The organism is Pseudomonas sp. S3_G06, from assembly GCF_054667565.1.
Genome location: NZ_CP162738.1, coordinates 1,417,478 through 1,642,297 on the forward strand (window position 1 = coordinate 1,417,478; position 224,820 = coordinate 1,642,297).

Genomic DNA, 224,820 nt, shown 5'->3' on the forward strand with positions numbered 1-224,820 from the left:
CCGATCAGCATGCGCCGGATCTCGCTGGTGCCGGCGCCGATTTCGTAGAGCTTGGCGTCGCGCAGCAGGCGGCCGGCGGGGAATTCGTTGATGTAGCCGTTGCCGCCGAGAATCTGGATCGCGTCGAGGGCCATTTGCGTGGCGCGTTCGGCGGTGTAGAGGATCACCCCGGCCGCGTCCTTGCGCGTGGTTTCGCCGCGCTCGCAGGCCTGGGCCACCGCGTACAGATAGGCGCGGCTGGCATTGAGCTGGGTGTACATGTCGGCGACTTTGCCCTGGATCAGCTGGAATTCGCCGATGCTCTGGCCGAACTGCTTGCGGTCGTGGATGTACGGCACGATCAGGTCCATGCACGACTGCATGATTCCGGTCGGGCCGCCGGAGAGCACCACGCGTTCGTAATCGAGGCCGCTCATCAGCACTTTCACGCCACCGTTGAGCACACCGAGGATGTTCTCTTCCGGTACTTCGACGTCATCGAAAAACAGCTCGCAGGTGTTGGAGCCACGCATGCCGAGCTTGTCGAACTTGTTGCTGCGGCTGAAGCCTTTCCAGTCACGCTCGACGATGAACGCGGTGATGCCGTGGGGGCCTTTTTCCAGGTCGGTCTTGGCGTAGATCACGTAGGTATTGGCGTCCGGACCGTTGGTGATCCAGGTTTTGCTGCCGTTGAGGACGAAGCGGTCGCCGCGTTTGTCGGCGCGCAGTTTCATCGAGACCACGTCGGAACCGGCGTTGGGCTCGCTCATCGCCAGGGCGCCGACGTGCTCGCCGCTGATCAGCTTCGGCAGGTATTTGCTTTTCTGTTCGTGATTGCCGTTGCGGTTGATCTGGTTGACGCAAAGGTTGGAGTGCGCACCATAGGACAACGCCACCGACGCCGAGCCACGGCTGATTTCTTCCATCGCCACCACATGCGCGAGGTAACCCAGACCTGCGCCGCCGTACTCCTCCGCCACGGTGATGCCGAGCAGGCCCATGTCACCGAATTTGCGCCACATGTCTGCGGGGAACAGGTTGTCGTGGTCGATCTGCGCGGCACGCGGGGCGATCTGATCGGCGACGAAGGACTGCACCTGATCGCGCAGCATGTCGATGGTTTCACCGAGGGCGAAATTCAGGGATGGATAGCTCATGAGGCACCTTTTGGCTTTTTTATCGGGTGGAGCGCACGACGAATCGGCGTTCAGCTTTACGTTAACGTAAAGCTTCCAGAGGTCGACTGTCAATCGCCTTTACGTAAGCGTCAACTTGGGCGAGAGTAAGGGCAGTTCAGGATCAGATATCGGTTTGTTTCTGGTGGGAGCGAGCCTGCTCGCGAAAGCGCTGTCTCAGTCGCCCTAAAGGGTGAATGACGCAGCGTATTCGCGAGCAGGCTCGCTCCCACAGGGATTCAAAACCGGGAAAACCCACTAATAAAGACAATAGGGGTCGTCATGGATCAACCCAGTGCAAACCTGCAGCGCAGCTACACCCGTGGCTCTCAGGACAAAGCCCTGCTGGCGATGACCATCGGTCAGCGTTTCGATCAGACTGTCGCGCAATACCCGGACGGCGAGGCTTTGGTGGTGCGCCATCAACGGTTGCGGTATTCGTGGGGGCAACTGGCCGAGGCGGTGGATGAGCAGGCCAGAGCCTTACTCGCGCTGGGCTTGCAGACCGGCGATCGCCTCGGCATCTGGGCACCGAATTGCGCGCAGTGGTGCATCACCAAGTTCGCCACGGCGAAGATCGGCGTGATCCTGGTCAATATCAATCCGGCCTATCGCTGCTCCGAACTCGAGTACGTGCTCAAGCAATCCGGCTGTCAGTGGCTGGTCTGCGCCGGAGCATTCAAAACCTCGAATTACCACGAAATGCTCCAGGGCCTGGCGCCAGAATTGGCCGAGCACGCCATCGGTCAGCTGCGCAGCGAACGCCTGCCGGAGCTGCGCGGCGTGATCAGCCTCGATGCGAATCCGCCGCCCGGTTTTCTGCCATGGTCGCAGCTCAGCGATCTAGCGGTCAGCGTCTCGCCCGATCAATTGCGTGAACGCAGTGCCAGCCTGCATTTCGATCAACCGGTGAACATCCAGTACACCTCCGGCACCACCGGTTTCCCCAAGGGCGCAACCCTTAGTCACTACAACATTCTCAACAACGGCTACATGGTCGGCGAAAGCCTCGGCCTGACGGCGGCCGATCGTCTGGTGATTCCGGTGCCGCTGTATCACTGCTTCGGCATGGTCATGGGCAACCTCGGTTGCGTCACCCATGGCAGCACGATGATTTACCCCAACGACGCTTTTGATCCGGCGCTGACCCTGCAAGCGGTGGCCGAAGAAAAAGCCACGGCGCTGTACGGTGTGCCGACCATGTTCATCGCCATGCTCGATCAGCCGCAGCGGCAGACCTTCGACCTGTCGAGCCTGCGCACCGGGATCATGGCTGGCGCCACCTGTCCGATCGAGGTCATGCGCCGGGTCATCAACGAGATGCACATGAGCGAAGTGCAGATCGCCTACGGCATGACCGAAACCAGCCCGGTGTCGCTGCAGACCGGGCCGGAGGATGAGCTGGAATTGCGCGTCACCACCGTCGGGCGCACCCAGCCGCAACTGGAAAGCAAGATCATCGACACCGCCGGCAACCTCGTGCCGCGCGGCACCATTGGCGAATTGTGCACGCGCGGTTACAGCGTGATGCTCGGTTACTGGAACAACCCGCAGGCCACCGCCGAAGCCATTGATGAGGCGGGGTGGATGCACACCGGCGACCTGGCGAGCATGAACGATGAGGGTTACGTCAACATCGCCGGGCGGAACAAGGACATGATCATTCGTGGCGGTGAGAACGTTTACCCCCGTGAGCTGGAGGAGTTTTTCTTCACTCATCCGGCGGTGGCCGACGTGCAGGTGATCGGCATTCCGTGCCCGCGCTACGGTGAGGAAATCGTCGCCTGGATCAAATTCCACCCCGGCCACAGCGCCTCGGAGCTGGAGCTGCAAGCCTGGTGCAAGGAACGCATCGCCCACTTCAAGACACCGCGTTACTTCAAATTCGTCGACGCGTTTCCGATGACGGTGACGGGGAAGATCCAGAAATTCAGGATGCGCGAGATCAGTATCGAGGAGCTGAAAACAATCGACCGATAACCACGTCTTCTGTGGGAGCGAGCCTGCTCGCGAATGCGGTGTGTCATTCAGCGCAAATGTGTCTGATACACCGTTTTCGCGAGCAGGCTCGCTCCCACAGGGATGCAGTGATAGAGAGACGAATCACAGAAAGCACAAAGGGGAGCCGAAGCTCCCCTTTAATTTGTCGTTGCGTGCTCTTTTTATTATTGAGGGTCGGTCTGTTGTTGTTTTTGGCAACCGTGGCCCTGTACAGCTTTTTGGCGACCCCCATCCGGGGTCAAGAGCAAACGTATTTTTTTGAGCGCTGATCTGCTTTCTCGTTTAACGATCCAACCGATTCGGGAGCTACCTGAGGGTAGTTTTATTGTTCTCTGCCCGGTTGCGGGTCACTCCTTAGAGCACCCTGAAAAGCACACCTTCTCCAAAAAAATCTGTTAGCTGCGTCTCTGCCGTGTTGTTCTTGTTATGTCAGAGTCGTTTCGTCTTGTTTTTATTGGTTTGCGGCTTTTTATTCTTGTTATGCGATAGAGATAGCAGGTGTCGTGCCAACTTTTAAAAGCCTTTATAAATCAACAACATAACTTTTTAAGGCTTTTTCGACTCCAGGCAAAGCCAGACAATTTGTTTCCGTGTTACTCGCTTTTGCCCACATCGCTGACGCAGCGGTAACACCTCACTGCGCGCTGCGCGCCTTGGCCACCCGCGAACCGCTCGGACGGCCGAGCACTGCGCTGATCTGCTGGCCCGCGGCAATCAAGGCGTCCAGATCGATACCGGTCTCGATGCCCAGGCCATCGAGCAGGTACACCACGTCCTCGGTGGCAACGTTACCGCTCGCGCCTTTGGCGTACGGGCAGCCGCCGAGGCCGGCGATAGAGCTGTCGAACACCGCAATGCCTTCGAGCAGGCTGGCATATATATTGGCCATGGCCTGGCCGTAGGTGTCGTGGAAATGCCCGGCGAGTCTGTCCCGTGGCACCTGCGCCGAAACCACCTCGAACAGGCGCCGGGTCGCGCCGGCCGTGCCGGTGCCGATGGTGTCGCCCAGCGACACTTCATAGCAGCCCATCGCGTACAGCTCGCGCGCGACCATCGCCACTTGCTCCGGCGCAACCGTGCCTTCATACGGACAGCCCAGCACACAGGAAACGTAACCGCGCACGGTAACGCCGTGTTGTTTCGCCGCTTCCATGATCGGCGCAAACCGCGCCAGGCTTTCGCTGATCGAGCAATTGATGTTGCGCTGCGAGAACGCCTCGGAGGCGGCGGCGAACACCGCGACTTCCTTGACCCCGGCGGCGAGCGCGTCTTCAAAACCGCGCAGGTTCGGCGCCAGTGCACCGTAGGTCACGCCGGGTTTGCGCTGGATCTGCGCGAACACTTCGGCGGATCCGGCCATCTGCGGCACCCATTTCGGCGAGACGAAACTGCCGACTTCGATGTAGCCAAGCCCGGCGGCGCTCAGCGCATCGACCAGTTGCACCTTGTCAGCGACGCTGATCGGCTGGGCTTCGTTCTGCAGGCCATCGCGCGGGCCGACTTCGATCAGGCGTACTTGGGAGGGGAGGGACATGGGTGGGACCTGCCTGTTTTTTTTGAGTTCACGAAGAACCCTGTGGGAGCGAGCCTGCTCGCGAAAGCGGTGGATCAGTCACCGTTAATGTTGGATGACAGAATGCATTCGCGAGCAGGCTCGCTCCCACAGGGGCGCCAGTGTGGGCTAGACCGCCTGCTGGCTCTTGAGCGTCTGCTCCAGCGCCTGTACGCAGCGCTCTTCGGCAGTGTCCAGCTCGAGCTTCATCTGTTCGATATCCAGCAGCTGCTGTTCGAGCTGTTCGCGGCGTTCGCTTATTTTCGCCAGCATGCTGTTGAGCTGTTTGGTGTTACCGCCGGACGGGTCGTAGAGTTCGATCAGCTCGCGGCATTCGGCCAGGGAAAAACCGATGCGCTTGCCGCGCAGGATCAGCTTCAGAGTGACCTTGTCGCGCGGCGAATAGATACGTTCCTGGCCACGACGCTCGGGGCTGAGCAGGCCTTGCTCTTCATAAAAGCGGATCGCCCGGGTGGTGATGTCCAGCTCGCGGGCGAGGTCGGAAATGCTGTAGGTCTGACTGCTCATGAAAGCGCTCGGAAAATGGGCATGGCGCTAAGCTAATCGGTGGTTTACGTTTACGTCAAGGCTCAAGATCCTCGCTGCGTTTGCCGGCCTATTCGCGAGCAGGCTCGCTCCCACACTGAATTGCATTTCACCGGAAGGAATGCAGTCGAATGTGGGAGCGAGCCTGCTCGCGAAGAACGATAACGCGGTAAAAAAGCCCTACACCTTCTCCAGCTTCTTCTCCTGCGCCGTCACCTGTTGGCACAACTCGATCATCTGCTCGCGCATCCAGCGGTTGGCCGGGTCCTGGTCGGTGCTTTCGTGCCAGTACAAATGCGTTTCCACCGACGGCACATCATTCACCGGCAAATTGAACGACTGCAAATCATGGCGGCGGGCGAAGCGTTCCGGCACGGTCATGACCATGTCGGTCTGCTGCATCACTTGCGAAGCCATCAGATAGTGCTGCGAGCGCAGGGCGATCTTGCGCTGGATGCCCATTTTGCCCAGCGCCAGATCGACATAACCCAGCCCGCTGCGGCGGCTGGAAATATGGATGTGAGTCAGCGACAGGTAGTCATCGAGGCTGAGTTTTTCCTTGCCCGCCATCGGATGGCCCTTGCGCATGGCGCAGACATAACGGTCGTCCATCAGCTTGACGTGGCGCACCTGCGGGTCGGTATTGAGCGGAGCATCCACGGCGAAATCCAGACGCCCGGCCGCGAGTTCCTTGGTGGTTTCCCGGCGTTTCGACAGAAAGCTTTCGATGATCACCGTTGGCGCCAGGCGGCGCAGGCGCTGGAACAGTGGCGGCAGAATGATTGCTTCCGTCAGATCGGTCATGCTGATGCGGTAAGTCTTGGCCGCCTGCGCCGGGTTGAAAATGCGGCTTTCCTGCACCGACACGCGCAGCAGCGACAGGGCGTTGCGCACCGGGCCGATGATGTTCTGCGCCATCGGCGTAGGCACCATGCCCTGAGCGGTGCGCACGAAGAGCGGGTCGTTGAAGGTTTCGCGCAACCGCGCCAGGGCGTTGGACACCGCCGGCTGGGTGATGCCGACAATCTGCCCGGCGCGGGTCAGGTTGGCTTCGGTGTAGATCGCGTCGAAGACGATGAAAAGGTTCAGGTCGACCTTGCTCAGATTCATAACGCGGCTTCTCTTGTTATTAAGTGCAAGTGTTTTGGGCTGACGATCAGCGGATCATATATTGGTGATGAATGTTTATACACGCCGAGAATAGGCTAGGTAAATGATCAGCGCTGTTCTAGCATCGATTGCATGACTTGAACAACCTCTGCCCGAGAAGGTAACTACCCATGGATTTCGCTTATTCGCCCAAGGTTCAGGAACTGCGTGAGCGCGTGACTGCGTTCATGGACACTTACGTTTACCCGGCCGAAGCGGTGTTCGAACGCCAGGTCGCCGAGGGCGATCGCTGGCAGCCGACCGCGATCATGGAAGAGCTCAAGGCCAAGGCCAAGGCTGAAGGGCTGTGGAATTTGTTTCTGCCTGAGTCCGAACTGGGCGCCGGCCTGAGCAACCTCGAATATGCGCCATTGGCGGAAATCATGGGCCGTTCCCTGCTGGGGCCGGAGCCGTTCAACTGCTCGGCGCCGGACACCGGCAACATGGAAGTATTGGTGCGCTACGCCAACGAAGAGCAGAAACAGCGCTGGCTCGAGCCGCTGCTGCGCGGCGAGATCCGTTCGGCGTTCGCCATGACCGAGCCTGATGTGGCGTCTTCCGACGCGACCAACATGGCCGCCCGAGCCGTGCGCGATGGCGATCAATGGGTGATCAATGGTAAGAAGTGGTGGACCTCCGGCGCCTGCGATCCGCGCTGCAAGATTCTGATCTTCATGGGCCTGAGCAACCCCGACGCGCCGCGTCACGCCCAGCACTCGATGATCCTCGTGCCGGTCGATACCCCCGGGGTGAAGATCGTCCGGCCGCTGCCGGTGTTCGGTTACGACGACGCACCGCACGGTCACGCCGAAGTGCTGTTCGATAACGTTCGGGTGCCGTACGAAAACGTCCTGCTCGGTGAAGGACGCGGCTTTGAAATCGCTCAGGGTCGCCTTGGCCCAGGCCGCATTCACCACTGCATGCGTTCGATCGGCATGGCCGAGCGTGCACTGGAACTGATGTGCAAACGCTCGGTCAGCCGTACCGCATTCGGCAAACCGCTGGCGCGTCTGGGCGGCAACATCGACAAGATCGCCGACTCACGGATGGAAATCGACATGGCGCGTCTGCTGACGTTGAAAGCGGCGTACATGATGGACACCGTCGGCAACAAAGTGGCGAAAAGCGAGATTGCGCAGATTAAAGTCGTCGCGCCGAACGTGGCCTTGCGGGTGATCGACCGGGCGATTCAGATGCACGGCGGGGCAGGGGTGTCGAACGATTTCCCGCTGGCCTATATGTATGCGATGCAGCGCACCCTGCGTCTGGCCGACGGCCCGGACGAAGTGCACCGCGCGGCGATTGGCAAGTTCGAGATCGGCAAGTATGTGCCGAAGGAGATGCTCCGCAGCGGCCAGTAACACCGCGTCACCTCCCCCAGTCTGATCGTTCCCACGCTCTGCGTGGGAATGCCGCCACGGACGCTCTGCGTCCACTGTGACGCGGAGCGTCACGGGATGCGTTCCCACGCGGAGCGTGGGAACGATCAGGCGTCAGGATCAATACACCCAAACCTCAACCCGCCGATTCTTGATCCGCCCTTCATCCGCGCTGTTGGTCGCCACCGGCATCAGTGCGCCGAAGCCACGGACTTCGCGCATGACCACACCGTTTTTGACCAGCTCGCGCCGCACCGCCATCGCCCGTAGCTTCGACGCCAGATCAGCCCGCGCCGGGTCATCCTTCAAATCACCAAACCCCACCAGCGTCACCGCCCGTTCGGTCTTGCCATGGCGCTTTATATAGTCGAGCACCCGCGCCAGATCCTGCCGCGCCTTGTTGTCCAGACTGGCGCTGCCCTCGGCAAAACGGAAATTCACTGTCAGACGCTGGGCATGCCGGCTGAGGGATTGGTAACCCTCGGGCATCAGCGCATTCGGCGCCACGCTCATGGCTTGCACGGTCTGGCTGACAAAACCGCTAGTCGCGACGATCGCCTGTCCCTCTGGACTTTGCGCGAACGTTGCCAACGCCTGCGCCCACGGATTCTGGCTGTCCGGCGGTAAATAAAAGAACAAGCGCCGCGACAGCGGATAATCTTCGGTGGCGATCAGACTGTTCAGCGGCAGCATCGCTTGCGAGGCGCCATCGGCAATCGCCACGGCTTTGGCCTGACGCACGTAAGGCAAGCCGATGAAGCCGATACCTTGCGGATCGGCGCTGACGGCGTCGGACAATTGCTCGCTGGATTCGAAGCGTTTCGCCGCGCTGCTGAGACTTTTCCCACGCCGGCTCAGGACCAGTTCCTTGAACGTGTCGTACGTCCCGGACTGATCATCCCGCGCATATAAATGAATGGCGCCGCCACGGCTACCGAGCTCTTCCCAGGTTTTCACTTCGCCGGCAAAAATCCGCGACAGTTGCTCGGTGTTCAACTGCTCAAGCGGGTTGGCCGGGTTGAGGATGATCGCCAGGCCGTCGATGGCAATGACTTGCTCGGCCGCCGGGCTCTTCAGATCGCCGAGGGCTTGCAGGGCAAGCAGTTCGCTGTCCTTGATCTCACGGGAAGAGGCGGCCAGATCGGCGCTGGCGTTTTTCAACGCGGCGAAACCGGTGCTGGAACCGTGGGCGGCGACTTCGATGATTACGCGTTGCCCTTGTGCGGTCTGGCCAACGATGCGTTGTTCGTTGGCGGTGTCCGGGGTTTCGCGGTGGATTTTCAGCAGGCCTTGTTCCTGCAACAGGCCTTCGACCAGCGCCGGGCCAAGTTCGGCGCCGATGGTGTTGGAGCCCTGAATGCGTAATGCCGGGCCGTTTTCGGGGATCGGCAGGGCGGCGGCGGACACCGACAGCCAGCCACTCAACAGGAAAACGCAGAGAACACGCAGGGTCATTCCGGCACCGAATCAAGCCAAGGGGATTGCCGGGGAGATTAAGTCAGGCGCGTGACCGAAATATGACAGGGGATTATCTGTGGGAGCGAGCCTGCTCGCGAAGGCGGCGTGTCAGTCGAAAAATTCGTCGCTGATCCACCGCATTCGCGAGCAGGCTCGCTCCCACAATGAAAATTCCCTCAGGCTGGATCAGCTCAGCTCAAGCCAGATCGGCGCATGATCCGACGGTTTTTCCATGCCGCGCAGTTCGTAGTCCACGCCGGCATCCTTGACCCGTGGCAGCAGGCCATGGGACGCCAGAATCACATCAATCCGCAGACCACGCTTCGGCTCATCTTCGAAACCACGGCTGCGATAATCGAACCAGCTGAACATGTCGCTCACGTCGGGGTTGAGGTGCCGATAGCTGTCGGTCAGGCCCCAATTCTTCAGGCGCGCCATCCACTCGCGTTCTTCCGGCAGGAAGCTGCATTTGCCGGTTTTCAGCCAGCGCTTCATGTTGTCCGGGCCGATGCCGATGTCGCAGTCTTCCGGGGAAATGTTCACATCACCCATCACCACCAGTGGCTGTTCATTGTGGAACTGGCTTTCCAGCAGCGCTTGCAGATCGCTGTAGAAACGCTCCTTGGCGGGGAATTTGGTTGGATGGTCACGGCTTTCACCTTGTGGGAAATAGCCGTTCATGATCGTCACCGGCACGCCGTTGGCATCGGCAAAAGTGCCCCAGATGAAGCGCCGCTGCGCGTCTTCTTCATCGGTGGCGAAGCCTTTATGGATGGCGATCGGTTCGTTGCGCGAGAGCAGGGCGACACCGTAATGGCCCTTCTGGCCATGGAAGTGCACGTGGTAGCCGAGGGCGCGGATGTCTTCGTGGGGGAACTGGTCGTCGTGGACCTTGGTTTCCTGCAGGCCGATCACGTCGGGCTGATGTTTTTCGATCAGCGCTGCCAGCTGATGCGGACGGGCACGCAGTCCGTTGATGTTGAAGGAAACAATCTTCATGGTCGGCAGTCCTGGCAAAAGGGCGATGCTAGCTGACATGGGGGAGATGGGCCAGTGTGGGACAAATCATTTTGCCCTGTGGGATTTGTGACGCCCTATGCAGCGCCTGTGTGGGAGCGAGCCTGCTCGCGAAGAGGCCGGCAAGATCGATGAAGATCCCGACTTGGTCTATACCTGTGAGGGGAACCACATCACCCGCCCAAGGTTCGTACCAACAAGCGCGCCAGCCTCCGAGCGCGCCCCCGGGGAGAATCACTGCAATGCCTGAAACCCAGACCGCCGTCGCCGACATCCACATGCTCGACCGCGGCTATTCACGCGAAGCCCGCTCGTTGCTGTATCAGGCCTATCGCCACGAGCCGACCTTCGGCTACCTGTTCGAAGCCGAGCGTCCCGGCTACGAACAGCGCGTGCGCGCCACGGTGCGCGAGTTGGTCAAACAGCATTTTCTCCAGGACCTGCCGGCGATCGGCCTGCTGGTCAACGACCGCCTGATCGGCATTGCCCTGATCGCACCGCCGCAACGGCGCTTGGGCGTTACCGAGAGCTGGGCGTGGCGCTTGCGCATGGTGCTCAGCACCGGTTTTCGCTGCACCCGGCGTTATCTGGAATACCACGATGCCGTCGCCGCGTGCGTGCCGGGTGACTCGGTGCACATGCTGCCGCTGCTCGGCGTTCACCCGCAGTTTCAGGGCAAGCACTACGGCGAACAGTTGCTCACTGCCGTGCACAACTGGTGTGCCGTCGATGAAACCTCGCAAGGGGTGGTGCTCGACACCGGCAACCCACGCTACCTGGAATTCTATAAAAGGCAGGGTTATCAGGAGATCGGCGAGGTTGCCGTCGGGCCGGTGCGCGAACACGTATTTTTCCACGCCAATCCGCAGGTGTTACAAACAGCAACGGGATAACGATCGAACTTCTTCACAAATTACCTGTTCTATCAGGCTCCCGAGCCCGTGATAGCATCCGCGCCTATGAAGTTTCCACGAAGATTTACCAGCGGCGTGCTGATGCTGTTATCCAGCTGCGCGGCGCTGGCGCAAAGTGAATTGGATGTACGGATCAAGCCGTCCAACGATGAACTCAAGGCCAATATAGAAGGCTATATCGGCAGCCTCGGCGATCGCGACGAAGAAGCCTTGCTGCGTTTCAGTCGCGGTGCCGAAGAGCAGGCGCGCAAAGCGGCGCAGGCGCTGGGCTACTATCAGCCGCAGATCGACAGTGACGTCAAGGGCGGGGAAAAACCGCGTCTGGTGCTGAACATCGATCCCGGCGAGCCGATTCGCCTGCGCAACGTCACCGTGCGTGTCGATGGCCCGGCGGCCTCGCTGAAATCCTTTCGCGTACCGAAAAGCGACCTGCTCAAGTCCGGCGCCGTGCTCAACCATGGCCGTTACGAAGACGCCAAACGAGTGATCCAGAACCAGGCCTCGCGCTTCGGTTACTTCAGCGGTCATTTCACCAGCCAGAAACTCATGGTCGATCCGCGCGCGGGCGTGGCCGACATCGAATTGATCTACGACAGCGGCCCGCGTTATGCGCTGGGCAAAGTCAGCTTCGAGGGCGACACGCCGTTCGACGAAGACCTGCTGCAACGCATGGTGCCGTTCAAGGCAGGCGAGCCATACGACTCGGAACTGATCGCCGAACTCAACCGCGACCTGCAATCGAGCGGCTATTTCGAAGGCGTGCGCGTCGATGCAGCACCGACGGCAGCGCAGAACGATGTGATTCCGGTCGCCGTCAAACTCGACACGCGCAAGCCGCGCACCATGGGCCTGGGCCTCGGTTATTCGACCGACGTCGGGCCACGGATCAAGGCCAACTGGACGCGCCACTGGGTCAACCCGCAGGGCGACAGCTATGGCTGGGAGGCCGAGCTTTCCGCGCCACGCCAAAACGTCGGGCTGTTCTATGACATTCCGCTCGACCCGCCGTTGACCGACAAACTGCGCTGGGCCGGCGGCTATCAGTTCGAAGACATCGAAGGCTCCGACACCCTCAGCAAGCTGCTGACCTTCGGCCCGGAATGGCACAGCAAGTTGCCCAGCGGCTGGCAGCGGGTGATCTCGTTGAAATGGCAACGTGAAGAATACGAACTCGGCGACGACTCCGGCCTGAGCACGCTGCTGATGCCCGGCATCAGTTATTCGTACCTCAAAAGTGACAACCGCATCGACCCGCGCAACGGCTATCGCCTGAGCTTCGAAAGCAAAGTGGCCAAGGAAGGCCTCGGTTCGGACAACAACCTTTTATATGGCACCGCGCTGGTCAAAGGCCTGACCACGGTGTTCGACAAGCACCGCTTGCTCGGCCGCGTGCAGGTCGGCGGCAGCGCCACTAACGGCTACAACTCTATTCCGCCATCGCTGCGCTTCTTTGCCGGTGGCGATCAGAGCGTGCGCGGTTACGACTATCAGAGCCTGTCGCCGAAAAATTCCGATGGCAAACGGATTGGCGGTCGCTACATGGTGGCTGGCAGCGTCGAGTATCAATACTCGATCGCCGAAAAATGGCGGGTCGCGACGTTCGTCGACCAAGGCAACTCTTTCAACAAACTCGAACTGCCCGACCTCAAGACCGGGGTCGGTGTGGGTGTGCGCTGGGTCTCGCCGGTTGGGCCGATCCGCCTTGACCTGGCCCATGCGCTGGACGACGACGGCGGCATCCGGCTGCACTTTTCCATGGGGCCTGAGCTGTGAAGCGTGGTGTGAAAATTACGGCGCTGACGCTGTTGGCGCTGGTCGTGTTGATCGTCTTGAGTATCTCCGCACTACTTGGCACGCAGGCCGGCAGTCGTTGGGCGCTGGGCCTGGTGCCGGGCCTGAGCGTGGAGAATTTCCACGGTCGCCTCGCTGGGCAGTGGAGCGCCGATCACCTGGTGTGGCAGCAGGACACCAGCCGAGTCGAGCTGAACAAGGCGATCTTCGCCTGGTCGCCACTGTGCCTGACGCGCATGACCTTGTGCATCGATCAGCTCAAGGCCGATCAGGTAATCCTGCAATTCCCGCCGAGCGAAGAAACCACCGAGAGCGGCCCGATCACACTGCCGGACCTGCAATTGCCGTTGGCCATTGAACTGGGCGATGTCGAAGTCGGCAGCCTGTTGTTCAACGGCAGCGAACAGCTCAAGGGCTTGCAACTGGCGGCGCACTGGACCGCTCAGGGCCTGCAGATCGACAGCGTGAAATTGCAGCGCGACGAGCTCAGCCTGAACCTGTCCGGCCTGCTGCAACCGAGCGGCAACTGGCCGCTGACGATTCAGGGCGATTTGACTTTGCCTTCTCCCGGCAGAGAGCCGTGGACGCTGGCGCTGAAAGTTGAAGGTGATCTGCTGAAAACCCTCAACCTGCACGCCGACAGCCGTGGCTACCTCGACGGCCAGTTGAACGGTGAACTGCAAGCGCTGGCGGAAAACCTGCCGGCCAAGCTGCGCATCACCAGCGACGCGTTCAAGCCGAGCGCCGATCTGCCGGACACCCTGCAATTCAATCAGCTTGTGCTCACGGGCGAAGGCGACCTGAAAAACGGTTATCAACTGCTCGGCAATGCCACGCTGCCCGCCGAGAAATCACCGGTGGCGCTGCTGCTCAAGGGCAAGGTTGACGCCAATGGCGCGCAGATCGCCGGCCTCGACCTCAACGCCAACGACACGCAAAGCCTCAAGCTCACCGGCAATGTCGACTGGAGCAAGGGCCTCAGCGCCCAGGCCAATATCAACTGGCAAGACTTCCCGTGGCACCGGCTCTATCCGGAAATCGACGAGCCGCAAGTCGCGCTGCGTACTTTCACTGGCGAAGTGTCCTACACCGACGGCCAGTACCTCGGTAATTTCGACGCGGCGCTGGATGGCCCGGCCGGCGCGTTCACCTTGAGCAGTCCGTTCAGCGGCAGTCTGGAACAGATCGCTTTGCCGCAACTGGTCATGCAGGCCGGGCAGGGCAAGGCCGAAGGGCACGTCAATGTGCGCTTCGCCGACGGCATCGCCTGGGATACCGCGCTGGATCTGTCGGCGCTCAACCCGGCGTACTGGGTCGCCGAACTGCCGGGCACTCTGGCCGGGCCGTTGCAGAGCAAAGGCGAGATGAAGAATGATCAGCTCAGCCTCAGCGCCGACCTCGACCTCAAAGGCAAATTGCGCGGTCAGCCGGCGGTCCTGCAGGCCAAGGCTGACGGCGCGGGCGAGCGGTGGAACCTCAACGCCCTGCAGATCCGCCTCGGCGATAACAGCATCAACGGCAAGGGCAGCCTGCAGGACAAACTCGGCGGGCAGATCGACATCAAGCTGCCGCGTCTCGCCCAGCTGTGGCCGCAATTGCGCGGTCAGGTCAACGGTCAGGTCAACGTCGCCGGCACGCTGGAGGCGCCGCAAGGCAAGCTCGATCTGCAAGGTTCGCAACTGGCCTTCCAGGACAATCGCCTGCAAAGCCTCAACCTCGACGCCACGCTCGACAGTGCGCAGCGGGCGAAGATCAATCTCAAAGGCAGCGGCATTCAGACTGGCGATACCTCGTTGGGCACCCTGACCGCCAGTGCTCAGGGCGATATCAAAAGCCAGAAACTCAACCTCGACCTGATCGGACCGAAGCTGAAACTGGCGCTGGGGCTGGACGGCAATCTGGACAAGGGCAACTGGCGCGGACGCTTGGCCAGTGGCGACATTCAGGCCGGTGGCCAGGACTGGAAGCTGCAAAGCCCGGCCAAGCTGGAACGCATGGCGGACGGTCAGATCAATTTCGGCGCGCATTGCTGGCTGTCCGGCAACGCCAGCCTGTGTGGCGAAGATCAGCGCCTGATGCCCGAGCCGAAGCTGCGTTATCACCTCAAGCAATTCCCGATCGAAAGCCTTGCGCAATGGTTGCCCAAGGACTTCGCCTGGCAGGGCCGACTCAACGCCGACCTGCAACTGGACTTGCCGGCGAGCGGCCCGAACGGCGTGGTCGGTGTCGATGCCAGCGGCGGCACCCTGCGCGTGCGCGACAAGGATCGCTGGCTGGATTTCCCCTACCAGACCCTCAAACTCAGCAGCAAGCTCACGCCCAAGCGCGTCGACACCGAGCTCAATTTTGTCGGCGGCAAACTCGGCGAATTGCTGGTCCAGGCGCAGCTCAATCCGCTGCCGAAAAACAAACCGCTGAGCGGCTCGTTCCGCCTTTCCGGCCTCGATCTATCGGTGGCGCGGCCGTTCGTGCCGATGGTGGAAAAACTCACCGGCCGGCTCAACGGCAGCGGCACTATTTCCGGTGGCCTGCTCGCACCGCTGGTCAACGGCACCGTGCAGCTCAGCGACGGCGAGGTGTCCGGCGCCGAACTGCCGATGGAGCTGCAGAACCTGCAACTGACGGCGGCGATCGCCGGCGAATCGGTGCGCCTGGACGGTGGCTGGGACAGCGGCAAGACTGGCAAAGGCAGTCTCAACGGCAACGTCGCCTGGGGTCAGGCACTGGTGGTCGATCTGGCGCTCAAGGGCACGCAATTGCCGGTCAGCGTCGAACCCTACGCCAAACTGGAAATGGCCCCGGACCTGAAGATTTCCATGGCCGGCGATGAGCTGAAAGTTGCCGGCAAGGTGCTGGTGCCGAAAGGCGAAATCACCGTGCGCGAGCTGCCGCCATCAACCGTGAAAGTCTCCGACGACACGATCATCGTTGGTGCGCAGACCGAGGAAGGCAAACCACCGATCGCGATGAAAATGGACATCGACGTGATCGTCGGCCAGGACAAGCTGAGCTTTGCCGGTTTCGGCCTGACCGCGAATCTGCAAGGTCAGGTGCACATCGGCGACAACATGGACACCCGTGGCGAACTCTGGCTCAACGACGGCCGCTATCGCGCCTACGGCCAGCGCCTGACGGTGCGTCGCGCGCGTCTGTTGTTCGCCGGTCCCATCGACCAGCCGTATCTGGACATCGAAGCGATCCGTCAGACCGACGACGTCATCGCCGGTATTCGCCTGAGCGGCAGCGCCGAACAACCGACCACGCAGATCTTCTCCGAACCGGCGATGAGTCAGGAACAGGCGCTGTCGTACCTGGTGCTGGGCCGTCCGCTGAGTACCGGCGGCGAAGATAACAATATGCTCGCGCAAGCCGCGCTGGGCCTGGGCCTGATGGGCAGCGCTGGGGTCACCAGTGGTCTGGCCAAGGATCTGGGTATTCAGGACTTCCAACTCGACACCCAAGGCAGCGGCAACGACACCAGCGTCGTCGCCAGCGGCAACATCTCGGAAAAACTCAGCCTGCGCTATGGAGTGGGTGTATTCGAACCGGCCAGCACCATCGCCCTGCGCTACAAGCTGAGCAAGAAGGTCTACGTCGAAGCGGCGAGCGGCGTGGCGAGCTCGCTGGATATCTTCTACAAGCGGGATTTCTAGCCCTCGCTCCCTTCAATGATCGTTCCCACGCTCTGCGTGGGAATGCCTCAAGGGACACTCTGCGTCCCCGCTCTCAAAAATGGACGCAGAGCGTCCCCGGCTGCATTCCCACGCGGAGCGTGGGAACGATCCCGCGTGGCCGGTCAGTGATTAATTACCTAGCCCCCTAACTATTGCGTTGACATTCGCTGCCTAAGCAGTAACATCTCGACATACATTCACTGCCTAGGCAGTTATCAGGTCGAGCCATGAAGCATTTCACCCCGGAAGAATTCAAACATTGCCACCTCGGCCTGTTGCTCGGCCGTGCCGCGTTGCTCAAGGACCGGATCATCGATACCCACATGGAACCCCACGGCATCACCGCCGCGCAGTTCAAAGTGTTGATCATCATGGCCCAGTTCGGCGTCGACACCCCGGCCGAGCTGTGCCGGCATCTTTCGCTGGACAGCGGGTCGATGACGCGCATGCTCGATCGTCTCGAGCAGAAAGCGTTCCTGATTCGTCAGCGCAGCGAAGGCGACCGCCGTCAGGTGGAGTTGAAACTGACCGAGCAGGGCCAGCAACTGGCTGATCGTCTGCCGCACATCGGTGCCGATGCGATGAATGAACTGGCCGGCGCGATCTCCCGCGAAGAGCTGAAAACCCTGGAATACATCCTCAAGAAAATCCTGCTGGCCGCCGGTGACCCGATCACCATCCAGCGTCTAGGTGATCACAATGAGCGCTAACACTTTGCGCAGCAGTCTGATGCTGCTGTTGTCGGCGATGATCCTCGCCGGTTGCGCCAACTACAGCGGCCTCGACACTGAAGGCCAGCGCCTCGACGCGAAGAGCCTGAAGACAGCGCAGTCTCTCGATGGCGTCACCCTGTCGCCAGCGGCGTGGCCGAAAAGCGATTGGTGGAGCAGCCTCGGTGATCCGCAACTCGACGGTCTGATCCGCGAAGCCCTGCACGACAGCCCGGACATGCAGATCGCCGCAGCCCGCGCTCATCAGGCCAGTGCCGCCGCCTATGCCGCCGATGCCGAGCGTTATCCGACCCTCGACGCCAGCGCTGGCATCAGCCGTTCGCGGCTGGCTCGTGATCAGGATCCGCTGGGGCAGGGCGGTGCCTATGCAACGGTGCGCAATGTCAGCGCCGGTTTCAATTACAACTTCGATTTGTGGGGCGGCCAGCGCGATGCCTGGGAAGCCGCACTCGGCGAGGCTCGCGCTGCTGAAGTCGACCGTCAGGCCGCGCAGCTGACCCTCGCCGCTGACGTCGCCCGTGCGTATAGCGATCTCGGTCAGGCGCACATCGTTTACGACCTCGCCAGCGAAGACCTCAAGCGCACCCGGCAAATGCTCGACCTCAGCCAGCGCCGCTTGAGTTCGGGAATCGACAGCCAGTACCAGTTTCAGCAAACCCAGAGTCTGGAAGCCAGTTCTCAGGCCAGCCTGATCGACGCGGAAAAACGCCTGAACAGCGCGAAAATCGCCTTGGCGGTATTGCTCGGCAAAGGCCCGGATCGTGGCAACGAAATCGCTCGACCGAAAGTCCTGCAAGCCAGCGCCGTGGTGGTGCCGTCGGTGTTGCCGGCGGAACTGCTCGGCCGCCGCCCGGATCTGGTCGCGGCACGCTGGCGTGTCGAAGCGGCGAGCAAAGACATCGATGCGGCGAAAACCCGTTTCTATCCCAACCTCAATCTGTCGGCCTCGGCCGGCGCCGAGTCGTTGCTGGGTGATGCGATGTTCGGTTCGGCCAGCCGCTTCTTCAACATCGCGCCGACCGTGTCGCTGCCGATTTTTGATGGCGGACGCCTGCGCGCCAACCTCGATGCGCGCGACGCTGATTACGATCTGGCGGTGGCGCAGTACAACAAAAGTCTGGTGAAAGCCCTCGGCGATGTCGGCGATACCATCAATCAGCTGCGCGATATCGGCCGGCAGATCGGCGCGCAGCAACACGCCACCGACATTGCTCAGGATTCTTACAACACCGTCGTCCAGCGTTACGGTTCCGGCATCGGCAACTACCTGGACGTGCTCAGCATCGAGCAGCAATTGCTCCAGGCCCAGCGTCAGCTGGCGACCCTCAATGCCGAGCAGATCGACCTGTCGATTCAACTGATGCAAGCGCTGGGCGGCGGCTTTCAGGGTGAAAACCTGAACGCAGCCAACGCCAGCCCAGCCTCGTCGCACTACTAATTCAAGGTATTTGTCATGGCCACTGCCGAAAACACCCAAGCTCAAGACAACACCCCGGACACCGGCAACCCGCGCAAACGCAAGGTGATGCTGCTGGCCCTCGCCGTGGTCGTCCTGCTCGCCATTGCCGGCGTCTGGGCCTATCACGAGTTCATCGGGCGCTTTAACGAAAGCACCGACGATGCCTACGTCAATGGCAACGTGGTAGAGATCACACCGCTGGTCACCGGCACCGTGGTCAGCATCGGCGCCGATGACGGGGATCTGGTCCAGGAAGGCCAGGTGCTGGTCAACTTCGACCCCAACGATGCCGAAGTCGGCCTGCAAAGTGCCAAGGCGAAACTGGCGCGCACCGTGCGTCAGGTGCGCGGCCTGTATAGCAACGTCGATGGCATGAAAGCCCAGGTCAACGCGCAGCAGGCCGAAGTGCAGAAGGCCCAGGACAACTACAACCGGCGGAAAAATCTCGCCCAGGGCGGGGCGATTTCCCAGGAAGAGCTGTCCCACGCCCGCGACGACCTGACCTCGGCGCAGAACGCTCTGGCCAACGCCAAACAGCAACTGAAAACCACCAGCGCACTGGTCGACGACACCGTGGTCTCGTCCCATCCGGACGTAATGTCGGCGGCTGCCGATCTGCGTCAGGCCTACTTGACCAATGCGCGCAGCACGTTGATCGCGCCGGTCACCGGTTACGTCGCCAAGCGCACCGTGCAGCTCGGTCAGCGTGTGCAGCCGGGCACCGCGTTGATGGCGGTGATTCCGCTGGATCAGCTGTGGATCGATGCCAACTTCAAGGAAACCCAACTGCGTGACATGCGCATCGGTCAGCCAGTGGATATCGAGGCCGATATTTATGGCGGCGACGTGAAATACAGCGGCACCGTCGACAGCCTCGGCGCCGGTACCGGCAGCGCATTTGCCTTGCTGCCGGCACAGAACGCCACCGGTAACTGGATCAAGATCGTCCAGCGCGTGCCAGTGCGTATCCACATCAATGCCGAAGAACTGGCCAAGCACCCGCTGCGTGTCGGTCTGTCGACCAATGTCGAGGTCAATCTGCACGACCAGAGCGGCCCGGTACTGGCCCAGCAACCGCCGCAAAAAGCCTCGTTCAGCACCAACGTGTACGAGCGCCAACTGGCCGAAGCGGACGCGATGATTGCCCAGTTGATTCACGACAACAGCGCAGCAGCAGGCAAGACCGCACAGCGCTGAGAGCACACCGGATCAGAAGCGGGCTCTGTGGTGAGGGGTTATCTGTGGCGAGGGGATTTATCCCCGCTGGACTGCGCAGCAGGCCCGTTTTTCCTGAGCCAAAAGAGGGGCCGCTTCGCGACCCAGCGGGGATAAATCCCCTCGCCACAAGGGCCTGCTACCACAGGGCCGGCTGTGTTCATCAGGCCGCAGCGACCATCAGGTTTCATAGGATTCACAATGAGCAATAACGCTTCTTTCACGCCGCCCAGCCTGTTGCTCAGCACCATCGGCCTGTCGCTGGCAACGTTCATGCAGGTGCTCGACACGACCATCGCCAACGTGGCGTTGCCGACGATTTCCGGCAATCTCGGGGTGAGTTCGGAGCAGGGCACCTGGGTCATCACCTCGTTCGCCGTGAGCAACGCGATTGCGCTGCCACTGACCGGTTGGCTGAGCCGCCGCTTCGGCGAGGTGAAGCTGTTTCTGTGGGCGACGATGCTGTTTGTACTGGCGTCGTTTCTCTGCGGTATCTCCACTTCGATGCCTGAGCTGATCGGCTTTCGCGTGCTGCAAGGCTTGGTCGCCGGGCCGCTGTACCCGATGACGCAGACGCTGTTGATCGCGGTCTATCCGCCGGCGAAACGCGGGATGGCCCTGGCGCTGTTGGCGATGGTCACGGTGGTTGCGCCCATTGCAGGTCCCATTCTCGGCGGCTGGATTACCGACAGTTACAGCTGGCCGTGGATCTTCTTCATCAACGTGCCGATCGGCATCTTTGCGGTGATGGTGGTGCGTTCGCAACTGGCGAAACGGCCGGTGGTCACCAGTCGCCAGCCAATGGATTACGTCGGTCTGATCACGCTGATCATTGGCGTTGGCGCGTTGCAGGTGATCCTCGACAAGGGCAATGACCTGGACTGGTTCGAGTCGAATTTCATCATTGTCGGCGCTGCGATTTCCGTGGTGGCGCTGGCGGTGTTCGTGATCTGGGAAATGACCGACCGCCATCCGGTGGTCAACCTGCGGCTGTTCGCCTATCGCAACTTCCGCATCGGCACGCTGGTGCTGGTCTTGGGTTACGCAGGCTTCTTCGGCATCAACCTGATCCTGCCGCAGTGGTTGCAGACGCAAATGGGCTACACCGCGACCTGGGCTGGACTTGCCGTGGCGCCGATCGGGATTCTGCCGGTGTTGCTGTCGCCATTTGTCGGCAAATACGCGCACAAGTTCGACCTGCGTCTGCTTGCCGGCATTGCGTTTCTGGCGATTGGCCTGAGCTGCTTTATGCGTGCCGAGTTCACCAACGAAGTCGACTTCCAGCACATCGCTCTGGTGCAGTTGTTCATGGGCATCGGCGTGGCGCTGTTCTTCATGCCGACCCTGAGCATTCTGATGTCGGACTTGCCGCCAAGCCAGATCGCTGACGGCGCAGGCCTGGCGACTTTCCTGCGGACACTGGGCGGCAGCTTCGCAGCCTCACTGACCACCTGGATCTGGATTCGCCGGGCCGATCAGCATCATGCGTATATGAGCGAAAGCATCAGCACGTTCGAGCCAGCTACCCGCGAGACCTTGAATCAGTTGGGCGGGGCGAGCCAGTCGGCGTATGCGCAGATGGATCAGATCCTCACGAGCCAGGCGTACATGCTCTCCACCGTGGATTACTTCACGTTGCTGGGCTGGGGATTCATGGGGTTGATTCTGATCGTGTGGCTGGCTAAGCCGCCGTTCGCCGCGAAGGCCGGGCCTGCTGCATCCGGTCATTGATTTTGCGGTGACTGCTAAAAGATCGCAGCCTTCGGCAGCTCCTACCGGAGAACGCATTCCAAAGTAGGAGCTGCCGAAGGCTGCGATCTTTTGATCTTCGCTTTAAATCGTTGGGGCGGGGAGGGCTGGCGGCGGGGCGAAATCGAACGGCGCCAAGGCATACCCGCTCTCATCCACCTGCAACGCCCAACCCTGACGATCCCAATCCCCCAGCACAATCCGCTTCGCCGCCTGTTCACCAAGCTGCAACTTGTGAATTGCCGGGCGATGGGTGTGGCCGTGGATCAGGGTTTTCACGCCGAATGCCTGCATCACTCGCGGAATCTCTTCCGGGGTGACATCGACGATGTCATTGGCCTTCATCCGCGTCTGCGCACGGCTTTCGCTGCGTAGCTTGCGCGCCAGTTTGTGGCGGCTGCGCAGTGGCAGGTGACGGAGGATGAAGAGGGTGATCGGGTTGCGCAGATAGCGGCGCAGTTTCATGTAGCCAACGTCGCGGGTGCACAGGCTGTCGCCGTGCATCAGCAGCACTGGCTCGCCGTAGAACTGCACGACACTCGGATCCTTCAGCAAGGTGCATCCGGCCTGTTTACAGAAGGCCTTGCCGAGCATGAAGTCGCGATTGCCGTGCATCAGAAAGATGGCCGTACCGCTGTCGCTCAAATCGCGCAGGGCCTGGCAGATGGAACGCTGAAAGGGCGTCATGGCGTCGTCGCCAATCCATGCCTCGAAGAAGTCGCCGAGGATGTACAACGCACTCGCCGAGCGGGCGCGTCCGGCGAGCAAATCCAGAAACGCCCGGGTAATGTCCGGGCGCTCCTCTTCCAGATGCAAGTCTGAAATCAGCAATATCACGCTGCGATGATCTCGGCTTTCTCGATGATCACGTCGTCTGCTGGTACGTCCTGGTGGCCGGCCTTGGAAGTGGTCGACACGCCTTTGATCTTGTCGACAACGTCGGTGCCGGCGGTCACTTTACCGAATACCGCGTAGCCCCAGCCCTGCACGTTCTTGCCGCTGTGGTTGAGGAAGGTGTTGTCGGCGACGTTGATGAAGAACTGCGCCGATGCCGAATGCGGCTCCATGGTGCGGGCCATGGCGACGGTGTATTTGTCGTTGGAGAGACCGTTGTCCGCTTCGTTCTGGATGCTTGGACGCTTGTCTTTCTTCTCTTTCATGCCTGGCTCGAAACCGCCGCCCTGGATCATGAAGTTGCCGATGACGCGGTGGAATACGGTGTTGGTGTAGTGACCGGCGTTGACGTACTCGATGAAGTTGGCAACGGTGATCGGCGCCTTTTCAGCGTTCAGTTCGATGACGATGTCGCCATGGTTGGTGGTCAGTTTGACTTGAGTCATGGTCATTACTCTTCATAGGGAATTCGTGGTTCTGGGACATTGAGCCCCACAACCGGTTCAGCCTGCTTCGGCCAAGGTGCGCAGTTTAGCGTGACAGGCGCGAATTTCGAGGCGGTTTTTCATTTCCCGGCGATTAAATGCGTGCCTTTATAAGAGCTGCTCTGTCAGGCCCTTGACAGCATCGGCTATGATAGCGGCTTTGTTTTGTCTGGCCCCTCTTTGCGGCCGCGCACCTGTACGTCAAGGATCCTATGAGCAAGCCCACTGTCGACCCTACCTCGAATGCCAAGTCCGGCCCTGCCGTGCCGGTCAACTTCCTGCGGCCGATCATCCAGGCAGATCTGGACTCGGGCAAGCACACCCAGATCGTGACTCGCTTCCCGCCGGAGCCCAACGGCTACCTGCACATCGGCCACGCCAAGTCGATCTGCGTCAACTTCGGCCTGGCCCAGGAGTTCGGTGGCGTCACGCACCTGCGTTTCGACGACACCAACCCGGCCAAGGAAGATCAGGAATACATCGACGCCATCGAAAGCGACGTCAAATGGCTGGGCTTCGAATGGTCCGGTGAAGTGCGCTACGCCTCGCAGTATTTCGATCAATTGCACGACTGGGCCGTCGAGCTGATCAAGGCCGGCAAGGCCTACGTCGACGACCTGACCCCGGAACAGGCCAAGGAATACCGTGGCAGCCTGACCGAGCCGGGCAAGAACAGCCCGTTCCGTGACCGTTCGGTTGAGGAAAACCTCGACCTGTTCGCGCGGATGAAGGCCGGTGAATTCCCGGACGGCGCGCGCGTGCTGCGGGCGAAGATCGACATGGCTTCGCCGAACATGAACCTGCGCGACCCGATCATGTATCGCATCCGCCACGCGCATCACCACCAGACCGGCGACAAGTGGTGCATCTATCCGAACTACGACTTCACCCACGGTCAGTCGGATGCCATCGAAGGCATCACCCATTCGATCTGCACCCTCGAGTTCGAAAGCCATCGCCCGCTGTACGAATGGTTCCTGGAGAACCTGCCGGTGCCGGCGAACCCGCGCCAGTACGAATTCAGCCGCCTGAACCTGAACTACACGATCACCAGCAAGCGCAAGCTCAAGCAGTTGGTGGACGAGAAGCACGTCAATGGCTGGGACGATCCGCGCATGTCCACGCTGTCGGGCTTCCGCCGCCGTGGCTACACGCCGAAATCGATCCGCAACTTCTGCGAAATGATCGGCACCAACCGTTCCGACGGCGTGGTCGATTTCGGCATGCTCGAATTCAGCATCCGTGACGACCTCGACCACAGCGCCCCGCGCGCCATGTGCGTGCTGCGTCCGCTGAAAGTGGTCATCACCAACTACCCGGAAGGCCAGGTCGAAAACCTCGAACTGCCACGCCACCCGAAAGAAGACATGGGCGTGCGCGCGCTGCCGTTTGCCCGGGAAATCTACATTGACCGTGAAGACTTCATGGAAGAGCCGCCGAAGGGCTACAAGCGCCTGGAACCGGCCGGTGAAGTGCGTCTGCGCGGCAGCTACGTGATCCGCGCCGACGAAGCGATCAAGGACGCCGACGGCAACATCGTCGAACTGCGTTGCTCGTACGACCCGGACACCCTCGGCAAGAACCCGGAAGGGCGCAAGGTCAAAGGCGTGATCCACTGGGTGCCGGCCGCCGCCAGCGTCGAGTGCGAAGTGCGTCTGTACGATCGCCTGTTCCGTTCGCCGAACCCGGAAAAGGCCGAAGACAGCGCCAGCTTCCTCGACAACATCAACCCTGACTCGCTGCAAGTGCTGACCGGTTGTCGCGCTGAGCCATCTCTCGGCAACGCACAGCCCGAAGACCGTTTCCAGTTCGAGCGCGAAGGCTACTTCGTCGCAGACCTGAAGGACTCGAAACCCGGTCAGCCGGTATTCAACCGTACCGTGACCCTGCGTGATTCGTGGGGCCAGTGAGTGAGTCAAGGAACTAACGTGCTAACGATCTACAACACGCTCAGCAAGAGCAAAGAAGTCTTCAAGCCGCTGGATGGCAACAAGGTGCGCATGTACGTCTGCGGGATGACCGTGTACGACTACTGCCACCTCGGCCACGGCCGCAGCATGGTCGCGTTCGACCTGGTGACGCGCTGGCTGCGCTTCAGCGGTTATGACCTGACCTACGTGCGCAACATCACCGATATCGACGACAAGATCATCAATCGTGCGCGCGAGAACGGTGAATCGTTCGAAGCGCTGACCGAGCGCATGATCGCCGCGATGCACGAAGACGAAGCGCGCCTGAACATCCAGAAGCCGGACATGGAACCGCGCGCCACCGATCACATCGCCGGCATGCACGCGATGATCCAGACCCTGATCGACAAGGGCTACGCTTACGCGCCAGGTAATGGCGACGTGTACTACCGCGTCGCCAAGTTCATGGGCTACGGCAAGCTGTCGCGCAAGAAGATCGAAGATTTGCGCATTGGCGCTCGCATCGAAGTCGACGAGTCGAAACATGACCCGCTCGACTTCGTCCTGTGGAAAGCCGCCAAGCCGGGCGAGCCGAGCTGGGAATCGCCATGGGGCGCCGGACGTCCGGGCTGGCACATCGAGTGCTCGGTGATGTCGACCTGCTGCCTCGGCGAGACTTTCGATATTCATGGCGGCGGCAGCGACCTGGAGTTCCCGCACCATGAAAACGAAATCGCCCAGAGCGAAGCGGCCACCGGCAAGACCTACGCCAATGCGTGGATGCATTGCGGGATGATCCGCATCAATGGCGAGAAGATGTCCAAGTCCTTGAACAACTTCTTCACCATCCGCGACGTGCTCGACAAGTACCACCCGGAAGTCGTGCGTTACCTGCTGGTATCGAGCCACTACCGCAGCGCGATCAACTATTCGGAAGATAACCTCAAGGACGCCAAGGGCGCACTGGAGCGTTTCTACCATGCGCTGAAAGGCCTGCCGAGCGTGGCGCCGGCAGGCGGTGAAGCGTTTGTCGAGCGTTTCACCACGGTGATGAACGACGACTTCGGCACCCCTGAAGCCTGCGCCGTGCTGTTCGAGATGGTCCGTGAAATCAACCGTCTGCGTGAAAGCGATCTCGATGCAGCGGCGGGGCTGGCGGCACGTCTGAAAGAACTGGCGAGTGTGCTGGGTGTGTTGCAATTGGAGGCGGATGACTTCCTGCAGGCCGGCGCTGAAGGGCGGGTCGATGCGGCGCAAGTGGATGCACTGATTGCGGCGCGTCTGGCGGCTCGGGCGGGTAAGGATTGGGCTGAGTCGGACCGGATTCGTGATCAGCTGACCGCGATGGGCGTGGTGCTGGAAGATGGCAAGGGTGGGACTACCTGGCGTCTGGCGGACTGAGGCCCAAAGCCCCTACCATGATCGTTCCCACGCTCTGCGTGGGAATGCCTCAACGGACGCTCCGCGTTCGGCTCTGTAGGGACGCGGAGCGTCCCGGGCTGCATTCCCACGCGGAGCGTGGGAACGATCGATGGAAACGCGATCCCTGTAGGAGCTGCCGAAGGCTGCGATCTTTTGATCTGGCTTTTAATTGCCAATCTGCCGCAACCGCTTGTAAAGCGTATTGCGGCTAACCCCCAGCCGCCGCGCCAGATGCGAAATATTCCCCCCGGCCGCCTTCAACTCCCTGTTCAAAGCCTCAACATCATTCAAATCCAGCCCCAGCGGCGCCGCTGTCTCCACCGGTTCCATCTCCAGGTCGACAAAAAAATCATCCGGCAAATGCTCAGGCCGCACCGGTTGTTCCTCGGCCATGGCCAGCGCCACCTGCATCACGCTGCTGACCTGACGCAAATTTCCCGGCCACGGATGCTTTTCAAACAGCTCCAACACCTCCAGGCTCAGCCCTGCCCATTGCGTCGGCTCGCGATGTTGCTCCCACAGCCGTTTGAACAGCGCCTGCTTGTCACTGCGTTCGCGTAACGGCGGCAGCTCCAGGGTCAGGCCGCCGATGCGGTAGTACAAGTCTTCGCGAAAGCGGCCCAGTTGTACCTGCTCGCGCAATGATCGGTTGGTCGCGGAAATGATCCGCAAGTCCACCGGAAACAACTCGCTGCTGCCCACCGGCTGCACGCAGCGCTCCTGCAACACGCGCAACAAACGCGCCTGAGTTGGCAGCGGCATGTCACCGATTTCGTCGAGAAACAGTGTGCCTTTGTCGGCCTTGCGGATCAGGCCGATGCTGCCTTTCTGGTTGGCCCCAGTGAACGCGCCTTTCTCGTAACCGAACAACTCGGACTCGACCAGTTCAGCGGGGATCGCCGCGCAGTTCACCGCGATGAACGCCTGTTTTTGTCGAGAGCTGGCTTGGTGCAACGCTTTGACGAAGACTTCCTTGCCGACCCCGGTTTCGCCGTGGATCAGCAACGGAATGTCTTTCTCCAGCAAGCGCTCGGCCTGGCGCACGGCTTTTTCCACGCGACTGTCGCCGAAATGCAGCGTATTGAGGCTGATCCCACTGGCCGGCGCAGGCTTGTCCTCGGCGACAAACACCCGCGCCTGCACCGGTGCCTGTTTCGGCCGTTTCAGCAAGCACTGGAAACGGTTGCGTCCGGAGGTCTGCAAGGCAAACGGCAGACCCTCGGGCTGGTTGATCAGCTCCAGCAGCGACACCTTGAACAGGCTTTCAACCCTGACGCGGGACAAACGCACACCGAGCAGATTGTCGGCGCGGCGATTGGCCGACAGCACCTGTCCGCTCTCATCGAAAATCAACAACCCGGCCCACTGGCTGTCGAGGTTGTTCAACCCGGTGTTGAAGGTCAGTTGAAAATGCTGGCCATGGAACAGGTTGAGGATCAGCCGGTTCTCCACGGTCTGGCTCATCATCTTGACCATGCCCAGGGTGTGCGAGGGCGGCAGGTAGCTGTCGCTTGAGACATCCAGCACGGCGATGACCTTGCGCTCGGCGTCGAAAATCGGCGCGGCGGAGCCGGTCATGAAGCGGTTGGCCTTGAGAAAGTGTTCGTCGTGTTCGATGTGCACCGCCTGCTCACAGGCCAATGCGGTGCCGATCGCATTGGTGCCGCTGCTGCGCTCCATCCAGCTCGCCCCGGCCTGAAAGCCCCGGGCCAGATTCGGCTCGATAAAGCGCTGCGTGCCCCACGAGGTCAGCACCTGGCCCTGATTGTCGGCGAGCATGATCAGGCAGTTGGAGTTGCTGAGGATGTTTTCGTAGTAGGGCAGGACTTCCTGATGCGTGGTCTGCACCAGCGAGTGATGGCTGTCGAGCAACCGCGCAATGCCGGCGGCGGGCAATTGATCGAAGGCCGGGGCGCTCTGGTGGTCGAGGCCGAACGCGCGGCAACGTTGCCAGGAGGTCTGGACGATCGCGTCGTGGGACAGCGGCGAAGCAGGTGCGGCCATGGGGGCGAGCCTCTGAGTGCAGCGATTTTATTATTGTTATGAACCCAATCTTCAAAACTACATAAATCCCCCTGTGGGAGCGAGCCTGCTAGCGAAAGCGTCAGTTCAGTCAATGGATTCATTGAATGACACACCGCTTTCGCGAGCAGGCTCGCTCCCACAGGGGATCCATTTTGCATTCAGGATTGGGCAAAAGCGTGCATAGAGTGTTGTTCACTATTGTTCATTGTCAATCACCCCGACTGTTCAAAAGTGTTCAGCTGTGAACGCCACCTCCCTGCCTAATCAACGATTTTCACGGCAAATCAACCACTTGCCATTTCTGGCACGAATGTCGCTCTGTTGCTCCGGTCGCTTGACTCCAAAAATAACAAAGGCCGAGCCATGTCACTCACCCTGGAGCACGTCAGCCGTACCGTCGAGGGCCAGATCTGGATCGACGATGCGTGCCTGAAATTCGAACCCGGATCCTTCAACGTTCTGCTCGGGCGCACGCTGTCCGGCAAGACCAGTCTCATGCGCCTGATGGCCGGCCTCGACAAGCCCGACAGCGGCCGCGTGCTGATGAACGGCGTCGATGTCACCCAGCGCCCGGTGCGGCTGCGCAACGTGTCGATGGTCTATCAGCAGTTCATCAATTACCCGACCATGACCGTGTTCGAGAACATCGCCTCGCCACTGCGCCAGGCCGGTATTTCGAAAGAGATCATCCACAGCAAGGTGCAGGAAACCGCACGCATGCTGCGCATCGAGAAGTTCTTGCAGCGCTATCCGCTGGAGCTCTCCGGTGGGCAGCAGCAGCGCACGGCCATGGCCCGCGCGCTGGTCAAGGATGCTGAACTGATCCTCTTCGACGAGCCGCTGGTCAACCTCGACTACAAGCTGCGCGAAGAGCTGCGTCAGGAAATGCGCGAGCTGTTCAAGGCCCGTCACACCATCGCCATCTACGCCACCACCGAGCCCAACGAAGCGCTGGCCCTCGGCGGCACCACCACCATCCTGCACGAAGGCCGGGTGATCCAGAGCGGGCCGTCGACCGAGGTCTATCACCAGCCGCAGTCGGTGCTCGCCGCCGAATTGTTCTCCGAACCACCGATCAACCTGATGCCGGGACGCATCGCCGGCAACGAAGTCAGCTTCGCCAACTTCGTACACTTTCCGCTGAACGTCGATCTGCGCCCGGTGGGGGAGGGCGAGTTCCGCTTCGGCGTGCGCCCCAGTCATATCTCACTGGTGCCGAGCAACGATGACGATCTCGAATTGGCCGTGACCGTCGAGGTCGCCGAGATCAGCGGTTCGGAAACCTTCCTGCATGTACGCAACGAGCACTTTCTGTTGGTGCTGCACTTGCCGGGTGTTCATGAATACGACGTCGATGCGCCGATCCGCATCTATATCCCGACCCACAAACTGTTCGTTTTCGATGCGCAGGGCCGTCTGGTGCAAGCACCGGGCCGGCGTGTCGCGAGGGTTGCCTGATGGCCGAAATCCGTTTGCAGCACCTCGCCCACAGCTACAGCAAAACCCCGAGCGGCGCCGAGGATTACGCGATCCGCGAGATGGATCACGTCTGGGAGCAGGGCGGCGCCTACGCCTTGCTCGGCCCGTCCGGTTGCGGCAAGTCGACCTTGCTCAACATCATTTCCGGCCTGCTCAGCCCGTCCCAGGGCCATGTGTTGTTCGACGGCAAAGCGGTCAATGACCTCACGCCGGAGAAGCGCAACATCGCCCAGGTTTTCCAGTTTCCGGTGGTCTACGACACCATGACGGTGTTCGACAACCTCGCCTTCCCGCTGCGAAACCAGGGCATGGCCGAGGCGAAAGTGCACAGCAAGGTGCAGGAAATTGCCGAAGTGCTCGACCTGCAGAACCTGCTGAGCAAGAAGGCGCGCAATCTCACCGCCGACGAAAAACAGAAAGTTTCCATGGGCCGTGGGCTGGTGCGCGACGACGTCTCGGCGATCCTCTTCGATGAGCCGCTGACGGTGATCGACCCGCACTTGAAGTGGAAACTGCGGCGCAAGCTCAAGCAGATCCACGAGCAGTTCAACATCACCATGGTCTACGTCACCCACGATCAGCTCGAAGCCTCGACCTTCGCCGACAAGATTGCGGTGATGTACGGCGGCCAGATCGTCCAGTTCGGTACGCCACGGGAATTGTTCGAGCGGCCGAGCCACACCTTTGTCGGCTATTTCATCGGCAGCCCGGGGATGAATCTGATCGAGGTGCAGCCGCAGCCCGGTGGCGTCGGTTTCGCCTCGACGCACCTGCCACTGTCCGACGCCTTGCAGCGCCATATCGAGCACGGCCAGTGGAAAAATCTCAAGGTCGGCATCCGCCCCGAGTTTATTCACGTGTGGGACGAGCCGTTTGACGACGCGATGCAGGCAAAAGTCGTACACGTCGAAGACCTCGGCACCTACAAGATCATGACCCTCAACCTCGACGGCGCACCGTTGAAAGTGCGCCTGGCTGAAGACAAACCAGTGCCGCAGGGCACGGCTTACATCAGTTTCCCGGCGCAATGGCTGATGGTTTATGCCGATGAATTTCTCCTGGAAGTCAGCGACGAGGAGGCGCAGCCATGAACAAAGTGCAGAACAACAAGGCCTGGTGGCTGGTGTTGCCGGTGTTCCTGCTGGTGGCGTTCAGTGCGGTGATCCCGATGATGACCGTGGTCAACTATTCGGTGCAGGACATCTTCGACCAGTCCAGCCGCTACTTCGTCGGTGCCGATTGGTACAAACAAGTGTTGCTTGATCCGCGCCTGCATGACTCGCTGCTGCGCCAGTTCATTTACTCGGCGTGCGTGCTGCTGATCGAAATCCCGCTGGGCATCGCCGTCGCGCTGACCATGCCGACCAAGGGCCGCTGGTCCTCGGTGGTGCTGATCATTCTGGCTATTCCGCTGCTGATTCCATGGAACGTGGTCGGCACCATCTGGCAGATCTTCGGCCGCGCCGATATCGGCCTGCTCGGTTCCAGCCTCAACGCGATGGGCATCAGCTACAACTACGCGGCCAACACCATGGACGCCTGGGTGACGGTGCTGGTGATGGACGTCTGGCATTGGACTTCTCTGGTCGCGCTGCTGTGTTTCTCCGGCCTGCGGGCGATTCCCGACGTCTATTACCAGGCCGCGCGCATCGATCGCGCCTCGGCGTGGGCGGTGTTCCGCCATATTCAGTTGCCCAAGCTGAAAAGCGTGCTGCTGATCGCGGTGATGCTGCGTTTCATGGACAGTTTCATGATCTACACCGAGCCGTTCGTGCTCACCGGTGGCGGGCCGGGCAATGCCACGACCTTCTTGAGTCAGACGTTGACGCAGATGGCCGTAGGGCAATTCGACCTCGGTCCGGCGGCGGCGTTTTCGCTGGTGTACTTCCTGATCATCCTGTTGGTGTCCTGGCTGTTCTATACCGCCATGACTCACTCCGACGCCAACCGCTGAGGCCCGGCCATGAGCAAGAAAAAGCTTATTCCGTTGCTGGTGTACATCCTGTTCCTGCTGGTGCCGATCTACTGGCTGCTGAACATGTCGTTCAAGAGCAACACCGAAATCCTCGGCGGCCTGACGCTTTTCCCACAGGAATTCACGCTGGCGAACTACAAGGTGATCTTCACTGATCCGAGCTGGTACACCGGCTACTTGAACTCGCTGTATTACGTCAGCCTCAACACGGTGATTTCCCTGAGCGTGGCGTTACCGGCGGCTTACGCGTTTTCACGCTATCGTTTCCTCGGCGACAAACACCTGTTCTTCTGGCTGCTGACCAATCGCATGGCGCCGCCGGCGGTGTTCTTGCTGCCGTTCTTCCAGTTGTATTCGTCTATCGGCCTGTTCGACACGCACATCGCCGTGGCCTTGGCACACTGCCTGTTCAACGTGCCGCTGGCGGTGTGGATTCTCGAAGGTTTCATGTCCGGCGTGCCCAAGGAGATCGACGAAACGGCCTACATCGACGGCTACAGTTTCCCCAAGTTTTTCGTGAAGATTTTCATCCCGTTGATCGGTTCCGGTATCGGCGTCACGGCGTTTTTCTGCTTCATGTTTTCCTGGGTCGAACTGCTGCTGGCGCGCACGCTGACCTCGGTCAACGCCAAGCCGATTGCGGCGGTGATGACGCGCACGGTGTCGGCATCGGGGATCGATTGGGGCGTGCTGGCAGCAGCGGGGGTGTTGACCATCCTGCCGGGCATGCTGGTGATCTGGTTTGTACGCAACCACGTGGCCAAGGGCTTTGCCCTCGGTCGAGTCTGAGGAGCTGATGATGGAATGGATGAGCTGGACGACACCGACCGCCGCGTTCTTCATCGGCATCGGTCTGATCCTGGTGGGCATGACCACCTGGGAATTGCGCTCGCCGAGCATCTTGCGGCGCGGGTTTCTGCCGATTGCCACCACCCGTGGCGATCGCTTGTTTATCGGTCTTCTCGGCAGCGCCTACCTGCATTTGCTGGTAATCGGCGTCACCGACTGGAGCATCTGGGTGGCGTCCGCGTTGTCCCTGGTGTGGCTGTTGGCTGTGATGCGTTGGGGCTAGTCGAATCGTTCGGCAACGCGGCTCCACAACTTAAACAGGAGGTCTCTATGTTCGATAAAAACAATAAGCTGCGACATAGCATTTCATTGGCAGCCGTGCTGGCACTCAGCGGTCTGAGCGCATCTGCCTGGGCCGACGCCTACGAAGATGCTGCAAAAAAATGGATCGGCAGCGAGTTCAAGCCCTCGACCCTGACGGCCGAACAGCAGCTCGAAGAATTGAAGTGGTTCATCAAGGCCGCCGAGCCGTTTCGCGGCATGGACATCAAGGTCGTTTCCGAAACCCTGACCACTCACGAATACGAGTCCAAGGTGCTGGCCAAGGCCTTCAGCGAAATCACCGGGATCAAACTCACCCACGACCTGCTGCAGGAAGGCGACGTGGTCGAGAAAATGCAGACGGTGATGCAGTCGGACAAGAACATCTATGACGGCTGGGTCAACGACTCCGACCTGATCGGCACGCACTTTCGCTACGGCAAGACCGAATCGATCACTGATCTGATGGCCAACGAGGGCAAGAACTTCACTTCGCCGACCCTAGACATCAAGGACTTCATCGGCATCTCCTTCACCACCGCGCCGGACGGCAAGATCTATCAACTGCCCGACCAGCAATTCGCCAACCTGTACTGGTTCCGCGCCGACTGGTTCGAACGCGCCGATCTGAAAGCCAAGTTCAAGGAAAAATACGGCTACGAATTAGGCGTGCCGGTGAACTGGTCGGCCTATGAAGACATTGCCAAATTCTTCAGCGAAGACGTCAAGGGAATCGACGGCAAACGCGTCTACGGCCACATGGATTACGGCAAGAAAGACCCGTCGCTGGGCTGGCGTTTCACCGATGCCTGGTTCTCCATGGCCGGTGGCGGCGACAAGGGACTGCCCAACGGCTTGCCGGTGGACGAGTGGGGCATCCGCGTCGAAGACTGTCATCCGGTCGGCTCCAGCGTGACCCGCGGCGGCGACACCAACGGCCCGGCGGCGGTGTTTGCCACCACCAAATACGTCGACTGGCTGAAGAAATATGCGCCACCGGAAGCGGCCGGCATGACTTTCTCCGAGTCCGGCCCGGTGCCGTCGCAGGGCAACATCGCCCAACAGATCTTCTGGTACACCGCGTTCACCGCCGACATGACCAAACCCGGCCTACCGGTGGTCAACGCCGACGGCACGCCGAAATGGCGCATGGCGCCGTCGCCTAAAGGCCCGTATTGGGAAGAGGGCATGAAGCTCGGCTATCAGGATGTGGGATCGTGGACGTTCATGAAATCCACGCCTGAGAAACAGAAACTCGCGGCGTGGCTGTACGCGCAGTTCGTGACGTCGAAAACTGTTTCGCTGAAGAAAACCATCGTCGGTCTGACACCTATTCGCGAGTCGGACATCAACTCGCAGGCGATGACCGATCTGGCGCCGAAACTCGGTGGTCTGGTCGAGTTCTATCGCAGCCCGGCCCGCGTGCAATGGTCGCCGACCGGTACCAACGTGCCCGACTATCCACGTCTCGCTCAGCTGTGGTGGAGCCATATCGCCGAAGCCGCCAGCGGCGAGAAAACACCGCAACAGGCGCTCGATGGCCTGGCCAAGGATCAGGACCGCATCATGGAACGCCTCGAACGCTCCAAGGCCCAGGCCACTTGCGCACCGAAAATGAACCCGGAACGCGATGCGCAATACTGGTTCGATCAACCGGGCGCACCGAAACCGAAACTGGCCAACGAGAAGCCGAAGGGCGAAACTGTGAGCTATAGCGAACTGCTGAAATCCTGGGCGGATGCGCGCAAGTGATGTTGGAAATGTGAGAAGCGAACGGCACCGGAAGGTGCCGTTTTTTTTGCTGCCTGATCTGCCGCTTTCGCGAGCAGGCTCGCTCTCACATTGGAGCGGTGCTACTCAAAATTGGTGGCACCCGAGATCCCTGTGGGAGCGAGCCTGCTCGCGAAAGTGGTGGGTCAGCCGACGCATTTTTAACTGACATGACGTCATTGCGGGCAGGTTCATCTCCAAACGGGATATCTGTAGAAATGACGGATTAAGAAACCACCGGTAGCTTTAGCTTTCGAAGGAGTCCAGCAAGACGTCAGGGAGTGGTGCATCAAAGTCATCGGGAGTTGTGTATCTGCCCTTCATTAAACCAGTACGTTTTACCGGCGGTTTCTCCTCGGTTATTTCGCTTTGGCGTTGCTCAGTCAATGTGCCTGAATCATCCAACAACTCTGAAAAGGTATTGCGCTTCATGGTTCGTGGATCTCCATTTGATAGGTGATCCGCAGATTTAACCGCAATTACCTTCTGCAGAATGTCAGCCATCGCTCACCGCTTTGCAGGCAAATTCCTAGAAAGGGGAGAGCGTTATAAGTCAAAAGATCGCAGCCTTCGGCAGCTCCTACAGACCGCATACCATTCCAATGTAGGAGCTGCGGAAGGCTGCGATCTTTTGATGTTGAATCCTGCAAAAACAAAAACGGCACCCGAAGGTGCCGTTTCCATTTCCAGCCAGATCAGCCGAGCAATCAGCCCGCCAGACCCGCCTGCTGTACCAGCACCAGCAATGGCTGCGGGTACACGCCCAGGAAGAATGCGACCAGGGCGATGGCCAGCAGCATCACGCCGCCTGCCTTCTGTTCCCAGTGCAGCTGGGCGTCGTGGCGACGCAGGTTAGGCTCGATCAGGTACAGGGTGACCATCACGCGCAGGTAGTAGAAAACGCCGATGGCGCTGCCCAGTACCAGTGCGCCGACCAGCCACCACTGACGCGTTTCGACGCCGCTGGCGATGATGTAGAACTTGCCGATGAAGCCGGCGGTCAGCGGGATGCCGGCCAGGGACAGCATCATCACGGTCAGTACGGCGGTCAGGTACGGACGGCGCCAGAACAGGCCGCGGTATTCGTACAGGGCGTCAGCGTCGCGGCCGTTGTAAGGCGAGGACATCAGGGTGATCACGCCGAAGGCGCCGAGGCTGGTGATTACATAAGTCACCAGATAGACGCCGATGGCTTCCACCGCCAGACCCTTGCTTGCCACCAGCGCGATCAGCAGATAGCCGAAGTGCGCAATCGACGAGTAACCGAGCAGACGCTTGAGGTTGCTCTGGGTCAGGGCCAGCAGGTTACCGAACAGGATCGAGGCGACCGCGATCACGCTCAGCACATCGCTCAGCACGCCACTGCTGGCGGCAGGGGAGAGCTGGAACAGGCGCACCATCACCGCAAACACTGCGACCTTCGAAGCGGTAGCGAGGAACGCCGCCACCGGTGCCGGTGCACCTTCGTAGACGTCCGGCGTCCACAGGTGGAACGGTACCAGCGACAGCTTGAACGCCAGACCGATCAGCATCATGCCCAGGCCCAGTTGCGCCAGCGGGCTTGGCAGGCCGGTTGCAGCCAGGGCCTGACCGATGCCGACGAAGCTCAGCGAACCGGCGTCTGCGTAGAGCAGCGCCATACCGAACAGCAGGAACGCGGAACCGGCGGCCGACAGCACCATGTACTTGATGCCGGCTTCCAGCGAACGCTTGTTGAAGAAGGCGTAAGCCACCAGACCGTAGACCGGTACCGAGAGCAGTTCCAGGCCAATGAACAAACCGGCCAGGTGCTGCGCGCTGACCAACACCAGACCACCGGCGGCGGCCATCAGGATCAGCAGGTACAGTTCTTCGCGATTGCCCGGGTAACCCGAACCGCCATCACCCAGATAAGCGTGGGCGAGGGTGACGCAGGCGAGCGTGGCGACCAGGATCATCGCCATGTACAGGCAGGCGAAGGCATCGATTTGCAGCAATGGGGTCACGGCCAGAGGCGCGACTTTCAACGCAGGCAGGATCGACAGCAGGGCCAGGTTCAGACCCGCCACCGAAATCAGGAAGGTCTGCGAGTGGTTGCGGCGCCAGGCGATTGCCAGCATCACCACGATAATGGTGAGGCTGGTGATCAACAGTGGCGCAAGCGCAATAAAGTGTTGAATCGTGAATTCCATAGCGCTCTTACCGGGCCGAAGCGAGTTGAGAGAAGGCGGTGCCGAGCCACTGCTGCACGCCATGCATGGTGGCGGCAGAGGTGTCGAGGAACGGTTGCGGGTAGACGCCGAGGTAAATCAGCAATACCGCCAGACCGAGCACCATGATCAGTTCGCGCGCGTCCATGCCGTGCAGCACCGCGTCGGATTTCGACGGGCCGAAGTAGGCACGGTGGATCATGATCAGCGAGTAGACCGAACCGAACACCAGACCGGACGTGGCAATCGCCGTGACCCATGGAGCGCTGGCGAAGGAGCCGATCAGGATCAGGAATTCGCCGACAAAGTTACCGGTGCCCGGCAAGCCCAGCGACGCCGCCGCGAAGAACAGGCTGATCGCCGGCAGGTAAGCGATACGCGACCACAGACCGCCCATCTCACGCATGTCACGAGTGTGCAGACGCTCGTACAACTGACCGCTGAGGATAAACAGCGCCGCTGCCGACAGGCCGTGCGCCAGCATCTGGATCACTGCGCCTTGCAGCGCCAGTTGGCTGCCGGAGTAGATGCCGATCAACACGAAGCCCATGTGGGAAACGGAAGAGAAGGCAATCAGACGCTTGATGTCGGTTTGTGCGAACGCCAGGAACGCGCCGTAGAAGATCCCGATCAGACCCAGGGTCATGGCGATCGGCGCGAACTCGGCCGAAGCGTTCGGGAACAGCGGCAGGGCGAAACGCAGCAGACCGTAGGCCGCGGTTTTCAGCAGGATACCGGCGAGGTCGACGGAACCGGCAGTCGGTGCCTGGGCGTGAGCATCAGGCAGCCAGGAGTGGAACGGTACGACGGGCAGCTTGACCGCGAAGGCGATGAAGAAGCCGAGCATCAGAATGTACTCGGTGGTCATCGACATCTTGGTTTTCAACAGGTCGGCGTAGTTGAAGGTGATCACGCCGGTGTTGTTGAAGTTGACCAGCACCAGACCGAGGATCGCCACCAGCATGATCAGGCCGGACGCCTGAGTGAAGATGAAGAACTTGGTCGCTGCGTAGATCCGGGTTTTCTTGCCGTCCGAAGAACTGTGACCCCAGAGCGCGATGAGGAAGTACATCGGCACCAGCATCATTTCCCAGAAGAAGAAGAACATGAACAGGTCGAGAGCGAGGAACACGCCGACGACGCCGCCCAGGATCCACATCAGGTTCAGGTGGAAGAAGCCAACGTGACGTTGGATTTCTTTCCACGAGCAGAGTACCGAGAGAATACCCAGCAGGCCGGTCAGCAGGATCATCAACAGCGACAGGCCGTCGAGGGCCAGGTGCACGTTGATGCCGAAACGCTGGATCCAGACATGCTTGAACTCAAGCGCCCAGGTCGGATCGGCGCCCGGCGCCGGTGCGAATGAATAGTCACCGTGGGCCCACAGCCAGAGGCCGAGCGCGAGTTCCAGGGTCATGGTCAACAGCGCAATCCAGCGCGGGAGGGTAGCGCCGAAGCGCTCACCCATCCAGCACAGCAGGCCGCCGATGAAGGGGATCAGGATTAGCCAAGGCAGAATCATGACGGGCTCGTTTCCTTTCGCAAATTCGCAAGGTTCATATCAGACCGCTACCAGCACGATGGCGCCGATCACCAGCACGGCACCAGCAGCCATCGAGGCGGCGTACCAACGCAGTTGACCGGTCTCGGTGCGGCTCAGGGCGGTGTGACCACCCTTGGCCATACGCGGGATCAGACCGATGGTCTGGTCGAGCGGGTCTTTGCGCAGTACATGGCTGATCGCAAGGTACGGCTTGACGAACAGTTTGTCGTAGATCCAGTCGAAGCCCCAGGCAGCGAACCACCAGGCCGAAAGGAAACGGCCGATGCCGCTGTTGGCGATTGCCGTGACGAAGCGACGCTTGCCGAGGAACAGCAGCGCTGCCAGCAGGATACCGGCCAGGGCGATGGCGCCCGAGGCGATTTCCAGACTGTGCTTGGCTTCGCCACCGGCATGGCCAACGCTTTGCGGCAGTACGCCGTGCAGCGGCGGCACGATCATCGCGCCGACGAAAGTCGATAGCACGATCAGTACCGACAGAGGCAGCCAGTGGGCAATGCCGTGGCCGGCGTGGGCTTCGGTCTTGGCTTCACCGTGGAACGCGATGAAGATCAGGCGGAAGGTGTACAGCGACGTCATGAACGCACCGACCAGACCTGCGTAAAGCAGACCCTGGTTGCCGCTGGCAAACGCTTCCCAGAGGATTTCGTCCTTGGAGTAGAAACCTGCGGTAACCAGTGGCAGAGCGGCCAGCGCGGCACCACCGACGATGAAGCTGGCGTAGGCCAGTGGCAATTTCTTCCACAGACCGCCCATCTTGAAGATGTTCTGCTCGTGGTGGCAGGCAACAATCACCGCACCGGACGCAAGGAACAGCAGGGCCTTGAAGAAGGCGTGGGTCATCAGGTGGAAGATCGCGCCTTCCCAGGCGCCAACGCCCAGCGCCAGGAACATGTAGCCGATCTGGCTCATGGTCGAGTAGGCGAGGATACGTTTGATGTCGGTCTGCACCAGCGCGGCGAAACCGGCCAGTACCAGGGTCACGCCACCGACGATGCCGACGAGGTGCAGGATGTCCGGCGCCAGCGCAAACAGACCGTGGGTACGGGCAATCAGGTAGACACCGGCGGTTACCATGGTCGCGGCGTGGATCAGTGCCGAAACCGGGGTAGGGCCGGCCATTGCGTCAGCGAGCCAGGTTTGCAGTGGCAACTGCGCCGATTTACCGACAGCACCGCCGAGCAGCATCAGGGTTGCCAGAACGATCCAGAAGTCGCCGACCTTGAAGTGCTCCGGCGCACGTACCAGCAGTTCCTGGACGTTCAACGTGCCCAGTTGCTGGAACAGGATGAACAGGCCGATGGCCATGAACACGTCGCCGATGCGGGTGACGATGAACGCCTTGAGTGCAGCGTTACCGTTGTTGCGGTTGCTGTAGTAGAAACCGATCAACAGGTACGAGCACAGGCCCACGCCTTCCCAACCGAAGTAGATGAACAGCAGGTTATCGCCGAGGATCAGGAACAGCATGCTGGCGATGAACAGGTTGGTGTACGAGAAGAAGCGCGAGTAACCGTCTTCGCCACGCATGTACCAGGACGCGAACAGGTGGATCAGGAAGCCGACGCCGACGACCACGCCGAGCATGGTCACCGACAGGCCATCCAGGTACAGCGCGAAGTTCGGCTGGAAGCCTTCCACCGACATCCAGCGCCACAGCACCTGGGTGTACACGCCACCCTCCGGCGGTGCGACGTTGAATTGCCAGATCACGTAAGCGGTGACGATAGCCGACAGGCCGATCGAACCGACACCGATCAGCGCCGAGAGGTTTTCCGAGAAGCGGCCGCGCGAGAACGACAGCAACAGGAACCCGATCAGAGGGAATACGAAAGTCAGAAAGAGTAGGTTCATCCGCGCATCTCACTGGCAGCGTCGATATCGAGCGTGTGGAAGCGGCGATACAGTTGCAGCAGAATCGCCAGGCCAATACTGGCCTCGGCCGCTGCAAGGCTGATCACCAGGATGAACATGATCTGTCCATCCGGCTGCGCCCAGCGGGCGCCCGCAACGATGAAGGCCAGGGCAGAGGCGTTCATCATCACTTCCAGACTCATCAACACGAACAAAATGTTGCGGCGGACCATCAGGCCGACCAGACCAAGGCAGAACAGGATGCCGGCGACGGCTAAACCATGTTCGAGAGGGATAGCAGGCATGTCTTACTCCTTCGCCTCGTTACGGCCCAAATGGAACGCCGTGACGGCTGCAGCGAGCAGCAGCATCGAGGCGAGTTCGACCACCAGCAGGTACGGGCCGAACAGGCTGATGCCCACGGCTTTCGCGTCTACGGTGGTGTGGCCGATGGCCTGGCCGCTCTGGTGAGCGAACAGCACATACAGCAGTTCGGCCAGCAGCAGCGCGGCAAGAATCACCGGTCCTGCCCAGATGCCGGGCTTGAGCCAGGTGCGTTCCTGCTGCACCGAGGCCGGGCCGAGGTTGAGCATCATCACCACGAACACGAACAGCACCATGATGGCACCGGCGTAGGCGATCACTTCCAGCACACCGGCGAACGGCGCGCCAAGGGCGAAGAAAGTCATGGCCACGGCGATCAACGAGATGATCAGGTAGAGCAGGGCGTGCACGGGGTTGGTGTTGGTGACCACACGCAGCGTGGACACCACAGCAATACCCGATGCGAAATAGAAAGCGAATTCCATCGTTCTTCCTTAAGGCAGCAAGCTCTTCACGTTGATCGGTTCGGCTTCGTTCTGCGCAGCGCCTTTCGGCTTGCCAGCGATTGCCATACCTGCAACACGATAGAAGTTGTAATCAGGGTTTTTGCCGGGGCCGGAGATCAGCAGATCTTCTTTCTCGTACACCAGGTCCTGACGTTTGAACTCGGCCATCTCGAAATCCGGGGTCAACTGGATCGCGGTGGTCGGGCAGGCTTCCTCGCAGAGACCGCAGAAAATGCAGCGCGAGAAGTTGATCCGGAAGAAGTCCGGGTACCAGCGACCGTCTTCGGTTTCAGCTTTCTGCAGCGAGATGCAACCCACCGGGCAAGCCACGGCGCACAGGTTGCAGGCCACGCAGCGTTCTTCACCATCGGGGTCGCGGGTCAGGACGATGCGGCCACGGTAACGCGGCGGCAGGTAGACCTGCTCCTCGGGGTATTGCAGGGTGTCGCGCTTGCGAAAGCCATGGCCGAAAACCATGACCAGGCTGCGCAACTGGGTACCGGTACCCTTAACGATGTCGCCAATATATTTGAACATGGGTCAAATCCTCACTGAACCGCAACCGCAGGCGTGTTCAACAACACAACCGCAGCGGTCACCAGCAAATTGATCAGGGTCAGTGGCAGGCAGAATTTCCAGCTGAAATCCATCACCTGGTCATAACGCGGACGCGGGATGGAAGCGCGCAGCAGGATGAACAGCATGATGAAGAACGCGGTCTTCAGTGCGAACCAGACGAAGGACAGTTGCGGCAGGATGCCGAACGGACCGTGCCAGCCACCGAAGAACAGGGTGACCAGCAGCGCCGAGATCAGGATGATGCCGATGTATTCACCGACGAAGAACATGCCCCATTTCATACCGGCGTATTCAATGTGGTAACCGTCGGCCAGTTCCTGTTCCGCTTCCGGCTGGTCGAACGGGTGACGGTGAGTCACGGCGACGCCAGCGATGAAGAAGGTACAGAAGCCGAAGAACTGCGGAATGATGAACCACAGGTTCTGCGCCTGGTATTCGACGATGTCGCGCATGTTGAACGAGCCGACCTGCACCACGATGCCCATCAGGGCCAGGCCCATGAACACTTCGTAGGACACGGTCTGCGCCGAGGCACGCAAGCTGCCGAGCAGGGCGAACTTGTTGTTGCTCGACCAGCCGGCGAACAGCACCGCATACACCGACAGACCGGCCATGGCGAAGAAGAACAGCAGGCCGATGTTCAGATCCGCCACGCCCCAGGTCGGGGTGATCGGGATGATCGCGAAGGCGATCAGCAGGGCGGACATGGCCACCACCGGCGCCAGGGTGAAGATCACCTTGTCGGCAAACGGCGGGGTCCAGTCTTCCTTGAAGAACATCTTCAGCATGTCGGCGGCGATCTGGAACATGCCGAACGGGCCAACGCGGTTCGGACCGTAACGGTCCTGCCACCAGCCCAGCAGGCGACGTTCGACAAAGCTGAGCAAGGCGCCTGCAACCACTACGGCCAGCAGGATCACGATGGCTTTGATGACCGTCAGGATCACATCGATCACTTCAGGGGTGAACCAGGTCATTGCGCTGCCTCCTGCAGACCGTCGACGGACACGCCGGCGAATGCCGGTGGAATGCCGGCGATGCCCGCAGGCAATGCCACCAGACCGGCGCCCAGTTCTTCATTGATGCGCAGCGGCAGACGCAATTTCTGGCCGGCCACGTTCAGGCTCAGCAGGGCACCGTCGTTGACGCCGAGGCGATCCGCTTCGGATTTCGCCAGCGCAACGTAAGGTGCCGGGATGCGTTCCTGTACCGGGGCGGCTTTCGAAGAGTTTTCTTCGCTGCCGAACAGGTGGAAGAACGGCACGGCTTGCCAGGTACCCGGCGCCGGATTGAATGCGCGCGGAGCAGCAGCGAACCAGCTCAGCGAATCACCGGTGCTTTCGATCAGGCGTGTGCCAGGGTCGCCAGCACGCAGATGACCACCGACTTCGTCCTGGAACTTGTTCCACGCTTGTGGCGAGTTCCAGCCCGGCGACCATGCGAATGGCACCTGCTGACGCGGTTCGGCGGAGCCCGAGTAACCTTCCATGGAGAAGGCGAATGCGGTGTCCTGGTCTTGCGGGGTACGTGGTTCGTGAACGCTGATGTCGGCGCGCATGGCGGTGCGACCGGAATAACGCAGCGGCTCACGGGCCAGTTTCAGACCCTTGATGCGGAAAGCAGCCGACGGTGCAGCATCGACGATGCGCGCAAGTTGCGCGGTGCTCGAGGCAACGGCGGCGGTGACGTGGTCGAGTTGCGTCCAGTCGATCGGCTGGTTCAGCAGGGTCGCGCGCAGGGCGTGCAGCCAGCGCCAGCCTTCGTGCACCAGAATGCTCGCGTCCATGTATTGCGGATCGAAAACCTGGAAGAAGCGCTGGGCGCGGCCTTCCTGGCTGACCAGCGTACCGTCGCCCTCGGCGAAGCTCGCCGCTGGCAGAACCAGGTGCGCGCGATCAGTGGTGGCGGTTTTCTGATGGTCAGCGACGATCACCACTTTAGCGGCGTTCAGTGCAGCATCGACCTTGGCGTTGGCAGTGCGGGTGTACAGATCGTTTTCCAGCACGACGATAGCGTCGGCCTTGCCATCGATGACCGCTTGCAGCGCGGCGTCGACCGATTCGCCACCGAGCATGGCCAGACCGAGGCTGTTGGCCTCCGGCACGATCAGGCTGATCGAACCGTTCTTCTCGCGCAGCTTCAGCGCTTTGGCGATGTTCGCGGCAGCTTCGATCAGGGCTTTGGAGCCCAGCGAAGTACCGGCGATGATCAGCGGGCGCTTGGCGGCGAGCAGGGCATCGGCAATGCGCTGCGCCAGTTCCAGGGCTTCGGCGTCCAGGCCTTCGACGGCTGGTGCGCTGGCATCCAGAGCATGCGCAACGGCGAAACCGATGCGCGCCAGATCGTCGGGAGCGGCGTGTACGCACTCTTCGGCAACGTCGTCGAGCTTGGTTTCGGCGAGGCTGGCGATGAACAGCGGGTTCAGCGCGTGCTGGCCGATGTTCTTCACCGCCGCGTCGAGCCAAGGCTGGACGCGCATGGCTTCGGCCATGTCTTCAGCCTTGCCCTTGACCGACTGACGCAGAGCCAGCGCCATACGCGCGGCGGTCTGGGTCAGGTCTTCGCCGAGGACGAAAATCGCGTCGTGGTCTTCGATGTCGCGCATGTTCGGCACTGGCAGCGGGCTGTCGTTCAGCACCTGCAGGACCAGACGGATGCGCTCCAGCTCGGAGGCTTCGATACCCGAATAGAAGTGCTCGGCACCAACCAGTTCGCGCAACGCGTAGTTGCTTTCGAGGCTGGCACGCGGCGAACCGATGCCGACGATGTTGCGCCCGCGCAGCAGGTCGGCGGCTTTGTCCAGCGCAGCGTCGAGGCTGAGCTTGGTGCCATCGGCCAGCAGCGGCTGACGTGGACGGTCAGTGCGGTTCACGTAGCCATAACCGAAACGGCCACGGTCGCAGAGGAAATACTGGTTCACCGAACCGTTGAAACGGTTTTCGATGCGACGCAGCTCACCGTAACGCTCGCCCGGGGAAATGTTGCAACCGCTCGAGCAGCCATGGCAGATGCTCGGGGCGAACTGCATGTCCCACTTGCGGTTGTAGCGCTCGGAGTGGGTCTTGTCGGTGAACACACCGGTCGGGCAGACCTCGGTGAGGTTGCCGGAGAACTCGCTTTCGAGGGTGCCGTCTTCAACGCGACCGAAGTACACGTTGTCGTGGGCGCCGAATACACCGAGGTCGGTGCCGCCGGCGTAGTCCTTGTAGAAACGCACGCAGCGGTAGCAGGCGATGCAGCGGTTCATTTCGTGGGAAATGAACGGGCCCAGCTGCTGGTTCTGGTGGGTGCGTTTGCTGAAGCGATAACGGCGCTCGTTGTGGCCGGTCATCACTGTCATGTCTTGCAGGTGGCAGTGACCGCCTTCCTCGCACACCGGGCAGTCGTGCGGGTGGTTGGTCATCAGCCATTCGACAACGCTGGCGCGGAACGCCTTGGATTCTTCATCGTCGATGGAGATCCAGGTGTTGTCGGTGGCGGGGGTCATGCAGGACATGACGATACGACCACGGGTGTCGTTCTCGTCGGTGTACTGCTTGACCGCGCACTGGCGGCAGGCCCCGACGCTACCAAGCGCGGGGTGCCAGCAGAAATATGGAATGTCGAGGCCCAGCGACAGACATGCCTGTAACAGGTTGTCTGCCCCGTCGACTTCGAGCGCTTTGCCGTCTACGTGGATAGTGGCCATGGTTCAAAGGTCTTCGTTGGCCCGGTGTCAGCGGGCGTGGCTAATGGAATCTTGTTATGCGTCCGAATCCAAACAGCCCCGAAGGGCGTCATCGGACGAAAGGCGAAGGGCACGGACCCTTCGCCTTATTAAGCGTTTACGCGCCGACTACGATCGGCCTTGCCAGAGGCGGGACGGCGGCGCTGACAGGCGCAATACCGGCTTCGAACTCTGGACGGAAGTATTTGATCGCGCTGCCCAGCGGCTCCACGGCACCCGGTGCGTGAGCACAGAAGGTCTTGCCCGGGCCGAGGAAACCGACCAGACCCAGCAGGGTCTCGATGTCGCCCGGCTGGCCCTTGCCCTGTTCGATGGCCATCAGGAGCTTGACGCTCCATGGCAGACCATCGCGGCACGGGGTGCAGAAACCGCAGGATTCGCGAGCGAAGAACTGCTCCATGTTGCGCAGCAGCGAGACCATGTTGACGCTGTCATCCACCGCCATCGCCAGACCCGTACCCATCCGGGTGCCGACCTTGGCGATGCCGCCGGCATACATTTGTGCGTCGAGGTGCTCGGGCAGGAGGAAACCGGTACCGGCACCGCCTGGCTGCCAGGCCTTGAGTTTGAAGCCGTCGCGCATGCCGCCGGCGTAGTCTTCGAACAGTTCACGACCGGTGACGCCGAATGGCAGTTCCCACAGGCCCGGGTTCTTGACCTTGCCGGAGAAGCCCATGAGCTTGGTGCCCATGTCTTCGGAACCTTCGCGGGCCAACGATTTGTACCAGTCAACGCCGTCGGCAATGATCGCCGGCACGTTGCACAGGGTTTCGACGTTGTTCACGCAGGTCGGCTTGCCCCACACGCCCACGGCGGCAGGGAAGGGCGGCTTGGAGCGCGGGTTGGCGCGGCGGCCTTCGAGGGAGTTGATCAGTGCGGTTTCTTCACCGCAGATGTAACGTCCGGCGCCGGTGTGGACGAACAGCTCGAAATCGAAACCCGAACCTAGAATGTTCTTGCCCAGCAGGCCGGCCGCCTTGGCTTCTTCCACGGCACGGTTGAGGTGCTTGGCGGCGGTGGTGTATTCGCCGCGCAGGAAGATGTAGCCACGGTAGGTTTTCAGCGCGCGGGCACTGATCAACATGCCTTCGATCAGCAGATGGGGCAGTTGCTCCATCAGCATGCGGTCTTTCCAGGTGTTCGGCTCCATTTCATCCGCGTTGCACAGCAGGTAGCGGATGTTGATGGATTCGTCCTTGGGCATCAGGCCCCACTTCACGCCAGTGGGGAAGCCGGCGCCGCCGCGACCCTTGAGGCCAGCGTCTTTGACGGTCTGGACGATAGCGTCCTGATCCATGTCGGCGAAGGCTTTGCGTGCAGCGGCGTAACCGTTCTTGGCCTGGTACTCGTCGAGCCACACGGCTTCGCCGTCATCGCGCAGACGCCAGGTCAGCGGGTGTGTCTCGGCCGAACGCTGGATGCGGTTGGCTGGACCAAAAGATGTCAGGGTCATACGTAGCCCTCGAGCAGTTTGGCCACGCCAGCAGGCTGCACGTCGCCAAAGGTGTCGTCGTCGATCATCAGCGCCGGTGCCTTGTCGCAGTTGCCGAGGCAGCAGACGGGCAGCAGGGTGAAACGACCGTCGGCGGTGGTCTGACCCAGGCCGATGCCCAGATTGTTCTGGATTTCGTTGACCACCGACTCGTGGCCGCCGATGTAGCAGACCATGCTGTCGCAGACGCGAATGATGTGGCGGCCGACCGGTTGACGGAAGATCTGGCTGTAGAACGTCGCCACGCCTTCAACGTCGCTGGCCGGGATGCCGAGGATCTCGCCGATCGCGTACAGGGCGCCATCCGGCACCCAGCCGCGTTCCTTCTGCACGATCTTCAGGGCTTCGATCGACGCCGCGCGCGGGTCTTCGTAGTGATGCAGCTCGTGCTCGATGGCCGAGCGCTCGGTTTCACTCAAGGTGAAACGGTCTGTCTGGATAAGCGTGCTGTTCATGCTTAGCGGTCCACGTCGGCCATAACGAAGTCGATACTACCCAGGTACGCAATCAAGTCCGCGACCATGCTGCCTTTGATCACCGAAGGGATCTGTTGCAGATGCGGGAAGCTTGGAGTACGGATCCGGGTACGGTAGCTCATGGTGCCGCCGTCGCTCGTCAGGTAATAACTGTTGATGCCCTTGGTCGCTTCGATCATCTGGAAGGATTCGTTGGCCGGCATGACCGGGCCCCACGAAACCTGCAGGAAGTGCGTGATCAGGGTTTCGATGTGCTGCAGCGTGCGCTCTTTCGGCGGCGGCGTGGTCAGCGGGTGATCCGCCTTGTACGGGCCTTCCGGCATGTTGCGCATGCATTGATCGATGATCTTGATGCTCTGGCGCATCTCTTCGACGCGGACCATGCAGCGGTCATAGGCATCGCCGTTGACGGCCAGCGGCACTTCGAATTCGAAGTTCTCGTAGCCCGAATACGGACGCGCTTTACGCAGGTCGAAATCGCAACCGGTAGAACGCAGGCCGGCACCGGTGACGCCCCATTCCAGGGCTTCTTTGGTGTTGTAGGCGGCAACGCCGATGGTCCGACCCTTGAGGATGCTGTTCTGCAGGGCGGCCTTGGTGTATTCGTCCAGACGCTTGGGCATCCACTCGACGAAATCCTTGACCAGTTTTTCCCAGCCGCGCGGCAGGTCGTGGGCGACGCCGCCGATGCGGTACCAGGCCGGGTGCAGACGGAAACCGGTGATGGCTTCGATCACCGTGTACGCCTTCTGGCGGTCGGTGAAGGTGAAGAACACCGGGGTCATGGCGCCGACGTCCTGGATGTAGGTACCCAGGAAGAGCAGGTGACTGGTGATCCGGAAGAACTCTGCCATCATGATGCGGATGACGTCGACCTTCTGCGGCACCTTGATGCCGGCGAGCTTCTCGACCGAGAGCACGTACGGCAGGTTGTTCATCACGCCGCCGAGGTAGTCGATGCGGTCAGTGTACGGAATGTAGCTGTGCCAGGACTGGCGCTCGCCCATCTTCTCGGCGCCACGGTGGTGGTAACCGATGTCCGGGACGCAATCGACGATCTCTTCGCCGTCCAGCTGCAGGATGATGCGGAACGCACCGTGCGCCGAAGGGTGGTTCGGGCCGAGGTTGAGGAACATGTAGTCCTCGTTGGCACCGGAACGCTTCATGCCCCAGTCTTCCGGACGGAAGCGCGCGGCTTCCTCTTCCAGCTGCTGCTTGGCGAGGTTCAGGCTGTACGGATCGAATTCGGTGGCGCGCGCCGGGAAGTCCTTGCGCAGCGGGTGACCTTCCCAGGTCGGCGGCATCATGATGCGCGACAGGTGCGGGTGGCCTTTGAAGTCGATGCCGAACATGTCCCAGACTTCGCGCTCGTACCAGTTGGCGTTGGGCCAGATGCTGGTGACGGAAGGCATGCTGAGGTCGCCTTCGGACAAGGCCACCTTGATCATCACGTCACTATTACGCTCCAGCGACATGAGGTGATAGAACACGGTGAAATCGGCGCCGGTCGGTAGCCCTTGACGCTTGGTGCGCAGACGCTCGTCCACGCCGTGCAGGTCATAGAGCATGACGTACGGCTTGGGCAGGTTGCGCAGGAAAGTCAGGACTTCAACCAGTCTGGCACGGGCCACCCACAGCACCGGCATGCCGGTGCGGGTTGCCTGCGCGGTGAACGCTTCGGCGCCAAAACGGTTGTTCAGTTCGACGACCACATCCTGGTCGTCTGCCTTGTAAGGCGGGATGTACAGAGCACTGCCTGTAGTCATGGTTATTTTTTCGCTTTCGGTCAACGTAAAGAATGAAGCCAGCTTCTCGTTACTAAGAACAGATCTGGATCAGACTTCGTCAGGGCTGCGCAGATTGGTGACTGCGATTCGCTGTTCGCGGCGCTGTTCCTTCTGCGATGGCATGTCGGCGCGGTACACGCCTTGATCACCAACGACCCAGGAAAGCGGACGACGCTCCTGTCCAATCGATTCCTGCAACAGCATCAAGCCTTGCAGAAATGCTTCCGGACGGGGCGGGCAGCCAGGTACGTAGACGTCCACGGGCAAGAACTTGTCCACCCCTTGAACCACAGAGTAGATGTCGTACATGCCACCGGAGTTGGCGCACGAACCCATGGAGATAACCCATTTTGGTTCGAGCATTTGCTCGTAGAGACGCTGAATGATCGGCGCCATCTTGATGAAGCAGGTACCGGCGATAACCATGAAGTCGGCCTGACGCGGCGAGGCCCGGATCACTTCGGCGCCAAAGCGCGCGATGTCGTGGGGCGCCGTGAAGGCGGTGGTCATTTCCACGTAGCAGCACGACAGACCGAAGTTGTACGGCCACAGGGAGTTCTTACGTCCCCAGTTGACCGCGCCACTCAGCACGTCTTCCAGCTTGCCCATGAAAATGTTTTTGTGGACTTGATCTTCTAACGGATCGGCAACGGTTTCCCGCTGGCCAATCGGATACTGCTCGTTAGGAGCATCGGGGTCGATCCTGGTGAGATTGTATTGCATTGCCAAAGCCTCATTGTTTCAGCTTCGCCTGCCGCTTGCGACGAGCTTCCGGAGCCCAGTCAAGGGCGCCCACTCGGAACAGGTAGACAAGACCTGCCAACAGAATTGCTATGAAAACGAGAGCTTCGACGAATCCGGTCCAGCCGCTTTCGCGGACGGACACAGACCATGCAAAGAGAAAGAGGGCTTCGATATCGAAGATCACGAAGAGCATCGCGACCAGATAGAATTTGGCTGAGAGCCGCAAGCGGGCGCCACCGGTAGGTAGCATGCCCGACTCGAACGGTTCGTTTTTGCTGCGACCCCAGGCTTTTGACCCGAGGAGGCTGGAGACGCCAAGCATGAAGGCACACAGGCCGACGACACCCAGAAGGAAAATGGCAAAGCCCCAGTTGTGGGCCATGAGTCCTGTCGCTTCGGGCATGCTGGTAATCCTTAACAGAGAGCAAAGGTCTCTGAGCTTGATAAAGAAATAAGGCAGTGACGATATGTCGCAGCAATCAATCGGGCTGATTTTATGGCTAAACACCCGGCAAGTAAAATTCCAAAGGCGAAATTATTTACCGGATTAAGGACATAGCGCTTGTCCGCAGCCCTGCGGCCCATGCGTTGCGGGCATTAGCCGGGTTTCCATCAATTATGTTTTGTAGAGTTTGCAACGAACATAGTTGCGGCTAAATGATAATTAATATCGTTTGGCGTGGTTTTGTAACTGTTTAACGAGTGAGTGGCTGGGAAGTTGTCTTACTTGCGCGTTACTGCAAGTAGCGAAGCCTACCGTTTTAACGGAAATTTCTGACGCTTGTAGCGCTTCAGATCAATGTTTCTTCTCGCGGCTGACGGTAGCCCTGTGGGAGCGAGCCTGCTCGCGAAAGCGAAGGATCAGCCTCCAGATGTGCAAGCTGACTTATCGCCTTCGCGAGCAGGCTCGCTCCCACAGGGGATTTGTAGTGTCTTTGAGATTCCAACAGGCAAAAAAACGCCCCGATCCAGTCGGGGCGTCAGTCTTGCGGCTCTGCGGTTAGCTTTTTATTCGATCCGCAAAGGCCGTTTGCTCAGGTGAGGCCGAATCAGTGGAACTGTTCTTCTTCGGTCGAACCGGTCAGCGCGGTCACCGAGGACGAGCCGCCCTGGATCACGGTGGTCATGTCGTCGAAGTAGCCAGTGCCCACTTCCTGCTGGTGCGCAACGAAGGTGTAGCCCTTGGCGGCGTCAGCGAATTCCTGCTCTTGCAGCTTCACGTAGGCAGTCATGTCGTTGCGGGCGTAGTCGTGCGCCAGGTTGAACATGCTGTGCCACATGTTGTGAATGCCGGCCAGGGTGATGAACTGATGCTTGTAGCCCATGGCGGACAGTTCGCGCTGGAACTTGGCGATGGTTGCGTCGTCCAGGTTCTTCTTCCAGTTGAAGGAAGGCGAGCAGTTGTACGACAGCAGCTGGTCCGGGTATTCCTTCTTGATCGCTTCAGCGAAGCGACGTGCTTCTTCCAGATCCGGCTTGGCGGTTTCGCACCAGATCAGGTCGGCGTACGGTGCGTAAGCCAGGCCACGGGCGATCGCTTGATCCAGGCCGGCACGTACCTTGTAGAAACCTTCCTGAGTACGCTCGCCGGTCACGAATGGCTGATCGTACGGGTCGCAGTCGGAGGTCAGCAGGTCAGCCGCGTTGGCGTCGGTGCGGGCCAGAATGATGGTCGGCGTGCCGGCAACGTCAGCGGCCAGACGCGCAGCGGTCAGCTTCTGTACGGCTTCCTGGGTCGGCACCAGAACCTTGCCGCCCATGTGGCCGCATTTCTTCACCGAAGCCAGTTGGTCTTCGAAGTGAACGCCGGCGGCGCCTGCTTCGATCATGCTCTTCATCAGCTCGTAGGCGTTGAGTACGCCGCCGAAACCGGCTTCAGCGTCGGCGACGATTGGTGCGAAGTAATCGATGTAGCCGTCGTCGCCCGGGTTTTTGCCGGCTTTCCACTGGATCTGGTCAGCACGACGGAACGAGTTGTTGATGCGCTTGACCACGGTTGGCACCGAGTCCACCGGGTACAGCGACTGGTCCGGGTACATCGATTCTGCGGAGTTGTTGTCCGCAGCCACCTGCCAGCCGGACAGGTAGATCGCCTGGATACCGGCCTTGACCTGCTGAACAGCCTGGCCGCCGGTCAGGGCGCCCATGCAGTTGACGAAATCTTTCTCTGGACGGAAGGACGGCTTGGCACCCTGGGTGACCAGGTTCCACAGCTTCTCGGCGCCCATCTTCGCGAAGGTGTGCTCTGGCTGAACCGAGCCACGCAGGCGGACCACGTCGGCAGCGGAGTAAGTGCGAGTCACGCCTTTCCAGCGCGGGTTCTCGGCCCAGTCTTTTTCGAGGGCTGCAATTTGCTGTTCGCGTGTCAGTGCCATGGAGATAAACCTCGTCGCGTCTTTTATGAAAAGTTGTTCTGCGGTGGAAAATTCCTGCGCTCGCTGACCAGAAGCTTAGGTGGTCAAGTCGGATTCGGCGGGGTAGGCGACGGGATGAACGATGGGCTCGAGGGGAAGTGAGCAGGTAGTGGCGGACTGCGGGGCGCATGCGGGCGTCGTGGGCCTTTATACGGACAACAGCGTGAAGCCGGGTTACCTAAATACGCTTCCGTCCCTCGGGACAACTTCGTTCCAGTCGGCAACCTCGTCAAACACACCTTTTGGGCGGTACAGACACGAAACGGCTCGCGGGGTAGGTGCGAGCGGCGCTTCGAAGGCCCTTGCCAGGGCCTCTGATTAGCGGGAGCGAGGCCATCATGCCTTCGCTTTTTTTTCGCGTCAAACGTTTTGTAGTGCTTTTTTCCAAGCACTACATCTTTCGTCTAATACGACTAATCAGTCAGTTTTCGGTGCTTTAGTCCAGCGTGTCGACTTTCACCCGCAAGGTCATGTCATCCCGGCCTTGAGTCGAGTAGCTGCGGGTCAGGCCCTGTTTATCGGCCTGAGTCTGGCTATTGACGCCTGCCAGAGTGATCCATTCACCGAGGCGCCCGGTGACGGTTGTGTCGGTGCTTTGCACGTTCACTACATCGGGACGTTCCTGGCTCATGCGGTCACGGTTGGTACTGATCGCCAGATGAACGGTCTCGCCGGTGACGCTGGCGGTGACGTAGAAACCCTGGGTGACGTTGCGGTATTGGGTCTCGCTGCTGTAACCGCCGTAGGAATCGCTCTGGGTGTTGGTGATCGGCACGCTCTGGCCGACCTGGATCAGCGCCGGAGTGCCTTCGCTGGTCTGCACTTGCTGAACGCCGCCGTTGCGGCTGGTGGTGCTGCGGCTGATGATCCGGGTCTGGCTCGGCTGGGCGCCATTGACCGCATAACCTTCGTCGCCGCGGCCATTGTTTTCGTTGGTGTCGACGGTGATCAGCAAGCGCTTCGGCGCGGTATCGAGTTGCGCCAGCAGATCCTTCAACTCCTGAATCTTGCCCGGCTCGGCCTTGACGATCAGCTGATTGCCGTAAGCGCTGACCTGACCGTCCTGGCCGATGAAATCCTGCGCCACTGGCAACATGTCAGCGCTGGTGTGGTATTTGAGGGGGACGATTTCTGTGGCTGCCAGCACCGAAAAACTGCAGCCGAGCAGCAGGGTGGTGAGCAGGGTGCGTAGGGACATGTCCGTTATCTCCGCGTTCGAAAGGCTTGATATTGCCAGTTTGTCGGCCCGGGGTGGGGCAAGTTGAATCGTAGACAGCAAAACGCCCCGGCATCGGTGGATGGCGGGGCGTTTGGTGGTGTTCTTGCGGCCTTTTGTGGTGAGGGGATTTATCCCCGCTCGGCTGCGCAGCAGTCGCCGACCCAGCGCGCTCGATTTAACTGACTCACCGAGTTTGCTGGATTTGGGGCTGCTTCGCACCCCAGCGGGGATAAATCCCCTCGCCACAGGGATCTAGAGGTCTCGGAATCAGGCCGAATGCCGAACCATGTCGACATGCGGAATCCCGGCCTCAAGAAACTCTTCGCTGACCAGACTGAAACCCAGGCGTTCATAGAACGCCGTGGCCTGCACCTGAGCGCTGAGCTTCTGTTGCTTCAAACCGCGTGCTTCAGCTTCGGCAATCACCGCTTGCATCAGCGCATCACCGACCTTCATTCCGCGCCAGTCTTTGAGCACCGAAACCCGGCCGATGTGCCCATCAGGCAGCAAGCGCGCAGTGCCGATCGGGAAGTCGCCTTCGAACGCCAGGAAATGCACGGCGCTCGCGTCATCTGCGTCCCACTCAAGCTCGGGTGGTACCGATTGTTCGGCGATGAACACCGTTTCACGAATGCGCCGGATCTCGGCGATATCCTTCTGCCAGTCTGCGACACGAACGCGAATTTTATTCATCGGCGAACCCCAGGCTCCCTTGCTTGACCAGTTCGCAAAGCAGGCTGCGACCGTCTTCGTCGCTCAGCCACTCGCCGAGGTTGTCGGCGTGCAGGGCGTCAGCGGCGCAGATCAGCTTCAGCAGTTCGCGCAGCTTGCCCGGCAGGTAACGGCTCTGGCCACTGGCGAACAGCAGCAGATCGTCGTCGACTTCCGACCAGGCCAGGCGCGCGCTCGGGTTGCGGATCAGCACGGCGCCGTCCTGCAGGGCGGCGAGGAAGTCTTCTTCTTCGACGTCTTCCGGGCCGACCACCAGTTCCGGGTAGCGCGGCTCGGTCATGTACTGGCCGAACCAGGTCAGCAGCAGACGCTCATCGCTCATGTGCTCGGCGAGCAGGCTTTTCAGGCGATCCAGCGCATCGTGTTGAATCTGGTGCGGATCGACCGCCGGCTTGGCGTCGGCATCGGTGTAGCGTTCTTCGTCGGTCAGGAACTGGCTGAGGAAGTCGGTGAAGTGGGTCAGCACTTCAGCGGCGCTTGGCGCGCGGAAGCCGACCGAGTAGGTCATGCAGTTGTCGACCGCGACACCGCAATGGGCCAGGCGCGGCGGTAGGTAGAGCATGTCGCCCGGCTCCAGCACCCATTCTTCGGTCTCGTGGAATTCAGCGAGGATGCGCAGGTCGGCGTGTTGCAGCAGCGGGCTCTCGGAGTCGCACATCTGGCCGATTTTCCAGTTGCGCTTGCCGTGGCCCTGCAGCAGGAACACATCGTAATTGTCGAAATGCGGGCCGACGCTGCCACCCGGTGCGGCAAAGCTGATCATCACGTCATCGACGCGCCAGCTCGGCAGGAAGCGGAAGTTTTCCAGCAGTTCGCTGACTTCCGGCACGAACTGGTCAACCGCCTGCACCAGCAGGGTCCACTCTTTCTCTGGCAATTTGCTGAACTCGTCTTCGGCGAACGGGCCGCGACGCAGTTCCCACGGACGCTCGCCGTGCTCGATGACCAGGCGCGATTCGACTTCTTCTTCCAGGGCCAGGCCGGCCAGTTCGTCGGCGTCGATCGGGCTTTCGAAGTCAGGAATCGCCTGACGGATCAGCAGCGGTTTTTTCTGCCAGTAGTCACGCAGGAATTCGCGTGCTGTGAGGCCGCCCAGAAGTTGAAGAGGAATATCGGAATTCATATGTAACCTATTGAAAAAAAGCACTTTTCAGACGGGAATAAAAACGCCCGGCGCGGCCGGGCGTCTCAAGCGGGGCAAACGGTCGATCAGATGCGTTTGGCTTGTGCCACAGCGTTGCCGATGTAGTTGGCCGGGGTCAGTTGCTTGAGCTCGGCTTTGGCTTCGGCTGGCATGTCCAGGCCATCGATGAAAGTCTGCAACGCTTCAGGGCTGATGCCCTTGCCACGGGTCAGTTCTTTCAACTTTTCGTACGGGTTTTCGATGTTGTAGCGACGCATCACGGTCTGGATCGGCTCGGCCAGTACTTCCCAGCAAGCGTCGAGGTCAGCGGCAATCTTCTGCTCGTTGAGCTCCAGTTTGCTGATGCCTTTGAGGCTGGCTTCGTATGCGATCACGCTGTGGGCGAAGCCGACACCGAGGTTGCGCAGGACGGTGGAGTCGGTCAGGTCACGCTGCCAGCGGGAGATCGGCAGTTTGCTCGCCAGATGCTGGAACAGTGCGTTGGCGATTCCCAGGTTGCCTTCGGAGTTTTCGAAGTCGATCGGGTTGACCTTGTGCGGCATCGTCGACGAACCGATTTCGCCAGCGATGGTGCGCTGCTTGAAATAACCCAGGGAAATGTAGCCCCAGATGTCGCGGTCGAAGTCGATCAGGATGGTGTTGAAACGCGCAATGGCATCGAACAGCTCGGCGATGTAGTCGTGCGGTTCGATCTGCGTGGTGTACGGGTTGAAGCCCAGACCCAACTCGTCTTCGATGAAGGCGCGGGCGTTGGCTTCCCAGTCGATCTGCGGGTAGGCCGACAGGTGCGCGTTGTAGTTGCCGACGGCGCCGTTGATCTTGCCCAGCAGCGGCACGGCAGCGACCTGAGCGATCTGGCGCTCGAGACGGTAAACCACGTTGGCCAGTTCTTTACCCAGAGTGGTCGGCGAAGCCGGCTGGCCGTGGGTGCGCGACAGCATCGGCACGTCGGCGAAACGGATGGCCAGTTCGCGGATGGCGTTGGCGGTCTGGCGCATCAGCGGCAGCATCACGTCGTCACGGCCTTCACGCAGCATCAGGGCGTGGGACAGGTTGTTGATGTCTTCGCTGGTGCAGGCAAAGTGGATGAATTCGCTGACCTTGGCCAGCTCCGGCAGCTTGGCCGCCTGCTCCTTGAGCAGGTATTCGATCGCTTTGACGTCGTGGTTGGTGGTGCGCTCGATCTCTTTGACGCGCTCGGCGTGCTCCAGCGAGAAGTTTTCAGCCAGTTCGTTGAGAACGGCGTTGGCCTCGGCGGAGAAGGCTGGCACTTCAGGGATGCCAGCGTGGGCGGCCAGGCGCTGGAGCCAGCGCACTTCAACCAGAACGCGGGCACGGATCAGGCCGTACTCGCTGAAAATCGGGCGCAGGGCCTGGGTTTTGCCGGCGTAGCGGCCGTCAACAGGGGAAACCGCAGTGAGCGAAGAGAGCTGCATGGGGTGTTCTCGGACAGTCGGGCAACGAAATGGGGCGCGTATCATACATGAAAAAATCCGCCGGTCCGTCGCCAACTGACCGGCGTATTACGCGTTACAGACTACAAAGCCTTCATGACGCGGCGTTTACTCGCTGCGCATCAACGGATAAAGCTCTTTAAGCAACTTGCGGCGGCTGATCACCAACTGCCAGCGATGACCACCGAGCTGACGCCACAGGCGCGCCGAACGGATACCCGCGAGGAGCAGGGCGCGGATCTTCGAAGCATTGCTCGGCTGCTGCAGGTTGCGCATGTCGCCGTGCACTTGAATGCGCTGGCGCAGCGTGCTCAGCGTGTCCTGATACAACGCACCGCAAGCGGCGACGACGTTTTCGTGGGCCGGGCCAAAATGCTCCACCTGCGACTGAATCTGCGGCAGGCGCTTGGCAATCGTCTCGAGCATGTCGTCACGCTTGGCCAGTTGCCGCTCCAGACCGAGCATCGACAGGGCGTAGCGCAATGGCTCGCGCTGCAAGGTGCTCGGATCGCGCTCCAGCGCGCCGATCAATGCGCGATAACCCTCGCGCAGATTGATGTCGTCGCCGCCGTACACGTCCAGCGTATCTTTCGGATCCCGCACCAACAGGCTGCCGAGCATGCAGCTCAGGCCCGCTTCGTTGGTCTGGCCGGTCTTGGCGATGCGATCGACCAGCACGGCGGCGAGAAACACACCGCCCAGCGCCGTCAGTTGCTCCTGAGTCGGGCTCATGCCTGGCCGCTCCACGGCTCGGCCACTTCGATCACGCCGCCGCCGAGGCAGATTTCACCGTCATAGAAAACGACCGACTGGCCCGGCGTCACCGCACGTTGCGGTTCGTCGAACACGGCGCGATAGCCGCTGGCGGTTTTTTCCAGGGTGCAGGCCTGATCGCTCTGGCGATAGCGCACTTTCGCCGTCAGGCGCAGCGGCTGGCTTAGATCGATCGGATTGACCCAGTAGATTTCCGAAGCGAGCAGGGCGCTGGAGAACAGCCATGGATGGTTGTTGCCCTGACCGACGATCAGCTCGTTGGTCTGCAGATCCTTGCGCAGCACGTACCAGGGCTCATCGCCAGCATCCTTCAAGCCGCCGATGCCGAGGCCCTGACGCTGGCCGATGGTGTGGTACATCAAGCCGTGGTGACGGCCGATGACTTCGCCTTCGGTGGTCTTGATTTCGCCCGGTTGTGCCGGCAGGTACTGCTTGAGGAAATCGCTGAAACGGCGCTCGCCGATGAAGCAGATCCCGGTGGAATCCTTCTTCTTGGCGGTGGCCAGTTCGTATTTCTCGGCAATCGCGCGGACTTCAGGCTTTTCCAGTTCGCCGACCGGGAACAGGGTCTTGGCGATCTGTTCGCCGCCGACGGCGTGCAGGAAATAGCTCTGATCCTTGTTCGGATCGAGGCCTTTGAGCAGTTCGGTGCGACCATCGATATCACGGCGGCGCACGTAGTGGCCGGTGGCGATCAGGTCGGCGCCGAGCATCATCGCGTAGTCGAGGAACGCTTTGAACTTGATCTCGCGGTTGCACAGGATGTCCGGGTTCGGCGTGCGCCCGGCCTTGTATTCGGCGAGGAAGTGCTCGAACACGTTGTCCCAGTACTCGGCGGCGAAGTTGGCGGTGTGCAGCTTGATGCCGATCTTGTCGCAGACAGCCTGAGCGTCCGCCAGGTCGTCCATGGCGGTGCAGTATTCCGTTCCGTCGTCTTCTTCCCAGTTCTTCATGAACAGGCCTTCCACTTCGTAACCCTGCTCGATCAGCAGAAGGGCAGAAACGGAAGAGTCCACGCCGCCGGACATGCCGACAATGACGCGCTTCTTGGATGTGTCAGAAGGGGCTGGATCACGCATAGGGATTCAATGAGTGTCTTGGAAAAGGGCGCGATTCTATCAGGCTCGCGGCCGCAAGGCTAAAGAGAAGGGCGGATCAGTTCGAGGCTGAAGTGATGACCGGCCAGATAATCGTCGATGCAACGGATGATCAGTTCACTGCGCCAGTTATCGCGCTGGGCGATTAATTCGTCGCGGGTCAGCCACTTGGCGCCGACGATGCCGTCGTCGAGTTGGTAATCCGGGTGATGCTGCACGGCTTTGGCGCTGAAGCATATGCGCTGGTAAGTCACGCCGTTGCTCGGTGCGGTGTACAGATAAATGCCGATCACGCCGGTGGGTTCGACGTCCCAACCGGTTTCTTCGAGGGTTTCGCGAATCGCCGCGTCGATCAGGGTTTCATCCGGGTCGAGATGACCGGCGGGCTGGTTGAGCACATTGCGCCCGCCCTTGTGCTCTTCGACCATCAGGAAACGGCCGTTGTCCTCGACGATGGTGGCAACGGTGATGTGGGGAAGCCATTCCATAAAACCTTCCTCAATATTCAGGTTAAAACCCGACCCCCTGTGGGAGCGAGCCTGCTCGCGAAAGCGGTGGGTCAGTCAATGAAGGTGCTGAATGATAAACCGCATTCGCGAGCAGGCTCGCTCCCACAAGGGATTTATGTTGTCAGTAAAAACACAAACCCCGGCACAAGGCCGGGGTTTGTGATGTTCCCATTACAACCTTAAACCAGCGCAGCAATCGCCGCGTTGAAGGTTGCGCTTGGGCGCATGGCCTTGCTGATCAGCTCGGCGTCGGCGTGGTAGTAACCGCCGATGTCGACTGGCTTGCCCTGCACGGCGTTGAGCTCGGCAACGATGGTCGCTTCGTTCTCGGTCAGGGTTTTGGCCAGAGTCGCGAACTGCGCTTGCAGTGCAGCGTCTTCGGTCTGGGCAGCCAGGGCCTGAGCCCAGTACATCGCCAGGTAGAAGTGGCTGCCGCGGTTGTCGATGTTGCCGACTTTGCGCGATGGCGACTTGTTGTTGTCGAGGAACTGGCCGGTGGCCTGGTCCAGGGTTTTCGACAGCACCAGTGCTTTCGGGTTGTTGTAGTTCACGCCCAGGTGCTCAAGGGAGGCGGCCAGGGCGAGGAACTCACCCAGCGAATCCCAGCGCAGGAAGTTCTCTTCAACCAGTTGCTGCACGTGCTTCGGCGCCGAACCGCCGGCGCCGGTTTCGAACAGACCACCGCCGTTCATCAGCGGCACGATCGACAGCATCTTGGCGCTGGTGCCCAGTTCCATGATCGGGAACAGGTCGGTCAGGTAGTCGCGCAATACGTTGCCGGTCACCGAAATGGTGTTCTTGCCTTCGCGGGTGCGCTGCAGGGTGTATTTCATTGCATCGACCGGCGCCATGATCTGGATGTCCAGACCGCTGGTGTCGTGATCCTTCAGATAGGCCTGAACCTTCTCGATCACTACGCCATCGTGAGCGCGCATCGGGTCGAGCCAGAAGATCGCCGGCGTGCTGCTCGCGCGAGCACGGTTGACGGCCAGTTTGACCCAGTCCTGGATCGGCGCGTCTTTGGTCTGGCACATGCGGAAGATGTCGCCGGCTTCGACAGCCTGTTCCATCAGCAGCTTGCCTTTGCTGTCGGTGACGCGAACAACGCCGTCAGCCTTGATCTGGAAGGTCTTGTCGTGGGAGCCGTACTCTTCGGCTTTCTTCGCCATCAAACCGACGTTCGGCACGCTGCCCATGGTGGTCGGATCGAAAGCGCCGTTGGCTTTGCAATCTTCGATCACGGCCTGGTAGATGGTCGCGTAGCAACGATCCGGGATCACAGCCTTGGTGTCGTGCAGCTGACCGTCGGTGCCCCACATCTTGCCGGAGTCACGGATCATCGCTGGCATCGAGGCGTCGACGATGACGTCGCTCGGCACGTGCAGGTTGGTGATGCCTTTGTCGGAGTTGACCATCGCCAGCGAAGGACGAACGGCGTAGACCGCTGCGATATCGGCTTCGATCTGCGCTTGCTGCTCGGCCGGCAGGGCCTTGATGCGCGCGTACAGATCGCCGATGCCGTTGTTCAGGTTGAAGCCGATCTGGTTCAGCACGTCAGCGTGCTTGGTCAGTGCGTCTTTATAGAACTCGGCAACGATCTGGCCGAACATGATCGGGTCGGAAACCTTCATCATGGTCGCTTTCAAGTGAACCGAGAGCAGCACGCCCTGGGCCTTGGCGCTTTCGATCTCGGCAGCGATGAACGCACGCAGGGCGTTTTTGCTCATCACGGCGCAGTCGAGGATCTCGCCAGCCTGAACGGTGGTTTTTTCTTTCAGAACGGTGGCAGCACCGTCCTTGGCGATCAGTTCGATCTTCACAGCGTCAGCGGCGTCGATCAGGACAGCTTTTTCGCTGCCGTAGAAATCGCCGGTGCTCATGTGCGCGACGTGAGACTTGGAGTCCTTGGCCCAGGCGCCCATCTTGTGCGGGTGCTTGCGCGCGTAGTTCTTCACCGACAGCGGAGCGCGACGGTCGGAGTTGCCTTCACGCAGAACCGGGTTCACGGCGCTGCCCTTGACCTTGTCGTAACGCGCCTTGGCGTCTTTGTCGGCGTCGCTGGTCACGGTTTCCGGGTAGTCCGGCAGGTTGTAGCCCTGCGCCTGCAGCTCTTTGATCGCGGCTTGCAGCTGTGGCACCGAAGCACTGATGTTCGGCAGCTTGATGATGTTGGCTTCAGGCGTAACGGCCAGGTCGCCCAGTTCGGCGAGGTGGTCGGCTACGGCTTTGTCGCCCAGTTGCTCGGGGAAGCTTGCCAGGATGCGTGCTGCAAGAGAGATATCGCGGGTTTCCACGGCGATATCGGCCGAGGCGGTGTAAGCCTCGATGATCGGCAGCAGGGAATAGGTGGCGAGGGCAGGAGCTTCGTCGGTGAAGGTATAGATGATCTTCGAGCGGGTGGGCATATTCGGATTAACTCTCTCTTCTTTGCTAAAGCGTGCGCAGAAACTCGAGGGGCGCCGGGTAAGCGCGTTCGTTCAAAGTCATCCATGAACCGAATGTCGAGATTCTTCGCGGTGATGTTGGGTGCATCAGTAGAGCGTCAAGCAGTCAGGCTGCGGTAACAACCCGACCAATCAGGCGGAAAGTCTCGTGCTAGAGAGGCCAGCCGTCGTGACCCTGTGGTCAGCGGGCGGCATTATACATAGGTAGCTGGCAATCTGCCGATGGTTCATATGCAACGATTCTCGTCCATTGGTCTAAAGGTCGCAGGGCGCGACCGGGCAAAGACTCGTTACGAATGCTGGAGTTTGGCGCTTTTCCCTTTGCTTTCAGGCTTGTACGAAACGAGATGTGCGCGGCGCAGGAACATAGGGTTTGCGTGTTGATTCAACTGGGTTACGCTCGAAGCAAGCCAGGTGTTCAATCCAAACAATGGAGTTCAGCATGGGTTACAAGAAGATTCAGGTTCCAGCCGTCGGTGACAAAATCACTGTCAATGCAGACCATTCTCTCAATGTTCCTGATAACCCGATCATCCCCTTCATCGAAGGTGACGGTATTGGTGTCGACATCAGTCCGGTGATGATCAAGGTTGTCGATGCTGCTGTTGAAAAGGCTTACGGCGGCAAGCGCAAGATTTCCTGGATGGAAGTCTACGCCGGCGAAAAGGCCACTCAGGTTTATGATCAGGACACCTGGCTGCCGCAGGAAACCCTCGACGCGGTCAAGGATTACGTGGTCTCCATCAAAGGCCCGCTGACAACTCCGGTCGGTGGCGGTATCCGCTCGCTGAACGTGGCCCTGCGTCAGCAGCTCGACCTGTACGTCTGCCTGCGCCCGGTGCGCTGGTTCGAAGGCGTGCCGAGCCCGGTGAAAAAGCCCGGCGATGTCGACATGACCATCTTCCGCGAAAACTCCGAAGATATTTACGCCGGTATCGAATGGAAGGCCGGTTCGCCGGAAGCCACCAAGGTCATCAAATTCCTTAAAGAAGAAATGGGCGTCACCAAGATCCGTTTCGACGAAAACTGCGGCATCGGCGTCAAGCCGGTCTCCCGCGAAGGCACCAAGCGTCTGGCGCGCAAGGCTCTGCAATATGTGGTCGATAATGATCGCGACTCGCTGACCATCGTGCACAAAGGCAACATCATGAAGTTCACCGAAGGTGCCTTCAAGGAATGGGCCTACGAAGTGGCGGCCGAAGAATTCGGCGCGACGCTGCTGGACGGCGGTCCGTGGATGCAGTTCAAGAACCCGAAAACCGGCAAGAACGTCGTGGTCAAGGACGCCATCGCCGACGCCATGCTCCAGCAGATCCTGCTGCGCCCGGCCGAATACGATGTGATCGCTACTCTCAACCTCAATGGTGACTACCTGTCGGACGCCCTGGCGGCGGAGGTGGGTGGTATCGGTATTGCGCCGGGCGCCAACCTGTCCGACACCGTGGCGATGTTCGAGGCCACCCACGGCACCGCGCCGAAATATGCCGGCAAGGACCAGGTCAACCCGGGCTCGTTGATTCTCTCGGCCGAGATGATGTTGCGTCATATGGGCTGGATCGAAGCGGCGGACCTGATCATCAAGGGCACCAACGGTGCGATCGGCGCCAAGACTGTTACTTATGATTTCGAGCGCTTGATGGATGGCGCGAAGCTGGTGTCGTCTTCCGGGTTCGGGGATGCGTTGATTTCGCATATGTAAAAGTTGCAGGTACGCAAAAACCGCCTGACTCGATGGGTTGAGTCAGGCGGTTTTTTTTGGATGGGTGTCTTGGGTGAGGTTGCTCAGCTCACGACAACAGCGTTACTGATGGCGTCCGTCGCGGCGGCAGCGGCTTCTGCCGCACCCCCAGCTTCATCCACTGTTTTTTTGTCCCGGATCGCGATTGCGTGCAGGCCTATTGGGCCTTGAAGGAGTTCGAAGTACACCTCCTGGCCGGCCTTTAGAGTTTTATAGCCATCCATCTGGATGGCCGAGTAGTGGGCAAACAGGTCTTCTGTCTGGCCGTTCTCGATAATGAATCCAAAACCCTTGGCATTGTTAAACCATTTCACCTTGCCGACAGCCATGCTCAAATCCCTCTGCAACAGACTCCATCGCTGGAGTATCATCCACGACATCCGCAATCGAATTCGATAAAAGAATTGACTCCGCGGATCTTTTTTACCCACTGTGGGCTCTATTGGTTGTAACACCGTTTTCCCGATAGTCAAGGTGACCGGGCAGTCGTAGTTGAAAACGTGTGCAACCGCCCCCACCACTGTATTCGCACAACTGACGAACCTTTTTTTCCATGCATGCAATCAGCCAGATTCGACTAACATTCAATCAGGATCGCCCGCTTCTCCAAAAGGATCTTCCACAGGAGCACGACGACGATTCGGCAGGCGTTGCTGTTCAGGAAGCAAAGCCCGCGTTACAGGCGCCGCCGATGTACAAGGTGGTTTTGTTCAACGATGACTACACACCGATGGATTTCGTCGTCGAAGTGCTCGAGGTGTTTTTTAACCTGAATCGCGAGCTGGCGACCAAGGTCATGCTGGCCGTCCATACAGAAGGACGGGCAGTATGTGGAGTGTTTACCCGCGACATCGCCGAGACAAAGGCCATGCAGGTCAACCAGTACGCCAGGGAAAGCCAGCATCCGCTACTCTGTGAAATCGAGAAGGACGGTTAATCGCCGACCACTTGGGTATGAGGTGAAGCTATGTTAAACCGCGAGCTCGAAGTCACCCTCAATCTTGCCTTCAAGGAGGCTCGTTCGAAGCGTCATGAGTTCATGACCGTCGAACATCTCCTGCTGGCCCTATTGGATAATGAGGCTGCCGCCACCGTTTTGCGTGCCTGCGGCGCAAACCTCGACAAACTCAAGCATGATCTGCAGGAGTTCATCGACTCCACCACGCCATTGATCCCCGTGCATGACGAGGATCGCGAAACCCAGCCAACCCTGGGCTTCCAGCGTGTCCTGCAGCGTGCTGTTTTTCACGTACAGAGCTCGGGCAAACGCGAAGTGACCGGCGCCAACGTGCTGGTCGCCATCTTCAGTGAGCAAGAGAGTCAGGCAGTGTTCCTGCTGAAACAGCAGAGCGTTGCGCGCATCGATGTCGTCAACTACATCGCCCACGGCATTTCGAAAGTACCGGGGCACGGCGATCACTCTGAAGGTGAACAAGATATGCAGGACGACGAGGGCGGTGAGTCTTCTTCTTCAGGCAATCCTCTGGATGCTTATGCGAGCAACCTCAACGAACTCGCGCGCCAGGGTCGCATCGATCCGCTGGTCGGCCGTGAATCGGAGGTCGAGCGTGTCGCGCAGATCCTCGCGCGCCGACGCAAGAACAATCCGCTGCTGGTGGGTGAGGCAGGCGTGGGTAAGACCGCGATTGCCGAAGGCCTGGCCAAGCGCATCGTCGACAATCAGGTGCCGGATCTGCTGGCCAATGCGGTGGTTTATTCGCTCGATCTTGGCGCTCTGCTCGCGGGTACCAAGTATCGCGGTGATTTCGAGAAGCGCTTCAAGGCGCTGCTCAATGAGCTGAAAAAGCGTCCGCAGGCGATCCTGTTCATCGACGAGATCCACACCATCATCGGTGCGGGTGCTGCTTCCGGTGGCGTGATGGATGCGTCCAACCTGCTCAAGCCGCTGCTGTCGTCTGGCGACATTCGCTGCATCGGTTCGACCACATTCCAGGAATTTCGCGGCATCTTCGAGAAGGATCGTGCCTTGGCGCGTCGCTTCCAGAAGGTCGATGTCGTCGAGCCGTCGGTGGAAGACACCATCGGTATCCTGCGCGGTCTGAAAGGGCGTTTCGAGCAGCACCACAATATCGAATACAGCGATGAGTCGTTGCGTGCCGCTGCCGAACTGGCGTCGCGCTACATCAATGACCGGCACATGCCGGACAAGGCCATCGACGTGATCGACGAGGCGGGCGCCTACCAGCGTCTGCAACCGGTAGAGATGCGCGTCAAGCGAATCGAAGTGCCACAGGTCGAGGACATCGTCGCGAAAATCGCGCGGATTCCGCCAAAGCACGTCACCAGTTCCGACAAAGAGTTGCTGCGTAACCTGGAGCGTGACCTGAAGCTGACGGTGTTTGGTCAGGACGCGGCGATCGATTCGCTGTCGACTGCGATCAAACTGTCCCGCGCTGGCCTCAAATCGCCGGACAAACCGGTCGGTTCGTTCCTGTTTGCCGGGCCTACCGGTGTCGGTAAAACCGAGGCCGCGCGACAGCTGGCCAAGGCGCTGGGGATCGAGCTGGTGCGTTTCGACATGTCCGAGTACATGGAGCGTCACACCGTATCGCGCCTGATCGGTGCGCCTCCTGGCTATGTCGGTTTCGATCAGGGCGGTCTGTTGACCGAAGCGATCACCAAGCAGCCACATTGCGTATTGCTCCTCGATGAAATCGAGAAGGCGCATCCGGAAGTCTTCAACCTGCTGTTGCAGGTCATGGATCACGGCACGCTGACCGACAACAACGGGCGCAAGGCGGATTTCCGCAACGTGATCGTGATCATGACCACCAACGCCGGTGCCGAAACGGCCGCGCGGGCTTCGATCGGTTTCACCCATCAGGACCACTCGTCCGATGCGATGGAAGTGATCAAGAAGAGCTTCACGCCGGAATTCCGTAACCGTCTGGACACCATTATCCAGTTTGGTCGCCTCAGTCATGAGGTCATCAAAAGTGTGGTGGACAAGTTCCTCACCGAGCTTCAGGCTCAGTTGGAAGACAAGCGTGTGTTGCTTGAGGTTACCGATGCGGCGCGTAGTTGGCTGGCGGCGGGTGGTTATGACTCGGCGATGGGCGCGCGTCCAATGGCGCGTCTGATCCAGGACAAGATCAAGCGTCCGCTGGCGGAGGAGATTCTGTTTGGCGAACTGGCCGAGCATGGCGGTGTGGTGCACATCGACATCAAGGACGGGGAGTTGACGTTCGACTTCGAAACGACTGCAGAGATGGCCTGACGGCTTGATGTGGATTGGAAAGGCGCCTTCGGGCGCCTTTTTGTTGTCCGGTGTTTTTGGGCTCTGGGTGTATATCCGTTGCTGCGGAGATGGCTTATTACGGTTTCGCCCTTACGGCGAGTCACCTTTTTCAAACGCCAAAAAGGTAACCCAAAACGCTTGCTCCTACGTTCGGCCCTCGCAGGCTCGGGTTCCTTCGCTGCGGGACTGATCCGGGCGCAGCGGCTCCGGTTTGCTTCGCTGCACCTCCTTGCGCTGTGTCTGGCTGCGCCAGACGGTCGCTGCGCTCCCACGCCCGGACCAATCCCTCCACTTAGCCTTCCGACGTCGCCGGTGGATCAAGATCAAAAGCACTCGAGCTTGCGCTCATTGTTTGAGTGGGGCGGCTTCGCCGCGGGCAGCTGCGCTGCCTTGCTTTTGCTTTTGCTTTTCTGTGGGAGCGAGCCTGCTCGCGAAGGCGGCCCGCAGGTCAACCCGTTTCTGTCTAATACGCGCGATCCAACCGTAGGGGCTGCCGAAGGCTGCGATCTTTTGATTTGCATGCTGTAAGCGCGAAACCGCCAGCCCCAAAACCTCAAAACGCAGATACAAAAACGCCCGGCATTACCCGGGCGTTCTGTATTGACTTGATTAACGAGCGCGGTAAGTGATCCGCCCTTTGCTCAAGTCATAGGGCGTCAGCTCGACGCGCACTTTGTCACCGGTAAGAATACGAATGTAGTTCTTGCGCATCTTGCCGGAAATATGCGCGGTTACGACGTGCCCATTTTCCAACTCCACACGAAACATGGTGTTGGGCAGGGTGTCGACGACAGTGCCTTCCATTTCGAAGCTGTCTTCTTTCGACATGCAGTAAAGCCCTCGGTATCCAATGAATGGCCCGGTGCAACTGCGCCAGGCAAAAGCGGCGTGCATTGTGCCCGAAAAATGGTGTTTACGCCAAGGGGTTTAGGCCGCAGGTTCAGTTCAGGATGACCCAGCGCTGATTGATCAGCAATTCGATGGGCCGATATTGCGTCTTGTAATTCATCTTTTTGCAGTTCTTGATCCAGTAACCCAGGTACACGGCCTCAAGGCCCAGACGCTGGCTCTCGGCGATTTGCCAGAGGATTGCGTAACGGCCGAGGCTGCGGCGCTCTTCGTTCGGTTCGTAGAAGGTGTACACCGCCGACAGGCCGTTGGGCAGCAGATCGGTGACTGCTACTGCGAGCAACCGTCCGTCGAGTCGAAATTCGTAGAAGCGCGAGAAGGGCAGGTCACGCACCAGGAACGTCGAGAACTGATCACGGCTTGGCGGGTACATGTCGCCGTCGGCATGGCGCTGTTCGATATAGCGCTGGTACAGGTCGAAATACTCTTCGCTGAAGTGCGGTTTGACCGGCTGCACTTGCAGGTCGGCGTTGCGTTTGTAGATACGCTTCTGCTGGCGATTGGCGATGAACTGGGCGGAGGGAATGCGCGCAGGCACGCACGCATTGCAATTCTGGCAATGCGGCCGGTACAGATGATCGCCGCTGCGACGAAAGCCCATTTCCGACAGGTCTGCGTAGACATGCACATCCATGGGCTGACTCGGGTCGAGAAACAGCGTCGTGGCCTGCTCCTCGGGCAGATAACTGCAAGAGTGGGGCTGAGTGGCATAAAACTTCAAACGCGCCAACTCGGTCATGAATCAACCCTCGGGATAAGCTGGTGGATTAAGTGTAAGCCACCTGCGCAAAAGTCGCTCAGCAAACCCAGGTCGCCGAATTCGGTTGGTCGAGATGGCGTTGCAGATAGTCGACGAATTCGCCGCGCGGAATGGATCGTGCACCGAGGCTGTGCAGGTGATCGGTCGGCATCTGGCAGTCGATCAGCACAAACCCGGCTGCTTTCAAATGCTGGACCAGCGTGGCAAAGCCGTATTTGGACGCGTTGTCTGCACGGCTGAACATCGACTCGCCAAAAAACAGTTGGCCCATTGCCAGGCCATACAGGCCGCCTACCAGTTGCCCATCGTCCCAGACCTCAACCGAATGAGCGAAACCGCGCCGATGCAGTTCTACGTAAGCATCCTGCATGGCCTCGGTGATCCAGGTGCCGTCGGCGTAATCACGCGGTGCAGCGCAGGCGCGGATGACGGCGTCGAAATCCTGATCGAAAGTCACTTGATAGCGTTGCTTGCGCAGAAGCTTGCCGAGACTGCGCGAGACGTGCAGTTCGTCGGGAAACAGCACGGTGCGAGGGTCTGGCGACCACCAGAGAATGGGTTGGCCTTCGGAGAACCAGGGAAAGCAGCCATGGCGATAGGCCTGGATCAGGCGGTCGGCGGACAGATCGCCGCCGGCGGCGAGCAATCCGTTCGGCTCGCGCATGGCTTTTTCCAGTGGCGGAAAGGTCAGGGAATTACGTTGTAACCAAGTCAGCATGGCATCCAGGCTTGCAGAAGGGGAGGGCGGTCAGAGGGCGTGCAGGCCCCGCGAAAGAGTTTGCCGCGAAACGGCGCCGCTGTCCTGCACAGTTGTCTGGTGCGGTGAGCGTCGAGCTGCAACTTGATGTGTCGCCCGTGGTCGTAAGCGTCGCCGTGTCGATGCTGTTGAGCATTCCTGTGAGCCCGATCCGGCCAGGTTCGCTACGTTCATCAAATACAGCTCATAAGCCTTTGTCACAAAAGGCAATGCATGCTCCAATTGCAAGGCGTTGCGCGTGCGATTGGCTATGCTCAAGGCTGGGGTCTGAAACATGGCGTCGGGCGCACAAACCCGTACAATGCCGGGTTGTGACGGCCTTTTCGCTGCGCACAGTGTTTATGGCTGTGTTTATAAAACCAGTGGCACAGTGTTAAAAGTAGTCCCAGTTGAGCTTTTCACCTTTTTTACCTGCCTGGATTGGGCAGTTTTTTATCGTCATTCAATAGATGGACGCGCCTCGGGCGCAGGAAAAGAAGCGTTTTGAAGAAGACCACCGAAGCACCCAAAACAGTCGTTCCGCTCTGGCGCCAGCAACTGCACTACCGGCTCAAGGAAGGTGCATTGATCGCCATCGGCGCCTTGTGCCTGTTCCTGATGATGGCTTTGCTGACTTACGGCAAGGACGACCCGGGCTGGAGCCATAACAGCAAGATCGACGATGTGCAGAACTTCGGCGGCCCGGCCGGCTCGTACAGCGCCGATATCCTGTTCATGGTGCTCGGCTACTTCGCCTATATTTTTCCGTTGCTGCTGGCGGTCAAGGCGTACCAGATCTTCCGTCAACGCCACGAACCATGGCAGTGGAGCGGCTGGCTGTTTTCCTGGCGCCTGATCGGTCTGGTGTTCCTCGTGCTCTCCGGTGCTGCGCTGGCGCACATTCATTTCCATGCCGCGACCGGTCTGCCGGCCGGCGCTGGCGGTGCCCTGGGCGAAAGCCTTGGCGATCTGGCGAAGAATGCGCTGAACATTCAAGGCAGCACGCTGCTGTTCATCGCGCTGTTCCTGTTCGGCCTGACCGTATTCACCGACCTGTCGTGGTTCAAGGTGATGGACGTCACCGGCAAGATCACCCTCGATCTGTTCGAACTGTTCCAAGGCGCGCTCAACCGCTGGTGGTCGGCGCGCACCGAGCGCAAGCAACTGGTCGCGCAACTGCGTGAGGTTGATGACCGCGTCCACGATGTGGTCGCACCGACTGTCACCGACAAGCGTGAACAGGCCAAGGTCAAGGAACGCCTGATCGAGCGTGAGCAAGCGCTGAGCAAGCACATGTCCGACCGCGAGAAGCAGGTGCCACCGGTGATCGCGCCGGCACCGGCCAAGGCCCCAGAGCCGAGCAAGCGCGTACAGAAAGAGAAGCAGGCGCCGTTGTTCGTCGACAGCGCGGTCGAAGGCACCTTGCCGCCGATCTCCATTCTTGATCCTGCGGAAAAGAAACAGCTCAACTATTCGCCTGAATCCTTGGCAGCGGTCGGCCACTTGCTGGAAATCAAGCTCAAGGAATTCGGCGTCGAAGTCACCGTTGACTCGATCCACCCGGGCCCGGTGATTACCCGTTACGAAATCCAGCCTGCCGCCGGGGTAAAAGTCAGCCGTATCGCCAACCTGGCGAAAGACCTGGCGCGTTCGCTGGCGGTGACCAGTGTGCGGGTCGTCGAGGTGATTCCGGGCAAGACCACCGTCGGTATCGAGATTCCCAACGAAGACCGCCAGATCGTGCGTTTCTCCGAGGTGCTGTCGACCCCCGAGTACGACAACTTCAAATCGCCGGTCACCCTGGCGCTCGGTCATGACATCGGCGGCAAGCCGGTCATCACCGACCTGGCGAAGATGCCGCACTTGCTGGTGGCCGGCACCACCGGTTCCGGTAAGTCTGTAGGCGTGAACGCGATGATTCTGTCGATCCTGTTCAAGTCCGGGCCGGACGACGCCAAACTGATCATGATCGACCCGAAGATGCTTGAGCTGTCGATCTACGAAGGCATTCCGCACTTGCTTTGCCCGGTAGTGACGGACATGAAGGACGCCGCCAACGCCTTGCGCTGGAGCGTTGCCGAGATGGAGCGTCGCTACAAGCTGATGGCGAAAATGGGCGTGCGTAACCTGTCCGGCTTCAACGCCAAGGTCAAGGAAGCCCAGGATGCCGGCGAGCCGTTGAGCGATCCGCTGTACAAGCGCGAAAGCATTCACGACGAAGCGCCGCTGCTGCAGAAACTGCCGACCATCGTCGTAGTGGTGGACGAATTCGCCGACATGATGATGATCGTCGGCAAGAAGGTTGAAGAACTGATCGCCCGTATTGCGCAAAAGGCGCGTGCGGCGGGGATTCACTTGATTCTTGCGACCCAGCGCCCGTCGGTGGACGTGATCACCGGTCTGATCAAGGCCAACATCCCGACCCGTATGGCGTTCCAGGTATCGAGCAAGATCGACTCGCGGACCATCATCGACCAGGGCGGCGCCGAGCAACTGCTCGGTCACGGTGACATGCTCTACATGCCGCCGGGCACCAGTCTGCCAATCCGTGTTCACGGCGCGTTCGTTTCCGACGATGAGGTTCACCGCGTGGTCGAAGCGTGGAAGCTGCGCGGCGCGCCGGAATACAACGACGATATCCTCAACGGTGTCGAAGAGGCGGGTAGCGGCTTTGAAGGCAGTAGCGGTGGCGGTGACGGTGATGATCCGGAAGCCGACGCGCTGTATGACGAAGCGGTGCAGTTCGTCCTCGAAAGCCGTCGCGCGTCGATTTCCGCTGTGCAGCGCAAACTGAAGATCGGCTACAACCGCGCCGCGCGGATGATCGAAGCCATGGAAATGGCCGGCGTCGTCACATCGATGAACACCAACGGTTCGCGTGAAGTCCTGGCCCCGGGCCCGGTACGCGACTGAAACGCAACGACTCGGGTGGCGCAATGACGCGCCACCCGCTCTCCCACGAGTATTCAAGAGGACTCTCATGCGCCTTATCCGCATGCTGTTGCCAGTACTGGCGCTGACCACACTCACGGCCCACGCCGATGAAAAGGACGTGGCGCGTCTGACCCAATTGCTTGAAACATCGAAAACCCTGTCGGCCAACTTCTCGCAGTTGACCCTCGACGGCACCGGCACCCAGTTGCAGGAAACCACCGGCAACATGACCCTGCAGCGTCCGGGTCTGTTCTACTGGCACACCAACGCGCCGGCCGAGCAGACCATGGTCTCCGACGGCAAGAAAGTCACCCTCTGGGACCCGGATCTGGAGCAGGCAACCATCAAGAAGCTCGACGAGCGTCTGACCCAGACGCCGGCGCTGCTGCTGTCCGGCGATGTCTCGAAGATCAGTCAGAGCTTCGATATCAGCGCGAAAGAGGCGGGCGGCGTGATCGACTTCACTCTCAAGCCGAAAACCAAGGACACCCTGTTCGACAACCTGCGCCTGTCGTTCCGCAACGGCCTGCTCAATGACATGCAACTGATTGACAGCGTCGGCCAGCGCACCAATATCCTGTTTACCGGGGTCAAGGCCAACGAAGCGGTGCCTGCGTCCAAGTTCAAATTCGACATTCCCAAGGGTGCCGACGTTATCCAGGAATAAACACCGGCCCCTTGTGTCAGGGCCTTTGTGGTGAGGGCCTGCTATTGAGGGGCTATTGTGACGAGGGGATTTATCCCCGTCCGGCTGCGCAGCAGTCGTCGCTTTTGGGACCGCTTCGCAGCCCAATTGGGGATAAATCCCCTCACCACAGGTTCTTCAGCAGATTTCAGAAAATCAGAGGTTTCAACGCTACGTGATGGATCTGTTTCGCAGTGCACCGATTGCTCAACCCTTGGCCGCGCGTCTGCGTGCAGCCAATCTGGATGAGTACGTCGGTCAGGAACACGTGCTCGCTCGCGGCAAGCCTCTGCGTGAGGCGCTGGAGCAGGGCGCGCTGCATTCGATGATTTTCTGGGGGCCGCCGGGCGTGGGCAAGACCACCCTGGCGCGCTTGCTCGCAGAAATCTCCGATGCGCACTTCGAAACGGTTTCGGCGGTGCTCGCCGGGGTCAAGGAAATCCGCCAGGCCGTTGAAATCGCCAAGCAGCAGGCCGGCCAGTACGGCAAGCGCACGATCCTGTTTGTCGATGAAGTGCACCGCTTCAACAAGTCGCAGCAGGACGCGTTTCTGCCCTACGTTGAAGACGGCACGCTGATCTTCATCGGCGCCACCACCGAAAACCCTTCGTTCGAACTGAACAACGCTTTGTTATCGCGTGCCCGCGTCTACGTGCTGAAAAGCCTCGACGAAGCGGCGCTGCGCAAACTGGTGCATCGAGCTTTGACCGAAGAGCGCGGGCTGGGCAAGCGCAACCTGACCCTGAGCGATGAAGGCTTCCAGATGCTGCTGTCGGCCGCCGATGGCGATGGCCGGCGTCTGCTCAATCTGCTGGAAAACGCCTCCGATCTGGCCGAAGACAACAGCGAAATCGGCATCGAGCTGCTGCAAAGCCTGCTCGGCGACACCCGTCGGCGTTTCGACAAGGGCGGTGAAGCGTTCTACGACCAGATCTCGGCCCTGCACAAATCCGTGCGCGGTTCCAATCCCGACGGCGCGCTGTACTGGTTTGCGCGGATGATCGACGGCGGCTGCGATCCGCTTTATCTGGCCCGGCGCGTGGTGCGCATGGCCAGCGAAGACATCGGCAACGCCGACCCGCGTGCGCTGAGCCTGTGCCTGGCGGCGTGGGAAGTGCAGGAGCGTCTCGGCAGCCCCGAGGGCGAATTGGCGGTCGCCCAGGCCATTACTTATCTGGCCTGCGCACCGAAAAGCAATGCGGTGTACATGGGCTTCAAAACCGCGCTGCGCGCAGCGGCTGAGAACGGCTCGCTGGAAGTCCCGCTGCACCTGCGCAATGCACCGACCAAGCTGATGAAGCAATTGGGTTATGGCGACGAATACCGCTACGCCCACGACGAGCCGGACGCCTATGCCGCCGGTGAAGACTATTTTCCGGAAGAACTCGAGCCGATTCCGTTCTATCAGCCAGTGCCCCGTGGCCTGGAGTTGAAGATCGGCGAAAAGCTCAATCACCTCGCTCAGCTCGATCGTCTGAGCCCTCGGCAGCGGAGAAAATAGTGGTCCCATTGGTCCTTGCAGTGTCGGTCGGCGGTGTTGCCGGCACCTTGTTGCGCTTCGCCACCGGTAATTGGGTCAGCGCCAATTGGCCGCGGCACTTCTATACCGCGACGCTGGCCGTTAATATCGTGGGCTGCCTGCTGATTGGCGTGTTGTACGGCCTGTTTCTGATACGCCCGGAGGTGCCGATCGAAGTACGCGCCGGGTTGATGGTCGGCTTCCTCGGGGGGCTGACGACTTTTTCATCCTTTTCACTGGATACGGTGCGCCTGCTGGAAAGCGGGCAAGTGTTGCTGGCCCTGGGCTATGCCGCACTCAGCGTATTCGGCGGGCTGCTCGCGACGTGGGCCGGCCTGTCCCTGACCAAACTTTGATAACGAGAAACCGACATGCTCGATTCCAAACTGTTACGTAGCAACCTTCAGGACGTAGCGGACCGCCTGGCTTCCCGTGGCTTTGCCCTGGACACCGCGCGCATCGAAGCGCTGGAAGAACAGCGCAAGACCGTCCAGACCCGCACTGAAGCACTGCAGGCTGAGCGTAACGCGCGTTCCAAATCCATCGGGCAGGCCAAGCAGCGTGGCGAAGACATCGCGCCGCTGATGGCGGACGTCGAGCGCATGGCGGGCGAGCTGAGCGCTGGCAAGGTCGAGCTGGATGCGATCCAGACCGAACTCGATTCGATCCTGCTCGGTATCCCGAACCTGCCGCACGAGTCGGTTCCGGTCGGCAAGGACGAAGACGACAACGTCGAAGTGCGCCGCTGGGGCACGCCGACTCAGTTCGATTTCGAAGTCAAAGACCACGTTGCCCTCGGCGAAAAGTTCGGCTGGCTGGACTTTGAAACCGCCGCCAAGCTGTCCGGCGCGCGCTTTGCGCTGTTGCGTGGCCCGATCGCGCGGCTGCATCGCGCACTGGCGCAGTTCATGATCAACCTGCATGTCACCGAACATGGCTACGAAGAGGCTTACACGCCTTATCTGGTTCAGGCTCCGGCGCTGCAAGGCACCGGCCAGTTGCCAAAGTTCGAAGAGGATCTGTTCAAGATTGCCCGCGAAGGCGAAGCCGATCTGTACCTGATCCCGACTGCCGAAGTGTCGCTGACCAACATCGTTGCCGGCGAAATCGTCGATTCGAAACTGCTGCCGATCAAGTTCGTCGCCCATACCCCATGCTTCCGCAGCGAAGCCGGTGCGTCGGGCCGCGACACGCGTGGCATGATCCGCCAGCACCAGTTCGACAAAGTCGAAATGGTCCAGATCGTCGAGCCATCGCAATCGATGGAAGCGCTGGAAGGCCTGACCGCCAACGCCGAAAAGGTTCTGCAACTGCTCGGCCTGCCTTACCGCACCCTGGCGCTGTGCACCGGCGACATGGGCTTCAGCGCGGTCAAGACCTATGACCTCGAAGTGTGGATTCCGAGCCAGGACAAGTACCGCGAAATCTCCTCGTGCTCCAACTGCGGTGACTTCCAGGCGCGGCGCATGCAGGCGCGTTTCCGCAACCCGGAAACCGGCAAGCCTGAACTGGTGCACACCTTGAACGGCTCCGGCCTGGCGGTCGGTCGTACTCTGGTTGCCGTGCTGGAAAACTACCAGCAGGCCGACGGTTCTATCCGCGTACCGGACGTGCTCAAGCCGTACATGGGTGGCCTCGAGGTCATCGGCTAAATGAAATATCTGCCGCTGTTTCACAACCTGCGCGGCAGTCGTGTGTTGGTTGTCGGTGGGGGGGAAATTGCCTTGCGCAAATCCCGCCTGCTGGCCGATGCCGGTGCGCTGCTGCGGGTGGTCGCACCTGAAATCGAAACGCAACTGGCTGAACTGGTCGCTGCCAGCGGCGGTGAATGCGTGTTGCGCGGTTACGCCGAAACGGATCTGGACGGTTGCGGGCTGATCATTGCCGCTACCGACGACGAAACGCTCAACGCGCAAGTCTCCACCGACGCCCATCGGCGTTGCGTGCCGGTCAACGTGGTCGATGCGCCGGCCTTGTGCAGCGTGATCTTCCCGGCAATCGTCGATCGCTCGCCGCTAATCATTGCCGTCTCCAGCGGCGGTGATGCGCCGGTACTGGCGCGCCTGATCCGGGCAAAAATCGAAACCTGGATTCCTTCGACCTACGGTCAATTGGCAGGGCTGGCTGCGCGTTTTCGCCATCAGGTGAAAAACCTGTTTCCGGATGTGCAGCAGCGTCGCGGCTTCTGGGAGGACGTTTTCCAGGGCCCGATTGCCGATCGTCAACTGGCCGGGCAGGGCGCTGAAGCCGAGCGCATGTTGCAGGCCAAGGTCGATGGCGAGCCAATGGTCACCACTGGCGAGGTTTATCTGGTCGGTGCCGGCCCGGGTGATCCGGATTTGTTGACCTTCCGCGCACTGCGTCTGATGCAACAAGCCGATGTGGTGCTCTATGACCGTCTGGTGGCGCCGGCGATTCTTGAGTTGTGCCGTCGCGATGCCGAGCGGGTGTATGTCGGCAAGCGTCGCTCCGAACACGCAGTGCCGCAAGATCAGATCAACCAGCAACTGGTCGATCTGGCCAAGGCCGGCAAGCGCGTGGTGCGGTTGAAGGGTGGCGATCCGTTTATCTTCGGCCGCGGTGGCGAAGAGATTGAAGAACTGGCGGCCCACGGTATTCCATTCCAGGTGGTGCCGGGCATTACGGCGGCCAGCGGTTGCGCTGCTTATGCGGGGATTCCGCTGACCCACCGTGACCATGCGCAGTCCGTGCGGTTTGTCACTGGCCACTTGAAGGATGGTTCCACCGATCTGCCATGGGCCGATCTTGTCGCCCCGGCGCAGACGCTGGTGTTCTACATGGGCCTGGTGGGTTTGCCGATCATCTGTGAGCAGTTGATCAAGCATGGTCGCGCGGCGGATACCCCGGCGGCGTTGATTCAGCAGGGCACTACAGTCAATCAGCGGGTTTTCACCGGCACGCTGGCGGATCTGCCGCGAATGGTGGCGGAGCATGAAGTGCATGCACCGACCCTGGTGATCGTCGGCGAAGTGGTACAACTTCGCGAGAAGCTGGCGTGGTTTGAAGGGGCGCAGGCGCAGGTCTGAGTCAGATCAAAAGATCGCAGCCTTCGGCAGTTCCTACAGAGGAACGCATTCTCATGTAGGAGCTGCCGAAGGCTGCGATCTTTTGCTTCTGCTGTTAGCCCTTTAACCAAACCCCTTTCCCGATCAACCGCGACCGGTCATGCGCTACGCTGAAATCCTGCTGCGGCCCCTTCGGCACCACGCCGGTCGGGTTGATGGTCTTGTGGCTGCCGTAGTAGTGATGCTTGATGTGCTGAAAATCCACCGTCTCGGCAATCCCCGGCCACTGATACATCTCGCGCAGCCAGTTCGACAGGTTCGGGTAGTCGGCAATCCGCCGCAGGTTGCACTTGAAGTGCCCGTGATACACCGCATCGAAGCGAATCATCGTGGTAAACAGGCGCACGTCGGCCTCAGTCAGATATTCCCCGCTCAGGTAGCGATTGGCACCCAGCAGTTGCTCCAGATGATCCAGTTCGGCGAAGACTTCATCGAATGCCTGTTCGTAGGCCTGCTGCGAAGTGGCGAACCCGGCGCGGTAGACACCGTTGTTCACCGCCGGGTAGATCCGCTCGTTCAGCGCATCGATTTCGTTGCGTAGCGGCGCCGGATAAAAGTCCAGATCGTTACCAGTGATCCCGTCGAAGGCGCTGTTGAACATGCGGATGATTTCCGCCGATTCATTGCTGACAATGCGCTTGAGTTTCTTGTCCCACAACACTGGCACCGTCACGCGCCCGGTGTAGTCAGGCGTGTCAGCGGTGTATCGCTGATGCATGAAATCGAAGCCATCGAGTTTGTCGCCCGTCGAACCGAGCGCCTTGTCGAAGGTCCAGCCGTTCTCCAGCATCAGCCAGCTGACCACCGACATGTCGATCAGACTTTCCAGCCCTTTGAGTTTGCGCAGGATCAGCGTGCGATGCGCCCAAGGGCAGGCGAGGGAAACATAGAGGTGATAGCGCCCGGCTTCGGCAGTGAAACCGCCTTCACCGCTGGGGCCTGGCTGACCGTCGGCGGTCACCCAGTTGCGGCGTTGCGCTTGTTCGCGCTGGAACGCGCCGTCCTTGCTGCTTTCGTACCACTTGTCCTGCCAGTGGCCGTCGACGAGTAAACCCATGATCAAGACTCCCAAAACCAATGTTCGTTGGAGTCGAGTCTATTCCGATGAGTTCGAACAAAAAGCGCAAAGATCGGGCGCTAATGATCGGTTAGATCGATGTGTTGCGCGCCGCCCAGTATTGTTCTGCGGTTGTGAAGGCCTGTTCGCGATTCTGACCGAGACCGCGCAGGGCGAGGGCCATGGTCGCAATCAAGGCCATTTGCGGGTAACTGTCGACCACATCGCCACGCCACACGGCTTTCAAGTGCTCGATGTCCAGCGAGGCGGGTTTGACGTGGCGCTGCGCTGACAGCTGCGGCCATTCTTCGTCCCAGCTCTGACCGCCGCTGGTGCCATAAAGGTGGCTGGTGGCGTCGGGGTTGATCTCGATTTCACCGCCATCGCCCTTGACCACAATTGCCGTGTCGCCGAGCAAGCCGCTGGCATCGCGATGCACCGCCTGGTAGCCCGGATGGAAAATGCTTTGCAGGCCACAACGCGCACCCAGCGGATTGAGAATCCGCGCCAGCGAGTGGATCGGCGACCGCAGGCCCAGGGTATTGCGCAGGTCGATCATCTTTTGCAACTGCGGCGCCCAGTCCACCAGCGGCATAAACGCCAGACCGCCGTTGTCCAGTGCCGCGCCGACCTGCTGCCAATTGCGGCACAGGGGAATGTTCAGTTCGCCCAGCAGTTGTTCGCTGTACAGACGCCCGGCCGTGTGTGCGCCGCCGCCATGCATGAAGATGCGCACGCCGTTTTGCGCCAAGCACTTGGCCGCCAGCAGATACCACGGCAGGTGGCGTTTTTTGCCGGCGTAGGTCGGCCAGTCCAAGTCGACATTCAATGCGGGCGCGTGCAAGCGTGCGCGCAGGGCTTCGGTGAAACCGGCCATTTCCTCGGCACTTTCTTCCTTGTGCCGCAGCAACATCAGGAAGGCACCCAGTTGCGTATCTTCGACGTGGTCATCGAGCACCATGCCCATGGCCTCGCGGGCTTCCTCGCGCGTCAGGTCGCGGGCGCCGCGCTTGCCCTTGCCGAGAATGCGCACGAATTGCGCGAACGGATGCTCGGCAGGCGTTTCGAGGGTCAAAGCTGGAAAATCGTTCATAGGCAATTCGTCGGTTTGGGCAGGCCCGCCAGTTTCGCGGCGAGTTTGGCAGGGGTGCCTTTGAACAGTCGGTTCAGGTGCAGGCTGTTGCCTTTGTCCGCGCCGAGTTTCAACGCGGTGTACTTGATCAGCGGACGCGTGGCCGGCGATAGCTGAAATTCGGCGTAGAAGCTACGCAGAAGCTCTAGGACTTCCCAGTGTTCGGGCGTCAACTCGATGTCTTCGGCGGCGGCGAGGGCGCTGGCGACTTCAGCCGACCAGTCGCTGAGGTCAACGAGAAAGCCGTCCTTGTCCAGTTCGATGGCGCGGGCGCCGACGGTCATTGAATTCATAGCCAGCTGTTGACCTTGGCGTGATGGATCGACAGTTCGACGAAGGCCGGGTAGTCAATGGCCTCGGCCCAGTCTGGAACCTCGATCGCACGCGCCTGTGCGTCCTCAACCAATACAAAAAGTTTGATTGGTCGCTCTTGCAGAGCAGAGAACGGCGCAGTGTTCGGTTGCAGCGCATACACCGCATCGCCGGACAACAACACGGCGTCGGCGCTGCCGAGCAGGCGCAGACAACTGCTCAGACGATCGTCGCCGAACGGGGAATGAGACAACACATGCAAAGTCGACATCAGAGGGTGATCACCTGATCGTAGCGGTCAATAAGGGCGGTGATTTGATCAGCGGCGAGTGGCTGCGCTTCGTCCAGCGACAGGTTGCCAAGACCGCGAGCATTGGCGCTTTCGGCGCAATAGAACAGCTCTTCGACACCAAACATCGGCAGCGCCTGCAGATTGGCGCTGAGGTCTTTCTGCTGCACGGCCTTGGCGTTCTGCCCGGCGGTCAATTGCAGCACGCCGTCATCGAGAAACAGCAAACCGATCGGTAGATCGAAGGCGCCACCGGCGAGCACGATATCCAGCGCTTCCCGCGCACCGGGGCCGGACCACGGCGATTGTCGGCTGATGATCAACAGCGATTTGGCCATGTTCAAGCGCCTCCGAAACAGATGAGCCGATCAGCGTCCTGCACGGCGTCGTGCAATTGACCCAGACCGGACAATTCCCACGGCGCGCTGAGCGAAATCGCTTCACGCTGGTAACGCTTGGCTTCTTCTTCGTTCAACACACCACGGCGCAAAGCGGCGGCGATGCAGACCACGCCGTCGAGTTGCTTTTCGTTGATAAAGGCGCGCCATTGCTTGGGCAAGTCCAGTTCATCCTGCGGCGTCACCACCGCATCGGAGGCGTTGAACACGCCGTCCTGATAGAAGAACAGCCGAACAATCTCATGGCCGCCGGCCAGCGCGGCCTGGGCAAACAGCAAGGCACGGCGCGAGGAGGGCGCATGGGCGGCGGAAAACAGCGCGATGGCGAACTTCATGATGGACTCGATCAGCGAAACTGCGGCCATGATAAAGCTTTATTGCGCGTGCCGCGAAATCTGGTAATACGCGGTTCCCTGTGGGAGCGAGCCTGCTCGCGAAAGCGTCGCCTCGTTCGAGATCAGTTTCGGCAGTCACGCCGCCTTCGTGAGCAGGCTCGCTCCCACGGGAGTGTTGCGGCGGCTGGATTACGGGGTGATGCCGTAAAGATCGCAATACTCGATCCAGCCCATCCCCGCCATTTCCGCCACTTCCCGATGCACTTCCAGCCGTTGCGCCTGATATTCCTCGGGCGAAGCAGCGGTCAGCTGCAATGTCAGCTCCCAAGCAAACAACCCTTGGCTTTCCGCCTCAGCCTCGAATGCTTCGTGCAAGCGTTCTTCGCGATACTGCGCCTGGGTTTCGCCTTTGGCCTGAGCCAGCAGCGGGTTGAGATGGTCGAGGGTTTCACGTAGTTCGGGTCGCGCATCGAGAAACAGTTTCAAAGCCTGTTCATGTCGCTGGTCGCTAGGCGCCATGTAATTTCCTTGTGTGACTGATGACCATAGGGTGCCGCACCTGCTTGCGCATGTCGCGCATAAAAACAGTAAAGCAGAACGATTTGCCGCGTCGCAGTGCTACAGTCCGCTTTTTTCTCGATGAGCAAATGCAATGCGAATGCTGATGGTAGTGCTGGCGGCGGCCCTGTTGGCCGGGTGCGCCGGTTCGGTGATGAACGATGCTCGCAGCAAGAGCCCGGACAAGGTCCTGACCTCGGACAAGCCGGAGAAAGACGTCGCCCGGTGCGTGCAATTCGCCTGGCAGGACGAAGCGGTGTTTGGCGTCGACGCGGCGGCCTATCTGGAACCGCGCGAGTCCGGCGGCACTACGGTTTATACGCGTTCGGCAGAGTCGTTTGTCGATGTGATCACCGAAGCGTCAGGTACGACCTTGAACTATTACGCGCAGAAGAGTGATTTTGTCGCGATGCGGCGGATGGCGGCGATGGCGACCTGCCTGTGATTATGGGGTGAAGCGGTTGACGCTTTCGCGAGCAGGCTCGCTCCCACAAGTTGTAATGCATTGCACTGTGGGAGCGAGCCTGCTCGCGAATACGGCATGACTCAATCGATCAGGCGCTTCTGAAAGTAGTGCCGCTTGTGCCCCGGTGGGTAGTCAACGATTTCCCCAAACTGGCTGAACCCCAGCTTCCTGTAGAACTCCGGCGCCTGAAAATCGAACGTGTCGAGCCAGAGGCCGTAGCAATTCTTTTCCCTGGCCAAGGCTTCCGCCTGAGCCATCAATTTCGAGCCGATCCCCTGTCCGCGACCCTGTTCCGGTACTGACAGCAGCTCGATGAACATCCAGCGAAAAATCATTCGCCCGTACAAACCGCCCAGTATTTCGCCATTCTGGTCTTTGACCATCAAGGCGAACGGCTCGGATTTAGAACCGCCGGTTTGAGCATCGTTGTACTCGATCAGTGGCTGCAGAATGGCCTGACGCTGTTCCTCGGTAGGATTCTGCGTCAACTCGATACGCAAATTCATGCATGACTTCCTTGTGTAATTGAACGCCCAGCCTAACGCGTCCGGGCAAATGCCTCCAAGCCCTTCGATCGAACAAGCGGAACCGTCAAACCAGCGTTGCGGTCTAGGCTTTTATCGCGTCTTTCCCTGAGCGCGATTGATGAGGAAATCCCGTGAATATTTTTGAAGCCCTGCGCGAAAGCCACGAGCGCCAGCGCACTTACGCCAAGGCTTTGATCGCGACCAGCGGCGACAGCCCTGAGCGGGTCGAGGCCTACAAGCAGCTCAAAGCAGAACTGCAAGCGCATGAAACCGCTGAAGAGCGGCATTTCTACATTCCGTTGATGGAAATCGATGAAGGCGTGGACCTGAGCCGCCACGCCATCGCCGAACACCACGAAATGGACGAGATGATGGAGGAGCTCGACGAGACCGAAATGTCCAGTCCGGCCTGGCTGGCCACGGCCAAAAAGCTTTCCGACAAGGTTCATCACCACCTCGAGGAAGAAGAGCACAAATTCTTCCAGATGGCCGGCAAGCTGCTCGACGATAAACAGAAAAGCCAACTCGCCGGGCAGTACGAAAAGGAGTATCAGGCGCAACTGTCTGAATGACCAAAGGCGACTCGGCGTGTAGGTGTTCAGCTACACGTTGAGTGCGATGCGTCGTCGAGCACTGGTTATGCATCCAGTGTTTCCGGGCTTTTTACGTCTTGCACACTGGGACTGTGACAAAAGCGCCGATGGACAAAAAATTCACCTCCGTTAGCTTGAAGGCCTCTCCTCGGGAAGGAGAGTTCTCAAATCAACGGAGTGAGCAAGATGAATCAGGCAATCCCACAAACCCAACTCAAACACGGTCGTGTCATCTCGCCAGCGAGTCGCGGCGCAGTGGCCATCGACCTCGGCCTGCTCGGCGCTTGGCAAGTCAATGAAATGGAAGGTGGCAAGAACTTTCCGGCCATGGACGCCGGACCTTTCCCGCAACCTTTCGAGACCGACTCGGACAGCGTCGCGCCGCCGGCCGATGGCTACATTCTCAGCGGCGGCAAGACCGATGCCCGCGATTGCGTCAATTACACCGACGACGAGATGAGCAAGAAGCTCGGCCGTTCATTCAACTGGCCGCTGCTGAATGTCGATCCGGGGCAGATTCTCGAGGTCAGCTGGGCGTACACCGCGCCGCACACCACCCGTGGTTATCGCTGGCTGATCACCAAAGACGGCTGGGATCCAAAGCAACGCATCAGCCGTGCGCAGCTGGAAACCCAGCCGTTCTTCGAAGATTTCTACCCGCAAGTGCCGTATTACAGCCATGCCGGCGAATTGAAGGCCAAGGTCGATCATCAAGTGAAGCTGCCTGCGAACAAGCAGGGTCATCACGTCATTGTGCTGATGTGGATCGTCGCCAATACCGGCAACGCCTTCTACCAGGCCTTCGACGTCGACTTTCAGTAACCGCGCAGGCTGAACGAGCCCGGTAGCGCTGCCGGGCTTTTTTTGTCGGCGCAATTGATCGACCATGGCAGTCCCCCCATGAAGACAGGATCAGACGCGATGTCCAACACAGCCGAACGGGTCAACATCGTCGACACTCAGGTGTTGTCCCACGACTGGTATCTGTTGAAGAAAATCACTTTCGATTACCACCGCAACAACGGCGAATGGCAGCGCCAGACCCGCGAGGTATACGACCGGGGCAACGGCGCGGCGATTCTGCTGTTCAACCGCGAAAAGCGCACGGTGGTGCTGACCCGCCAGTTTCGTTTGCCGGTGTTCGTCAACGGCCACGATGGATTGTTGATCGAGGTGGCGGCGGGGTTGCTGGAAGGTGCCGCCCCTGAGCAACGCATTCGTGACGAAGCCGAGGAGGAAACCGGTTATCGCGTGCATGACGTGAAAAAAGTATTCGAGGCGTACATGAGTCCCGGTTCGGTGACGGAGAAACTGCACTTCTTTATCGCTGAATACGACGCGGCGTCCAAAGTCAGCGACGGTGGTGGCCTTGAAGAGGAAACCGAAGAACTGGAAGTGCTCGAGTGGGGCTTCGATGAGGCATTGGCAGCATTTCAACGCGGCGAGATCTGCGATGCCAAGACCATCATGCTGTTGCAGTACGCAGCGATGAGTAACCTCTTCGCTTGATAAAAGATCGCAGCCTTCGACGCATTTTCAGGAGCTGCCAAAGGCTGCGATGGCTCAGCATACTGGCTGAACGGGGAGGCGCAATACGCAAAGCCGGCCATACTGCTTGTTGCTCCTGAAGCGTTGCCCTGCGTTTTGCGCAGTCCCCAAAAACAAAAAGAGATCGACTCATGAAGTACGAACCTTTGGCCAGATCGCTCATTGCGACCTCCCTGGCGCTCAGCTGTCTCATGGCTCACGCGGCATCAGTGGCTCCGGTGGCGGCGGAAAACGGCATGGTGGTCACCGCGCAACATCTGGCGACCCATGTCGGCGTCGACGTTTTGAAAAACGGCGGCAATGCCGTGGATGCGGCAGTGGCCGTGGGCTATGCGCTGGCGGTGGTCTATCCGGCTGCGGGCAACCTTGGCGGCGGCGGGTTCATGACTATTCAACTGGCGGACGGGCGCAAGACCTTTCTCGATTTCCGCGAAAAAGCGCCGCTGGCAGCGACCGCCAACATGTATCTGGACAAGGACGGTAACGTCATTCCAGAACTGAGCACCCGCGGCCATCTGGCCGTCGGGGTGCCGGGCACCGTGTCCGGCATGGAGCTGGCGCTGAGCAAATACGGCACCAAACAGCGCAAGGACATGATTGCCCCGGCGATCAAACTGGCCGAAGACGGTTTCGAGCTGCAGCAGGGCGATGTCGAGCTGCTCGAATACGCGACGGATGTGTTCAAGAAGGACATGCGCGATTCCGGCTCGATCTTCCTCAGCAACGGCGAGCCGATGCAGGTCGGGCAGAAACTGGTGCAAAAGGATTTGGCGAAAACCCTGCGGACGATTTCCGACAAGGGCGCCGACGGCTTCTACAAAGGCTGGGTCGCCGATGCCATCGTCACTTCCAGCCAGGCCAACAAAGGCATCATCAGCCAGGCCGACCTGGACAAATACAAGACTCGCGAACTGGCCCCGGTTGAGTGCGATTATCGCGGCTATCACGTGGTCTCGGCGCCACCGCCAAGCTCCGGCGGGGTGGTGATCTGCCAGATCATGAATATTCTCGAAGGCTATCCGATGAAGGACCTGGGCTTTCATTCCGCTCAGGGCATGCACTACCAGATCGAAGCGATGCGCCACGCGTACGTTGATCGCAACAGCTACCTCGGCGATCCGGATTTCGTGAAGAATCCGATCGAGCACCTGCTGGACAAGAATTACGCGACCAAACTGCGCAACGCCATCCAGCCGCAAAAGGCTGGCGTGTCGGCTGAGCTCAAGCCCGGTGTAGCGCCCCACGAAGGCAGCAACACCACGCACTATTCGATCGTCGACAAGTGGGGCAATGCCGTTTCGGTGACGTACACGCTCAACGACTGGTTCGGCGCGGGCGTCATGGCCAGCAAGACCGGGGTGATCCTCAACGATGAGATGGACGACTTCACCTCCAAGGTCGGCGTTCCGAACATGTATGGCCTGGTTCAAGGCGAGGCTAACGCTATCGCACCGGGCAAGGCGCCGCTGTCGTCGATGAGTCCGACCATCGTCACCAAGGATGGCAAAGTAGTGATGGTGGTCGGCACGCCGGGGGGTAGTCGGATCATCACCGCGACCTTACTGACCATGCTCAACGTCATCGATTACGGCATGGGCTTGCAGGAAGCGGTCGACGCGCCGCGCTTCCATCAGCAGTGGATGCCGGAGGAAACCAACCTCGAAGACTTCGCCGCCAGCCCGGATACGAAAAAGATCCTGGAAAGCTGGGGCCACAAGTTTGCCGGCCCGCAGGATGCCAACCACATCGCCGCGATTCTGGTCGGCGCGCCGTCACTGGACGGCAAACCGGTTGGCAAGAATCGCTTCTACGGCGCCAATGATCCACGGCGCAATACCGGCTTGTCTTTGGGTTACTGAGCGGAGTAAAAGAGTGGCGGGCGCAGGTCCGCCCCATCTCAAGGACTGATCAAGGAAGGCTCGACATGACCACCGCATTTCTGATCATCGATGTCCAGCAGGCGCTGTGTGCTGGTGAATATCAGTGCTTTGAAATCGACCGCGTAATCGCCACGATCAATGATCTGAGCCAACGCGCCCGCGACGCTGGCGTTCCAGTGGTGTTGATTCAGCATGAAGAAAAGGATGGTCCATTCGTGCATGGGGCGGACGGTTGGCAACTGGCCAAGGGTCTGCTGATTTCGACGGAAGACCTGCGTGTAGGCAAAACCACCGGGGACTCTTTCTATCAGACCGATCTCGGCAAGCTGCTGCCCAGCGAAGACTTCGAACGTCTGATCATCTGCGGCCTGCAAACCGATTACTGCGTCAACGCCACCGTGCGCAGCGCGCATTCACTGGGCTACGACATCGTCGTCGCGCGAGATGCGCATTCAACGGTCGATAACGGCAACATGAGCGCCGAGGATATCATTGCCGAACACAACAAGGACTTCGCCGCCCTGACCAGTTCCGTGGCACGAATCGACGTCAAACCGGCAGCCGAAGTGATCTTCTAAAATGCACATAAAACTCTGTGGGAGCGAGCCTGCTCGCGAAAGCGCTGTGACAGCCAACATCAAACCGACTGATATACCGCCGTCGCGAGCAGGCTCGCTCCCACAGGCATTTGGTCGGTCTCAAAATCAGAGAGCACCGCAGTCGGAAACGATGCACTAGGTTTGGACGCGATTCGCATCACGCAGCAACCGCTCGATCTGCGCCAATTCCCACGTGCTGAGCAGACTCACCGGGTCCGTGCCATAACGCTGCCACGTGTCCAGCGTCGCTTCATCCCCGGCGCAGTTGCGCGCGTATTCACAGTGATGCAAGTGTCCCTCGGCGAAGTCCAACAGCAGATGCCAGCCCTCGATGTATACGGTAATCAGCCCGGACTGGGACATTACCTCGCAGACTTCGAACCCAAGCACGCCCAGCGCAGCTTCGCGCAGGCGCTGACACACATCACGGGCGGACAAAAACGCTGACATGCTGCGACTCGATTCGATGGACAAGCCTGCAAGGATAAGGCCCGCGCCACCCCATGTCAGCGTTTCACTGGCCCGAGGCCGAACAATTCCGTAACATTCGCCTCCCTCTTTTTTCGCGAAAACAGCAGCCGTGCCCAGCGGCCGCTCAGTCAGGTAAGCCATGAAACCGATTCGTCTGCGCGCCGATGTCCTCGCCGGACTCACCACCTCGTTCGCCCTGTTGCCCGAATGCATTGCTTTCGCCCTGGTCGCGCATCTCAATCCGCTGATGGGCTTGTACGGCGCGTTCATCATTTGCACGCTGACGGCGTTGTTTGGCGGCCGACCGGGCATGGTTTCCGGTGCGGCGGGTTCGATGGCGGTGGTGATCGTCGCGCTGGTGGTGCAACACGGCGTGCAATATCTGCTGGCGACGGTGCTGCTCGGCGGTCTGATCATGATGGCGTTCGGGCTGTTGCGTTTGGGCAAACTGGTGCGCATGGTGCCGCATCCGGTGATGCTCGGCTTCGTCAACGGCCTGGCGATCATCATTGCGCTGGCGCAACTGGAGCACTTCAAAAGCGGCGAGCACTGGCTCAGCGGTACGCCGCTGTATCTGATGACCGGGCTGGTGCTACTGACCATGGCCATCGTTTACATCCTGCCGCGCGTGACCAAAGCGGTACCGCCGGCCCTGGTGGCGATCCTTGGTGTCGGCCTGCTGGTCTACCTGTTCGGGCTGCCGACCCGCACCCTCGGTGACATGGCGCACATTGCCGGCGGTCTGCCGACCTTCGCTTTGCCGGACATCCCATGGAATTTCGAAACCCTGCGCATCATCGCCCCGTACGCGATCCTGATGGCGATGGTCGGCCTGCTGGAAACCCTGCTGACGCTGAACCTGACCGACGAGATCACCGAAACCCGTGGCTATCCGGATCGCGAGTGCGTAGCGCTCGGCGCGGCGAACATGGTGTCCGGGGCGTTCGGTGGCATGGGCGGTTGCGCGATGATCGGGCAGACCGTGATCAATCTCAGCTCCGGCGGGCGCGGGCGCTTGTCCGGCGTGGTTGCCGGTGTGCTGATTCTGTTGTTCATTCTGTTTCTGTCACCGCTGATCGAGCGTATTCCGCTCGCCGCGCTGGTCGGGGTGATGTTCGTGGTGTCGCAGCAGACTTTCGCCTGGGCGTCGTTGCGGGTGATCAACAAGGTGCCGCTGCACGATGTGCTGGTGATCATCGCGGTGACCACCATCACCGTGTTCACCGATCTGGCCACGGCCGTGCTGTGCGGGATCATCATCGCCGCGCTCAACTTCGCCTGGCAGCAGGCCCGCGAACTGTATGCCGATGAACATCTTGAAGCCGATGGCAGCAAGCTCTATCGCCTGCACGGCACGCTGTTTTTCGCCTCGACCACGCCGTTTCTCAACCAGTTCGATCCGGCCAACGACCCGGCCAAAGTCACTCTCGATTGCCGGCACCTGAGCTTTGTCGATTATTCGGCGATCGCCGCATTGAAAACCCTGCGTGAACGCTACGCCAAGGCTGGCAAGCATCTACAAGTGTTTCATCTGTCGGAACGCTGCAAGAAATTACTCAAGCGCGCCGGCGTCGATCACGACTGACGCCGCTGGTTTTGCGTCCTTGAGCCAGGTCTTGCCGAGAATCCGCGAGACTTGTTCGGCGGAGTAGGGCTTGGCGAGAAATTCAAAACCTTCGTACCCGCTGCGCGCCAGTTCTTCGCTGTAGCCGGAGGTCAGAATCACCGGCAGATCGGGGCGGCGCTGGCGCAGTTCCTTGGCCAACGCGACACCGGTGATGCCCGGCATGACTACGTCGGAAAACACCGCATCGAACGCGCTGGCATCGCTACCGGCCAACTGCAGGGCTTCTTCGGCGTTGGTCGCCCACGCGGTTTCATAGCCCAGATCCTGGAGGATCTGGTTGGCGAAACGGCCGACATCGAGATTGTCTTCGACCACCAGCACCCGGCGTTTTTCGCACGCCGGCTGCACCTCGCCATTCTCCTCTGCCTCGTCCATTTCTGCCTCGATCGCCGGCACTTGCGGCAAATACAAGGTGAACTCGGTGCCTTGACCAAGGACGCTGGAAACATCGACGTTGCCGCCCGATTGCTTGGCGAAGCCGAACACCTGCGACAGCCCCAGACCCGTGCCTTTGCCGACAGCCTTGGTGGTAAAGAACGGCTCGAAGATGTGTTCGAGGGTGTGTGCGTCGATGCCGGCACCGGTGTCGGCCAGGGCAATCGACACGAAATGGCTGCTGGACCCAGCGTGGCCGCGAATCGGCGGCAGCGCTTTATGGCACTCCAGGCGCAATTTCAGTTCACCCTGACCATTCATGGCGTCGCGAGCGTTCAGGGCGATGTTGATCAATGCTGTTTCGAACTGACTGAGATCGACACGGATGTAGCAGGGGTGATCCGGGCGCTCGACGCACACGTGAATCTGCGCGCCGGTGACCGATTCGAGCATTTCGCCGATGTTGGCCAAACGTTCGCCGGCGTCGACTACCTGCGGATTGAGCGGCTGACGGCGGGCGAAGGCGAGCAACTGGCTGGTCAGCTTGGAGGCGCGCTCAACGGTGTCGGACACCGCGCGCATGTAGCGTTGGCGGCGTTCTTCCGGCAGGTTGGGCTGGCGCAGAAAATCCACCGACGAACGAATGATCGTCAGCAAATTGTTGAAGTCATGGGCGACGCCGCCGGTCAATTGGCCGATGGCTTCGAGCTTCTGCGACTGGCGCAACGCCGACTCGGCCTGGGCCAGACGCAGGCTGCGCTCTTCGACCCGTTGCTCCAGCGTGGCATTGAGTTCAGCCAATGCAAGCAGGCCCTCGCGCACGTTGGCGTCGGCGCGCACTCGCTCGATGTGCGCCCAGCAACGTTCGGTGACTTCGCTGAGCAGCGCCTGTTCGAAGCTCGACCACACACGCGGCACTTTGTCGTGAATGGCCATTAACGCGGTAAGACGACCTTGCTTGATCAGCGGCACGCAAATGGTGGCGGTGATGCCTATGCCCTGAAAGGTCGCTGATTCTTCCGGCGGCAATTCGCTGCGGTTGTCGTGGATCACCAGCGGTTGACCCGCGCGCAGAAGGCGTACGGCTTTCTCGCCGAAATCGCGCAAATGGTAGTGGCCGACGATGCTCGGCGAACCCGGCGCTGCATAGTCGCCGCGAATGGTGAAGCCATCCTCGTCGGCATCCATGTCGGCGTAGGCGCAATTGGACAGACGCAGTTGCTCGACCATCAGCCGCGTGCTTGCCGCCAGGATTGCTTGCGCATCCGTGGCATTGGTCACCGCTTCGCCGATGGCATCGAGGACGGCCAGGCGTCGGTTGAGATAAACGGTCTGGGTGGTCTCGGTGACGGTGTCGATCATGCCGACAACATTGCCGTGGGAGTCGCGAATCGGGCTGTAGCAAAAAGTGAAGAACGCCTGCTCCGGGCCTTTGCCGCGTTCGATCTGCAGAGCGAAGTTTTCGATGTAAGTGGCCTGGCCGGCGTACGCGGCCTCAGCAATCGGGCTGATCTCGTGCCAGGCTTCCTTCCAGATGTCGCTGAAAGGGCGCCCCAACGCGTGCGGCTTGTCGCCGAGAATCGGTACGAAGGCGTCGTTATAGAGTGTGATGAGTTGCGGGCCCCAGACGATCGCCTGAGGAAAATGCGAGGCGAGACTGAGCGAGACAGTGGTCTTGAGTACATCGGGCCAGTTTTCCAACGGGCCGAGGGGCGAATTCGCCCAGTCGTGACGGCGGATCTGCCCGGCCATCTCGCCGTTGTCTTGCAACCAGTCTGTCATGGGGTTCGTGTCTTTCCGGGCATTTGTCTGAGAACAAAGACCTGCGTACAGGCTGTTTGGTTTCAGCGCACCAGACACTGTTTGCGCTGCGAATTATTCTGACCTACATCATGGCAGCAAAAAACAGCGCTGGCGAAAAGAGCATCTTTTCGCCAGCGGATTTTTCTTCAGTTCGTGAGCGACTGCTCAGGCCTCGACGGCCGGGAAGTCAATGTCGGTCAGCGCCGTGTTGTTCAGGTAGTTGGTCAATGTCTGCACGGCCACCAGGGCAATCACTTCGATGATCTTGCGGTCATCAATACCGGCAGCGCGGGCAGCGGCCAACTGTTCATCGCTCAAGTGGCCACGGGTTTCGGTCAGTTGGCGTGCGAGGGCGGCGTAGGCATTCAGTTCGCCGTGACGTGCCGCGATGATGTCCTCCGCCGACAGCCCGGCTTTGCCGGCAAACACGGTATGTGCGGACAGGCAATAGTCGCAACCGTTGACCTGCGAAGTGGCGAGGTAGATGGCTTCTTTCTCTTTGCCGCTCAATGAGGTCTTGCCGAGGATGGCCGAGGCTTGCAGGTAAGTGTCGAATGCAACCGGCGCCTGGGCGAGGGTGGTGAAGACGTTGGGCAGGAAACCGATTTTTTTCTTCACGCCTTCCAGTGCAGGACGGGTGGCATCGGTGGCGGTGTCGAGGCTGATTGCAGGGATGCGGCTCATGGTGATTCTCCGAAATTCCGCAGCGAAGTGCAGCGGCGATGGAGAGATCTTAGGGGCTGCCAATGGCGCTTTGGCGGCAAATCGTCGAGGATATGCGGCAGATCGTCCAGATATGCCTTCGGGAGTCAGCCATGGATCGCCTTTCCACATTACTTAGTCATTTCGGTGTGAACGCCGGGACCTTTCATAGCGGCGCGTTTTGCGGCGTGAGCGTTCATGAAGGCGAACCGGTCGGCCATGTGCATGTTCTGCAAGCCGGGGCGTTGCTGCTCAAACCTGGCAACGAGCGGGAAATTCGCCTGGAAGAACCGTCGCTGATTTTCTTTCCCCGGCCCTTCACCCACCGGATGTCTGCCGACGAGGCCATGGCCAGCCAGGTGGTGTGCGCCTCGCTGACCTTCGACGGTGGCTCGGGCAATGCCCTGGCCGCCGCGTTACCGGACTATCTGGTATTGAAACTCACCGACATCCCGGAATTGCGCAGCACCCTTGACTGGCTGTTCAACGAAGCTTTTGAAGGGCATTGCGGGCGCGTGGCGGTGATGGATCGTCTGTTTGAATTGCTGGTGATTCTGCTGCTGCGCCATCTCATCGGCAGTCGAGATCAGCAACCGGGCATGATGGCCGGGCTGGCGGATCCGCGCGTGTCTCGCGCCTTGAACCTGATCCACGAGCAGCCGCACAAGCCTTGGAGTGTGGCCGATCTTGCGGCAGCGGCGAACCAGTCCCGCGCCGGTTTTGCCGAGCAGTTTCGCCGCGTGGTCGGGCAGACGCCGGCCGATTACCTGCTGAGCTGGCGCGTCAGTCTTGCGCAGAAACGCCTGCGCGAAGGCCGCCCGATTGCATTGATTGCCGAGGAGGTTGGATACGAAAGTCCGTCGGCGCTGGCCCGGGCCTTTCGGCGCAAGACCGGTCTCAGTCCACGGCAATGGAAAGCCGAACACTGAACATTATCTGGCAAATTTCTTCGCCCCGGCCACGCAAAGAATCACCCCCAGCGTGACGCCGAGCATGCCGACACTGACCTGCTCATGCAGCAACGTCGCCGCCAGTGCCAGACCAAAAAACGGCTGCAGCAACTGCAACTGCCCGACCGCTGCGATTCCACCTTGTGCCAGACCGCGATACCAGAACACGAAGCCGATCAGCATGCTGAACAGCGACACGTAAGCCAGGCACATCCACGCAGGCAAACTGATGTCGGCGAACGAGGCGGGCGCCAGCCACAGGCTCAGCACTGTCATCAGCGGTAACGACAACACCAGCGCCCAGCAGATCACCTGCCAGCCGCCGAGGCTGCGCGACAGTTTCGCGCCTTCGGCGTAACCGAGGCCGCAGGCCAGGATCGCCGCGAGCATCAGCAGATCGCCGGTGGGCGAGGCACTCAAGCCTTGGGACAGGGCAAAGCCCACCACCAATGCGCTGCCCAGCACCGAAAAGATCCAGAACACTGGACGTGGCCGCTCCCCACCACGCAAGACTCCAAACATCGCCGTGGCCAGCGGCAGCAATCCTACAAACACGATCGAATGCGCTGACGTGACGTGCTGCAATGCCAACGCGGTCAGCAGCGGAAAACCCAACACCACGCCCAGTGCCACAATCAACAGCGACAGCCACTGATGGCGCGACGGTTGCTGTTGCTTGAACAACAGCAGAAGTCCGACGGCCAGTGCGCCGGCGATCGCTGCTCGCACCACGGTCAGAAACACCGGATCGAATTCCAGCACCGCCAAACGTGTGGCCGGCAGCGAACCGCTGAAGATCAGCACGCCGATAAAACCGTTGATCCAGCCGCTGGTTTTTTCCAGTGCCGGGTGGGCCGCAGTCGATGTTGTGTGCATGTCGGTCGCGCTCAAAAAGTGGCTTGTGTCGCCGTGATCCTAGGGCCGAGAATCAGCACAATCAAAAAATTGTCATGGATACAGCCGACATGCCGCGTTCCCGTTACAAGACCCTGGTTGATCGCTATGCGGCAGACATTCGTGGCGGACGATTGGCGCCGGGCACGCGACTGCCAACGCATCGGCAGCTGGCGAGCCAGGAAGGACTGGCGCTGGTTACCGCTTCACGGGTTTACGCCGAGCTCGAAACGATGGGCCTGGTCAGTGGTGAAGCTGGGCGCGGCACGTTTGTCCGGGAAACGTCGCTGGCGCCGGGGCAGGGCATCGATCAGAAAGACGTGGCGGTCGGCATGATCGACCTGAATTTCAACTATCCGGCGTTGCCCGGTCAGGCTGAACTGTTGCGCACGGCGTTGCGGCAACTGGCGTTGTCCGGTGATCTGGAAGCGTTGTTGCGTTATCAACCCCACGCCGGGCGTGCCCACGAACGCGCCTCGGTCGCGCAACATTTGTCGACACGCGGCGTGACCGTTGAAGCCGACCAAGTGCTGATCGTCAATGGCGCTCAGCAAGGTTTGGCGGTGACGCTGATGGCCCTGCTCAAACCCGGCGATGTGATCGCCGCCGATGCGCTGACCTATTCGGGATTCAAGGTGCTGGCCGACGCGCTGCATCTGGAAGTGCTGGCGATCCCGATGACGGAACATGGCCCGGATTTGCCGGCACTGGACAGACTCTGTCGCCAGCGTGCGGTGCGCGCCGTATACAGCATGCCGACGCTGCACAATCCGCTGGGCTGGGTCATGCCACTGGAACAGCGCGAGCAATTGGTGGCGATTGCCCGGCGGCACGATCTGACAATCATTGAAGACGCTGCCTACGCGTTTCTGGTCGAGAACCCGCCATGCCCGTTGATTGAACTGGCACCGGAACGGACGCTTTACGTATCGGGCCTGTCGAAAAACATCGCCACCGGTTTGCGGGTCGGCTTCATTGCCGCGCCGCTGCCTCGAGTGCCCGGACTGGAGCGAATCGTTCGTGCGACGACGTGGAATACCCCCGGGGTGATGACCGCCATCGCGTGTGGTTGGCTCGACGACGGCACCGTCACCGTGCTTGAGGCGCAGAAACGTCGTGATGCGATGGCGCGACAGGCCTTGGCCGCCGAGGTGCTGAAAGGGCTGCGCTACGTTGCTCATCCGGCTTCGTATTTTCTGTGGCTGCCGCTGCCCGAAGATGTGCGTGCCGATCAGATCGTGGTGGAGTTGATGCAGCAGCAGATTTCCGTCACCAGCGCCGAGCCGTTTTCGCTGTCGGCCCATACGCCCCATGCGATTCGTCTGGCTCTCGGCTCGGTGGACATGCACGTGTTGCGTCAGGCGTTGATCACCGTCAGAACGATCATCGGCGCTTATCTGTAAACTGCGCCCACGCCATGCAAAGTCAGGTTTGGACTGTTCAATGAAATTCACCACGATACTGTTTCTCGCCTTGATCTTCAGCGCCAGTGCACAGGCTGAGGGCGACCCTGAGGCCGGGGCGAAAATCTTCCCGCGCCTGTGCGGCGGTTGCCATCAGGTTGGCGAGTCGGCTCGTTCGGGGTTTGGTCCGCAGTTGAACGGCATCGTTGGCCGGGCTGCGGGGACTTCGGCCAATTATGTTTATTCCGATGCGATGAAAAACTCGGGGATTACTTGGGATCGGGCGACGTTGAAGGCGTATCTGAAGGATCCGAAAGGGGTGGTGCCGGGGACGCGGATGATTTTCTGGGGGCTGAGTGATGAGGAGAAGCTTGAGAATCTGTTGGCTTATCTGCAGATGTTCAGTGCCGAGCCCTAGTCGGGCGATGGTTTTCCGGCTAATTCAGTACATATCCATTGCTGCGGTAACGGCTGCTTAGGGTTTCGCCCTTACGGCGACTCACTTTTTTTACAAACGCCTAAAAAAAGTAAGCAAAAAAACGCTTGCTCCTACGTTCGGCCCTCGCAGGCTCGGGTTCCTTCGCTGCGGGACTGATCCGGGCGCAGCGGCTACGGTTTGCTTCGCTGCACCTCCTTCCGCTGTGTTCGACTGCGTCGAACGGTCGCTGCGCTCCCACGCCCGGATCAATCCCTCCGCTCAGCCTTCCGACGTCGCCGGTGGATCAAGATCAAAAGCACTCGAGCTAACGCTCATTGTTGAGTGGGGCGGCTTCGCTGCTTTGCTTTTCTGTGGGAGCGAGCCTGCTCGCGAAAGCGGTTCTCCGGCCGACCCAAATTTCCGCTTTTACCCCATCCCTGTGGGAGCTGGCTTGCCAGCGATGGCGGCCTGCGGGCCGACCTGTTTCTGGTTGATATACGCCGGTGTCAGTGGGCATGAAACGCAACCTGATTGCGCCCCGCAGCCTTCGCCTGATACAGCTGCTGATCGGCACGTTTGATCAGCGTCGTATGGTTGTTGTCCGCCGGATCTGCCAGGCCGAGGCCAATACTCACGGTAACGTTGCCGACGCCGGGAAACTCCGCGTCGGCTACCGCTGCGCGAATCTTTTCGGCGACGACTTCCGGGGTGTCGGGTTGCGCTACTTCCGGCAGCAGTACGGCGAACTCTTCGCCGCCGTAGCGGGCGACGAAATCGGTGCTGCGTACGCTGTTCTGGATCAAGGTCGCCAGTTGTTGCAGGACCTCGTCACCGACCGCGTGGCCGTGGCTGTCATTGATGCGTTTGAAGTGGTCGGCATCGATCAGCAGCAGGGCAAACGGGCGTCCGGTGCGTCGGGACAACAGCGAATACTCAGTGATTTTTTCGTCAAACCGGCGGCGGTTGTAAACGCCGGTCAAGCCGTCGTGTGTGGCCAGGCTCAGCAGCTCGGCGTTGGCCTCGGTGAGTGCGGCGGTGCGTTGTGCCACGGTGGCCTCCAGCGAGGCGTTGGCCTCTTGCAGTTCGCGCTCCTTGCCGAGCAGTGACTGAGTCATTGCATCGATGGATTGGCCGAGCTGGGCGATCTCCAGCACCGGATGCTGGAGCTGGAACTGCGCGCCGGACTGGTTGTTCTGCACCTGTTTGGCCGAGTGCGCGAGTTGTTCGATTGGGCGGCTCAGGTACAGCGCCAAGTAATAAGCCACCAGACCGAAAACGATTGCAGCGAAAACGCCGAGGATCAGCAATTCGTATTGCAGCATCCGCGCCGGTTGCAGCGCGGTTTCCAATGGCTGGCGAATGGCGATCGACCATGATAGCGCCGTGCCGGATGGCGTCGGCACGGTGACCATGCTGGTCAGGTAACCGTTGGCCGCCGTCCAGCCCGACAATACCGGATCGTTGGTCGTCAGCTGCTGGCCCATCAGCGCTTCGGGGTAGAGCACCTTGCCATCGTGGTCGACGATCAGCGCCTGGATATCCGGCGCCGAGTTCTTGTGGGAAAACGCCGCCGACTCGACGATTCGCGTCACCCAACTCCAGTGCGCATGTGCGCCCAGCACGCCAATCACCCGTCCTTCGACATTGTGGATTGGCGCGGCGAAATCGATGAAGCGCAGCGGCTCGCCATTGGGCAGGCCCGGCAACAACTTGGCCAGCAACACTGCTTCGTGGGGATCGCCGGTGTATTGCCGGCGCAGGCCGATCTGGAACCACGGGCGTTTCTGCACCGATTGACCGACCAGCAGATCATTGACCGCCTGGCGCACATTACCCTCGGCGTCAGTGACGCCCATCCACGCATATTCGGCGCGCGCCTGGGTGCGCAACTGCATCGACTTGAGGATGGCTGGATTGTCCAGATCGCCACGCTCCAGATGCGGCGCGCGACTGAGCAGATAGACCTCCAGTTGCCGCTCGCGCAGTTGCTCACCCAACAACGTCGCCGCTGAGCGCGCCGTGTTCAGCAACGCGTTGCCGCTGGCCTGTTTCATTTGTTCGGTGGCGATGTGACCGACATAAAAGCCGACGCTCAATAACGTCAGCAGGGACAAACCGCCGAACCACAGGGTGAGATGGCTACGCAGACTGGCTTTGAACATGGAGGCGGGTGTCTGTCTTTATTGAAGTGGCGCCATGGTATGCGACATCGCCGACGGCGGGCCAGCGAACGGGTTCAAGTAAATACAAAGAAGATTGATGTCAATGAGCCATCATTTTGGTTAGAATGCGCGCCGCCCGAGAGACGGATCCCGGGCGTTTCCCCATGGAGTTTTACTGTGAAATACCTTAGCAAAGTAGTCGCCGCCGCACTGTTCGGTGTGGTTCTGGCAGGTTGCACCGGCGCCCCGATGAAAACCGCCCATTACGACAGCAACCAATACACCGTGGTTGGCCACAGCGAAGCATCGGCCACCGGCCTGCTGCTGTTTGGCATTATCCCGATCCGCCAGAACAGCCGATTTGTGCGCGCGCAAAACGCGGCCATCCAAGCCAAGGGCGGCGATGCAATGATCAACACGCAGGTTCAGGAAAACTGGTTCTGGGCCTGGGTTCTGACCGGCTACACCACCACCATCTCCGGTGACGTGGTCAAGCTGAAAACCGCGCAATAAGCGACGGCTGAATGCAAAAAAGCCCGGCTGATCAGGCCGGGCTTTTTCATGGGGGTTGCGGTCATGCAGTAGATTCATGCAACGCGGCGCTCGATCAGACGATCAGAGCCACCTTCAGCAACGCGGCGTTCGAGCAGACGATCCGAACCACCTTCAGCAACGCGGCGTTCGATCAGACGATCCGAACCACCTTCGGCAACACGGCGTTCGATCAGACGATCCGAACCACCTTCAGCAACGCGACGTTCGAGCAGACGATCCGAACCGCCTTCGGCAACGCGGCGTTCGAGCAGACGATCCGAACCGCCTTCGGCAACGCGGCGTTCGAGCAAACGATCCGAACCGCCTTCGGCAACGCGGCGTTCGAGCAGACGATCTGAACCACCTTCAGCCAGACGGCTTTCGATCAACTTGTCCGAGCCGCCTTCAGCGACCGGGGTGTGAGCAGGCGTTACTGCAAAAGCGTTAACTGCGAAAACCGAGAAAGCGATGCCGAGAAGGGTTTGGCGTTTCATGATCGTGTGCTCCAGGAAGTTGTTTGTTTGTCTGGAGCCGATGTTACGCCGCGCAGTTTTTATGAGAACTTCATTGACGTGATGGTGAACATCGACGCCGATGATGTTTGCCAGGAGCGGTGATTCAGAGCGCTTTCGCCCGGATGCACAACTCGCCGCTGGCACGAATCAGCGCCAGGTCGTGCAGCGCATCGGAGGCCAGACCGTTGCGGACATCGGCCAGCCATGCTGGGCAATTCGGATCCTGGCGATACGGCGCGAAGGCGGCGTACTGCTGCAACAAGCGCTTTTGCAGTTCATCCAGGCGCGGGCGGATCTGTTTGCCCAGATCCGGACGCGGTGTGTCCGGTGCAGCACCTGCCGCTTGCCATTGCGCGAGCAGACCGTATTGCACCAGTTTGTTCGCTTCCATCTGTGCGGCGATCAATTGCGCGACGTCGTCCGGATCGAGTTTGTGTTCGGTGGCCAGAGTTCGGGCATTGGCGATGACCTGCGCCTCACGCGGGCTGTCCTGAATAGGCTTGCCGCTGTCCCATTTGGTCAACGCAACCAGATCACCGATGCTCAGGCGTTCATTCAAAGTGGCCAGTAGCGGTTTCAACGAAGCAGGCGCCGCTGCGGGTGCGGCTGCCTGAGCGTAGGCGGCCGACAGAGCGAGGAGGGAACCAAGCAGAAAATTTGCAACGTTACGCATGAACCGAGCCTCAATAGTACGTGTCGACAGAGTCGCTGATTTACCACAGCCGCAACACTGACACAAAGCGATGCACGGCATTTACACAAATGCAAAACAGACAATCAACACCGTCTGGAAATGTTGATTGCACGCTGCACGCAACTCACCGAAGCTATCGTCAATCAGGCCTGCCGCCGTCGAGATGGACCTCCATTCAATGCAAAGCGCCACCTTCGCCAAACCGCTCTGGCAAACCTATCTGCTGTTTCTCGCGCCGATGGTGCTGTCGAACTTCCTGCAATCGATGTCCGGGACGGTCAACAGCATCTACATCGGTCAGATGCTCGGCACCCAAGCGCTTGCGGCCGTATCCGGCATGTTTCCTGTCGTGTTCTTTTTCATCGCCCTGGTCATCGGCCTCGGCGCTGGCGCAGGCGTGCTGATCGGTCAGGCGTGGGGCGCGCGCGAGACGCACATGGTCAAGGCGATTGCCGGAGCGACTTTGCTGCTGGGTGTGTTGATCGGTTTGGTCGCGGCGGTGCTGGGCACGGTGTTTGCGCGACAGGCACTGACGGGGTTGGGCACGCCGGCGGATGTGCTCGACGATGCGGTGGACTATGCCCACGTCATGTTGTGGATTCTGCCATCGCTACTGGTATTCGTGCTGTTCACCCAATTGCTGCGTGGGGTCAGCGATACGCTGTCGCCACTGCTCGCGCTGATCGTCTCCACCGCCGTGGGGCTGGCGCTGACGCCGGCGTTGATTCGCGGCTGGCTGGGTTTGCCGCCATTGGGCATTCAGAGCGCGGCGTATGCCGGGCTGGCGGGGAATCTGTCGGCAATGGCGTGGCTGGCCTGGCGGCTGATCCGCAAGGGCCATCCGCTGGCGCCGGATCGAGAGTTCTTTGCCGCATTGCGACTGGATCGGGTGATTCTCGGCAAGGTCCTGCGCATCGGCCTGCCCACCGGGGTACAGATGATCGTCCTGTCGTTATCGGAGCTGGTGATCCTGGCACTGGTCAATCAGCACGGCTCGCAAGCGACAGCGGCGTATGGCGCAGTAACGCAGATCGTCAACTATGTGCAGTTTCCGGCGCTGTCGATTGCAATCACCGCATCGATCCTTGGTGCCCAGGCAATCGGCGCCGGGCATCTGCAACGCATGGGTCCGATCCTGCGCACCGGGCTGTTAATCAATGTGTGCCTGACCGGTGGCCTGATTGTGCTGGGTTATCTGCTATCGCACTGGTTGCTGGGCCTGTTCCTGACCGAGGACTCGACCCGGGCGATGGCCGAGCATCTGCTGCACATCATGCTCTGGAGCCTGTTGGTATTCGGCTTCCAGGCCATCATCGGCGGGATCATGCGCGCCAGCGGCACGGTACTGGTGCCGGTGGTCATCTCGATTGTTTGTGTGGTCGGCGTGCAGTTGCCAGCGGCTTACTGGCTCGACGGGCAGTTCGGTTTGCAGGGTGTGTGGATGGCGTTCCCGGTTGCCTATTTGGGGATGCTGATTTTGCAGACCCTGTATTACAAACTGGTGTGGAAGCATCAGAAGATAGAGCGGTTGATATAGGCGCTGGCATAACAACGGGTTGTTTGCTTAAGTCAACCAAGGCCCTCGACGACGCACGCCGCCAGGAGAATGTCATGACGTTGCGATTGCTGTTGGTTGCCGCGTTTACATCGTGCGTCATGGTCGGTGCGCAGGCGGCTGAATATAACCGGGTCAACACCAGCGCCAGCCAGATCAGCTTCACCTATCAGCAGATGGGCTCGCGGATGTACGGCACCTTCGGCAAGTTCGAGGCGATGCTGGACTTCGATACCGACGACCTCGGCAAAGCCCAGACCACGCTGCATATCGATCTCGCCAGCATCGATGCCGGCAGTGAAGACGCCAATACCGAACTGGTGAAACCGGCGTGGTTCGACACCGGGAAATTCCCGCTCGCGGTGTTCAAGTCCAGCCGTTTTACTCAAGTTGACGAGCATCGTTACCAAGTCGCCGGTCAGCTCACGCTCAAGGGCATCACTCGCGAGGTCGAGGTGCCGGTGGAGTTGAAACCGGACAACGCCATCGGCATCTTCGACGGTGAGCTGGTGCTCAATCGAGAGGAGTTCGGCCTCGGCGCAGGGGAGTGGGCTGACAGCGTGGTGTCGAGGGACATCAACATCAAATTCAGGGTGGTGGCGCCACAACAGTGACGGTTCAATAGATCCGGCACGGTATGATGTCGCGGTTCGTCGACGGCTCTGATCATCGGCAACGTTTTTTATCGCCGGAGTTTGCCAATGCCACGCATCACCCACTACACCTCCCCATGCCCGGAAAACGTCAACAGCCAGATCCTGCAAATGGTCGTCGACTACCTGACCGACATCAGTGCTGTCGGCCTCGGCCCGAGCAATCTGCTGTACAACGTTTATCAGTACGCGGTGGGTTATGAGGTGCATCTCTACCTTGAGGCGTTGAACGGCCAGAAGGGCACCGAGGTGGAATTGCTGGTGGCCACTAACGATGAAGACCCGGAGCAAGTCATCGGATTCCTCATCTGTCTGCCGGTGCAGGGCGATTGGGAAGCGTGCAGCGTCGCGTACATGGCGGTGCGTGAAGGTCATCGGCGTCAGGGTGTGGCGCGGGCGATGCTCGCGGACATGGTCGGGCGCTATCCGCATGCGGAACTGGCCTGCAGCATTGGCAAGGTGCCGTATTTCGAGGCACTGGGTTTTGAAGTGATCGGCCAGCGCGAAACCCAGGTGCTGATGAGCACGCGGCATTACCGCAGCAACGGCCTGCGCGGGTTCATCGACACCACGCCGATCTATCGCTCGCTGGAAGTGCAGCAGATTCACACCTATCTGCTGCAGAAGAACGGCAAGCGCGCGATGCTCGATGCGGAAAAACAACGCGACCGCCATCTGGACCAGACCAGCCGCCACGTAGAAGAATTTGTCCGTCAGCGCCTGACCCTGCACTGATCGTCGGCCAATCAAAAGCCCTTGCTGCGCATCCCGCGGCAAGGGCTTTTTTGTACCTGCTAACCGAGCTTGACGTGCATGGTGATGTGCGCGGTGAAGACTTTTTTACCCTCGCAATCGTGAATGTCGACGTTGACTACCTTGTCGCCATCGCTTTGCCAATCCACACCTTCAGCGCTGGCCACAGCGGTGACGTCGGTTTTCGCCTTGGCCAGATATTCCACGGTCATGCCTTTGGGAATCCAGCGCGCGCCGGCCGGGATCGACACGTCGGTCATCATTCCGCCGGCCAGTTCTGCCGCGTTGCACATGGCGATCGCGTGCACCGTGCCGAGGTGGTTGGTGATTTCCTTGCGAAACGGCACGTGCACGGTGGCGGCATTCGGGCGCAACTCGGAAATCAGCGGATTGATGCTGCTGAAGTACGGTGCGAACTGGCAGGCCATTTTGCTGAATGCATCCGGGCCGACGCTGTTGAACATGCTGAGAGATTGACTCATGGGAAGCCTCGCTGGGTAGTTTGCAGAATGATGTTCCGGTACAGAATAATGTTCTGTAACGGAACGGTATTCTGTTCACGGTAAATCTGTCAACCTAGGCGCGATTTGTTCACGGGCACGTGACGCCTTTATCAACCTCCGTTTTTGGACCCGAGCAGCATGGACACCGCCGATCTACTGGAACGCAGCTACCCCGGCCGCCGCGCCGAACTCAAACGCGATATCTTTCGCAAGGCCCTGAGCCTGTTCAATGAACAGGGGATCGAGGCCACCACCATCGAAATGATCCGTGCCGAGTGCGACACCAGCGTCGGCGCGATCTATCACCATTTCGGCAACAAGGAAGGGCTGGTCGCGGCGCTGTTTTTCACCGCGCTGGAGGATCAGGCGCGTTTGCGTGATGCGTATCTGGACGCGGCCAATACCACTGAAGAAGGCGTGCAGGCGCTGGTCTTCAGCTATGTCGACTGGGTCGAGCAACAGCCGCAGTGGGCGCGTTTCCAGTACCACGCGCGGTTCGCCGTGACCAAAGGCCCGTTCAAGGACGAGCTGGCCGAGCGCAACAAGACGCGCAACCTGCGTCTGCGCCAATGGCTGACGCAATCGGGTCGCGCCGCCGAACTGCAGGATTTGCCTGCCGAGCTGCTGCCATCGCTGATCATTGGCCAAGCGGACAGCTACTGCCGAGCCTGGCTGGCAGGGCGAGTGAAAGGCAGCCCGAGCGCCTATCGCGAAGTGCTCGCGCAAGCGGCGTGGCGTTCGATACGCGCCGAAGGTCTCGCCGAGAACTGAAATACGCAGACAAAAAAAGAGCCTCAAAGCTCTTTGATGGGGAGGAAGTAGAGCCCGTGAGGCTCAAGAGGCGTGTGAAGCAAAGCGTGGGCTTGATTGGGGTTCAGAACACCCACGCCTACGCAGCGCCGGATCAATCCGGTCACCGCGTAACTTCATCCTAGGAGCGTGCAATGGACGACTCAAGTACCGCCAGTCGTCCTTGCACAATGCCGGTTCATGCCGGGCGCGATCCCGGCCAACCGGATTTTTTCAGCGCCGCCAGAAGCGTCTGCGCATCCAGGCCCGGCACCGAATGACCGTTGCCCTCTCTGCTGTCGCTGGCGAGCAGGGCATTGATGATCGCTTCTTCCACGGCTTCGGTCGCGGCCAGAAACAGCTCGCTGATGTGGTCGTTGTTGACCATGCGCAAACCGTCGCAGGTGGCTGCGCGTTTAGCCTCGTAAGCCGCAGGCGGGACGTGATCATTGCCGGTGGCGAAGGCAATGAAGATGTCGCCGCTGTGGTCTTCGTTACCGCCGCCGGTACGCGCCAGGCCCAGGCTGGCACGCTGTGCCAGACGCGTGCATTGATGGGGCAGCAGCGGCGCATCAGTCGCCAGGCAGACGACGATCGAGCCCATGCCCGGGTGCGGCAGCGCTGCCCGCAGGAACGGTGAATCCTTCTGTTCCATATAGCGCCCGACCGGGTAACCATCGACGCGTAATTCACTGCGAATGCCGTGGTTGGCCTGCACGATCGCGCCGACGGTCCAACCTCCCTGGGCAGCACTCAGACGTCGCGATGCGGTGCCGATGCCACCCTTGAACTCATGGCAGATCATGCCGCTGCCACCGCCCACCGCACCTTCGACTACCGGCCCGTCCACGGCGCCGTTCAGTGCCTCGGCGACATGCTCGGGTTTGACGTGAAAGCCGTTGATGTCATTGAGCAGTCCATCGAAGGTTTCCAGCACCACCGGCATATTCCAGTAAAGCCGCCCGTCATCCGGCTGCTGCTCTCGGTCCAGCACAATCAGCGCATCACGCACCACACCCAGGCTGTGGGTGTTGGTAAAGGCAATCGGACTGGTCAGCAGACCGGCCTCGCGAATCCATTCCAGGCCGGTCGCGTCACCGTTGCCATTGAGTACATGCACGCCGGCAAAGCACGGTTGCTGGCTGGTCGAGCCGGGGCGCGGCTCGATCAGCGTGACGCCAGTGCAGATGTCACGGCCGCTGCTGCTGCGACCGCGTACATTGCTGTGACCGACGCGCACCCCCGGCACATCGGTAATGGCGTTGAGCGGGCCAGGTTGCATCTGGCCAATCAGGATATCGAGATCACGGGCACGCGGATTCATAAGATTCAGTCTCTTCATTCAAAGGTCGGGCGGCTTACCGCTCGGATGAGGCAGGCAGATTTCTTGCGCGGGCTACTGGCCGTTCTTGACCTTGCTCCACACCCGCGTACGGACGCGTTCGGCGGCTTTGGGCAAGGGTTCGAGGGTGTAAAGCGTGGCCATGGCGGCAGGGGACGGGTACACCGCCGGGTTGTCGCGAGTGGCTGCTGCCACCAGCGCTGTCGCGGCGCGATTGCCATTCGGGTACGACAGGTGATCACTGACCGGCGCGATCACTTCCGGTCGCAGCAGGTAATCGATAAACGCCAGGCCTTGGGCGCGATTGGGGGCGTCCTTGAGCAGCACCAGAGTGTCGAACCACACCGGCGCGCCTTCCTTGGGCAGGCTGTAGGCGATCTTTACGCCGTTATTGGCCTGCTCGGCATTGGTCTTGGCTTCGAGCATCGCCCCGGACCAGCCAACCGCCACGCAGATATTGCCGTTGGACAGATCGCTGATGAACTTCGAAGAGTTGAAGTAGGCGATGTGCGGGCGCAGCTTGAGCAGCAATGCTTCGGCTTTTTTGTAGTCCTCGGGATCGGTGCTGTTCGGCGGCAAGCCCAGGTAATGCAGGGCGACCGGCAGCATTTCCGACGGCGAATCGAGCATCGCCACGCCGCACTCGGCCAGTTTGGCCAGATTGGCTTCGTTGAACAGCAACTCCCAGGAATCCACCGGCGCTTTGTCACCCAGCGCGGCGCGAACTTTGTCGACGTTGTAGCCGATGCCGTTGGTGCCCCACAGGTAAGGCACGGCGTATTGATTGCCCGGATCGTTGACCGCGAGTTTCTTCAGCAGATCGGGGTCGAGGTTTTGCCAGCCTGGCAGTTGATCGCGAGGCAACGGGGCGAGGGCGCCGGCCTTGATCAGGGTCGGCAGGCTGAAGTTGCTCGCCACGACAACGTCGTAGCCGCTGCGGCTGGTCATCAGTTTGCCTTCGAGCACTTCGGCGCTGTCGAAGGTGTCGTACACCGGCCGGATGCCGCTGTCGCGCTGGAAATCATGCAGGGTGTTCGGCCCGATGTAGTCGTACCAGTTGTAGACATGCACGCTCGGCTCGTCTGCCGCCATGGCAACCGAGGAGAGACAAAAACAGGCCAGCAGGCCCGGGTTGATAGATCCACGGTGACGACGCATGATGCGGCACTCCTGGCCTGTCGCAGGCCGGTGATGAACTGGAGTGGTCAGGCTAACGGGCCGGTCACACCAGCCCCATTCCCATCATGGGTTACTCGAAAGGGGTAGTGCGTGGACGCGTTGTTGCAGGAATTGCCGGTGCATCAGGGGCTGGCGCGGGTATTTACCCAGCTCGGGCAGGACGGTTTCTGGCGCGCGCTGGTCGACACCCTGCGCCTGCTGGTGCCGCTGGACAATGCCCTCGTCGCCCTGATGCAGGCCGGCCAGCCGCCGCGTTTGCTGATCGACTTCGACAGCAAGGGCTTCGTGGACGACCAGCAGGAGCTGGCCGGTTATACCGCCGGCATGTACCTGCTCGATCCGTTTTATCAAGCCGCCGTCAGCGGGATCAGCGACGGCCTGCACAGCCTGGCGTCCGTTGCGCCGGATCAGTTTCTGCACAGCGAGTATTACCAGAGCTACTTTCGTGCCGTGGTTGGCGAGGATGAATTGCAGTTTCTGATCAACGTCGAAGGCGCGGTACTCGGCTTGTCGCTGGGCCGCTCGACCGCGTTTGGCATGGCCGAGCAGGGTCGGCTGTTGTGCATTCGAGATTGGGTATTGGCGGCGATGCGTCGCCACATGCAGTTGCTGCCGCCGCAAGGGCCGGTGGCTGAAGCGGTAGTGGGGGATCTGGCGACGTTGCTGGACCGTTTCGATGCCCGGCTGACCGCGCGCGAGATCGACACGGCGCGCCTGATCCTGCAGGGCTTTTCCAGCAAGGCGATGGCCCAGCAGATGGGGATTTCGCCGGAGACCGTGAAAGTGCATCGGCGCAATCTCTATCACAAGCTCAATGTCACCGGGCATGGTGAGTTGTTTGCACTGGTGCTGCGGCCGACGTCTTTGTGACCAACGCAGAGTTTGTGTGGGAGTGAGCCTGCTCGCGAAAGCGGTGTATCAGTCAACAAAATTGTTATCTGACACTGCGCTTTTCGCGAGCAGGCTCGCTCCCACAGGTGAACTTACGCTGTGTCAGTGGCTGCGCTGGAAGACCAGGGCTTTCAGGCCGCTCTCTGGATCGATATCGGGAAACTCCGGCGGATTGTCCAGCCGATGATCGAAGCGCAGGCTTGGCGCTTCCTGGGTCACGCCATCAATGAGAAAGTCGGAACCGAACGACGGGTCGTTCATGCACGCCAGCACCGTACCTTGCGCGGTGAGCAGTTCCGGCAAGCGGCGCAACACCCGTTGGTAATCCTTGGTCAGCAGAAAGCTGCCTTTCTGAAACGACGGCGGGTCGATGATCACCAGATCGTACGGGCCGCTGTTGATCACTTTGCCCCAGGACTTGAACAGGTCGTGGCCGAGAAAGCTGACCTTGCTCAGGTCGTGGCCGTTCAAACGGTGATTGTCGCGACCTCGGCTCAGCGCGGCGCGGGACATATCCAGGTTGACCACATGGCTGGCGCCGCCCTCGATTGCCGCCACGGAAAAACCGCAGGTGTAGGCGAACAGGTTCAACACCCGCTTGCCCGCCGCCTGTTCGCGCACCCAGTTGCGGCCGTAGCGCATGTCGAGAAACAGCCCGGCGTTCTGCTTGCGCCCCAGGTCGACGCGGTACTGCAAGCCACCCTCGACGATGCTCATTTCCTCGATTTCCTCACCGATCAGCCATTCGGCCGTGCTTTGCGGCAGATAACGGTGCTGGATCAGCAAAGTGTGCGCGCCGGACTGCTGCCATTCGGGCGAGGCGGCGAGTTTCAGCAGTAAATCCCGCAGATCCTGCAGTTGCTCAGGCGCCGGTTCCTTGAACAGTGACACCAGCACCACGCTCTGTAGCCAGTCCACGGTCAACTGCTCCAGCCCCGGCCAGCAGCGACCGCGCCCGTGAAACAAACGACGGGTTTCGCTGGGCACCGCCGCCAGTGCGGGCAGCAAATGAGCGTGGAGGGTAGCGAGGGCTTCAGGGTTCATGGATCAGGATCGGCCAGGCAAAGGGCCGGCATTTTAACCACAAATGAGGGGATTCGATGGGCGCTGCGCTTCGAAAAACAACACCTTGGCGAAATCTGCTGTATCAAAAGTGAATTTCTACAAGGCGCGCTGCTCATACCTGATAAGCAGCGGATTCAAACCGCTTATCAAAAATGTTATTCGGGGGAGTGCTATTCATGTGCCCTACACCTACGTCGAGCGCGCACCTTCCTGGCGGGTTGATTCTGGTTGTCGAGGACGATCCGTTGATTCTGGAGTTCCTTTGCGAAATTCTCCAGGAGGAAGGGTTCAAGGTCGAACCGCAAACCAGCGCCGACGCCGCCTCACTGTATCTGGAAAAACATGCAGCCGATGTTGCGCTGCTGCTGACCGACATCACCATGCCCGGCACGCTTAACGGCGCGGACCTGGCTAATCTGTTCGGCGATCGCTGGCCGGAAAAACCGGTGATGGTCATGTCCGGCTACGAGACGCCCGAGACCTCCGGGGTCAAGCATTCGGTGGCGTTCATCAAGAAGCCGTGGGCGATCGGTCAGTTGCTCGACTGTGTGGAAAGTGCGTTCAAATCCAAGGCCCCGCAGCTGCACTGACAAGTGCTACATTGCCGGGCCTGTCTGCCCCGGCCATCTGTCAGAGGATTTGCTCTCTTGTCTGCACAAGTATCGATTTTTGATCGCGCGTTCGGCGCGCTCCTGTTCGACATGGACGGCACCGTCCTCAACTCCATCGCCGCCGCCGAGCGCATTTGGTCAGCGTGGGCGGTGCGCCATGGCGTTGATGTCGAGACGTTCCTGCCGACCATCCATGGCGCGCGGGCGATCGACACCATCACCCGGCTGAATCTGCCGGGCGTGGATGCCGAGCAACAAGCAGCGTTCATCACCGCAGCGGAAATCAATGACGTTGAAGGCATTGTCGAGATTCCTGCGGCGGCGACATTTCTCAACGCGCTGCCGAAAAATCGTTGGGCGATGGTGACGTCGGCGCCTCGCGATCTGGCGTTGCGGCGGATGGCGGCGGCGGGGATTCCGCAGCCGGCGGTGATGATCACGGCGGAAGATGTAAAGGCTGGCAAGCCTGATCCTGCGGGGTATCTGCTGGCGGCGAAAAAGCTCGGTGTCGAGCCGGCGGATTGCCTGATTTTCGAGGACGCTGCCGTCGGCATTCAGGCTGCGGAAGCGGCGGGCGCGGCGTTGATGATTATCACCACCACGCACCAGCACCCGATCGAAACGGCGCATGCGACGTTGGCCAGTTACGATGCGATTGGCGTCAGGGTCGATGGCGATGGCTTGCTTCATCTGCTGCAAAACTGAACCGCTGCGAAAAGCGTCATCCCCGTCACCGGTCGGCAGCTCAACCATGCCGGCAATATCGCAACTACGCTGATCCATGCTTCTGAAATCGCCGCCGAGTTCGACCCCGTAACAGGCATCGACCGTCCGGCGAGATCCCTTGCCCACCGATGAGGTAAACGCATGAAGATCGATCTGAGTGGAAAACTGGCCATTGTCAGCGGCAGTACCGGCGGCATCGGTCTGGGCATCAGCCAGTCGTTGGCCGAAGCCGGGGCGACGGTGGTGGTCATCGGTCGCGACACGGCCAAGGTCGAGCAAGCGCTGGCGAGCATTCGCCAGGCCGTGCCGGAGGCGCAACTGCGCAGTCTGACCGCCGATCTGGGCACGGCCGAGGGCGCGGAAAAGCTCTTCGCCGCCGAGCCGCGCGCGGACATTCTGGTCAACAACCTCGGCATCTTCAACGACGTCGATTTCTTCGAGACACCCGACAGTGAGTGGACGCGCTTCTATGAAGTCAACGTGATTTCCGGCGTGCGCCTGGCGCGGCATTATGTGCCGCCGATGGTTGAGCAGGGTTGGGGCCGGGTGATCTTTCTGTCATCGGAATCCGGGGTGGCGACGCCGGCGGACATGCTCAATTACGGCGTGACCAAAAGCGCCAACCTCGCGGTGTCCCACGGCCTGGCCAAACGTCTGGCTGGCACCGGGGTCACGGTCAATGCGATCCTGCCGGGGCCGACTTTCACCGATGGCCTGCAGGACATGCTCCGAGACGCGGCCGCCGAATCCGGGCGCAATCTGCGCGACGAAGCCGACGCCTTTGTGCGCAAGGCCCGTCCGACCTCGATCATCCAGCGTGTGGCGGATGTTGCGGAAGTGGCGCATCTGGTCACGTACATTGCTTCACCGCTGTCCTCGGCCACCACGGGCGCCGCGTTGCGCGTCGATGGCGGTGTGGTCGACAGCCTGACTATCTGAATTTTCCGAAAGAGAGGTTTTATGCCAACAGCATCCGCAACTATCGACATCCCGGCCTCGGCCGATCAGGTCTGGCAATTGATCGGCGGCTTCAACACGCTGCCGGACTGGCTGCCGTTGATTACCCACAGTGAACTGAGCGAAGGCGGGCGGGTGCGCACGCTGAAAACGGGCGATGGCGGGGTTGTCGTCGAACGTCTGCAGACCTTCGATAACGCCGCCCGAACGTACAGCTATTCGATCGAACAGGCACCGTTCCCGGCCAGCGATTACCTGGCGACGATCAAGGTTGAAGCCCAGGGCGAAGGCGCGCGGGTGACGTGGTCGGGGCGCTTCAACGCGGTCGGCGTGAGCGATGAAGAAGTGGTGGCGTTGTTCAACGGCATCTACCAAGGCGGTCTCGAAGCCTTGCGGGCGAATTACCCGACCTGATTGATTCACACAGCGCCTATGAAGCATGGGACTTCCGGTGGGAGCGAGCCTGCTCGCGAAGGCGTCAGTTCAGTCAACATTGCTGTGACTGAACCACCGCATTCGCGAGCAGGCTCGCTCCCACCGGGTGGATTGCATTCCCTCAGGCCTGACTGATCAAACTCTGCCGACAATCCAGCACCAGTTTCGCCCCGCCCAGATCACTGCTGCCGACTTCAAGACTGAAGCCGTGCAGGCTGACAATCGCCGCGACGATCGACAGCCCCAGTCCAAAACCACTCTGTGGCTGGCCACCCTCGGTGCGATAAAACCGCTGGAACACCGCCTCACGTTCCGCCTCGGGAATCCCCGGGCCTGAATCGTGAACCTCGATCCGCGTCTGGCCATTGGCATTGACCCCACGCAACATCACCGTGCCGCCGGGCGGGGTGAACTTGATCGAGTTGCTCAGCAGGTTCGCCAACGCTTCGAACAGCAACGCGCGGTCGCCATTGAGCGGCGGCAGCGTCTCGGGCATGTTCAGTTGAAAGCGCAGGTCGCCTTCCTCGGCCAGTGGCAGATAGAACTCGTGCAACTCCTCCAGCAAACGCACCGGATCAAGTTCGACGAAACCTGAGCGGCGCTGGCGATCCTCCAGCTCGGAAATCCGCAACAAACCGCGAAACCGCGCCATCAGCGTGTCCGCCTCAGCCAGAACCAGATCCAGTTGCGCCGCTTCTTGCGAACCTTCACCCGCCTGTTGCTGCATCCGATACAACTGCGCGCGCAGGCGGGTCAGCGGTGTGCGCAAGTCGTGGGCGATGTTGTCGCAGACACCTTTGACCTCGTTCATCAAGCGCTCGATGCGCTCAAGCATGGCGTTGACGATGGCGGCGAGCATGTCCAGTTCATCGCGGCGATTGGACAGCGGCAAGCGGTGCGTCAGGTCACCGGCGACGATGGCCTGGGCGCTGTTCTGGATCGCGCGGATGCGCTGCAGCGGTCGACGCCGCAGCAGATGCCAACCGGCGACCCCGGGAATAATCGTCAGCGACACGCCCCAGAACAGCGCGTGCAAAATGATCCGCGTCACTGCGAACAGCGAGCCATTGTCACGCAGCAGCACCAGCCAGCGACCGTCGCGAGTCTGGGTCGCCACAGCATCGCAGCTGTCGCTCGGCAGAGTCGGATCGTCGGAATCGGCGCACTCGGCGAGCATATGGATCTTGCCGTCGAGCGGCAGTCCTTCGGGAATTTGCTGAAGTGCGCCGCCCAGGTAAACGCCGTCAGCGCTGAACAGACCATAGGCGTCGATACCACGAATATCGAAGGTCATGCTGGCGGCGAGGGCGTCTTCGAGTTGCTCGCCGCGAAAATGCGAAAACAGGTGTTGACGTTGCATCAACGAATGTTTGGCCAGTTTGTCGAGGTAGCCGGATACCTCGTAGTACATGACCCCCATGAGGATCGCGCTCCACGCCACGAACAGCGAGCTGTACAGCGCCAGCAAGCGGCTGCTGGAGGAGCGCCAGCCGTCAGACGGGTTCGGCAATGACATAGCCGGAGCCCCGTACCGTGCGGATCAGCGGAACGTTACCGGCTGCGTCGATCTTTTTGCGCAGCCGGCCGATGTGCACGTCGATCAGGTTGGTGCCCGGGTCGAAGTGATAACCCCAAACCTCTTCGAAAATCATCATCCGCGAGAGAATCTGGCCGCTGTTGCGCATCAGAAACTCGAGCAGTTTGTATTCGGTCGGCAGCAGCGTCAGCACCTGTCCGGCACGGCGGGCTTCGTGGCTGATCAGGTCGAGCTCAAGGTCGGCGACTTTTAGCGTGGTGGCCTGGGTGGCGACGCTGTTCTGCCGGCGCAGCAACACTTCGACCCGCGCAGCCATTTCATCGGTGGCGAACGGTTTGGTCAGGTAGTCATCGCCACCGGCGCGCAAGCCGCGTACGCGCTCATCGACATCGGAGAGGGCGCTGATCATCAGAATCGGCGTCGCCACGCCCATGGTGCGCAGGGTGGTGACGATGGCCAGACCATCCAGTTCGGGCAGCATGCGGTCGAGGGTAATCAGGTCGTAGTTGCCGCTCACGGCGCGGTCGAGGCCTTCGCGGCCATTGTCGACCCAGTCGACGTCCAGCCCGTGGCTGCTCAGTTCGGCAACGATTTCCCGCGCGGTCACGGCGTCGTCTTCGATGGTCAAGATACGAGTCATAGGCAGGCCTGCTGATCGGTTCAAACGGAATGGCAGCATTTTGCCAAGAATTTACCGTGACGCTTTAAATTAACTTTCATCTTCGTCGCGACGGTGAATCGGAACTGATCGGATTTGCCAGTCAGTCATCAATGCAGAAAACCCGCAGGCTCTGACCATTTATTGCAAATTGCACGGATCAGCGAAGTTCAAACTTTCTAACCTGTTGAAAATAAACAGTTTATTTAGTTTCTGTAACTGGCACGGTCACTGCAATTCCTCACCTGACGAGTTGTAACACCATTTTTCATGCCTGGAGCAGTACAACAATGAATAGATCCCCTGATGGCTATTATCCTGCCGTGGAAGAGTCGAGCAGCGTCTCAGGCGTGTCCTGGGGCGCGATCTTTGCCGGTGCTGCTGCGGCCGCTGCGCTGTCGATGATTCTCGTGCTGCTCGGTTTCGGTCTGGGCTTTTCGGCGGTTTCACCGTGGGCCGGAGAGGGCGTGAGCGCCAAGGGCCTGGGCATTTCGACGATTGTCTGGCTGGCTGTGACGCAGATCATTGCTTCCGGCATGGGCGGCTACATTGCCGGTCGTCTGCGGGTGAAATGGGCGAACATGCACGGTGACGAAGTCTACTTCCGTGACACCGCCCACGGCTTCCTCGCCTGGTGCGTCGCCACGCTGGTCACCGCTGTGCTGGTGGTCGGTTCGGTCAGCAGCGTCGTCAGCGGCGGTGTGCAGGCTGGGGCTAACGTCGTCGGCGGTGCTGCCGGTGCGATGAGCCAGGCCGCCGGTTCTGCCGCAGCCAATACTGACAGCGATCAGTACGGCTACTTCGTCGACAGCCTGTTCCGCGATGATCGTCCGGCTGCCGTCAGCGATGACGCCGCACGCGGCACCGTGACCCGCATCTTCGCCCAGAGCCTGGCCAACGGTCAGCTCAGCGCCGAAGACCGCACCTACCTCGCACAACTGGTGTCGCAACGTACCAACCTGAGCCAGGCCGATGCTGAACGTCGCGTTGACGAGATCTACGCCAACACCCAGAAAGCCATCGCCGACGCGAAACTGAAAGCCCAGCAAGCTGCCGACACCGCCGCGAAAGTCGCTGCCTACACCTCGTTGTGGATGTTCGTCGCGCTGCTGGCCGGTGCGTTCTTTGCCAGCCTCGCAGCCACCTTCGGCGGTCGTCGTCGCGATGCAGTCGAGTACGTTGAAGTCGACACCTACACCACTACCACTCCGGTCCGTTAAAAAGGAGAGTCACCATGCGCTCATTACTGCTGTTTTTCCTCGGCGTACCGATTCCGATCATCATCCTGATCGCCCTGTTCGTACACTGATCCCTCTGAGGCAGGATGCCTCTGCCGCTTTCATCTTCGGGTGAAAGCGGCTTTTTTGCTTTTTGGAACTGCAAACGCAAGCGCGGCGAATTACTCGGTCGGCACGACGTTATCCAGCGCTTTGTTCACGGCCAATTCTCCCAACATGACCACTTGCGCAATGCCCAACAGGGTATTGCGCCGTGAGCCTTCGAGCATCCCGGCAAAGTCACCGAGCATCACCGTGGCGGACGCCAGGGATTCGCACGCGTTGACCAGCAACGATTCGGTGTCGGATTGTGGGTTGACCATGAACAGAGTATTGGGGCTGTACGGCGTGGCGTTGATCCTGGCCGGCGGATTGGATGGTGTGTGTGACATCAGCTGTAACTCCGATGAGAGCCGCTTGGTGTGAGAGAGAGCGCCATGGGGTGACGTGCACGCTGGCAGTGAGGGAGCACGCCCCCTCATACCTCGGTTGCGGCTAGTTCGACACGCGTCGGCTGTCGAGCACGCGATTGACGACCAGCTCACTCAGCATGATCACTTGCTGCAACATCAGCAGCGAACGGCGCTGTGCAGGCTCGATGACGTTGCTTATTTCGCGGGCCATGTCGTTCGCCGCAGCCAGCGATTCACAGGCTTCGAGGAGCAAGGTTTCCTCGTCCACCGTTGGGTCGACGAGAAAGATCCGGCCCGGTTGACGATTGGGAATCGTAGTCTTGAGGGTTTGCGGATCGAGATAAAAGTTGATGGCGCGAGCGGCGGCGTATTTTATGCGCTGAGGCTCCAGAGCGGGGTCGTACGGGATCGAATCGGCTTCTGGCGGGTTTGGCGTTACTTTGAACATGGATGACTCTCTATCTTGAAGGAATGAAGAGCCGTCACTATCGCTACCAAACGAAGGGTGGCGGCCACGCGCGGGTTGGTAGACCGGTCAAGATAGTTAACCCCGGCGCTCACGAATGAGCCCCACGCATGGTCACCATAAAGAGCTGATCCTCAAAAGAGGGGCCGCTTGAAGGGACGCCATACAACTATCAAGAAACGGGCTACCAAACCCGATCACTGTTTTGCAGTGACAGGGAAACGATATAGCCCTACCGATAGCCGTGTAAGCCGGCGGATTCTGATGTACCCGTAGGCAGTGACGCAAGGCGTTGTAGGCTTGGTGCAGTAACAGTACGTGTGATTTAAACAAGATCGACAAATCGCGTTTATAACTGCGAAGCGGCTCTGGCAAGCCTGAGCCTTTTGCTTTCGGCAACTCAACAAAGCGACAATCCGCCCCCGAAGTGCACCTCTGCTTCACTCCCCCGATTTTTCATTTAAGGAAGAACACGTTGGACAAAAAGGAAATCAAACGCCAGGTCAGCGAAATGCTCGATGGGGGGCGCTCGAAAACCGAGACTTTCAAGGCATTCTCCGGTGGTGCGCTGAAAGACAAGGCGCTGGCGTACCTGATCGGCTCACGCCCCGATCCGAAACTGATTGAACGACACGCCGGCAAGATCAAGATCCTTCTCGGACTGACTTACGTTCAGGCGCTGATCGGTCTGGTGGGCGGCTATCTCCTCGGGCTGACCATCAGCAGCGGTTTCGCCATCGGACTTGGTTTGTTCGCCGGTGGCGTGCCTTTGCTTTTTGCCTGGGGTTTTTATCGCAACGCGGCCCATGCCTATACGGTGTACGTGATGCTCTCGATCAGCCAGATGCCGCGCATGTTCAAGGAATATGCGGATGACCCGATCGGTACAGTGATCGGCGTGGCGATCACGCTGGCGATGATCTTCTACGTCGCTTGGCTGAAAAACCTGCTGTTCCCGGACCTTGCATTGATCGGCGCAAAGAAGATCAAAGGCCAGTTCGTCTTCTCCAATTGATCGTTGTCCATCCCGCCATTTTCACTGGCCTGGATCAATATTTCCCCTGGCGATATCGCCTACCGTAAATGATCCAGGCCTTTGCTGAGGTATGAGCTACAGTGCTTGTCGCGCACCTTGTTGCGCTGACGAAGTATCCGCGTCGACGTTGAAAACACAGCAATAAAAGCGTCGACGAGGCGTAGTGCAGCAAGGAGCTGTCACAACCTCAACTGAATCTTCACGGACGAACACCGTAATGAACTGCCTAGAAAGAACCTTCGATATCCAGCCCTTGGTGCAGGCGGACATGACCGTGCACATCAACGGCCAAGCGGTCAGCGCCGCCATTGGCGAAACCGTTCTCAGCGTCATCCAGTCCCTCGGCGTGCGCCAGATCGCACGCAACGATCACGATCAAATCAGCGGCGCCTATTGCGGCATGGGCGTGTGCCAGTGCTGTCTGGTGAAAATCAACGGTCGCCACAAACGCCGCGCCTGCCAGACCGTGGTCCGCGACGGCATGCAGATCGAAACCCGAGTCAACCGCGTCGTCGCGCAGGAGGTCGTATGAGCCTGCAACCGGTGATCGTTGGCGGCGGGCCGGCGGGGATGGCGGCGGCCATCGAACTGGCGCGCCACGGCGTGCGCTGCACCTTGCTCGAAGAGGCTTCGCGCCTCGGCGGTGTGGTGTATCGCGGGCCGTTGCGCGATGGCGTGCAGCTGGATTATCTCGGGCCGCGTTATTCCGAAGCACTGGACAAACTGCACGGTGAATTTCAGCAGCAGTCAGGGCTGATCGACGTGCGCCTCAACCATCGGGTGGTCGGCGCCGAAGGCACCCGCGCAGTGGTGGTGCTCGACGGTGATGAGCAACTGCACGAGATCGCTTATCCGCAACTGCTGTTGGCCGCTGGATGTCACGAACGCAGCGTGCCGTTTCCCGGCTGGACGTTGCCGGGAGTGATTCTGCTCGGTGGTCTTCAATTGCAGATCAAGAGTGGCGTGGTCAAGCCGCAAGGGCCGGTGATCATCGCCGGCACCGGGCCGTTGCTGCCGCTGGTTGCGACCCAGTTGCATGCCTCCGGCGTGCGTGTCGCTGGCGTCTACGAGGCGTGTGCATTCGGCAAGATCGCCCGCGAGAGTCTGGCGCTCTTGAACAAGCCGCAGCTGTTCCTCGATGGCTTGAGCATGCTCGCTTACCTAAAGTTGCACGGCATCCCGATGAACTACGGTTGGGGGGTGGTCGAAGCCCACGGCGAGGGCGAATTGAAAAGCGTCAGCGTCGCGCCGTATTCGTCGACGTGGGAGGCGGATCTGTCGCGGGTCGAGCGTTTCGAAGCGCAGACCCTGGCGGTCGGTTACGGTTTTATTCCGCGCACGCAATTGAGCCAGCAGATGGGCCTTGATCACGGCTTCAGCGACGATGGCTACCTGCGTGCCAACGCCAATGTCTGGCAGCAAAGCAGCGTCGCGCATGTGCATCTGGCCGGCGACATGGGCGGGATCCGCGGCGGCGAAGCGGCGATGCTCGCCGGCAAGATCGCCGCCACTTCGATCCTGCTGCAACGCGGTGTGCTCGACGCCGAGCTGGCCCGGGTGCGCCGCGATCGTTACGCGAGCAAGCTCAGAGCCATCGTGCGCTTTCGTGCAGCGGTGGATCGCTACACCGAGCGCGGCGTTGGTCAGATCGCTTTGCCCGCAGCCGACACGGTGATCTGTCGCTGCGAGCACGCAACCCGCGCCGACATCGATCTGGCCCTGGAGCAGGGTGTGCAAGACATCGCCAGCCTGAAAATGCGCACCCGCGTGAGCATGGGCGATTGTCAGGGGCGGATGTGCGTCGGCTATTGCAGCGATCGCTTGCGCCAGGCCACCGGACGTCAGGATGTCGGTTGGCTGCGCCCGCGCTTTCCAATCGATCCGGTGCCGTTTTCCGCGTTCCAGTCTCTCGGCACGGAGGGCGCTTGCCATGAGTAAGTTCTACGACGTGGTCATTGCCGGTGGCGGCGTGATCGGCGCCTCCTGCGCCTACCAATTGTCCAAGCGCAAAGATCTGAAAGTTGCACTGATCGACGCCAAGCGCCCCGGCAATGCGACCCGTGCTTCGGCGGGTGGTTTATGGGCGATCGGCGAGTCGGTCGGCCTCGGTTGCGGGGTGATTTTCTTTCGCATGATGTCGGCCAACCGCAAGCGCGAAACCCAGGGCGCTGCGGTAGCGGTGGACGCCAGTACGCCGCATATTCTGCCGCAGTCGTTTTTCGATTTTGCCTTGCAGTCCAATGCGCTGTACCCGGCGCTGCACCGCGAGCTGAAAGACAACCACGGCATGGATTGCAAGTTCGAAAAGACCGGATTGAAATTCGTGATCTATGACGACGAAGATCGGCTCTACGCCGAGCACATCGTCGGCTGCATTCCGCATCTGGCCGATCAGGTGCGCTGGCTCGATCAAGCGGCGTTGCGCGCCGCGGAACCGAGTGTCAGCCATGAGGCGCGCGGGGCGCTGGAGTTTCTCTGCGATCATCAGGTCAGTCCGTTCCGCCTCGCCGATGCCTACATGGAAGGCGCGCGGCAGAACGGCGTCGACATCTTCGTCAACACCAACGTCACCGGCGTGTTGCATCACGGCACTCGTGTGACCGGCGTGCAGACGGCGGAGGCGGGGGTGTTCCACTGCAAGACGCTGATCAACGCCGCCGGTGCCTGGGCGGCGGATCTGAGTGAGTGGGCCACGGGAATTCGCATTCCGGTGAAACCGGTGAAAGGGCAGATCCTGCTGACCGAGCGCATGCCGAAAATCCTCAACGGCTGCCTGACCACCAGCGATTGCTACGTGGCGCAAAAGGACAACGGCGAAATCCTCATTGGTAGCACCACCGAAGACAAAGGGTTCGACGTCACCACCACCTACCCGGAAATCGCCGGGCTGGTGCAGGGCGCGGTGCGCTGTCTGCCGGAGCTTGTGGACGTCAATCTGAAGCGCACATGGGCGGGGCTGCGTCCGGGCTCTCCGGATGAGTTGCCGATCCTCGGGCCGATGCGTGGGGTCGAGGGTTATCTGAATGCTTGCGGGCACTTCCGCACCGGCATTCTGACGTCGGCGATTACCGGTGTGCTGCTGGATAAACTGGTGAATGACGAACCGCTGCCGCTGGATATCGCGCCGTTTCTGGCGAATCGGTTTGCAGTCGCAGCCGTCGAGCCCGCCCCCGCGCTGGAACGGGCCTGACCCAATCCCCTGTGGGAGCGAGCCTGCTCGCGAATGCAATCTGTCAGTGAAGTATTGGGTGACTGACACGACGCTTTCGCGAGCAGGCTCGCTCCCACAGTTGGATCTGCGCAAGGCACGATCAGGACTTGCGCGCTTCTTCTTCGAGCTGATCCGATTCAAACAATTTGGCCAGTTCCGCCCGGGCTTCCTGGGCGGTCTGCAGGACTTTGGCGGCGTCGTCGTAGACGGCGTGTTGCGCCTCCAGCACCTGTTCGTCGTGATGCTTGAAACGCTTGATCCGCGCATCGGCCTGGGCTTGGGTCAGACCGAGGCCGACCAGCGTGCGCCGGCTCATTTCCAGGCTCGAATAATAGGTCTCACGAATCGCTTCCGCGCCGACATCCACCAGGCGATGCACGTGCTGGCGGTTACGCGCGCGGGCGATGATTTTCATGTGCGGATAGTGCTTGTGCACCACTTCGGCAGTCTTGATGTTGGTCTCCGGATCATCCGTGGCAATGACGAAATACTCCGCTTCGCCAACCTTCGCCGCGTGAAGGATTTCCGGGCGCATCGGGTCGCCGTAGAACACTGGCACACCGCCGAAGCTGCGCGACAGTTCGATGGTTTCCACCGAGGTGTCCAGCGCAACGAACTTGATGTTTTGCGCGCGCAGAATCCGCGCCACGATCTGGCCCATCCGGCCCATGCCGGCAATCACCACACGCGGCGCTTCGGTATCGATTTCGCGGAATTTCTCCGGCACTTCCACTGGCTGTACTTTCGGACTGACCAGCCGTGCGCAGATCAACAGCAACAACGGCGTCAGCGCCATTGACAGGGTGATGGTCAGCACCAGCAGGTCGTACAGACGCGGCTCGAACAGGCCCTGATCGCGACCGATCTTGAACACCACGAAGGCAAACTCACCGCCGGCAGCGAGGACGATGCCGAGGCGGATTGCGCTGATTTTGTTCAATCCTCCTGCCAGACGTCCGACGACGAACAGCAGCGGCAATTTCAGACCGATCAGCAGCAGAGTCAGGCCCAACACGGTGATCGGCGCGCTCAACAACAGGCTGAGATTGGCGCCCATGCCGACGCTGATGAAAAACAGCCCGAGCAGCAGGCCCTTGAACGGTTCGATCTGCGCTTCCAGCTCATGCCGGTATTCCGAATCCGCCAGCAGCAGACCGGCGAGAAACGCGCCCAACGCCATCGACACGCCGACCAGATCCATCAGCCACGCCGTGCCGATCACCACCAGCAACGCCGTGGCAGTGGATACCTCGGGCAGACCGGTTTTCGCTACCACGCGGAACACCGGACGCAGCAGATACCGCCCGCCGATCACCACCACGGCAATGCCGCCGAGCACCTGCAAGCTGTGACGAATATCGTCGGCGGTGCTGGTGTGGTGATCGACGCCGGCGAGCATCGGCACCAAGGCAATCAGCGGAATCGCGGCGATGTCCTGGAACAGCAGAATCGCAAACGCGAGACGCCCGTGGGGGCTGGTCAGTTCCTTGCGTTCGGCAAGGCTTTGCAGGCCGAACGCCGTGGAGGAGAGCGCCAGACCGAGGCCCAGCACAATGGCGCTGTTCAGCGGCTGGCCGAACACCGACAGCGCCAGCACGCCGATCACCGATGCGGTCAACAGCACCTGCGCCAGACCGACGCCGAACACGGATTTACGCATCACCCACAAGCGGCGCGGCGAAAGCTCCAGGCCGATGATGAACAGCAGCAACACCACGCCCAGCTCGGAGATATGCGCAACGCTTTGCGGGTTGCCGATCAGGCCGAGCACCGACGGGCCGATGATCACCCCGGCAAACAGATAACCGAGCACCGCGCCCAGTTGCAGACGTTTGGCCAAAGGCACGGTGAGCACGGCCGCGAACAGAAACACGACGGCGGCTTGCAACAGATTGCCTTCATGGGGCATTGGAACGACTCCTGACTACGGGTACGGCGGGGGTGACAAGGATAAGGGCTCAATCAATTTCAGATCCACCAACGATCCTTGTAGGAGCTGTCGAGTGCAACGAGGCTGCGATCTTTTGATCTTGCTTTTGCCTTCAGAGAATCAAGATCAAAAGATCGCAGCCTGCGGCAGCTCCTACAGGGGATCTTCATGTGCTCTGTAATAATTTGCATCAACTGGTTACATTTATAACCCCTGCGCATCAATTTCCGGAAACGCCATGGCCATCAACTTCGACCTCAACGACTTGCAAGCCTTTCGTGCGGTGGTCGAGCAGGGCAGTTTTCGCAAGGCTGCCGACACCGTGCGCCTGTCGCAGCCGGCGCTGAGCCGGCGCATCGAAAAGCTCGAAGACGCCCTCGGCGTGAAACTGTTCGAGCGCACCACCCGCAAGGTCAGCCTGACCCAGGCCGGGCGCGGCTTCATGCCCAGCGTCGAGCGCTTGCTGGATGATCTCGACATTGCCTTGCTCGGCATCAGCGAAGTCGCCTCGACCCGACTGGGCCATGTCACCGTCGCCTGCGTGCCGTCGGCGGCGTACTACTTCATGCCCCGCGTGGTCGCGCGCTATCACCAGCAGTTTCCACGGATCAAGGTCAAAGTCCTCGATTCCAGCGCTCACGATGTGTTGAGTGCGGTGGTCAATGGCGAGGCGGATTTCGGTTTGAGTTTTCTCGGCACGCAGGATGCCAAAGTCGAGTTCGAACCGCTTGTGCAGGAGTGCTACGTTGTCGCCTGTCGTCGCGATCATCCGCTGGCCGGGCGCAGCAGCGTCAGCTGGGACGAGTTCTATCAGCAGGATTACATTGCGCTGGACAAGACTTCGGGCAATCGCTTTCTGCTCGATCAGGCCTTGGGCGGGGTAGTGCCGCAGCGTCAAAGCATCTGCGAGACGCGGCATGTGACGACGATGATCGGCTTGGTGGAGGCGGGGCTGGGCGTGGCGGCGGTGCCATTGATGGCGATGCCCGGGCCGGATCATCCGATCCTGACGCGGGTGCCACTGATTGAGCCGCAGGTGATGCGCAGTGTCGGCATCATCAAGCGCCGGGATCGCACGTTGACCCCGGCGGCACTGGAACTGGAGCGGCTGGTCGTGGAAATGCGCGTCCAGCCGCCAACGATCAACGCTTGACCGAATCCAGCCCGGTGGCCTGCACGTCAGCCTGAGCGGCCGGTGCCGCGAGGTAGGCGAGCAGGGCCTTGGCTTCTTGCGGATGCTCGGCCTTGACCGGAATGCCCGCGGCAAAACGTGTCACCGACTGTACCGATTCCGGAATCTTCGCGACGAAGCTCACGCCCGGCACCGGCAGCAATTCGCTGACCTGCTGGAAGCCCAGCTGATAGTCGCCAGTGGCAACCACCGAGCCGACCGGTATCCTGGCGATCATCTTGGCTTTCGGTTTCAACTGATCTTCGATGCCGAGTTTCTTGAACAGCTGCTGCTCGATGTACACGCCGCTGGCGCTGTCGGAGTAGGCCACCGACTGCGCATCAAGCAGGGTTTTCTTCAGGCCGTCGACGCTGCTGATGTCCGGTTTCGCCGCGCCTTCACGCACCACCATGCCGATCCGCGAATCCGCCAGTTCAACGCGGGAGGCCGGGTCGACCTTGCCTTGTTTGATCAGCTCATCGAGGGCGTAACCGACCATGATCACCACGTCGGCGTGCTCACCGCGAGCCAGACGATTGGGAATCGCTTCCGGCGCCTTGCCCATCGACGGGCCGAGGCTGGTGGTCAGCGTGTTGCCCGTTGCGGCGGCGAATTTCGGCCCGAGGATCTTGTAGGCGGCAGTGAAACCACCGGAGGTCATCACGCTGAGTTCTTCGGCCTGGGCCGCGACGTTGAAGGCGAGACCGGCGAGCAGGGCGGTGACAGTAAAAAGTTTTTTCATGGCGAGTTTTCCTCAGGCCGCGACAGGTTGCAGACGACCACCGGCACGGCGGTACAGATAAAGCGTGGCGCACAGCGCGCACAGGGCACCGATGCTCATCCAGTAACCTGGCGCGGCTTTGTCGCCGGTGTACTGGATCAGGAAAGTCGACATCGCCGGGGTGAAACCGCCAAAGATCGCCGTGGCCAGGCTGTAAGCCAGGGAGAAACCGGCGACGCGCACTTCAACCGGCATGATTTCGGTCAGCGCCGGAATCATCGCGCCGTTGTACAAGCCGTAAATGAAGGACAACCACAGCAGCGACAGCAGCATGTTGGTGAAGCTCGGCGCCTGCACCAGGAACGACAGCGCTGGATAAGTCGTGGCCAGCGCCAGCAGGGCCATGCCTATGAGCACTGGGCGACGACCGATACGGTCGGACAACGCGCCGCCAATCGGCAGCCAGAAGAAGTTCGACACACCCACCAGCAGCGTCACCAGCAGCGCGTCGGAAGTGCTCAGGTGCAGCACGGTTTTACCGAAGGTCGGCGCGTACACGGTGATCAGGTAGAACGCGGTGGTGGTCAGCGCGACCATCAGCATTCCGCCGAGCACCACGCCCCAGTTCTGGCCGAGGGTGCGGAACACTTCGCGCATGCTTGGACGGTGTTTGCGTGCGGCGAACTCTTCGGTTTCCGCCAGATTACGACGCAGGAAGAAGATGAACGGGACGATCATGCAGCCGACGAAAAACGGAATGCGCCAGCCCCACGCGGCCACGGCTTGCGGCTCCATCCACTGGTTCAGACCGTAGCCCAGCGCGGCAGCAACGATGATCGCCACTTGCTGACTGGCCGACTGCCAAGCGGTGAAAAAGCCTTTGCGACCCGGCGTGGCGATCTCGGACAGATACACCGAAACACCACCGAGTTCCGCACCGGCCGAGAAGCCTTGCAGCAGTCGCCCGATCAGTACCAGCGCCGGGGCGAACAGGCCTATGGTTTCGTATCCGGGCACCAGCACAATCAATATCGTGCCGCTGGCCATGATCGACAGGGTGACGATCAGACCTTTGCGCCGGCCGACGTCATCGATGTAGGCGCCGAGCACAATGGCGCCCAGCGGACGCATCAGGAAGCCTGCGCCAAACACTGCGAAAGTCATCATCAGGGAGGCGAACTCACTGCTCGCCGGGAAGAACACCGCCGCGATCTGCGTGGCGTAGAAGCCGAACAGAAAGAAGTCGAACTGTTCGAGGAAGTTGCCCGAGGTCACCCGGAAGATGGCACCGGCCCGCGAGCCGTTGGTAGGGATTGAGGCTGTCATTGAAAAGTACTCCACCGCTTTTATGACGTGCGCTACGGAGAAGCGGCGCACGGTTTTTATTGAGGTGGATGGTGGCGCAGATGTAACAATCTGTTAATTGCATTGTTGGCATGGATTGATGCGTGGGGCGGATCAATGGCTTCACTGCTTGGCGGATTTGTGGGAGCGAGCCTGCGTCGTGTCGGGCGATGATTTGGTCTGGCTGACCGGGTACATATCCGTTGCTGCGGTCATGGCCGCTTAGGGTTTGGCCCTTACGGCGACTCACTTTTTTTACAAACGCCTAAAAAAAGTAAGCAAAAAAACGCTTGCTCCTGCGTTCGGCCCTCGCAGGCTCGGGTTCCTTCGCTGCGGGATCGATCCGGGCGCAGCGGCTACGGTTTGCTTCGCTGCACCTCCTTCCGCTGTGTCTGGCTGCGCCAGACGGTCGCTGCGCTCCCACCCCCGGATCAATCCCTCCACTCAGCCTTCCGACGTCGCCGGTGGATCAAAAGCAGGATCAAAAGCACTCGAGCTTGCGCTCATTGTTGAGTGGGGCGGCTTCGCCGCGGGCAGCTGCGCTGCTTTGCTTTTCTGGTGGGGGCGAGCCTGATCGCGACGACGGGCTGCAGGTGGCCAAGTTTCTATCGAATTCACGCGATCCAACTGTAGGAGCTGCCGAAGGCTGCGATCTTTTGATCTTGCTTTGCTTGGTCTTGTAGGAGTGGACCGGAGCTCAGGGCAATAATTGCGCTGTAATACCAATCCCTGTGGGAGCTGGCTTGCCAGCGATGGCGGTCTGATGGACAAAGCCCTCTAGTGTCCATCTCCGGCAAAAAACAAGGAATGTTTCCCGCGCCGCGCAGTCGGAGTTCAGGTACTACCTATCTGAAAGAGGTTCACCGATGAACAGCAAAACCCTAATCGCCAGCATGGCCCTCGTCGCCGGCATTGCCGGGATCACGCCCATTGTTCAAGCGGCGCAAACCTCCAGCGATCCCTCTGTGCAATCGCCGACCAGCGACCGCCAACTGAAGGTCAACGACCGCGCGCCGGAAATGTACCAGCGCGAAGACAAGGCGCTGAAGAACTGGAAAGCCAAAGGTCTGAAAGCGCCGATCGACCAGGCGCAGTGGGTGCAGATCAATGACAAGTACGTGATGGTGATGATCACCAACGGCACGATTGTCGAGATGCAGCCGGTCGAGAAATAGCTTGATCGCGGGGGAGAGCGTTTACAGAAGTTCTCCCTTGTCCCACAAATGCACCAACTCCCCCGGCGCCCGGTCCTCCGGCACCTTCAACACCATTTCCCCGGACTGATAGCGCACTTCAATCTGGTAGAAGCGCTGATCCCCACGGCCCGATTCGCTGCTATCGAGTGGCAGGCAACCCTCAAGCACCGAGCAGATCCTTGAACGCTGACTGATATCGCACTGGGCAAATTCGATTTCCCGTGGGCGGCTCAGGCTGTGAATCGCTGCAACGCCACCCTGGCGAGATACGCGCAAAACGGAATCTTTATCAAGCTCGGGTAGCGTTTTCATACGGTCTCCTCGGATTATTCGATACCGACCTGTGCCCAGGCTTGCTGCACTGTGTCGGCTGCTTCGGTGCCGAAGCGCCGGTCAGCGTGGTCGATCGTCAGTTTCGCGAACGCGTCGAACGTTGCGTCCTGGCTCAAGCGATCGTCACACAGCGTGTCGTACCAGATGCGTCCGGCCTTTTCCCAGGCGAAGCCGCCAAACGCTCGGGCTGCCAGGTAAAACGCGCGGTTGGGAATGCCGGAGTTGATGTGTACGCCGCCATTGTCTTCGCTGGTGATGACGAACTTGCGCATGTGATCCGGTTGCGGATCCTTGCCCAGCATCGGGTCGTCGTATGCCGTGCCGGGGTGTGACATCGAGCGCAGGCCCTTGCCTTGGATCTGTGGCATCAGCAGGTCGGCGCCGATCAACCAGTCTGCCTGCTCGGCGGTTTGTCCAAGGGTGTATTGCTTGGTCAACACGCCGAATACATCCGAGAGCGACTCGTTCAGCGCGCCGGACTGGTTGGCATAAATCAGCCCGGCTTCGCTTTCGGTGACGCCGTGGGCCAATTCATGGCCGATGACGTCGAGCGAGCGGGTGAAGCGCTGGAAGATTTCGCCATCGCCGTCACCGAAAACCATCTGCGCGCCGTTCCAGAATGCGTTCTCGTAGCCTTGGCCATAATGCACGCTGCCGATCAGCGCGAATCCCTGATTGTCGATCGAGTCGCGACCGAGCACCTTCCAGAAGAAATCATAGCTGGCGCCCAGCGCATCGTAAGCCTCGTCGACTGCCGGATCCCCCGATGCCGGCTGGCCCTCGAGACGCACCGGCATGCCCGGTAAGAGCATTTTGTTCTGCGCATCATGCACGCTGCGCCGTGCCAGGCCAGGCTTGCTCGCCTCCGGCAGAATCGCCCGCGCCGGCGGCTGCGAAGGACGGCCGGGGTTGGGCAGCAGGCTGCGCACATGATTCAGCGTCTGCATCGCGGCGTTGCGCTGCGGCTCGGAACCGTGGGCAATGATGCGGTTGAGAATGTAGGGCGGGATGAAACTGCGCAGCAATCGAGAGTCGGTCATCTAAGCATCCTTGTCGTCATACGATGTCGATACACATGTGAGCGGCAAGGCGTGTTTTCGGTTCCATGGATTGCCATCGACGCCGGATTCTGCGAAAAACGCCGCCTGCGAACATCTCAAGAGCCAACGACATGACAGACGAACTGCAAATCATCGACCTGCAAGCGGGCGACGGCAAAGCCGCGGTGAAAGGCGCGCTGATCACCACCCAATACACCGGCTGGCTGGAAGACGGCACTGAATTCGATTCGTCCTTGAGCCGGGGCAAACCGTTTCAGTGCGTGATCGGCACTGGGCGCGTGATCAAAGGCTGGGATCAGGGGCTGATGGGCATGCAGGTCGGCGGCAAACGCAAATTGCTGGTACCGGCGCATCTGGGCTACGGCGAGCGGACCATGGGCAAGATCCCGCCGAATTCGAATCTGGTGTTTGAGATTGAGTTGCTGGAGGTTTTGACGCGGGAGGATTGAGGTCTGACGTGCGTCTGGATGAAGCAACCCTCATCCAGACGCTTGCAACTTCGGATGCTCAGGTGAACATCTCTATATCGTCAATCGTGTCCTCAATGACGCCCTGCAACGAGGGCATCCGACGCCTTACGTTTTCGAGCGCCGGCAAAACGGTTTCGGTATTCAGTCTTCCATGTCGACGAGCGATATGGCCCAGAGCGGTGATGGCAGAGGCAGCGATCGCTTCGGTTTTGCTGGAGAGATATTGGAAGCAGAAAGACTGGGCCCACATTGGGTCTTCCTCGCTCATACCGATGGATACTAATCCTGCTGCCATATTTTCGGCGACACCACTTGCAATAAGTCTCATCGCCACGTCGCGGGAAATAGATGAATCTTGATAGATGAGGCTCATCGTCGACGCTAGCCCCTGACGCCGATGAATAAGTCCAGCTCCTTCGGCAATTGCTCTCCAAGTATTTCGCTGATTCGTTGAGTTTGATCCGCAGTCAGCAGCCATTCTCCGTCGGGACTTAGACTGAGTTCTGGCCAGCCCATTACGGCCAATATCGGACGCTCAGATTTCGAGTGGACCGACAGCTCGAATTTCAGCGTATCGTCCTCGCTTTCGTCTGGTAAAAAACCACTAATCCATAAATACATATTTTTATTCCTCTTCACTTTGGAGTCCATCGCTCGGGATCGGCAGGATCGATTTGCTCGCCCGTTTCGTGAATAAACTCACCTAGATGTTTGCCTTGCTTGTTATAGAGTTCTATCGCCCCTGTTTTGCTATCCCATTCATAGATTCGACCTTTCTTGTCTTTCCATCTGCTGCGCTTACCGCCACCACCTTGAACACTGCTTTTGGATTTGACGGGATAGGTATCCGGGAATGCTGGGAGAGTTACGGGAGGCCGGTGATATTTGATGTCACCGCCAAGAGTAGGTCTTGAAAGCACAACGTATAGAGGCTGTACTCCAGAGTCCGCCGGAAAGACCAGAATAAAGTCCTGGTATTCAGGCGGGTAAACCGGATTGACGATGATTTTGTCCGCCTGCTCGGTCGGCGGGTATATCCAGATGTGTGGAACCTGCGGCGCACCCTCCAACGGCGGAATTGCCGATCCGCGTGATGAGTCTACAGAGGGAGTCCAGAGTAGGGTTGACCCATTCCCAAAATCTGCGACGTACGAGGCGCCTTGCTTGACGAACTGGACGACGGGAATCATTTCCCAGTCGCTGCGCGTTTGAGTGTTGTATCCGTATCCTTTCAACGTCCCATCAGGCTGCTGTTCCACATGCAATCGAACCCGAGTCCGAGCCGTCTCAAGCGACTGTAGCTGCTCCTCTGTGTAGAGAGCACTATCGGCGAGACTCGATGGCCACAGCAGCGCAACCAACCCGAGCAACCCGCCTGCGACGACACCGGCGGTGGCTAGGCTTGTGGTTCTTGCGGCGGCAGTGCTGGTGCTCAGACTGCCAGAGCTGCCGAGAGCAAAAGCTCCGATCGACGCTTGCAAACTGGTCGCGCCAATTGTCTTGAGTGCGATATTCCCGGCCGAGTCGCGTTCATGCCCCGCAAGCAAGGAGAGCGTTCCATAATCCGAAATTTTCCCAACCGGTATAAATCCGGATGGATTGGCATCATTGATGACGCCGTTCGGCAGCTTGCAGCTTTTTACGAAAACACAGCCGCTTATATTTTGCTGTTCATGTATGACCTGGTGGCCAAGTCGATCTTCGTGGGCCTGCTGCCGAGCCAGCATGTCTTCATAAGCGCCTTGTGCGGCCTCGCGCGCAGCAAGTTCGCTGGCAGTCATGTAGCGGGTGGTGATGTGGTGTCCGTCTCCCTCTGGCGGGTTCTGGATCCGGGGGATGTCTTTCTTGCAAGCCATGAGCGTCCTTGTCCGCTGTTTAATAACGAAGCGGACGCTAAAGCAACGAAGGAGTGATGGATGTAGGACGCGTCTGAAAGTGTTGCAGTTGTTAGGACTGCAAAAAGATCAAATCCATGACCAGACAGGTCAACAAATCGCCTTACCCTACCGCCCAAACCGCTCCCGATAAACCGACGGCGGTACGCCCACCACGCTGCGAAACGCCACACGAAAACTCTCCACCGAGCGATAGCCGCAGCGCTGGGCGATCTGCTCGGTGTGTTGATGGGTGCTCTCGAGCAGCTCCCGCGCTCGCGCCAGGCGTTCATGTTGCAGCCAGGCCTTGGGCGTTTGCCCGCTGGCTTCGGTGAAGCGCCGTAAAAACGTGCGCTCGCTCATCGCCGCTTCACTGGCCAGATCGCGGACTTCCAGTGGTTCGTGCAGGCGTTCGCGGGCCCATTGCATGACGCGCGACAGGTCGCTGCGGGGTGTCGGGCTGACCGGGGTGGGGATGAATTGGGCTTGGCCGCCGGTGCGTTGTGGCGACATGACCAGGCGCCGCGCGACGGCGTTGGCGACCTGCGTGCCGAAGTCGCGGGTTACCAGGTGCAGGCAGGCGTCGATGCCGGCGGCGCTGCCGGCGGAGGTAATCAGCTGACCGGCGTCGACGTAGAGCACGTCCGGATCGACCTCGATTGCCGGGAAGCGTTGCGCCAGTTCACCGGTGTAGCGCCAGTGCGTGGTGGCGCGGTGGCCGTCGAGCAGGCCGCTGGCGGCGAGGACGAACACGCCCGAGCAGATCGACAGCAACCGCGCGCCTCGGTCATGCGCCCGACGCAACGCATCGATCAGCGCAGGCGGTACCGGGGCGTTGCGGTCGCGCCAGCCCGGAATGACGATGGTGCGCGCTGCGGTGAGCAGTTCCAGGCCACCATCGGCCAGCACCTGAATCCCGCCCATGGCGCGCATCGGGCCTTTATCGACCGCGGCAATCGCGTGTTCGTACCAAGGGAAGTCGAACTCTGGCCGGGCCAGGCCGAAGATCTCGACGGCAATGCCGAACTCGAATGTGCAAAGGCCGTCGTAGGCCAGAATGGCAACCAGATTGGGCTGAGTGGGCATTTGGCGGAAATCTCCCGGTCGGTGTCTTGCGCGCCACTGTAGCGGCAAGCGCCGTCTCGATAAAGTCTGTTCATACCCACAGACAAGGAGCAACACGACATGACCAGCCTGGTTCGCGAAATTCCCGCCGCCCCTTCGGCGATTGCCCTGATGCATTTCAGCAATCGTCTGACCTTCGAAACCGATTGTTCCGACGTGTTCAGTAGCCAAGAGGCCGGGGAGGTCGACTTCGTTCTGGTGGATGTGCGTGGCCCATTGGCGTTCGAGCGCGGCCATGTGCCCGGCGCGATCAATATCCCGACCCGCTTGCTCACGGCGGAGCGCTTGGCCGATTACCCGAAACACACTTTGTTCGTAGTCTATTGCGCCGGGCCGCATTGCAACGGCGCGAACAAGGCGGCGGTGAAGCTGGCGGCATTGGGTTATCCGGTGAAAGAGATGATTGGCGGCGTCACCGGATGGCTCGATGAAGGTTTCGAACTGAGCGTGGCGTCAGTGGCCAATACACCTGTCGCCTGCGAATGCTGACGTTTCTGTAAGAGCTGCCGGAGGATCGGCGTTTCTTGCTCTGAAAACAGTCTTGTCCTACAGCCTTCGCACCACCACGGCGCACGCGTTGACCCCAGTCAATGCGTGCGCCGATGTTCTGTAAGTAATTGTCGCTTAAAAACAATTGCCTCCGTGCGCGCCGCCATAGACTGCCGGCCACGTCGGTTTTTGCCGTTAGAACGCCATGACCGAACGCTGACTCGAAAGCTGCCAATAAAAGCCTCCGCACGGGAGTAATAAATGAAAAAGCTAGTGATGTTCGGTGCCCTGGCACTGTCGATGTTGTCTCTGACCGCCGTGGCCGAAGACGCCAAGCCGATCCGCATCGGTATCGAAGCCGGGTACCCGCCATTCTCGATGAAAACCCCTGACGGCAAACTCACTGGTTTTGACGTGGACATCGGTGACGCACTGTGCGCGCAGATGAAGGTTAAATGCACGTGGGTCGAACAAGAGTTCGATGGCCTGATCCCGGCGCTGAAAGTGAAGAAGATCGACGCGATCCTGTCGTCGATGACCATCACTGACGATCGCAAGAAAAACGTCGATTTCACCATCAAGTATTACCACACCCCGGCACGTTTCGTGATGAAGGAAGGCTCGGGCGTGAAAGACCCGCTGACCGAACTCAAGGGCAAGAAAGTCGGCGTGCTGCGTGCCAGTACTCACGACCGTTACGCGACTGAAGTGCTGGTTCCGGCCGGGATCGAACTGGTGCGCTACGGCTCGCAGCAGGAAGCCAACCTCGACATGGTGTCCGGGCGTATCGACGCGATGCTGGCCGACTCGGTCAACCTCAGCGACGGTTTCCTGAAAACCGACGCCGGCAAAGGCTTCGAATTCGTCGGCCCGACCTACGAAGACGCCAAGTACTTCGGCGGCGGCGCTGGCATCGCGGTGCGCAAGGGCGATACCGCGCTGGCTGAGCAGTTCAACAAAGCCATCACCGAAATCCGCGCCAATGGCGAGTACAAGAAAGTCCAGGACAAGTACTTCGACTTTGACGTATACGGCCATTAATACGCCGTAAAAAAAAGTGGCCCCGTTTGCGCGGTGGCCACTTTTTTTATGTTCTTTTATTGATGGAAATTATCTGTGGGAGCGAGCCTGCTCGCGAAAGCGGTCTGACATTCGACATCGTCATCGTCTGACCTGACGCATTCGCGAGCAGGCTCGCTCCCACAAGGATTTGCGTAATCCAGCTAATCAGGAGTTTTTCATGCAACGCATCGACCACGTTCTGCCCTGGAGCCATTTGGGCAGCGAGCGCTCCCTCAGCGTGTTCCGCTACGGCGCCGGCAGCCGCAAGGTGTATATCCAGGCCAGCCTGCACGCCGATGAACTGCCGGGCATGCGTACAGCGTGGGAACTCAAGCTGCGTTTGAACGAACTGGAACGGCAGGGCCGTTTGCAGGGCGTCATCGAACTGGTGCCGGTGGCCAATCCGATCGGCCTGGATCAGCATCTGCAAGGCAATCACATGGGCCGCTTCGAACTGGGCAGCGGCAAGAATTTCAACCGCGCATTCGTCGAACTCAGCGCCCCGGTCGCGGCGCTGGTTGGCGAGCGTCTGGGCGCGGATGCCGAGGCCAACGTCGCGCTGATCCGCCAGGCCATGGCTCAGGTCTTCGAAGAATTGCCAGCGCCGGCATCGCAACTGGAAGCCTTGCACCGCTTGTTGCTGCGCCACGCCTGCGACGCCGACATCACCCTCGACTTGCACTGCGACTTCGACGCTGCGATTCACCTCTACGCGCTGCCGCAACACTGGCCGCAATGGCAATCGCTGGCGGCGCGGTTGCAGGCCGGCGTCGCGTTGCTCTGCGAGGACTCCGGCGGCAGCTCGTTCGATGAATCCTGCTCTACGCCGTGGCTGCGTCTGGCCAAAGCATTCCCGAACGCGGCGATTCCGGCGGCGAATCTGGCGACGACGCTGGAGCTGGGCAGCATGGGCGACACCCGCGTCGATCAGGCTCAGGCCAACTGCGAAGCGATTCTGGGCTTTCTCGCCGAGCAGGGTTTCATCAGCGGCGAATGGCCGGCGGCGCCGAGCGAATGTTGTGAAGGTCTGCCGTTCGAAGGCACCGAATACCTGTTCGCCCCGCATCACGGCGTGGTCAGTTTCTTGCGCAAAGCCGGCGAGTGGGTAGAGCAGGGCGATGCGCTGTTCGAGGTTGTTGACCCGTTGCAGGATCGCGTGACCACCGTGCGCGCTGGCACCAGCGGGGTGCTGTTTGCGCTTGATCGCGGGCGTTATACCGAGCCGGGGATCTGGCAGGCGAAAGTGGCGGGGCGGGTGCCGTTTCGTACCGGCAAGCTGACCAACGACTGACAGGTTGCCGTGAAGGTGCGGGCCTCTTCGCGAGCAGGCTCGCTCCCACAGGGGGAACGTATTTCAACGGTGGGAGCGAGCCTGCTCGCGAAAGGGCCATCAGCCACTCCACAAAATTTGGATCCTCAGCCGAGAATGTTAGGCTCCCCCGCGAACCCGACACTCTGTGAAGGAACGCTGCAATGCTGAAATTGTTCGCCCTGCTGACCCTGCTCGCATCCACCGCCGTCCACGCGCAAACCACCCTGCAATCCGACCTGCCGCTCAAATACCTCGAACAGGTCCACGCCGACGCCGAACCACGACCGCTGGTGATTTTCCTGCACGGTTACGGCAGTAACGAGGCCGATCTGATCGGCATGAAATTTCAGCTGCCGGCGCAGTACAACTACCTTTCCGTGCGCGCACCGATGACGTTGGGTGAAGGGCGTTTCCAGTGGTTTCGCAAGAAGGGCGAAGGCGCCTACAACGGCGAGACCGATGATCTGAAGGTCAGCGGCCAGAAGCTGCGCGACTTTATCGCTCAGGCGGCGAAGAAATATCACGCCGCGCCGGACAAGGTGTACCTGATCGGCTTCAGCCAGGGCGCGATGATGAGCTACGAAGTGGGCCTGCGCGCGCCGGTGGCCGTGGGCGGGTTTGCCGCGTTGAGCGGGCGCTTGTTGCCGGTGCTCAAAGCCGAACTCAAGCCCGGGCAAGCGCCACTGCCGGTGAGCATATTTATCGGCCACGGCACCGCTGATGATCCGGTGCCTTACCGTCACGGCACCGAGGCCAACGCGCTATTGCACAAGCTCGATTACCAGCCCGAGTTTCACGCGTATCCGGGCGTCGGCCACAGCATCAGTGCGGCCGAGTTGCGCGATCTGAATGGCTGGTTGCAGCGGCTCAATCCTTGACGATGGCTTTGACCAGGGCATCGTGAGCTTTCTTGTCGCTGGCGCGGGAAATCACCTGCACCAGCGCCATCTTCGTCCCCGAGCCGGCCAGCAGCGTGGTATTCAGGGTTTGGCCACCACCCTGGGTGGCGGTGCTGTCAACCTGACGCAGACCCAGGCCGGTGCCTTTCTGGGTCAGGCTTTTCTCGCTGAGTTTGTTGAAGTCCGGCAGAGCCTTGCGCTGATCATCGATGAAACTCGACACGCTGCCGTCGAGAAACTCACCGTCGTTGTCCTTGACGTTCTGCCCAGCCGGGATCTGGTTTTCGGCGGCGATGACCACGGTCTTGGTGGTCTGGTTGGTGTACATCGTGCCCTTGGCCCCGCTCGGGCTGGCGGGCAGCGGGTCAGCGACAAAGCCTTTGGGCAGGACGAAGGCGAATTTGCCGTCGAGCAGCGTAACCTTCTCGGTTTTGACCTTTTCCTTGGCGGCGTGTGCGTTGATCGCGGCGAAACCGGCGACGGCCGCCAGCATCAGGACGACGGCTTTTTTGCTCAACAATGACATCTGAAATCTCCGGGAAATGGTCGCGCGAGGCGGGCGATCATCCCACGGAGCGTGCCGGGCGTTCCAGCGCGACTCGTCCGGGCGGTTATTGCGTTTGCGCCTTGGCCAATGGCCGCGCCAGCAGACGCCGGGTCACCCCGAGCATCGCCACCGACACTGCCACGCCTACGACAAAACCGCTGAGGCCCATGCTTGGCAGCGTCAGGGCCGACACCAGGCAGAACGCCGAAAACGAATACATGCCGGTTGCCGTTGCGCGCAATAACGTAGCGGTAAACGCCGGGCCGCGAGTTTGTTGCGAGAATACCGCCATGACGCTGCCAAGCACCGGGAACACCGCGAGCAGGCCGCTCCAGCGTTCGCCGACGGTGCTGGCGAGCATCGTCACCACCAGCGTCAGCGCCGCACCAGCGATCATCCGCCAGATCAGTTTGTCCGACTTGGGTGCTGGCCCGTTCAACACCGGCTGCACTTCGGGGAACAGATAAGGCGAAGCGAGCAGTGCCACCGCTGCCGCAATCACCGAGAACGGCAAGGACGCCGGAATCACCGACAACACCGTCGCCAGCGCGGCCCACACCGCCAGTGAAATGGTCAACGCCCACGGCCAGTTCGCCCGCTGCGCCACCTGCGCATAAGTAATGCAGAAAGCGATCATCGCGAACATCGCCGACAGCGCCGCCACCGCCGATTGCGCGGCAAACTGCGACCCTTGTTCAATCGCCAGAAAGAACAGAATCGGTCCGACCACCACCGGCAATCCCGACAGCCACCCGGCCACGCTCGGCCCCCAACGTTTGCCCGCCAGGGAAATCAGCAGGAGAAAAGCGGGAATCAGCAGCAGTTTGAGGATCAGCACGCGGGTGTCTCCATCGGGTCAGGATAAGCCACGTTAGCACTGCCGATTAAAGATTGCTGCTTATGTTCGCAATTTTTGTATACAAAAATTCAGGCGCGAATCCGGCTATGCTTTGATCATCAGAATGCAGCGGAGACGATACGGCGATGAACAGAACACCGAAGCTCGTACGTGGCTGTTGTGGCATCGGCTTATGGGCACTGTTGCTGACGCCGACGTGGGCCAATTGGCAGGACGCAGTGCCGGGGGCGCAAATTATCGGCAGCGGCGATTTCAGCGTGTTCGGCTTCGATGTTTACAGCGCTCGTTTGTGGAGTGCCGCGCGGCCGCTGGCGGACGGCCAGCCGTTTGCTCTGGAGCTGATCTACCGGCGCAACATCTCGCGCGATGATCTGGTCAGCACCAGTGTCGATGAGATCAAACGCCTGGCCGGTCCTCGGGTCACTTCAGCGCAATTGGCCGGCTGGCAGGCGCAGATGCAGCAATCCTTTGTCGACGTCCAGGCCGGCACGCGGATTACCGGCGTGTATCTGCCGGGGCAGGGCGCGCGTTTTTTTGTCGGGCAGAAGCTCCAGCATGAGATCGAGGATCCGCAGTTTGCCGAGGCGTTTTTCGATATCTGGCTGGATCCGCGAACACGCAGTCCCGAGTTGCGCGAGCAGTTGCTGGGGGTGAACCCATAGGTTCAGCGATCTTTGCGCTTCAAGGCATCAGGCGAAACGACTAAGCTGCCGGGCTCCCGTTTTTGTTTCTGGATGTGTGCGTGAAATTCAGTCTGCCCAAAATAGCCACCGCGCCGTTTTGCCCGCCGGAAGTGGCCGGCAGTGTTGCGGTTGATCCGACTGCCTCGTTCTTCAAACGTGTGCTGCGTTTCGCCGGTCCCGGTTTGCTGGTGTCGATCGGCTACATGGATCCGGGCAACTGGGCGACCGCGATCGAGGCCGGTTCGCGTTTTGGCTACAGCCTGTTGTTCGTGGTGCTGCTGGCGAGCCTGGCCGGCATGGTCGTGCAATGTCTGTGCTCGCGGCTGGGCATCGCCACCGGGCGCGATCTGGCGCAGTTGTCCCGCGAGCGCTACAGCACCCCGACAGCGCGCCTGCAATGGATACTGGCGGAGATCTCGATCATCGCCACCGACCTCGCCGAAGTGCTTGGCTGCGCTCTCGCGTTTCACTTGCTGCTCGGTTGCTCGCTGACCTTCGGTATCGCTCTGACGGCGTTCGACACGCTGCTGGTACTGGCCCTGCAGAACCGGGGATTCCGTCGGCTCGAAGTGATCATGCTGGTGCTGGTCGCGACCATCGGTGTGTGTTTCTTCGTCGAATTGTTGTTGATCAAACCGTACTGGCCAGACGTGGCGCTGGGCTTTAAACCCTCGCTATCCGCGATCAGCGATGCGGCGCCGCTGTATCTGGCCATCGGCATCCTCGGCGCCACAGTGATGCCGCATAACCTGTATCTGCACACCTCGATCGTGCAGACGCGGATGATCGGCAAGGATCTGGCGAGCAAGCAGGACGCGGTGAAACTGGCACGCATCGACACCATCGGTTCTCTGGCCTTGGCGTTGCTGGTCAACGCGGCGATTCTGATTCTCGCCGCGGCGGCCTTTCACCAGTCCGGGCACACCGATGTGGTCGACATTCAGGACGCCTATCATCTGCTCGATCCGCTGGTGGGCGGTGCGCTGGCCAGTGTGCTGTTCGGCGTGGCACTGCTCGCGTCGGGGCAAAGTTCGACCTTCACCGGGACCATCGCCGGGCAGGTGATCATGGAGGGCTATCTGAACCTGCGCATCCCGTGCTGGCAGCGGCGTTTGATCACCCGCGGGCTGGCGCTGATTCCGGCGTTCATCGGCGTATGGCTGCTCGGTGATGGCGCTATCGGCAAGCTGCTGGTGTTGAGCCAGGTAGTGCTCAGCCTGCAACTGCCGTTTGCCTTGTACCCGCTGATTCGCATGACCAACGACCGGCAGTTGATGGGGCCGTTCGTCAATCGCTGGCCCACGCGGGTGCTGGCCTGGGGGCTGTTTGTGTTGATCAGCGGGGCGAACAGTTGGTTGATATTGCAGTGGGCGGTTTGATCACTGTGTTGCGGTGACTGGCAGGGCCTCTTCGCGAGCAGGCTCGCTCCCACTGGTTGCGCGGGTGATGGCAATTCAGGTGATCAGCCGACGAGGGGTCATCCATCAACTTGTTTCGCGGCGGGCGAGCCTATACTGTATATGCACACAGTAAAGAGCCCGCGCCATGCAAATCATCGACAAGCTGAGCATCCTCGCCGACGCCGCCAAGTACGACGCCTCCTGCGCCAGCAGTGGTGCGCCCAAGCGCAGCTCCGAGGGCAAGAGCGGGCTCGGTTCGACGGACGGCATGGGCATTTGCCACAGCTACACGCCGGACGGGCGCTGTGTGTCGTTGCTGAAAATCCTGCTGACCAACTTCTGCCTTTACGATTGCCAATATTGCGTCAACCGCCGTTCCAGCGATGTGCCGCGTGCGCGCTTCACCCCGGAAGAAGTCGTGACGCTGACGATGGATTTCTACCGGCGCAACTGCGTCAGCGGCCTGTTTCTCAGTTCCGGGATCATTCGCTCGGCGGACTACACCATGGAGCAGCTGGTGCGTGTGGCGAAGTTGCTCCGTGAAGAGCACGAATTTCGCGGCTACATCCATCTCAAGACCATTCCGGAAGCCGATCCGGCCTTGATCGAAGAAGCCGGGCGCTATGCCGACCGCCTCAGCGTCAACATCGAACTGCCCACCGACGCCAGCCTGCAGACACTGGCGCCGGAGAAGGACATCACCTCGATCAAGCAAGCGATGAACACCATCTACACCGGCGTGCAGACGGTATTGAACGAACCGCGCTCGGCAAAATTCGCCCCGGCCGGACAAAGCACGCAATTGATCGTCGGTGCCGATGACACCGATGACAGCACCATCCTCCACAGCGCTCAATCCCTGTATGGCAACTTCCGTTTGCGCCGGGTCTATTATTCGGCATTCAGCCCGATCCCCGACAGCCCGAAAAGCGTACCGCTTGCCGCGCCGCCGCTGATGCGCGAGCACCGTTTGTATCAGGCTGATTTCCTCCTGCGCAGCTACGGCTACAGCGCTGACGAACTGCTTAAAGGCCCGGGCAATCTGGCGCTCGATATTGACCCGAAGCTGGCTTGGGCGCTGGAAAATCGCGAAGTGTTCCCGCTGGACCTCAATCGTGCCGATGCGACGTTGATCGCACGCATCCCGGGCATCGGCTTGCGCACCACCGAGCGCCTGGTCGAGCTGCGCCGTCAGCGCCGCATCCGTTACGAAGACGTCGCGCGGATGCGCTGTGTGCTGGCGAAGGCCAAGCCGTTCATCATCACCAGCGATTACCACCCGCAACAGGCGGAAGTCACCAGTCACATGCTCTACCAGCAATTGCGCGACCGGCCGATGCCGCAGCAGATGGGGTTGTGGGGATGATCAGTCTCGATTGTGACGATCTGTTCGACACCTGGCGCCAGCAGGCGCGCTGGTTGCTCAGCCATGAAATCGATCCAAGTCTGGTTAGCTGGGCGGCGGAAGGCGTTGGCGATCTGTTTGCCAGTGATGATCACGTGCCCGAAGGGCAGGGGCCGTTTCAGGCGCGTATTCCCCGTGCGCTGCTCGCCACCCTCGAGCACGCGGCGCGCTATCGCGGCGAACAGCGCTGGAGCCTGTTGTATGAAGTGCTCTGGCGGGTCAGTCACGGCGACCGCACGGCGATGATGGCCGGCGACAAACTCGGCAGCGAGTTGCAGCGGCGCATCAAGCAGGTCAGCCGCGAGGCTCATCATCTGCATGCATTCGTGCGTTTCATCGAGCGGCCGAAGGATCTTCCCGGCCCGCAATATGTCGCGTGGCATGAACCGGCGCATGACATTCTGCACAGCGCCAGCGAGCACTTTATCGGGCGCATGGGCCAGCATCGCTGGTTGATCGCCACACCGCGCGATGGTGTGTACTACGACGGTGAGCAATTGATTCACGAGCGGCAGTGCCCGATTGAATGGCAGCAACTGGCACAGAACGTCGATGACCCCCACGGCGATTTGTGGTTGACCTACTACAGCCACATCTTCAACCCGGCGCGGTTGAACCCGAAGGTCATGCAAGGGCATTTGCCGGTGCGGTTCTGGAAGAATCTGCCGGAGGGCGAGTTGATACCGGGATTGATCACCCAGGCGCGGATGGGCAAGCAGCAGAATGGGCAGGCGAGCGGAATCGCCAGTCGAGCCGGGAAGCGGATTGCTTTGAAATAGAAGATCGAAAGATCGCAGCCTTCGGCAGGTCTTACAGAGACCGTGTGGGAACTGCCGAAGGCTGCGATCTTTTGATCTTTTGCAGCCCAACAAAAAAGCCCTCCATCAATCACTCAATGGAGGGCTTCTGAGCATCTGCAGTCGTCAGATCAAACCTTGACGATCCAGCCCGCTGGCGCTTCGATGTCGCCGGTCTGCACGCCAGTCAGCTCTTTGTAGAGCTGCTGGGTCACCGGGCCTACCTCGGTTTCGCTGTGGAACACATGCAGGTGATCGTTGTAGCTGATGCCGCCAATCGGCGTGATCACCGCAGCGGTACCGCAGGCACCGGCTTCCTTGAAGTCCGACAGCTTGTCGATCAGCACGTCGCCTTCAACCACTTCCAGGCCCAGACGCGATTTGGCCAGTTCGATCAGCGACAGGCGGGTGATGCCTGGCAGGACCGATGGCGAGTTCGGCGTGACGAACTTGTTGTCGTGAGTGATCCCGAAGAAGTTGGCCGAACCGACTTCCTCGATCTTGGTGTGGGTCATCGGATCGAGGTAGATCGCGTCGGCAAAGTTGGCTTTCTTGGCTTTCGAGCCCGGCATCAGGCTGGCGGCGTAGTTGCCGCCGACCTTGGCCGCACCGGTGCCTTGCGGGGCCGCGCGGTCGTAGCTGGAGATCTGGAAGTTGTGCGGGGTCAGGCCGCCCTTGAAGTAGGCGCCGACCGGGATGCAGAAGATCGAGAAGATGAACTCGGGCGCGGTGCGTACGCCGATGTTGTCACCGACGCCGATCACGAACGGGCGCAGGTACAGCGCGCCGCCGGTGCCGTACGGCGGGATGAAACGCTCGTTGGCGCGAACCACGGCTTTGCAGGCTTCGATGAACTGCTCGGTGTCGACCGTCGGCATCAGCAGGCGCGCGCAGCTGCGCTGCATGCGCAGGGCGTTCTGGTCCGGGCGGAACAGGTTGATCGAGCCGTCCTTGCAGCGATAGGCCTTCATGCCTTCGAAGCATTGCTGACCGTAGTGAAGGGCAGTGGAGCCTTCGCTGATGTGCAGGACGTTATCTTCGGTCAGGGTGCCTTTGTCCCACTCGCCATCGCGAAAGTACGACAGATAGCGCTTGTCGGTCTTGATGTAGTCAAAACCCAGCTTGTCCCAATTGATGCTTTCGTTACCCATGACACCCTCTATCACTGAACAACCGCCGAAACGGTTCAAGGCTTCTGACGTTTTTTTGGATGGGCACAACAATACTTCATTCTTGAGCGGTTTCGCAGCTTGTGGCGAGGGGATTTATCCCCGCTGGGCTGCGAAGCGGCCCCTTTGGCTCAGATATCTGACGTTCGGCGGTGGCAGATTTTGCGGTTGCTGCGCAACCCAGCGGGGATAAATCCCCTCGCCACAGCGGCATTCGGCTGCATCTGTCACAGATGCAACGCATGCCCCAGCGCCCGCAACGCCGCTTCCTGCACCGCTTCGCCCAAGGTCGGGTGCGCATGAATGGTGCCGCCGATGTCTTCCAGCCGCGCGCCCATTTCCAGGCTCTGCGCGAATGCCGTCGACAATTCGGAAACACCGACTCCCACCGCTTGCCAGCCGATAATCAAATGATTGTCGCGACGTGCGACCACGCGGACGAAGCCGCTTTTCGATTCCAGGGTCATTGCGCGGCCGTTGGCGGCGAACGGGAAGCTTGCAACGATGCAGTCCAGCCCGGCAGCCTTGGCCTCGTCCGGAGTTTTGCCGACCACCACCAGTTCCGGGTCGGTAAAGCACACGGCGGCGATGGCGGTCGGGTTGAATTCGCGGCGCTTGCCACTGATCAGCTCGGCAACCATTTCGCCCTGAGCCATGGCGCGGTGGGCCAGCATCGGTTCGCCGCTCACGTCGCCAATGGCGTAGACGTTGCGCATGCTGGTCTGGCAACCGCTGTCGATCCTGATCGCCGAACCATTCATGTCCAGATTCAACGCTTCGAGATTGAAGCCCTGCGTATTGGGTTTGCGTCCGACCGCGACCAGTACCTGATCGGTTTCCAGATTGAGGGTTTCGCCTTCGGGATCGCGCACCTGCAACGTGCCGTCGAAGCCCAGCACGCTGTGCTTGAGGTACAGCTTCACGCCCAATTGCTTCAGCGCCTCATGCACCGGTTGCGTCAGCTCCGCGTCGTAAGCCGGCAGAATCCGGTCCTGCGCCTCGACCACGCTGACTTCGGCACCGAGCTTGCGATAGGCAATGCCCAGCTCCAGGCCGATGTAACCACCGCCGACCACCACCAGACGCTTCGGCACAGCCGTCGGCGCCAGCGCTTCGGTGGAGGAGATGATCGGCCCGCCAATCGGCAGGATCGGCAGGTTGACGCTGGTCGAACCGGTGGCCAGCACCAGATGCTCGCACTGGATTCGGGTATCGCCGACTTCCACGGTTTTGCCGTCGATGATTTTCGCCCAGCCGTTGATGACCTGAACCTTGTTCTTCTTCAGCAGCGCGGCGACGCCAGTGGTCAGGCGATCAACGATGCCATCCTTCCACTCGACGCTTTTGCTGATATCCAGAGTCGGCGCGGCAACGCTGATGCCCAACGCCGAATGCTGGCTGTGATGTTGCGTCTGATGAAACTGCTCAGCCACATGAATCAGCGCTTTCGACGGAATGCAACCGATATTCAGGCAGGTGCCGCCCAACGATTGGCCTTCGACCAGGATGGTCGGGATGCTCAGTTGCCCAGCGCGGATCGCGGTAACGTAACCGCCGGGGCCGCCGCCGATGATCAGCAGCGTAGTGTTCAGAGATTGCATTCGGGCTTACTCCACAAACAAGGTGGCGGGTTGTTCGAGCAAGCCACGAATGGCCTGAATGAAGAGCGCCGCATCCATGCCGTCGACCACGCGATGATCGAAGGAGCTGGAGAGGTTCATCATCTTGCGGATCACTACCTGGCCTTTGACCACCATTGGCCGTTCGACGATTTTGTTTACGCCGACAATGGCCACTTCCGGCAGGTTCAGCACCGGCGTGCTGACAATGCCGCCCAATGCGCCGAGACTGGTCAGAGTAATGGTCGAACCGGACAGCTCATCGCGGCTGGCCTTGCCATTGCGCGCGGCGTTGGCCAAACGCGAAATTTCCGCGGCGCTGTCCCACAGGCTGCGCGTTTCGGCGTGACGCACCACGGGCACCATCAGGCCGACATCGCTTTGCGTGGCGACGCCGACATGCACCGCGCCGAGGCGGGTGATGACTTGCGCTTCGTCGTCGTAACGGGCGTTCATCTGCGGGAAGTCGCGCAGGGCGACAACCAGCGCGCGAACGAGGAACGGCAACAAGGTCAACTTGCCACGGCTGGCGCCATGTTTTTCATTCAGATGCGCGCGCAGTTCTTCGATCGCGGTGACGTCGATTTCTTCGACATAGCTGAAATGCGCTGCGCGCTGCGTGGCGTCCTGCATGCGCTGGGCGATCTTGCGGCGCATGCCGATCACTTGAATCTGTTCTTCGTCGTGGCGCTGGGCATAAGCGGCAGCGGCCGGCGCCGAAGCGTTCGACTGACCTTGCGCCAGATAGGCCTCCAGGTCGTCATGCAACACGCGACCGGCCGGGCCGGAACCGCGCACCAAGCGCAATTGAATGCCCAGATCCAGCGCATGTTTGCGCACGGCTGGCGAGGCTAGCGGGCGTTCATCCGCTTCGCGAGCGACCATCGGGCCCTGGCAAACGGCAGCCGGACGTGGTGCGGCGGCTGCGGCGGGTTTGCTTTCGACAGCGGCTTCAACGTTCGGCGCAACCGGTGCTTCTTTGACCGGCGCAGGCGCGGCGGACTCTTTAAGGTTGCCGGCACCTTCAACCTCGATGCTGATCAGCACACTGCCGACCGCCATCACTTCACCCGGCTGACCACCAAGGGCAATCACTTTCCCGTGCACCGGCGACGGAATATCGACCATCGCCTTGTCGGTCATCACATCCGCCAGCACCTGGTCTTCAACCACCAGATCGCCAACCTTGACGTGCCACTGCGACAGTTCTACTTCTGCGATGCCTTCGCCGATGTCCGGCATCTTGATAACGTGCGTGCCCATTCAGACCTCCATGACCCGTTTCAACGCCGCGCCCACGCGGGACGGCCCTGGGAAATACGCCCACTCCTGCGCGTGCGGGTAGGGAGTGTCCCAACCAGTGACGCGCTCGATCGGCGCTTCCAGGTGATGGAAGCAATGCTCCTGCACCAGCGATACCAGCTCGGCGCCGAAACCGCAGGTGCGGGTGGCTTCGTGAACCACCACGCAGCGACCGGTTTTCTTCACCGACTTGACGATGGTTTCCAGATCCAGCGGCCACAGGCTGCGCAGGTCGATGACTTCGGCATCGACGCCGGATTCTTCGGCCGCGACTTGCGAGACATAAACGGTGGTGCCATAGGTCAGCACCGTCACGTCCTTGCCCGGACGAGTGATCGCGGCAACGTCCAGCGGCACGGTGTAGTAACCGTCCGGCACCTGGGCTTGCGGGTGTTTCGACCACGGGGTCACCGGGCGGTCGTGGTGGCCGTCGAACGGGCCGTTGTACAGGCGTTTCGGCTCGAGGAAGATCACCGGGTCATCGTTTTCGATGGAGGCGATCAGCAAGCCTTTGGCGTCGTACGGGTTGGACGGCATGACCGTGCGCAGACCGCAGACCTGAGTGAACATCGCCTCGATACTCTGGCTGTGGGTCTGGCCGCCGTAGATGCCACCGCCGCATGGCATGCGCAGGGTCATCGGTGCGGTGAACTCGCCGGCCGAGCGATAACGCAGACGCGCTGCTTCGGAAATGATCTGGTCGGAGGCGGGGTAGACGTAGTCGGCGAACTGGATTTCGGCGACCGGACGCAAACCGTAGGCGCCCATGCCGACGGCGACGCCGACGATGCCGCTTTCCGAGATCGGTGCGTCGAACACCCGTGAGGTGCCGTACTTGGTCTGCAGGCCTTCGGTGCAGCGGAACACGCCGCCGAAGTAGCCGACGTCCTGACCGAAGACGACGACGTTGTCATCACGCTCAAGCATCACATCCATGGCCGAGCGCAGGGCCTGGATCATGGTCATGGTGGTCGTGGTCATGGCGGTTTCCAACTGAATATTGTTGTTGTGATCGTTCATGTCAGATCCCCAACTGCTGACGCTGGCGCTTCAAGTGCTCCGGCATCTCTTTGTAGACGTCTTCGAACATGGTCGCGGCGCTTGGAATCTGCCCGCCGGCGAGGGTGCCGTACTGTTCGGCCTGTTTCTGCGCGGCAATCACTTCGGCTTCGAGTTCGGCGCTGACGGCCGCGTGTTCTTCTTCCGACCAGTGGCCGACTTTGATCAAGTGCTGTTTCAGACGCGCGATCGGATCGCCGAGCGGGAAGTGGCTCCAGTCATCGGCAGGGCGGTATTTCGATGGATCGTCGGAGGTCGAGTGCGGGCCGGCGCGGTAGGTGACCCATTCGATCATGGTCGGGCCGAGGTTGCGCCGGGCGCGTTCGGCAGCCCAGGCGGAAGCGGCGTAGACCGCATAGAAGTCGTTGCCATCGACACGCAGCGAGGCGATGCCGCAACCGACGCCGCGTCCGGCGAAAGTCGTGGCTTCACCGCCGGCGATGGCCTGGAACGTGGAAATAGCCCACTGGTTGTTGACCACGTTGAGGATCACCGGCGCGCGATAAACGTGAGCGAAGGTGAGGGCGGTGTGGAAGTCCGATTCGGCAGTGGCGCCGTCACCGATCCACGCCGAGGCGATTTTGGTATCGCCCTTGATCGCCGAGGCCATGCCCCAGCCAACGCCCTGAATGAACTGGGTGGCGAGGTTGCCTGATATGGTGAAGAAACCGGCGTCCTTGACCGAGTACATGATCGGCAACTGGCGGCCCTTGAGTGGATCGCGCTCGTTGGACAGCAGTTGGCAGATCAGGTCGACCAGCGGCACATCGCGAGCCATGAGGATGCTTTGCTGGCGGTAGGTGGGGAAGCACATGTCATCGATGTTCAGCGCCAACGCCTGGGCGCTGCCGATGGCTTCTTCGCCAAGGCTCTGCATGTAGAACGACATCTTTTTCTGCCGCTGGGCGACGACCATGCGGTTGTCGTAGATGCGCGTCTTGAGCATCGCGCGCATGCCTTTGCGCAGGATTTCTACCGGCACGTTTTCGGCCCACGGGCCGAGGGCGTTGCCCTGATCGTCGAGCACGCGAATCAGGCCACGGGCGAGGTCGGCGGTATCGGCAGGTTCTACATCAACAGGAGGTTTGCGCACCGTACCGGCATCGGTCAGATGCAGGTAGGAAAAATCGGTTTTGCAGCCGGGACGGCCCGAGGGTTCAGGGACGTGCAGGCGCAGCGGTTCATACGCTTGGGTCATGGCTTCTACGCTCGATCTTGTGAATTTCTTGTAGTGAGCTGGCAGTCATTCCGGGATGAGGAAATCTTGTCCTACAACAATCATAGGCGTGGCCAAGAAGAATATTTCTCTGTGTTTCGTTGCGCTGGCGACCATTTGCAGATAGAAATTCTGCATAAACATAAAAAACAGGTGGTTTTGTCTCATGCGCAAACTGGACCGTACCGACATCGGCATTCTCAACAGTCTTCAGGAGAACGCGCGCATCACCAACGCCGACCTCGCTCGCTCGGTGAACCTGTCGCCGACGCCGTGCTTCAACCGGGTCAAGGCCATGGAAGAATTGGGCTTGATTCGCGAGCAGGTCACGCTGCTGGATGCCGATCTGCTGGGGCTGCACGTGAACGTGTTCATTCACGTCAGCCTGGAAAAGCAGGTAGAGGAGGCGTTGCAGCATTTCGAGGAAGCGATTTCTGATCGGCCTGAGGTGATGGAGTGCTACTTGATGGCGGGTGATCCGGATTATCTGATTCGCGTGCTGGTGCCGAGCATTCAGTCGCTGGAACGCTTCATGATGGATTTTCTGACCAAGGTGCCGGGGGTGGCGAACATTCGCTCGAGCTTTGCGCTCAAGCAGGTGCGCTACAAGACCGCGTTGCCATTGCCGGCGAATGGCCTGACGTTGGGCAATTGATACGACTGACCTGCAGACGCCGATCGTTCCCACGCTCCGCGTGGGAATGCCGCCAGGGACGCTCCGCGTTCCGCCTCAAGAAGTGACGCAGAGCGTCACGGGATGCATTCCCACGCGGAGCGTGGGAACGATCAGTTGGCGCTGCTGGAGGCTGCGTTGCCGAACCGTCAGAGTTTGTTAAGCGGAATCTTCAGGTAAACCACGCCATTGTCCTCAGGCGCCGGCAGATTCCCCGCCCGCACGTTCACCTGAATCGCCGGCAGCAGCAACGTCGGCATGCCTAACCCAGCGTCACGTGTCGTGCGCATCTCGACGAACGCCGCTTCATCGATCCCGTCATGCACATGAATATTGCTTTTGCGCTGTTCGCCGACAGTGGTCTGGCACTGTGAGGCGCGGCCCTCGGGCGGGTAATCGTGGCAGACGTAAAGCTTCACGCTGGCGGGAAACGCCAGCAGCTTCTGGATCGACTTGAACAATTGCTGCGCATTGCCGCCAGGGAAATCACAGCGCGCGGTGCCGACATCGGGCATGAACAGCGTGTCACCCACCAGGATCTGCTCGCCGTCGATCAGGTACGCCATGTCCGCTGGCGTATGGCCGGGGACGTGCAGGGCGGTGGCCTTGAGATTGCCGATCATGAACGACTCGTTCGGCGCGAACAGATGATCGAACTGCGAGCCATCGACGCAAAATTCCGGCTCCAGATTGAACAGCGCCTTGAACACATTCTGCACTTTGCTGATCGATTCACCGATGGCGATCTTGCCGCCCAGTTCACGACGCAGGTACGGCGCGGCGGAGAGGTGGTCGGCGTGGGCGTGGGTTTCCAGCAGCCATTGCACTTGCAGCCGATGCGCGCGCACGAAAGCGATGATCTTGTCCGCCTGCGCCGTGCCGGTGCGCCCGGCGGCGCCATCATAGTCGAGCACCGGGTCGACGATCGCGCACTGGCCGCCGTCGGCTTCATAGACCACGTAGCTGTAGGTCGAGGAGGCGGGGTCGAGGAACGCTTCAATCAGGGCGGGCATGGCAGAAACCTGTGCTGAGGAATTTCGAGTTGCAACAGTTTATGTAAAAACATAATGTTCGCAGCTTAAGTGACCTTCAAGGCCTCGTGCAAATGCAATCCAGTCTGACCGAATGTGAAGTCGCCCAACTGCGCGCCTCGGCGTCCAAAGCCTGCGCCTTGCTCAAAGCCCTGGCCAATGAGGATCGTCTGTTGATTCTCTGTCAACTGACCCAGGGCGAACGCAACGTCGGCGAGCTGGAAAAGATGACCGGCGTACGCCAGCCGACGCTTTCCCAACAACTGGGCATCTTGCGCGATGAAGGCCTGGTCGCGACCCGCCGCGAAGGCAAATACATTTTCTACGGCCTGGCCAGTCACGAAGTGATCCAGGTGATGAAGACCCTCTCGGGGCTCTATTGCGGAGCGGTACTCAAGAGCTGGGAACAGCCATAAATGCCAGCCCTAACACTTACTTACCCTGTGGGAGCTGGCTTGCCAGCGATGAGGACTTATCAGCCAATATTTATGTGACTGACACACCGCTTTCGCTGGCAAGCCAGCTCCCACAGGTTCTTTGGTTTGACCCGAACAAATCCTTGCGTGCAGCAAAAGGAACAAGCAATGAACGATCAACACTGGGGCCCATCCATCAGTGCGGACATCGTGGTCATCGGCGGTGGCACGGCCGGCATCGGTTTTGTCGCCAGCCTGCTCAAGCGTGACCCGCAACTTAAAGTCACCGTGATCGAACCGAGTTCACAGCACTACTATCAACCGGCGTGGACGCTGGTCGGCGGTGGCGCGTTTGATGTGAAAGACACCGTCAGGCCGATGAGCCAAGTCATGCCACGGCAGGCGACGTGGATTCAGGCCAGTGTCAGCGCCATCGACCCGCAAAGCCGCCAACTCACCCTCGACGACCAGCGCACCGTCAGCTATCAAAACCTGGTCGTCTGCCCCGGCCTGCGCCTGGCCTGGGAAAAAGTCGAAGGCTTGCAGGAAAGCCTCGGTCAGCACGGCGTCACCTCCAACTACAGCTATCAACACGCCCAGTACACTTGGGATCAAGTGCAGAAACTGCGCGATGGCCGGGCGCTGTTCACCCAGCCGGCGATGCCGATCAAATGCGCCGGCGCGCCGCAAAAAGCCCTGTACCTGTCTTGCGATTACTGGCGCAAATCCGCCGTGCTGAAAGATATCAATGTCGAATTCAATCTCGCTGGCGCTGCGCTGTTTGGCGTGCCGACCTTTGTGCCGCCGTTGATGAAGTACATCGAACAGTACGACGCGCAACTGGCGTTCAACTCGAATCTGGTCAAGGTCGACGGCCCGGCGAAAACCGCGTGGTTTGAAGTAAAGGACGCCGACGGCAATGTCAGCCGGGTCGCGAAAACCTTCGATCTGCTGCACGTCGTGCCGCCACAAGTCGCGCCGGATTTCATCGCCCAGAGTGCGCTGGCCGATGCCGGCGGTTGGTGCGAGGTCGATCCGCACAGCCTGCAGCATCCGCGCTATCCAGACGTGTTTGCACTGGGCGATATCTGCGGCACCAGCAACGCGAAAACCGCGGCGGCGGTGCGCAAGCAGGTGGTCGTCGTTGCGCAGAACCTGCTGGCCGCGCGCAAACAACAGCCGCTGCCGCTCAAGTACGACGGCTACGGCTCGTGCCCGCTGACGGTGGAGAAGGGCAAGGTGATCCTCGCCGAGTTCGGCTATGGCGGCAAACTGCTGCCGACTTTCCCGCTGGACCCGACCGTGGCCCGCCGTTCGGCGTGGTGGCTGAAGGCGACGTTGCTGCCGTGGTTCTACTGGCACGGCATGCTCAAGGGCCGCGAGTGGCTGACGCGTCTGTCCAGGGTCGACTGAGAAAACCCCTATGTTGCTGGCAAGTCTGTTTGGCGTGGTGATGGGGTTGGTCCTCGGCCTGACTGGCGCGGGCGGCGGGATTCTCGCGGTGCCGGCGCTGGTGCTCGGGCTCGGCTGGACGATGACGCAAGCGGCGCCGGTGGCCTTGTTTGCGGTCGGCAGCGCGGCGGCGGTCGGGGCGATCGACGGTTTGCGCCATGGCCTGGTGCGTTACCGCGCGGCGCTGTTGATTGCCGCGTTGGGCGCGGTGTTTTCGCCGCTGGGGATCTACTTCGCACATCAGTTGCCGGAAAAGATTCTGATGATCCTGTTCAGCCTGCTGATGGTCCTGGTCGCTTGGCGGATGTTCAGAAAGGAGCGTCAGCAAGCGGGGCCGAGCGATCACGGCCATGCCAGTTGGGGGCAGAAAAACTGCATGCTCAACGAGCAGACCGGGCGCTTCGACTGGACCGCCAAATGCACCGCCACCCTGGCTGCACTGGGAGCGGTTACTGGCGTGGTTTCGGGTTTACTTGGCGTCGGCGGCGGCTTTCTGATCGTGCCGGCGTTCAAGCAACTGACCGATGTGCAGATGCGCGGCATCGTTGCGACGTCATTGATGGTGATCAGTCTGATTTCCGCGATCGGGGTGATCGGCGCGTTTCATGCGGGGGTGCGTATCGACAGCCAGGGCGCGGCGTTCATTGTCGCCAGTATCGTTGGCATGCTCATCGGTCGCAGGCTGTGCGCGCAGGTGCCGGCGCGGGCGTTGCAGGTGGGGTTTGCCAGTGTCTGTCTGGTGGTGGCGGGGTACATGTTGTTGCGGGCGTGAAGAGCAAAAGATCGCAGCCTCGTTGCACTCGACAGCTCCTACAAGAGATTGCGTTCCTGTAGGAGCTGCCGAAGGCTGCGATCTTCTCAGCGGGTTACAACACCAGGTGCGGCAGCCACAGCGAAATCGCCGGAACGTAGGTCACCAGCAGCAGCACCAGGAACAGCACGCCATAGAACGGCAGCAGCGCTTTCACCGTGCTTTCGATACTGACCTTGCCCACCGCCGAGCCGACGAAGAGCACGGCCCCCACGGGCGGTGTTATCAATCCGATCCCCAGGTTGACCAGCATGATCATGCCGAACTGCACCGGATCGACGCCAATACCCATGATCACTGGCATCAGGATCGGCGTGAGGATCAGGATCAGCGGCGCCATGTCCATCACCGTGCCGAGCAACAGCAGCATGACGTTGATGCACATGAGGATCACGTAGCGGTTGTCCGACAGGGTCAGGAACAGCGTGGTGATCTTCGCCGGAATCTGCATCAGGGTCATGATGTAGCCGAAGCTGGCGGCGAAACCGATCAGGATCATCACAATGGAGATGGTGCGCACCGTGCGGTGCATCAGCTTGGGCAACTCGCTCCATTTGTAGTCGCGGTAGATGAACATGGTCACGAAGAATGACCACAGCACGGCGATGGCCGCCGATTCAGTGGCGGTGAAAATACCCGAGAGAATGCCGCCGAGGATGATCACCATCGCCATCATGCCCCACAGGGCTTCGCCGACGATCTTCAGCGCCTGGCGCATCGGAATCACTTCGCCCTTGGGGTAGTTGCGCTTTTTCGCGAAGATCAGGCACAGCACCATCAGGCAGGCGCTCATCAGCAGGCCCGGGACGATGCCGGCCATGAACAGCGAAGCGATCGACACCGTACCGCCAGCGGCCAGCGAGTAGAGCACCGAGTTGTGGCTTGGCGGAGTCAGCAGGGCTTGCACCGAACCGCTGACGGTCACGGCGGTGGAGAAGTCCCGTGGATAACCCTTGCGCTCCATCTCCGGAATCAGCACCGAACCCACCGACGCGGTGTCGGCCACCGACGAACCGGAGATCGCGCCGAAGAACGTCGAGGCAACGATGTTGACCAGCGACAGACCACCGCGCACGAAACCGACCAGCACCCCGGCACACGCCACCAACCGCCGGGACATCCCGCCCTCGGCCATGATCGCGCCGGCGAGGACGAAGAACGGAATGGCCAGCAGCGAGAATTTGTTCACCCCCGAGGCGACCTGGATCATCACCGCCTGGAAGGGAATGTCGATCCACCAAGCGCCGATCAGCGCAGCGGCGCCCAACGCGTAGGCGACCGGCATGCCGATCAGGATCAATACGATAAAACTGCCCAGCAGGATCAGAGCGTCCATTAAACGGCACCTTCACTTTCTTCAACCAGGTCGAACTGCACGACCCGACGTTTGCTCTGGTCACCGAGCAAGAGTTTTTCCACGACAAAAATCAGCGTCAGCAGGCCGCCCAGGGGGATCGGCAAATAGGTCACGCCAACCCGCAGATCGGGCAGGGCGGCCATGAACTGGTTCCAGGTGGACATGCACAGCTTGGTCCCCCAGATGGTCATGAAGATGCAGATGGCCGCCATCAGCAGTTGCGAAAAAATCGCCGCTGCGGATTTCAGCTGCGGTGGCATGCGGTCGGTGAGCATGGCCACGGCCATGTGCGCACCGGCGCGGTAACTGGCGGCGGCGCCGATGAAGGTGAACACCATCATCAGCAGGATCGCCGTCGGCTCTGGCCAGCTGGAGCCGGTGCCGAGCACGTAACGGGCGAAGACGCCCCAGGGAATCATCAGGGAAATCGCCAGGACGGAAAGGCCGGCGACCCAGATGCACGTCATGTAGATCTTGTCGTTGATACGCAGCAGCAGATTCTTCATCGGGTTCCACCGTAACCGGGCGCGCCTGAACCGCTGGCGCGCCGGGCCTTTTTCATGAGTACAGAGCGGGAGGCGTTACTGAACGGCTTCGATCTTTTTGATCAGGTCGGCGTACTTCGCGCCGTACTTTTCCCGTACCGGTGCGGTGGCGTCGTAGAAGGGTTTCTTGTCGACTTCGATGAACTCGACCCCAGCGGCCTTGAGTTTCTCTTCGCTGGCAGCGGACTTCTTGTCCCACAACACGCGTTCTTCAGCCTGGGCAGCCTTGGCCGCCGTTTTCACCATCTTCTGTTGATCCGGGGTGAGTTTTTCCCAAGTGATTTTCGACATCACGATCGGCTCTGGCAGGATCAGGTGACCGGTCAGGCTGTAGAACTTGGCGTTCTGGAAGTGGTTGTGTTCGAGCAGGGTCGGCGGGTTGTTTTCCGCGCCGTCGATCACGCCGGTCTGCAGGGCGCTGAAGATCTCCCCGGTGTCCATGGCGATGCCGTTACCGCCCATGGCGTTCATCATGTCGATGAACATCGGGTTGCCCTGTACGCGGATCTTCATGCCCTTGAGGTCTTCGAGCTTGCGCACCGGTTTCTTGGTGTAGATGTTGCGCGTGCCGCCGTCCATCCACGCCAGGGCCACCAGGCCGAATTCGGAGTTGGTGATCTTGTCGAGAATCTCATCGCCCACCGGGCCATCGATGACGTTACGCATGTGTTGCTGGTCGCGGAAGATGAACGGCATGTTGAACACGTTCACATCCGGCACCACAGGGCCGACGATGCCCAGGCTGACGCGCGACAGCTGCACCGCGCCGACCTGCATCTGCTCGATGACTTCCTTTTCCGATCCCAGCACACCGCCCGGGAAATACTGGAAAGTCAGTTCGCCGTTGGTTTCCTTGGTCAGGGCCTTGCCCATGTTTTCTTCAGCCACCACGGTTGGATAACCGGCGGGGTGAATGTCGGCAAATTTGAGTTTCATTTCCGCCTGAGCGGCACCGGCAAAGGTGAACATCAGCGGGAGTGCAGCGGCGAGCAAGGTGCGTTTGAAGTTCATGGGGGGTGAGTCTCCAGTCTTGTTATTTTTGTGTTCAAGGCGCAGCGGTGCAGCAGAGGGTCTAAAGCAAATCGTTGAATTGCGGTTCGGCGAGGCCTTTGACGCCTGGCTTCAGGGCGAACACGCCGCCGGCCAGGGATTGCGGGTTATGGTCATCGCCGGGGCGAATCGAGGCGACAAACAAGGTGTCCAGGTTGCTGCCGCCGAAAGCGCACATGGTCGGTTTCTTCACCGGTACTTCCAGCGAGAAATCCAGTCGGCCATCCGGGGCGAAACGGTGGATCAGGCCGGCGTCGTTGGCGCAGATCCAGTAGCAGCCTTCGGCGTCCACGGCAGCTCCATCGGGGCGGCCGGGGAAATGATTCATGTCGACGAAGATTCGGCGATTCGATGGCGTGCCGGTCTCGGTGTCGTAATCGAAGGCCCAGATCAGTTGCACATCGGGGTGCGAATCCGACAGGTACATGGTCTTGCCGTCAGGGCTGAAACCGAGGCCGTTGGGCACGATGAAGCCATCCAGCTGCGCTTCGATCACGCCCGTCTGCCCGGCGCCGTAGCGATAGAGCCGGCCTTCAGGCGCGTTCAGGCCCATGTTGAGCACCATGCTGCCCGCCCAGAAACGCCCTTGGCGATCGCAGCGACCGTCGTTGAGGCGCATGTCGACGCGGCTGTGCTCGACAGTCGCGAGCAATTCGCTGTCGAGGCTGCCGTCGCTGTGCGGGTGCAGGCGAAAGAAGCCGCTTTCCATGCCAGCGACCCAGCCACCACTGCGGTGGCGGGTGATGCAGGCGAGCATTTCCGGGGCCTTCCACGAGGCAACATGGCCAGTGTCAGCGCTCCAGCGTTGCAGTCCGCCGTTGGGAATATCGACCCAGTACAGAGCGTTTTCCTGCGGCACCCAGACCGGGCTTTCACCGACCGCGTTGCGGGCGTCGACGATCAATTCGGCTTGCATACTCATTCCCATGGTTTTTATTGGAGGGGATCAAGTCGAACGGTCAGTCGCCGAACGGGCCTGCTGCGACGAAAGCGCCGCCCTGATAGATCCGCGCCGGGTCATCGTCGGCTGGCATCGGTTGCGCTTCGACCTTGTCGCGGAACACTTCCGAGGTGTCCTTGGCTTCGAAACCGAGGTGGCTGGCGTAGCGGTTGTCCCACCAGACGTCTTTGTTGGCGGACATGCCGTAGACCACGGTGTGGCCGACGTTCGGTGTGTACAGCGAGCGTTCGAGCAGTTGCGTGAGATCGTCGAAGCTCAGCCAGGTGTGCATCATCCGGCGGTTCTGCGGTTCGGGGAACGAGGAGCCAATGCGGATGCTGACGGTTTCGATGCCGTAGCGATCGAAGTAGAAGCTGGCCATGTCTTCGCCGTAGGACTTGGACAAGCCGTAGTAACCATCGGGACGACGCGCCGAAGTGGCGTCGAGCTGTTGGTCCTGTTTGTAGAAACCGATGACGTGGTTGGAGCTGGCGAAGATCACGCGCTTCACACCGTGCTTGCGCGCCGCTTCGTAAATGTGGAACACGCCGCTGATGTTGGCACCGAGGATTTCTTCGAACGGGCGCTCGACCGAAACGCCGCCGAAATGCAGGATCGCATCGACCCCTTCGACCAGTTGATGCACGGCTTGCTTGTCGGCGAGGTCGCAGAGCACGACTTCTTCGTGGTCATCGACGGCCGGGGCGAGGGCGGCGATGTCGGACAGGCGCAGCACATTGGCGTAAGGGCGCAGGCGTTCGCGCAGCACTTTGCCCAGGCCGCCGGCGGCACCGGTCAGCAGCAGGCGGTTGAAAGGAGCGCGGGGGGTAGAGGTAGACGTCATGGCAATCCCTGAACACATTGTTATTAGGTTTGTTGTAGGTTGTCGTATGACTGCGCTGAAGTATCGGTAGGGTTTCCGGATCTTGTCAACGCGACTTTTGGTGTAGATGACGGAAGGGGCGATTCATTTTCTCAAGACCCGATACCTGCCTTGCAATGCAATTCCCTTGTGGGAGCGAGCCTGCTCGCGAATGCGGTGTGCCAGTCAGAACAAATCGACTGGTCCGGCGCTTTCGCGAGCAAGCTCGCTCCCACAGGGTAAACCGCCAACCGTTACAACAACGAAATCGGATAGCTGATGAAAATCCGGTTCTCGTCAAATTCGTTGGTGCTGAAGTCCCGGCGGATGGTCGCGTTGCGCCATTTCACGTTGAGATTCTTCAGCGGGCCGCTCTGCACGGTGTAGGCCAGTTCCGATTCGCGGCCCCATTCCTTGCCGTCATTGGTGGTGGCGGTGTGTACGTTATCGCCGCTGATGTAGCGGTTCATCAGGGTCAGGCCAGGCACGCCCAGCGCAACGAAGTTGTAGTCGTGACGCACCTGCCAGGAGCGCTCTTTGGCGTTGTCATAACTGGCGTTGTAACTGTCGTTGGCCAGTGTGCCGCCGCTGGTGCCGTTGACGCGCATCCAGGCATCGTCGCCGGTGAGTTTCTGCAGGCCGACGTAGAAAGTGTTGCCGCCGTACTTGGCCGAGAGCAGGGCGAACGCGGTCTTGTTGTCGAGATCGCCGGCCTGAGCGCTGCCGTCTTCCTTGCCGGTGAAGAAACCGAGGTTGGCGCCCAGCGTCCAGTCGCCCATCGGCTGGCTGTGGCTGAGGTTGAAATACTGCTGCTGGTAGATGTCGGTGAGCTCGGCGTACCACACGCCGACCATGGTGCGCTTTTCGTTGAAGGTGTATTCGCCGCCGCCGAAGTTGAAGCGATCGGAGGTGAACGCACCGCGGCCGTTCATCGACATGTCTTCCATGCTCGCGTCGTTGCGCGGGCTGTTGCCACGAAACTGGCCGCCGTAAACGGTCAGGCCGTTGATCTCGGTGGACGTGATCTGGCCACCGCGAAAGGTCTGCGGCAGGGAGCGGCCATCGTCAGAGCGCAGGATCGGCAGCACCGGCATCCATTCACCGACTTTCAATTCGGTCTTCGAGACTTTGGCTTTCAGCGCCACGCCGAGGCGACCGAAATTGTCGGCCGGGCGACCGTCATCATGAATCGGCAACAACTGCGTACCGCCAGTGCCTTTGCCGCCATCGAGCTTCTGCGAGTACATGCCAAGGATGTCGAGGCCGAAGCCGACGGTGCCCTGGGTGAAGCCGGATTTGGCGTCGAGAATGAAGTTCTGCGTCCATTCTTCAGCCTTGCCCTGCGGATTGGCCGGGTTGACGAAGTTGCGGTTGAAGTAGGCGTTGCGCAGGTTCAGCGTGGCTTTGCTGTCGTCAAGAAAGCCTTCGGCATCGGCGCTCATCGGCAGGGCCAGAGCGAGGCTGCTGCAACCGATCAGGCTGAGGGTCGAACGCGGTTTGAAATGGGCAAAACGTGACGGGCGGACGGAATTGCGGGCGAGTGGGCTCACTGTGACGCTCCCTGGATCGTTTGTTGTTTTTATTATTTGTTATACGTCGTCGTACAACATCGATGCGGATATTTCCCAGATTTACGGGGATTGTCAACTGGAAGTTATGCGATGGCCTCCCATGCGACGCAGAACCCCTGTGGGAGCGAGGCTGCTCGCGAATGCGGACTTTCCTTCAATGAAGTTGTCGACTGACACAGCGCTTTCGCGAGCAGGCTCGCTCCCACCGGGTTCCTTGGTGTCCGTCGAGTCGTGTATTGCCTGTCAAATTGCGGCAAACTTCCTCTACCCCCAGCACCAGGCCGATCCATGGATAAATACGCCCCGCGCAACTGGCAACCCCACGAAAAGCCCAGCCTGCCCGGTTCTCCGTCGACACCTCTGCACTCCACGCCCAAGCGCCTGGCTTATGCGGCGGTTGGCGTGCTGGTAGCGGTGACTGGTGGGTTGGGCAACTCGTTGGTGGTTGCCAACCTGCCTTACCTGCAAGGCTCGCTCGGCGCGACCACGGCGGAGATGGCCTGGCTGCCGGCGGCGTATGTGATGACCAACGTGTCGATGAACCTGCTGCTGGTGAAGTTTCGCCAGCAGTTCGGCTTGCGCGCGTTCACCGAGGTGTTTCTGGTGCTGTATGCCCTAGTGACCTTCGGCCATTTGTTCGTCAACGATCTCAACTCGGCAGTGGCGGTGCGGGCTGCCCACGGCATGGTCGGTGCGGCACTGAGCTCGCTGGGTCTGTATTACATGGTCCAGGCGTTCCCGGCGAAGTGGCGGCTCAAAGCGTTGGTGCTCGGCCTCGGCACGTCGCAATTGGCGTTACCGCTGGCGCGGCTGTTTTCCGAAGACCTGTTGCAGATCGCCGAATGGCGCGGTTTGTACTTGTTCGAATTGGGCATGGCCCTGCTGTCACTCGGCTGTGTCTTGCTGCTGAAGCTGCCGCCCGGTGACCGCTTCAAAACCTTTGAAAAACTCGATTTCCTCACCTTCGCCATCCTCGCCACGGGTGTGGCGTTGTTGTGCGCGGTGCTGTCGCTGGGGCGGATCGACTGGTGGCTGGAGGCAGACTGGATCGGCGTGGCGCTGGCCTGTTCGATCGCGCTGATCATCATGGGCCTGGCCATCGAGCACAACCGCAGCAACCCGATGTTGATGACCCGCTGGCTGGGCAGCGGAACGATGATCCGCCTGGCGCTGGCGGTGACCCTGATTCGCATGGTCACCTCGGAGCAATCCACCGGCGCTGTGGGGTTCATGCAGAACCTCAACATGGGCTATGAGCAGTTGCACAGTCTGTACGTGGTGATGCTGATCGGCAGCATCGCCGGGCTTGCCACCAGCGCACTGACTATCGACCCCAAACACTTGCTGATGCCCTTGATCATTTCCTTGGCGCTGATGGCCACTGGTTCGGTGATGGACAGCTTCTCGAACAACCTGACCCGCCCCGAAAACATGTATTTCAGCCAGTTCCTGCTGGCGTTCGGCAGTACGTTTTTTCTCGGCCCGACCATGGTTTTCGGCACGCGCAACGTGCTGACCAATCCGCGCAACCTGGTGAGCTTTTCCGTGCTGTTCGGGATCTGCAATAACCTCGGCGGACTGCTCGGCGCGGCGTTGCTCGGCACTTTTCAGATCGTGCGGGAGAAGTACCATTCCAGCCACATCGTCGATCATCTGGTGATGTCCGACCCGTTGGTGGCCGCGCGGGTGCAGAGCGGCGGCTCGGCCTTCGGCGGTTTGCTCGCCGACCCGAGCCTGCGCAATCTGGCCGGCATTCGCAGCCTCGCCAATGCGGCGACACGCGAAGCGAACGTGCTGGCCTATAACGATGTCTTCATGCTGATCGCGGTCATTGCCGTCCTGACCATGATCTGGCTTTCGATTCGCGCGTTGTGGCTGATGAGCACCACCAAAGCCATTGAGCCGACACCTTCCGTACGACCCAGCGGTGCCACTTCTTCATGACCGAACCGACCACCACAACCACCAACGCCATCGCCGCCACACCTGAAGGGGAGGCGCCGCCGTCATCACCCAACACCGCGCCGCGTTCGCTGCGGGTGCGGATCATTTCTTCGCTGGGCTTTGCTGCAATCGCCATCGTCGGCGTGCTGATCGTGCTGTATGCGTGGCAACTGCCGCCATTCAGCAGTGCGGTCGAAACCACCGAAAACGCCTTGATTCGCGGGCAGGTGACGATCATCGGCCCGCAGCTCAGCGGCTATGTGTTCGAGGTGCCGGTGCAGGACTTCCAGTACGTCAAGGCCGGGGATCTGCTGGTGCGTCTGGACGACCGCATTTATCAGCAACGCCTCGACCAGTCCCTGGCACAACTGGCGGTGCAGAAAGCCGGATTGGCCAACGTCGTGCAGCAGCGCAACAGCGCCGAAGCGACGATCAAATTGCGTCAGGCGGTGCTTGCCGATAGCCAGGCGCAGTTGCGCAAGAGCGAGGCCGATCTGCGGCGTAATCAGGAGCTGGTGCGCGACGGCTCGGTGTCCAAGCGCGAATTTGACGTGACCCTCGCTGCCAACGCGCAAAGCACGGCTTCTGTGGCGCAGGCCAAGGCCAATCTGGAAATCGCCCGGCAGGATCTGCAAACGGTGATCGTCAATCGCGGCTCGCTGGAGGCCGCCGTGGCCAGTGCCGAAGCAGCGGTGCAACTGGCGAGGATCGATCTGTCGAACACACGCATCGTCGCCCCGCGCGACGGTCAGCTCGGGCAGATCGGCGTGCGCTTGGGGGCCTACGTCAACTCCGGCGCGCAGCTGATGGCGTTGGTCCCGGACCAGAAGTGGGTGATCGCCAACATGAAGGAAACCCAGATGGCCAACGTGCGGGTCGGGCAACCGGTACGCTTCACCGTCGACGCCTTGAACCACCGCAGATTCACCGGCCATGTGCAGCATATTTCGCCGGGCACCGGCTCGGAATTTGCCTTGCTGCAGGCCGACAACGCCACCGGCAACTTCGTCAAGATCGCCCAGCGCGTGCCGGTGCGCATCACCATCGATCCCGATCAGCAGGAAGAAGAACGCTTGCGGCCGGGGATGTCAGTGGTTGTCAGCATCGACACCGCCGCCGGCGACACCCAACCCCACTGATCAATGCATGACCCTGTGGGAGCGAGCCTGCTCGCTCCCACAGGATTAGTGCGCACGGGCTCTATTCACTCGGCCGAGGGAGTGACCCGGCAACTTTTGCGGTTGCGGATCTGCTCGTCGCTGGGTCTCTCGCGAACGAATTCGAAGCGCGGTTCGCCTTCGCTGTAATGCACCAGCCAGCCCCATTCCAGTTCGCTTTCGTCCTGTCCGGGATGCGGTGGCCGGGCCCACCAGGGTTCTTTGCTGAGGATCTCGCGCATGGCAGCCTCCGGTTGATGGCAATCCTTGAACTATAGCTTCCTGTCGCGAGTCGTCAGAACAGGCTGTGTAGAATCGGCGCGATCATGACGATTTGGGGGCAGGGCGATGATGGATGAAGTGCGCAGGGATGAACCGTCGAAACGGCTGTTTTTCGCTTTGGACTGCCCACCGGCGCAGCGCAAGGCAATCGCCCAGTGGCGCGCGGAACTGGGCCTGCGCAGCGGCAAACCGGTGCCGGCGGATAACTTTCATCTGACTCTGCTGTTTCTCGGTGCGGTGCCGCTGGCGCAGATTCACGGCGTCTGCGAAGCAGCGGGCAGTGTGCGTATTCCCGGCGAAACGTTGCGCATTGCGCTGGATCGCTTGCAGGTCTGGCATCGCCCCGGTGTGCTATCGCTGGCACCGGAACAGGCGCCGCCCGCGTTGTTGCGCCTGGTCTACGCACTGGAGCAGGCGATGCTGCCGTTCGGTTTTGACGAGCCCACCCACGAGTTCCGCCCGCACCTGACACTGGCGCGGGAGTACCGCGCGCCGGAGCCGGAATCGCGCACGCCGCCGGAGTTTTTCCTGCGCGCTGAACGCTTCGGCTTGTTCGAATCGCACAAGGGTCGCTATCGGGTTTTGCACGACTGGCCGCTGATCTGAACGGACAAAAAAAGGCGCCCGAAGGCGCCTGCAAATTCACCCGAGCCGAGGGAGCCGGGTGAGGCCGTTCAGAGCAGGGTGCAGCGGTGGTAAGGCGCTGCGTGAACGGAAAATTTTCAGCACTGCATTGCTTCATTGTGGGAGCGAGCCTGCTCGCGAAAGCGTCGGCACATCCAATATTTTCGTCGCCTGTCCTACCGCCTTCGCGAGCAGGCTCGCTCCCACATTTTGATCATCGCTGTTTTTATTTCCCGAGCTTCACCCGCGTCCAGCCACGGGTCATGATCCGCTGCGTGGCAATCGGCTGATCCGGCACTGCATACAACGTCGCCATCACCGCTTGCGACGGATACGAGCCCGGTTCGTTGCGGATCGCTTCGTCCACCAGTGGCGTGGCCGCTGCGTTGGCGTTGCTGTAGCCGATGCTGTTGGTGACTTCGGCGATGATGTCCGGGCGCATCAGGAAGTCCATGAACAGGTAGGCATTGTCGACGTTCGCCGCATCCCGGGGGATGGCGACCATGTCGTAGAAGCTGCCGGCGCCTTCCTTGGGAATGCCGTAGTCGATCACCACGTTGTTGCCCGATTCCACCGCGCGAGCCTTGGCCTGCAGGACGTCGCCGGAGTAACCGACCGCCACGCAGATGTTGCCGTTGGCCAGATCGGAGATGTATTTCGAGGAATGGAAGTACGCCACGTACGGGCGGATTTTCATGAACAGCGCTTCGGCTTCGGCGATGTGCGCCTTGTCCTTATCGTTCACCGGATAGCCCAGATAGTGCAGGGCGGCCGGGAGCATTTCGGTCGGCGAATCGAGGAAACTGATGCCGCAGGCTTTGAGCTTTTCCGCGTTCTCCGGTTTGAACAGCAAGTCCCAGGAGTTGGTCGGGGCGTTGGCGCCGAGTACTTCCTTGACCTTCGCCGGATTGAAACCGATGCCGATCGAGCCCCACATGTACGGGAACGCATGCGCGTTGTCCGGATCACTGGCGGATGCGTTTTTCAGCAATACCGGGTTGAGATTCTTCCAGTTCGGCAGCTTCGACTTGTCCAGCGGCTGGTAGACGCCGGCCTTGATCTGCTTGGCCAGGAAACTGTTCGACGGCACGACGATGTCGTAGCCGGATTTGCCCGCGAGCAGGCGCGCTTCCAGGGTTTCGTTGCTGTCGAAGACGTCGTAGGTCACGCGAATGCCGGTCTCGTCTTCGAACTTTTTCACGGTGTCCGGCGCGATGTAATCGGACCAGTTGTAAACACGCAGCACCTTGTCGTTGGCCTGGGCGCCCATGACCATTGCGCCCATTAAGGACAGTGTCAGCAGAGTCCTGCCAAACATTTTCATCGGTACAACTCCCTTCTTCTTATTCAACAAAACAAAAGCTCGGTGCACTTGAACCTTGTGGCGAGGGGATTTATCCCCGCTCGGCTGCGAAGCAGTCGCAAAACCTGAATACGGAGTCTTCAGGTAGAACTGCAGGGGCCGCTTCGCAGCCCAACGGGGATAATCCCCTCGCCACAGTTGTTCATCGGTGTTGCTTAGGCAGTCGCCGCTGCCGGCTGTTGCCACGACTCATTCGCCGTCTGATCCATCGCTTCCTGGATCGCTTTTTTGCGGTTGGCCTCTGCCTTGCGGCCGAAATACCAGACCAGGAAAGTCACCAGCGACACAGCCAGCAGAATCAGGCTGGCCACGGCGTTGATCTCAGGCTTCACACCCAGACGCACCGCCGAGAACACCTCCATCGGCAGCGTCGTCGAGCCCGGCCCGGAGACAAAACTCGCCAGCACCAGATCGTCCAGCGACAAGGCAAACGACATCATTCCGCCGGCGGCCAGCGACGGCGCGATCATTGGAATGGTGATCAGGAAAAACACTTTGAATGGTTTGGCGCCGAGGTCCATCGCCGCTTCTTCGATCGACAGATCCAGCTCGCGAAGGCGCGCGGAGACTACCACCGCCACATAAGCGGCACAAAACGTGGTGTGGGCGATCCAGATGGTGACGATGCCGCGCTCCTGCGGCCAGCCGATCAGTTGCGCCATCGCCACGAACAGCAGCAACAGCGACAGACCGGTGATCACTTCCGGCATCACCAACGGCGCGGTCACCAGGCCACCAAACAGCGTGCGACCCTTGAAGCGCGTCACCCGCGTCAGGACGAAGGCGGCGAGGGTGCCCAGTGCCACAGCGGCAATCGCGGTGTAGCAGGCGATCTCCAGCGAGCGCAGCACCGAGCCCATCAGTTGCGTGTTGTCGAGCAGGCCGACATACCACTTGATCGACCAGCCGCCCCACACCGTCACCAGTTTCGAGGCGTTGAACGAGTAGATCACCAGAATCAGCATCGGCAGATAAATGAACATCAAGCCGAAGATCAGCATGAACTTGGAAAAGTTGAAGCGTTTCATCCCCGTGCCTCCATCTCTTTGGCCTGGCTGCGGTTGAACAGCAGAATCGGCACAATCAGGATCAACAGCATCACCACCGCCAGCGCAGAAGCCACCGGCCAGTCGCGGTTATTGAAGAACTCCTGCCACAGCACGCGACCGATCATCAGCGTCTCCGGGCCACCCAGCAGTTCCGGGATCACGAACTCGCCGACTACCGGAATGAACACCAGCATGCAACCGGCAATGATGCCGTTCTTGGCCAGCGGCACGGTGATCTTCCAGAAGTTGTTGAAGTTGCTCGAACCCAGATCCTGCGCGGCTTCCAGCAGGCTGTTGTCGTGCTTGACCAGGTTGGCGTAGAGCGGCAGCACCATGAACGGCAGATAGGCATAGACCACGCCGATGTACACCGCAGTGTTGGTGTTGAGGATCTCGATCGGGTGATCGGTGAGCCCGGTCCACATCAGGAACCCGTTGAGCAGACCGTTGTTGCTGAGGATGCCCATCCACGCATACACGCGGATCAGGATCGCCGTCCAGGTCGGCATCATGATCAACAGCAGCAGGACGTTTTGCGTTTCCTTGCCGGTCTTCGTGATCGCGTAGGCCATCGGGAAACCGATCACCAGGCACATCAGCGTGCTTAGTGCCGCGACCTTCAGCGAGCCGAGATACGCCGACAGGTACAGTTCGTCTTCGCCGAGCAGGGTGTAGTTGCCGATGTTCAGCAGCAGCTGGAATTTCTGTTCGGCGAAGGTATAGATCTCCGAGTACGGCGGGATCGACAGCGCGGCTTCCGAGAAGCTGATCTTCATCACCAGAAAGAACGGCAGCATGAAAAACAGGAACAGCCAGATGAACGGAATGCCGATCACCAGTTTTCGTCCGCTGGGCACCAGGCGCAAGAATTGCTGATTGAAAGTTCTCATGAGCGCAGCACCACGCCGCTGTCATCTTCCCACCAGACGTAGACCTTGTCGTCCCAGGTCGGCCGCGCGCCACGGCGTTCGGCATTGGCCATGAACGACTGGACGATCTTGCCGCCGGGCAGCTCGACGTAAAACACAGAGTGGCCGCCGAGGTAGGCGATGTCGTGGACCTTGCCTTCGGACCAGTTGTAGCGGAACTCCGGTTGGGTGGTGCTGACGAGCATTTTTTCCGGGCGGATGGCGTAGGTGATCGACTTGTCCTGCACCGACGTGCTGACGCCGTGACCGACAAAGATCTTCTGCTGCAAGTCGGGGCTGTGAATGATCGCGTGGCCTTCCAGATCTTCCACCACAGTGCCGTCGAAAGCGTTCACGTTGCCGATGAATTCGCAGACCATGCGGCTGACCGGCGCTTCATAAATGTCCACCGGGCTGCCGATCTGCGCGATCCAGCCCAGGTGCATGATCGCGATGCGCTGGGCCATGGTCATGGCTTCTTCCTGGTCGTGGGTGACCATGACGCAGGTCACGCCAACGCGCTCGATGATTTCCACCAGCTCAAGCTGCATCTGCGAACGCAGCTTTTTATCCAGCGCACCCATCGGCTCGTCGAGCAGCAATAACTTCGGCCGTTTGGCCAACGAGCGGGCGAGCGCCACGCGCTGACGCTGGCCGCCGGACAACTGGTGCGGGCGGCGCTTGGCGTATTGGGTCATGTGCACCAGACGCAGCATTTCTTCGACACGGGCATCGATTTCGCTGGCCGGCAAGCGGTCCTGTTTGAGGCCGAAGGCGATGTTCTGTGCCACGGTCATGTGCGGGAACAGTGCGTAGGACTGGAACATCATGTTGATCGGCCGCTCGTAAGGCGGCATGTCGGTGATGTCCACGCCATCGAGCAGAATCCGCCCCTCGGTCGGCCGCTCGAAACCGGCGAGCATGCGCAGCAGAGTCGATTTGCCCGAACCGGAACCGCCCAGCAGCGCGAAAATCTCGCCCTGATGGATCTCCAGGGACACATCGTCCACGGCCACGGTTTCGTCGAACTTCTTGGTGACACGATCGACTTTCACCAGCACCTTTTTCGGTTGCTGCTGACCTTCGAGTGCCTTGCGGTAAGTGCTGGAGGCGTTTGCCATGTGAAACTCCCAACAGGTGTCGTGTGCCTGGCCAATGTGGCCGGGCTTAAGTGGATTGCGGAGCGGTCCGGAATGCCTGTCAGCTGGCGCAGAACCTGTGGGAGCGAGCCTGCTCGCGAATACGGAGTGTCAGTCGACATCATCGTTTGCTGATACACCGCTTTCGTGAGCAGGCTCGCTACCACAGGGGATATGCGTTGACCTGAGTGGCCTTTGTCCGTGCCGATCCGGCTTGTTCGGCGCCGCCGTCCTGGCTGCCTGGGTCGTACTTGTTGTTATCACGGGTGTTGCGGTTCACGACGGGCGGATGTGCAAACGCACACCCGCCAGCCGTGGGGGCAGTAAATCGTTATCTGGTTTGGGATTGCGTCAGCGCTGAGTGCGCCTCGCCGCCCGTTGCCGGCACGCCGCGCCAAACGCCTGGAAAATCCTCAGGTAGTTCGGGTTGTCCAGCACTTGCCATTCCGGATGCCATTGCACGCCGAGGGCGAAGGTCGGGCTGTGCTCGACCGAGATCGCTTCGATCAAACCGTCCGGCGCCACGGCTTCAGCACGCAGGCCGGGGGCGAGGCGGTCGATGCCTTGGCTGTGAATCGAATTGACCTGAAATTCGTCGGGCAACTCCAGCGCTTCGAACACGCCGCCAGCGATCACGCTGACCGCATGGGCCGGGGCGTATTGCACCGCCACATCCGGGCTGTCGGCTTCACGGTGGTCGAGCATGCCGGGCAGCTCGTGCACCTTCTGATGCAGGCTGCCGCCAAACGCCACATTCATTTCCTGGAAGCCACGGCAGATGCCGAGCACCGGAACGCCCGCCGCTATGGCTGCACGCAATAAAGGAAGGGTGGTCGCGTCGCGAGCCGGATCGTGATCCGTGCCGGGTGCACTGGCCGGGCCTTGATAGTGGAAGGGCTCCACGTTCGAGGGGGAGCCAGTGAGCAACAGACCGTCGAGCTGACCGAGCAGGTCATCGATTTCAGTCAGGTTGCCGAGGGAAGGAATGACCACTGGCAACCCTTGAGCGCCAACGCTGACAGCACGTACGTACTTGTCGCCGCTGATGTGATAGGGGTGCAGGCCAATCTGTTTGACGCACGCAGTAACGCCGATCAATGGCTTGAATGCCATTTTTATTCACCTCGAAGTCTGTCACTTGAACGAGCTTTTCCGGAGCTTAGCCTCGTTGATTTTAATTAACAACTGCCATGTAAAAAATTCTAAACGCCATTCATCAAATCGCTCAGGTTTACCGGGGTTTGCCGGCGGATATGGCACGAGAGTGTTAAGAAAAGCCCGAAAAATAAAGGCTGCAGGGCAGGGTGTTCGCTATTGACTTCACTTTGCCTTTCGGATTGACTGGCTGCGCAACACGGTGGTGAACATAATAATTAACAGCTAAATAGGTGCATCATGTCGGTCCCTCTGCGTACCGTTCAACTCAACGAAGCCAACGCATTCCTTAAGAAATATCCTGAGGTTTTGTACGTCGACCTTCTGATTGCGGATATGAACGGTGTGGTGCGCGGCAAGCGCATCGAACGCACCAGTCTTCATAAGGTGTACGAAAAAGGCATCAACCTGCCGGCGTCGTTGTTCGCGCTGGACATCAACGGCTCGACGGTGGAAAGCACCGGCCTGGGCCTGGATATTGGCGATGCTGATCGCATCTGCTACCCGATCCCCGGCACCCTGAGCATCGAGCCGTGGCAAAAACGCCCGACCGCTCAACTGCTGATGACCATGCACGAGATCGAAGGCCAGCCGTTCTTCGCCGACCCGCGTGAAGTGCTGGCCAACGTTGTGCGCAAATTCGACGACCTTGGCCTGACCATCTGCGCGGCGTTCGAACTCGAGTTCTACCTGATCGACCAGGACAACGTGAATGGCCGTCCGCAATCGCCACGTTCACCGGTATCCGGCAAGCGTCCGGTGTCGACTCAGGTCTACCTGATCGACGACCTCGACGAATACGTCGACTGCCTGCAAGACATCCTCGAAGGCGCGAAAGAGCAGGGCATTCCCGCTGACGCCATCGTCAAGGAAAGCGCCCCGGCGCAGTTCGAAGTCAACCTGCATCACGTCTCCGACCCGATCAAGGCCTGCGATTACGCGGTCCTGCTCAAGCGTCTGGTGAAGAACATCGCCTACGACCACGAGATGGACACGACCTTCATGGCCAAGCCTTATCCGGGCCAGGCCGGCAACGGTCTGCACGTGCACATTTCGATTCTGGACAAAGAAGGCAACAACATCTTCGCCAGCGAGGATCCCGAGCAGAACGCCGCACTGCGTCACGCGATCGGCGGTGTGCTCGAGACCCTGCCGGCGCAAATGGCGTTTCTCTGCCCGAACGTCAACTCGTACCGCCGCTTCGGCGCGCAATTCTATGTGCCGAACTCGCCGAGCTGGGGCATCGACAACCGCACCGTGGCCGTGCGTGTGCCAACCGGTTCGGCGGATGCCGTGCGCATCGAACACCGCGTCGCCGGTGCCGATGCCAACCCGTACCTGCTGATGGCGTCGGTACTGGCCGGCATTCACCACGGCCTGACCAACCAGATCGAGCCCGGCGCGCCGGTCGAAGGCAACAGCTACGAGCAGAACGAGCAGAGCCTGCCGAACAACCTGCGCGACGCCCTGCGCGAGCTCGACGACAGCGAAGTCATGGCGCGCTACATCGACCCGATGTACATCGACGTGTTCGTCGCGTGCAAGGAAAGCGAGCTGGCCGAGTTCGAGAACTCGATTTCTGACCTTGAGTACAACTGGTATCTGCATACGGTGTGATCACATACACCACCGATCCAATGTGGGAGCGAGCCTGCTCGCGAATGCGGTATGTCAGTCAGAATTTTGTTGCCTGACACGACGCTTTCGCGAGCAGGCTCGCTCCCACAGGGGATCGGGTTATCAATTTGGATGAGTGGGTGATCACCCGCCGTCGCCCAATTCCCCCTTGTCGAGCTCAAAACAATGACCATAACCCGCAACGACTGGGAACAACGCTTCCAGTCCCTGTCCATCGAATCCCGCGCCTTCATCGACGGTGAATATCGCCCGGCACTCAGCGGCGACACCTTCGAATGTCTGAGCCCGGTCGATGGCCGCTTTCTTGCTGCCGTCGCCAGCACCGATGAAGCCGACGCCAATCTGGCCGTCGAAGCGGCGCGCCAGTCCTTCAACTCCGGCATCTGGGCAAAAAAAGCCCCGGCCGAGCGCAAGCGCGTGCTGATCCGCTTCGCCGATCTGATCCTGCAACATCAGGAAGAACTGGCGCTGCTGGAAACCCTCGACATGGGCAAGCCGATCAGCGATTCGATGAGCATCGACATCCCGGCGACCGCCAACGCGATCCGCTGGAGCGCCGAGGCCATCGACAAGATCTACGACGAAGTCGCCGCCACGCCGCACGACCAACTTGGCCTCGTCACCCGTGAGCCCTCGGGTGTGGTCGCAGCGATCGTGCCGTGGAATTTCCCGCTGATCATGGCCAGCTGGAAGTTTGCCCCGGCGCTGGCGGCGGGAAACTCGTTCATCCTCAAGCCTTCGGAAAAATCACCGCTGACTGCCATCCGCATCGCGCAACTGGCGCTGGAGGCGGGTATTCCGAAGGGCGTGTTCAACGTGCTGCCGGGCTACGGTCACACCGTCGGCAAGGCGCTGGCGTTGCACATGGACGTCGACGTGCTGGCCTTCACCGGCTCCACGGCGATCGCCAAGCAGCTGATGATCTATGCCGGGCAGAGCAACATGAAACGCGTCTGGCTCGAGGCCGGCGGCAAGAGCCCGAACGTGGTGTTCGCCGACGCCCCGGACCTGCGCGCGGCAGCCCAGGCAGCAGCCAGTGCCATCGCCTTCAACCAGGGCGAAGTCTGCACGGCCGGCTCGCGTCTGTTGGTCGAGCGCTCGATTCGCGAGCAGTTCATCCCGCTGCTGGTGGAAGCGCTGCAAGCGTGGAAACCGGGGCATGCGCTTGATCCGGCCACTACCGTCGGCGCTGTGGTCGACCAACGTCAGCTGGACAACGTGCTGCGCTACATCAGCATTGGCCGCGAGCAGGGCGCCGAGTTGATTGCCGGCGGCCAGCGCACCCTCGAAGAAACCGGCGGCCTCTACGTGCAGCCAGCGATTTTCGACGGCGTGACCAATGCGATGACTATCGCCCAAGAAGAAATCTTCGGCCCGGTGCTGTCGCTGATCACCTTCGACACTGCCGAAGAAGCCCTGCAGATCGCCAACGACAGCATCTTCGGCCTCGCCGCCGGGGTGTGGACCAGCAACCTGAGCAAGGCGCACACCTTCGCCCGCGGTTTGCGCGCCGGCAGCGTCTGGGTCAACCAGTACGACGGCGGCGACATGACCGCGCCGTTCGGTGGCTTCAAGCAATCGGGCAACGGTCGCGACAAATCGCTGCATGCGTTCGACAAGTACACCGAACTGAAAGCGACCTGGATCAAGCTCTGACTCTTTTACAGCGGCGGCCGCCACTGGTTGGTGGCCCTCGGAGAAACCTATGAAACAGCAACACGTAAACAGCTACTACGCCGCCACCCGCAACGAAGTCATCGACTTCCCGGTTCTCGAAGAGGCAGTGGACTGCGATGTCTGCATCATCGGCGCCGGCTACACGGGCCTGTCCTCGGCACTGTTCCTCAGCGAAGCCGGCTACAAAGTCACCGTGCTGGAAGCGGCGAAAGTCGGCTACGGCGCCAGCGGTCGCAATGGCGGGCAACTGGTCAATTCCTATAGCCGCGACGTCGATGTCATCGAAGAGCGCTACGGCGACAAGACTGCAGAAATCCTTGGCAGCATGATCTTCGAAGGCGCCGACATCATCCGTTCGCGCATCAAGGATTACGACATCAAGTGCGACTACCGCCCGGGCGGTATTTTCGCGGCGATGAACAAGAAACAGCTCAACGGCCTGGCCGAGCAGAAGCGCAACTGGGAGCGCTATGGCAACCGCAATCTGAAGATGCTCGATGCCGCGGACATTCGTCGCGAAGTGGGTTCCGACGCCTATGTTGGCGGCTTGCTGGACATGCAGGGCGGCCACGTTCATCCATTGAACTTGGCCCTCGGCGAAGCCGCCGCCATCGTGCGTTTGGGCGGCAAGATCTACGAGCAATCGGCGGCGGTGGAAATCACCTACGGCGAGCCGATCACCGTGCGCACCGCCAAAGGTCTGGTCCGTGCCAAATACCTGCTGATCGCCGGCAACGCTTATCTGCCACAAGGCCTAGACAATCGTGTTACCGCGAAAAGCATGCCGTGCGGCTCGCAGATCGTCGTCACCGAACCGTTGACCGAGCAGCAGGCGCGCAGCCTGATCACCAACAACTATTGCGTGGAAGATTGCAACTATCTGCTGGATTACTACCGCCTCACTGCCGACAACCGCCTGCTTTACGGCGGCGGTGTGGTCTACGGCGCGCGGGAGCCGGACGATATCGAACAATTGATCCGGCCGAAGATCCTCAAGACCTTTCCGCAGCTCAAGGACGTGAAGATCGACTACCGCTGGACCGGTAACTTCCTGCTGACCATGTCGCGGATGCCGCAATTCGGCCGTATCGAAAAGAATGCCTACTACATGCAGGGCTACAGCGGCCACGGCGTCACCTGCTCGCACCTGGCCGGCAAACTGATCTCGGAAATGATCCGCGGCGACGCCGAACGCTTCAACGCCTTCGCCGCGCTGCCGCACATGCCAATGCTCGGCGGCCGCACCTTCTCCGCACCGCTTACCGCTCTGGGCGCGGTCTACTATTCCCTGCGCGACCGGTTCGGCGTCTGATTGACCTCACCGGCGACGGTCCGAAAGACCCCGCCGGTTTTTCACTTATGCAAAGCACTGATGTCCACTGTGGGAGCGAGCCTGCTCGCGAAGAGGCCAGCCCAGCCACACTCGCTTTTGCTGACCTGCTCAAAACCAAATGTGGGAGCGAGCTTGCTCGCGAAGGGGCCATATCAGCCAACATCTTCGTTGTCTGACACACTGCTTTCGCGAGCAAGCTCGCTCCCACATTGGCTGTATTGCCAGTGCAAGAGGAAGTTTCGTCTCACCATCCATCGAACCTGCTGAGCAACACCGGCAAACGTGATTTAATAGCCGCCTTTCACGGTTCCGGGACACGGGAGCAACGTGATCCGCGCGACCTGCGCGTCACCCGCCACCCACCCCCATCGCCCCTTTTACATAAGGCAGTCATGGATACGGGTTCTCGACTCAAACTAGTACGCGAAAGCTACAAACTCTCCCAGCGGGAGCTCGCCCGGCGTAGCGGCGTGACCAACGCGACCATCTCGCTGATCGAACAGAACCGCGTCAGCCCCTCCGTCAGCTCGCTGAAAAAGCTGCTCGAAGGCATACCGATGTCCCTGGCCGACTTCTTCACCTTCGACCAGCCCCCGCGCGAACACCAATACGTGTTCCGCGCCAACGAACAACCCGACCTCGGCCGCCACGGCCTGCGCCTGCTGCTCATCGGCGCCTCGGTGCCCAGCCGCCAGATGCGCCTGCTCCGCGAACAATACGCCCCCGGCGCCAGCTCCGGCGAAGAGCCGATCGTGCATGCCGAAGGCGAAGAGTGCGGGCTGGTCACGCGCGGCACGGTGGAATTGACCGTGGATGGGCAGGTGAGTGTGTTGAGTGCGGGGGATGGTTACTACTTTCCGACGACGTTGCCGCATAAGTTCCGCAATATCGGCGCGGATGAGGCTGAGATAATCAGTGCGAATACGCCGGCGAATTTCTGATCGGATAACGCATTATTTTTTTGTTGACCCGATATCTTTTGAGGTGTCGGGTTGTTTGTTCCTGCCGTTCGTCAGCCTTCCCGCATTTTCCCCGCGCACGCGCTTCCAATGCATAACTCAGCCCCGCAAAGGAACCGCCAACATGCGCAAACCCAACCTCGCAGCACTGACCTTGGCCACGCTGTTATCCGCCACTTCGCTCTACGCAACAGCAGCCAGCGACACACCGGCACCCACTGCTAACGACGGCAATAGCCAAACCAATCCGAGTGCGCCGGAAGACATTCATTCCAATGGCGCCACCGTGCCCAAAGGCACTCAGGGGAACACCACCAACAATGATGGCTCAACACCTTCGGGTTCCAAGCCCAGTGGTTCGAAGCAATCGAACGACAGCGGCACCAGCAGCGGTGCTGGTGAGGGTTGAAGCTGTTTGCAGATGCAGCAAGCCCGGCATCAAGCCGGGCTTTTTATCAGGCAATCACTGGTTACTGAAGCTATTTAGCCTTCCAGTTTCCACCACTGTTCTCACAATCAATCTTTGCCTGCGCCAGGTGCTCACCGTCGTAGTAATACGTGGTGACTTTGGCATTGTCGGGCATGTTCAGCGGTTTGGCGCTTTTGTCTTTGCTGGTTGAGTGCGGGTTGGCCAGGGATTCCTGGGTGAGGCGGGCGGTGCAGGTGGCCTGGTAGTGGTCGTCGCAGCGTTCGACTTTCTTCTTGGTGGCGTTGAGGGTGTCCTTGGTTTCGTTGCTGCAGGACCAGTTGATGGAGTCCACGGGCATGCCTTCGTATTCGTAGCAGCTGTGGGTTTCCACCGCTGGCACCGAGGCGCTGGAGGAGCGGGTCTGGACGTCGCAGCCTTCGGCCATGACGCAGGTGGGGATGATGGCGAATGTGGCGATCAGGAGCAGCAGTCGGGTTTTCATCGGCAATTCCTCTCCAATGGCGCCGCGTCTGATCGGTGATTTGGCGCTTGTCTGGTTTCGAGGCGGCGAGGGCGGGCAAGGTTCAATCGGTTTGCGCTGAGCGATCTTCGCGTACACTGCGCAACAATCAGAAACATTCAGCGCAGGATTCGATTCCCATGGCCCAAACCCTCGAATGCGCTATCGCCATTGCCGCCACGGCCCACACCGGGCAGGTGGACAAGGGCGGGGCGCCGTACATTCTTCATCCGCTGAAAGTCATGTTGCGCATGAATACGCTGGAAGAGCGCATCGTCGCTGTGCTGCACGATGTGGTCGAGGATTGCGGGGTGAGTCTGGATGATTTGCGCGGGGAAGGCTTCAGCGAAGAGGTGCTGGCGGCGATTGCGGCAGTGACCAAACTGCCCGGCGAGTCCTACGAGGACTTTGTCGACCGCGCCGCGCAAAACCCGATCGGCCGGGTGGTGAAGCTGGCGGATCTGGAAGAGAACAGCGATATCTCGCGGATTGCCTCGCCGAGTTGGGAGGATCTGGAGCGGATCGAGAAATATCGGCGGGCGATTGCACGCCTTCGCGCTTAGGAATGCAAATCCCCCTGTAGGAGCTGCCGAAGGCTGCGATCTGATCGTTCCCACGCTCTGCGTGGGAATGCAGCCGGGGACGCTCTGCGTCCCAAAAGATCGCAGCCTTCGGCAGCTCCTACCAGGGAATGGTGGTGTCTCACAAAATAGCCAGGAAGGCGAACTATGAAATCCATTGTGTGCTTGTTGATTGCGGCCGGTTTCGGCGCGTTATTGCAGTTTGAAGGCGTACCCCACGGCTTGCTGCTGGGCTCGATTGTCGTTACCGCATTGTTTGCCAGCAAAACCGGCATCGCCCCGGCAACTCCTTATGGACTGGGCTACATCCAGGTCACGCTGGGCATCGCCACCGGGCTGATGTTCGAAGCATGGGACAGCGAAACGGCCGCGACGATGTTGCCCAGCCTTGGCGTGTTGCTGATCTGCCTGACCGTACAAATTGCACTCGCCGGATGGTGGCTGACACGCGGCGCCGGCTGGAACCGCACCGATGCACTGCTGGCGGTGTATCCCGGCGCATTGGCCGCAGTGTTCGATTTGCTTGAGTCGGAAAAGGCTTCGAGCAAAGTCATCATCGTTCATCTGATGCGGCTGCTGTTGATCACCGTGCTGGTGAGTTTGCTCATTCCCGGGCAAGCAGCGGTGGCTGAAGTGGTCAGCGATCCGTTGACCACAGGCATGGCGCTGACCGCGTTCTCTGTCATCGCGCTGAGCGTATTGCTCGGCCGCCTGTTGTTGCTGATGGGCGTCCCGGCGCCGTTCATGCTCACTGCGATCATCATCACTGCTGTGTTTGTGAAGACGGGATGGCTGCACGGCTTTCACATGCCGGAGTGGAGCCTGAACCTGGCCGCACTGATTCTTGGCGTGCGCATCGGCTCACGGTTTCAGGGGCTGGGCATCGCAGAGCTGGCGCGGCATGGGCGCACGGCATTGGTCTCGGTGGGTTTGATGATCGTCGTTGCAGCGGCGTTTGCCGAGGTGGCTGCGCGCTGGCTGGGCAGTGATCCGCTGGCGCTGTGGCTGGCGTACATGCCGGGCGCGATCGAGACGATTGCGATTGTCGCGTTTGGTGGCGGGCTGAATGTGGTGTTTATCCTGACGCATCATCTGAGCCGGATGGTGCTGCTGCATTTTGCCCCGGCGTTGTTGGTGCAGGTCAGGCGTGGCCCAAGGCAATCGTGAACGACACGACGATCATGCAGGCGAAGGCGAAATTGAGATTCATGGGCTGTGCATCCTGAGCTTTTGAGAGTGGGGCCATTGTGAACAGGCGCAGCGCAAAGAAAAAATTCGCCGTGTTGATTCCAATGATCGAAAGCATTGATAGCCGTTGCGTTTGTATTTGCCTGAGACTTTCGCTAGTGTCGCTGAAACCTGCAACTACAAGCACAAACAGGCATAACCATGCACGACCACTCCATCGCCGAATTGCCGTCCCTGCGCCGGCAGAAAATACTTTTGCTTCTCGAACGTGACGGCAAGGTCATGGCCTCCGAGCTGAGCCAGCATTTCGCAGTGTCCGAAGACACCATTCGCCGCGATCTCGCCGAGCTGGACAGCGCCGGGCTGGTGCAGCGGGTGCATGGCGGGGCGTTGCCGCGACCGAAGGATTCGGGCAAGGATTACTTCACCCGTCTGGATGAGACCGACGAGGTCAAGGTGCGCCTGGCGCAATTGGCGGCGCAGCACATCGAGGATGGGCAGATTGTGCTGTTCGATTCCGGCTCGACCACCTTGCAGGTGGCGCGCGCAATACCGTCCGACATCCGCATCACCGCCGTGACCGCTTCACCGCTGACGGCGATTGCCTTGTCCGAATATAAAGGCGTGAAAGTAATTCTGGCGGGTGGTGAATTGAATCCGCATTCGATGTCGGCCAGTGGTCAGGAAGCGCTGCGACTGCTGGCCGGAATCAAGGCTGATCTGGCAATTACCGGGGTGTGTGCGATTCATCCCGAAGTGGGGATCACCTCGCTGCATTTCGATGAAGTGCCGATCAAACAGGCGATGCTCGACAGTGCAACGCGGGTGATTGCGGTGACCACGGCGGACAAGCTGGGCGCGGTGGAGCCGTTTGTGGTGGCGCCGTGTACGCGCCTGCATAGGTTGATTACCGAGCGTTATCCGGGGTCGGGGAATGTCGAGGATTATCGGCGGTTGGGGATTTTTGTGGAGCAGTTGCCGGATTGAGTTTGTGTGGGTTTTGAGGGCCTCTTCGCGAGCAGGCTCGCTCCCACAGGGGATCTGCAGTGAATAAATGACTTTGTAGGAGCTGCCGAAGGCTGCGATCTTTTGATTTTGACTTTTAAAAGCAGGATCAAAAGATCGCAGCCTTCGGCAGCTCCAGGTAATGGATCAGCGCAACCGCTCAAGCATCTGGTAATACCACATCCCCGCCGCCAGCAACGGGTTGCCCAGCAGGTCGCCCATTGGCACGCGGATGTGCTGGCACGCGGCGAAGGTATCGAATTGTTCCATTTGCCCGGTGATTGCCCGGCTCATGATTTCGCCCATGATGTGCGTAGTGGCGATGCCATGTCCCGAGTAGCCCTGGCAATACCAGACGTTGTCCGAGAGCTTGCCCAGTTGCGGGATGCGGTTGATGACGATGCCCATCGCGCAGCTCCACTGGTAATCGATCGCCACACCTTTTAGCGCCGGGAACGTGCGTTCGATACACGGGCGCAGTTCCGCAGCGATGTCGCGCGAATCCTTGCCGCTGTAGTTGGCGCCGCCGCCGAACAGCAAACGGCCGTCGGCGGTGAGCCGGTAGTAATCGAGGACGAAGCGGCAGTCGTACACGGCGAGGTCTTCGGGGTTGATCTGTTGCGCCAGATCACCCAGCGGCGCGGTGGTGACGATGCCGCCCATGGCCGGGAAGATCTTGCCCTTGAGCTGACCCGGTTCGAGCTTGTGATAGACGTCACCGGCGAGCATCACCTGACTGGCGTCGATCTGGCCGTGGGCGGTGCGCACGCCAGGTGTGTCGCCGTGAATGATCTCCAGCACTTCGCTGTTCTCGAAGATCAGCGCGCCCAGGCTTTCGGCTGCGCGTGCTTCGCCAATGCACAGGTTGAGCGGGTGCAGGTGCATGTTGCGGGTGTTCTTGATGGCGCCGTGGTAGAGCTCGCTTTGCAGCAGGTCGCGAACCTGGCTGCGGTCGAGCAGGCTCACTTCATCGCCCAATCCGCGACGCACGGCTTCGTCGTAATCCTTGCGCAGATCGACCATGTGGCTCGGCTTGTACGCCGCGTGCAAATGGCCGTGTTTGAGGTCGCACTGGATCGCATATTTCTCGACGCGCTCGCGGATGATTTCATGCCCGCGCCAGCGCAGATGCCAGATGAAATCGTCCACGTCATCGCCCAGTTTTGCACGCATCTGTTTGCGCATCGCGCCGTCGCCGGAAAGGCTGCCGGTGACTTGCCCGCCATTGCGCCCGGTGGCGCCCCAGCCGATCTTGTGGCTTTCGACGATGGCGACTTTCAGGCCTTTTTCCGCCAGCTCGACGGCAGTGGCGACGCCAGTGAAACCGCCGCCGATGATTACCACATCGACCTTGTGCCGGCCTTGCAGGGTCGGATAGTCGGTGTCCTGGTTGAGTGTGGCGGTGTAGTAGGAATTGCAGCGAATGGTCATGTCGGGGTCCACAAAAAATTCAGATTCGAAGTGCATTCCCTGTGGGAGCGAGCCTGCTCGCGAAAGCGGTGTGTCAGTCACCCCAAATGTTGAATGTGATGACGCCTTCGCGAGCAGGCTCGCTCCCACAGGTTCGGTGTCGGATCGTTAAGCCTCGGTCAGGTACCACCGCCAATCCTGCTCACCCACTTCAGCCATGAACTGCCGATACTCGGCACGCTTCACCGCCAGATACACCCCAAGGAATTCCTGGCCCAACGCCTCCCGTGCCCACGCGGAATTTTCCAGCGCCTGCAACGACGTCAGCCAATCGGTCGGCAGCAGTTCTTTCGCCTGGGCATAACCATTGCCCTCGACCGGTGCCCCCGGATCCAGCTCTTCACGGATGCCGCGATGAATGCCGGCGAGGATCGCTGCCGCTGCCAGATAAGGGTTGGCATCGGCGCCGCAGATGCGGTGTTCAATGTGTCGTGTCGGCGCCGGGCCGCCGGGTACGCGCAGGCTGACGGTGCGGTTATCGACACCCCAGGTCGGCGCCAGTGGCGCGTAGCTGTTGGCCTGGAAACGCCGGTAAGAGTTGGCGTTGGGGCAGAACAGCAGCAGCGAATCGAGCAGGGAGGCGAGCATGCCGCCGATCGCCGTGCGCAACAGCGGTGTGCCGGCCGGGTCTTCAGAAGCGAACAAATTACGCCCCTCGGCATCGGCCAGGCTGACGTGCATGTGCATGCCGGTGCCGGCCAGATTATCGAACGGTTTGGCCATGAACGTCGCCTGCATGCCGTGCTTGTGCGCCACGCCTTTGACCAGACGCTTGTAGCGCACCGCCTGATCCATCGCTTCCAGCGCATCGCCGTGTTCCAGAGTGATTTCCACTTGCCCCGGGGCGTATTCGGAAATCGCCGTGCGCGCCGGAATGCCGTGCAGTTTGCACGCGCTGTAGAGGTCGGCGAGGAATGGCTCGATCTGCTCCAGCTCGCGCAAACCGTAGACTTGCGTGTGTCGCGGTCGCCCACCGTCGGCGTCCAGCGCCGGTTGCGGGCGGCCGTTGTGGTCGCGTTTGGCGTCGAGCAGATAAAACTCCAGCTCGCAGGCCATGATCGGGTGATAGCCCTCGGCCTTGAGCCCGTCGATCACCTTGATCAGCAGGTGCCGAGGGTCAGCGATGCTCGCCGGCATGCCCTCGCTCGGGTGCATGCTGACCTGCACCGCAGCGGTTGGAATCTGCCGCCACGGCAGGCGCACCAGACTGCCTTGCAGCGGATAGGCGCGGCAGTCGATGTCGCCCACATCCCAGACCAGTCCGGAGTTTTCCACGTCCTCGCCTTGTACGGTCAGGCCGAGGATGGTGCTCGGCAGCGGTCGGCCGCTTTCATACACGGCGAGCAGTTCTTCGCGATGCAACAGCTTGCCGCGCGGCACGCCGTTGGCGTCGAGAATGAACAGTTCGATCATGTCGATATCGGGGTTCTGTTCGAGGAACAGGCGTGCGTCTTCAATGGCTGCGAATTTCATGGCAAATCACTCACGGTGGCGCCGCACAGGCGCGCAGATTCGTCCGGACACGACGCGACAAAAAGGCGTAAGTGTCCCGGCAGGGATATCAGGAAAATCGGGAAATTGACTGTCGCGGTTTCAGCTCACGCGATCAGGCAGGAACGGCGATATCCGGCGGGCGTGCGGAGTGACGCAGCTTGGAGCGGCGCAGGGCCATGGGCAGATTGACGATGCGGTTCATACGCGGCCCCTGTTGCAGTGGGCGCGTACAGCAGAGACGTGCAACCTTTGCGGTTGTTGTGGTGACGTACTCATAACGCGTGTTTCCGTTGGCGGAAAGCGTCGGCGGCAGGGCAGGCCCGGCGACCGGTGTGCCCGGATAGTAAGGGGGAATTTGCGCGCGTGTAAATGGAAGATTCGTCGGTGGCGCTTTCCAGCGTTTGGGCTAATTGACCGAGTTGCCTTTTTCGCGAGCAGGCTCGCTCCCACAGGAGAATGCATTTCAACTGTTTTCGCGAGCAGACTCGCTTCCGCAGGAGAGTGCATTTCAACTGTGGGAGCGAGCCTGCTCGCGAATGGCCGCACCTCGGTTCCGAGCGGACGCGCCGGGCCATCTCGTTGTTTGCCGCTGCGCCATTCAGCGCAGCACGTAATCGTCCGGCTCTGGCGCGGGCGGCAATGGCGAGACGCCGAGTTCGTACAGCACATCGCGCTCCAGGGTGCGCACCAGCGCATCGGTCGGCAGATCGTTTTCATCGCGGCCGAACGGGTCTTCGAGTTCATCGGCAATCGCGTCGAAGCCGAAAAAGGTGTAGCTGACAATTGCCGTGAACAGCGGCGTCAACCAACCCAGCGATTGCGCCATGGCGAAGGGCAGCAACAGGCAGAACAGGTAGATGGTGCGGTGCAGCAGCAGGGTGTAAGGGAAGGGCAGTGGCGTGTTCTTGATCCTGTCGCACACGGCCTGGGCCTGGCTCAGGCAGGTCAGGTGATTGGCCAGCAATTGATAACGCCATGGCGACAGCACACCGGCCGTTTCCAGCTCGGAACACTGGCGCCCGAGCTGATGAAGGATCTGTCCGCAGTGATCCGGCGCCGCCCCATCGATCGGCGGGCTGACCCAGTCGGCACTGGCCTGCTCCTCACTGTCTCCACGCAGCCGCGCATTCAACGCGTGGGCGAAACCGCACAGGTTGCGCAACAGTTGTGCACGCAGGCGGGTGTCATCGAGGTCTTGGGTTTCGCGCATCACCGCGCGCACCCGCAACAGCACCTCGCCCCAGGCCTTGCGCCCCTCGTACCAACGGTCGTAACAAGCGTTGTTGCGAAAGCTCAGGAAGATCGACAGCGACAGGCCGAGCAGGGTGAACGGCGTCGAATTGATCTGGGCGAAGTAGCTCGGCACCAGAAGTTCGATCAGCACAATCGCTGCCGCCAGCAGTGTCAGCATCAAAGTGCGCACGGCGATGCGTTTGGCGATCGAGCCTCTGAGGGTGAACAGCACGGCGAACTGATTGGGTCTCGGTCTGACGATCATCTCGCGGTCCCTGTAGCGCGGCGAATCAGCCGCCGGTCATGTTCATGAAACGCACCACTTGCACGTCGTCGTTGACTTCGAAGTTGTGTCGATACGGCTTGAGTTTCATCGCCTCGATGATCGCGTTTTCCAACCGTTCCGGGTGGCCCGGATGGGCGCGCAACACCGCTTTGAGGTCCATCGAATGCTCGTTGCCCAGGCATAGCAGCAGGCGACCTTCGACAGTCAGGCGCACGCGGTTGCAGGTACCGCAGAAGTTATGGCTGTGCGGTGAAATGAAGCCCAGGCGAATGTTCGGCGCTTCGGCCACGCGCCAGTAGCGCGACGGCCCTTGCGTCGATTCGGTCGAGTCGATCAGGGTAAAACGTTCGGCGATGCGTTCGCGTACTTGCGCGCTGGAGTAGAAGGATTCGGCGCGGCTGTGTTCGGCGATCGCGCCCAGCGGCATCTCTTCGATGAAGGAAATATCCAGATCACGCTCGATGGCAAAACTGACCAGATCGTTGATTTCGTGATCGTTGCGGCCCTGCATCACCACGCAATTGAGTTTGGTGCGGGTGAAACCGGCGGCACGCGCCGCATCGATGCCGTCGATGACCTGCGCCAGATCGCCGGTACGGGTCAGTTCCTTGAAGCGTTGCGGATCGAGACTGTCGAGGCTGATGTTCAGGCGCTTGACCCCGGCGTCGAACAGCGGCTGGGCCAGTCGGCCCAATTGCGAACCGTTGGTGGTCAGGCACAGTTCGCGCAGGCCGGGCAGGGCAGCGATCTGTTCGCAGAGCTGCACGACGCCGGGGCGGATCAGCGGCTCGCCACCCGTGAGGCGGATCTTGCGCGTGCCGAGGGCGACGAAGCTTTGCGCCACCTGGAACAGCTCCTCGAGGGTGAGAATCTGCTGGCGCGGCAGGAACTGCATGTCCTCGGCCATGCAATAGACGCAGCGAAAATCGCAGCGGTCGGTGACCGACAGGCGCAGATAATCCACGCGGCGGTTGTGACCATCGATCAATTCACGCTGTGTCATGGGCTCGCCTCGTGGATGTGGAGCGCCGTCAGCGGGCGCAGATCGCGCAGGGTAGGCTGCACTCGCCATGCCGTCCAATCACTCTGGCTGACCGAGTGATTGACGGCGTCGATGATGCCTTACGGTGCGCCAAACATTGCCGTCCAGTAAATGCCGGCGTTGCTTTTCGGATCGGTCGCGTACGCGGCGCCCAGTTCCTGATATTGCGGATTCATCAGATTGGCGCAATGCCCGGGGCTGGCGAGCCAGCCGTCGACGACCTTGCCGACGGTGTCTTGCCCGGCGGCGATGTTCTCGCCGACCAGTTGCCCACTGTAACCGGACAGCTCGGCGCGGTCGCCCGGCGTGCGGCCGTCGCGGTCCTTGTGGTCGAGGTAATTGTTGTTGGCCATGTCGCGGCTGTGTTCCTGAGCGACCGTGCCCAGCGTGGCGTTCCAGGCCAGCGGTGCTGCCGCCGCGAAGGACTGGCCGCCGCACTGGCGCGCCTGGCCGCGCGCGGTATTGAGTTGCGCCAGCAGCTTTTGCCCTTCGCTTTGTGCATCGCCGAGTTTCGCCGTCAGCAACGGCCGCGCGAGGACTATGCGCCAGTCGCGGTCGACACGGTTGACGCCGATATCGACGAACTGCGGATCGAGCACCACCTTACAGAAGCTTTCCTTGATCGCCTGCATCGCCGCCGCTGCATCGCGCGGGCCGTTGAGGGTGATCGCCTGCACGTTGACCATCGGGTAGTGGGCGCTGGTCATGGCCTGCTGCAGATCGACCGCGCCGCTGGCGGGCAGGCGCAGACGTGGATCGGCCGACAGCGGTGGCAACTCGTTCGATGCCTGCGTGCCGCAACGCTGCGGCTGGCTGCGATAGCTGTTGATCGACTCGATCAATTGCAATTCATCGGTGGCCAGCGCCGAGGTGGCGAACACCACGCCCAGCGACAGTGCGGCACAACGCAAAACGGACGGCATGAAGCGCATGGAAATCTCCCTTGAGCTGAATGCGCCCATGATGCGCGAAAGGCCCCCGGTGAGTGAATGTGTTTTTCTTTGCGGCGGATTTTTTTCCGCGCTGGTGTGCCCGCGCATTTGCTCGCTACACTCTGCGAAGACCCCGCAAACCGGGCGTCTCACCGACGTAACATCTTGCCCCGGGCGGGCGCTGACGGAAGAACCGACATGGGATCGAAAGGCTTGGCGGGCGGTTTGTTGTGGATCTTTTTGACCGGCGCGGCATGGGCCGGGGCGCAGGCGCCGATCGAGGCCAAGGCCGAACAGAAAGCCGAGGTGCTGGAGGAGAAAGCGGCGGATAAAGTCAGCGCTGCCCCGGCGCCGAAATCCGAGGCCATCACCCCCACCGAAGCGCAAGCGGTGGATCCGGCCGGCGCCGCGCCGCTGGACGATCCGCTGACCTGTCTGGCGCGCAGTATCTATTGGGAAGCCAAGGGCAAGGACACCCCGGAAATGGAAGCCGTCGCCAGTGTGGTGATGAATCGCCTCGGCCACGACGGCTTTCCCGACACGGTGTGCGCGGTGGTCAAGCAAGGATCGGAAAGCGGCAATTGCCAGTTTTCCTGGTGGTGCGATGGCAGGCCCGATCAGGTCAAGGAAGACGCCGAATACGCGCTGGCCAAGGAAATCGCCGGCAAGGCGTTGAACCGTCAGCTCAAGGACCGCACGCGCGGCGCCCTGTATTTTCACGATCGCGGCGTGCACCCGAGCTGGGCCAAGGCCTATCGCAACACGGCGCAGACCGGCAGGTTCCTGTTCTACAAACCCGCCGGGGGCGACGCGCGTTAACTGGCGTGGGTGTTGAGAATGCTCGCCACCTGCTGCGGCTGGCAGTTCAGATACGGTGACTTTTGCAGCCAGCGCTGATCCGGATACCAGGAAAACATGAACTGGCCGTTCTTCAGGCGATCGATCACCTGTTTGGCGATCTGCGGCCGTACGGCGGGGCAACCCTGACTGCGGCCGATACGCCCCTGACGCTTGCTCCACAGCGGGTTCACATAACTTGCGGCATGAATCACGATCGCGCGATCACGGGCCAGATCATTGAAACCGGGCTCCAGACCATCCATGCGCAGCGAATAGCCGTGAGTACCTTCGTAGCTTTCCTGAGTGCGGAACAGACCGAGGCTGGACTGATAACTGCCTTCGCGATTGGAAAACTGCGTGGCGAAGTTTTCCCCGGAGTTGGAACCGTGGGCAACCAGATCACGCAGCACCAGTTTCTTTTTGCTCAGATCGAAGATCCACAGGCGGCGTTCGGTGGACGGTTGCGAGTAATCGATGATCGCCAGATGCCGCGAGGGTTTCGCGCCGTTGTTGACCGCGCATTGCATGGCGTTCAATGCACCTTTGAGCGCCTGGGGATTGAGTTCCGGCGCGGCGTGGGCGAGGCTGTTGTAGAGAACCGGCGATGGCTTGCCGGCGGCAAATACTGGGCTGGTCACGGCGACAAGGGTCGCGGTGCTCAACAGAAGTCGGCGCAAAAACGTCAACATTTTATAAAGTGTCCTCAACTTGCTACATAAACGGCACTTTGGCTCCTGACTCCCAGTCAATACCCGCAGGCTCGCGGTTCGAGCCTGACTGTTCAGCGCACCTGATGTAAGGTTGACCGTCATCTGGACGGCCATGGATTGGAGTAAAGCAGTTGTTCAAAAAGTACGCATGCTACTTGAGCATTTGTTTGCTCGCTGCGCCGTTTGTCGCTTGCGCCGATGAGCCGCTGCCCCCGCTTGAAAACTTGCCGATGCCGGAAACGCAATTGCCGGTCGAGCCGCGCAGCCCGTTGCAGGCGGTTTTGATCAGCCTGGCGCAGTCGTGCCCGGCCATTGCTCCGCGCCTCAGTGGCCCGGCGTTGAGCCAATTGCAGGCGTTTTATGAACAGCAGGACTGGATGCCGGTGTGGGCGAGTGAGTCGGCACGCTTGCCGGCATTGCGCGCGCAATTGCAGCTGTTGGCCGATGATGGCTTGAATCCGAATCGCTATGCGGTTGCGACGACACCGCCGCAGGATGGCGAGCTGTGCGCCGACATCGACATCAGCCGCAACTACCTGCAGGCCTTGCAGGATCTGCATTACGGCCGTCTGTTGCAATCGCATTTCGAACCGCTGTGGCGTGTCGACGGCCCGCCGACCGACCGTCAGGCGCAACTGCTCAGCATTGCCGTGCCGGGCATGAACGATATTGCTGCGGCGTTCGACCTGGCGCGCCCGCATCTGCCGCAATATCAAAGCCTGCGTCAGTTGTATGCCGCGCAACGCTTGCAAGCCTTGCCGCAATGGCAGCCGGTGGGCAACGGCCCGTTGCTGCGTCCGGCGATGGAAGACCCGCGCGTGCCGGAACTGGCCCGTCGTCTGTACAGCGAAGGCTATCTGCCACACGCACTGGTGCCGCCGGACAACGCCTACGATGACGTGCTGGTGGAAGCCGTGAAGCACTTTCAGGCCAGCCATTCGTTGCAGGCTGACGGCGTGGTCGGGCCGGGCACGATTGCCGAGCTGAACATCAGCCCGCTGACCCGCCGCGATCAATTGCGGGTCAATCTCGAACGTTTCCGCTGGATGGCCCAGGACATGGAGCCCAGTGGCCTGGTGGTCAACGTGGCCGCCGCTGAGCTGACGCTGTATCAGGGCGGTCAACCGGTGTGGCAGACCCGCACCCAGGTCGGCCGCGCCGAGCGCCAGACGCCGCTGCTCAAATCCCGCGTCACCCGCCTGACGCTGAACCCGACCTGGACCGTTCCGCCGACCATCTGGAAGGAAGACAAGCTGCCGGAAATCCGCAAGGACCAGACTTTCCTCAGCCGCCAGAACCTGCAAGTGCTCGATGCCAACGGCCAGCCTCTGGCGGCGGCGGACATCGACTGGGACAACCCCGGCAACATCCTCCTGCGTCAGGACGCCGGCCCGCGCAATCCGCTGGGGCAAATGGTCATCCGTTTCCCCAACCCGTTCTCGGTCTACCTGCACGACACGCCGAGCAAGGCGCTGTTCGACAAAGGCCCACGGGCGTTCAGTTCCGGTTGTGTGCGCGTCGAGCACCCGCTGCAACTGCGCGATCTGCTGCTGTCCCCGGCCGAAAAAGCTCGCACCGAGACTTTGCTGGCGACCGGCACCACCCATGAATTTCGCCTGTCGGCGCCGGTGCCGATCCTGATGACCTACTGGACGGCGCAAGTCGACAGCAGCGGCCAGGTGCGTTATGCGCCAGACATCTACAGCCACGACAGCGCATTGCTGGCGGGGCTGGATCGGGCGCATTGAGTCCGGCACCAGCACGGCAGTCAAAGATCTGAGTTCGATGAGTGATTTCAGGTCGACGAATCCCGTACAAACACCTCGGTCAGTCCCCTCTCCCTCGGGAGAGGGCTAGGGTGAGGGGCCGATTTCAAGCCGAACCCATTACTCAAAATCTCACCGCCTCAGCTCCTCCACCAACCAAGGCAAAAGCTCCTCACACGAGCCTTCAATCTTCAAATCGAGCAGATCATCCGCCCGGGTCTTGCCCAGATTGATCGCCATCAACGGCTTGCCACGCTCGGCAATCACCCGACACAAGCGAAACGCCGAATACGCCATCAACGACGATCCCACCACCAGCAAGCCCGCCGCATTCTCGGCGGCGGCCAGCGCCCGCGCGGCTGTCGGTTGCGCCACGTTCTCGCCGAAAAACACCACATCCGGTTTCATCCGCTCACCTGCGCAATGCGGGCACTGCGGTACCTGAAAGCGCGCTTCAAATGCCGGGTCCAGCAAGGTGTCGCCATCCGGCGCCTGCACCGCATCAACACCACTCAGGTAGGGATTGTGTGCCTCCATCTGCTGCTGGATCGCATCGCGCTCGCTGCGCTGCCCGCAATCCAGGCACAGCACTCGGTGCAGGCTGCCGTGCAGTTCGATCACATCGTGGCTGCCGGCCTGATCGTGCAAGGTATCGACGTTCTGCGTGATCAAAGCGCTGATCCGGCCACGCTGTTGCAACGTCGCCAGCGCCTCATGCGCGGCATTCGGTCGGGCCTGACGCACGCGCGGCCAGCCGAGCATCGCTCGCGCCCAGTAGCGCCGGCGTGATTCCGGGGCGGCAAGAAATTCCTGATACATCATCGGCTGCCGCCCACGACGCACACCGTCGCTGTCGCGATAGTCCGGAATGCCCGATGGCGTGCTGATGCCGGCGCCGGTCAATATCAGGAATTTATCGTCGGCCATGGCCTGCAACAGCGTATCGAGATGTTCGCGGATCGGGCTATCGAGCATGCTCAGCACTCCAGAATGGGCAGTGCCGGCAGGTTAGCACGCGATCCGCACGGGTTACTTGCGCGCCTCCAGAATCAGGTTGAACGGTGTCTGCGTGGCGCGGCGGAACTGCTTGAATCCGGCCTCGACAAAGACTTTGCGCAGGCGCAATTCACCGGCCTGCGCACCGAGCCCGAGGCCGACTTCCTGGGACAGCGAATTGGGCGTGCAGATAAACGTCGAGGCGGCGTAGAACAGGCGCCCGACCGCGTTGAGATTGTCGTCCAGTTTGTCGTTGGCGAACGGTTCCACCAGCAACACCGTGCCATCGTCCTTCAGCGACTCATAAGCGTGGCGAGCGGCGCCGACCGGGTCGCCCATGTCGTGCAGGCAGTCGAAAAAGCAGATCAGGTCGTAGTCGCCGCCGGGATAGTTTTTCGCCGTGCCCTCGAAGAATCTGGCGCGATTGCCCACGCCACCTTCTTCGGCCCGTTGCGTGGCGACGGTGACTGACGGCGCATGGAAGTCGAAGCCGACAAACTGCGATTTCGGAAACGCCTGGGCCATGATCACCGTCGAGGCGCCGTGGCCGCAGCCGATGTCGGCAACTTTGGCGCCGCGTTCCAGCTTCGCCACCACGCCGTCCAGGGCCGGAAGCCATTCGGCAATCAGGTGACCTTTGTAACCGGGGCGGAAGAAACGTTCGGTGCCGCTGAACATGCACGGATGGTGATCGCCCCACGACAAGGCGCCATTGCCGCGCATGGCCTTGACCAGTTTGTCCTTGTCATGGAAAAACGACGCCACCACGCCGAGACCGCCAGCGACATACACCGGCGAATCCTCCACGGCCAGCGCCAGTGCCTGTTCTTCAGGCAAGCGAAATTGACCGTCAACGTGTTCCATATAGCCCGATGCGGCATGGGCGCTGAGCCATTCGCGTACCAGGCGGGGATTGCAGGTGGTTTTCGCCGCGAGGGCTTCGGGGCTGATCGGTTGGCTGTCGGCCATTGCCCGGTACAGACCGAGTTCTTCGCCGACGATGACATTGGCCAGCATCGCCGCGCCGCCCATGTCGTTGACCAGTTTGCCCATGAATTCGTTGAGCTTCGCCTCATTCATCACGTGTGCTCCTGAAACAGGATCACCGTCCGGCGGCGTTGAATGTCGAGGCAGGCGCCACCGGCGGTGGTCACGGATAGGGGCAGGGCACAGCAGACGTCCTGCGGCCCCCTCGACTGGGTAATGAATGAGTCTAGTCGGTGTTTTTCTCAGCGTGGCAGCGGCAACTTCAGTTCCGCGCACAACCCGCCACCTTCACGATTGCTCAACATAAGCGAGCCACCGAGCGCCAACGCCAATTGCTGGGCGATCGCCAACCCGAGCCCGGTGCCGCCGGTATCACGATTGCGCGAGTTTTCCACGCGGTAGAACGGTTCCAGTACATGCGCCAACTCGGCCTCGGCGATGCCCGGGCCGCGATCGAGGACTTTCACCGACAGGCTGTTGCCCTGCGCTTCGACCTGCAATTGCGCGGCGCCGGCGAATTTCAGGGCGTTGTCGGTCAGGTTCACCAGCACCCGGCGCAGGGCCTGCGGGCGGGTTTCGATTACCGCTTTGCTTTTGCCGCCGAGCTGCACGTCCTTGCCCATGTCCTGATAGTCGAAGACCAGGCTGTCGAGGAACGAGTCGAGATCAGTACGCCGGCTTTCTTCGGTGGCGCCGTGAATGCTGCGAGCGTAAGCCACGCCTTCGCGCACCAGATGTTCGATCTCGCCCAGGTCGCTGCTCAGTTTGTCTTTCTCGACCGAGTCGTCCATGAATTCTGCGCGCAGTTTCATCCGGGTGATCGGCGTTTGCAGGTCGTGGGAAATCGCCGCGAGCAGTTGCATGCGTTCTTTCAGGTAGGCGGCGATGCGCGTCTGCATGGCGTTGAACGCCCGTGCCGCGTGGACGACTTCGGTCGGCCCTTGCTCGTCGAGTTTGATCGGGTGAGCGTTGGGGTCGAGGGTTTCCACGGCGTTGGCGAGGCGAGTGAGGGGACGGATGGCGATGCGCACGGCGAGCCAGGTGCAGAGGATCAGTAACGCCAGTTGGCCGAGCAGCACCACCGGCAACCACGGCGACAACGGCACCATCGCCGGACGGATATCGATGGTCACCGGGCTGCCGTCGCTCAGGCGCAAGTGGCCCTGGAAATGTTGTCTCGGACCGCCGGGAACTTCGGTAAACACGATGGGATAAGTGTCGCCGATGGCCGCCGTAATCGAGGCAATCGCGACGGACTTTTCAGCCGAGGTCACCGGCATGCCCGGTTCGCCCTCATTGAGCAGGTAGCCGTAATTGCGCCGGGCCAGACGCGGCAGCCAGGCCTCGCGTTCGGCGGCGGGCAGGCGATCGAGGATCGCCATCGACGTCGAGACGTCGGTTTCGAGGTTGCCGAGCATGGTGCTTTTCGCGCTCTGGTAGCGCTCGTAGTACTGCGCGCCGAACGACAGGCCCTGCGCCAGAATCAGCCCGATCAGAAAGATCAGCGACAGGCGCGAGGCGAGGGTGCGCGGCCATTGCAGCTTGAGTTTCATGCCGACGCCCCGAGCAGTTCGACCGGCAGCGAAAACACATAACCTTCACTGCGCACGGTCTTGATATAGGCCGGCTCGCGAGCATCGTCCAGCAGGCGTTGACGCAAGCGGCTCACCAGCAAATCAATGGAGCGATCGAACAGATCGGCCTCGCGGCCCTGGGTCAGGTTGAGCAGTTGATCGCGGCTGAGCACCCGTTGCGGATGGTCGAGGAACACCCGCAGCAGGCGGTATTCGGCGCCGCTGAGGGCAACCATGGTGCCGTCGCTGTCGAGCAGGTGGCGGGCCGAGGTGTCCAGTTGCCAACGACCGAACGCCAGCAGGCGTCCGGCTTCGGTGACCACCAGATTCGGCGGCAGCATGCGCGTGCGGCGCAATACGGCGTTGATCCGCGCCAGCAGTTCGCGGGCGGCGAACGGTTTGGTCAGGTAATCGTCGGCGCCCATTTCCAGGCCGATGATGCGGTCGGTCTCATCGTTGCGCGCGGTGAGCATCAGCACCGGCGTCGCCTTGTGTTTGCCCACGCGCAGTTCACGGCACAGCTGCAGGCCATCGTCGCCGGGCATCATGATGTCGAGCACGATCAGGTCGACGGTGTTGGCATCAAGGAAGCTGCGCATCTGCCGGCCATCGGCGACCACTGTTGTGCGCAGGCCGTTCTTCTTCAGGTAGTTGCCTACCAGTTCACGGATCTCGCGGTCGTCGTCGACGATGAGAATGTGATCAACATGTTCCATCGGTTCAAGCCTCTGTCAAAGGGGGAATGCCGTGCAGTCTATAGCGCCGTAGACCGCACGCCTGCTTGCCTTTGTATTGCAGTGTATCTGCCGCAGCGGCGGATACACACCGACGCAAAATCAAGATTTTTTCGGGGTTTTGTATCGCTCTGTATCTACAAGCTGCATGGATACACAACGAGTGATTCTCGTCCTTTCCTGACACAGACGCGATACCTCGAAGGCCTCAAATAGGCTCCATCGAGGCACACACAGACCGCCTCGGCTCAAACCCACTGAAGCCTTGAGGACTACACCATGAACAACAAATCCGTATTCGCCGCCTGCCTGTTCGCCGCTCTGAACATCTGCACCCTGTCGGCCCACGCCGAAGCTGACGTCAGCCGGCAAACCTACACCTACGGCACCCATCTGGATATCCAGAAAGTGCTGTCGATGACCGAAGACACCTCGGTGACCTGCGGCATCACCGAGGCGCGCATGACCTACCTCGATTCCGCCGGCAAAACCCGCGAGCTGGATTACAGCAAATTCGCTGACGGCTGCAACAACCAGAACTGAGTCATCCCTACTTTTTCTGCAAGGAGTTTTGCCATGAACAACGTCTCGCGCTTTCTGACCGCAGCAGCCTTCGCCTTCACCGGTGCCGCCGCCCACGCCAACAGTGCTGTGGAGCAGAGCAGTTGCGCCAGCAGCACCTGCTTCCAGCTGACCACGGTAGCGAAGGAGGGCAGCGATGCCTTGATCGCCGCTGACGGCGCCAGCCGCACGCCGCAGGGGCAGATGGTTGCCGCTGATGGTTCCAGCCGCACACCGCAGGGCCAGATGGTTGCCGCTGATGGTTCCAGCCGCACACCGCAGGGGCAGATGGTTGCCGCTGACGGCTCCAGCCGCACGCCGCAGGGGCAGATGGTTGCCGCTGACGGATCGAGCCGTACACCGCAAGGCCAACTGGTCGCGGAAAACGGTGCCAGTCGCACGCCTCAAGGGCAGTTGCTCGACGGCCAGACTGCATGAGCCACGGTGTAAATAAAGCGAGCTAGCGAGGGGGCGTTTCCCTCGCTGCCCGGTTGCGTGCCCAGCCCCCATTCCAAGGTGACCCCTTATGTACCTCATTGCATTTCTCGGCGGTCTGCTGACCGTTCTCAGTCCGTGCATCCTGCCGGTGGTGCCGTTTCTGTTCGCTGGCGCCAACCGTACCCGTTCCTCGATCTTCCTGACTCTCGCCGGCATGGCGCTGACCTTTGCGCTGATCTCCAGCCTTGCCGTGGTCAGCAGCGAGTGGGTGATTCAAGCGAGCAACACCGGCCGCCACGTTGCCTTGTTGGTCATGGCGCTGTTCGCCCTGTCGCTGATCTCGGCCCGCGTCGGTGACTGGCTGACCAGGCCGTTTGTCGCGCTCGGCAATCGTCTCGATCAGGACACGCGTAAACGTGCAGGACCGATGGGCTCGATCATGCTCGGTGTCGCCACCGGCCTGTTGTGGGCGCCCTGTGCCGGGCCGATCCTTGGGGTGATTCTGACCGGCGCAATGTTGCAAGGCGCCAATGCCCAGACGAGCCTGTTGCTGCTGGCTTACGGCGTCGGCAGTGCCTTGTCGCTGGGCACGTTGATTTTTGCGGGGCGCGGTCTGGTCAATCGGCTGAAACCGTCGATCCCGTTCAGCGGCTGGTTGCGCCGTGGTACCGGGGTTGCGGTACTTGCTACGGTCGCGGTGATCTCGACGGGCGCCGACAAAACCCTGCTCGCCAATACGTCTTCGGAGGGCGTGGCCAGCGTCGAGAAAAACGTCCTGGAAAACGTGCCGAAAGTGGTCGACTACTTCGTCAGCAAGGTCCGCGCCGATTCGATGATGGACGAGGCCCGGGGCGCGATGCCGTCGCTGTCGGGCGCTGTGCAATGGCTCAATTCACCAGAGCTCAGTGCCGAATCCCTGCGCGGCAAAGTGGTGTTGGTGGACTTCTGGACCTACGACTGCATCAACTGCCAGCACACCTTGCCGTACGTCAAAGACTGGGCGAAGAAATACGAGAAGGACGGCCTGGTAGTGATCGGCGTGCACACCCCCGAATACGGCTACGAGCGCATCATCAACAACGTCAAGGATCAGGTGAAAAAACTCGGCATCACCTACCCGGTCGCGATCGACAACGACTATGCGATCTGGCGCAACTTCGACAATCAATACTGGCCGGCGCATTACCTGATCGACGCCAAGGGCCAGATGCGTTACAGCCACTTTGGCGAAGGTCGCTATGCCGAGCAGGAGCAGATGATCAAGCAGTTGCTGGAGGAGGCGAAAGCTCCGGCAGCCTGATCAACAAAACCAATGGCTCACAGGTCGCGGACCATGAGCCATTGTTGTTTTTCCCACGCCTGGAAACCCTCCAATAGCTGCCAGCCGCGTTTACGGTAGTACTCGTGTTTGTCTTGCGTGTGCAAGTACAAGCGCGACACCCCACGCTGCTTTGCTGCCTCGCAAATCCCTTCAATCAGCTGCTCCGCCAACCCTTGCCCGCGCGCCTCGGGGTCAACGAATACGCAGGCGAGCCATGGGCCGAGATCGTCGCGTTCAGTCAAATCGTTGCGGGCCAGTGCGGCACCACCGAGCAGGCGTTCACCGTCCATGGCAATCAGGCACGACCATTCACCATTGCTTTGGCCCTCGGCAAATTCGCGCTGCCATTGAGCCAGGGGCTGGTCGGCGTATTCGTAGTGGAATTGTTGGTGAATCCACGCCGCGTAGCGATCGCTGTGTTGCATGTGCGCGGCGAGCCAGTCGAGGTGCAGTGACATCGGTCGAGTCCTTTGCTTGGGCGAGCCCGCATCAGAAACCAATCCCGCAACGCTGACAATGCGCAAGGTGTATCAGGCGCTTGACAAATCTTCACCACTCATCGGCAAAGTGCCCGGTTTACGGGGTTGCCGGACGATTGACAGGGACGCCGGGCAGCCTCGGCGCGATAGTGAGCAAGCACGGTCCGCGTCGCAGCCTGTGCATTCTCTCTGCCACGGAGCTCGCTGTCATGAGTACCCCGATTGATCTCACTGCCCTGAAGGAACGTCAGAAAGTCGCTTGGGCCAGTGGCGACTACGCCGTGATCGGCACGACTTTGCAGATCGTCGGTGAAAGCCTCGCCGAGGCCTGCGATCTGCGCTGTGATGAACAGGTGCTGGATGTCGCCGCCGGTAACGGCAACGCCACCCTGGCAGCGGCGCGGCGCGGTTGTGTGGTGACCTCCACCGATTACGTCGCGGCACTGCTGGAGCGTGGTCAGGATCGCGCCCGGGCCGAACATCTGGAGGTGATTTTTCAGGTGGCCGATGCCGAGGCTTTACCTTTTCCCGATGAAAGCTACGACGCCGTGTTGTCGACGTTCGGCGTGATGTTCGCGCCTGACCAGGTCAGCGCCGCTAATGAGCTGGGGCGGGTCTGTCGGCGGGGCGGGCGGATCGGTATGGCGAACTGGACGCCGGAGGGCTTCGTCGGGCAGATGTTCAAGATTCTCGGCCAGCATCTGCCACCGCCCGCGGTTGCTCAGCCGCCATCGAACTGGGGCTCGGATGCGTGGCTGCACAAGCATTTCGATGACCGCGATTTTGTCGTACGCGTGACCCGCAGCCACTTCAATTTCCGCTACCGCTCGGCGGCGCATTTCATTGACATCTTTCGCCACTGGTACGGCCCGGTGCACAAGGCATTTGCGGTGTTGTCGGCGGAGGCCGGGCAAGCGCTGGAGGATGATCTGACCGAGCTGCTCAACCGCTCGAATCGCGCGGGGGAGGCGTCGCTGGTGGTGCCGAGTGAGTATCTGGAGGTGGTGATTACCAAGCGCTAGTCCACATCGGATTTCCTGATCGATGAAGATCTCTGTGGGAGCGAGCCTGCTCGCGAGAGCGGTGTGCCAGACAACCTCGATGTTGATGGAACCACCGCCTTCGCGAGCAGGCTCACTCCTATAGGGGAATGCGCTTATTTCAAATGGCCGCGATCAAACCACTCCAGCGCCGTGCGCCAGATGCAGATCCCGAGGAAATAAGCCGACATCAGCAACCACAAACCCATCACCAGCGGATTGATCACCGGGTGATTGAGCACCAGCGACAGGCTGCACAACAGCCAGATCGCCGTCACCGCGATATTGATTGGCATGAAACGACGCACGCGGAACGGGTGCAGGAACTTCATCCGCGTCACCGTCAGCAATGCCAGACCGATCACGGTGAGAAAGGTGATCCACGGCCCCGGGCCGATGATGTACAGGCACAGCGCGACCACGTTCCAGGCCGCCGGGAAGCCGACAAAATAGTTGTCCTTGCTCTTCATGTTGACGTTGCAGAAACAGAACAGCGACGACACCAGAATCACCGACACCGTCAGCAACAGGGTGTAATCGGGCAGGGGAATGTAGCGGTAGATAAACAGTGCCGGGATGAATACATAAGTCAGGTAATCGATGACCAGATCAAGGATCGAACCGTCGAAACTCGGCAGCACCGATTGCACATTGACCTTGCGCGCCAGTGCGCCATCGAGGCCGTCGACGATCAGCGCCACGCCCAGCCACATCAGGCAATGAATCGGCTGGTTTTCCAGCAGGGCGAGGGTGGCGAGGAAGGCGGTGACCACGCCAGTCGCGGTAAAACCATGGGCGCCCCATGCTTTGAGCCTGGCGATGTGTACGGTGGATATCACGGGGGCGTTCTCCAGAAAGTGAAGCAAGCCGGGTATCGCCCATCGTCAGAAAGGGCGTCGGCAAACCGGGTCGGGTTGCAGCTATCGACCGGTTTGGCCGGGATAAGGTTCACCACCCATGAATCTTAGCTGGCTCGCGGAAAATTTCTCGGGTGCGATTTCATCGGTGAGCCGGCGTCAGCCCAACGGTGCTGGCGCTATGGCTGCGTCGGTCTATCGTTGCCTGACGCAATCAGGCCGGGGCCTCGGAGGATAACGTCATGAACACCAGCGATTTGCTTGAACAACTGCTGCGAGGCCAGGCCTCGGCGGGACAACAACGCGGGGCTTCGGCCAGTGACGGTTTGGGCGGATTGCTCGGTGGCCTGTTGGGCGGCGGCAGTCAGACCGGAACGGGTGGCGCGGCTGTTTCGGGTGGCCTCGGCGGCCTGGGTGGTTTGCTCGGTGGCTTGCTCGGCGGTGGCGGCTTGGGAAGCGCCCTCGGTGGCAGCAGCCGAAGCCGTTCCGGGGGCACCAATTACGCCGCACTCGCTTCGCTGGGCATGATGGCCTACCAGGCGTACCAGGCCTGGCAACGCAGCCAGGCCAGCACCGCGCCGCAAGATCTGCCACAAACCGCCGACCTGCTCGCCGGCCCGCAAATCGAAACCCACAGCCACGCGGTACTGCGCGCCCTGATCGCCGCCGCCAAGGCTGACGGCCGCATCGATGAAGCGGAAAAACACCTCATCAGCAGCGAAATCGGCAAACACACCGCCGACCCGCAGTTGCAACAATGGCTCGACGCCGAAGTCGCCAAGCCGCTGGATGCCCGCGAAGTGGCGCAATCCGCTGACGGCGATCCTGCCGTAGCCGCCGAAATGTACCTGGCCAGCGTCATGCTGGTGGACGACCAACATGACGCCGAACGCAGCTATCTCGATGAGCTGGCCGCAGCCTTGAACATCGATCCCGACTTGCAGGTGCATCTGGAACAGCAGGCGAAAGGGCAAGCCTGACACGCTGTAAAAATCCCTGACACTGCCAGCCCCGGCTATTCCATCCGTCCGGGGCTTTTTTACCTCGATTGAATTTTTCCGCCGCCGTGTCGCTCTTCTGCATAACAGAACCCGTCTGCCATCGGTGTGCTCATGAACAGGAACCTCGACGATTACAACCGCATGCGTGATTTTTCCGCGACGTCGGAACCGGCCGCAGTCAAGCGTTCGGGCCGTAAGTCGGCCAAGGATCATGCGTTGCAGTTCTGCATCCAGAAGCACGACGCTTCGCACCTGCATTACGACTTTCGCCTGGAACTCGACGGCGCCCTGAAGAGCTGGGCGGTGCCGAAGGGGCCTTCGCTGGACCCGTCGGTCAAGCGTCTGGCCATTCATGTCGAGGATCATCCGCTCGATTATGCGACGTTCGAAGGCAGCATTCCCGAGGGGCATTACGGCGCCGGTGATGTGATCGTCTGGGATCGCGGCGTGTGGATTCCGCTGGACGATCCGCACAAGGCCTATGCCAAGGGCCGACTGAAGTTCGAGCTTCAGGGCGAGAAGCTCGGCGGCGTGTGGAATCTGGTGCGCACGCACATGCCGGGCAAGAAAGAACAATGGTTCCTGATCAAGCATCAGGACAACGCCGCGCGACCGCAGGATGATTTCGATGTGCTGGTTGCCGAGCCCGACAGCGTGCTCAGCGAGCGCACGATTGTCGGCAAATCGGCGACTGCTGCCGATAAAGCCAAACCGATAAAAAAGGCCCCGGCCAAGCCGCGCAAGCAGGCGTCCGGGCAGCTCACCGGAGCGCGCAAGGCCAAGTTGCCGGCACTGATCAAGCCGGAATTGGCGACGCTGGTCGACAGCGCACCCGAAGGGCAGTGGAGCTACGAGATCAAGTTCGACGGCTACCGGATCATGGCGCGGATCGATCACGATGAGGTGCAGCTGTTCACCCGCAATGGTCACGACTGGACGCACAAGCTGCCGCAGCAGGCCAAGGCACTGGCGGCATTGGGTCTGGAATCGGCGTGGCTGGACGGTGAAATGGTCGTGGCCAATGAGCAAGGCGTGCCGGACTTTCAGGCGTTGCAGAATGCCTTCGATGCCGGGCGCAGCGGCAACATTGTTTATTACCTGTTCGACGTGCCGTATCTGAATGGCGTCGACCTGCGCGATGTGCCGGTGGAAGAACGCCGCGCCGCGCTGAGCACCATCCTCGGTGCGCAGAAAGAATCCTCAACGCTGCGCTTCTCCGAAGCCTTCGAAGAAACCCCGGATGCGCTGCTTAATAGCGCCTGCCAGATGCAGATGGAAGGCCTGATCGGCAAACGCCTCGGCTCGCCTTATGTGTCGCGGCGCAGCGGCGACTGGATCAAGCTCAAGTGCAAGCATCGCCAGGAATTCGTCATCGTCGGCTATACCGATCCGAAAGGCGCGCGCAGTGCTTTCGGCGCGTTGCTGCTGGGCCTGCACGACCGTGACAGCGGCGAGTTGCGTTATGCCGGCAAGGTCGGCACCGGGTTCAACGAAACCACATTGAAAAGCATCCTCACCCAACTCAAGCCGTTGCAGACCAAAGCTGCCGCAGTGGTCAATCCGCCCAGCGGTTTCGAGGCCAAGGGCGTGCACTGGCTCAAACCCAAACTGCTGGCCGAAGTGGCATTCGCCGAGATGACCAAGGACGGCTCGGTGCGCCACGCCGTGTTCCATGGTTTGCGCGATGACAAACCGGCCAAGGACATTACCGAGGAGCGAGCGAAGCCTGTGAAAGCTGCCAAGTCCGAAAAAACCGAAAAAAACGAAAAAATCGAAAAGACCAAAACCGCCGACAAGCAGCCGGCAAAGAAAACCGCCGCCAGCAAAAAAGCCGAGACCGCACCGTCGCAATCAGGACTGGCCGGCGGCAAGGTACGCATCACCCACCCGGATCGGGTGATCGACGCCGTCAGTGGCACGACCAAAATGCAACTGGCGCAGTACTACGCCAGTGTCGCCGAATACATCCTGCCGCAACTCAAGGATCGCCCCGTGGCGCTGGTGCGTGCACCGGACGGCATTGCCGGCGAATTGTTCTTCCAAAAGAACGCCGAACGCCTGGCCATTCCCGGTATCACTGCTCTGGACAAGGACCTCACCGGCCAGCCAGTGATGATGATCAACAATCCCGAAGCGCTGGTCGGCGCGGTGCAGATGAGCACAGTCGAACTGCACACCTGGAACGCGACGAAGGTGGATCTGGACAAGCCTGATCGCTTCGTCCTCGACCTCGACCCGGATCCGGCGCTGCCATGGAAAAGCATGGTTGAAGCCACCGCGCTGACCCTCACCGTGCTTGATGAGCTGGGCCTCAAAGCCTTCCTGAAAACCAGCGGCGGCAAAGGCATTCACCTGGTGGTGCCGTTGACGCGCAAGCACGGCTGGGACGAAGTGAAGGACTTCAGTCACGCCATCGTCAGCCATATGGCCAAGTTGCTGCCGGATCGTATTTCAGCGGTGTCCGGGCCGAAAAACCGCGTCGGGCGGATCTTCATCGATTACCTGCGCAACGGCCTCGGCGCCACCACCATTTGCGCCTACGCCGCACGCGCGCGGGAAGGCATGCCGGTGTCGGTGCCGCTGTACCGAGAGGAAGTCGCTGAAATCAAGGGCGGTAATCACTGGAACATCTACAACGTTCACGAGCGTCTGACCGAAGTCGGCGATGAGCCTTGGGCGGACATGAAGAAAACCCGCCAGACCATCACCGCCGAGATGCGCAAACGCGTCGGCATGAAAAAGTGATCAGGTGTCGCGCAGCAGGTCGTGGGCGTTGAGCAGTTCGAAGGCGATTTGCGGGTGGTTTTCCAGGCCCTTGCGAATTGCCGCCGGAATTGCCGCGCGAGTCTTGCGACACAGGCCTGGCAGCTCGTCGATTTGAATGGCGATGCCGCGCATGGTGCGTACTTCGTTGAAACCGGGGGCGACGTCGACGCGAATGCCGAGTTGCTCGTACATACGCTGTTGCAGGCGTTTGAGGTCGGCGAGGTCTTTGAGTTGTTCCAGGCGCGCCAGAAGAATTTTTTCTTCAGCGCGAGTCAAGCGCAGGATGCGCACATCCGCGCCGGGCGTTTCCAGCAACGGATCGCGCCCGCAGATGCAGGCGCCAGGTGGGCAGGGTGAGCGCAAGGGTACGGTCGTCGTCATGGCCTCCATCATAGAGGCCGTCGGACGGATTTGCCTATGCGCACTCAGCGGCCGTCCATCGGCCGCTGCTTCCCTCGTTACTACTGCTGCACGCCTTCGTATTGCACCAGAATGGCGTTGGCCAGGTCTTCATCGCTGGCGTTCAAGCCAGGGTTGGCCTGGCGCACCTGTTGCAGTACCGACTCAAGATAAACCCCACGGATGGCCCCGCCGCTGGCGACAAAGGCAGACACGTCGTCACGGGCCGGAATCACCATTTTGTCGTCCTTGAAGGTCGAGTACAGCGACGCGGAAACACCTGCCGAGGTGGCGACGTCACCCGCGTCAACGCGGGCCAGCGCCGAACCGACCGGCAGGCAAAGCATTAAAGAAGAAATCAGGACTAACTTGCGCATGACGTGTTCCTCCACAGGCGCTAAGCAAAAAGGGAAGGGACTACATAACCTCAGAGGTGAACGGCGCGCCGGAGTTCCGTTAGCGCTGAAAACGAAGCGGCGAGGAACCGGGCCGAACGGTGGGCGGTCTACCGCTTGCCTGTATAGCTGAGAAATCAACCATGCTCGTCAGAGCCAGCCACGACATTGCCCGCCCCGCAGACCCGCGTATCGAAGGCGCATTGCTCAGCGGATTTGTCCTGTTGACCTTCGTCCTCGGCATCGACCCGCGCAGCCGCGTCGACTGGCTACTGGAGAATGTCCTAGCGCTAGCGCTGGTGGTGACCCTGCTGCTGGCGCATCGGCGTTTTCGCCTGTCGACTTTGTCGCTGGGCATGATCTTCGCCTTCCTGTGCGTCCACGAAGTCGGTGCGCATTACACCTATTCCCGCGTGCCGTACGATCAGTGGAGCACCCTGCTGACCGGCGTCAGCGTCAACAAAGTCCTTGGCCTGGAACGCAATCACTATGACCGGCTGGTGCACCTGAGTTACGGGCTGCTGCTGGTCTGGCCGATGCGCGAAGTACTGCAGCGCCTGACGCCGTTGCGTGGTGCGTGGCTGGCGCTGCTGACCTTGAATGTGGTGCTGGCGACGTCGGCGTTGTACGAATTGATCGAATGGGTCGGCGGCGCTTACCTGGGCGACGACACTGGCCAGGCCTTCGTCGGTGCGCAGAACGACCCATGGGATTCGCAGAAGGACATGGCCCTGGCGCTGTTCGGCGCCGGGCTGTCCTTGCTGGTATTGACGCGCTGGCGTCGAGCGCCGCGCTGAAGGATCAGATCACGCCGCAGGCCATGCGATCGCCGCCACCGCCCAGTGGCTTGGGCATGTCGGAATGGTTGTCGCCGCCGGCGTGAATCATCAGGGCGTGGCCCTTGATCTCGGAGATTTTCTTCAGGCGCGGCGCCAGCACCGGATAGTTGGCGACACCGTCAGCCGTCACATACACCGCTGGCAGATCACCCAGGTGCCCGTCGGCGTACGGACCAAGATGCTTGCCGGTTTTAGCCGGATCGAAGTGCCCGCCGGCGGCCAGTGCCGCGCCTTTGACGCCATCCTTGGTGCCCGCTTCGCAGCTACCGTTTTCATGAACATGGAAACCGTGAATGCCGGCCGGCAATGACTTCAGGTCGGGTGTGAACAGCAGGCCATAAGGCGTCTCGCTGACAGTCACCGAACCGATCGCCTGCGGCGCACCGTCGGCGCTGACCAGATTGATTGCGACTTTCTCCGTTGCCGCTTGCGCGGTGCCGATTGCCAGGGTGCCGAGCAGACCAAACCACAGTGCGCGTTTCATAAGCGTTTCCTTCAGCTGCATGAATGTTCGAAGCGCTGGATTGATAGCCTGCCGGGGTTAACCGGCGATGAAGGCGTTATCCAGCGGCGCTGCAAGGTGTGACCGGATTCGCGATTGAAAAGTTTTGCCGGATTCAAGTCGCCGCTGACATCAGCCGATACGCTCTGTATCGGCAGTTCCCTGCACATAGGCTTAACTGAAATCCGACAAGCGCAATCCAGCGTGCCCACGGGAGATTCCACGGTGTCGATCAAACTGCGTTTGGTGTTGCTGATTGCGACCAGCCTGCTGACGGCGCTGATCGTGAGCCTGGTCAGTTACGTCGGCAACCTGCGGATGGCCACGGCGGTCGGCGATAACACGGTGAGCATGAGCGCGCTGCGCAATCACATGGAAGCCGACATGATGCACGACGCCCTGCGCGCCGATGTCTATTCGGCGATGCTGGTCGGCCTGGGCAAAAGCACCGCCACCGCCACAGAAGTGCGCGATTCGCTCACCGAGCACGCCGGGCATTTTCGTGAAGTGCTGGATGACAACCTGAAATTGCCGATCAACCCGCAGCTGCGCACGGCGCTGGAGCAGATCAAACCGAGCCTCGACACCTACATCAAATCTGCCGAGCAGATCGTCGGCGTGGCGCTGGACAATCCCGACGCTGCCCAGCAGCAACTCGGCCGATTCAGCACCGCCTTCAGCCAGCTCGAAGAGCAAATGGCGACGCTCAGCGAATTGATTGAAAGTAATACGCGGCAAACCAGCGAAGGCACCGAAGCGGCCATTCGCGATGCCAATCTGGCCCTCGGCGTGGTGTTGATCGCCAGCCTTTTGCTGCTGCTGATTCAGGGGCGCTGGGTGATCCTGAGTATCATGGGGCCGCTCAAATCCGCCAGCCGCATCGCTGAAAGCATTGCCCATGGCAATCTCAGCGAACCGATTGTCGAGCCCGCCGGCAAGGACGAAGCCAGCGTTTTGATCCGCACGTTGGCGACCATGCAGCGCGATTTGCGCAACATGATCGACGTGGTCCGGCGCAACGCTCACGGCGTCAGTGGCATGAGCGAGCAGCTCAGCCACGGCTGCCATCAGGTCGCCGACAGCAGCCAGCAGCAAAGCGTCGCCGCCGGCACCATGGCCGCTGCCGCCAGCCAGATGACCGCGAGCATCGAAGAAATCACCCGCCACGCCGAACGTGCCCTGAGCATGGCCAATCAGGCCGAAAACCTGGCCAAGGAGGGTGGCGGGGTGATTCATCAAGTGGTCAGCGACATGGACGACATCGCCCGTTCGGCACAGCAGTCGGCGCAGGTGATCCGCACGCTGGATCAGGAATCCGAGGCGATCTTCAATATCATTCAGGTGATCAAGAGCATCGCCGACCAGACCAACCTGCTGGCCCTCAACGCCGCGATCGAGGCAGCGCGGGCGGGTGAACAGGGCCGTGGCTTTGCCGTGGTCGCCGATGAAGTGCGCAGTCTGGCCGCACGCACCAGCGCCTCGACCCAGGAAATCGCAGCGATGGTCGCGCGCATCCAGAGCAGCACGCGCGAGGCGGTCAGCAGCATGGAGGCCGGCGTGGCGCAGGTCGACAAGGGCATGGCGGTGACGGCGGAAGTCGAGCGGGCGATTCGCGAGATCCTCGACGCTACGCTGAACACCACGCAACTGGTCAATGACATCACCCGCACGATTGGCGAACAGAGTCAGGCCAGTAATGAGATCGCCCATCAGGTGGAGATGATTGCGGGGATGAGCGAGGGCAATAGCCGGGTGATCGGGCAGACGGCGACGACTACCGATGAATTATCGAATCTGGCGGGGCAGTTGGCGCAGTCGGTGGATCGGTTTCGGTTGTGACTTGAGGAGGGGCCGAGCACGGCACTCGATTGTTAAAGCTCTAACGAAGAGCTTTCATACGATGAGTACCGTCGTTTGTATGTCCAATTTGAATTTATAAGTTCTGAAGAAATATTGTTTTCTATCCGTTTCAATAGTGACGAATGGCTTTTTCTTCCGATTACAGACAAATGCTTTTTTGGGGCTGAAACTATTGAGGTAGTCCTCGCCGTGTGTTGCCCGGAGAAACTGAATAGTGGATTCGAGTTGCTCTATCGCATGGTTTTTCCATGCGCTACCGTTTCTTTCCTTCAGCTCTACTAGATAAAGCTGCTTCTCGGTGGTGAGCATGCAGTCACAACGCCCTCGACCAGGTTGTTCCATGTCGCTTATCACGCACTTGTCGATGGCTGTAAAAATAACTGCTTTGCGCTCCGGATTGCTGACCGTAGCGATCCAGTTTTCTTCTGACTCTGAATCGGCGTAAGCGATCGGATGAGATGTGTTATCACAAAGTCCAAACCGCTCTTGTACGAACGGGCCGCTTTGACATTGAGCATCGAGGAAATTCACGCCTCCAATGCCTCCTCGATATCGAGAAGTTGATCGAATAAATCGTTGCCTTCGCGAAGCGATTCGTTGAGGTAATTATGGTCCGAAGGAATTCCTCCCGACATAGGCAGCTTCTCGATGCTTCCAGTCATTTCATCAGCCTGATAAATCGCGAGCTCGTCAGCGTCGACCAGTGAGTGAAGCGGAACTACCTTTGCGAGCCGGGCTAACAGTTCCTCCGCATTTCTCTCAATTATGGCGTCATGCAGATGCTTACCTTGGACAGCGATTGTGAGATAACTCACCACATAAGGGCTGTGAGTCGTCAATACCAACCGATTTTCCTTACCCTGGTTATTGAATTGCAGAAGACTTTGCAATACGCCCCATTGCGAACGCGGGTATAGATTCTGTTCGGGTTCTTCCACGATGTTTATGAACGCAGTTTTATTGAATCTCGATGATAATGCGGACAGAGCGATGCGACGCTGTTCCTCCGTCAGCGTCTCGACGGAGAAGATTTCCATGACTTCTTTCCTGAAACGATCCAGCTCGTCAGTACTCATGGTTTCCGGGCGTTCTTCGCTTCGTTCTTCAACGGTATTGGCCAGGTAGTGGCTCACGAGATGCAAAGGCACTGCCGATTGAAAACCGCTGGAAGCATCGGCCAATCTCAGTTTGTAATCCGATTCCCGAATGTTGAGTATGTCATTCAGTTTGTCGTATTCGAGTTCTGCCTGATTGATCGGAAGCAGTAATGAGCCTTTTATATTGGCTTTCGCCGCGTCGAATTCAGTCAAGAACTCTTTGAGAGAGTCAGAAGAAAGTTTCAATTCCCGAGGGTGCCTGACATAAGCAATAAAGTTGCGCTCGGCAGGCACGTACATGATTTGAGGCAGGTGGTACTTTTTACCCGTCAATTCGCTGATATGAAGCTGCCCGCGCAGATACTTGATGGCATACGCTTCACCTTCGTATTCGATTTCAGTTTCCGCAGAAAGATAATTTTCGAGCCGATGGTATGTCAGGTAGGGTTTGATAAATTTGTTTTTTCGCTCGAACCATTTGAGGTCATAGTCGCCTCGCACCAACGCCTTTTCAATCCATGAAAAAGTCGAATAAAGCTTGGCGAGTGTGCTTTTCCCCGAGCCTTGATTGCCCACAAAAACGGTCACGCGTTTGAACTCTATCCAGCCATTGTTCTTCACACCATTGCGGATAGGGCCAAAATGCTTGACGCGTAGTCGGGTCATTGATCACTCCATAAAGACGAGCTGAGGCGGTATAGCGGTGCAGCATATCAGGGCGGGAAGGAAACGGGAGCGGGGAAATGCCAGGAGTGCAGACAGGGTTTCATTTTATTAGGTAAGGACTCTGCTCGTTTTCCGGCAGAGTCCTTTGCGTCTATCAGAACCTGAACGCCTGTCGCCCCACCAGCAACCATTTCCCACCCTGTTTCTGCCAGATCTGGAAATTCTCGATCTCGGTCGGAATCACCTCGGTCCCTTTCAACGCCTGTGCGGAGAAGTGGTGACGCACCAGCGCGGTGTCACCCGACATCGTGATGGTCTGCTTTTGCATTTCGAGGGTCTTGAACGCGCTGCGGCCGGTTTCGATGTCGGCGATGAATTCCTGCTTGTCCTGAATCTTGCCGCTGGAGTGGCCGTAGGTCAGGTTCGGCGCGGTGAGGGCGTTCAGTTCGGCGATGTCTTTGTGCAGCATCGCCTGGGTCAGATGATCGACCGCTTGGGCGACTTCCTTTTCCGCTGGGGCAGGGGCGGCCATGGCGCAGGCGCTGAAGGCGCAGAACAAACCGATGAGGAGGCGGGATTTGGTCATGTTGTTTCCTTGTTGTTATTGGGTTGGGATGACTGGCTTAGTTCGTCAGTCATCGTACAACTTAGCAGGTTATTTTCTGCATGAACAACGGGCGGTTGGCACTGATTTATCAAGTTGCGATGCGCATCGCGCAAAAAAACTTTGCAAGCCAGTGCCTGATCGCAGTCATGTTTGCTCGGCGATGGCCGATAAGTCTCTGAGCGGAAAAAGACTTTCAAGTCGGGAACAGACGCGCGGGTTCGCCCTGACGTGATATTCTCCGCGCCAAATTTGCTTTGACTTAATTCGGTTGGCTGGCCTTTCGGGCGGGCCGACGGGATCCCTGTCGCTCAAGCAGCTGAAGCCAATAACGATAAGAAGTCAGTTCAGAAGGGACATTAACTGAGGTCGATCACACATGTCGGCCTTGTGTGCCCACCCGTCAATATTGAAGTGTGCCGGATTGCGCGACGCCAGCCTGAGCGTCAACACAGCGCAACGCAGACTGATAACAACGACGGGCGGAAGGCGTTTTATCATAGGTGCAACAGATGTTTAAGAAAGTGAACACAGCTTTGCTCGGTCTGGCTTTGGCGATGGGGATGTCGTCTGCCAATGCTGCCGAAGCCAAGAAAGTTGACGTCCTGCTGATCGGCGGCGGCATCATGAGCACCACCCTGGGTGTGTGGATCAATGAGCTGGAACCGACCTGGTCGATGGAAATGGTCGAGCGCCTCGATGGCGTCGCCCTGGAAAGCTCCAACGGCTGGAACAACGCCGGCACCGGTCACTCGGCTCTTGCCGAGCTGAACTACACCCCGGAAGACGACAAGGGAAACGTAACGATCCCGAAAGCCGTCGAGATCAACGAAGCGTTCCAGGTTTCCCGTCAGTTCTGGGCCTGGCAGGTTCAGCAGGGCGTGCTGAAGAACCCTCGTTCGTTCATCAACACCACACCGCACATGAGCTTCGTGTGGGGCGATGACAACATCAAGTTCCTGAAAAAGCGCTACGAAGCCCTGCAGGCGAGCCCGCTGTTCGCCGGCATGCAGTACTCCGAAGACCCGGCTGTGATCAAGAAGTGGGTACCTCTGATGATGGAAGGGCGTGACCCGAACCAGAAAATCGCGGCCACCTGGAGCCCGCTGGGTACGGACATGAACTTCGGCGAAATCACCCGCCAGTTCGCCGCTCACCTGCAGACCAAGCCTAACTTCGATCTGAAGCTGTCTAGCGAAGTCGAAGACATCACCAAGAACGCCGATGGCACCTGGCGTGTGAGCTACAAAAACCTCAAAGACGGCAGCAAGACCGAAACCGACGCCAAGTTCGTGTTCATTGGCGCTGGCGGCGGTGCCCTGCACCTGCTGCAGAAGTCGGGCATTCCTGAAGCCAAGGAATACGCAGGCTTCCCGGTTGGCGGTTCGTTCCTGGTGACCGAGAACCCGACGATTGCCGAGCAGCACCTGGCCAAGGCCTACGGCAAGGCTTCGGTTGGTGCGCCACCGATGTCGGTTCCGCACCTGGACACCCGTGTTCTGGATGGCAAGCGCGTCATTCTGTTTGGCCCGTTCGCGACCTTCAGCACCAAGTTCCTCAAGGAAGGTTCGTACTTCGACCTGCTGACCAGCACCACCACCCACAACATCTGGCCAATGACCAAGGTCGGCATCAAGGAATACCCGCTGGTCGAGTACCTTGCCGGTCAGTTGATGCTGTCGGATGAAGACCGTCTGAACGCGCTGAAGGAATACTTCCCGAACGCCAAAGCCGAAGACTGGCGCCTGTGGCAAGCCGGCCAGCGCGTGCAAATCATCAAGCGTGATGAAGCCGCTGGTGGCGTGCTGAAGCTGGGCACCGAGATCGTTGCTTCGCAAGACGGCTCGATCGCCGGCCTGCTGGGCGCATCGCCAGGCGCGTCGACCGCTGCACCGATCATGCTGAGCGTGCTGCAGAAAGTCTTCAAAGACAAAGTCGCAACCCCTGAGTGGCAGACCAAGCTGCACCAGATCGTGCCAAGCTATGGCACCCAGCTGAACAGCGATCCGGCCAAAGTGGCTGCAGAGTGGGCTTACACCGCGAAAATCCTCGAACTGCCGACGCCTCCAGCGATCGGTCAGGTAGCTGCTCCGGCGGCACCTGCGGCTGACAAAGCCGTAGCGCCGAAGGAAAACGCTGCACGTGACATGGCTCTGTAAGCAGAACCCTGACACACAAAACCCACTGAACCGGCGACGGTCAGTGGGTTTTTTATTCCTGGTTGGTAGGAGCTGACGAGTGCAACGAGGCTGCGATCTTTTGACTTTGACTTTGACTTTGACTTTGACTTTGACGTTTGAAGATCAAGATCAGGATCAAAAGATCGCAGCCTCGTTGCACTCGTCAGCTCCTACGCTGCGGTGATTGGACTCAGGCTTTTGTGGATGCCAGATATGCCCCCAAGCGCCGACCCATTTCTTCGCCCAGTGCCTGCAAGCCGCTCAGCGGCCGCACCATCACTTCAAACTCGACAATCTTGCCGTGCTCATCGAAGCGAATCATGTCGATGCCTTTCAACTCCTTCGCACCAACCCTGGCGCTGAATTCGAGAATCACATTCAGGCCATCCGCCGTCGCCAACTCGCGGTGGTAGGCGAAATCTTCGAAGACTTCAAACACGGTATTGAGGATCATCGCCACCACCGGCGCGCCGGGGTAGGGCGTGTGGGCCATGGGCGAGCGGAACACAGCTTGCGGATCGAGCAGTTCGGGCAGGGCTTTGAGATTGCCGCTGCGGATCATCTCGTGCCAGCGCTCGAGGGACGCGGCGACGTTGGGCTGCAAGGCGAGGTCGGGCATGGTCACTCCGGTTTTTCTTGTTGTCGGTCGGCAATGACTGTAGATCAACCGCGCCGAAAGTGGATCCTCAAATCTCAGCCTGAATACCGCTTCATCCCCGAAGCGGATCAGATGCGCATCTGATCCGTATTTTTCTGTTTCATCTGCCTCTGTATTCAGTACAGCCACAGGCTCAGAATGCCCCGGCAGTGCGGCCAGTCACCCTCCGACCTCATCCCGCAGCGTCCGGTGCACCGCATACCCAGCCTCAAGGAGCGCAACATGTACAAGATGGCGATTTTTCTCGGCGGCTTTCTGACCTTGACCATTCTGATCGGCGTGCTGGCGACGATCTCTCCAGTCTGATCCGCACGCAGCTTTTTCGAATTCTGCCGATCTCCTGCTTTCAGTTGCAGAACAGGGCCAGCACGCGCCCGTCACTGACAGTTCGAGGAGTGAAACATGCGTACGACAACCTCACAGGGACGTTGGGTTCCTATCGGTTTGATGGTCGCCGCATTGACCGGTTGCGCCATGAGCAACACCGATTCGCCGGTGCAGACACCCGGCCAGGCCAAGGCGTCCGACACGGAAATGCTCGAAGTCGGCGCGCAGTGGTTGCAGGACAAGCCGCCAATTCGCGCGTTGAACATGTACCTCGATGGTTTCCATTTTTACAACGGTCATCCCGGCGCGCAGATGGAAGCGCATCACTACTGCTCGGCGCTCAACGAAGAAGTGTTCCAGTGTGTGATCTACGACGGCAACACCGCTGAAGCCAAACTGATGGGCGTCGAATACATCATCAGCCAGCGCCTGTTCACGCAATTGCCAGCGAAAGAAAAAGCCCTGTGGCACAGCCACGCTCACGAAGTCAGTTCTGGCCAGTTGGTCGCGCCGGGCATCCCGCAAGTGGCAGAAACGCGCTTGATGGAAAAACTCGCCAATACCTACGGCAAGACCTGGCACACCTGGCATACCGATCAGGACAAGCAACTGCCGCTGGGCGTGCCGCAGCTGATGATGGGCTTTACCGCTGACGGTCAGGCCGATGCGCAAATGGTCCGCCAGCGCGATCAGCGTCTGGGCATTGATAGCGCCGAAAAGAAAAAGGCCCGCGCCGAGATCAAACCGGCGCCTGTCGCAACGGGGGCTGATGCGTGGCAGAAGGGTAATGTCATCCAGCTCAACGACCCGACCGGCCATCAACACGTCATGCCGCGCCCGGCCACGCCAGGCGATGAGAATGCGCGGAGTCAGCCGTGATTTACGGCGCGCCGAACAGCATCGTCCAGTAAACGCCGTCGTCGCTGCGCGCTTCGCTGGCGAAGCCGGCGCCGACCTGAGTGAACATCGGGTTCATCAGGTTCGCGCAGTGGCCCGGGCTGGCCAGCCAGCCGGCTATGGCTTTGCCTGGTGAGCTTTGCCCGGCAGCGATATTTTCCCCGACCTGGCGGCCGCGATAACCGGCAGCACGGGCGCGGTCGGCCGGCATGTCACCGTCGGGATCGCGGTGGGCGAAATAATTGCCGTAAGCCATGGCTTTGCTGTGGCCCTGAGCCGCTGCGCCGAGGGCGGCGTTCCAGCTCAACGGCCGCGCGGCGGCAAAGCGCTGGCGGCCGCACATACGCGGCCGGGCGCGGGCGGCGTTGACCTCGGCGAGCAGTGCCTTGCCGACGCTGCGGTTGTCACCGACGCGGCTGTCGAGCACCGGTTGCGCCAGCACCACCTGCCATTGATTGCGCGAATGGCTGATGCCGATGTCGGCGTAGTTCGCATCCAGCAAGGCGCCGCAATAATCGCTCTGCAACTGATCGAAGGCCTCGTCGGCGTCTTCGGCTCCAATAATGCGGATGCTGCGCACCGTGATTGCTGAATAGCCGGAAGACTTCAACGCCTCGCGCATGCCGCTGCCGTAGCGATAGCCGATCGGCAAGGCCAGATTCGATTTCAAAGCCAACGGCGCCAGACGCTGCGCAGGGCGGCGGTCGCAGCGTTGCGGATGGGCGCGGTAATCATTGATGGCGGCCACCAGTTCGCGCTCCGCACTGGCGTGGGCGGATTCAGTGAAAAAGGGGAACAGGCTCAGCAGGCACAGCGAAACGAAGCGAGACGAACGAACGGCGTGGCGCATGGGACGGACAGCTCTGAAAGGGGACAGCGCTAGAGTGAGGGAGCCGTGTGTGGCGGCGCGGATAGGACTGGGTTTTTTAGACTTGGTTCAGTGGCGGCAAATGCAATTGAATTGCTGTTGTTCGAACCGCTGTCTTCGCGAGCAGGCTCGCTCCCACATCGCGCTTACGGCCTACTCGGAACAACTGTGGGAGCGAGCCTGCTCGCGAAGACGCCGCCCCGGTCAACCCCTTTATCACTGGCAAACAACCACTAGCGATTCAACACATCCCCCATCCACCGCAAATACTCCCCCCGCTCGGATATCGAGTTGTGCCCCGAATCCGGCACCACCTTCAGCATCGCCACGCCCGCAGGAAAACTCTCGAACAAGCGCTGCGTGCTGCTGCGTCCAATCACGTCGTCATCGCTGGCCGCCAACAGCAACGTCGGCGTGCGGATATGCGCCGCGTACTCGCCCGATTCAAAACGATCCTTGAGCAACCACTTCACCGGCACCCACGGGTATTGCCGTGCGGCGATTTCCTCGAGGCTGTTGAACGGCGTCACCAGAATCAGATTCTGCACCGGCCGCTGACTGGCCAGGCGCACCGCCACCCCCGAACCGAGGCTGCGACCGACCACGGCGACCTGCGGATGAGTGGCATAGACCTGATCGAACAACGCCAGTGCATCTTCGGCAATCGCGGCTTCCGATGGCGAGCCGGTGCTGCCAGCAAAGCCCCGGTAATGAAGGAAATACAGCGAGTAGTCAGGAAACGCCTCAGTGAATTCCGGCAGATTTCGCGATACGTCCTCGGCATTGCCGCCGAAATAAATCAGTGCGCGCGATCCGCTGCGCTCTCGGGTTGTCACCCAGACCTCGGCATCCGGCATCGGCAGTTTCATTCGCGAGTCCGCTGCAACCACGGCGGCAGGCTGGGGAAACCAGATCAGCGAGCGCTGAAACACGAACAGCGCGGCGCACAGCACCAGGTACACGGCAATGATGAAAACGACGAGTGACATCAGGGTTCGGGACATTCGGCTACTTTTAACGGGGAGAAAGGTTGGCTGTGGCAGTGTAGTTCAGCGACTGCGCCTGACAGCCGGCGCACACACCGTGCAACAGATCCGCGCAGCAGGAGGACTCGCATGCGCCACACTGAGGGTTACTCACGTCGCCGCTTGCTCACGCTGGCTGCCCAAGCTGCGGCGCTGCTCACCATTGATCGGGCGTTGGCCGGCAGCGTGGCGCCGACCGAAACTGCGCCGCCCACGGCAGGAGACCAGACCATGCAGACCCGCGCCATCCCTTCCAGCTCCGAGGCACTGCCCATGGTCGGGTTGGGCACCTATCGCGGTTTCGACGTCGCGCCTGACGATCCGGTTTACCGGCAATTGCCCGCCGTCCTCGAAGCGCTGTTCAGGAAGGGCGGCACGCTGATCGACAGCTCGCCGATGTACGGCCGCGCCGAGCAGACCACCGGTGAACTGCTGTCGATTCACGAACCACGCTCGCCGGCGTTCCTCGCCACCAAGGTGTGGACGCGCGGGCGCGATGAAGGCATCGCGCAGATGGAGCAGTCGTTCAGACTGCTGCAAACCGAGCGCATCGACCTGATGCAGATTCACAACCTGCTCGACTGGCAAACCCACTTGCCAACCCTGCGTGAATGGCAGGAGCAGGGGCGGATTCGCTACATCGGCATCACCCATTACACCTCGTCGGCCTATGACGAGGTCGAGGCCGTGCTGAAAGCCGAAAAGCTGGATTTTCTGCAGATCAACTACGCCCTCGATGATCGCGCGGTCGAGAAACGCATCCTGCCGCTGTGCCGTGAGCGTGGGGTCGCGGTGATTTGTAATCGGCCGTTTGGCGGCGGCGATTTGCTCGCCCGGCTCAAAGGCAAGCCGCTGCCGGCGTGGGTCTCGGATGTACAGGTCAACAGTTGGCCGCAACTGGCACTGAAATTTCTCTTGGCGCACCCGGCGGTGACCTGTGTGATTCCCGGGACCAGCAATCCGCGCTACATGGCTGACAACGCAGGAGCCGGTTTTGGGCCGATGCTGACCGATGCGCAGCGGCATCAGTTGATTGCGTTGCTGGGCTGAGCCGGGTCAACTGCGATAGCGCAACGCCTCCAGCAACAACGCAAACGCCGGCGCTGCCTGGCGTCGGCTCGGGTAGTACAGGTGATAACCGGAAAATGTCGGGCACCAGTCTCCCAGCACCTGGACCAGGCGACCGTCCGCCAGAAACGGCGCAACGACGTTTTCCGGGATGTAGCTCAGCCCGAAACCGTCCAGTGCGGCGTCGAGCAATGGGTACACGCCATTCAGGGTGACCTGCCCGGCAACGCGCACTTTCAGGCTTTCACCGTCCTTTTCGAACTCCCACGAATACAGCCCGCCATTGGTTGGCAGGCGCAGGTTGTTACAGGCGTGGTCGGTCAGGTCGCGCGGGGTTTGCGGTGCAGGGCGCCGGGCGAAGTAGGCGGGGGAGCCTACCACCGCCATGCGCATGTCCGGACCGATACGGGTGGCGATCATGCCTTGGGCAACGTCTTCGCCCAGGCGCACACCGGCATCGAAGCCTTGGCCGGCGATGTCGACGAAACCATAGTCACAGCAAACCTCGACGGACACATCCGGGTACTGCGGCAGGAAATCCTGCAACACCGGACGCAGGATCCAGTTCAGCGAATGGTCGGTGGCGCTGATGCGGATCTTGCCCGCCGGGGTTTCGCGCAGGTTGCTCAGGGCGGCCAGTTCCACCTCGATTTCCTCGAAGCGCGGGCCGATGGTTTGCAGCAAGTGTTCGCCGGCCTCGGTCGGCGACACGCTGCGCGTGGTGCGGGTCAGCAGGCGCAGGCCGAGTCGCGCCTCGAGACTGCGAATGGTGTGGCTGAGCGCCGATTGCGACACGCCGAGTTTGGCTGCGGCCTTGGTGAAACTGCGTTCACGGGCGACGGCGAGAAAGGCGAGCAGGTCGGTGGCGTTTTCCCGAAGCATTGATGATTGTCCTGCATAAGTTTTTTCGGATTCTAGTCGATTATCCAAAGAGTGCGGATCGCTACAGTGGTTGCATCATTTATTGGAGGAAATGCCATGAACCCGATTGCTGCTTCCGCGCTGACGCTTTCGCTGCTTGCTGGTGAGGTGCAGGCCACCGAAAATCCCCGTGTCACGGTCACACCGAATGGCTCGCAACCATCGGCGAAAGGCCCGGCTGACTGGTTTACCGGCACGGTGCGGGTGGATGCGCCGTTCAAAGGTACCGATGAGGCGCGGGTCAGTGGTGCGACCGTAACGTTCGAGCCGGGCGCGCGCACTGCATGGCATACCCATCCGCTGGGGCAGACATTGATCGTCACCTCGGGGGCAGGCTTCGTGCAGGAGTGGGGCCAGCCGGTTCGTGAAATCCGCCCGGGCGACACCGTGTGGATTGCCCCGGGCGCCAAACATTGGCACGGGGCAGCACAGACGACGGCGATGAGTCATATCGCGATTGCCGAAGTGCTGGATGGCAAGGTGGTGGACTGGATGGAGCAGGTCGGTGATGAGCAATATCCGCGCTAAGCGAGGCACCCTGTAGGAGCTGTCAAGTGCAGCTAGGCTGCGATCTTTTGATCTTGCTTTGGAAATCAAAGATCGCAGCCTGCGGCAGTTCCTACAGGGGTGTTTTAACGTCGACGTTTCTTCAGATCATCTCCGGCAACGAATCAAGAATCTTGTCCAGCGTAATCGGATATTCGCGGACCCTTGCGCCGGTGGCGTTGTAGATCGCATTCGCCACCGCCGCACTCACGCCGCAAATTCCCAATTCACCCACGCCCTTGGCCTTCATCGGCGACGAAATCGGGTCGGTTTCTTCGAGGAAGATCACTTCCTGATGCGGAATATCGGCGTGCACCGGCACTTCGTATCCGGCGAGGTCATGGTTGACGAAAAAGCCCAGGCGCTTGTCCACCGCCAGCTCTTCCATCAATGCGGCGCCGACGCCCATGGTCATCGCGCCGATGACCTGACTGCGCGCCGACGTCGGGTTGAGGATCCGCCCCGCAGCGCACACCGCCAACATGCGCCGTACACGCACTTCGCCAGTGGCAGCATCGACGGCGACTTCGACGAAATGCGCGCCGAAGGTTGATTGCTGATATTTCTCGGCCAGATCACCGAACTCGATGCTGTCCTCGCCGACCAGTGCGCCGCCTTCAGCGGCATTGCGCAGCGGCAGGCTCTTGCTGCCGACCCGCACCTGACCATCGGCGAACTCCGCCTGATCCGCCGCGAGTCCCAGCTTCTGCGCCACCGCTTCGCGCAATTTCACGCACGCAGCGTAGACCCCGGCGGTCGAGCAGTTGCCGCCGAACTGGCCACCGGAACCGGCCGAGACCGGGAAGTCCGAATCGCCCAGACGCACCACCACATCATTGAGACCAACGCCCATCATCTCGGCGGCGGTCTGCGCAATGATCGTGTAGCTGCCGGTGCCGATATCGGTCATGTCCGTTTCTACAACGACCTTGCCATCACGCTCCAGGCGCACGCGGGCGCCGGACTTGACCAGCAGGTTGTTGCGAAACGCCGCCGCCACGCCCATGCCGATCAGCCAACGGCCTTCACGACGGGTGCCCGGTTGCGCCTTACGCTGATCCCAGCCGAATTTCTCCGCGCCGATCTGCAGGCATTTCACCAGTTGACGCTGGGAGAACGGCCGCTCGGTTTTCACCGGGTCGACTTGAGTGTCGTTAGCGATGCGGAACAGCACCGGGTCCATCTTCAGCTGTTCGGCCATTTCGTCCATGGCGATTTCCAGCACCATCAGCCCCGGCGCTTCACCCGGCGCGCGCATGGCGTTGCCTTCAGGCAGGTCGAGCGGGGCGAGGCGCATGCTGACGCGGCGGTTTTCTGCGGCATAGAGCAACTGGCTCGGTTGCGCGGCCAGTTCTACCTTGCCGTCAGCGAGGTTGCCTGACCAGCCTTCATGGGCAATGGCGGTCAGCTTGCCGTCCGCCGTTGCGCCCATGCGGATGCGCTGAATCGTTGCCGGGCGATGGGTGGTGTTGTTGGCCATTTGCGGGCGAGCGAGGGCGACTTTCACCGGCCGCCCCGCCATGCGCGCGCCGAGAGCGGCGAGGATCACATCGGCGCGAATGAACAGCTTGCCGCCGAAACCACCGCCGATGTACGGCGAGACCAATCGGACTTTTTCCTTCGGCAGGCCGAGGGTTTTCGCGATGTCACCGACACTCCAGGCGACCATCTGGTTCGATGTCCACACGGTCAGTTGATCGCCTTTCCACGCGGCCAGTGTGGCGTGCGGTTCCATCATCGCGTGGGACTGGTCTGGCGTGGTGTAGGTCTGATCGAACTGCACCGGTGCGGCGGTGAAGGCCTTGTCGAAGTCGCCGTGATTGACGTCGGGCAGCTCGTCTTTCGGCTCGACGCCGAGGTCTTTGACGCTGGCCAGATCGAACTTGCCTTCGCTGGTCTCGTAATCGACCCTGACCAGTTGCGCGGCGGCGCGGGCCTGTTCGAAGGTTTCGGCAACCACCAATGCAACGGCTTGCTGGTAGTGTTGCACTTCGGGACCGGCGAGCAGGTGCGCGGCGTTGTAATCGCCTTTGTCGAGCTTGCCGGCATTGTCGGCAGTGACGATTGCGAGTACGCCGGGCGCGGCTTTGGCTTCGTCGAGATGAATGGCTTTGATCCGCCCTTTGGCGATCGCCGAATCGACCATGAAACCGTAGGCCTGATTGGCCGCCACTTCATGTTGCTCGTAGGCGTAAGTGGCCTGGCCGCTGGTTTTCAACGGGCCTTCGATGCGCTCGGTGGGCTGGCCGACGACTTTCAGGCGGTCGATGGGATTGGTGGTGGCGGGCGTGTCGAATTTCATGCGGTTTCCCTCGCTTGCGCCAACACCGAAGCCAGCGTGCGCTCGACCAGTGTCAGTTTGAATTGATTGTCATCGGTGGGTGTCGCGCCCTCAAGCAGGCGTTCGCTGACCGCTTTGGCGCCCTTGGGCAACAGCGCTTCAGCGGCTTCGACCCGCCACGGTTTCGGCGCAACGCCGCCGACGGCGACACGGCCGGTGCCGTCCTTTTGCAGGATCAGACCGACCGAGACCAGGGCAAACGCGTAGGACGAGCGATCCCGCACCTTGTGATAAATGTGCGTGCCGCCAACCGGCGCCGGCAGGGTCACGGCGGTAATGAATTCACCGGGCTTGAGACTGGTTTCGATGTGCGGCGTGTTGCCCGGCAATTGATGGAAATCCGCCATGGGAATGCTGCGCGTGCTGCCGTCAGGCTTGACCGTTTCGATCTGCGCATCGAGTGCGCGCATGGCGATGGCCATGTCGCTCGGGTGGGTGGCGATGCAAGCGTCGCTGACGCCAATGATTCCGAGTTGCCGGGTCACGCCACCGATCGCCGCGCAGCCGCTGCCGGGGTTGCGTTTGTTGCAGGCCTGGTGGGTGTCGTAAAAGTACGGGCAGCGGGTGCGTTGCAGCAGGTTACCGGCGGTGGTCGCCATGTTGCGCAACTGCCCGGAAGCCCCGGCGAGCAAGGCGCGGGAGAGCAGGGCGTAGTCCTCGCGCACGCGCGCGTCGGCGGCCAGATCGGTGTTGCGTACCAGCGCACCGATGCGCAGTCCGCCTTCGGGCGTGGCTTCGATCTGGTCCAGGCCGAGGTGGTTGATGTCGATCAGGTGTACCGGGGTTTCGATGTCGAGTTTCATCAGGTCGAGCAGGTTGGTGCCGCCGGCGATGAACTTGGCGCCTTCGACTTGCGCAGCCTGGGAAGCGGCTGCGGCAGGTGAGTCGGCGCGGCTGTAATTGAAGGCTCTCATGCCGGCACCTCCGCGACTTCAGTGATGGCTTCGATGATGTTCGAGTAAGCGCCGCAGCGGCAGATATTGCCGCTCATGCGCTCCTGCAGTTCGGCGGCAATCAGTTTCGGCGGTTCGGTCAGGCTCGGGCTGACGTGGCTGGGGATGCCGTCGCGGATTTCCTTGAGCACCGCGACCGCCGAGCAGATCTGCCCCGGCGTGCAATAGCCGCACTGGTAACCGTCGTGCTTGATGAACGCGGCCTGCATCGGGTGCAGCTTGTCCGGCATTCCGAGGCCTTCGATGGTGGTCACCTCACTGCCGTCGTGCATGACTGCCAAGGTCAGGCAGGAATTGATCCGCCGACCGTCGGCGATCACCGTGCAGGCGCCGCACTGGCCGTGGTCGCAGCCTTTCTTGGTGCCGGTCAGTTGCAGGTGTTCGCGCAGGGCGTCGAGCAGGGTGGTGCGGGTGTCGACTTCCAGGGTTTGCGGTTTACCGTTGACTTGCAGGGTAACTTGACTCATGGCCGGTTGCTCCAGACTGGCCGCGTAGGCCTTGAGGCTGATAAAGGGGGGCATGGCGAACGCCGTCGCGGTTACGGCGCCGAGGATCATGAAGTTGCGTCGGGAAATCGGCATGGTTCGATTCCTTTTCTCTCATCGGGCGGCAGGATTGCAAAAGGCCCTAAGGGGCGCGCCGGCATGCATGCCAGTCTCGTAAAAGGAGTGACCGCAGCAGGAGGGAAAAGGTTTTGTCGGATTTGCGCTAAAGAGTTATGTGCGCAGCTCATCAATAGACCCGTGGGAGCGAGTCTGCTCGCGAAAGCGTCGGGCCAGACCCAGCCGCTGCTGGATGTGCCGACCTCTTCGCGAGCAGGCTCGCTCCCACAGTGGAGATGTGTTTTTCAGTTATGGCCCACCCACCACCATCGAGGTAAACGGTGCGACATACGCCTGCAACGTCACCAGCCCGCCGACCAGGATCGCCAGTACGATCGAGTGGAAGAACACGTAACGCAGGATCTCGCCCTCATGCCCATACCAACGGGTCGCGGTGGAGGCGACGACGATCGACTGCGCGTCGACCATCTTGCCCATCACCCCACCGGAACTGTTCGCTGCCGCCATCAGCACCGGACTGATACCCAGCTGTTCCGAAGTCACCCGTTGCAAGCCGCCAAACAGCACGTTCGAAGCCGTGTCGGAACCGGTCAGCGCCACCCCCAGCCAGCCGAGCAGCGTGCCGAACATCGGGTAGAAAATCCCCGTCGCCGCAAACGCCAGGCCCATGGTCGCATCCAGCCCCGAATAGCGCGTGAGGAAGCCCAGCGCGAGCATCGCCGCAATCGTGATCAACGAAAACCGCACCACCCACAATGTGCGCAGGTACTGCTTGATCAGTTGCGGGATCGAATACCCCATCAGCAGACCGCCGACAATCGCCGCCAGCAAAATCCCGCTGCCGGTCGCGGTCAGCCAGGTGAACTTGTAAATCGCTTCCTCGGCTTTCGGCGCCGCGACAACCGGCGGTACTTTCTCGATTTGCAGGTGCAGACCGGTGAAGGTCAGCGCCGGGGCGAAGATCGGATTGGCCTCGCGCATCGGTTTGCCTTGCGGGTCGAGCTTGGCCGATTGCGTGACCGGGTCGATCACCGGGCGCGTATCGAACATGTTCTTGAAGCCCTGCGTGCCCCAGGCAAACACGAACACCGTGAGAATGATCCACGGCATCCACGCGCGCATCACTGCCGGGCGCGCCTGATCGCTGAACGCGGCGCTGGCGGTGACTGTTTCTTCGTCGACCTTGGAGTTGTCGACGCGCCCGGACAGCGCCGCCGAGGTATGGATCGTCGCTGGTTTCCATACCTTGAGGAACAGCGTCAGACAGGCCATGGAAATCAGCGCAGCGATGACGTCCACCAGCATCGGCCCGTGGTAGTTGGACACGAGAAATTGCGGGATGGCGAAACTCACCCCGGCCACCAGAATCGCCGGCCACACCTCCAGCATCTTGCGCCACCCGGCAAACGCCCAGATCAACCAGAACGGCACCAGCACCGAGAAGAACGGCAACTGCCGGCCGACCATCATCGACAGCTCCATCTCATCCAGCCCGGTGACTTTGGCCAAGGTGATGATCGGTGTGCCCAGCGCACCGAAAGCGACGGGCGCGGTATTGGCGATGAGCGCCAGACCCGATGCGGCCAATGGCGAAAAACCCAGGCCGATCAGAATCGCCCCGGTGACCGCCACCGGCGTGCCAAAGCCTGCCGCGCCTTCGAAGAACGCACCGAAACAGAAGGCGATCAGCAGCAACTGCAAACGTCGGTCATCGGTGATGCGCGCGAGGGAGTCCTGCAGCACTTTGAACGAACCGTTTTCGGTGGTCAGGCGATGCAGAAAGATGATGTTGAGCACAATCCAGCCGATCGGCAGCAAGCCATTCGCCGCGCCGAACAACGCCGCCGAACCGGCCATGCCCGCCGGCATGTCGAAGGCGAAAATCGAGATCAGCAGGGCCGACGCCAGCGCCAACAACGCCGCCAGATGCGCCTTGACGTGAAAGAACGCCAGCGCCGCGAGCATCACCACCACCGGCACTGCGGCCATCAGCGTGGAGAGTACCGGGTTGCCGAACGGGTCGTAGATTTGCTGCCAGACCATGATCCACCTCTGCTTATTGTTATTGAGGGCGCAGATCCATTGCATGGGGGTAGGTTGCAAGCAGTATAGGTGGCGTTACGCCGCTGTTCGGCTGCGACGAACGAGCCGACAAACGGTCGATAGTGGCCACTGAATCAACGCGCTTTTGCCCGGTCGTATTTGCGGCTGCGCGTACTGCGTCCCGAAGACGCGGGCAGCGTGGCGATTTCCGTCGTCAAGACCTTGGGTTTTAGGGAAGTGTTGAATGAAGCAAGCGACAACCATGCTGCTCACTGTGACCGCCGCCGTATTGCTCAGCGGCTGTATTGCGGATTTTGATGATGACCATCGCCATGGCCGGCACTACGACCGCGACCATGGCCGCTATTACGACCATGACCGGCGCTGGGACGACCGCGATGACGACCGCCGCGATGGCCGTCGTTATCACCGTGATCGCGATGATGACTGATTGAATGAAGAGGGCGTTCCCGTCAAAGGAACGCCCTCTGTGCATCAGCCTCAGTTGAAAAAACGAGCGTTCGCCTGGACGCGGGATCGCGCAGGCACCGAGGCCTCGTGATCGAGCAGATGGGTGGCGAGTATGTCGCTCAGAAAACGGAACTGATCGTTGAGGCCGACCACTTCATTGCTGAAATGGTTGCTGGCGGCGGGCATCAGCAGATCGTCGAAATCCTTGTTGAACACCAGCGTCTGCGCCTTGCGCGGCACGACGTGCTGTTGGTAGTAGTTGCTGCCGAACACCGGGAAACTCACGGCGAGGGTGACTTGGGTGTGGATCATGATGTGAACGCCTCGTTGTGTTTCGGATGGGTCAATCGTGCCTTTCATCATGGGAGAGCGGAAGGCAATCGTGGCGATGGTGGATATCGATGTCGGTGATGGTTGAGCATTTGCAGTGGGGCTGATGGCGCCTTCGCGAGCAGGCTCGCTCCCACAGGTGCAAGGCATTCAAATGTGGGAGCGAGCCTGCTCGCGAAGAGGCCGGAACCTTCAGCATCGAAATCGACTGACCCACCTATACTCAAACCTGCACCTCCCCAAGCCAAAGGACACCACCACCGTGAACCCACGCGCGCTGGTCGTCGCCGCACTGCTTTTGCTGGCCGGCTGCGCTACCTCGGCCCGGGCGCCGGTGAGTGCGCCGCAGGCGGTGGTGGTGTCGGCGCAAACCTGGCAGCAGATCGACCGCGAGATCCTCAGCGCTTCGCAGCAGGCCACCGAGCAGGTCAAGCTGTTCGCCCGTGGCTCGATGGAACATTGGCGCACTCGGGTCTATCAGCAAACTGAAGAAAATTTCATCCCCTGGTTCAGCAGCTACTGGACCCAGGAATGGCTGTCGATGAAGGTCAGTTGGTACACGATCAGCGCCGGCGGCGAGCAGGACGCTTCGGCGAAACGGCTGGCGGCGTATCTGCTTGAGCAATATCAGGAAAAAGTCCTTGCGCCGGTCGCCGTGGAGATCGATCCGGATGCGATCCTGGCGCAGGCCACGGCGTTCTACGCGCAATTGATGGCGCAGCAGATGCCGCTCATCGCCCAGCGTCATGGTGTGCCGATTGCGCAGCTCAACGGGCGCTTGCAGAAGATCCCGGCCATCGCCCTCGGCCCGCCGCCTGCGCGGGATGCGTCGCTGTTCAAAGTCATCAGCACCGAGCCGCTCAACACCCTCCCGGCGTACGCCGCACTGATCGACAAGATCCACACCGACGGCGGCGCCAAGGGCATTTCCTCCACCGACGCGGCGATGGCCCCGGTGGCCAAGCGCGCCAGCCAGCGCATCGAAGCAGAAATGGCCCCGCGCGGCGCCGCCAGTGCGGTGGCGGCAGCGGCGGGTAAACTCGCCGGGGCGATGATTTCGGTCGGCGTGGCCGGCATACGCGCAATCATCCAGGCCAACGACCGCCCCGACAGCGAAGCGCTGATCCGCAGCAGCCTCGGCAATACCTTCGACAAGGCCTGGCAGAAGCTGCTGCAGAATCCGACCACGGGGGTGATGGCCGGCACGTTGCACATGGCCGGGCAGGTCGAAGGTAATTTGGGCGTGAATGAACCAACGCCTATCGGTGTGAGCGCTGTGCCATAGCGCTTGTACCTGCGAAGTTTTACTGGCGGCGGTCGCGCCTGGATCAGAGCGGATGCTAGTCTTGCGCAACGCTGTTGTCAGGGAGCCCACATGGGCAATCACAAGATCGAAATTCGCCGCAGTAACGTCGAGAAAATCCTGCTGGCGGCGGAAAAGGTTTTCGCCGAGAAAGGCTTCGGCAGCACCGCCATGGCGGACATCGCTGCCGAAGTGCAGTTGCCGCGTTCCAATCTGCATTACTACTTCAGCACCAAGAGCGAGCTGTACAGCGCGGTGCTGTTCGATCTGCTGGAAGTGTGGAAGCAGGACGCGCTGTGCTTCGAGATGTTCGACGACCCGCGCGTGGTGCTGAGCAGTTACATCCGCGCCAAGATGAACCACTCACGCAGCCGGCCCTATGGCTCGAAAGTCTGGGCCAACGAGATCATCCACGGCGCGCCGACGCTGGGCGAGGCTCTGGATGCGAGCCTGTATGACTGGGCGAAGATGAAGGAAGCGAAGATTCGCCAGTGGGTCGAGGACAAACGGATTCTGCCGGTGGAGCCTTCGGGTTTGCTGTACATGATCTGGGCGTCGACGCAGCATTACGCCGACTTTGATCATCAGGTGAACATTCTCAATGATCATCAGCCGTTGTCGGATATGCAGTTCGAGCGGGCGGTGCAGACCGTGACGGGGGTTATTTTGCGCGGGATCGGGCTGGAGCCTTGAACCCTGTAGTGGCCGGATTGGCCTCTTCGCGAGCAGGCTCGCTCCCACAGGAAAACGTATTCCAACTGTGGGAGCGAGCCTGCTCGCGAAGGCGCCGGATCAGACGCTGCTGACCTCAGACACTGACGTGATAGGGGTTGCGTGGATCATGATTCCAGTCCAGAAACGGCTTGCCCGTGTCCATCGGCACCATCTCGATGCAGTCGGCCACGGGGCAGGTGATCTGGCACAGGTTGCAGCCCACACATTCCTCATCGATCACTTCATATTTATGCGTACCGTCGGCCTGTTTCAGACTGCCGATCGCCTGGTGTGACGTGTCTTCACAAGCGATGTGGCAACGCCCGCAACCGATGCACGCCTCCTGGTCGATCTTCGCGATCACCTGGTAGTTGATATCGAGGTACTTCCAATCCGTGGTGTTACCCACGGCGCGCCCGGAAAACTCGGCGATATTGGCGTAGCCCTGGCTGTCCATCCACCGCGACAGGCCATCCTTCATCTCTTCGACAATGCGGAAACCATGCAGCATCGCTGCCGTGCACACCTGCACCGCGCCGCTGCCCAGCGCCATGAACTCCGCCGCGTCGCGCCAGCTGCCGATGCCGCCGATGCCGCAGATCGGCAAGCCCTGGGTCTGCGGATCACGGGCAATTTCCGCGACCATGTTCAGCGCAATCGGCTTGACCGCCGAACCGCAATAACCGCCGTGGGTGCTTTTGCTGCCGACGGTGGGCAGGGCGACCATGTGGTCCAGGTCGACGCTGGTGATCGAGTTGATCGTGTTGATCAGCGACACCGCATCGGCGCCACCACGATGCGCCGCCCGGGCAGCGACGCGGATGTCGGTGATGTTCGGGGTGAGTTTGACGATCACCGGCAGCGAGCAGTACGTCTTGCACCAGCGCGTCACCTGTTCGACATATTCCGGCACCTGGCCGACCGCTGCGCCCATGCCGCGTTCGGGCATGCCGTGGGGGCAGCCGAAGTTGAGTTCGATGCCGTCGGCGCCAGTGGCCTCGACCAGCGGCAGGATGTGTTTCCACGACTCCTCGACACACGGCACCATCAGCGACACGATCAGTGCGCGATCCGGCCAATCCTTCTTCACTTGGGTGATTTCGCGCAGGTTGATTTCCAGCGAGCGGTCGGTGATCAGTTCGATGTTGTTGATGCCCAGCACTTCGCGATTGGCGCCGTAATGCGCCGAATAACGCGAGGAAACGTTGACCGCCGCCGGATCCTCACCCAGGGTTTTCCAGACCACTCCACCCCAGCCCGCTTCGAAGGCGCGGACCACGTTGTAGGCCTTGTCGGTGGGTGGCGCAGAGGCCAGCCAGAACGGGTTGGGCGCTTTGATACCGGCGAAGACTATCGAGAGATCGGCCATTTACGCAGCCTCCACGTTGAGCATCAGTTGAGCGTTGATCGCCTCGGCGGCGCGTTTGCCGTGCTGCACCGCTTGCACGGTAAGGTCCTGATCTAGGCTGGTGCAGTCGCCGCCGGCATACACGCCGGGGACGCTGGTGCGCAGGTGTTCATCGACCGCGATGCGTTCGCCCTGACGCTTGAGTTCGCGCGCCAACGGATCGCTGAGAGCGCTGTCATCGAAGCTCTGGCCGATCGCTTTGAAGATCGCATCGGCAGCCAGCTCGAAGGTTTCTCCGGTGGTTTGCAGACGCCCTTCAACCAGATCGGTACGGGCGAAACGCATGCCGCGCACGCGGCCCTGATCATCGAGCAACACTTGCTCCGGCTGCGCCCAGGTCAGCAATCGCACCTGATTGGCTTTGGCGATGTCCTGCTCATGGTGGGTGGCGCCCATGTCTGCCGCACCACGGCGATACACCAGATTGACGTCGCGCGCGCCGAGGCGGGCCATCTGCACAGCCATGTCGATCGCGGTGTTGCCGGCGCCGAGAACGATGCAGCGTTCGGCCAAGGGCAGTTGCGTGAGGTCATCGGCCTGGCGCAGTTCGCGGATGTAATCGGTGGCGGCGAGCAGGCCCGGCGCGTCTTCGTGGGCCAGACCGAGTTGCTTGCTGGCATTCAGGCCGAGGCCGAGAAATACCGCGTCAAACTGTTGATGCAGTTCGCTGAGGGTGAGGTTTGCACCGAGTTTCTGGCCGTGGCGGATTTCTATCCCGCCAATCTGCAGGAGAAAGTCCAGCTCCTTCTGCGCGTAGTCGTCGACCAGTTTGTACTTGGCGATACCGTACTCGTTGAGCCCGCCGGCCTTTTCCCGTGCTTCG

General features: G+C 60.5%; 213 protein-coding genes and 1 pseudogene (2 of these 214 only partly in view). 96 read left to right on the forward strand and 118 right to left on the reverse strand.

The window, feature by feature from the left end:
* On the reverse strand, nt 1–1,136 hold the 5' portion of the coding sequence (locus AB4N47_RS06505; RefSeq protein ID WP_460154442.1) for an isovaleryl-CoA dehydrogenase. The gene continues 28 nt to the left of window position 1, outside the view; 1,136 of the gene's 1,164 nt are visible here — the first part of the coding sequence; the start codon lies at nt 1,134–1,136; the stop codon falls past the left edge of the window.
* Between the two features lie 300 nt (nt 1,137–1,436).
* On the opposite strand from AB4N47_RS06505, the gene AB4N47_RS06510 reads away from it, so the two are divergent.
* A complete protein-coding gene (locus AB4N47_RS06510) occupies nt 1,437–3,134 on the forward strand; it encodes an AMP-binding protein (RefSeq protein WP_341637142.1) in 1,698 nt (565 codons plus the stop codon).
* Between the two features lie 655 nt (nt 3,135–3,789).
* On the opposite strand, the gene AB4N47_RS06515 is transcribed toward AB4N47_RS06510, so the two are convergent.
* The 3 genes from AB4N47_RS06515 to AB4N47_RS06525 form a co-directional block, all read right to left on the reverse strand.
* On the reverse strand, nt 3,790–4,689 hold the full coding sequence (locus tag AB4N47_RS06515) for a hydroxymethylglutaryl-CoA lyase (RefSeq protein ID WP_122691939.1): 900 nt from the start codon (nt 4,687–4,689) through the stop codon (nt 3,790–3,792).
* 147 nt (nt 4,690–4,836) lie between these two features.
* Nucleotides 4,837–5,235 (reverse strand): MerR family transcriptional regulator, encoded by a 399-nt coding sequence (locus AB4N47_RS06520; RefSeq protein WP_039763349.1) that lies wholly within the window; start codon nt 5,233–5,235, stop codon nt 4,837–4,839.
* A 198-nt stretch (nt 5,236–5,433) separates the two neighbouring features.
* On the reverse strand, nt 5,434–6,363 hold the full coding sequence (locus tag AB4N47_RS06525; RefSeq protein WP_056788837.1) for a LysR family transcriptional regulator: 930 nt from the start codon (nt 6,361–6,363) through the stop codon (nt 5,434–5,436).
* Nucleotides 6,364–6,533: 170 nt separating this feature from the next.
* On the opposite strand from AB4N47_RS06525, the gene AB4N47_RS06530 reads away from it, so the two are divergent.
* Nucleotides 6,534–7,763 (forward strand): acyl-CoA dehydrogenase, encoded by a 1,230-nt coding sequence (locus AB4N47_RS06530; protein WP_016775307.1) that lies wholly within the window; start codon nt 6,534–6,536, stop codon nt 7,761–7,763.
* Between the two features lie 138 nt (nt 7,764–7,901).
* Here the strand turns inward: AB4N47_RS06530 and AB4N47_RS06535 are convergent, their stop codons facing one another.
* Nucleotides 7,902–9,236: a phosphate ABC transporter substrate-binding/OmpA family protein gene (locus AB4N47_RS06535; RefSeq protein WP_341637143.1), complete on the reverse strand. Its 1,335-nt coding sequence runs from the start codon at nt 9,234–9,236 to the stop codon at nt 7,902–7,904.
* Nucleotides 9,237–9,425: 189 nt separating this feature from the next.
* The gene (xthA, locus tag AB4N47_RS06540; protein ID WP_071172918.1) at nt 9,426–10,238 is read right to left on the reverse strand and encodes an exodeoxyribonuclease III; all 813 of its coding nucleotides are present in this window, start codon (nt 10,236–10,238) and stop codon (nt 9,426–9,428) included.
* Between the two features lie 260 nt (nt 10,239–10,498).
* Here xthA and AB4N47_RS06545 point away from each other — a divergent pair, with 260 nt between their 5' ends.
* From AB4N47_RS06545 to AB4N47_RS06575, 7 genes are all read left to right on the forward strand, one after another.
* The gene (locus AB4N47_RS06545; RefSeq protein WP_041477100.1) at nt 10,499–11,149 is read left to right on the forward strand and encodes a GNAT family N-acetyltransferase; all 651 of its coding nucleotides are present in this window, start codon (nt 10,499–10,501) and stop codon (nt 11,147–11,149) included.
* 66 nt (nt 11,150–11,215) lie between these two features.
* Complete coding sequence (locus tag AB4N47_RS06550) at nt 11,216–12,943, forward strand: autotransporter assembly complex protein TamA (RefSeq protein ID WP_016775302.1); 1,728 nt, start codon at nt 11,216–11,218, stop codon at nt 12,941–12,943.
* Nucleotides 12,940–16,614: a translocation/assembly module TamB domain-containing protein gene (locus AB4N47_RS06555; RefSeq protein WP_341637144.1), complete on the forward strand. Its 3,675-nt coding sequence runs from the start codon at nt 12,940–12,942 to the stop codon at nt 16,612–16,614. Before AB4N47_RS06550 ends, AB4N47_RS06555 begins: the two co-directional genes overlap by 4 nt.
* A gap of 248 nt (nt 16,615–16,862) precedes the next feature.
* The gene (locus AB4N47_RS06560; RefSeq protein ID WP_341637145.1) at nt 16,863–17,345 is read left to right on the forward strand and encodes a MarR family winged helix-turn-helix transcriptional regulator; all 483 of its coding nucleotides are present in this window, start codon (nt 16,863–16,865) and stop codon (nt 17,343–17,345) included.
* Nucleotides 17,335–18,804 (forward strand): efflux transporter outer membrane subunit, encoded by a 1,470-nt coding sequence (locus AB4N47_RS06565; RefSeq protein ID WP_341637146.1) that lies wholly within the window; start codon nt 17,335–17,337, stop codon nt 18,802–18,804. The genes AB4N47_RS06560 and AB4N47_RS06565 overlap by 11 nt, the downstream gene beginning before the upstream one ends.
* Nucleotides 18,805–18,819: 15 nt before the next feature.
* Nucleotides 18,820–20,022 (forward strand): HlyD family secretion protein, encoded by a 1,203-nt coding sequence (locus AB4N47_RS06570; protein WP_341637147.1) that lies wholly within the window; start codon nt 18,820–18,822, stop codon nt 20,020–20,022.
* A 219-nt stretch (nt 20,023–20,241) separates the two neighbouring features.
* Nucleotides 20,242–21,771, forward strand: a complete 1,530-nt coding sequence (locus AB4N47_RS06575; protein WP_039763332.1) for a DHA2 family efflux MFS transporter permease subunit — start codon at nt 20,242–20,244, stop codon at nt 21,769–21,771.
* A 102-nt stretch (nt 21,772–21,873) separates the two neighbouring features.
* Here the strand turns inward: AB4N47_RS06575 and lpxH are convergent, their stop codons facing one another.
* A complete protein-coding gene (gene lpxH / locus AB4N47_RS06580; protein ID WP_341637148.1) occupies nt 21,874–22,626 on the reverse strand; it encodes a UDP-2,3-diacylglucosamine diphosphatase in 753 nt (250 codons plus the stop codon).
* On the reverse strand, nt 22,623–23,129 hold the full coding sequence (locus AB4N47_RS06585) for a peptidylprolyl isomerase (RefSeq protein WP_076567676.1): 507 nt from the start codon (nt 23,127–23,129) through the stop codon (nt 22,623–22,625). The genes lpxH and AB4N47_RS06585 overlap by 4 nt, the downstream gene beginning before the upstream one ends.
* Nucleotides 23,130–23,380: 251 nt before the next feature.
* Here AB4N47_RS06585 and AB4N47_RS06590 point away from each other — a divergent pair, with 251 nt between their 5' ends.
* Nucleotides 23,381–25,078 (forward strand): glutamine--tRNA ligase/YqeY domain fusion protein, encoded by a 1,698-nt coding sequence (locus tag AB4N47_RS06590; protein WP_024013424.1) that lies wholly within the window; start codon nt 23,381–23,383, stop codon nt 25,076–25,078.
* A gap of 18 nt (nt 25,079–25,096) precedes the next feature.
* Nucleotides 25,097–26,479: a cysteine--tRNA ligase gene (gene cysS / locus AB4N47_RS06595; RefSeq protein WP_341637149.1), complete on the forward strand. Its 1,383-nt coding sequence runs from the start codon at nt 25,097–25,099 to the stop codon at nt 26,477–26,479.
* Between the two features lie 186 nt (nt 26,480–26,665).
* Here the strand turns inward: cysS and AB4N47_RS06600 are convergent, their stop codons facing one another.
* Nucleotides 26,666–28,504, reverse strand: coding sequence for a sigma-54-dependent Fis family transcriptional regulator (locus tag AB4N47_RS06600; RefSeq protein WP_341637150.1), 1,839 nt, complete (start codon nt 28,502–28,504; stop codon nt 26,666–26,668).
* Nucleotides 28,505–28,888: 384 nt separating this feature from the next.
* Between AB4N47_RS06600 and AB4N47_RS06605 the strand changes: the two genes are divergently transcribed.
* Genes AB4N47_RS06605 through AB4N47_RS06630 form a run of 6 tightly spaced genes read left to right on the forward strand, consistent with a single transcriptional unit; the run spans nt 28,889 to nt 34,841 of the window.
* Nucleotides 28,889–29,983, forward strand: coding sequence for an ABC transporter ATP-binding protein (locus tag AB4N47_RS06605; RefSeq protein ID WP_016775291.1), 1,095 nt, complete (start codon nt 28,889–28,891; stop codon nt 29,981–29,983).
* Entirely contained in the window at nt 29,983–31,095 is a 1,113-nt protein-coding gene (locus tag AB4N47_RS06610) for an ABC transporter ATP-binding protein (protein WP_016775290.1), read from the forward strand. The genes AB4N47_RS06605 and AB4N47_RS06610 overlap by 1 nt, the downstream gene beginning before the upstream one ends.
* On the forward strand, nt 31,092–31,958 hold the full coding sequence (locus tag AB4N47_RS06615) for a carbohydrate ABC transporter permease (RefSeq protein WP_007912484.1): 867 nt from the start codon (nt 31,092–31,094) through the stop codon (nt 31,956–31,958). The genes AB4N47_RS06610 and AB4N47_RS06615 overlap by 4 nt, the downstream gene beginning before the upstream one ends.
* 9 nt (nt 31,959–31,967) lie before the next feature.
* Complete coding sequence (locus AB4N47_RS06620; RefSeq protein ID WP_073471306.1) at nt 31,968–32,768, forward strand: carbohydrate ABC transporter permease; 801 nt, start codon at nt 31,968–31,970, stop codon at nt 32,766–32,768.
* A 10-nt stretch (nt 32,769–32,778) separates the two neighbouring features.
* On the forward strand, nt 32,779–33,051 hold the full coding sequence (locus AB4N47_RS06625) for a DUF2160 domain-containing protein (protein ID WP_038861868.1): 273 nt from the start codon (nt 32,779–32,781) through the stop codon (nt 33,049–33,051).
* 47 nt (nt 33,052–33,098) lie between these two features.
* A complete protein-coding gene (locus AB4N47_RS06630; RefSeq protein WP_341637151.1) occupies nt 33,099–34,841 on the forward strand; it encodes an ABC transporter substrate-binding protein in 1,743 nt (580 codons plus the stop codon).
* Between the two features lie 264 nt (nt 34,842–35,105).
* On the opposite strand, the gene AB4N47_RS06635 is transcribed toward AB4N47_RS06630, so the two are convergent.
* From AB4N47_RS06635 to AB4N47_RS06745, 23 genes are all read right to left on the reverse strand, one after another.
* Nucleotides 35,106–35,363: a hypothetical protein gene (locus AB4N47_RS06635; RefSeq protein ID WP_341637152.1), complete on the reverse strand. Its 258-nt coding sequence runs from the start codon at nt 35,361–35,363 to the stop codon at nt 35,106–35,108.
* Between the two features lie 203 nt (nt 35,364–35,566).
* Nucleotides 35,567–37,030, reverse strand: a complete 1,464-nt coding sequence (gene nuoN / locus AB4N47_RS06640) for an NADH-quinone oxidoreductase subunit NuoN (RefSeq protein WP_024013420.1) — start codon at nt 37,028–37,030, stop codon at nt 35,567–35,569.
* 7 nt (nt 37,031–37,037) lie between these two features.
* Nucleotides 37,038–38,570: an NADH-quinone oxidoreductase subunit M gene (nuoM, locus tag AB4N47_RS06645; RefSeq protein ID WP_016775285.1), complete on the reverse strand. Its 1,533-nt coding sequence runs from the start codon at nt 38,568–38,570 to the stop codon at nt 37,038–37,040.
* 39 nt (nt 38,571–38,609) lie between these two features.
* Nucleotides 38,610–40,463 carry an NADH-quinone oxidoreductase subunit L gene (nuoL, locus tag AB4N47_RS06650; protein WP_024013419.1) on the reverse strand — a complete coding sequence of 618 codons (1,854 nt, stop codon included), beginning with the start codon at nt 40,461–40,463 and terminating at the stop codon, nt 38,610–38,612.
* Nucleotides 40,460–40,768: an NADH-quinone oxidoreductase subunit NuoK gene (gene nuoK, locus AB4N47_RS06655; protein WP_003180046.1), complete on the reverse strand. Its 309-nt coding sequence runs from the start codon at nt 40,766–40,768 to the stop codon at nt 40,460–40,462. The genes nuoL and nuoK overlap by 4 nt, the downstream gene beginning before the upstream one ends.
* Before the next feature lie 3 nt (nt 40,769–40,771).
* On the reverse strand, nt 40,772–41,272 hold the full coding sequence (gene nuoJ, locus AB4N47_RS06660) for an NADH-quinone oxidoreductase subunit J (RefSeq protein WP_007951462.1): 501 nt from the start codon (nt 41,270–41,272) through the stop codon (nt 40,772–40,774).
* Between the two features lie 9 nt (nt 41,273–41,281).
* On the reverse strand, nt 41,282–41,830 hold the full coding sequence (gene nuoI / locus AB4N47_RS06665) for an NADH-quinone oxidoreductase subunit NuoI (RefSeq protein ID WP_016775283.1): 549 nt from the start codon (nt 41,828–41,830) through the stop codon (nt 41,282–41,284).
* 11 nt (nt 41,831–41,841) lie between these two features.
* Complete coding sequence (gene nuoH, locus AB4N47_RS06670) at nt 41,842–42,849, reverse strand: NADH-quinone oxidoreductase subunit NuoH (protein ID WP_039763316.1); 1,008 nt, start codon at nt 42,847–42,849, stop codon at nt 41,842–41,844.
* Nucleotides 42,846–45,560 (reverse strand): NADH-quinone oxidoreductase subunit NuoG, encoded by a 2,715-nt coding sequence (nuoG, locus tag AB4N47_RS06675; RefSeq protein WP_341637153.1) that lies wholly within the window; start codon nt 45,558–45,560, stop codon nt 42,846–42,848. The genes nuoH and nuoG overlap by 4 nt, the downstream gene beginning before the upstream one ends.
* A gap of 136 nt (nt 45,561–45,696) precedes the next feature.
* The gene (nuoF, locus tag AB4N47_RS06680) at nt 45,697–47,052 is read right to left on the reverse strand and encodes an NADH-quinone oxidoreductase subunit NuoF (RefSeq protein ID WP_064363636.1); all 1,356 of its coding nucleotides are present in this window, start codon (nt 47,050–47,052) and stop codon (nt 45,697–45,699) included.
* Nucleotides 47,049–47,546 (reverse strand): NADH-quinone oxidoreductase subunit NuoE, encoded by a 498-nt coding sequence (nuoE, locus tag AB4N47_RS06685; protein WP_341637154.1) that lies wholly within the window; start codon nt 47,544–47,546, stop codon nt 47,049–47,051. The genes nuoF and nuoE overlap by 4 nt, the downstream gene beginning before the upstream one ends.
* Before the next feature lie 2 nt (nt 47,547–47,548).
* Complete coding sequence (nuoC, locus tag AB4N47_RS06690; RefSeq protein ID WP_016775279.1) at nt 47,549–49,333, reverse strand: NADH-quinone oxidoreductase subunit C/D; 1,785 nt, start codon at nt 49,331–49,333, stop codon at nt 47,549–47,551.
* A gap of 69 nt (nt 49,334–49,402) precedes the next feature.
* Nucleotides 49,403–50,077 (reverse strand): NuoB/complex I 20 kDa subunit family protein, encoded by a 675-nt coding sequence (locus AB4N47_RS06695; RefSeq protein WP_016775278.1) that lies wholly within the window; start codon nt 50,075–50,077, stop codon nt 49,403–49,405.
* 10 nt (nt 50,078–50,087) lie between these two features.
* A complete protein-coding gene (locus AB4N47_RS06700; protein ID WP_003223812.1) occupies nt 50,088–50,501 on the reverse strand; it encodes an NADH-quinone oxidoreductase subunit A in 414 nt (137 codons plus the stop codon).
* A gap of 646 nt (nt 50,502–51,147) precedes the next feature.
* Nucleotides 51,148–52,473, reverse strand: coding sequence for an isocitrate lyase (gene aceA / locus AB4N47_RS06705; RefSeq protein WP_016775277.1), 1,326 nt, complete (start codon nt 52,471–52,473; stop codon nt 51,148–51,150).
* A 475-nt stretch (nt 52,474–52,948) separates the two neighbouring features.
* A complete protein-coding gene (locus tag AB4N47_RS06710) occupies nt 52,949–53,710 on the reverse strand; it encodes a secretin N-terminal domain-containing protein (RefSeq protein ID WP_073471299.1) in 762 nt (253 codons plus the stop codon).
* A 288-nt stretch (nt 53,711–53,998) separates the two neighbouring features.
* Complete coding sequence (locus tag AB4N47_RS06715; RefSeq protein ID WP_341637155.1) at nt 53,999–54,424, reverse strand: GNAT family N-acetyltransferase; 426 nt, start codon at nt 54,422–54,424, stop codon at nt 53,999–54,001.
* Nucleotides 54,417–55,586, reverse strand: coding sequence for a ribosomal protein uL16 3-hydroxylase (locus AB4N47_RS06720; RefSeq protein ID WP_016775274.1), 1,170 nt, complete (start codon nt 55,584–55,586; stop codon nt 54,417–54,419). Before AB4N47_RS06720 ends, AB4N47_RS06715 begins: the two co-directional genes overlap by 8 nt.
* 86 nt (nt 55,587–55,672) lie before the next feature.
* Nucleotides 55,673–57,043 (reverse strand): adenylosuccinate lyase, encoded by a 1,371-nt coding sequence (purB, locus tag AB4N47_RS06725; protein ID WP_003223822.1) that lies wholly within the window; start codon nt 57,041–57,043, stop codon nt 55,673–55,675.
* Nucleotides 57,044–57,169: 126 nt separating this feature from the next.
* Nucleotides 57,170–57,793 (reverse strand): high frequency lysogenization protein HflD, encoded by a 624-nt coding sequence (gene hflD, locus AB4N47_RS06730; RefSeq protein ID WP_039763308.1) that lies wholly within the window; start codon nt 57,791–57,793, stop codon nt 57,170–57,172.
* Entirely contained in the window at nt 57,790–58,914 is a 1,125-nt protein-coding gene (gene mnmA / locus AB4N47_RS06735; RefSeq protein WP_071172900.1) for a tRNA 2-thiouridine(34) synthase MnmA, read from the reverse strand. The genes hflD and mnmA overlap by 4 nt, the downstream gene beginning before the upstream one ends.
* Before the next feature lie 59 nt (nt 58,915–58,973).
* Nucleotides 58,974–59,420: an NUDIX hydrolase gene (locus tag AB4N47_RS06740; RefSeq protein ID WP_016775271.1), complete on the reverse strand. Its 447-nt coding sequence runs from the start codon at nt 59,418–59,420 to the stop codon at nt 58,974–58,976.
* A gap of 200 nt (nt 59,421–59,620) precedes the next feature.
* Complete coding sequence (locus AB4N47_RS06745; RefSeq protein ID WP_341637156.1) at nt 59,621–61,846, reverse strand: NADP-dependent isocitrate dehydrogenase; 2,226 nt, start codon at nt 61,844–61,846, stop codon at nt 59,621–59,623.
* 481 nt (nt 61,847–62,327) lie between these two features.
* Here AB4N47_RS06745 and icd point away from each other — a divergent pair, with 481 nt between their 5' ends.
* A complete protein-coding gene (gene icd, locus AB4N47_RS06750; RefSeq protein ID WP_122603059.1) occupies nt 62,328–63,584 on the forward strand; it encodes an NADP-dependent isocitrate dehydrogenase in 1,257 nt (418 codons plus the stop codon).
* A gap of 83 nt (nt 63,585–63,667) precedes the next feature.
* Here icd and cspD read toward each other — a convergent pair whose 3' ends face one another.
* Nucleotides 63,668–63,952, reverse strand: a complete 285-nt coding sequence (cspD, locus tag AB4N47_RS06755; protein WP_122603121.1) for a cold shock domain-containing protein CspD — start codon at nt 63,950–63,952, stop codon at nt 63,668–63,670.
* A gap of 224 nt (nt 63,953–64,176) precedes the next feature.
* Here cspD and clpS point away from each other — a divergent pair, with 224 nt between their 5' ends.
* On the forward strand, nt 64,177–64,560 hold the full coding sequence (clpS, locus tag AB4N47_RS06760; protein WP_011334948.1) for an ATP-dependent Clp protease adapter ClpS: 384 nt from the start codon (nt 64,177–64,179) through the stop codon (nt 64,558–64,560).
* Nucleotides 64,561–64,590: 30 nt separating this feature from the next.
* Nucleotides 64,591–66,861, forward strand: coding sequence for an ATP-dependent Clp protease ATP-binding subunit ClpA (clpA, locus tag AB4N47_RS06765; RefSeq protein ID WP_016775266.1), 2,271 nt, complete (start codon nt 64,591–64,593; stop codon nt 66,859–66,861).
* 630 nt (nt 66,862–67,491) lie between these two features.
* Here clpA and infA read toward each other — a convergent pair.
* From infA to aat, 3 genes are all read right to left on the reverse strand, one after another.
* Complete coding sequence (infA, locus tag AB4N47_RS06770; RefSeq protein ID WP_002553999.1) at nt 67,492–67,710, reverse strand: translation initiation factor IF-1; 219 nt, start codon at nt 67,708–67,710, stop codon at nt 67,492–67,494.
* A gap of 112 nt (nt 67,711–67,822) precedes the next feature.
* Nucleotides 67,823–68,530 (reverse strand): arginyltransferase, encoded by a 708-nt coding sequence (locus AB4N47_RS06775; RefSeq protein WP_016775265.1) that lies wholly within the window; start codon nt 68,528–68,530, stop codon nt 67,823–67,825.
* A 58-nt stretch (nt 68,531–68,588) separates the two neighbouring features.
* On the reverse strand, nt 68,589–69,269 hold the full coding sequence (aat, locus tag AB4N47_RS06780) for a leucyl/phenylalanyl-tRNA--protein transferase (protein ID WP_460154443.1): 681 nt from the start codon (nt 69,267–69,269) through the stop codon (nt 68,589–68,591).
* A gap of 522 nt (nt 69,270–69,791) precedes the next feature.
* On the opposite strand from aat, the gene ftsK reads away from it, so the two are divergent.
* The 6 genes from ftsK (at nt 69,792) to cysG (ending at nt 77,472) form a co-directional block, all read left to right on the forward strand.
* Nucleotides 69,792–72,200, forward strand: a complete 2,409-nt coding sequence (gene ftsK, locus AB4N47_RS06785; protein ID WP_041477069.1) for a DNA translocase FtsK — start codon at nt 69,792–69,794, stop codon at nt 72,198–72,200.
* 67 nt (nt 72,201–72,267) lie between these two features.
* A complete protein-coding gene (gene lolA / locus AB4N47_RS06790; RefSeq protein WP_016775262.1) occupies nt 72,268–72,888 on the forward strand; it encodes an outer membrane lipoprotein chaperone LolA in 621 nt (206 codons plus the stop codon).
* 196 nt (nt 72,889–73,084) lie between these two features.
* The gene (locus AB4N47_RS06795) at nt 73,085–74,407 is read left to right on the forward strand and encodes a replication-associated recombination protein A (RefSeq protein WP_341637158.1); all 1,323 of its coding nucleotides are present in this window, start codon (nt 73,085–73,087) and stop codon (nt 74,405–74,407) included.
* Nucleotides 74,407–74,781: a fluoride efflux transporter CrcB gene (gene crcB, locus AB4N47_RS06800; RefSeq protein ID WP_341637159.1), complete on the forward strand. Its 375-nt coding sequence runs from the start codon at nt 74,407–74,409 to the stop codon at nt 74,779–74,781. The genes AB4N47_RS06795 and crcB overlap by 1 nt, the downstream gene beginning before the upstream one ends.
* 15 nt (nt 74,782–74,796) lie before the next feature.
* A complete protein-coding gene (gene serS, locus AB4N47_RS06805) occupies nt 74,797–76,077 on the forward strand; it encodes a serine--tRNA ligase (protein ID WP_024013408.1) in 1,281 nt (426 codons plus the stop codon).
* The gene (cysG, locus tag AB4N47_RS06810; RefSeq protein ID WP_341637160.1) at nt 76,078–77,472 is read left to right on the forward strand and encodes a siroheme synthase CysG; all 1,395 of its coding nucleotides are present in this window, start codon (nt 76,078–76,080) and stop codon (nt 77,470–77,472) included.
* 94 nt (nt 77,473–77,566) lie between these two features.
* Here cysG and AB4N47_RS06815 read toward each other — a convergent pair whose 3' ends face one another.
* The 7 genes from AB4N47_RS06815 to AB4N47_RS06845 form a co-directional block, all read right to left on the reverse strand.
* On the reverse strand, nt 77,567–78,568 hold the full coding sequence (locus AB4N47_RS06815) for a glutathione S-transferase family protein (protein ID WP_341637161.1): 1,002 nt from the start codon (nt 78,566–78,568) through the stop codon (nt 77,567–77,569).
* A gap of 91 nt (nt 78,569–78,659) precedes the next feature.
* Nucleotides 78,660–79,661: a glycosyl transferase family protein gene (locus tag AB4N47_RS06820; protein WP_341637162.1), complete on the reverse strand. Its 1,002-nt coding sequence runs from the start codon at nt 79,659–79,661 to the stop codon at nt 78,660–78,662.
* Nucleotides 79,658–79,993: a TusE/DsrC/DsvC family sulfur relay protein gene (locus tag AB4N47_RS06825; RefSeq protein ID WP_016770652.1), complete on the reverse strand. Its 336-nt coding sequence runs from the start codon at nt 79,991–79,993 to the stop codon at nt 79,658–79,660. The genes AB4N47_RS06820 and AB4N47_RS06825 overlap by 4 nt, the downstream gene beginning before the upstream one ends.
* Nucleotides 79,990–80,283, reverse strand: a complete 294-nt coding sequence (gene tusB / locus AB4N47_RS06830; RefSeq protein ID WP_281879074.1) for a sulfurtransferase complex subunit TusB — start codon at nt 80,281–80,283, stop codon at nt 79,990–79,992. Before tusB ends, AB4N47_RS06825 begins: the two co-directional genes overlap by 4 nt.
* Nucleotides 80,283–80,639, reverse strand: coding sequence for a sulfurtransferase complex subunit TusC (tusC, locus tag AB4N47_RS06835; protein WP_341637163.1), 357 nt, complete (start codon nt 80,637–80,639; stop codon nt 80,283–80,285). Before tusC ends, tusB begins: the two co-directional genes overlap by 1 nt.
* Nucleotides 80,640–80,641: 2 nt before the next feature.
* Nucleotides 80,642–81,034 carry a sulfurtransferase complex subunit TusD gene (tusD, locus tag AB4N47_RS06840; RefSeq protein WP_038860118.1) on the reverse strand — a complete coding sequence of 131 codons (393 nt, stop codon included), beginning with the start codon at nt 81,032–81,034 and terminating at the stop codon, nt 80,642–80,644.
* Between the two features lie 189 nt (nt 81,035–81,223).
* Complete coding sequence (locus tag AB4N47_RS06845; RefSeq protein ID WP_130899274.1) at nt 81,224–81,553, reverse strand: DUF6388 family protein; 330 nt, start codon at nt 81,551–81,553, stop codon at nt 81,224–81,226.
* A 133-nt stretch (nt 81,554–81,686) separates the two neighbouring features.
* On the opposite strand from AB4N47_RS06845, the gene AB4N47_RS06850 reads away from it, so the two are divergent.
* Entirely contained in the window at nt 81,687–82,037 is a 351-nt protein-coding gene (locus AB4N47_RS06850) for a hypothetical protein (RefSeq protein WP_024013401.1), read from the forward strand.
* Between the two features lie 101 nt (nt 82,038–82,138).
* On the opposite strand, the gene AB4N47_RS06855 is transcribed toward AB4N47_RS06850, so the two are convergent.
* Nucleotides 82,139–82,564, reverse strand: coding sequence for a GNAT family N-acetyltransferase (locus tag AB4N47_RS06855; RefSeq protein ID WP_122691925.1), 426 nt, complete (start codon nt 82,562–82,564; stop codon nt 82,139–82,141).
* A 152-nt stretch (nt 82,565–82,716) separates the two neighbouring features.
* Here AB4N47_RS06855 and AB4N47_RS06860 point away from each other — a divergent pair, with 152 nt between their 5' ends.
* The 5 genes from AB4N47_RS06860 (at nt 82,717) to AB4N47_RS06880 (ending at nt 87,184) form a co-directional block, all read left to right on the forward strand.
* Nucleotides 82,717–83,157 (forward strand): hemerythrin domain-containing protein, encoded by a 441-nt coding sequence (locus AB4N47_RS06860; protein WP_024013399.1) that lies wholly within the window; start codon nt 82,717–82,719, stop codon nt 83,155–83,157.
* 207 nt (nt 83,158–83,364) lie between these two features.
* Nucleotides 83,365–84,000 (forward strand): lytic polysaccharide monooxygenase auxiliary activity family 9 protein, encoded by a 636-nt coding sequence (locus AB4N47_RS06865; RefSeq protein ID WP_341637164.1) that lies wholly within the window; start codon nt 83,365–83,367, stop codon nt 83,998–84,000.
* Nucleotides 84,001–84,099: 99 nt separating this feature from the next.
* Nucleotides 84,100–84,687 carry an NUDIX domain-containing protein gene (locus AB4N47_RS06870; RefSeq protein ID WP_341637165.1) on the forward strand — a complete coding sequence of 196 codons (588 nt, stop codon included), beginning with the start codon at nt 84,100–84,102 and terminating at the stop codon, nt 84,685–84,687.
* 170 nt (nt 84,688–84,857) lie between these two features.
* On the forward strand, nt 84,858–86,585 hold the full coding sequence (gene ggt, locus AB4N47_RS06875; RefSeq protein WP_341637166.1) for a gamma-glutamyltransferase: 1,728 nt from the start codon (nt 84,858–84,860) through the stop codon (nt 86,583–86,585).
* Between the two features lie 65 nt (nt 86,586–86,650).
* Complete coding sequence (locus tag AB4N47_RS06880; RefSeq protein WP_341637167.1) at nt 86,651–87,184, forward strand: cysteine hydrolase family protein; 534 nt, start codon at nt 86,651–86,653, stop codon at nt 87,182–87,184.
* A gap of 156 nt (nt 87,185–87,340) precedes the next feature.
* On the opposite strand, the gene AB4N47_RS06885 is transcribed toward AB4N47_RS06880, so the two are convergent.
* Nucleotides 87,341–87,655, reverse strand: coding sequence for a DUF7693 family protein (locus tag AB4N47_RS06885; protein WP_341637168.1), 315 nt, complete (start codon nt 87,653–87,655; stop codon nt 87,341–87,343).
* 160 nt (nt 87,656–87,815) lie between these two features.
* Here AB4N47_RS06885 and AB4N47_RS06890 point away from each other — a divergent pair, with 160 nt between their 5' ends.
* The gene (locus AB4N47_RS06890) at nt 87,816–89,261 is read left to right on the forward strand and encodes a SulP family inorganic anion transporter (RefSeq protein WP_341637169.1); all 1,446 of its coding nucleotides are present in this window, start codon (nt 87,816–87,818) and stop codon (nt 89,259–89,261) included.
* Here the strand turns inward: AB4N47_RS06890 and AB4N47_RS06895 are convergent.
* Both AB4N47_RS06895 and AB4N47_RS06900 read right to left on the reverse strand, forming a co-directional pair.
* Complete coding sequence (locus AB4N47_RS06895) at nt 89,229–91,460, reverse strand: response regulator (RefSeq protein WP_206421900.1); 2,232 nt, start codon at nt 91,458–91,460, stop codon at nt 89,229–89,231. The two genes, AB4N47_RS06890 and AB4N47_RS06895, sit on opposite strands and share 33 nt — an antisense overlap.
* A 186-nt stretch (nt 91,461–91,646) precedes the next feature.
* Nucleotides 91,647–92,165, reverse strand: coding sequence for a carboxymuconolactone decarboxylase family protein (locus AB4N47_RS06900; RefSeq protein WP_123442138.1), 519 nt, complete (start codon nt 92,163–92,165; stop codon nt 91,647–91,649).
* A gap of 131 nt (nt 92,166–92,296) precedes the next feature.
* On the opposite strand from AB4N47_RS06900, the gene AB4N47_RS06905 reads away from it, so the two are divergent.
* A complete protein-coding gene (locus AB4N47_RS06905) occupies nt 92,297–93,112 on the forward strand; it encodes an AraC family transcriptional regulator (RefSeq protein ID WP_341637170.1) in 816 nt (271 codons plus the stop codon).
* Nucleotides 93,113–93,115: 3 nt separating this feature from the next.
* Here AB4N47_RS06905 and AB4N47_RS06910 read toward each other — a convergent pair whose 3' ends face one another.
* On the reverse strand, nt 93,116–94,009 hold the full coding sequence (locus AB4N47_RS06910) for a DMT family transporter (protein WP_341637171.1): 894 nt from the start codon (nt 94,007–94,009) through the stop codon (nt 93,116–93,118).
* An 89-nt stretch (nt 94,010–94,098) separates the two neighbouring features.
* Between AB4N47_RS06910 and AB4N47_RS06915 the strand changes: the two genes are divergently transcribed.
* Nucleotides 94,099–95,430, forward strand: a complete 1,332-nt coding sequence (locus AB4N47_RS06915; protein ID WP_341637172.1) for an aminotransferase-like domain-containing protein — start codon at nt 94,099–94,101, stop codon at nt 95,428–95,430.
* Between the two features lie 40 nt (nt 95,431–95,470).
* Nucleotides 95,471–95,848, forward strand: coding sequence for a c-type cytochrome (locus tag AB4N47_RS06920; protein WP_341637173.1), 378 nt, complete (start codon nt 95,471–95,473; stop codon nt 95,846–95,848).
* Between the two features lie 506 nt (nt 95,849–96,354).
* Here the strand turns inward: AB4N47_RS06920 and AB4N47_RS06925 are convergent.
* On the reverse strand, nt 96,355–98,010 hold the full coding sequence (locus tag AB4N47_RS06925; protein WP_341637174.1) for a sensor domain-containing diguanylate cyclase: 1,656 nt from the start codon (nt 98,008–98,010) through the stop codon (nt 96,355–96,357).
* 177 nt (nt 98,011–98,187) lie between these two features.
* Here AB4N47_RS06925 and AB4N47_RS06930 point away from each other — a divergent pair, with 177 nt between their 5' ends.
* A complete protein-coding gene (locus AB4N47_RS06930) occupies nt 98,188–98,523 on the forward strand; it encodes a hypothetical protein (RefSeq protein WP_024013386.1) in 336 nt (111 codons plus the stop codon).
* Nucleotides 98,524–98,597: 74 nt separating this feature from the next.
* Here the strand turns inward: AB4N47_RS06930 and AB4N47_RS06935 are convergent, their stop codons facing one another.
* The gene (locus tag AB4N47_RS06935) at nt 98,598–99,038 is read right to left on the reverse strand and encodes a phage infection protein (RefSeq protein WP_341637175.1); all 441 of its coding nucleotides are present in this window, start codon (nt 99,036–99,038) and stop codon (nt 98,598–98,600) included.
* 124 nt (nt 99,039–99,162) lie between these two features.
* The gene (locus AB4N47_RS06940) at nt 99,163–99,732 is read right to left on the reverse strand and encodes a chorismate mutase (protein WP_341637176.1); all 570 of its coding nucleotides are present in this window, start codon (nt 99,730–99,732) and stop codon (nt 99,163–99,165) included.
* A 199-nt stretch (nt 99,733–99,931) separates the two neighbouring features.
* On the opposite strand from AB4N47_RS06940, the gene AB4N47_RS06945 reads away from it, so the two are divergent.
* The 3 genes from AB4N47_RS06945 (at nt 99,932) to AB4N47_RS06955 (ending at nt 102,696) form a co-directional block, all read left to right on the forward strand.
* Nucleotides 99,932–101,290 carry an MATE family efflux transporter gene (locus AB4N47_RS06945; protein WP_071171782.1) on the forward strand — a complete coding sequence of 453 codons (1,359 nt, stop codon included), beginning with the start codon at nt 99,932–99,934 and terminating at the stop codon, nt 101,288–101,290.
* A 74-nt stretch (nt 101,291–101,364) separates the two neighbouring features.
* Nucleotides 101,365–101,922 carry a YceI family protein gene (locus AB4N47_RS06950; RefSeq protein ID WP_341637177.1) on the forward strand — a complete coding sequence of 186 codons (558 nt, stop codon included), beginning with the start codon at nt 101,365–101,367 and terminating at the stop codon, nt 101,920–101,922.
* 87 nt (nt 101,923–102,009) lie between these two features.
* Nucleotides 102,010–102,696: a GNAT family N-acetyltransferase gene (locus tag AB4N47_RS06955; protein WP_341637178.1), complete on the forward strand. Its 687-nt coding sequence runs from the start codon at nt 102,010–102,012 to the stop codon at nt 102,694–102,696.
* A 59-nt stretch (nt 102,697–102,755) separates the two neighbouring features.
* Here AB4N47_RS06955 and AB4N47_RS06960 read toward each other — a convergent pair whose 3' ends face one another.
* Complete coding sequence (locus AB4N47_RS06960) at nt 102,756–103,196, reverse strand: hotdog fold domain-containing protein (protein WP_341637179.1); 441 nt, start codon at nt 103,194–103,196, stop codon at nt 102,756–102,758.
* Between the two features lie 159 nt (nt 103,197–103,355).
* Here AB4N47_RS06960 and AB4N47_RS06965 point away from each other — a divergent pair, with 159 nt between their 5' ends.
* Nucleotides 103,356–103,988 carry a TetR/AcrR family transcriptional regulator gene (locus tag AB4N47_RS06965; RefSeq protein ID WP_024013378.1) on the forward strand — a complete coding sequence of 211 codons (633 nt, stop codon included), beginning with the start codon at nt 103,356–103,358 and terminating at the stop codon, nt 103,986–103,988.
* Nucleotides 103,989–104,205: 217 nt separating this feature from the next.
* On the opposite strand, the gene AB4N47_RS06970 is transcribed toward AB4N47_RS06965, so the two are convergent.
* A complete protein-coding gene (locus tag AB4N47_RS06970; protein ID WP_341637180.1) occupies nt 104,206–105,330 on the reverse strand; it encodes a DmpA family aminopeptidase in 1,125 nt (374 codons plus the stop codon).
* A gap of 72 nt (nt 105,331–105,402) precedes the next feature.
* Complete coding sequence (locus AB4N47_RS06975) at nt 105,403–106,506, reverse strand: polyamine ABC transporter substrate-binding protein (protein WP_341637181.1); 1,104 nt, start codon at nt 106,504–106,506, stop codon at nt 105,403–105,405.
* A gap of 111 nt (nt 106,507–106,617) precedes the next feature.
* Between AB4N47_RS06975 and AB4N47_RS06980 the strand changes: the two genes are divergently transcribed.
* Nucleotides 106,618–107,397, forward strand: a complete 780-nt coding sequence (locus tag AB4N47_RS06980; protein WP_341637182.1) for a helix-turn-helix transcriptional regulator — start codon at nt 106,618–106,620, stop codon at nt 107,395–107,397.
* Between the two features lie 123 nt (nt 107,398–107,520).
* On the opposite strand, the gene AB4N47_RS06985 is transcribed toward AB4N47_RS06980, so the two are convergent.
* On the reverse strand, nt 107,521–108,462 hold the full coding sequence (locus tag AB4N47_RS06985; RefSeq protein WP_341637183.1) for a class I SAM-dependent methyltransferase: 942 nt from the start codon (nt 108,460–108,462) through the stop codon (nt 107,521–107,523).
* Nucleotides 108,463–108,659: 197 nt separating this feature from the next.
* On the opposite strand from AB4N47_RS06985, the gene AB4N47_RS06990 reads away from it, so the two are divergent.
* From AB4N47_RS06990 to AB4N47_RS07005, 4 genes are all read left to right on the forward strand, one after another.
* Nucleotides 108,660–109,073: a response regulator gene (locus tag AB4N47_RS06990; protein ID WP_016775233.1), complete on the forward strand. Its 414-nt coding sequence runs from the start codon at nt 108,660–108,662 to the stop codon at nt 109,071–109,073.
* 57 nt (nt 109,074–109,130) lie between these two features.
* Nucleotides 109,131–109,799, forward strand: a complete 669-nt coding sequence (locus AB4N47_RS06995; RefSeq protein WP_341637184.1) for an HAD-IA family hydrolase — start codon at nt 109,131–109,133, stop codon at nt 109,797–109,799.
* A gap of 162 nt (nt 109,800–109,961) precedes the next feature.
* A complete protein-coding gene (locus tag AB4N47_RS07000) occupies nt 109,962–110,759 on the forward strand; it encodes an SDR family NAD(P)-dependent oxidoreductase (RefSeq protein ID WP_341637185.1) in 798 nt (265 codons plus the stop codon).
* 21 nt (nt 110,760–110,780) lie between these two features.
* A complete protein-coding gene (locus AB4N47_RS07005) occupies nt 110,781–111,191 on the forward strand; it encodes an SRPBCC family protein (protein WP_341637186.1) in 411 nt (136 codons plus the stop codon).
* Between the two features lie 142 nt (nt 111,192–111,333).
* On the opposite strand, the gene AB4N47_RS07010 is transcribed toward AB4N47_RS07005, so the two are convergent.
* Nucleotides 111,334–112,728: a sensor histidine kinase gene (locus AB4N47_RS07010; RefSeq protein WP_123442155.1), complete on the reverse strand. Its 1,395-nt coding sequence runs from the start codon at nt 112,726–112,728 to the stop codon at nt 111,334–111,336.
* Nucleotides 112,706–113,389, reverse strand: a complete 684-nt coding sequence (locus AB4N47_RS07015) for a response regulator transcription factor (protein WP_039762250.1) — start codon at nt 113,387–113,389, stop codon at nt 112,706–112,708. Before AB4N47_RS07015 ends, AB4N47_RS07010 begins: the two co-directional genes overlap by 23 nt.
* 308 nt (nt 113,390–113,697) lie before the next feature.
* Between AB4N47_RS07015 and AB4N47_RS07020 the strand changes: the two genes are divergently transcribed.
* Complete coding sequence (locus AB4N47_RS07020; protein WP_016775227.1) at nt 113,698–114,627, forward strand: hypothetical protein; 930 nt, start codon at nt 113,698–113,700, stop codon at nt 114,625–114,627.
* A 179-nt stretch (nt 114,628–114,806) separates the two neighbouring features.
* Here the strand turns inward: AB4N47_RS07020 and AB4N47_RS07025 are convergent, their stop codons facing one another.
* Together AB4N47_RS07025 and AB4N47_RS07030 are read right to left on the reverse strand one after the other, a co-directional pair.
* Nucleotides 114,807–115,166, reverse strand: a complete 360-nt coding sequence (locus AB4N47_RS07025; protein WP_185757881.1) for a DUF6124 family protein — start codon at nt 115,164–115,166, stop codon at nt 114,807–114,809.
* A 13-nt stretch (nt 115,167–115,179) separates the two neighbouring features.
* A complete protein-coding gene (locus AB4N47_RS07030; RefSeq protein ID WP_341637187.1) occupies nt 115,180–115,545 on the reverse strand; it encodes a DUF6124 family protein in 366 nt (121 codons plus the stop codon).
* A 493-nt stretch (nt 115,546–116,038) separates the two neighbouring features.
* Here AB4N47_RS07030 and AB4N47_RS07035 point away from each other — a divergent pair, with 493 nt between their 5' ends.
* From AB4N47_RS07035 to hcnC, 4 genes are all read left to right on the forward strand, one after another.
* Nucleotides 116,039–116,578: a hypothetical protein gene (locus tag AB4N47_RS07035; protein WP_136493709.1), complete on the forward strand. Its 540-nt coding sequence runs from the start codon at nt 116,039–116,041 to the stop codon at nt 116,576–116,578.
* 238 nt (nt 116,579–116,816) lie between these two features.
* Entirely contained in the window at nt 116,817–117,131 is a 315-nt protein-coding gene (locus AB4N47_RS07040) for a (2Fe-2S)-binding protein (protein ID WP_016775225.1), read from the forward strand.
* Entirely contained in the window at nt 117,128–118,537 is a 1,410-nt protein-coding gene (hcnB, locus tag AB4N47_RS07045; protein ID WP_341637188.1) for a cyanide-forming glycine dehydrogenase subunit HcnB, read from the forward strand. Before AB4N47_RS07040 ends, hcnB begins: the two co-directional genes overlap by 4 nt.
* Complete coding sequence (gene hcnC, locus AB4N47_RS07050) at nt 118,530–119,789, forward strand: cyanide-forming glycine dehydrogenase subunit HcnC (RefSeq protein ID WP_341637189.1); 1,260 nt, start codon at nt 118,530–118,532, stop codon at nt 119,787–119,789. The genes hcnB and hcnC overlap by 8 nt, the downstream gene beginning before the upstream one ends.
* 121 nt (nt 119,790–119,910) lie before the next feature.
* Here hcnC and AB4N47_RS07055 read toward each other — a convergent pair whose 3' ends face one another.
* A complete protein-coding gene (locus AB4N47_RS07055; protein ID WP_125918665.1) occupies nt 119,911–121,719 on the reverse strand; it encodes a monovalent cation:proton antiporter-2 (CPA2) family protein in 1,809 nt (602 codons plus the stop codon).
* A gap of 259 nt (nt 121,720–121,978) precedes the next feature.
* Here AB4N47_RS07055 and AB4N47_RS07060 point away from each other — a divergent pair, with 259 nt between their 5' ends.
* Entirely contained in the window at nt 121,979–122,893 is a 915-nt protein-coding gene (locus AB4N47_RS07060) for a LysR family transcriptional regulator (protein ID WP_016775221.1), read from the forward strand.
* Here the strand turns inward: AB4N47_RS07060 and AB4N47_RS07065 are convergent.
* Nucleotides 122,883–123,653, reverse strand: coding sequence for a substrate-binding domain-containing protein (locus AB4N47_RS07065; RefSeq protein ID WP_024013368.1), 771 nt, complete (start codon nt 123,651–123,653; stop codon nt 122,883–122,885). The genes AB4N47_RS07060 and AB4N47_RS07065 overlap by 11 nt on opposite strands.
* Before the next feature lie 12 nt (nt 123,654–123,665).
* Entirely contained in the window at nt 123,666–124,958 is a 1,293-nt protein-coding gene (gene tcuC, locus AB4N47_RS07070) for an MFS transporter (protein WP_016775219.1), read from the reverse strand.
* A gap of 884 nt (nt 124,959–125,842) precedes the next feature.
* Here tcuC and AB4N47_RS07075 point away from each other — a divergent pair.
* Nucleotides 125,843–126,151, forward strand: a complete 309-nt coding sequence (locus AB4N47_RS07075; RefSeq protein WP_341637190.1) for an RcnB family protein — start codon at nt 125,843–125,845, stop codon at nt 126,149–126,151.
* 21 nt (nt 126,152–126,172) lie between these two features.
* Here the strand turns inward: AB4N47_RS07075 and AB4N47_RS07080 are convergent, their stop codons facing one another.
* Both AB4N47_RS07080 and AB4N47_RS07085 read right to left on the reverse strand, forming a co-directional pair.
* A complete protein-coding gene (locus AB4N47_RS07080) occupies nt 126,173–126,484 on the reverse strand; it encodes a protealysin inhibitor emfourin (RefSeq protein WP_122508038.1) in 312 nt (103 codons plus the stop codon).
* 14 nt (nt 126,485–126,498) lie between these two features.
* The gene (locus AB4N47_RS07085; RefSeq protein ID WP_341637191.1) at nt 126,499–127,545 is read right to left on the reverse strand and encodes a M4 family metallopeptidase; all 1,047 of its coding nucleotides are present in this window, start codon (nt 127,543–127,545) and stop codon (nt 126,499–126,501) included.
* A 131-nt stretch (nt 127,546–127,676) separates the two neighbouring features.
* Between AB4N47_RS07085 and AB4N47_RS07090 the strand changes: the two genes are divergently transcribed.
* The gene (locus AB4N47_RS07090) at nt 127,677–128,015 is read left to right on the forward strand and encodes an FKBP-type peptidyl-prolyl cis-trans isomerase (RefSeq protein ID WP_341637192.1); all 339 of its coding nucleotides are present in this window, start codon (nt 127,677–127,679) and stop codon (nt 128,013–128,015) included.
* A gap of 58 nt (nt 128,016–128,073) precedes the next feature.
* Here the strand turns inward: AB4N47_RS07090 and AB4N47_RS07095 are convergent, their stop codons facing one another.
* The 4 genes from AB4N47_RS07095 to ftrA all read right to left on the reverse strand — a co-directional run bounded on the left by AB4N47_RS07095 (nt 128,074) and on the right by ftrA (nt 130,996).
* The gene (locus AB4N47_RS07095; protein ID WP_341637193.1) at nt 128,074–128,409 is read right to left on the reverse strand and encodes a hypothetical protein; all 336 of its coding nucleotides are present in this window, start codon (nt 128,407–128,409) and stop codon (nt 128,074–128,076) included.
* An 8-nt stretch (nt 128,410–128,417) separates the two neighbouring features.
* A complete protein-coding gene (locus tag AB4N47_RS07100) occupies nt 128,418–128,657 on the reverse strand; it encodes a pyocin S6 family toxin immunity protein (RefSeq protein ID WP_073471254.1) in 240 nt (79 codons plus the stop codon).
* A gap of 14 nt (nt 128,658–128,671) precedes the next feature.
* A complete protein-coding gene (locus tag AB4N47_RS07105; protein WP_341637194.1) occupies nt 128,672–129,892 on the reverse strand; it encodes an S-type pyocin domain-containing protein in 1,221 nt (406 codons plus the stop codon).
* A 147-nt stretch (nt 129,893–130,039) separates the two neighbouring features.
* Nucleotides 130,040–130,996, reverse strand: coding sequence for a transcriptional regulator FtrA (ftrA, locus tag AB4N47_RS07110; RefSeq protein ID WP_341637195.1), 957 nt, complete (start codon nt 130,994–130,996; stop codon nt 130,040–130,042).
* A gap of 99 nt (nt 130,997–131,095) precedes the next feature.
* Here ftrA and AB4N47_RS07115 point away from each other — a divergent pair, with 99 nt between their 5' ends.
* The 4 genes from AB4N47_RS07115 (at nt 131,096) to AB4N47_RS07130 (ending at nt 134,776) form a co-directional block, all read left to right on the forward strand.
* Nucleotides 131,096–131,524 (forward strand): rhodanese-like domain-containing protein, encoded by a 429-nt coding sequence (locus AB4N47_RS07115; protein ID WP_258603052.1) that lies wholly within the window; start codon nt 131,096–131,098, stop codon nt 131,522–131,524.
* A gap of 261 nt (nt 131,525–131,785) precedes the next feature.
* Nucleotides 131,786–132,565: an ABC transporter substrate-binding protein gene (locus tag AB4N47_RS07120; RefSeq protein ID WP_024013359.1), complete on the forward strand. Its 780-nt coding sequence runs from the start codon at nt 131,786–131,788 to the stop codon at nt 132,563–132,565.
* A 199-nt stretch (nt 132,566–132,764) separates the two neighbouring features.
* Entirely contained in the window at nt 132,765–133,877 is a 1,113-nt protein-coding gene (locus AB4N47_RS07125; RefSeq protein ID WP_341637196.1) for a succinylglutamate desuccinylase/aspartoacylase family protein, read from the forward strand.
* 182 nt (nt 133,878–134,059) lie between these two features.
* On the forward strand, nt 134,060–134,776 hold the full coding sequence (locus AB4N47_RS07130; protein WP_341637197.1) for an alpha/beta hydrolase: 717 nt from the start codon (nt 134,060–134,062) through the stop codon (nt 134,774–134,776).
* On the opposite strand, the gene AB4N47_RS07135 is transcribed toward AB4N47_RS07130, so the two are convergent.
* Nucleotides 134,766–135,323: a DcrB/PsbP domain-containing protein gene (locus AB4N47_RS07135; protein WP_076563452.1), complete on the reverse strand. Its 558-nt coding sequence runs from the start codon at nt 135,321–135,323 to the stop codon at nt 134,766–134,768. The genes AB4N47_RS07130 and AB4N47_RS07135 overlap by 11 nt on opposite strands.
* An 85-nt stretch (nt 135,324–135,408) precedes the next feature.
* On the reverse strand, nt 135,409–136,182 hold the full coding sequence (locus AB4N47_RS07140; RefSeq protein ID WP_341637198.1) for a hypothetical protein: 774 nt from the start codon (nt 136,180–136,182) through the stop codon (nt 135,409–135,411).
* A gap of 146 nt (nt 136,183–136,328) precedes the next feature.
* Here AB4N47_RS07140 and AB4N47_RS07145 point away from each other — a divergent pair, with 146 nt between their 5' ends.
* The 4 genes from AB4N47_RS07145 to AB4N47_RS07160 all read left to right on the forward strand — a co-directional run bounded on the left by AB4N47_RS07145 (nt 136,329) and on the right by AB4N47_RS07160 (nt 140,470).
* Nucleotides 136,329–136,865 carry a chalcone isomerase family protein gene (locus AB4N47_RS07145; protein WP_341637199.1) on the forward strand — a complete coding sequence of 179 codons (537 nt, stop codon included), beginning with the start codon at nt 136,329–136,331 and terminating at the stop codon, nt 136,863–136,865.
* Nucleotides 136,866–136,945: 80 nt separating this feature from the next.
* A complete protein-coding gene (locus tag AB4N47_RS07150) occupies nt 136,946–138,265 on the forward strand; it encodes an Nramp family divalent metal transporter (protein WP_460154444.1) in 1,320 nt (439 codons plus the stop codon).
* 166 nt (nt 138,266–138,431) lie between these two features.
* On the forward strand, nt 138,432–139,652 hold the full coding sequence (locus tag AB4N47_RS07155) for a putative DNA modification/repair radical SAM protein (RefSeq protein ID WP_024013352.1): 1,221 nt from the start codon (nt 138,432–138,434) through the stop codon (nt 139,650–139,652).
* Nucleotides 139,649–140,470, forward strand: a complete 822-nt coding sequence (locus AB4N47_RS07160; RefSeq protein WP_341637201.1) for a TIGR03915 family putative DNA repair protein — start codon at nt 139,649–139,651, stop codon at nt 140,468–140,470. The genes AB4N47_RS07155 and AB4N47_RS07160 overlap by 4 nt, the downstream gene beginning before the upstream one ends.
* A 149-nt stretch (nt 140,471–140,619) precedes the next feature.
* Here the strand turns inward: AB4N47_RS07160 and AB4N47_RS07165 are convergent, their stop codons facing one another.
* The 5 genes from AB4N47_RS07165 to AB4N47_RS07185 all read right to left on the reverse strand — a co-directional run bounded on the left by AB4N47_RS07165 (nt 140,620) and on the right by AB4N47_RS07185 (nt 146,835).
* Nucleotides 140,620–141,639 carry a branched-chain amino acid aminotransferase gene (locus AB4N47_RS07165; RefSeq protein ID WP_016775201.1) on the reverse strand — a complete coding sequence of 340 codons (1,020 nt, stop codon included), beginning with the start codon at nt 141,637–141,639 and terminating at the stop codon, nt 140,620–140,622.
* Nucleotides 141,640–141,884: 245 nt separating this feature from the next.
* On the reverse strand, nt 141,885–143,258 hold the full coding sequence (gene lpdA, locus AB4N47_RS07170; protein ID WP_341637202.1) for a dihydrolipoyl dehydrogenase: 1,374 nt from the start codon (nt 143,256–143,258) through the stop codon (nt 141,885–141,887).
* Between the two features lie 6 nt (nt 143,259–143,264).
* Complete coding sequence (locus AB4N47_RS07175; RefSeq protein WP_341637203.1) at nt 143,265–144,539, reverse strand: dihydrolipoamide acetyltransferase family protein; 1,275 nt, start codon at nt 144,537–144,539, stop codon at nt 143,265–143,267.
* Nucleotides 144,540–145,598, reverse strand: coding sequence for an alpha-ketoacid dehydrogenase subunit beta (locus AB4N47_RS07180; RefSeq protein ID WP_003224000.1), 1,059 nt, complete (start codon nt 145,596–145,598; stop codon nt 144,540–144,542).
* 1 nt (nt 145,599) lies between these two features.
* Nucleotides 145,600–146,835 carry a 3-methyl-2-oxobutanoate dehydrogenase (2-methylpropanoyl-transferring) subunit alpha gene (locus AB4N47_RS07185; RefSeq protein WP_071172847.1) on the reverse strand — a complete coding sequence of 412 codons (1,236 nt, stop codon included), beginning with the start codon at nt 146,833–146,835 and terminating at the stop codon, nt 145,600–145,602.
* A gap of 184 nt (nt 146,836–147,019) precedes the next feature.
* Between AB4N47_RS07185 and bkdR the strand changes: the two genes are divergently transcribed.
* Nucleotides 147,020–147,508 carry a Bkd operon transcriptional regulator BkdR gene (gene bkdR, locus AB4N47_RS07190; RefSeq protein ID WP_016775196.1) on the forward strand — a complete coding sequence of 163 codons (489 nt, stop codon included), beginning with the start codon at nt 147,020–147,022 and terminating at the stop codon, nt 147,506–147,508.
* Nucleotides 147,509–147,675: 167 nt separating this feature from the next.
* Here bkdR and AB4N47_RS07195 read toward each other — a convergent pair whose 3' ends face one another.
* A complete protein-coding gene (locus AB4N47_RS07195; protein WP_016775195.1) occupies nt 147,676–148,539 on the reverse strand; it encodes an MBL fold metallo-hydrolase in 864 nt (287 codons plus the stop codon).
* A gap of 92 nt (nt 148,540–148,631) precedes the next feature.
* On the opposite strand from AB4N47_RS07195, the gene AB4N47_RS07200 reads away from it, so the two are divergent.
* The 3 genes from AB4N47_RS07200 (at nt 148,632) to AB4N47_RS07210 (ending at nt 151,197) form a co-directional block, all read left to right on the forward strand.
* Nucleotides 148,632–148,973 carry an ArsR/SmtB family transcription factor gene (locus AB4N47_RS07200; protein ID WP_016775194.1) on the forward strand — a complete coding sequence of 114 codons (342 nt, stop codon included), beginning with the start codon at nt 148,632–148,634 and terminating at the stop codon, nt 148,971–148,973.
* Nucleotides 148,974–149,141: 168 nt separating this feature from the next.
* A complete protein-coding gene (locus AB4N47_RS07205) occupies nt 149,142–150,386 on the forward strand; it encodes an NAD(P)/FAD-dependent oxidoreductase (protein WP_341637204.1) in 1,245 nt (414 codons plus the stop codon).
* A gap of 10 nt (nt 150,387–150,396) precedes the next feature.
* Entirely contained in the window at nt 150,397–151,197 is an 801-nt protein-coding gene (locus AB4N47_RS07210; protein WP_151552484.1) for a sulfite exporter TauE/SafE family protein, read from the forward strand.
* 94 nt (nt 151,198–151,291) lie between these two features.
* Here AB4N47_RS07210 and AB4N47_RS07215 read toward each other — a convergent pair whose 3' ends face one another.
* From AB4N47_RS07215 to AB4N47_RS07240, 6 genes are all read right to left on the reverse strand, one after another.
* Nucleotides 151,292–152,572, reverse strand: coding sequence for a TRAP transporter large permease (locus tag AB4N47_RS07215; protein ID WP_016775191.1), 1,281 nt, complete (start codon nt 152,570–152,572; stop codon nt 151,292–151,294).
* Nucleotides 152,572–153,099 carry a TRAP transporter small permease gene (locus AB4N47_RS07220; protein WP_016775190.1) on the reverse strand — a complete coding sequence of 176 codons (528 nt, stop codon included), beginning with the start codon at nt 153,097–153,099 and terminating at the stop codon, nt 152,572–152,574. Before AB4N47_RS07220 ends, AB4N47_RS07215 begins: the two co-directional genes overlap by 1 nt.
* A 75-nt stretch (nt 153,100–153,174) precedes the next feature.
* The gene (locus tag AB4N47_RS07225; RefSeq protein ID WP_341637205.1) at nt 153,175–154,149 is read right to left on the reverse strand and encodes a TRAP transporter substrate-binding protein; all 975 of its coding nucleotides are present in this window, start codon (nt 154,147–154,149) and stop codon (nt 153,175–153,177) included.
* Between the two features lie 61 nt (nt 154,150–154,210).
* Complete coding sequence (locus AB4N47_RS07230) at nt 154,211–155,104, reverse strand: SMP-30/gluconolactonase/LRE family protein (protein WP_460154445.1); 894 nt, start codon at nt 155,102–155,104, stop codon at nt 154,211–154,213.
* Nucleotides 155,105–155,147: 43 nt separating this feature from the next.
* A complete protein-coding gene (locus AB4N47_RS07235) occupies nt 155,148–155,972 on the reverse strand; it encodes an NAD-dependent epimerase/dehydratase family protein (protein WP_110645549.1) in 825 nt (274 codons plus the stop codon).
* 272 nt (nt 155,973–156,244) lie between these two features.
* The gene (locus AB4N47_RS07240; RefSeq protein ID WP_341637207.1) at nt 156,245–157,540 is read right to left on the reverse strand and encodes an OprD family porin; all 1,296 of its coding nucleotides are present in this window, start codon (nt 157,538–157,540) and stop codon (nt 156,245–156,247) included.
* 309 nt (nt 157,541–157,849) lie between these two features.
* Between AB4N47_RS07240 and AB4N47_RS07245 the strand changes: the two genes are divergently transcribed.
* Both AB4N47_RS07245 and AB4N47_RS07250 read left to right on the forward strand, forming a co-directional pair.
* A complete protein-coding gene (locus tag AB4N47_RS07245; RefSeq protein ID WP_341637208.1) occupies nt 157,850–159,505 on the forward strand; it encodes an MFS transporter in 1,656 nt (551 codons plus the stop codon).
* Nucleotides 159,502–160,644, forward strand: a complete 1,143-nt coding sequence (locus AB4N47_RS07250; RefSeq protein ID WP_110600944.1) for an HlyD family secretion protein — start codon at nt 159,502–159,504, stop codon at nt 160,642–160,644. Before AB4N47_RS07245 ends, AB4N47_RS07250 begins: the two co-directional genes overlap by 4 nt.
* A gap of 65 nt (nt 160,645–160,709) precedes the next feature.
* Here the strand turns inward: AB4N47_RS07250 and AB4N47_RS07255 are convergent, their stop codons facing one another.
* On the reverse strand, nt 160,710–160,904 hold the full coding sequence (locus tag AB4N47_RS07255; protein ID WP_110600946.1) for a hypothetical protein: 195 nt from the start codon (nt 160,902–160,904) through the stop codon (nt 160,710–160,712).
* Nucleotides 160,905–161,010: 106 nt separating this feature from the next.
* Between AB4N47_RS07255 and thpR the strand changes: the two genes are divergently transcribed.
* Complete coding sequence (gene thpR / locus AB4N47_RS07260; RefSeq protein WP_341637209.1) at nt 161,011–161,550, forward strand: RNA 2',3'-cyclic phosphodiesterase; 540 nt, start codon at nt 161,011–161,013, stop codon at nt 161,548–161,550.
* A 244-nt stretch (nt 161,551–161,794) separates the two neighbouring features.
* Here thpR and AB4N47_RS07265 read toward each other — a convergent pair whose 3' ends face one another.
* From AB4N47_RS07265 to AB4N47_RS07285, 5 genes are all read right to left on the reverse strand, one after another.
* The gene (locus AB4N47_RS07265; protein ID WP_281893669.1) at nt 161,795–162,892 is read right to left on the reverse strand and encodes a polyamine ABC transporter substrate-binding protein; all 1,098 of its coding nucleotides are present in this window, start codon (nt 162,890–162,892) and stop codon (nt 161,795–161,797) included.
* Nucleotides 162,893–163,086: 194 nt separating this feature from the next.
* The gene (locus tag AB4N47_RS07270; protein ID WP_186566520.1) at nt 163,087–163,959 is read right to left on the reverse strand and encodes an ABC transporter permease subunit; all 873 of its coding nucleotides are present in this window, start codon (nt 163,957–163,959) and stop codon (nt 163,087–163,089) included.
* Entirely contained in the window at nt 163,956–164,870 is a 915-nt protein-coding gene (locus AB4N47_RS07275) for an ABC transporter permease subunit (protein WP_024013334.1), read from the reverse strand. The genes AB4N47_RS07270 and AB4N47_RS07275 overlap by 4 nt, the downstream gene beginning before the upstream one ends.
* Complete coding sequence (gene potA, locus AB4N47_RS07280) at nt 164,867–166,009, reverse strand: polyamine ABC transporter ATP-binding protein (RefSeq protein WP_341637210.1); 1,143 nt, start codon at nt 166,007–166,009, stop codon at nt 164,867–164,869. Before potA ends, AB4N47_RS07275 begins: the two co-directional genes overlap by 4 nt.
* Nucleotides 166,010–166,378: 369 nt before the next feature.
* A complete protein-coding gene (locus AB4N47_RS07285; RefSeq protein ID WP_341637211.1) occupies nt 166,379–167,140 on the reverse strand; it encodes a gamma-glutamyl-gamma-aminobutyrate hydrolase family protein in 762 nt (253 codons plus the stop codon).
* Between the two features lie 282 nt (nt 167,141–167,422).
* On the opposite strand from AB4N47_RS07285, the gene AB4N47_RS07290 reads away from it, so the two are divergent.
* From AB4N47_RS07290 to AB4N47_RS07310, 5 genes are all read left to right on the forward strand, one after another.
* Entirely contained in the window at nt 167,423–168,799 is a 1,377-nt protein-coding gene (locus tag AB4N47_RS07290) for a glutamine synthetase family protein (RefSeq protein WP_007918694.1), read from the forward strand.
* A gap of 186 nt (nt 168,800–168,985) precedes the next feature.
* A complete protein-coding gene (locus AB4N47_RS07295) occupies nt 168,986–170,476 on the forward strand; it encodes an aldehyde dehydrogenase (RefSeq protein ID WP_341637212.1) in 1,491 nt (496 codons plus the stop codon).
* A gap of 49 nt (nt 170,477–170,525) precedes the next feature.
* Nucleotides 170,526–171,809, forward strand: a complete 1,284-nt coding sequence (locus tag AB4N47_RS07300) for an NAD(P)/FAD-dependent oxidoreductase (RefSeq protein ID WP_130910983.1) — start codon at nt 170,526–170,528, stop codon at nt 171,807–171,809.
* A gap of 413 nt (nt 171,810–172,222) precedes the next feature.
* Nucleotides 172,223–172,771: a cupin domain-containing protein gene (locus tag AB4N47_RS07305; protein ID WP_011333561.1), complete on the forward strand. Its 549-nt coding sequence runs from the start codon at nt 172,223–172,225 to the stop codon at nt 172,769–172,771.
* A 142-nt stretch (nt 172,772–172,913) separates the two neighbouring features.
* Nucleotides 172,914–173,198 carry a hypothetical protein gene (locus AB4N47_RS07310; RefSeq protein WP_341637213.1) on the forward strand — a complete coding sequence of 95 codons (285 nt, stop codon included), beginning with the start codon at nt 172,914–172,916 and terminating at the stop codon, nt 173,196–173,198.
* A 70-nt stretch (nt 173,199–173,268) separates the two neighbouring features.
* Here the strand turns inward: AB4N47_RS07310 and AB4N47_RS07315 are convergent, their stop codons facing one another.
* Nucleotides 173,269–173,700, reverse strand: coding sequence for a hypothetical protein (locus AB4N47_RS07315; protein ID WP_039763280.1), 432 nt, complete (start codon nt 173,698–173,700; stop codon nt 173,269–173,271).
* Between the two features lie 158 nt (nt 173,701–173,858).
* On the opposite strand from AB4N47_RS07315, the gene AB4N47_RS07320 reads away from it, so the two are divergent.
* From AB4N47_RS07320 to AB4N47_RS07330, 3 genes are all read left to right on the forward strand, one after another.
* Nucleotides 173,859–174,281, forward strand: coding sequence for an HD domain-containing protein (locus AB4N47_RS07320; protein WP_341637214.1), 423 nt, complete (start codon nt 173,859–173,861; stop codon nt 174,279–174,281).
* Between the two features lie 165 nt (nt 174,282–174,446).
* Nucleotides 174,447–175,466 carry an AbrB family transcriptional regulator gene (locus tag AB4N47_RS07325; RefSeq protein ID WP_341637215.1) on the forward strand — a complete coding sequence of 340 codons (1,020 nt, stop codon included), beginning with the start codon at nt 174,447–174,449 and terminating at the stop codon, nt 175,464–175,466.
* A 222-nt stretch (nt 175,467–175,688) separates the two neighbouring features.
* Nucleotides 175,689–176,474 (forward strand): DeoR/GlpR family DNA-binding transcription regulator, encoded by a 786-nt coding sequence (locus tag AB4N47_RS07330; protein ID WP_341637216.1) that lies wholly within the window; start codon nt 175,689–175,691, stop codon nt 176,472–176,474.
* A 165-nt stretch (nt 176,475–176,639) separates the two neighbouring features.
* Here AB4N47_RS07330 and AB4N47_RS07335 read toward each other — a convergent pair whose 3' ends face one another.
* The 5 genes from AB4N47_RS07335 to AB4N47_RS07355 form a co-directional block, all read right to left on the reverse strand.
* A complete protein-coding gene (locus AB4N47_RS07335) occupies nt 176,640–177,923 on the reverse strand; it encodes an NAD(P)/FAD-dependent oxidoreductase (protein WP_282387711.1) in 1,284 nt (427 codons plus the stop codon).
* 147 nt (nt 177,924–178,070) lie between these two features.
* On the reverse strand, nt 178,071–179,435 hold the full coding sequence (locus AB4N47_RS07340) for a glutamine synthetase family protein (RefSeq protein ID WP_460154446.1): 1,365 nt from the start codon (nt 179,433–179,435) through the stop codon (nt 178,071–178,073).
* Between the two features lie 619 nt (nt 179,436–180,054).
* Nucleotides 180,055–180,954: a bestrophin family protein gene (locus AB4N47_RS07345; protein ID WP_341637218.1), complete on the reverse strand. Its 900-nt coding sequence runs from the start codon at nt 180,952–180,954 to the stop codon at nt 180,055–180,057.
* A gap of 25 nt (nt 180,955–180,979) precedes the next feature.
* Nucleotides 180,980–181,978 (reverse strand): GTP 3',8-cyclase MoaA, encoded by a 999-nt coding sequence (gene moaA / locus AB4N47_RS07350; RefSeq protein ID WP_016775169.1) that lies wholly within the window; start codon nt 181,976–181,978, stop codon nt 180,980–180,982.
* A 119-nt stretch (nt 181,979–182,097) separates the two neighbouring features.
* The gene (locus tag AB4N47_RS07355; RefSeq protein ID WP_341637219.1) at nt 182,098–182,949 is read right to left on the reverse strand and encodes a CAP domain-containing protein; all 852 of its coding nucleotides are present in this window, start codon (nt 182,947–182,949) and stop codon (nt 182,098–182,100) included.
* A 198-nt stretch (nt 182,950–183,147) separates the two neighbouring features.
* On the opposite strand from AB4N47_RS07355, the gene AB4N47_RS07360 reads away from it, so the two are divergent.
* The gene (locus AB4N47_RS07360; protein WP_130929693.1) at nt 183,148–183,768 is read left to right on the forward strand and encodes a cell wall hydrolase; all 621 of its coding nucleotides are present in this window, start codon (nt 183,148–183,150) and stop codon (nt 183,766–183,768) included.
* Here the strand turns inward: AB4N47_RS07360 and AB4N47_RS07365 are convergent.
* A complete protein-coding gene (locus tag AB4N47_RS07365) occupies nt 183,765–184,478 on the reverse strand; it encodes a murein L,D-transpeptidase catalytic domain family protein (RefSeq protein WP_016775166.1) in 714 nt (237 codons plus the stop codon). The two genes, AB4N47_RS07360 and AB4N47_RS07365, sit on opposite strands and share 4 nt — an antisense overlap.
* Nucleotides 184,479–184,630: 152 nt before the next feature.
* Here AB4N47_RS07365 and AB4N47_RS07370 point away from each other — a divergent pair, with 152 nt between their 5' ends.
* Nucleotides 184,631–186,247, forward strand: coding sequence for a L,D-transpeptidase family protein (locus AB4N47_RS07370; protein ID WP_341637220.1), 1,617 nt, complete (start codon nt 184,631–184,633; stop codon nt 186,245–186,247).
* A 150-nt stretch (nt 186,248–186,397) separates the two neighbouring features.
* Here the strand turns inward: AB4N47_RS07370 and AB4N47_RS07375 are convergent, their stop codons facing one another.
* The 4 genes from AB4N47_RS07375 to AB4N47_RS07390 form a co-directional block, all read right to left on the reverse strand.
* Nucleotides 186,398–187,240: an NAD-dependent protein deacetylase gene (locus AB4N47_RS07375; protein WP_341637221.1), complete on the reverse strand. Its 843-nt coding sequence runs from the start codon at nt 187,238–187,240 to the stop codon at nt 186,398–186,400.
* A 54-nt stretch (nt 187,241–187,294) separates the two neighbouring features.
* Nucleotides 187,295–188,341 (reverse strand): class I SAM-dependent methyltransferase, encoded by a 1,047-nt coding sequence (locus AB4N47_RS07380; protein ID WP_125918733.1) that lies wholly within the window; start codon nt 188,339–188,341, stop codon nt 187,295–187,297.
* Between the two features lie 149 nt (nt 188,342–188,490).
* Nucleotides 188,491–189,801 (reverse strand): ATP-binding protein, encoded by a 1,311-nt coding sequence (locus AB4N47_RS07385; RefSeq protein ID WP_341637222.1) that lies wholly within the window; start codon nt 189,799–189,801, stop codon nt 188,491–188,493.
* Nucleotides 189,798–190,538: a response regulator gene (locus AB4N47_RS07390; protein WP_039762337.1), complete on the reverse strand. Its 741-nt coding sequence runs from the start codon at nt 190,536–190,538 to the stop codon at nt 189,798–189,800. Before AB4N47_RS07390 ends, AB4N47_RS07385 begins: the two co-directional genes overlap by 4 nt.
* Nucleotides 190,539–190,835: 297 nt before the next feature.
* Here AB4N47_RS07390 and AB4N47_RS07395 point away from each other — a divergent pair, with 297 nt between their 5' ends.
* The 3 genes from AB4N47_RS07395 (at nt 190,836) to AB4N47_RS07405 (ending at nt 192,855) form a co-directional block, all read left to right on the forward strand.
* Nucleotides 190,836–191,099, forward strand: a complete 264-nt coding sequence (locus tag AB4N47_RS07395; RefSeq protein WP_016775158.1) for a DUF2790 domain-containing protein — start codon at nt 190,836–190,838, stop codon at nt 191,097–191,099.
* Nucleotides 191,100–191,132: 33 nt separating this feature from the next.
* Complete coding sequence (locus tag AB4N47_RS07400) at nt 191,133–191,555, forward strand: hypothetical protein (protein WP_341637223.1); 423 nt, start codon at nt 191,133–191,135, stop codon at nt 191,553–191,555.
* Nucleotides 191,556–191,643: 88 nt separating this feature from the next.
* Complete coding sequence (locus AB4N47_RS07405) at nt 191,644–192,855, forward strand: cytochrome c biogenesis protein DipZ (RefSeq protein ID WP_336353559.1); 1,212 nt, start codon at nt 191,644–191,646, stop codon at nt 192,853–192,855.
* Between the two features lie 17 nt (nt 192,856–192,872).
* Here the strand turns inward: AB4N47_RS07405 and AB4N47_RS07410 are convergent, their stop codons facing one another.
* Nucleotides 192,873–193,334 (reverse strand): GNAT family N-acetyltransferase, encoded by a 462-nt coding sequence (locus AB4N47_RS07410; protein WP_460154447.1) that lies wholly within the window; start codon nt 193,332–193,334, stop codon nt 192,873–192,875.
* Between the two features lie 230 nt (nt 193,335–193,564).
* On the opposite strand from AB4N47_RS07410, the gene AB4N47_RS07415 reads away from it, so the two are divergent.
* Complete coding sequence (locus tag AB4N47_RS07415; protein WP_024013311.1) at nt 193,565–194,377, forward strand: class I SAM-dependent methyltransferase; 813 nt, start codon at nt 193,565–193,567, stop codon at nt 194,375–194,377.
* Between the two features lie 134 nt (nt 194,378–194,511).
* On the opposite strand, the gene pcsA is transcribed toward AB4N47_RS07415, so the two are convergent.
* Complete coding sequence (gene pcsA / locus AB4N47_RS07420; RefSeq protein WP_039762346.1) at nt 194,512–195,234, reverse strand: phosphatidylcholine synthase; 723 nt, start codon at nt 195,232–195,234, stop codon at nt 194,512–194,514.
* Between the two features lie 260 nt (nt 195,235–195,494).
* Between pcsA and AB4N47_RS07425 the strand changes: the two genes are divergently transcribed.
* Together AB4N47_RS07425 and ligD are read left to right on the forward strand one after the other, a co-directional pair.
* Nucleotides 195,495–196,232, forward strand: a complete 738-nt coding sequence (locus AB4N47_RS07425) for a tellurite resistance TerB family protein (protein ID WP_341637225.1) — start codon at nt 195,495–195,497, stop codon at nt 196,230–196,232.
* 132 nt (nt 196,233–196,364) lie between these two features.
* Nucleotides 196,365–198,998, forward strand: coding sequence for a DNA ligase D (ligD, locus tag AB4N47_RS07430; RefSeq protein WP_341637226.1), 2,634 nt, complete (start codon nt 196,365–196,367; stop codon nt 198,996–198,998).
* Here ligD and AB4N47_RS07435 read toward each other — a convergent pair whose 3' ends face one another.
* Entirely contained in the window at nt 198,999–199,400 is a 402-nt protein-coding gene (locus tag AB4N47_RS07435; protein WP_174823844.1) for a hypothetical protein, read from the reverse strand. It abuts the gene before it with no gap.
* Between the two features lie 80 nt (nt 199,401–199,480).
* Nucleotides 199,481–199,795 carry a DUF2388 domain-containing protein gene (locus tag AB4N47_RS07440; protein ID WP_016775151.1) on the reverse strand — a complete coding sequence of 105 codons (315 nt, stop codon included), beginning with the start codon at nt 199,793–199,795 and terminating at the stop codon, nt 199,481–199,483.
* A gap of 161 nt (nt 199,796–199,956) precedes the next feature.
* Here AB4N47_RS07440 and AB4N47_RS07445 point away from each other — a divergent pair, with 161 nt between their 5' ends.
* Entirely contained in the window at nt 199,957–200,610 is a 654-nt protein-coding gene (locus tag AB4N47_RS07445; protein ID WP_341637227.1) for a DUF2238 domain-containing protein, read from the forward strand.
* A gap of 4 nt (nt 200,611–200,614) precedes the next feature.
* On the opposite strand, the gene sodC is transcribed toward AB4N47_RS07445, so the two are convergent.
* Nucleotides 200,615–201,136 (reverse strand): superoxide dismutase family protein, encoded by a 522-nt coding sequence (gene sodC, locus AB4N47_RS07450; RefSeq protein WP_016775149.1) that lies wholly within the window; start codon nt 201,134–201,136, stop codon nt 200,615–200,617.
* A gap of 243 nt (nt 201,137–201,379) precedes the next feature.
* On the opposite strand from sodC, the pseudogene AB4N47_RS07455 reads away from it, so the two are divergent.
* Nucleotides 201,380–202,135 (forward strand): annotated as a pseudogene (locus tag AB4N47_RS07455) (MCP four helix bundle domain-containing protein); the annotation flags it as partial.
* A gap of 132 nt (nt 202,136–202,267) precedes the next feature.
* The gene (locus AB4N47_RS07460) at nt 202,268–202,993 is read left to right on the forward strand and encodes a methyl-accepting chemotaxis protein (protein ID WP_445941190.1); all 726 of its coding nucleotides are present in this window, start codon (nt 202,268–202,270) and stop codon (nt 202,991–202,993) included.
* A 54-nt stretch (nt 202,994–203,047) separates the two neighbouring features.
* Here AB4N47_RS07460 and AB4N47_RS07465 read toward each other — a convergent pair whose 3' ends face one another.
* The 3 genes from AB4N47_RS07465 to AB4N47_RS07475 all read right to left on the reverse strand — a co-directional run bounded on the left by AB4N47_RS07465 (nt 203,048) and on the right by AB4N47_RS07475 (nt 205,363).
* The gene (locus AB4N47_RS07465; RefSeq protein ID WP_341637229.1) at nt 203,048–203,545 is read right to left on the reverse strand and encodes a hypothetical protein; all 498 of its coding nucleotides are present in this window, start codon (nt 203,543–203,545) and stop codon (nt 203,048–203,050) included.
* The gene (locus AB4N47_RS07470; RefSeq protein ID WP_341637230.1) at nt 203,542–204,777 is read right to left on the reverse strand and encodes a hypothetical protein; all 1,236 of its coding nucleotides are present in this window, start codon (nt 204,775–204,777) and stop codon (nt 203,542–203,544) included. Before AB4N47_RS07470 ends, AB4N47_RS07465 begins: the two co-directional genes overlap by 4 nt.
* A 154-nt stretch (nt 204,778–204,931) precedes the next feature.
* Nucleotides 204,932–205,363: a nuclear transport factor 2 family protein gene (locus tag AB4N47_RS07475; RefSeq protein WP_252884405.1), complete on the reverse strand. Its 432-nt coding sequence runs from the start codon at nt 205,361–205,363 to the stop codon at nt 204,932–204,934.
* A 530-nt stretch (nt 205,364–205,893) separates the two neighbouring features.
* Between AB4N47_RS07475 and mqo the strand changes: the two genes are divergently transcribed.
* Nucleotides 205,894–207,540, forward strand: coding sequence for a malate dehydrogenase (quinone) (gene mqo, locus AB4N47_RS07480; RefSeq protein WP_071172807.1), 1,647 nt, complete (start codon nt 205,894–205,896; stop codon nt 207,538–207,540).
* A 211-nt stretch (nt 207,541–207,751) separates the two neighbouring features.
* On the opposite strand, the gene AB4N47_RS07485 is transcribed toward mqo, so the two are convergent.
* Entirely contained in the window at nt 207,752–208,180 is a 429-nt protein-coding gene (locus AB4N47_RS07485) for a nuclear transport factor 2 family protein (protein WP_341637231.1), read from the reverse strand.
* A gap of 177 nt (nt 208,181–208,357) precedes the next feature.
* On the opposite strand from AB4N47_RS07485, the gene AB4N47_RS07490 reads away from it, so the two are divergent.
* Nucleotides 208,358–208,525 carry a hypothetical protein gene (locus AB4N47_RS07490; protein WP_341637232.1) on the forward strand — a complete coding sequence of 56 codons (168 nt, stop codon included), beginning with the start codon at nt 208,358–208,360 and terminating at the stop codon, nt 208,523–208,525.
* Between the two features lie 96 nt (nt 208,526–208,621).
* Nucleotides 208,622–209,425, forward strand: a complete 804-nt coding sequence (locus tag AB4N47_RS07495; RefSeq protein ID WP_445941179.1) for an OBAP family protein — start codon at nt 208,622–208,624, stop codon at nt 209,423–209,425.
* 1 nt (nt 209,426) lies between these two features.
* Here AB4N47_RS07495 and AB4N47_RS07500 read toward each other — a convergent pair whose 3' ends face one another.
* Together AB4N47_RS07500 and AB4N47_RS07505 are read right to left on the reverse strand one after the other, a co-directional pair.
* Nucleotides 209,427–210,293 (reverse strand): CAP domain-containing protein, encoded by an 867-nt coding sequence (locus AB4N47_RS07500; RefSeq protein WP_460154448.1) that lies wholly within the window; start codon nt 210,291–210,293, stop codon nt 209,427–209,429.
* 251 nt (nt 210,294–210,544) lie between these two features.
* Entirely contained in the window at nt 210,545–211,315 is a 771-nt protein-coding gene (locus AB4N47_RS07505; protein ID WP_341637234.1) for an alpha/beta hydrolase, read from the reverse strand.
* A gap of 111 nt (nt 211,316–211,426) precedes the next feature.
* On the opposite strand from AB4N47_RS07505, the gene AB4N47_RS07510 reads away from it, so the two are divergent.
* Complete coding sequence (locus tag AB4N47_RS07510) at nt 211,427–212,386, forward strand: aldo/keto reductase (RefSeq protein ID WP_341637235.1); 960 nt, start codon at nt 211,427–211,429, stop codon at nt 212,384–212,386.
* 6 nt (nt 212,387–212,392) lie between these two features.
* Here the strand turns inward: AB4N47_RS07510 and AB4N47_RS07515 are convergent, their stop codons facing one another.
* Nucleotides 212,393–213,286: a LysR family transcriptional regulator gene (locus AB4N47_RS07515; RefSeq protein WP_122703895.1), complete on the reverse strand. Its 894-nt coding sequence runs from the start codon at nt 213,284–213,286 to the stop codon at nt 212,393–212,395.
* A 96-nt stretch (nt 213,287–213,382) separates the two neighbouring features.
* On the opposite strand from AB4N47_RS07515, the gene AB4N47_RS07520 reads away from it, so the two are divergent.
* Nucleotides 213,383–213,853: a (R)-mandelonitrile lyase gene (locus AB4N47_RS07520; protein WP_341637236.1), complete on the forward strand. Its 471-nt coding sequence runs from the start codon at nt 213,383–213,385 to the stop codon at nt 213,851–213,853.
* Nucleotides 213,854–213,974: 121 nt separating this feature from the next.
* On the opposite strand, the gene paoC is transcribed toward AB4N47_RS07520, so the two are convergent.
* From paoC to AB4N47_RS07540, 4 genes are all read right to left on the reverse strand, one after another.
* Nucleotides 213,975–216,173 carry an aldehyde oxidoreductase molybdenum-binding subunit PaoC gene (paoC, locus tag AB4N47_RS07525; RefSeq protein ID WP_460154449.1) on the reverse strand — a complete coding sequence of 733 codons (2,199 nt, stop codon included), beginning with the start codon at nt 216,171–216,173 and terminating at the stop codon, nt 213,975–213,977.
* Entirely contained in the window at nt 216,170–217,126 is a 957-nt protein-coding gene (locus AB4N47_RS07530; RefSeq protein ID WP_341637238.1) for an FAD binding domain-containing protein, read from the reverse strand. The genes paoC and AB4N47_RS07530 overlap by 4 nt, the downstream gene beginning before the upstream one ends.
* Nucleotides 217,123–217,746, reverse strand: a complete 624-nt coding sequence (gene paoA, locus AB4N47_RS07535; RefSeq protein ID WP_341637239.1) for an aldehyde dehydrogenase iron-sulfur subunit PaoA — start codon at nt 217,744–217,746, stop codon at nt 217,123–217,125. The genes AB4N47_RS07530 and paoA overlap by 4 nt, the downstream gene beginning before the upstream one ends.
* 270 nt (nt 217,747–218,016) lie before the next feature.
* Complete coding sequence (locus tag AB4N47_RS07540; RefSeq protein ID WP_339101419.1) at nt 218,017–219,771, reverse strand: L-lactate permease; 1,755 nt, start codon at nt 219,769–219,771, stop codon at nt 218,017–218,019.
* Nucleotides 219,772–220,015: 244 nt separating this feature from the next.
* On the opposite strand from AB4N47_RS07540, the gene AB4N47_RS07545 reads away from it, so the two are divergent.
* Nucleotides 220,016–220,222 carry a hypothetical protein gene (locus AB4N47_RS07545; RefSeq protein WP_016775135.1) on the forward strand — a complete coding sequence of 69 codons (207 nt, stop codon included), beginning with the start codon at nt 220,016–220,018 and terminating at the stop codon, nt 220,220–220,222.
* A gap of 50 nt (nt 220,223–220,272) precedes the next feature.
* Here the strand turns inward: AB4N47_RS07545 and AB4N47_RS07550 are convergent, their stop codons facing one another.
* Nucleotides 220,273–220,554, reverse strand: a complete 282-nt coding sequence (locus AB4N47_RS07550) for a hypothetical protein (RefSeq protein ID WP_122507993.1) — start codon at nt 220,552–220,554, stop codon at nt 220,273–220,275.
* Between the two features lie 280 nt (nt 220,555–220,834).
* Between AB4N47_RS07550 and AB4N47_RS07555 the strand changes: the two genes are divergently transcribed.
* Together AB4N47_RS07555 and AB4N47_RS07560 are read left to right on the forward strand one after the other, a co-directional pair.
* On the forward strand, nt 220,835–221,857 hold the full coding sequence (locus tag AB4N47_RS07555; protein ID WP_460154450.1) for a hypothetical protein: 1,023 nt from the start codon (nt 220,835–220,837) through the stop codon (nt 221,855–221,857).
* Nucleotides 221,858–221,947: 90 nt separating this feature from the next.
* A complete protein-coding gene (locus AB4N47_RS07560) occupies nt 221,948–222,568 on the forward strand; it encodes a TetR/AcrR family transcriptional regulator (protein ID WP_024013291.1) in 621 nt (206 codons plus the stop codon).
* A 115-nt stretch (nt 222,569–222,683) separates the two neighbouring features.
* Here AB4N47_RS07560 and preA read toward each other — a convergent pair whose 3' ends face one another.
* Nucleotides 222,684–223,958: an NAD-dependent dihydropyrimidine dehydrogenase subunit PreA gene (gene preA / locus AB4N47_RS07565; RefSeq protein ID WP_341637241.1), complete on the reverse strand. Its 1,275-nt coding sequence runs from the start codon at nt 223,956–223,958 to the stop codon at nt 222,684–222,686.
* On the reverse strand, nt 223,959–224,820 hold the 3' portion of the coding sequence (locus AB4N47_RS07570) for an NAD(P)-dependent oxidoreductase (protein WP_341637242.1). 506 nt of this gene lie beyond the right edge of the window; 862 of the gene's 1,368 nt are visible here — the last part of the coding sequence; the start codon falls outside the window, past its right edge; its stop codon occupies nt 223,959–223,961.

Bases quoted from the DNA above. Each gene is read 5' to 3' on its own strand.
- AB4N47_RS07395 (WP_016775158.1), top strand. From the start codon at position 190,836: ATGAACAACAAATCCGTATTCGCCGCCTGCCTGTTCGCCGCTCTGAAC.
- AB4N47_RS06525 (WP_056788837.1), bottom strand. From the start codon at position 6,363: ATGAATCTGAGCAAGGTCGACCTGAACCTTTTCATCGTCTTCGACGCG.
- AB4N47_RS07510 (WP_341637235.1), top strand. From the start codon at position 211,427: ATGCGCCACACTGAGGGTTACTCACGTCGCCGCTTGCTCACGCTGGCT.
- AB4N47_RS07320 (WP_341637214.1), top strand. From the start codon at position 173,859: ATGGCCCAAACCCTCGAATGCGCTATCGCCATTGCCGCCACGGCCCAC.
- AB4N47_RS07475 (WP_252884405.1), bottom strand. From the start codon at position 205,363: ATGACCAAATCCCGCCTCCTCATCGGTTTGTTCTGCGCCTTCAGCGCC.
- paoC (WP_460154449.1), bottom strand. From the start codon at position 216,173: ATGAAATTCGACACGCCCGCCACCACCAATCCCATCGACCGCCTGAAA.
- AB4N47_RS06820 (WP_341637162.1), bottom strand. From the start codon at position 79,661: ATGAACGATTTTCCAGCTTTGACCCTCGAAACGCCTGCCGAGCATCCG.
- AB4N47_RS07270 (WP_186566520.1), bottom strand. From the start codon at position 163,959: ATGAAACGCTTCAACTTTTCCAAGTTCATGCTGATCTTCGGCTTGATG.
- AB4N47_RS06530 (WP_016775307.1), top strand. From the start codon at position 6,534: ATGGATTTCGCTTATTCGCCCAAGGTTCAGGAACTGCGTGAGCGCGTG.
- ligD (WP_341637226.1), top strand. From the start codon at position 196,365: ATGAACAGGAACCTCGACGATTACAACCGCATGCGTGATTTTTCCGCG.
- AB4N47_RS07405 (WP_336353559.1), top strand. From the start codon at position 191,644: ATGTACCTCATTGCATTTCTCGGCGGTCTGCTGACCGTTCTCAGTCCG.
- aat (WP_460154443.1), bottom strand. From the start codon at position 69,269: ATGCTGACTTGGTTACAACGTAATTCCCTGACCTTTCCGCCACTGGAA.
- AB4N47_RS07385 (WP_341637222.1), bottom strand. From the start codon at position 189,801: ATGAAACTCAAGCTGCAATGGCCGCGCACCCTCGCCTCGCGCCTGTCG.
- AB4N47_RS07185 (WP_071172847.1), bottom strand. From the start codon at position 146,835: ATGACCCAAGCGTATGAACCGCTGCGCCTGCACGTCCCTGAACCCTCG.
- AB4N47_RS07355 (WP_341637219.1), bottom strand. From the start codon at position 182,949: ATGCGCTTCATGCCGTCCGTTTTGCGTTGTGCCGCACTGTCGCTGGGC.
- AB4N47_RS07285 (WP_341637211.1), bottom strand. From the start codon at position 167,140: ATGGCATTCAAGCCATTGATCGGCGTTACTGCGTGCGTCAAACAGATT.
- AB4N47_RS06565 (WP_341637146.1), top strand. From the start codon at position 17,335: ATGAGCGCTAACACTTTGCGCAGCAGTCTGATGCTGCTGTTGTCGGCG.
- hcnC (WP_341637189.1), top strand. From the start codon at position 118,530: ATGAGTAAGTTCTACGACGTGGTCATTGCCGGTGGCGGCGTGATCGGC.
- AB4N47_RS06905 (WP_341637170.1), top strand. From the start codon at position 92,297: ATGGATCGCCTTTCCACATTACTTAGTCATTTCGGTGTGAACGCCGGG.
- preA (WP_341637241.1), bottom strand. From the start codon at position 223,958: ATGGCCGATCTCTCGATAGTCTTCGCCGGTATCAAAGCGCCCAACCCG.
- sodC (WP_016775149.1), bottom strand. From the start codon at position 201,136: ATGAAACGCGCACTGTGGTTTGGTCTGCTCGGCACCCTGGCAATCGGC.
- AB4N47_RS07485 (WP_341637231.1), bottom strand. From the start codon at position 208,180: ATGCCCGACCTCGCCTTGCAGCCCAACGTCGCCGCGTCCCTCGAGCGC.
- cspD (WP_122603121.1), bottom strand. From the start codon at position 63,952: ATGGCTGTCGGCAAGGTGAAATGGTTTAACAATGCCAAGGGTTTTGGA.
- clpA (WP_016775266.1), top strand. From the start codon at position 64,591: ATGTTAAACCGCGAGCTCGAAGTCACCCTCAATCTTGCCTTCAAGGAG.
- nuoH (WP_039763316.1), bottom strand. From the start codon at position 42,849: ATGACCTGGTTCACCCCTGAAGTGATCGATGTGATCCTGACGGTCATC.
- AB4N47_RS07120 (WP_024013359.1), top strand. From the start codon at position 131,786: ATGAAAAAGCTAGTGATGTTCGGTGCCCTGGCACTGTCGATGTTGTCT.
- AB4N47_RS06720 (WP_016775274.1), bottom strand. From the start codon at position 55,586: ATGAATTCCGATATTCCTCTTCAACTTCTGGGCGGCCTCACAGCACGC.
- AB4N47_RS07010 (WP_123442155.1), bottom strand. From the start codon at position 112,728: ATGTCATTGCCGAACCCGTCTGACGGCTGGCGCTCCTCCAGCAGCCGC.
- icd (WP_122603059.1), top strand. From the start codon at position 62,328: ATGGGTTACAAGAAGATTCAGGTTCCAGCCGTCGGTGACAAAATCACT.
- AB4N47_RS07125 (WP_341637196.1), top strand. From the start codon at position 132,765: ATGCAACGCATCGACCACGTTCTGCCCTGGAGCCATTTGGGCAGCGAG.
- AB4N47_RS07290 (WP_007918694.1), top strand. From the start codon at position 167,423: ATGTCGGTCCCTCTGCGTACCGTTCAACTCAACGAAGCCAACGCATTC.
- AB4N47_RS06935 (WP_341637175.1), bottom strand. From the start codon at position 99,038: ATGAAACGCCAAACCCTTCTCGGCATCGCTTTCTCGGTTTTCGCAGTT.
- AB4N47_RS06870 (WP_341637165.1), top strand. From the start codon at position 84,100: ATGTCCAACACAGCCGAACGGGTCAACATCGTCGACACTCAGGTGTTG.
- AB4N47_RS07155 (WP_024013352.1), top strand. From the start codon at position 138,432: ATGCAAATCATCGACAAGCTGAGCATCCTCGCCGACGCCGCCAAGTAC.
- AB4N47_RS07095 (WP_341637193.1), bottom strand. From the start codon at position 128,409: ATGAGCCTCATCTATCAAGATTCATCTATTTCCCGCGACGTGGCGATG.
- AB4N47_RS07340 (WP_460154446.1), bottom strand. From the start codon at position 179,435: ATGAAATTCGCAGCCATTGAAGACGCACGCCTGTTCCTCGAACAGAAC.
- nuoM (WP_016775285.1), bottom strand. From the start codon at position 38,570: ATGATTCTGCCTTGGCTAATCCTGATCCCCTTCATCGGCGGCCTGCTG.
- AB4N47_RS07500 (WP_460154448.1), bottom strand. From the start codon at position 210,293: ATGCGCCACGCCGTTCGTTCGTCTCGCTTCGTTTCGCTGTGCCTGCTG.
- AB4N47_RS06825 (WP_016770652.1), bottom strand. From the start codon at position 79,993: ATGAATTCAATGACCGTCGGCGCCCGCGCCATCGAACTGGACAAGGAC.
- AB4N47_RS07315 (WP_039763280.1), bottom strand. From the start codon at position 173,700: ATGAAAACCCGACTGCTGCTCCTGATCGCCACATTCGCCATCATCCCC.
- AB4N47_RS06885 (WP_341637168.1), bottom strand. From the start codon at position 87,655: ATGTCAGCGTTTTTGTCCGCCCGTGATGTGTGTCAGCGCCTGCGCGAA.
- AB4N47_RS07100 (WP_073471254.1), bottom strand. From the start codon at position 128,657: ATGTATTTATGGATTAGTGGTTTTTTACCAGACGAAAGCGAGGACGAT.
- ggt (WP_341637166.1), top strand. From the start codon at position 84,858: ATGAAGTACGAACCTTTGGCCAGATCGCTCATTGCGACCTCCCTGGCG.
- AB4N47_RS07105 (WP_341637194.1), bottom strand. From the start codon at position 129,892: ATGGCTTGCAAGAAAGACATCCCCCGGATCCAGAACCCGCCAGAGGGA.
- AB4N47_RS06550 (WP_016775302.1), top strand. From the start codon at position 11,216: ATGAAGTTTCCACGAAGATTTACCAGCGGCGTGCTGATGCTGTTATCC.
- AB4N47_RS07400 (WP_341637223.1), top strand. From the start codon at position 191,133: ATGAACAACGTCTCGCGCTTTCTGACCGCAGCAGCCTTCGCCTTCACC.
- AB4N47_RS07305 (WP_011333561.1), top strand. From the start codon at position 172,223: ATGGATACGGGTTCTCGACTCAAACTAGTACGCGAAAGCTACAAACTC.
- AB4N47_RS07225 (WP_341637205.1), bottom strand. From the start codon at position 154,149: ATGAACTTCAAACGCACCTTGCTCGCCGCTGCACTCCCGCTGATGTTC.
- AB4N47_RS07160 (WP_341637201.1), top strand. From the start codon at position 139,649: ATGATCAGTCTCGATTGTGACGATCTGTTCGACACCTGGCGCCAGCAG.
- hcnB (WP_341637188.1), top strand. From the start codon at position 117,128: ATGAGCCTGCAACCGGTGATCGTTGGCGGCGGGCCGGCGGGGATGGCG.
- AB4N47_RS07025 (WP_185757881.1), bottom strand. From the start codon at position 115,166: ATGAGGGGGCGTGCTCCCTCACTGCCAGCGTGCACGTCACCCCATGGC.
- AB4N47_RS06545 (WP_041477100.1), top strand. From the start codon at position 10,499: ATGCCTGAAACCCAGACCGCCGTCGCCGACATCCACATGCTCGACCGC.
- AB4N47_RS07255 (WP_110600946.1), bottom strand. From the start codon at position 160,904: ATGCGCGAGATCCTCAGCAAAGAACCCTGGTGGGCCCGGCCACCGCAT.
- AB4N47_RS07310 (WP_341637213.1), top strand. From the start codon at position 172,914: ATGCGCAAACCCAACCTCGCAGCACTGACCTTGGCCACGCTGTTATCC.
- infA (WP_002553999.1), bottom strand. From the start codon at position 67,710: ATGTCGAAAGAAGACAGCTTCGAAATGGAAGGCACTGTCGTCGACACC.
- AB4N47_RS06890 (WP_341637169.1), top strand. From the start codon at position 87,816: ATGAAACCGATTCGTCTGCGCGCCGATGTCCTCGCCGGACTCACCACC.
- AB4N47_RS06895 (WP_206421900.1), bottom strand. From the start codon at position 91,460: ATGACAGACTGGTTGCAAGACAACGGCGAGATGGCCGGGCAGATCCGC.
- AB4N47_RS06700 (WP_003223812.1), bottom strand. From the start codon at position 50,501: ATGCCCGAAGCGACAGGACTCATGGCCCACAACTGGGGCTTTGCCATT.
- AB4N47_RS07030 (WP_341637187.1), bottom strand. From the start codon at position 115,545: ATGTTCAAAGTAACGCCAAACCCGCCAGAAGCCGATTCGATCCCGTAC.
- AB4N47_RS06945 (WP_071171782.1), top strand. From the start codon at position 99,932: ATGCAAAGCGCCACCTTCGCCAAACCGCTCTGGCAAACCTATCTGCTG.
- AB4N47_RS07205 (WP_341637204.1), top strand. From the start codon at position 149,142: ATGAACGATCAACACTGGGGCCCATCCATCAGTGCGGACATCGTGGTC.
- thpR (WP_341637209.1), top strand. From the start codon at position 161,011: ATGATGGATGAAGTGCGCAGGGATGAACCGTCGAAACGGCTGTTTTTC.
- AB4N47_RS06920 (WP_341637173.1), top strand. From the start codon at position 95,471: ATGAAATTCACCACGATACTGTTTCTCGCCTTGATCTTCAGCGCCAGT.
- AB4N47_RS07145 (WP_341637199.1), top strand. From the start codon at position 136,329: ATGAACAGAACACCGAAGCTCGTACGTGGCTGTTGTGGCATCGGCTTA.
- AB4N47_RS07530 (WP_341637238.1), bottom strand. From the start codon at position 217,126: ATGAGAGCCTTCAATTACAGCCGCGCCGACTCACCTGCCGCAGCCGCT.
- AB4N47_RS07020 (WP_016775227.1), top strand. From the start codon at position 113,698: ATGAATAGATCCCCTGATGGCTATTATCCTGCCGTGGAAGAGTCGAGC.
- AB4N47_RS07065 (WP_024013368.1), bottom strand. From the start codon at position 123,653: ATGAAAAAACTTTTTACTGTCACCGCCCTGCTCGCCGGTCTCGCCTTC.
- tusB (WP_281879074.1), bottom strand. From the start codon at position 80,283: ATGTCGACTTTGCATGTGTTGTCTCATTCCCCGTTCGGCGACGATCGT.
- AB4N47_RS07410 (WP_460154447.1), bottom strand. From the start codon at position 193,334: ATGTCACTGCACCTCGACTGGCTCGCCGCGCACATGCAACACAGCGAT.
- AB4N47_RS06850 (WP_024013401.1), top strand. From the start codon at position 81,687: ATGCGAATGCTGATGGTAGTGCTGGCGGCGGCCCTGTTGGCCGGGTGC.
- tcuC (WP_016775219.1), bottom strand. From the start codon at position 124,958: ATGACAGCCTCAATCCCTACCAACGGCTCGCGGGCCGGTGCCATCTTC.
- AB4N47_RS07130 (WP_341637197.1), top strand. From the start codon at position 134,060: ATGCTGAAATTGTTCGCCCTGCTGACCCTGCTCGCATCCACCGCCGTC.
- nuoE (WP_341637154.1), bottom strand. From the start codon at position 47,546: ATGAACAGCACGCTTATCCAGACAGACCGTTTCACCTTGAGTGAAACC.
- AB4N47_RS06915 (WP_341637172.1), top strand. From the start codon at position 94,099: ATGCCGCGTTCCCGTTACAAGACCCTGGTTGATCGCTATGCGGCAGAC.
- AB4N47_RS07425 (WP_341637225.1), top strand. From the start codon at position 195,495: ATGAACACCAGCGATTTGCTTGAACAACTGCTGCGAGGCCAGGCCTCG.
- AB4N47_RS06695 (WP_016775278.1), bottom strand. From the start codon at position 50,077: ATGCAATACAATCTCACCAGGATCGACCCCGATGCTCCTAACGAGCAG.
- AB4N47_RS07445 (WP_341637227.1), top strand. From the start codon at position 199,957: ATGCTCGTCAGAGCCAGCCACGACATTGCCCGCCCCGCAGACCCGCGT.
- AB4N47_RS07375 (WP_341637221.1), bottom strand. From the start codon at position 187,240: ATGCTCGATAGCCCGATCCGCGAACATCTCGATACGCTGTTGCAGGCC.
- paoA (WP_341637239.1), bottom strand. From the start codon at position 217,746: ATGCCGATTTCCCGACGCAACTTCATGATCCTCGGCGCCGTAACCGCG.
- xthA (WP_071172918.1), bottom strand. From the start codon at position 10,238: ATGAAGATTGTTTCCTTCAACATCAACGGACTGCGTGCCCGTCCGCAT.
- aceA (WP_016775277.1), bottom strand. From the start codon at position 52,473: ATGGCACTGACACGCGAACAGCAAATTGCAGCCCTCGAAAAAGACTGG.
- AB4N47_RS07195 (WP_016775195.1), bottom strand. From the start codon at position 148,539: ATGCCCGCCCTGATTGAAGCGTTCCTCGACCCCGCCTCCTCGACCTAC.
- AB4N47_RS07520 (WP_341637236.1), top strand. From the start codon at position 213,383: ATGAACCCGATTGCTGCTTCCGCGCTGACGCTTTCGCTGCTTGCTGGT.
- AB4N47_RS06560 (WP_341637145.1), top strand. From the start codon at position 16,863: ATGAAGCATTTCACCCCGGAAGAATTCAAACATTGCCACCTCGGCCTG.
- nuoN (WP_024013420.1), bottom strand. From the start codon at position 37,030: ATGGAATTCACGATTCAACACTTTATTGCGCTTGCGCCACTGTTGATC.
- nuoK (WP_003180046.1), bottom strand. From the start codon at position 40,768: ATGCCTGCTATCCCTCTCGAACATGGTTTAGCCGTCGCCGGCATCCTG.
- nuoC (WP_016775279.1), bottom strand. From the start codon at position 49,333: ATGACTACAGGCAGTGCTCTGTACATCCCGCCTTACAAGGCAGACGAC.
- AB4N47_RS07345 (WP_341637218.1), bottom strand. From the start codon at position 180,954: ATGATCGTCAGACCGAGACCCAATCAGTTCGCCGTGCTGTTCACCCTC.
- AB4N47_RS06745 (WP_341637156.1), bottom strand. From the start codon at position 61,846: ATGCCCACCCGCTCGAAGATCATCTATACCTTCACCGACGAAGCTCCT.
- AB4N47_RS07365 (WP_016775166.1), bottom strand. From the start codon at position 184,478: ATGTTGACGTTTTTGCGCCGACTTCTGTTGAGCACCGCGACCCTTGTC.
- AB4N47_RS06510 (WP_341637142.1), top strand. From the start codon at position 1,437: ATGGATCAACCCAGTGCAAACCTGCAGCGCAGCTACACCCGTGGCTCT.
- AB4N47_RS07220 (WP_016775190.1), bottom strand. From the start codon at position 153,099: ATGAAGAATCTGCTGCTGCGTATCAACGACAAGATCTACATGACGTGC.
- lolA (WP_016775262.1), top strand. From the start codon at position 72,268: ATGCGCCTTATCCGCATGCTGTTGCCAGTACTGGCGCTGACCACACTC.
- AB4N47_RS06570 (WP_341637147.1), top strand. From the start codon at position 18,820: ATGGCCACTGCCGAAAACACCCAAGCTCAAGACAACACCCCGGACACC.
- AB4N47_RS07040 (WP_016775225.1), top strand. From the start codon at position 116,817: ATGAACTGCCTAGAAAGAACCTTCGATATCCAGCCCTTGGTGCAGGCG.
- AB4N47_RS06715 (WP_341637155.1), bottom strand. From the start codon at position 54,424: ATGAATAAAATTCGCGTTCGTGTCGCAGACTGGCAGAAGGATATCGCC.
- AB4N47_RS07440 (WP_016775151.1), bottom strand. From the start codon at position 199,795: ATGCGCAAGTTAGTCCTGATTTCTTCTTTAATGCTTTGCCTGCCGGTC.
- AB4N47_RS07245 (WP_341637208.1), top strand. From the start codon at position 157,850: ATGGATAAATACGCCCCGCGCAACTGGCAACCCCACGAAAAGCCCAGC.
- AB4N47_RS06855 (WP_122691925.1), bottom strand. From the start codon at position 82,564: ATGAATTTGCGTATCGAGTTGACGCAGAATCCTACCGAGGAACAGCGT.
- AB4N47_RS06635 (WP_341637152.1), bottom strand. From the start codon at position 35,363: ATGGCTGACATTCTGCAGAAGGTAATTGCGGTTAAATCTGCGGATCAC.
- AB4N47_RS07055 (WP_125918665.1), bottom strand. From the start codon at position 121,719: ATGCCCCATGAAGGCAATCTGTTGCAAGCCGCCGTCGTGTTTCTGTTC.
- AB4N47_RS07380 (WP_125918733.1), bottom strand. From the start codon at position 188,341: ATGAATGAGGCGAAGCTCAACGAATTCATGGGCAAACTGGTCAACGAC.
- AB4N47_RS07115 (WP_258603052.1), top strand. From the start codon at position 131,096: ATGACCAGCCTGGTTCGCGAAATTCCCGCCGCCCCTTCGGCGATTGCC.
- AB4N47_RS06815 (WP_341637161.1), bottom strand. From the start codon at position 78,568: ATGGGTTTACTCGTCGACGGCCACTGGCAGGACAAGTGGTACGAAAGC.
- AB4N47_RS07435 (WP_174823844.1), bottom strand. From the start codon at position 199,400: ATGACGACGACCGTACCCTTGCGCTCACCCTGCCCACCTGGCGCCTGC.
- AB4N47_RS06940 (WP_341637176.1), bottom strand. From the start codon at position 99,732: ATGCGTAACGTTGCAAATTTTCTGCTTGGTTCCCTCCTCGCTCTGTCG.
- serS (WP_024013408.1), top strand. From the start codon at position 74,797: ATGCTCGATTCCAAACTGTTACGTAGCAACCTTCAGGACGTAGCGGAC.
- lpdA (WP_341637202.1), bottom strand. From the start codon at position 143,258: ATGCAATCTCTGAACACTACGCTGCTGATCATCGGCGGCGGCCCCGGC.
- AB4N47_RS07325 (WP_341637215.1), top strand. From the start codon at position 174,447: ATGAAATCCATTGTGTGCTTGTTGATTGCGGCCGGTTTCGGCGCGTTA.
- AB4N47_RS07180 (WP_003224000.1), bottom strand. From the start codon at position 145,598: ATGAACGATCACAACAACAATATTCAGTTGGAAACCGCCATGACCACG.
- nuoI (WP_016775283.1), bottom strand. From the start codon at position 41,830: ATGTTCAAATATATTGGCGACATCGTTAAGGGTACCGGTACCCAGTTG.
- AB4N47_RS07000 (WP_341637185.1), top strand. From the start codon at position 109,962: ATGAAGATCGATCTGAGTGGAAAACTGGCCATTGTCAGCGGCAGTACC.
- AB4N47_RS06910 (WP_341637171.1), bottom strand. From the start codon at position 94,009: ATGCACACAACATCGACTGCGGCCCACCCGGCACTGGAAAAAACCAGC.
- AB4N47_RS07215 (WP_016775191.1), bottom strand. From the start codon at position 152,572: ATGGACGCTCTGATCCTGCTGGGCAGTTTTATCGTATTGATCCTGATC.
- bkdR (WP_016775196.1), top strand. From the start codon at position 147,020: ATGCGCAAACTGGACCGTACCGACATCGGCATTCTCAACAGTCTTCAG.
- nuoL (WP_024013419.1), bottom strand. From the start codon at position 40,463: ATGAACCTACTCTTTCTGACTTTCGTATTCCCTCTGATCGGGTTCCTG.
- AB4N47_RS06950 (WP_341637177.1), top strand. From the start codon at position 101,365: ATGACGTTGCGATTGCTGTTGGTTGCCGCGTTTACATCGTGCGTCATG.
- AB4N47_RS07135 (WP_076563452.1), bottom strand. From the start codon at position 135,323: ATGTCATTGTTGAGCAAAAAAGCCGTCGTCCTGATGCTGGCGGCCGTC.
- AB4N47_RS07300 (WP_130910983.1), top strand. From the start codon at position 170,526: ATGAAACAGCAACACGTAAACAGCTACTACGCCGCCACCCGCAACGAA.
- AB4N47_RS06615 (WP_007912484.1), top strand. From the start codon at position 31,092: ATGAACAAAGTGCAGAACAACAAGGCCTGGTGGCTGGTGTTGCCGGTG.
- AB4N47_RS07235 (WP_110645549.1), bottom strand. From the start codon at position 155,972: ATGACGTCTACCTCTACCCCCCGCGCTCCTTTCAACCGCCTGCTGCTG.
- AB4N47_RS06845 (WP_130899274.1), bottom strand. From the start codon at position 81,553: ATGGCGCCTAGCGACCAGCGACATGAACAGGCTTTGAAACTGTTTCTC.
- AB4N47_RS07495 (WP_445941179.1), top strand. From the start codon at position 208,622: ATGCGTACGACAACCTCACAGGGACGTTGGGTTCCTATCGGTTTGATG.
- AB4N47_RS07390 (WP_039762337.1), bottom strand. From the start codon at position 190,538: ATGGAACATGTTGATCACATTCTCATCGTCGACGACGACCGCGAGATC.
- AB4N47_RS07295 (WP_341637212.1), top strand. From the start codon at position 168,986: ATGACCATAACCCGCAACGACTGGGAACAACGCTTCCAGTCCCTGTCC.
- AB4N47_RS06520 (WP_039763349.1), bottom strand. From the start codon at position 5,235: ATGAGCAGTCAGACCTACAGCATTTCCGACCTCGCCCGCGAGCTGGAC.
- mqo (WP_071172807.1), top strand. From the start codon at position 205,894: ATGTTTAAGAAAGTGAACACAGCTTTGCTCGGTCTGGCTTTGGCGATG.
- AB4N47_RS07210 (WP_151552484.1), top strand. From the start codon at position 150,397: ATGTTGCTGGCAAGTCTGTTTGGCGTGGTGATGGGGTTGGTCCTCGGC.
- AB4N47_RS07560 (WP_024013291.1), top strand. From the start codon at position 221,948: ATGGGCAATCACAAGATCGAAATTCGCCGCAGTAACGTCGAGAAAATC.
- AB4N47_RS06960 (WP_341637179.1), bottom strand. From the start codon at position 103,196: ATGAGTCAATCTCTCAGCATGTTCAACAGCGTCGGCCCGGATGCATTC.
- AB4N47_RS07075 (WP_341637190.1), top strand. From the start codon at position 125,843: ATGAACAGCAAAACCCTAATCGCCAGCATGGCCCTCGTCGCCGGCATT.
- AB4N47_RS07415 (WP_024013311.1), top strand. From the start codon at position 193,565: ATGAGTACCCCGATTGATCTCACTGCCCTGAAGGAACGTCAGAAAGTC.
- AB4N47_RS06775 (WP_016775265.1), bottom strand. From the start codon at position 68,530: ATGACCGAGTTGGCGCGTTTGAAGTTTTATGCCACTCAGCCCCACTCT.
- AB4N47_RS07505 (WP_341637234.1), bottom strand. From the start codon at position 211,315: ATGTCCCGAACCCTGATGTCACTCGTCGTTTTCATCATTGCCGTGTAC.
- nuoF (WP_064363636.1), bottom strand. From the start codon at position 47,052: ATGACCCTGACATCTTTTGGTCCAGCCAACCGCATCCAGCGTTCGGCC.
- AB4N47_RS06970 (WP_341637180.1), bottom strand. From the start codon at position 105,330: ATGAATCCGCGTGCCCGTGATCTCGATATCCTGATTGGCCAGATGCAA.
- AB4N47_RS07250 (WP_110600944.1), top strand. From the start codon at position 159,502: ATGACCGAACCGACCACCACAACCACCAACGCCATCGCCGCCACACCT.
- nuoG (WP_341637153.1), bottom strand. From the start codon at position 45,560: ATGGCCACTATCCACGTAGACGGCAAAGCGCTCGAAGTCGACGGGGCA.
- AB4N47_RS06710 (WP_073471299.1), bottom strand. From the start codon at position 53,710: ATGTCCCTACGCACCCTGCTCACCACCCTGCTGCTCGGCTGCAGTTTT.
- AB4N47_RS06585 (WP_076567676.1), bottom strand. From the start codon at position 23,129: ATGACTCAAGTCAAACTGACCACCAACCATGGCGACATCGTCATCGAA.
- AB4N47_RS07275 (WP_024013334.1), bottom strand. From the start codon at position 164,870: ATGAGAACTTTCAATCAGCAATTCTTGCGCCTGGTGCCCAGCGGACGA.
- AB4N47_RS06515 (WP_122691939.1), bottom strand. From the start codon at position 4,689: ATGTCCCTCCCCTCCCAAGTACGCCTGATCGAAGTCGGCCCGCGCGAT.
- AB4N47_RS06795 (WP_341637158.1), top strand. From the start codon at position 73,085: ATGGATCTGTTTCGCAGTGCACCGATTGCTCAACCCTTGGCCGCGCGT.
- AB4N47_RS06975 (WP_341637181.1), bottom strand. From the start codon at position 106,506: ATGCGTCGTCACCGTGGATCTATCAACCCGGGCCTGCTGGCCTGTTTT.
- purB (WP_003223822.1), bottom strand. From the start codon at position 57,043: ATGCAGCTCTCTTCGCTCACTGCGGTTTCCCCTGTTGACGGCCGCTAC.
- AB4N47_RS07085 (WP_341637191.1), bottom strand. From the start codon at position 127,545: ATGACCGACTCTCGATTGCTGCGCAGTTTCATCCCGCCCTACATTCTC.
- AB4N47_RS06990 (WP_016775233.1), top strand. From the start codon at position 108,660: ATGTGCCCTACACCTACGTCGAGCGCGCACCTTCCTGGCGGGTTGATT.
- tusD (WP_038860118.1), bottom strand. From the start codon at position 81,034: ATGAAGTTCGCCATCGCGCTGTTTTCCGCCGCCCATGCGCCCTCCTCG.
- AB4N47_RS06590 (WP_024013424.1), top strand. From the start codon at position 23,381: ATGAGCAAGCCCACTGTCGACCCTACCTCGAATGCCAAGTCCGGCCCT.
- AB4N47_RS07540 (WP_339101419.1), bottom strand. From the start codon at position 219,771: ATGGTCTGGCAGCAAATCTACGACCCGTTCGGCAACCCGGTACTCTCC.
- AB4N47_RS07265 (WP_281893669.1), bottom strand. From the start codon at position 162,892: ATGAAAATGTTTGGCAGGACTCTGCTGACACTGTCCTTAATGGGCGCA.
- AB4N47_RS07335 (WP_282387711.1), bottom strand. From the start codon at position 177,923: ATGACCATTCGCTGCAATTCCTACTACACCGCCACACTCAACCAGGAC.
- AB4N47_RS07470 (WP_341637230.1), bottom strand. From the start codon at position 204,777: ATGACCCGACTACGCGTCAAGCATTTTGGCCCTATCCGCAATGGTGTG.
- AB4N47_RS07090 (WP_341637192.1), top strand. From the start codon at position 127,677: ATGACAGACGAACTGCAAATCATCGACCTGCAAGCGGGCGACGGCAAA.
- potA (WP_341637210.1), bottom strand. From the start codon at position 166,009: ATGGCAAACGCCTCCAGCACTTACCGCAAGGCACTCGAAGGTCAGCAG.
- AB4N47_RS06610 (WP_016775290.1), top strand. From the start codon at position 29,983: ATGGCCGAAATCCGTTTGCAGCACCTCGCCCACAGCTACAGCAAAACC.
- tusC (WP_341637163.1), bottom strand. From the start codon at position 80,639: ATGGCCAAATCGCTGTTGATCATCAGCCGACAATCGCCGTGGTCCGGC.
- AB4N47_RS07460 (WP_445941190.1), top strand. From the start codon at position 202,268: ATGGCCGCTGCCGCCAGCCAGATGACCGCGAGCATCGAAGAAATCACC.
- AB4N47_RS06965 (WP_024013378.1), top strand. From the start codon at position 103,356: ATGGACACCGCCGATCTACTGGAACGCAGCTACCCCGGCCGCCGCGCC.
- nuoJ (WP_007951462.1), bottom strand. From the start codon at position 41,272: ATGGAATTCGCTTTCTATTTCGCATCGGGTATTGCTGTGGTGTCCACG.
- AB4N47_RS06740 (WP_016775271.1), bottom strand. From the start codon at position 59,420: ATGGAATGGCTTCCCCACATCACCGTTGCCACCATCGTCGAGGACAAC.
- AB4N47_RS07490 (WP_341637232.1), top strand. From the start codon at position 208,358: ATGCCCCGGCAGTGCGGCCAGTCACCCTCCGACCTCATCCCGCAGCGT.
- AB4N47_RS06605 (WP_016775291.1), top strand. From the start codon at position 28,889: ATGTCACTCACCCTGGAGCACGTCAGCCGTACCGTCGAGGGCCAGATC.
- moaA (WP_016775169.1), bottom strand. From the start codon at position 181,978: ATGACACAGCGTGAATTGATCGATGGTCACAACCGCCGCGTGGATTAT.
- AB4N47_RS07165 (WP_016775201.1), bottom strand. From the start codon at position 141,639: ATGGGTAACGAAAGCATCAATTGGGACAAGCTGGGTTTTGACTACATC.
- AB4N47_RS06625 (WP_038861868.1), top strand. From the start codon at position 32,779: ATGGAATGGATGAGCTGGACGACACCGACCGCCGCGTTCTTCATCGGC.
- AB4N47_RS06900 (WP_123442138.1), bottom strand. From the start codon at position 92,165: ATGAGCCGCATCCCTGCAATCAGCCTCGACACCGCCACCGATGCCACC.
- AB4N47_RS06865 (WP_341637164.1), top strand. From the start codon at position 83,365: ATGAATCAGGCAATCCCACAAACCCAACTCAAACACGGTCGTGTCATC.
- AB4N47_RS07015 (WP_039762250.1), bottom strand. From the start codon at position 113,389: ATGACTCGTATCTTGACCATCGAAGACGACGCCGTGACCGCGCGGGAA.
- AB4N47_RS06620 (WP_073471306.1), top strand. From the start codon at position 31,968: ATGAGCAAGAAAAAGCTTATTCCGTTGCTGGTGTACATCCTGTTCCTG.
- AB4N47_RS07515 (WP_122703895.1), bottom strand. From the start codon at position 213,286: ATGCTTCGGGAAAACGCCACCGACCTGCTCGCCTTTCTCGCCGTCGCC.
- mnmA (WP_071172900.1), bottom strand. From the start codon at position 58,914: ATGCGTGATCCAGCCCCTTCTGACACATCCAAGAAGCGCGTCATTGTC.
- AB4N47_RS07080 (WP_122508038.1), bottom strand. From the start codon at position 126,484: ATGAAAACGCTACCCGAGCTTGATAAAGATTCCGTTTTGCGCGTATCT.
- AB4N47_RS07545 (WP_016775135.1), top strand. From the start codon at position 220,016: ATGAAGCAAGCGACAACCATGCTGCTCACTGTGACCGCCGCCGTATTG.
- cysG (WP_341637160.1), top strand. From the start codon at position 76,078: ATGAAATATCTGCCGCTGTTTCACAACCTGCGCGGCAGTCGTGTGTTG.
- AB4N47_RS06630 (WP_341637151.1), top strand. From the start codon at position 33,099: ATGTTCGATAAAAACAATAAGCTGCGACATAGCATTTCATTGGCAGCC.
- AB4N47_RS06955 (WP_341637178.1), top strand. From the start codon at position 102,010: ATGCCACGCATCACCCACTACACCTCCCCATGCCCGGAAAACGTCAAC.
- AB4N47_RS07330 (WP_341637216.1), top strand. From the start codon at position 175,689: ATGCACGACCACTCCATCGCCGAATTGCCGTCCCTGCGCCGGCAGAAA.
- AB4N47_RS06600 (WP_341637150.1), bottom strand. From the start codon at position 28,504: ATGGCCGCACCTGCTTCGCCGCTGTCCCACGACGCGATCGTCCAGACC.
- AB4N47_RS07200 (WP_016775194.1), top strand. From the start codon at position 148,632: ATGCAATCCAGTCTGACCGAATGTGAAGTCGCCCAACTGCGCGCCTCG.
- AB4N47_RS07360 (WP_130929693.1), top strand. From the start codon at position 183,148: ATGGGATCGAAAGGCTTGGCGGGCGGTTTGTTGTGGATCTTTTTGACC.
- AB4N47_RS06880 (WP_341637167.1), top strand. From the start codon at position 86,651: ATGACCACCGCATTTCTGATCATCGATGTCCAGCAGGCGCTGTGTGCT.
- AB4N47_RS07175 (WP_341637203.1), bottom strand. From the start codon at position 144,539: ATGGGCACGCACGTTATCAAGATGCCGGACATCGGCGAAGGCATCGCA.
- hflD (WP_039763308.1), bottom strand. From the start codon at position 57,793: ATGAGCCCGACTCAGGAGCAACTGACGGCGCTGGGCGGTGTGTTTCTC.
- AB4N47_RS06535 (WP_341637143.1), bottom strand. From the start codon at position 9,236: ATGACCCTGCGTGTTCTCTGCGTTTTCCTGTTGAGTGGCTGGCTGTCG.
- AB4N47_RS07005 (WP_341637186.1), top strand. From the start codon at position 110,781: ATGCCAACAGCATCCGCAACTATCGACATCCCGGCCTCGGCCGATCAG.
- ftrA (WP_341637195.1), bottom strand. From the start codon at position 130,996: ATGCCCACTCAGCCCAATCTGGTTGCCATTCTGGCCTACGACGGCCTT.
- clpS (WP_011334948.1), top strand. From the start codon at position 64,177: ATGCATGCAATCAGCCAGATTCGACTAACATTCAATCAGGATCGCCCG.
- AB4N47_RS07060 (WP_016775221.1), top strand. From the start codon at position 121,979: ATGGCCATCAACTTCGACCTCAACGACTTGCAAGCCTTTCGTGCGGTG.
- AB4N47_RS07550 (WP_122507993.1), bottom strand. From the start codon at position 220,554: ATGATCCACACCCAAGTCACCCTCGCCGTGAGTTTCCCGGTGTTCGGC.
- AB4N47_RS06925 (WP_341637174.1), bottom strand. From the start codon at position 98,010: ATGTTCAAAGCCAGTCTGCGTAGCCATCTCACCCTGTGGTTCGGCGGT.
- AB4N47_RS06985 (WP_341637183.1), bottom strand. From the start codon at position 108,462: ATGAACCCTGAAGCCCTCGCTACCCTCCACGCTCATTTGCTGCCCGCA.
- AB4N47_RS07230 (WP_460154445.1), bottom strand. From the start codon at position 155,104: ATGCAAGCCGAATTGATCGTCGACGCCCGCAACGCGGTCGGTGAAAGC.
- AB4N47_RS06575 (WP_039763332.1), top strand. From the start codon at position 20,242: ATGAGCAATAACGCTTCTTTCACGCCGCCCAGCCTGTTGCTCAGCACC.